Here is a 213,858-nt window from a genome sequence, read left to right on the forward strand (position 1 = left end):
CATGACATTCTGCAGGGAAGCGAGCTTCGAGCGGACCGAACTGTCGATCATCTTCGAGCCCAACTTGACAATCATGCCGCCGATGAGGGTCTCATCGACGCGCGTGTTCAGCTTGACCTTCTTGCCGGTCTTCTCGGCCAGGGTCGTCTTCAGACGCTCCAGCTGCGCATCGTCCAGCGCGACGGCGCTGGTGACGTCGGCCGTCATCTCTCCGCGATGCTCCGCAATCATCTGCGTCAGCGCGTGGATCAGTTGCGGCAGCACGAACAGACGACGGTTCGTCGCCATCAGCTGCAGCGTGTTCTTCAGGACCAAGGACAGGCCCATCTTGTCGGCGATGGCGACGATCGCCCGGACCTGCTGGTCGCGCGAATAGATCGGGCTGCCGATCAGATCGCGCAGCTCCGCGCTGTCGTTCAGCGCGGCATCCAGATCGGCGGTCTGCTGGGCCAGGGCATCCAGCCCCCCATCGTCCTTCGTAATTTCGAAGACGGCCTGCGCATAGCGTCCGGCGATGCTCTGGGACATGGAAACAGAGTTGGCCACGGTCATCCTTTACGTTTGCGCAAACCCCGTTGGCGGGCCGGATTTCCATCCGGTCTGTCACGGGGTGCGGGTCGCGGCGCACGGCTTATGGAGGGCCATGCGCAAATCTGGGCCGTCTCTAGCAGGTCGTTCGGTGCGCGGCAACCTTCAAGCTCACGCATCCGTGCTTCTTGGCGCGAAGGTGCCACTGTGTCGCAGCCCCGCCACGCGGCCTTTTGCCTCAGTCCCGCCCACTTTGGTTTTTCGCAATGGCGTCAAGGTGATCCACAAGCATGTCACCCGTTGTCCGGTTCAGCTGCGCGCCTGCCGGACGCGGTCTGGCAACCCCATCCAGGATCTCCAGCGGGCTGGGGACATGGATCTTGACGCCAGGTCCCACCGGGGCGCGGGTCTGCTTGGACAGTTCGACCAGAATCACGCCCGCGACCAGCACGCGGCTGATCCGCGCGCCCGTGCGTTCCCAGAACTGCGCGCTGCGCAGCCAGAACCGGCGATCCGAGGGCGGGATATAGATGGCCGAGCCGCTCCATTCCGGCATCAGGCCGGCGGCGCGCATCTGCGACGTCAGCTGGCCCGTGGTATAGGACCGGCCAAAGCCGAAGGGCGTGCGGTCGGTCGCCGCCCACAGCCCCGCACGGTTCGGCACGATCATCATCATCCGCCCCCCCGGCCCCAGGCAGCGCCATGCCTCGGCCAGCAATTCGCGGGGATGCCCGCTGGTTTCCAGCCCGTGCAGCATGACCAGGCGGTCGATGCTGCCGGTTTCGATCGGCCAAGCGGTCTCATCGCACAGGACGCTGTGATTGGGCATGGCCGCGGGCCAGGCCATCACGCCCTGCGGTCCGGGCATCAGGGCCGTCACCCGCCGCGCCCGCGACAAATAGGGCCGCAACATCGGCGCCGCAAAGCCGAAGCCCGCGACCGTCATGCCGCTGCAACCTTCGGGGGACCACCGCGTTGTCAGGCGGTCGCGCAGGATCCGCTGCACGACCCGCCCCAAAGACCGCTGATAATAGAAGCGTCGCAGCTGGTGGATGTCATGGTGCATTGTGCGGGCGTCCGGCTTTTGTCAGGGTCAGGTGAACACACGCGAAGGGATTTGCCAATGCCGCTGGAACTGGTCACGCTGCGCTGTCTGCGCGACAATTATGCCTATCTGCTGCACGGTCCGGAAGGCACCATCCTGATCGATGCCCCCGAGGCCTTGCCGATCCTGACCGAACTGGAGGCCCGCGGCTGGGGGCTGGACGCGATCCTGCTGACCCATCACCATGACGACCATATCCAGGGCGTCGCCGCGATCGTCGCCAAGACCGGTGCCCAGGTCATCGGCGCGGCTGCCGACGCGCATCGCCTGCCGCATCTGGACCGCCAGGTCCGCCCCGGGGAAGATCTGGACCTGCTGGGCCAGCAGATCCGCGTCATCGACGTGTCGGGTCACACGGTCGGCCATGTGGCCTTCCATTTCCCGCAGACGGGCCACGCCTTCACCGCCGACAGCCTGATGGCCATGGGCTGCGGACGCCTGTTCGAGGGCGATCCGGCGATGATGTGGGACAGCCTGACGCGGCTGGCCGCCCTGCCGGATGATACGCTGATCTGTTCGGGTCATGACTACTGCGCGGCCAACGGTGCTTTCGCGCTGTCGGTCGACCCCGACAATGCCGATCTGCAGCAGCGCCTGTCCGACATCCAGGAATCGCGCATGCCTTGCGCACCGGCGACACTGGCCTTGGAAAAGGCCACGAATCCCTTCCTGCGGGTCAATGCGCTGCGCGGGTCCTTGGGAATGCAGGGATCGGACGATGCGCAGGTCTTTGCGCGGCTGCGTCAGATGAAGGACGAATTCTAAGCCCATCGCCCTTCTGCGCCAAGACGGAATGACGCATGCCGGGCACCGCGCTTGAAAAGAACGGGCAGCGATATCACATCTGCCTCAACCGTGGGAAAAACTTGGCATCTTTTTCAAAAAGGGCTTGATGCCGACCGGATTCCACCAAATCTTAACTGTATCGTGACAGTCTGGGCCGGTGGGCCGCCTATGGGCCCATACCGCCAGCCGACTGACAGGAGACGATCGTGCCAAGTTTCTCGACCTCTTTGGAACAGGCGATTCACCAGGCTCTTGCGCTGGCGAACGAACACCGCCACGAACTTGCAACGCTGGAGCATCTGCTGCTGGCCCTGACCGAGGAACCCGACGCGGTCAAGGTCATGCGGGCCTGCAACGTCGATCTGGACGAATTGCGCAAGTCGTTGACCGAGTTCATCGAAGATGACCTGTCCACCCTCATCACCGACGTCGAAGGTTCGGAAGCCGTGCCGACGGCGGCATTCCAGCGCGTGATCCAGCGCGCGGCCATTCATGTCCAAAGCTCGGGCCGTCAGGAAGTGACGGGCGCCAACGTGCTGGTCGCGATCTTTGCCGAACGCGAATCCAACGCGGCCTATTTCCTGCAGGAACTGGACATGACCCGCTATGACGCGGTCAACTTCATCGCGCATGGCGTGGCGAAGAACCCGTCCTTCAACGAACCCCGCAAGGTGGCGGGATCGGATGATCCCATCGACCACGAAAAGGCCGAGGAAGCACCCGAGGCCAAGGATGAAACCGCCCTTGGCAAATATTGCGTCGACCTGAACGTCAAATCCCGCAAGGGCGATGTCGATCCCCTGATCGGCCGCGATTCCGAGGTCGAGCGTGCCATTCAGGTCCTGTGCCGCCGCCGCAAGAACAACCCGCTGCTGGTGGGCGATCCGGGCGTGGGCAAGACGGCCATCGCCGAAGGCCTGGCCCTGAAGATCACCCGTGGGGAAATCCCCGACGTGCTGGCGGGCGCGACCATCTTCTCGCTGGATATGGGCGCCCTCCTGGCAGGCACCCGCTATCGCGGTGATTTCGAGGAGCGGCTGAAGGCCGTCGTCAAGGAACTGGAGGCGCATCCCGACGCGATCCTCTTCATCGACGAGATCCACACCGTGATCGGTGCGGGCGCCACGTCGGGCGGGGCCATGGATGCGTCGAACCTGCTGAAACCCGCATTGGCGGGCGGCAAGCTGCGCTGCATGGGGTCGACCACCTACAAGGAATACCGCCAGCATTTCGAAAAGGACCGCGCCCTGTCGCGCAGGTTCCAGAAGATCGACGTGAACGAGCCTTCGGTTCCGGATGCCATCAAGATCCTGATGGGTCTGAAGCCGCATTTCGAAAAGCACCACGACCTGCGCTATACCAATGACGCGATCAAGTCGGCGGTGGAACTGGCCGCGCGGTATATCAACGACCGCAAGCTGCCCGACAGCGCCATCGACATCATCGACGAAGCCGGTGCCGCCCAGCATCTGGTCGCCGAAAGCAAGCGCCGCAAGACCATCAGCCCCAAGGAGGTCGAAGCCGTCGTCGCCAAGATCGCCCGCATTCCCCCCAAGAATGTCAGCAAGAACGACGCCGAGGTCCTGCGCGACCTGGAAACCTCGCTCAAGCGGGTGGTCTTCGGGCAGGATACGGCCATCACCACGCTATCCTCTGCCATCAAGCTGGCGCGGGCTGGCTTGCGCGAACCCGAAAAGCCCATCGGCAACTATCTCTTTGCCGGGCCGACGGGCGTCGGCAAGACCGAGGTCGCCAAGCAACTGGCCTCGACCCTCGGCGTCGAACTGCTGCGCTTCGACATGTCGGAATACATGGAGAAGCACGCCGTCAGCCGCCTGATCGGCGCGCCTCCGGGCTATGTCGGTTTCGACCAGGGCGGTCTTCTGACCGATGGCGTCGATCAGCACCCCCATTGCGTGCTGCTGCTGGACGAGATCGAAAAAGCGCATCCGGATGTCTTCAACATCCTGCTGCAGATCATGGATGCGGGCCGACTGACTGACCATAATGGACGCCAGGTCGATTTCCGCAACGTGATCCTGATCATGACCTCGAACGCAGGGGCCGCCGATCAGGCCAAGGCTGCCATCGGCTTTGGTCGCGACCGCCGCGAGGGCGAGGATACCGCCGCCATCGAACGGACTTTCACGCCCGAGTTCCGCAACCGCCTGGATGCGATCATCAGCTTTGCCCCGCTTGGCCGCGAAGTCGTCATTCACGTGGTCGAAAAGTTCATCCTGCAACTGGAAGCCCAGCTGATGGACCGCAACGTCCATATCGAGCTGACGCCCCAAGCCGCAGATTGGCTGGCGGAACGTGGTTACGACGACCGGATGGGCGCCCGCCCGCTTGGCCGCGTGATCCAAGAGCATATCAAGAAGCCCTTGGCCGAAGAACTGCTGTTCGGGCGCCTGACCAAGGGCGGCTTCGTCCGGGTCAAGATCGAGGACGACAAGCCCGCCTTCGACATCACCGGCCCCGAGGCGCCCCGCATCGGCAAATCCAAGACCCCGCTGCTGACCGCGGAATAATCCGGAAACGCCCCGCCCCTCCAAAGGGCGGGGCGGTTTCTATGCGACATCCGCGACGGGTGGCAAAAGCGCGGGCGACCCCTTCGATGGGGGTCGTCCGCGCTTCGCGTTCAGATCAGGCGCGCCGGGATCAAACCACGCAGGGCATTGCCGCAAAACAGGCGACCCTCGGTCAGATCCCCGGGCATCAGGATTTCTTCACGGGCCATGCCGCTGGCCAACAGTTCGGCCCGCAGCACGCCGGGCAGCAGACCGCATGCGACCGGCGGGGTCAGCATCCGCCCGTCGCGCAGCAGAAACAGGTTGGTGATGCTGCCTTCGCAGACCTGCCCTTCGCCATTCAGCAAAATGACCTCATCCGCCCCATCCGGCATTTCGGCCCGCGCCGCATCATAGACCCCGCGGGCCGAGCTTTTGATCCCCAGCCAAGGATCCCCCGCCCGCAGCCGCTGATCCGCGATCGCCACCCGCCATTCCGATGGCGATTCGGGGGCTGGCGCGTGGGTGACATTGATCGCCCCGCCCGCATCCACCACCATCCGAACGCGCAGGGCCTGCCCTTGGGGCAGCGACTGCAAGGCTGCACTGGCCGCATCGGCATCAAAGGAAAAACCCACTGCCGCGCAGCCACGTTCCAGCCGCGCCAGATGCAGCGGCCAGCGCCGGATCGTCCCGTCGGGTTCGGCGCGCATGGTCTCGAACAGGGTCAGCCCTTGGGGGACAGGTTCAGGAATGCGGCTTTGCACAGGGCTTCCTCCCATTCGGATCCGGTTTCGCTGTCATGGACGATGCCGCCCCCGACATTCAGACGCAACCGGTCGGGCGCGATCATCCAGGGGGACCGGATCGCCACGTTGAAGCGCATCGGCCCGGCCGGATCGACCCAGCCGATCGCCCCGCAATAGACCTCGCGCGCGGCGGCCTCCAGTTCCGCAATGATCTGCATCGACCGGATCTTGGGCGCCCCGGTGATCGACCCGCAGGGAAACAGCGCCCCCAGCACCTGCGCCAGCCCGACTCCGGGGGCCAGCTGTCCTTCCACCGTCGAAACCATCTGATGCAGCGTCGCGTAATGTTCGATATGGAACAGCTGCGGCACGCGCACGCTGCCGGGGCGGCAGATGCGGCTGATGTCGTTGCGCAGCAGATCGACGATCATCAGGTTCTCGGCCCGGTTCTTTTCCGATGCGGCCAGCCCGGCGGCGGCGGCGGCGTCCTCTGCCGGCGTCGCCCCACGCGCGGCGGTGCCCTTCATGGGGCGCGTGCGGATGACGCCCTGATCGTCGATGGCAAAGAACAGTTCGGGGCTGCGGGACAGGATCTGCGGGCCGCCCAGATCGACGAAGGCCCCTTCGGGAACGGATTGGCGCGCCGCAAGGGCGGCATAGATCTGCAAGGGATCGCCCGCGACCTCCGCCTCCATCGGGAAGGTCAGGTTGATCTGATAGGTGTCGCCCGCCGCGATGTAATCATGCACGGCGGCGATGGCCGCATCATATCGCGCCCTGTCCCACAGGGGTCGTGCCGGACCGATGCCGACGCCTGCGGGATCGGGCAAGGGATCGGCGGGGCGGGGCCGGTCGAAAACCCCCATCAGAATCAACGGCATCTGGCGGTCCGCGGGCATCAGGGGCGCCAGCCGCGGCGACATCGCATGTCCCAGCTCATAGGACAGATAGCCCGCCAGCCACGCGCCCCGGTCCTGCGCGGCCTGCATCGCCGCCAGCGCCGGACCGACGCCCGCGATGCTGTCGGCGCGGATCACCGTCTGCGGGGCGATGAAATCGGTCCCACCGCCAAGCGGGCCGTGATCGAAGCGGACCCGACCGCTCACTTGGCGGCCTTGGCCTTGGCGGCCAGATCGCGGGCGATGGCAAAGGCGCCCTTGATGCGGTCGGCGTCCGAACTCCAGGTGCGACCCACGAAGATCTTGTTGTCGGTCACCTTGGCCTGCCCGTTCTGGTCGGTCAGGAATTCCACCAGACCGGCTGGGTTCGGGAAGCGGTCCTGATGGAACTGGATCGTGGCCCCTTTCGGCCCCGCATCCAGCCGCGCGATATTGGCGCGCTTGGCCATCGCCTTGATGCGGATGACCAGCAGCAGGGTGTTCACCTCGCGCGGAAGCGTTCCGAAGCGGTCGATCAGTTCGGCGGCAAAGCCCTCCAGCTCGACCTTGGTGGTCAGTTCGGCCAGGCGACGATAAAGGCCAAGCCGCACGTCCAGATCGGGGACGAAGCTTTCGGGAATGGTGACCGGCACGCCCAGGTTCAGCTGGGGCGCCCATTCGTCATCAGGCGTGCCCTCGATCTCGCCCGATTTCAGCTTGGCGATCGTTTCCTCCAGCATGGCCTGGTACAGCTCGAACCCGACCTCCTTGATATGGCCGGATTGTTCCTCGCCCAGAAGGTTGCCCGCGCCGCGCAGGTCCAGATCCTGGCTGGCCAGGTTGAACCCCGCCCCAAGGCTGTCGATCGAGCCCAGGAACTTCAGCCGCCGCATTGCCTGCGGGGTCAGCGGGCTGCGCGGTTTCGTCGTCAGATAGCAATAGGCACGGGTCTTGGACCGCCCGACCCGTCCCCGGATCTGGTACAGTTGCGACAGGCCGAACATGTCGGACCGCCAGACGACCATGGTGTTGGCCGTCGGGATGTCCAACCCGCTTTCCACGATGGTCGTGGCGACCAGCACATCATGGCTGCCGTCATAGAACGCGTTCATCCGCTGATCCAGATCGCCCGCCGCCAGCTGGCCATGGGCGACGATATAGGTCACCTCGGGCATGTTCTCGGTCAGCCAATGTTCGACATCGGGCAGATCGGTCAGGCGCGGCACGACGAAGAAGCTTTGCCCGCCGCGATATTTCTCGCGCAGCAGGGCCTCGCGGATCGAGACGCTGTCGAATTCGCTGACATAGGTGCGGATCGCCAGGCGGTCGACGGGGGGCGTGCCGATCACCGACAGGTCGCGCACGCCGGTCAGCGACAGCTGCAGGGTGCGCGGAATGGGGGTGGCGGTCAGCGTCAGGACGTGGATGTCGCTGCGCAGTTCCTTCAGGCGTTCCTTGTGGGCGACGCCGAAATGCTGCTCCTCGTCGATGACCAGCAGGCCCAGGTTCTTGAACCGCACCTGTTTGGCCAGAACCGCATGGGTGCCCACCACGATATCGACGCTGCCATCGGCCAGACCGGCGCGGGTGGCGCTGGCATCCTTGGCGCTGACGAAACGCGACAGGGGGCGGACATTGATGGCTGTGCCGCGGAAGCGTTCGGCAAAGCTGCGGTAATGCTGGCGCGCCAGCAGGGTGGTCGGCGCCACGACCGCGACCTGCATTCCCTGGCTGGCGGCGATGAAGGCGGCGCGCATGGCGACCTCGGTCTTGCCGAAACCCACGTCGCCCACGACCAGACGGTCCATGGGGCGGCCTGCGGCCAGGTCCTCCTGCACGTCCTCGATGGCGGCGGCCTGATCGTCGGTTTCGCTATAGGGGAAGCGGGCGGCGAATTGCTGCCATTCGTGCTCCTCGGGCTCCAGCACGGGGGCGGGTCGCAGCAGGCGTTCGGCGGCGATGCGCATCAGCTTGTCCGCGATCAGTTTGATGCGTTCCTTGAGCCGCGCCTTGCGGGCCTGCCATGCGCCACCGCCCAGCTTGTCCAGCAGGCCCTCTTCGTGGCCGTAGCGCGACAGCAGTTCGATGTTTTCCACCGGCAGATACAGCCGGTCGCCGCCCGCATATTCCAGCGCCACGCAGTCATGCGGCACACCGGCGGCGGTGATCGTCTCGATCCCGGTATAGCGCCCGATCCCGTGTTCGACATGCACGATCAGGTCGCCCGGCGAGAGGGTCTGGGTGTCCTTCAGGAAATTGTCGGCCTTGCGCCGCTTCTTGGCGCCCCGGATCATCCGGTCGCCCAAGACATCCTGTTCCGAGATCACCGCGATATCGCCAAGTGCCTGCCCCTTGGCCACGAACCCCTCGTCCAGCGGCCAGACGGTCAGGCCCAGGGCGCCCTTGCGGTCGGGCAGATCGCGCAGATCGACGATGGACAGGGCATCGGTCAGCCCCTCGTCCTTCAAAAGCCCCGCCAGCCGTTCGCGCGCCCCGTCCGAGAAGCTGGCCAGAACCACGCGGTGATCCTTGCGCAGCGCCTTGATGTGATCGGCCAGCGCGCCGAACAGGTTGATCGATTCCGCCTGGCGTTCGGGGGCGAAATTGCGCCCCGCCCGGCCGCCCGCATCCAGCACGCCCGGTCCGGGGGGCTGGTTCAGGACCGACAGGCGCAGCACCCGGTGCGGCGACAGCCATTCGTTCCATTCGGCATCGGTCGGGAACATCGCATCCGGCGGCACGGGCTTGTAGACGGTGTCGCTGCGACCCTTGGCCTTCATGGCGGCGCAGCGGGCCTCGAACTGTTCGCGGATCATCGTGCGGCGGGCGTCGACCACCTGGCCCACATGACCGTCCAGCACGACCGAGGCACCGGGCATGTAGTCGAACAGGCTCTCCATCCGTTCGTGGAACCAGGGCAGCCAATGTTCCATGCCGCTGGTCTTGGCCCCGGCGCTGACGCTTTCATACAGCGGATCGCTGGTGCCAAGCCCGTATTCGGCGCGATAATTCTGGCGGAAGCGGGTAATGGCCTCCTCGTCCAGGATCACCTCGGACATGGGGGCCAGCTCGATCCGGGTCAGCTTTTCGGTGGTGCGCTGCGTGACCGCGTCGAAACGCCGCGCCCCGTCCAGTACGTCGCCGAACAGGTCCAGCCGGATCGGGCCGCTTTCACCGGGGGGAAAGATGTCGATGATGCCGCCGCGGATGGCGTAATCGCCCGGCTCGGTCACGGTGGGGCTTTGCACAAAGCCCATGCGGACCAGAAACCGGCGCAGCGCCTCGTCGTCGATGCGGTCGCCGACGCGGGCGGTAAAGGCCGTGGCCCGCACCAGGTCGCGCGGCGGCACGCGCTGCAGCACCGCATTCAGCGAAGTCAGCAGCACGAAGGGTCCCTTGACGGCACCCTGCGCCAGCGCCGCCAGCGTGGCCATGCGCGCCGCCTGGATCTCTGGCGCGGGAGAGACGCGGTCATAGGGCGTCGTGTCCCATGCGGGGAAATCCAGAACGACCAATTGCGGGGCCATGAAGGCAAGCGCCGCACGGGTGGCGGCCATGCGCCGGTCGTCGCGGGCCACATGGATCACGGGCGCGCCGCGATTGTCGGGCCGCGCGGCTTCGCGGGCGATCAGCGCCGCATCGTAACCTTCGGGGGCGCCGGAAAGGATCAACTGCTGGGACATGGATGCTCAGGTATATTGCGGGGGCGTGAAGTCAAGCGGATCGGGGCATGGTCCATCACAGGCCGTTGGGATGCAAAAGCGCCCATGCCGATCCCCAAAGAACCGTGGTCAGGACCGAGACCATCGACAGGACGGTGATCCAACGGCGGTGCCATGTCATCATGCGGGCGGCGTCGCGCGCGGCCTTGTCGGGGGGGATCTGCGCCAGCTGGGCGGCATCGACCAGGGGCGTCACGCGGCGGGCCAGTCGCACCCGCATCCAGAACAGCAGCCAGAACGGCATCAGCAGCAGGAACATCGCCTGCGCCAGCTCCAGCCAGAAGACAAAGCCCAGAACCGCCAGCGAGGTCAGCCCGAACGAGGTCAGGCCCAGAAAGACCGCGCCCTCGGTCGTGCCAAGCCGCCAGCGCGGCAGCACCAACGACAGCCAGTCCAGCAGCGTCAGCACCGACGGGTCGTCGCCCTGCCCCGCCGCCAGCGCCGCACGCGCGCGCGCCACCACGTCCGACGGGATGCCCATGATGCTGCGCCCGGTGGCCGACCACATGCCGACAAGTGCCAGCCAATACCAGATCGTCATGAATGAGCGGCTGTCCAGAAACCCGATCAGGCTGTTGACTTGCGGCACGAGCAGTTCCTTGTCCTTGGCTGCGCGTGACCTTAGATCGGGTTTCAACCAAGGGAAAGCCGCCCGGTTGTCCCACCCCAAAAGGCAGGAGCCTCCGCATGGCCAACCCGATCATCGCCCCCTTCCCCGCCGGCCGTCTGCGCCGCCTGCGCCGCAGTGCCAACATCCGCGCCATGGTGTCCGAGGTGAACCTGACGCCCGCCAACCTGATCTGGCCGATCTTCGTGACCGAAGTGCAGGGCGCCGAGGGCGAGATCGCCTCGATGCCCGGCGTGGACCGCCTGACCATCGACGGCGTCAAGCGCGCCGCCGAACGCGCGGCGCGGCTGAACATCCCCGCCATCTGCATCTTTCCCCATTCCGACAGCGACCTGCGGACCGAAGGCTGCGAACGCGCCTGGGACCCCGACAACATCGGCAACCAGGCCATCCGCGCCGTCAAGGAAACCGTGCCCGAACTGGTCGTGATGACCGACATCGCGCTGGACCCCTATAACGCCAATGGCCATGACGGGCTGGTCGTGAACGGGGAAATCCTGAACGACGAGACCATCGAGGCGCTGGTGCGCATGGCGCTGGTCCAGGCCGAATGCGGGGCCGACATCCTGGGGCCAAGCGACATGATGGACGGGCGCATCGCGGCGCTGCGCGGCGCGCTGGAACGGGCGGGCCACAAGAACACCGCCATTCTGTCCTATGCGGCGAAATTTGCCAGTGCCTATTACGGACCGTTCCGCGACGCGGTGGGGGCCTCGGGGCGGCTGGTCGGCGACAAGAAGACCTATCAGATCAACCCCGCCAACCGCGGCGAGGCGATCCGCTGCGTCGCCCGCGACCTGGCCGAGGGCGCTGACATGGTCATGGTCAAACCCGGCATGCCCTATCTGGACATCTGCCGCGCGGTGAAGGACGAATTCGGCGCGCCCACCTTCGCCTATCAGGTCAGCGGCGAATACGCGATGATCGAGGGCGCGATCCGCAACGGCTGGCTGTCGCGCGACGTGATGGTGGAAAGCCTGCTGGCCTTCCGGCGCGCGGGTTGCGACGGGGTTCTCAGCTATTTCGCGCCCACCGTGGCCGAGATGCTGGCGTGACCTTGCCCGGTCGCGTATCCTTTGCGCCAATCGGGGCAGGATAAGCCCCCGCATATCGTGAACGAGGGCGACACATGAGCATTTCCACCAAGCTGTCCCGCCGGACCCTTCTGGCATCGGGCGGCGCGGCCCTGCTGGCCGCGGGCTGCACCAACGCGGTCGGGACCAACGGGCCGGCGCAACTGGACGGGCGGGTCGACCAGACCCATCAATACCTGGTCTCGACCTATCCCGCCTCGGCGCCGCTGCTGCAGAATGCGCGCGGCGTCCTTTACATGCCGCTGATGACGGAAGCGGCGCTTGGCGTCGGCGGGGCCTATGGCCAGGGCGCGCTGCGCATCGGCGGGCAGACCGTCGATTACTACAGCGCGACGCGTGCCACGGTGGGATTTCAGGCCGGTGCCCAGCAATATGCCCATGTGCTGATCTTCCAGACCGACCAGGCGCTGGCGGCCTTCCGCGCCGCGCCCGGCTGGGTCGCGGGGGCGGGCGCCTTTTATGCGGTGCCGGCAGGCGGCATGGCGGTCGGGGCCGACACGTTCAGCGCCCAGTTCCCGGTCGTCGCGATGATCTTCGGCCAGTCGGGCCTGATCGCCGGGGCGGCGATCGAGGGCACGAAATACAACCGCATCATCCCCTCGACCCTGCCCGAGATCAGTTTCGGCAATCTTGGCCTGCCGCCCATGGGCATGCCCGGCTGAGACCCGTCAGGCCGAGGTCAGATGCCGCAGGCCGTGCGTGACATCCGCGCGCACGGCCAGCCGCAGGGCGGGCTCATCGCCCGCCCGCAACGCGGCCAGGATCATCCGGTGATGGCGGGGCGGTTCGTTCCGCTTCACCCTCCCGTACAGCGCCCGCATCGTCGGCCCCAGCTGCAGCCAGATGGTTTCCAGCATCGCCAGCATCGCGGGGGCCTGCGCGCGCAAATACAGCATCCGGTGGAAATCCAGGTTGCAGCGGATATAGCCCACCGCATCATGACGTTCGACCGCATCCGCGATCCGACCGTTCATGGTCGCCAGCCGGTCGATCAGCGCGAAATGCGCCCGGGGCAGTGCGCGGGCGGCCAGCTCGGGCTCGATCAGGGCGCGCAGGGCGGCCAGTTCCTCGATCCGCTCATCCGACAAGGCAGGCGTCGCCACCCGGCCCGACCCGGACAGGGTCAGCGCGCCTTCGGCCACCAGGCGGCGCACGGCCTCGCGCGCGGGGGTCATCGACAGATGATGTTCCGCCGCCAGCCCGCGCAGGGTCAGCGCCTTGCCGGGCGGCAGTTCGCCCAGCATGATCTGGCTGCGCAGGGCGCGATACAGCCGTTCATGGGCTGCGGTTTCGGTGGGGCGGGATATGCTCATGCCCCCGTTTGTGATCACATCGACGGCGCGCGTCAATCGCGGAATTGCCACAGCATCAGGTCGCCGCCATGGGCCTTCAACCAAGCGCGATGCGGCGCGTGATCGGGCATCAGGTCACGGACCTGCGCCCAGAAGCGCGTCGAATGGTCCATATGCGCCAGATGCGCGACCTCATGCGCGGCGACATAGGTCAGGACGGATGCCGGGGCCATGGCCAGCCGCCACGAAAACATCAGCCGCCCATCATGGGTGCAGCTGCCCCATCGCGATCGCGTGTCACGCAGGGCGATCGCGCGATAGGGGCGCCCCAGTGCCGCCGAAAAACCGTCGCAGGCCGGACGCAGCCGCGCCAGCGCCACCTGCCGCAACCATGCGGCCACGACCACGCCCGCCGGACGCCCCTGCGGCACCAGCAGGTCATCGCCCTGGACCTGCACCTGCCGGATGGCGGCCGGGGTGATCCGCAGGGTCCGCCCCTCGACCGGGATCTGCGCGCCATGCGCGGCAACCTGGCGCCCGGGCACGCGCAACGCTGCCTGCTGCAGCCATCCCTGGCGCGATTCCGCGAAATCCACCCCCTGGTCCAGCGGTACGCGCAGGGGCAGCGTCAGGATGGGGCCGGTTCCGTCCTGCGGGACGCGCAAGGTCATCCGCCGCGCCCGCGCCGAGCGTCGCAAGCGCAACTGTGATCCGTCCGAAAGGGTGATCCGCTGATCCATGCTTGCCTTGCCTGCCCCGGCCTGCCAGATAAAGCCTTTGACACATCCCGGCCTCTATGGCAGGGGCCATCCCGATTTCCCCTAATCGCGGCTGAAGGAGAATACCATGCCCAAAGAGGAATGGGGCACCAAACGCCTGTGCCCGCATTGCGCCACCCGTTTCTACGACCTGAAGGCCGATCCGATGGTCTGCCCGGCCTGCAACAACCAGTTCACGTTGGACAGCCTGACCGACAGCCGCGGCAAATCCGTGACGCCCGAAAAGAACCAGGCGCGCGGCAACACCCAGACCACCACGGATGACGACGAGGATATCGACGACGATTCGAACGATCTCGACGACGATCTGCTGGAAGACGACGATGACGATGGCGACGTGTCGCTGGACGAAATCGCCGACGTCGCCAACGACGACGAAGACTGATCCCCCGGGGCCGCGCGACACAGCGCGGCCCTTTCTTTCACCCTTGGAGAACACAGAATGCCGTTCAAAGGTCTTGGCGCATACCAGCAGCAGATGCTGGGCGTTCTGCGCATCGTGTCCGCACTGATCTTCTTTGCCCATGGCACCCAGAAGCTGTTGGGCTTTCCCGCCAGCGACATGAACCCTGCGGTGATGTCCCTGCCCTGGATCGCGGGCGTCCTGGAACTGGTCGGCGGCGCGCTGCTGATCCTGGGGCTGTTCACCCGCCCCGTGGCCTTCGTGCTGTCGGGCCTGATGGCGGCCGCCTATTGGATCGCCCATGCACCGCAAAGCCCCTTCCCGGCGCTGAACGGCGGGGATGCGGCGATCCTCTATTGCTTCGTGTTCCTGTATTTCGTCTTTGCGGGACCCGGCGCCTTCAGCGTCGACCGCGCCACCAACCGCGAGGCATGATGCCTGCCTGAACAAGGCCTTCGGGCCTTGTTTTCCCAACGCTTTACGCGCGTTTGCCCCTGATCGGAGGGGGGCGGCGAAAAAATCCTGCAAGCCGTCTTTTTTCCGCTTGCACCCCTCCGCGCCCACCCTTATAGACCCCCTCACAGCCAAGGCGCCAGGCGCCGAAGCAGACAAGACGTGGGGCCATAGCTCAGTTGGTAGAGCGCTTGCATGGCATGCAAGAGGTCAGGGGTTCGACTCCCCTTGGCTCCACCAAAAACCTCCTGATGAATTCAGCGCTGTTTTTGGTGTCCCCCTGCCTTTTCGCCTTTCGGTGCCGCCCTATCGCACCTGCCACTTGGCCAGCTTGCGCGCCAATGTCCGGCGATGCATGCCCAGACGTCGCGCGGTTTCGGAGATGTTGAAATCCGTGGCCAGCAGCGTCTCGTGGATCTTTTCCCATTCCAACGTCTTGATCGTGGTCGGGCGGCCATCGGGCTGGATGTCGGCGTCGCCTTCGCCGCGTTCAAAGGCGGCCAGGATATCATCCGTCCCCGAAGGCTTGGTCAGGTAATGGGCCGCGCCCAGCTTGATCGCCTCGACCGCGGTGGCGATGCTGGCAAAGCCCGTCAGCGCGACGATGCGCATGTCGGGGTTCAGCCGGTGCAGATAGTCCACGCAGGTCAGCCCCGAATCCCCCGTCAGCTTCAGGTCGACCACCGCATGGCTGGGCATCACCGGCATGGTCGCATTGCGCATCTCCTCGGCCGAGGAGAAGCGGCTGACCGCGAAGCCGCGGCGTTCCAGCGACCGCTGCAGGGTCTGCGCCAGGTCGTCGTCATCCTCGACGATCAGGATATGGGCATCGGGGGTCATCTGCGGTCTCCGGTGACGGACAGCTTGTCCAGGGGCAGCTTCAGCGTGACCAACGCACCGCCCCCCGTCAGGTTCGAGGCTGTGACATCTCCGCCCAGCTTGCGGACGGCATTGACCACCAGGAACAGGCCCAGCCCCCTGCCCTGACCGGGCTTGCTGGAGTTATAGGGCTTGCCCAGGTTCGCCAGAACGTCAGCGCGAAAACCCGGCCCCCGGTCGCCGACCCGGATGACAAGATGCTCCCCCCGCACCGCTGCCGTCAGCTCGACCCAATCCGGAGAGACCTCGTGGGCATTATCAAGCACCGTGGTGACCAGTTGGGTCAGCGCCGCGTCGGCCAGGATCCTGACGTCGGGACTGACCTGATTGCGCAGCTTCAGCGGCGCGTGATCGTGGTTTTCCGACCACTCGGCCAAAATGTCGTCAAGGAATTCGCCGACCGAGGTCGGCACCGGATCCTCGCCCCGCAATTCGCCCGAGGATGCCAGGATGCCGCTGACGATGGATTTGCAGCGATCGACCGCCTTCTGCATCTGGGCGATGTCATGCTGCAATTCGGGATCGTTCGCGGTGGCAGGAATCGCCCGCCAGTCGCTGAGGATGACCGAGATCGAGGCCAGGGGCGTGCCCAATTCATGCGCCGCCCCCGATGCCAGAAGGCCCATGCGGACGATGTGATCCTCTTCGGCGGCATGCTGGCGCAGGGCGGCAAGGCGCGCGTCGCGGTCGCGCAGGTTGCGGTTGATGCGCGTCACGAAGGTCACGATCAGCACCGCGTCGATCAGCAATGCGACCAGCATGCCCGACAGATAGGTGGTGAAGAAGGGTTCGTATTCCGGCAGGCGCAGCGGCAGATGCACCCGCGTCAGCATCGCGGTCAGCAGCGCCGTCAGGCCGACCAGCCGCCAGCATTGGCCGGGCCGCAGCAGCACCGCCGCCAGCGTCACCTGCAGAAGATAGATGGCGATGAAGGGATTGCGCCCCCCACCGCTGAGGCTCAGCTGCACCGTCAGCAGCAGGATGTCGATCAGCAGCACCCAAGCCAGACCGGGCGCCCGTTTGCGGCGCAGCCAATGGATGCTGACAAGGTTCAGGCTCAGCAGTGCGCCAAGCGTCATGGCCATGAAGGCCAGCGGCAGGTCGATGTTCAGGACCAGTTCCACGAACAGAATTGTGACCAGCTGCCCGGCGATGGCCAGCCAGCGCAGCTGCACCAGCAGGCGCAGGTTCTTCAGGTCGGTATCGGCCCCGCCGGGGGTCGGTTCAAGGATCGTCCCGTTTCCGATCACCCGCAGCCTACCTTCGTCCGTGTCGCCAGACCAGGAATGCCGCGCCAAGCGTTCCGGCCGCAAGGGCGAACCATGTCAGCGCATAGGTCAGGTGCGAATTGCGAAAGGCCACCACCGTCAGGCCGCCCACCGGCAGGCCGCCCGGATTGGGGGTGGCATCGGCATCGACGAAGAAGGGCGCGACGGGACCGTCATGTCCGGCCATGATCGCCGCGACATCGCGGGAATACCAGCGGTCATTCGCCGGATCGTTGTCGCGCAAAAAGGCGCCCTTGGGCTGGGACATGCGCAGCAGACCGGTGACGGTGACCGGACCGGCGATCTGGCCCGCGCGGCGGGTGGCAGGGTCGCGCCGTTCAGGCGGCACGAAGCCGCGATTGACCAGATAGGTGGCGTCCGGTGTGTCCAGCGGCGTCATCACCCAGAAGCCCCCGCCCCGTTCGGTCACGGCCTGGACCAGTGTTTCATCGTCATGCTCGAAGATGCCGCGCAGGGTCACCTTGCGGTATTCGTCCGTGGTCGCAGACAGGGCGTCCCAGGTGGCGGGCAGCGGCACGGGTTCGGGATCGGCGGCCAGCCGGGCATCGACGCGGGCGATCAAGTCCTGCTTCCAGTGCAGGCGCTGCACCTGCCAGACCCCAAGCGACAGGAACATCGCCGTCAGAAGCAGTGTCGCCCCTGCCAGGATGGCAAGGGCGGGACCGGACATGCGATGGCGGGCGGGGGCGGTCACGACTGCCCCGTCATCCCCTGCGGCATCGGCATCATGTTGGCGTTCATATGATACATGACCCAGACAGACCCCGACAGCATGATGACCAGAACCACGATGGTGAAGACCAGCGAGATCATCGTCCAGCCCTTTTCGGATTTGGTGTTCATGTGCAGGAAATAGATCATGTGGACGACGATCTGGGCGACCGCCATGCCAAGGACGATCATCACCGTCAGCATGCGGCTGGCCAGCCCCCCGGCCATGACCAGGCCGAAGGGGATCGCCGTCAGGATGACCGACAGGACAAAGCCCGTCGCATAGGACCGGACGCTGCCGTGGTCATGGCCATCCGCATGGTCGTGGGTGTCGTGCGTGCTCATCAGATCATCCCCATGAGATATACGAAGGTGAAGACCCCGATCCAGATGACATCCAGAAAGTGCCAGAACAGCGACAGGCACATCAGCCTGCGCGTGTTCGAGGCCGTGAGCCCCGTGCGCAGCACCTGCACCATCAGCGTCACCAGCCAGATGATGCCGAAGGTGACGTGCAGGCCATGCGTGCCCACCAGCGCGAAGAAGGACGACAGGAAGGCCGAACGGCCGGGCGTCGCTCCCTCGTGGATCAGGTGGCTGAATTCGTAAAGTTCGATCGACAGGAAGGCCGCGCCGAAAAGCCCCGTGATACCCAGCCAGACCAGCATCATGGTCTGACGCCTGCGCGCCATTTCCAGCATCGCAAAGCCGTAGGTGATCGACGACAAAAGCAGCATCGCGGTGTTCAGCGCGACCAGCTCCAGGTCGAACAGTTCCTTGGGCCCCGGGCCGCCGGCGTAATTCTGGCCAAGGACCGCATAGACGGCGAAAAGGACCGCGAAGATCAGGCAATCGCTCATCAGATAGATCCAGAACCCCAGCATGGTGCTGGCGCCTTCGGGCAGGTGGGGTTCGTGATCCAGGTGGAACTGGCGCGGGCCGGTCTGGGTGACGGTGGATGACATGGCTTATGCCCCGCTTTCGATCAGCTTGGTGCGACGGGCTTCGGTATCCACCACGGTCTGGACCGGGATGTAGAAGTCGCGCTTGGTGTTGAAGGTATGGCCGATCGCCACCGCCAGGATGCCCAGGAAGGACAGGGCGGCCAGCCACCAGATGTACCAGACAAGGGCGAAGCCGCAGGCCACGCTGAGGCCGGCGATGATGACCCCCGCGCCCGTGTTCCGGGGCATGTGGATCGCCTCGTATCCGGTCAGCGGACGTTCATAGCCGTGGGACTTCATGTCGTGCCAGGCGTCGATGTCATGGACCACCGGCGTGAAGGGGAAATTGTAGTCGGCCGGCGGCGACGAGGTCGCCCATTCCAGCGTCCGCCCCTGCCAGGGATCGCCCGTGACGTCGCGGTTCTTCTTGCGGTCGCGGACGGACACGGCGATCTGGATCAGGAAGGCCGCGATGCCCACCGCGATCAGTGCCGCGCCGAAGCCCGCGATGATGAACCAGATCTGCAGGCTGGGGTCGTCGAAGACCCGCATCCGGCGCGTCACGCCCATCAGGCCCAGCACGTAAAGCGGCGTGAAGGCGAACCAGTAGCCCGCGACCCAGAACCAGAACGAGATCTTGCCCCAGAATTCATCCAGCTTGAAGCCGAAGGCCTTGGGGAACCAATAGTTCATCCCCGCGAACAGGCCGAACAGCACGCCGCCGATGATGACGTTGTGGAAATGCGCGATCAGGAACAGCGAATTGTGCAGCACGAAATCGGCGGGCGGCACGGCCAGCAGGACGCCCGTCATCCCCCCCACGGTGAAGGTGATCATGAAGGCGATGGTCCACAGCATCGGCAGTTCGAACCGCACGCGGCCGCGATACATGGTGAACAGCCAGTTGAACAGCTTGGCCCCCGTCGGGATCGAGATGATCATCGTGGTGATCCCGAAGAACGAGTTCACCGACGCGCCCGACCCCATGGTGAAGAAGTGGTGCAGCCAGACCAGATAGGACAGGATCGTGATGCAGACCGTCGCATAGACCATCGAGGTATAGCCGAAGAGCCGCTTGCCCGAGAACGCCGAGGTCACCTCGGAGAAGATGCCGAAGGCGGGCAGGATCAGGATATAGACCTCCGGATGGCCCCAGATCCAGATCAGGTTCACGTACATCATGGGATTGCCGCCCATGTCGTTGGTGAAGAAATGCGTGCCGACATAGCGGTCCAGCGTCATCAGCACCAGGACGGCCGTCAGCACCGGGAAGGACGCCACGATCAGAACGTTGGTGCAAAGCGAGGTCCAGGTGAAGATCGGCATCTTCATCATGGTCATGCCGGGCGCGCGCATCTTGATGATGGTGACCAGCAGGTTGATGCCCGACAGGGTCGTGCCCACGCCCGCGATCTGAAGCCCCCAGATATAGTAGTCGACGCCGACGCCCGGGCTTGCCTCGGCCCCCGACAGGGGCGGCATGGCCAGCCAGCCGGTCATGGCGAATTCGCCGATGAACAGCGACATCATGACGATCAAAGCGCCGCCCACCGTCATCCAGAACGAGAAGTTGTTCAGGAACGGAAAGGACACGTCCCGCGCGCCGATCTGCAGGGGCACGACATAGTTCATCAGGCCCGTCACCATCGGCATGGCCACGAAGAAGATCATGATCACGCCATGCGCGGTGAAGACCTGATCATAATGGTGGGCGTTCAGATAGCCCTCGGACCCGCCGAACGCCATCGCCTGCTGCAGGCGCATCATGATCGCGTCGGCAAAGCCGCGCAGCAGCATGACGACACCCAGGATCATGTACATGATGCCGATCTTCTTGTGATCGACCGAGGTGAACCACTGGGACCACAGATAGCCCCAGAGGCGGAAATAGGTCAGCGCGGCAACCCCGGCGATCCCGCCCAGGGCCACCACCGCGAAGGTGGCGACCAGGATGGGTTCGTGCAGCGGTATGGCGTCGAATGTCAGGCGACCGAACAGGAAGGAGGTGTTCGGATCTTGCATGGGCGATGTCATGGTTCGGTCCGATTACTGGTTGTCGGGATTGGGCTGGGTGGCATCGGGCTGGGCGGGATCGGGCTGGAACAGGGGCATGAAGTCCCGGCCCAGCCCATGACCGCGCAGCATGCGCCTGTCGGCATCGGTGGCGGTCTTGTCGGCCTCGGGGGTGTCGGACTGCATTTCGTCCTCGCCGCCGTTGCGGCTGACATCCATGCCCTCCATGCCGTGACCGTCATGGGACATGGCGCCGTGATCGGCATGCTGGCCCTGATGCTGGCCATGGGCCATCTCGGCGCCGCCGGATCGGGTGTGCATGTCCTGCATCATCATGTCGTTCATGCACATCTGGCCCGGTTCGACGCACATGTTCAGGATGTCGTGGTAGAGACCGTCCTCGACGCCCGCGAAATGCATGGGGGGAACGTTTTCGGAAGGCTGGACCAGGTCCAGATAGGTGTCGCGGTCCAGCGTGGCGTCCTGCGCCTGGACATCAGCGACCCAGTCATCAAAGCCCGCATCGTCCATGCCGTGGAACTTGAAGCGCATGCCGGAAAAGCCCGCGCCGGAATAGTTGGACGAAAACCCGTCATAGACGCCCTCTTCGTTGATGACGCCGTGCAGGGCGGTTTCCATGCCAGGCATGGTATAGATCATGCCGGCCAGCGTCGGGATATAGAAGGCGTTCATCACCGAGGACGAGGTCAGCTTGAACTCGATCGGGCGGTCGACGGGGGCGGCCAGTTCGTTCACGGTCGCGATGCCGTATTGGGGATAGATGAACATCCATTTCCAATCCAGCGACACCACCTGGACCTGCAGCGGTTCGTGTTCGTCGGTCACCACCATCTCTTTCGAAATGCGGTCCAGCTTGCGATAGGGGTCCAGAAGATGCGTGCCGACCCAGGTCAGCCCCCCAAGGCAGATGATGATCAGCAGCGGCGCGGCCCAGATCACCACCTCCAGCTTGGTCGAATGGCTCCAGTCGGGGGCATAGGTGGCATCGGTGTTCGAGGCGCGGTATTTCCACGCGAAGAAGACCACCAGGCAGATCACCGGAACGATGATCAGCAGCATCAGCAGGGTCGAGGTGACCAGGACATCCCTTTGCCGCGCTGCCACGTCGCCCGACGGCGACAGGACCACCGCATCACATGCGGACAGAAGGGCCGGGAGGGTCAACAGGGCGGTAAGGTGCAAACGTTTCAAGGCGTTTTCCAGTCCGATGGTCCATGAAATGACGGGTTTGGGGCGGGCCGGGGCCACGCCGAGCCGCAGCGATACGCCCCGCGCCACGGGACCGACATTGGACAATTTGCCCAATGCACATATCCTGCGAACAGGCGCAGGAACGCCGCTGAATTCATGACAATCGCGAACGGAGCAACAGCGGCATGACCAGCACAGCCTCGACCATCGCCGAAAAGGACGCCCGCGCGCATCACGACGCGCCGGTCCCGCTGGAACCCAGCGAGATTTCCATCGGCGTCGTCATCGGGCGGACATCCGAATTTTTCGATTTCTTCGTCTATGCCATCGCATCGGTCCTGGTCTTTCCCGACCTGATCTTTTCCTTCACCGATCCGCTGCGCGGGACGCTCTATTCCTTCGCGATCTTCGCGCTGGCCTTCATCGCCCGCCCCGTCGGCACCGCGGTCTTCACGCTGATCGACAAGAATTACGGGCGCGGGGCCAAGCTGACATCGGCGCTGTTCCTGCTGGGGGCATCGACGGCGATGCTGGCCTTCCTGCCCAGCTATGAACAGGTCGGCGCCTATGCGATCCTGTTCCTGGCGATCCTGCGCATCGGTCAGGGGATGGCGCTTGGCGGGGCCTGGGACGGCCTGGCGTCTCTTCTGGCGATGAACGCCCCCAAGGGGCGCCAGGGCTGGTACGCGATGATCCCGCAGTTGGGCGCACCGCTGGGGCTGATCGTCGCCAGCGGGTTGTTCGTCTTTCTGGTCACCAGCCTCAGCGCGCGCGATTTCCTGGATTTCGGCTGGCGCTATCCCTTCTTCGTGGCCTTCGCGATCAACGTGGTGGCGCTGTTCGCCCGCCTGCGCATCATCGCGACGCCGGAATACGAAAAGCAGTTCGACAACCTGGAACTGACCCCTGTCCGCGCCAGCGAGACCATCAAGGCCGAAGGCCGCCACCTGCTGCTGGGGGCCTTCACGCCCTTGGCCAGCTTTGCACTGTTCCACATGGTGACGGTCTATCCGCTGTCCTGGGTGTTCCTGTTCACCGACGAATCCCCCGCCGGTTTCCTGGTGATCGAGATCGTGGGCGCCGTCATCGGCCTGCTGGCGGTGATGATGTCGGGGATCGTGGCGGACCGGATCGGACGCCTGCGCCTGTTGTCGATGTGTTCCGTCGCGATCGGCATCTTTGCACTGTTCGCGCCCCTGCTGCTGAATGGCGGAGCCGTGGGCGAGGTGATCTACATGGTCGTGGGCTTTGCCATCCTGGGCCTGTCCTTCGGCCAATGTTCGGGCGCGGTCGCGGCACGCTTTTCCAAACGCTACCGCTATACCGGATCGGCGCTGACCTCGGACATCGCCTGGCTGATCGGCGCGGGCTTTGCCCCCGTGGTGGCGCTGCTGCTGTCCAGCACCTTCGGCCTGTGGAGCGGCGGCGCCTATCTGCTGTCGGGCGCGATCTGCACTTATATCGCGCTGCGCATGACCAAGCAGCTGGATTTCCAGTCCTGACCCCTGCCCCGGCCTGCGCGTCGGCCTGAACAGGCGGCGAAGCGATCATCGCTTCGCCGCTTTTTTTCGGCATGCCTGGTAAGCGCCATGACGAAGGGTTCAGGCGGGCGTCGGCCCGGGCCGCTTCTTCGCGCCGGTGCTGTCCCTCAGGATCAACCGGCCCGTGACCAGCACCTTCATCGGGGGCTGGGGTCGGCTGCTGTTGATGATGTCGTCCAGCAGGTTCACGGCCATCGCACCGATCTGGCGCTTGGGGACATCGACCGTGGACAGCGCGGGCGACAGCAGGCTGCTCATCGGCAGATTGTCAAAGCCCACCACGGCGACATCGTCGGGAATGCGGTGACCAATTTCCTGCAGCGCACGCATCAGCCCATGGGCGACGATGTCGTTCACGCAGAAATAGGCATCCGCAATGCCGTCCTGCGCCGCAAGATGCTGTCTGGCCTGGGCATAGGCGCCCTCACGCGTGGCCGCCACGCTCAGGATGTCCTGCCGGGCCACCTTGATGCCCAGGCTGGCGCAGGCGCGGCGGAACGCTTCGTCCCGCAGCCGGAAATTCGCCACATCCGAATGGCTGCCGACAAACCCGATGCGTTCGAATCGGGCCGTTTTCAGATGCGAGACCACGGCGAAGACGGCCTGATCATTGTCCATGTCCACGAAATTCGCACTTAAGTGACGGTGATAGGTGTCGATGAAGACGGTCGGATGCCGACCGGGCGACAGCGCCTCGATATCATCCTCGGACAGTTCGGTGCCTAGGATCACCTGCCCCTGCACATCGCCCGTATTCGACAGGACGGACATGTCCAGACCCTCATGCGCCACGACTTCCAGGGTATAGCCCCGACGCGTGGCGGCATGCGACATGCCGTCGATATAGTCCGAGATGAAGTGATTGTGGTCGCGGTTCACCGTCTCGCCATGCTTGGACAGCTTGAGGAAACGCAGCGTCGGCGTGGCATCGGACCGGGTTCTGGATGGCCGTGGGGCATAGCCCAGTTCGGCGGCCGCGGCCAGCACGCGGTCGCGGGTGCCCTGCGTGATGTCACCCTTGCCATTCAGCACAAGCGACGCGGTCGAGGCCGAGATCCCGGCGCGTTCGGCCACCTGGCGCAAAGTCACGGGTTTGCTGACTGGTCCATCCATCCTTCGAATACCCGCTTTCTCAGATTTCGGCTCTCATACAGGACCGACCGCCTCGAAGCCCAGCGCTCGTTGCGGTGTCACCTCTACAAAGCCGTTGCGCGACTGACAACTTGCTGCTAGCGTTTTACTAAATCAAGCGTAAGTTTTACTAAATCCTGGGGAGGAGAGATAGTGAGACGCGATGCGAACCTGCTGGTGCTGTGCGTTCTGAGCGTGGTGCTTCTGGCCCTTGGCGGGCTGGTGTCGGACGGCGCCTTCCTGTCGCCCTTCAATCTGCAATCCATGGCGACGCAGGTCCCCGAAATCGGGCTCTTGGCGATCGGCGTCATGCTGGCGATGTGCGCGGGCAATGGCGGCATCGACCTGTCGGGAATTGCCAATGCCAACATGTCCGGCGTCGCGGCGGGGATCGTCGCCATCTCTCTTTTCGACGCGACCGAAGCGCCCGCGCTGTTCACTCTGACCTTTGCCCTGGGCTGCATGATCGTGGGCCTGCTGGCGGGGATCCTGAACGGGATCATCATCTCTCGGTTCAACATCACCCCGATCCTGGCGACGCTGGGGACCCAGATGCTGTTCACCGGCATCGCGGTGGTGCTGTCCGATGGCCGGTCCCTGACCATCGGTGCGCCCGATCCCCTCTATGCCCTTGGAAACGGCGTGATCTTCGGCATGCCGATCAGCTTCCTAATCTTCGTCGCGATCGGCGTCGTGCTGGCCGCCATCCTGCGGCTGACCCCTTACGGGATGCGCCTGATGCTGACCGGCGCGAACCCCAAGGCCGCCGTCTATAGCGGGTTCCGCGGCGTGCGGATCATCACGACCACCTATGCGATCTCGGGGCTGCTGGCGGGGATCGCCGGGATCATCATCGCGGCGCGCAACGTCAACGTGAAATGGGACTATGGCACGTCCTACCTGCTGGTCGCGATCCTGATTGCGGTGATGGCGGGGGTGCGCCCGCAGGGCGGCCATGGACGCGTCGTGAACGTGATCCTGGCGGCGGTGGTGCTGCAGCTGCTGTCCAGCCTGCTGAACTTCATCGGGCTGTCCAATTTCGTCCGAGATCTGGCCTGGGGGATCCTGCTGCTGTGTTTCCTGGCCGTGGCGCGCTTTGATCTGATCAACCAGATCGCCGCCTTCGCACCTTCCCGGCGTCTCCCTCGCGCCGCGGAATGACGGGAGGATGAGGGTTTTCTACTGAGGAGATAGAAAATGACGACCAGACATCACGCGCTGACCACCGGCCTGAAGGCCGCCCTTCTGACCACGGTGATGACCGTGGCGGGATCGGCCGCATGGGCGCAGGACGGCAAGACCATCACCACCGTCGTGAAGATCAGCGGCATCCCGTGGTTCGACCGCATGGAAACCGGCGTCGACCTCTATGCCGAGGAACACCCCGAGATGACCATCTCTCAGGTCGGCCCCGCCACCGCGGATTCGGCCCAGCAGCTGCAGATCGTCCAGGATCTGATCGCCCGGGGCACCGACGCCCTGGCCGTCGTGCCGATGGACCCCGGCGTCCTGGAAGGCCTGCTGAAGCGCGCCATCGACCGCGGCACCATCGTCGTGACCCACGAGGCCGACAACCAGGTCAACACGATGGCCAATATCGAGGCCTTCGACAACGCCGAATACGGCGCGGCGCTGAACGAACGACTGGCCGAATGCATGGGCCAGGAAGGCAAGTGGACGACCTTCGTGGGGTCCCTGGGCAGCCGCACGCACATGCAATGGGTCGGCGCCGGCGAGGAGAACGCCGCCAAGTATCCCGGCATGGAACTGGTCGATCCGAACAACGAATCCTTCGACGATGCCAACGGCACCTACGAGACCGCCAAGGAGATCCTGCGCAAGCATCCCGACATCAAGGGCTTCCAGACCTCGGCCGGCAATGACGTCCTGGGCGTCGGTCGCGCGATCGAGGAAGCGGGCCTGACCGGCAAGGTCTGCCTTGTGGGCACCGGCCTGCCGAACCCGTCGGCGGCCTATCTGGACAGCGGCGCCATCACCGCCATCGGTTTCTGGGACCCGCAAAAGGCCGGCATGGCTATGAACGAGGTCGCCCGCATCCTGCTGGAGGGGGGCGAGCTGACCGATGGCATGGACCTGGGCGTCGAGGGCTATGAGGCGGTTTCGGTCACCCAGGGCGCCGGGGACGGCAAGCTGGTGGTCGGCAACGGCATGGTGATCGTCGACAAGGACACCTACGCCGAGCGCCTGTTCTGATCGTCCGTTCCTGACAGGGACCGCCCGGCACTATCCGTCCGGGCGGTCCGACATCACGACATCGCCCCAGGGGAGCCTTCTTCGATGAGAGACAGATCCAGTTCCGACGCCCCCTTCCTGGAGCTTCGCGGCATCCACAAGCGGTTCGGCGGCGTGCGCGCCCTTTCCGGGGTCGATCTGACGATCGAGGCGGGAAAGGCCTATCACCTGCTGGGTGAGAACGGCTGCGGCAAAAGCACCGTCATCAAGATCATGTCGGGCGCCCATGCCCCGACCGAGGGAAGCATCTTTCTGGATGGCGCGCTGATCCCCAAGCTGACGCCCATGGCCGCGCTGGAGGCCGGAATCGAGACCGTCTATCAGGACCTGTCGCTGTTGCCGAACCTGACGGTGGCCGAAAACATCGCCCTGGGCGAACAGCTGGTGGCCGGGCATGGCCGCCTGCTGCGGTTCCTGGACCGGCAGCGCGTCCATGACACGGCCGCCGCCGCGCTGAGCAAGGTGGGCCTGGACCCCGACCGGGCGCTGATGAACAGCGTCGTGGGCGACCTGCCCCTGGCGATCCGTCAGCGCGTCGCCATCGCCCGCGCCATCGCCGCCGAGGCACGTCTGGTGATAATGGACGAACCGACCACGTCGCTGACCCGGCACGAGGTCGAAACGCTGATCGAGGTGGTCAACCGGCTGCTGGACAGCAATGTCGCGGTCCTGTTCGTGACCCACAAGCTGGAGGAATGCTATCGGATCGGCGGGGATGCCATCGTGTTCCGCGACGGGCTGAGCGTGGCGCAGTGCCCCATCAAGGGCTTTACCCGCGGGCAGCTGGCCGAGCTGATGACCGGCCGCGCCATCGAATCCGTGCGTTACCGGAAGGGCGCCCCGGAATCGAAGGTGCTGCTGACCGCGACGCGGCTTGGCCGATCGGGAAGCTTTCGCGACATCAGCTTCAGCCTGCATCGCGGCGAGATCCTGGGGATCACCGGATTGTCCGATTCGGGCCGCAACGAACTGGCCATGGCCTTGGCGGGCCACCTGCCGATCGATGCGGGCACCATCAGCCTGGACGACAGGCCGGTCAGCATCGGGTCCCCGTCCGAAGCCATCGACCACGGCATCGGCTATGTCCCCGAAGACCGCCTGTCCGAAGGGTTGTTCATCGAAAAATCCATCCTGGAAAATGCCGTGCCGCTGATCCTGGGCCGCATCGCCAGCCGTTTCGGCCTGATCGATCGCGGCAAGGGCCGCGAGGCCGCCCACCGGATCGCCGCCGAGATGAAGCTGAACACTGCCGATATCGATCTTCCCGTCGGCGCCCTGTCGGGCGGCAACCAGCAGCGCGTCCTGATCGGTCGCTGGCTGAGCATCAACCCGCGCCTGCTGATCCTTCACGGCCCCACGGTCGGCGTCGACGTGGGGTCCAAGGAAACCATCTTCCGCGCGATCCAGGACATGGCCGACCGCGGGATCGGGCTGCTGATCGTGTCGGACGACCTGCCGGAACTGCTTCAGAATTGCGACCGTATCCTGGTGATGAATGCCGGCCGCATCGTCGAGGATCTTCGCGCCACCGAGGCGGACGAGGATCGCATCTATCAATCCATGCTGGCCAGCCAAAGCGAGCTTGCAGAATGACCGTGGTGCAGCACATGAACGACCCTCTCTCGGACAGCGCCGGAAAAGCCGCCCCCGGCCGTCGCGCCCCCAGGCTCTTTTCCTTCCTGCAGGCCCATCCCGAAGCGGTCAGCCTGCTGCTGCTGGTCCTGATCTGCGCCTCGGTCGCCGCCATCAACCCGGCCTTCCTGCAGCCATCATCGCTGATCGACATGGGCCGCGCCAGCGTGGTGACAGGCCTCTTTGCCCTTGGCGTCTTCACGGTGCTGGCCTCGGGCGGCATCGACGTGTCGTTTCCGGCCGTCGGTGCCGTGGCCATGTACGGGATCAGCACGCTGGTCCTCAACGTCTTTCCCGACATGCCGATGGCGCTGATCATCCTGCTTTGCGTCGGCGTCGGCGTTTTGCTGGGGGCCGTGAACGGGGTGCTGGTCCATGAACTCAGGGCCCCGGCGCTGATCGTGACCATCGGCACGCTTTACGTCTTTCGCGGCATCCTGCTGGTCTTCGTGGGAACGGTCTGGCTGATGGAACTGCCACCGCAGATGGTCGCCTTCGGGCAGTGGTCGCTGATCGACATCACCACCGGCAGCGGCGTCACGGTCAGCCTTCCGGTCTATTTCCTCAGCCTGCCGCTGGCAGCGGTGCTGACCTGGTTCGTCTTCAACCGGACGCTGATGGGTCGCGCCATCTTCGCGGTCGGCGGCAAGGCGGATGTCGCCGACAGGCTGGGTTACAACCTGCGCGCGGTGCATGTCTTCGCCTTCGCCTTTGCGGGCGGCCTGGCGGGGATGGCGGGCGCCATCCAGGCCTCGGCCAACCGCATGGCCAACCCGTTCGATTTCGCCGGAACCGAGATCATCGTGATCGCCGCCGTGATCCTGGGCGGGGCGCGGATCACCGGTGGCACGGGAACGGTCCTGGGCACGGTCATCGGCGTCCTTCTGGTGACGGTCGTGAACAACGTGCTGGTCCTCGTGGGGATTCCCAGCACCTGGCAACGCGTCGTCGTCGGCGCCTTCATCCTGCTTGCCGCAGCCTTCTTCGTCTTGCGCGACCGCAAGACCAACATCTGAAACCCGGAGAGACCAATGAAGAAGTTCATCAACGACCCCGAGCATTTCGTCGACGAGATGCTGGAGGGCATCTATCTGGCCCATCCCGAAGTGACGCATGTCGGCGACGACCTGCGCTGCTTTGTCCGCAGCGAACCGGTTCCCGGCAAGGTCGGGCTGGTGACGGGCGGCGGTTCGGGGCACCTGCCGCTGTTCCTGGGCTTTGTGGGCCACAACATGCTGGACGGCGCGGGCGTGGGCGGGGTGTTTCAGTCGCCGTCATCCGAACAGGTGCTGGAGGTGACCCGCCATGTCGATCAGGGGGCAGGCGTGCTCTATCTCTATGGGAACTATACCGGCGACCTGATGAATTTCGACATGGCCGGAGAGCTGGCCGGTCTGGAAGACATCCAGACCATGACCGTGCTGGGCCGCGACGACGTCGCCTCCTCGGTCGTCGGAGAGGAACACAAGCGTCGCGGCGTGGCCGGGATCTTCTTCGCCTACAAGGCTGCCGGGGCCGCCGCCGCCGCCATGCACCCCCTGGCCGAGGTGGCCCGCCTGACCCAGAAGGCCAGCGACCGCACCCGCACCATCGGCGTGGCGCTGTCGCCCTGCATCGTCCCCGAGGTGGGTCGGCCCAGCTTCCAGATCGGCGAGGACGAGATGGAGATCGGCATGGGCATCCATGGCGAACCCGGCATCACCCGCAAAAAACTGTCCCCCGCCGACCCGATGGTCGACGAGATGATGGCGCGCATTCTGGCCGAACAGACCTATGACACCGACGGCGACGTCGCCGTGCTGATCAACGGCCTGGGGGCCACCCCGCTAGAGGAGCTGTACGTCATCTATCGCCGTACCGCACAGGTGCTGGAACAGGCCGGCGCCCGCATCAAGCACGTCTTCATCGGCGAATTCGCGACGTCGATGGAAATGGCCGGTGCCTCCATCTCGGTCCTGCAGCTGGATGACGAATTGGAACCGCTGATCGCCATGGATGCGAACACGCCGTTCTTCAAGCATATCGCGCGCTGAGGGAGGACATGATGGAAAAGATCACATCGCAGGACATTCCGCGCCTGTTTACGCGCCTGTCCGAGGTCTTTGCCGACCAGAAGGAGGCGCTGATCACGCTGGATGGCCAGGTCGGCGACAGCGATCTGGGCCTGACCATGGCCAAGGGCTTTGCCGCCGCCGACAAGGCGATGGCCGAATTGGGCGATGCCCCGATCGACGCGCAGCTCAAGACGGCAGGGGCCGCCATCGCCCGCGCCGCCCCCTCGACCATGGGGACGCTGATGGCGACGGGGTTCCTGCGCGGGTCGGCTGCGGCCAAGGATTGCGATGCACTGGGCACGGCGCAGATGGCGCAGTTCTGGGTGGCCTTCCGCGACGGGGTCGCACAGCGCGGCCGCGCGCAGGTCGGTGACAAGACCGTCCTGGATGTGCTGCACCCGATTGCCGAAACCATGAACGCCCAGGCCGATGCGGGCGCGGACCTGACCACGGCCCTGGACGCGGCGCATGCCCGGGCCGTGACCGCGCTGGAGGAGACCAAGGATCTGGTCGCACAGCACGGCAAGGCGGCGGCATTCCAGGAAAAGACCCGCGGCATCCAGGATGCCGGCAGCACCGTCGCGGTCATCCTGATCCAGACCTTTGCCGAATTCGCGCAGGGCAAATCCTGATCCCGACCAAAGGAGAGCAGAATGGAATACAGAACCCTGGGACGCAGCGGGCTGAAGGTTTCGGCCCTGGCGATGGGCACGTTTTCGTTCGGAGGCCGCGGACCCTTCGCCGCCATCGCCAGCCAGGGCGTGCCCGAGGCCGCGCGTCTGATCGATTGCTGCATCGCGAACGGCGTGAACCTGATCGACACCGCGAACATGTATTCGACAGGCCTGTCCGAGGAGATCGTGGGCGAGGTCATGGCGGACCGCAGCCCGGACATCCTGATCTCGTCCAAGGCCAGAATGCGGATCGGCGACGGCCCGAATGACGAAGGCGCCAGCCGCTGGCACCTGATCCGGGAATGCGAACAGTCGCTGAAGCGGCTGCGGCGCGACCATATCGACATCTATCACATCCACGAATGGGACGGGCAGACCCCGGTCGAGGAGACGATGGAGGCGCTGGACACCTTGGTCCGGCAGGGCAAGATCCGCTATGCGGGCTGTTCCAACTATACCGGCTGGCAGATCATGAAATCGCTGATGGCCAGCGACCGCGGTCATTTCCAGCGCTTCGTCACCCAGCAGATCCACTATACCCTGGAGGCGCGCGAGGCGGAATACGAGCTTCTGCCGCTGTCGGTGGACCAAGGCATCGGCGTCACCGTCTGGAGCCCGCTGGCGGCGGGCCTTCTCAGCGGCAAGCACACGCGCCAGCAGCCTGTCGCCCCGGGCAGCCGCCAGGACCGGGGCTGGTCCGAACCGCCCATCCGCGATCAGGACCGCCTGTGGCGCATCGTCGACGTGTTGAACGACATCGCCGCCGCGCATGACGTTCAGGCGGCGCAGGTGGCCCTGGCCTGGACGCTGACGCGACCGGCGGTGGCATCGCTGATCGTCGGCGGCACGTCGACCGGGCAGTTCGACGCGAACTTCCGGGCGCTGGACCTGACCCTGACGCCCGAGGATCTTCGGCGCCTGGATGACGTCAGCCAGCCGCCGCAGATCTATCCGCATTGGCACCAATCGCAATTCGCCGCGCCACGCTTCGGGGCTGCCGACAGGGCCTTTGCCGTCGATCCCGGAACCTCGTGACACTGCCACCCACGATGCGGAACAGGGATCAGGCCGCAATGCGCCCTTCCAGATCCAGCCGCATCGTGGCCATGCCGTGGCGACGGGACAGTTCTTCGTAGCCAGCCGAATAATAAGCGTTGAAGGCCGGGGCGTTGTCGACCTCCACCTTCAGGGTCAGCGTCAATGCGCCCAGGTCCCGCGCCGCCTGTTCGATATGCCCGGTCAGCTCGGCGGCCGCCCCGCCGCGTGCCTCCTGGGCCAGATAGACATAGGTCAGGTGACGGACTTCCGGTCCGATGCCCTCGCGCAGGGCAAAGAACCCCACATCCCGTCCCAATGCGTCCTGAAGGTAGAACGAGACATCCTCTCGGTCCCCCAGCCACTTGCGGTGCCATTCCATCTCATCGAAGGGCACTTTCGCATTGGGATTGATCAGGGGTATGTCCGCATCCGGCAGCATCTTCGCCAAGGGTGCCAGATCGCAGTCGCGATTGCGATGCAGGTTCAGTGCCATGGGTCCTTCCTTTGGTCTGGGCCCGGCATCGCCGCACCGGGCTGCATGATGAAAGCCGCGCGCCTGCCATGGATGAAGGGTTCCGGTCAACCCCGCGGGGGATCGGCACCAGGCCTGCGTCGCGGTGATCCGGGCGCGTAATCGGTCGGTTTCGACCGGAAATCCCGGCCTGCATCCCTGCCCTTGCGACAGATCAGCATCGAAACCGATGCGCGCCGCGCCCCTTGACCGGATGGCGGGGGCTGCCCCTGTCGCGTGACAAGCGCCTTCGAGACGGCTGACGCAATCACCAGCAGAAGAAAGGACCTGCACGTCGTGCAATCCCCGCTTGTCCTGGAACAACCTCAGATTGCCAAATCAGCAGACGAAAATCTTAAAAGCTGAACCTTGCACAAAAGACCTGACTTTTTGGATAGGTCTTTGAAAGGAATACAGAAATTAAAATATTAAACGTGGACAAATAAAAATTTAGCGGTATCTGCTTGACGTCAGAACAGCGTCGGTCACAGCCCCCCAGGCCTGGTGACCGGCCGCGGGACTGCCGGGCGATCACGGCCCGGACAGCATCTCGGTTCAGTTTGCGGTTTGCCTACGGGGCGTTTTTGGGACGACGATCATGACATATTACTACAAGAACTTCGCGTGGACCGCGTTCACCGAAGCCGACCTTCTGGCCAATGGCAAGAACGGCCATGACTTCGGCATGGGCGATTCCTTCGTCATGCAACACGCGACGGTCACGATGTCGACCTTCGACAATGACAGCACGCTGTCGGGCGACAGCTGGTACGACTGGTACGACAAATCCCAGGACCGCTCGGGCCAGGATGCCTATATCGACAACAAGGCCGTCGGCTGCAAGATGTTCGCCGAGCAGTACCACGTGCTGCACGGTTCGGACGGCAAGACCTATTACATGATCGAGATCAAGGTCGAAGGTCATGATTCCGCCGGTGCCGGAAACGGCTATTTCACCTTCTATGGTGCACAGCCCGCCGCCGGGGTCGAACTGTCGGTCGTCAACACCTGCAACGTCGCCGGATCGTGGATCGATTACTCCTGCCTTGGCGCAGGCAAGGCAGCCCCGCCCAATACGCCCCCGACCTTTACCAACGTGCCCGCCAACGGCATCTTCTGCGTCGACGAAAACACCAAGCTGGTCATCGACCTGAACGCCAAGGACGCCGATTGCGACCCGCTGAGCTTTTCGCTGGCGGGCGGCGAGGATGCGGCCCTTTTCGAGATCGACGCCAATACGGGCGTTCTCAGCTTCAAGGCCGCCCCCGATTTCGAGGCGCCCGGATCGAAGGATGGCGACAACCTCTACAAGGTCATCGTCGCGGTCGACGACGGCAAGGGCGGCGTGACCCATGCCGAACTGTCGGTCTGCGTCAAGGACGTGGACGAGACCCCGAAATGCGTCGTCTATGAAGCCGAAGAGATGAAGCTGTCCTGCTATACGGTCAAATGCGCCTCCAGCGCGTCGGGCGGGGAATATATCGCGCTGACCGGCTATCACGGCAGTGCCGCGCAGGTCTTTGACGGCGCCTCGGGCGAATACGACCTGACGCTGCGCTTCTGGGATGCCGCCAGGGGCGACGGTTATATCAAGATCCTGGTGAACGGCCACGAGGTCGGCGCGGCCCGCCTGAACGCCGAAACCAACAAATGGTCCGAGGTCACGCTGGAAGGCCTTGATCTGGCCAAGGGCGATGTCATCACCCTGAAAGGTGCGGGCAACGGCTGCGAATACGCGATCATCGACAACATCAAGCTGTGCCCCGCCGATCCCGCGATCGAACCCGGCGCGCTGGAAGGTCGCCTGTTCGTCGACGCCGACGCCAACGGCCTGGACGATGTCGAGCCGGGCGTGGCGGGCGTGTCCGTCCAGCTGCTGGACAGCGCAGGCAATGTCGTCGCCACCACGACCACCGGCGATGATGGCGGCTATCGCTTCGACGGCCTGCAGCCGGGCGACTATCGCGTGATCTTCCCGACAGCCGTCGAAGGCCGCGTGCTGACCGACCAGAATGTCGGCGCCGACGATCGGATCGACAGCGACGCCGATACCGGCACGGGCGTCACCGACAGCGCGACCGTCGTCGCCGGCGAGGTGACCAAGGATGTCGATGCAGGTCTGACGGATCCCGGCACGGCAAGCCTTGGAAACCTGGTCTTCCTGGATACGGACAAGAACGGCATCCAGAACGGGTCGGAATCCGGTGTCCAGAATGTCACGGTGACGCTGTTCCTGGGCGGCACCGCCATCGCCACGACCACCACCGATGCCGCTGGCAACTACCTGTTCACCGGGCTGAAGGCGGGCACCTATACCGTCGGCTTCACCGAAAAAGCGGGCTTTGACCTGACCGCCGCCAACCAGGGCGGCGACGAGGCCCTGGACAGCGATGCCGATCCGGTGACCGGCCTGACCGGGCCGATCACCTTGGGCATCGGGCAGACCAACCTGGATGTCGATGCGGGCCTGGTGATCGAAAACCGCGCCCCCGAGGCAATGGATGATGCCGCCAAGACCTGCGCCGATGATGCGGTGACGGTGGACGTGCTGGCCAATGACTCGGATCTTGACGGCGATGCGCTGACCATCACCCAGGTCGCGGGCCAGGACATCGCCGAGGGCGGATCGGTCGATGTCGACGGAGTCACCATCGCCCTGGTCGACGGCAAGCTGGTCTTCGACGGATCGGCCGCCTATGCCGACCTGATCCTGGGCCAGAAGGCCACGATCAGCATCAGCTATCAGATCGCCGATGGCGCGGGCGGTTTCGACACCGCCAATGTCGACCTGACCTTCTGCGGCGCCAAGAACACCTTGGAGACGATCAAGGACAGCCTGCCCACCAGCGGCAACATGGTTCTCTCGCTCGATCTGGTTGGCGCCGGCCTGTATCAGACGGTTCTTTCGGGCACCGGCGATGACCGCTTTGACGGCCAAAGCTTCGATGTCGCCTTCTGCGGCAACGCGGGGCTGCCCATCAAGACCGGCGTCGATGTTCCCGTGACCTTCCATCTGGGAACCGAACTGACGGCTCCCGGCTCGATCAAGAATCCCGGAAACCTGGATATGGTCAACTGGATCCTGAACCAGGACTTCAGCGCGCTGGACAATGGCGACGGAAACGGAACCACCTATACCGAGGCGGAAATCCAGGGCGCGATCTGGGGCCTGACCGACAACTTCCTGTTTGTGAACGAAGCCATCCCGGCCTTCGGGACCAAGGCCAATGCCCAGGAGATCTATGACCTGGCGCTGGCCAATGGCGAAGGCTTTGCCGCCGGTGACGGGGATATCGTGTCGATCATCCTCGACCCCACCAGCGACGCCATCGCGGCAGGAAACAAGCAGCCCATCATCATCGGCGTCGAATGGGATGCACTTGAGCAGGATTGCTTCTGCTTCGTCTGATCCTTCGAGGCCGGTCCCCCGGGTCCGGCCTCATCCCGATGTTCCGGAAGGTCCAAGATCCGGAACCGCTCGTCTTGCCGAGCGACACCATCATGGCAAAGTCTTGGACCTTTGCCTTCTGTAAGGATTAATCATCATGAAATTTCTGTCCCTCTCCGCTCTGGCCGGCTCTGCCACGGTGTTCTTCAATTCGGCGGTGTTCGCGTCGACCTGCGAGATGAACCCGGCCGTGTGCCAGCCCACCGTCACCCCGGTTCCGGAAATCAGCGCCCTGGAAGGCACCGCTGCCCTGGCCGCGCTGGCCGCCATCGTGCTGCTGACCTGGGAACGTCGCCGCCGCGCCTACTGATACCTTTTTAAAGGTCCGAAACTTGACAGGCCTGCCCTTTGGCGGGCCTGCTCTCTGATCATCACCTTGTCTTCAAAGGCCCTTGATGAGCGACATGCCCGCCCCCCCGCTTCGCCTGCGCGTTGCCCCCTGCGCCTTGGCGGCAGGGCTGCTGGCGGCGCAGTTCCTGGTCATCGGGATGATCTTCAAGCATGTCATCGACTTCGATTGCCGGGCGAACTGGGGCATCCTGGCCTGCGGCACCGCCAGCAAAAGCCTTGCGGCGCTCTATTGCATGATTGCCGCCGTCGGGCTGTTCGCGATGCTGCGTCCAACCCTGTTTCGTGAACTGCTGTCGGATGCGGGCCATGACACGCGCCCCCTGCTGCTGAACCTTGCCGGTTTCATCCTTGCCATGATCCCCGTCCTGATGCTGAACGGAGCAAGCGGAACCGCGATGATCCTTCCCGCCTTCGCCCTGTGGATTGCGGGAATGGGGCTGATCCTGGCGGGGCTTTTCGGCTGGCTGGCACCTTGGGAACGGTGGCGCGGCTTTCTGGCGCAGGCCGGCCTGCCCCTGGGGGTGGTGCTGTTCGCCAGCGGCATGGCCCCGGCCCTGGCCGTCCGCCTGCAGCCCATCTGGCAGATCGAGACGATCTCGGACGTCACCTTCCGCGTCGTCACCCGGTTGATCGAGCCTCTGGGCTACGACCTCTATATCGACCCTGTCCGCAAGCATATCGGTGAAGGCGACTTCATCCTCTCGATCGCCCCGGCCTGTTCGGGGATCGAGGGGATCGCGCTGGTCATGATCTTCGTCAGCCTCTATCTGTGGCTGTTCCGGTCCGAACTGCGCTTTCCGCGCGCCTTTCTGCTGTTCCCGGTCGGCATCGCGGCCAGCATGGTCCTGAACGCGGTGCGCATCGCGGTGCTGCTGCTGATCGGCCTGAACGGCCAGCCCGAACTGGCTGTCGGCGGGTTTCACAGCCACGCGGGTTGGATGATGTTCACCATCGTGGCCTTGGGCATCATCCTGATCGCCCGTCGCGTTCCGGCCCTGCATCGCGCAGCGATCATTCAGGCGGCACCCGCGACAAGCCTGCCGCCGCTCTGGCGCGATCCGGTGGCCGCGCGCATCCTGCCCTTTGCCGTCTTCATGCTGACCGCCGTGGCCGTGCCCGCCATCAGCACAACCCCGGCGATGTTCTATCCCATCCGGGTGATCCTGGTGGCCGCAACAGTGGCGCTGGTCTGGCCTGTCCTGCAGGGCATCGTCTGGCGGGTTTCGCCCTTGTCCTGGCTGGCGGGCGGACTGGTGGGGCTGATGTGGGTGCTGATCCCGGTGGCCCCATCGGACGGGCCGCTGCCCTATGGCACGCTGTCAGGCGGAATGGTGGTCCTGTGGTTCGTCTTTCGCGGCATCGGGACGGTGCTGCTGGTCCCCCTGGTCGAAGAACTGTTCTTCCGGGATTACCTGGAACAGCGCCTGCGCGGCACGGATCTGGACCGGCCTGCCCCTTGGCCCCGCGTGCTTCTGGCCGCAGTGATCACCGCCGGCCTTTTTGCGGCGCTTCATGACCGTTGGGCCGAGGCCTTTGTCGCTGGACTGGTCTTTTCCGCAGTTGCGCGGCGCAGCGGTCGCATCTCGGACGCCATCGCAGCCCATGCCGCCGCCAACCTGGTGGTCTTTGCCGTCGCCACCATGACGGGCAATCTTGCCATCATCTAGGCGACGGGGCGCAGATACCCGGACGAACAGGGTCGCGTGCGCCTGCGCAACAGTCGGAATGTGCGCGGCACGCCCGTCAGATCGCCCCGAGGTAATAGCCGATCGCTTCCGCCAATTCCGTTTCCTCATAGCCGAAATGAGAGCGCACGACCTCTTCCAACTTGCGGAATATCGTGGCGGCCTGAACGAAGTTCTCATCACTGGGATCTTCGGCCAATACGTCCGCCGCCCGATCAAGGCGGATGATCAGTTCATGCACCACTTCATGCTCGGCCTTCAGCTTTGCCACGACCTCGCGGAACATTCCGCCGCCCGCTGCCTCGACCCTCGGGAACATGTCGGCGCCCTCGATGTCGTGATGAAACTTCAGCACTTGGCACTCGCGCCCGCACAATGATCCGAACGCCCGGAAATTCTCGGCCATATCGAGGGAAAGCACGATCTGCTTGAGGTGCTTGGGCGAGGCTTCCCGCGCTTCGATCCGCACCAGAACCGCACCGATCTGTGCCATTTCCGACAGATAATGACGGTGGATGGCCGCCAGCTGCCGTCCCTGACGCCGATGCCTGTCAGTTGCCTTGGGCACGGGCGGGGCTTTCGGTCGAGCAGCCTCATCAAGGCTGAGGTCGTCCAGAGGTTGGGTTGAAAGATCACGCATGCCCGACAGGAATAGCTTTGCCGATGTGAAGTCAAGAACACGACATCGCCTCCTGACGCTTTCGCCGCGTCGCGCAGGGCCATCTCAGGCTCCGTGACCATTGGACGGCACGCACCCCGCCGGGTGCATGCCGAAATCACCACATCCCGCGCGTCAGTTGTCTTCCGGGCCAGCAGGCACGCCGTCTTTCCACATGTCCCAGTTGCCGACGATATGATCGACCAGAGGCGCACCCACCAGGGCGATGTTCTCGACGGTTTCGGCAAAGCCGCCAGCCGTTTCTCCGGGTGCAGGGTCCAGATGCTCCAAGGTCTTTTCATCCGGATTGCCTTGGTCGAAATTCACGGCCCCCCGGATGGCCGCGATCCGGTCCGTTCCGTGCAGGCGATTGATGACCTGTGCGATCGCGTTGTCTTCCATTTCCGTGACCAGATAGTCGTCGGCCCCATAGATCTCGGTCATGTATTGCGCCTCGGCCGACAAGCCCGGGCCGTGGAAGAAGGTGTCGCCGGTCATGTGCGTGCCGACCTTTACGGAAGGCGCGGCCTGTGCGGCATCATCGGGATAGCGCAAGCGATAGGTTCTGGCTTCTTCGGAATCCTTCAGTTCGACATCCGATGACAGGTCCACACCCCAAGCGACCAGATCGGGGTTCAGCTGGTGCACGCGATAATCTTCGTAACCCTTGCGCGGCATGAAGACCGGCGCACCCGGTTCGCCCTCCTCGGGCGCCCAACGATGGCCAAGGTCATAGTCGATCAGCCAGCTGCCCCAGACCACATCGCCGATGGTTCCCTTGGAGGGCGGCGTTCCCGCAACCCCGGTGATCAGATAATAGGCCTGAGAGAAATCGTAATCAGGGTTCAGCAGAATCGCCTGCATCGACGCGGATGCGTTGACCTTGCCCATGCCCAGAACGGCCCCGCAGACCCCGTCATCGTTGCAATGCACCGGCGCGATGGCGCCGGGCACGTCATTTGCCTGGGCATCCTGCCAGTAGCGTTCATACCAATGCTGATATTCGCCCGCACGATCCCCGGTATTCTCGCCGATCTCGAACATCGAGCCCACGAAGACCTTGACGTGGATCGGCTCGGCCGAAGCCGCTCCTGCCAAGGCCAGAGCAAATGCCGAAGCGGCGAGTGGACGGTTGATCGCAATATGCACGGTGTGTCTCCTGTTTCCGTCAGCTTGTGGACGCACCGAAACCAGTGACGGCGGCTGGCTGCAAGAGCGACCGACATGATAGGGCAAATCGGAACAATCGTCACCCGCCCCTGCCGCAATCACGGGCAGATTGTCCGCTTTCAGTCAGCCACGGCGCCGATACGCTGCCTGTGACATGTGGAAAAGAATCGCGCACGGGTCTGTTGGTGCCGACGGCAGATGCCACGTTGTCGGTTCGGCCGGAAGGCATGGATGCGCCGTCAGGCTGCCGCGAAGTCATTGCCGCCCGCGGTTGTTTGGACGCAACCACGATCAGGCCGCGCATCAGCCCCGGAGCACGATTTTCGGGCGTGATCGGGTCGGGCTTGACCATCTCGGCTCTGGCTCAACGGGTTCAGGTCGGTCAGGTCAGAGCGAACAACAAAGGGCAGCCGACCATGGCCCCGGGTTCCGATCTGGGCGATATGGTTCTGTCTGCTTGGCCCGGCCGCCATTGTCGCACGATGCCTCGAGCGCCAATCACCCAACAAACCTGCTATTGCACCCCTACCACATCCCGGTTCTTGTTTCGCATGGCAGAGGGGGGCACCATGACACTGTGGCCAGACATCGCAGATGCAGAAGACTTTATCCGGTGGCGGTCCGCCCCACATCTCTGGTTGCCCGCCGTCATCCGGATTGCGGAACGCGAAAATATCGACGCCGTGTCGCCGTGTTCATTCGAGACCGGCACCAACCTTGTCGTCGATTTGAACGGCCACGCCATCTTGAAGGTCTTCCCGCCGATCTACGCCGCGCAGTACGCGGTCGAACGATTCGCGCTGCGCCTGCTTGATGGCCGCTTGTCCTTGCCCATCCCCCGGATTCTGGCAGAGGGAGAGGACAGCGGATGGTCATGGCTGATCATCACCAAGCTGCCCGGCACGGTAGGGTCGAAGGTCTGGCCCGCGCTGTCCGAAGGCGACCGCATTTCCATTCTTGGCGATATCGGGCGCGTGATTGCCGAGGTCCAGGCCGTCGATCCCAAAGAGTTGCTGACGATGCAGCCGGCCCGGCCGGATTTCATCCGGCAGCAAGCCGCAGGCTGCATAAAGCGCCACAGACGTCAGGGACTGTCAGAACCGCTTCTGGCCGAACTGCCGGCGCTCATAAGTGCGGTGCCCTCGGTGCTGCCTACGGATGTGCAGCCTGTCATCCTGACCGGGGAATGGATCCCCGAAAACCTGCTTCTGACCGAAACGCCCGATGGCTGGCGACTGTCGGCCGTCACCGATTTCGGCGATGTGATGACAGGCTGGCGTGAATACGACCTACTGGGCCCCAGCACCTTCATGTGCGCGGGCGTCCCGGACAGACTTCGGGCCTTCCCGGACGGATATGGGGTTCATGCGGCGGATTACGACCATGCCATGCGGCGACGCCTGACGACGCTGATGATGCTGCACCGGGCCAGCGACCTGCGCCACGTCGCCATCAGCGACTGGCAGTCCCGTGTCACGGGGTTCCAGGACCTCGAAGACCTCATCTGGCCAAGGACCCTGTGACCACCAGCCCTTGCGGCTGGTGGCTCTGGACCCGTTCGCGTCGATCAGCGCGGTCCGGCATCGGCCGACCGTTACATCGTCAGGGCGATCTTGCCGAAATGAGCGCCGGATTCCTCATGCCGGAAGGCATCGGCGATCTTGTCCAGCGGGAAGCTACTATCGATCACCGGTCGGATGCCCGTGACCTCCAGCGCCCGCACGAAATCGTTCTGCATGGACCGGCTGCCCACGATCAGACCCTGCAGACGCTGCTGCCTGGCCATCAAGGCTGCCGTGGGCACCTCTCCGGATGCGCCGGTCAACACGCCGATCAGCGCAATATGCCCGCCGATCCGACATGCCGTGATCGACTGCGGCAGGGTCGCGGGCCCCCCGACTTCGATCACATGATCGACACCCCGACCGCCGGTCATCTCTTGCACGCGGGCGCCCCATTCACCTTCCGTCTTGTAGTTGATGGTCTGCCGGATGCCCATGTCGCGCAACCGAGCCAGCTTCTCATCCGAGGATGATGTCGCGATGACCTCGGCGCCCATGGCCAGCGCGATCTGGGCGGCAAAGATCGACACGCCGCCGGTTCCAAGGGTCAGCACCGTGTCGCCTGCCTTCAGCGCGCCATCGACGACCAGCGCGCGCCATGCGGTCAGCCCGGCGGTGGTCAGCGTCGCGGCCTCGGCGTGGCTGTAACCTGCCGGAGCCTTGGTGAACCAGTTCGCGCCCCGAACCACGACCTCGCAGGCATAGCCGTCCGTGCCGTCCCCCGGTGTGCCCGAAAAATCAGCGACAGGCGGCGGGCCATCGGACCATTGCGGAAAGAAGCATGAGACGACGTGATCGCCCGCGCGAAACTCCTCGACGCCTTCGCCGACAGCTTCAACAACCCCTGCCCCGTCGGACATCGGCACACGCCCATCCTCGGTCGGCATGCGCCCGGAAACGATGCCATAGTCATGGAAGTTCAAGGACGAGGCATGAATCCGGACGCGAATTTGTCCCGCCTTTGGCTGACCGGGATCTTCAAGATCAACAAGCCGCAGTCGGTCCAGCCCGCCGGGCTGCTCTAGTCTGATGGTTTTCATAGGAGGTCCCGCTGATTGAATGGTGCCTGATCCAGTCGCCAATTGTCGGCCCCGGCAAAGGGAAGACCAATGCCCGCCCGGAAATTGCTTCTGGCACCGAACGTTGCCGTCTGTTCGGCAGTTCCTTCGCGAACCCGCCTGTCGGGCGGCGGCAGATTCAAAAGGTCGACCCGTGGCCGGATCAAGGCGCCGGGACGGACCCTGCACTGACCCCGCTGGCGGACGGCGTTCGTGCAGGCGCCACCTTCACAGTCACACGGGCAGTGCCGGGAAGCCCCCCAAAGGCAACATGTCCAGCGCGCCGTGCCGATGGCAGGCGGTCGATCCAAAATTGTTGGCGTCCCGCGAAATCAGCATTGGCCTTTACGTTCGGATGTCCGCATCGCGTTCCGACCATATCCGGTCACTGGAATATCCACGGCATCCTTTCATGGAAGGGCACCACAAGAACGGCGGCTTGATGGGCGACCGAGGCCCTGTATCAGACCGTATCCAGATACAGTTCGACCGTCTCCTCGTCCGACAATTCGGCCATGTAATGCAGTTCCTGCCGCTTGGTCATCAGGTAGTTCTCGACCAGATGTGTGGGCAGGATGCGGCGGATCTCGGGGCAGTTGTCGAAAGCGTCGATGGCGGCACCCCAGTCACCGGGCAGCTGGGCCAGGTTCTTGTCATAGGCGTTGCCCTTGAAGGGCGAGGGCGCCTCCAGCTTGTCCTCGATGCCGTTCAGCGCCGCACCCAGGATGGCCGCCACGGTCAGATAGGGGTTCACGTCGCCCCCCGCCACGCGATGCTCGATCCGCCGCGCCTTGGGACCCGAGGACGGAATGCGGATCGCCGCCGTGCGGTTCTCATAGGCCCAACCGATGCCGGTCGGCGCATGGGCGTTCGGGACCAGCCGGTCATAGCTGTTTTCATGCGGCGCAAACAGCAGGGTCGATCCGGGCATGGCGCGCAGGCAGCCGGCGACGGCCTGGCGCAGTTCCTCGGTCCCCTCCTCGCCGCCATTGTCGAAGATGTTGCGTCCGTCCTTGGTCAGGATCGAGAAATGCATGTGCAGCCCGTTGCCGGAAAACTGCTCATAGGGTTTGGCCATGAAGCTGGCCGCAAAGCCGTAATTGCGGGCGACGCCCTTGACCAGCGTCTTGAACAGCCAGGTGTCGTCGGCGGCCTTCAGGGGATCGGCCTGATGCATCAGGTTGATCTCGAACTGGCCCGGTCCGGCTTCGGAAATGGCGGTATCGGCGGGGATGTCCATCGATTCGCACGCGTCGTAAAGCGTGGTGAAGAACTGGTCGAAGGTGTCCAGCGCGCGCAGCGACAGAACCTCGCCGCCGGTGCGGCGCTTGCCGGACCGCGGGCTGGGCGGCACGCGCAGCTGACGGCCGCTGTCGTCGATCAGAAAGAATTCCAGCTCGGTCGCGACGACCGGCACCAGCCCCGCCGCGTCATAGCGCTCCACCACGCGGGCCAGCGCCTGACGCGGATCGCCGTCATAGGGCCGGCCATCGGGATGGAACATCCACAGGGGCAGCAGCGCGGTGGGCGAAGCCTCCAGCCAGGGCATGGGGACGAAGCCGCGTTCGGTCGGCAGCAGCAGCCCGTCGGGGTCGCCGGATTCGAAGACCAGGGGGCTGTCCTCGACATCCTCGCCCCAGATATCCAGGTTCAGCACCGAATAGGGAAACTTGGTCCCCTCATCCATCAGCTTGGCGGCATATTTCGCGGGCAACCGCTTGCCCCGTGCCACGCCGTTCAGATCGGCGGCGGCGACGCGGATCGTCCTGACTTCGGGGTGTTCGCGCAGCCATTCCATCTGTGTCATCTCACTATCTGGGGGCGATACTTGACGCGCCGGACCTGCCCCGGAAGGTGTCGGTTCAGGCGCCTGTTCACCCTGCCAAACAGCCAGATCAAAGCCAAGGTGGCAGCGACGAAATAAGCCGCCGCAATCGGATAGGCCACGAAGGGGTTGAACGTCTTGTCGGCGAAATAGCTGGCGTAATAGAGCGCGTCGCCGCGCTGCTGGAACGCCGGAAAGCCGCTGAAATAGACCAGCGTGGTGGCATGGAACAGGAAGATCGCCTCGTTGGTATAGCTGGGCCAGGCCAACCGCATCATCGTGGGCCAGATGATGCGCCGGAACCGTGTCCAGCCGGTCATGCCATAGGCATCGGCGGCCTCGACATCGCCCTTGGGGACCGACATCAGCGCCCCGTGGAAGATCTGGGCGGAATAGGCGGCGGTGTTCAGGATCAGGACGAACAGCCCCCCCGCCCAGGCCCGCGTCATCCAGCTGGTCTGGACCGTGATGCCGAAAATTTCGACGCCCGCGCGGGGCAGCAGGACCAGCGCCTCGTAGGCGATGAAGAACTGGATGAACAGCGGGCTGCCGCGAAAGACGAAGATGAAGGCGTTGGCGGGCCCCCGCGCCCAGGCATGACGGCTGGCCTTGGCGACCGCCAGCCCGTTGGCCAGCACGAAACCGAAAGCCAGCGCCAAGAACGCGAAATAGAGGTTCCAGATCAGCCCCGACCCGATCAGCGTGAATTGCTGGCACAGCGTGTAATCGGCCCGTGGCAGCAGGCGTTCGCCCATGCCGATGGAACGCAGCGCGTAATCGGTGATCGTCTGCGCGCAGCTCATGCGATGCCCCCCGCGCCCATCGTGGCCTGTCCGCGCGACAGGCGGCGCGTGACCCGCGCCAGCACACGTTCGGAAACGAAGGTCATCAGCAGATAGAAGACCAGGATCGCCAAGAAATAATACAGCCGCCAGTCGGGATGGGGATAGCTGAAGGCGCTGGTCTTGGACCCGCCCAGCTCACGCGCCCAATAGACGATGTCCTCGACCCCCAGAAGGAACAGCAGCGGCGTGGCCTTGATCAGGATCATCCACAGGTTCGACAGCCCCGGCAGGGCATAGGTCCACATCTGCGGGATCAGCACCCGGCGCGTCACCTGGCGCTGCGTCATGCCATAGGCTTCGGCCGTTTCCAGCTGGGCATGGGGGACGGCCTGCATCGCGCCGTAAAGCACGTTGGCGGCAAAGGCCCCGAAGACCACGGAAAAGGCGATGACGGCCAGGAAGATGCCATAGGTGTCGTGCACCCAAGGGGGGCTGGTGCTGAGCGGCAGCTTGGCGGCGGCGCAGACGACGAAATCATTGCCCTGGCGGATGGGTTCGTCACCCTCGCACAGCATCTTGGCGCGCAGCCATTCGAAGCCCTGGTCCAGCGCGATCGGCACGAACAGGAAGAACAGGATGTCGGGAATGCCCCGCACCATCGAGGTATAGATCTTGCCGAACCAGCGCAGCGGGGCGATCCGCGACCGCGAGGCCATGGCCCCGCCGAAACCGAACAGCAACGCCACCGGCGCGGTGATGGCCAGCAGCAGCAGCACCGTTCCAAAGCTGCCATAGAACAGCAGATGCGTGCCCGATGTCAGGTAACATGACAGCCAGGCAAGCCCCTCGAGGGCGGACGGATCGGTGCAATAGGAAAACATCGGATATCCCGGATGGCCGCCGCGGCCCGTGACCGCGGCGGCGGGTCATGTCACTCGAAGGTCATGGCGTCGTCGCCGAACCACTTGACGATCAGTTCGTTCAGGCTGCCGTCTTCCTTCATCGCGGTGATGGCGGCGTCGAACTTGTCCTTCAGCTCGGTGTCGGACTGGCGCAGGCCCATGCCGATGCCTTCGCCCAGGGGAACGGCATCCTTGCCGTCGACCCAGACCAGCTCTCCACCGGATTCCTCGACGATGGGGGCCAGGAAGTCGCGGTCGGCGAAGACGGCGTCAGCCTCGCCATTGCGGACGGCGGCGACGGTCTGGTCGGGGTTGGGGTATTCCAGCAAAGTCGCGCCGGTTTCGGCCACATGCCCGGCCTGGATCGTGCTGGTCTGGGCGGCGACGATGCCGCCTTCCACGTCCACGTCAGCCGATAGCGCCGCATAGGCCGAAGGCATCGCGGGGGTATAGGCCTGAGTGAACTGGATGACCTGCTTGCGCTCCTCGTTGATGTTCATGCCGGCCATGATCGTGTCATAGTTCGACGACACTAGGTTCGGGATGATCGAATCCCAATCGTTGCGGACCCAGGTGCAGTCCAGTTCGGCGCGGGTGCACAGCTCGTTGCCCAGCTCGATCTCGAAGCCGGTCACTTCGCCGGTCGCGTCGTCGATGAAGTTATAGGGGGCATAGGCGCCTTCGGTGCCCATGCGGATGGTTTCAGCCTGTGCCAGACCGGCGGTCAGGGCCAGCGTGGCGGCGGCAATCATCAGGGATTTCATTGCGGCATAGTCTCCTGTTGGTGTCGTTGTTTTTTTCAGTTGGCCATCGAGGCCGACAGGAACTGGCGCAGACGGTCGGTCTGCGGGTTCCCGAACAGCTGCGATGGCGGGCCTTCTTCGCAGATCACGCCCTGGTGCAGGAAGACGACGTGATCGCTGACATCGGCGGCCAGCCGCATGTCATGGGTAACCATGATCATCGTGCGATGCTCACCGGCCAGGTCCTTGATGACCTTGACGACCTCCTGCTGCAGTTCGGGGTCAAGCGCGCTGGTCGGTTCGTCGAACAGCAGCGCCGTGGGCTGCATGCACAGCGCGCGCGCGATGGCGGCGCGCTGTTGCTGGCCGCCCGACAACTGGGCGGGCCAGGCATCGGCCTTGTCGCCGATGCCGACCTTGTCCAGCAGGGCCCGGGCGCGGGCCTCGACGGTGCCGCGATCCTCGCCCAGCACGGTCAGGGGCGCCTCCATGACGTTCTGCAGGATCGTCATATGAGCCCACAGGTTGAACTGCTGGAAGACCATCGACAGGTTGGTGCGGAACCGCGTCACCTGCGCGCGGTCGGCGGGCGCACGGTCAAGGCCCTTGCCCTTCCAGCGCACGGCCTCGCCGTCGAACAGGATATCGCCCGCCTGGCTGTTTTCCAGCAGGTTGCAGCAGCGCAGCAGAGTGGATTTTCCCGAACCGGAAGATCCGATCAGGCTGACCACGTGACCGCGCGGGGCGGTCATCGAGACGCCCTTCAGCACATCAAGCTGGCCATAGGACTTGTGCAGCCCGTTGATCTGGATGACCGGCGTGGTCGTGTCGGAGGGGGTCGGGGTCTGGTTCATCATCCGCGCATTGGGCGTCAAACGCCTCCGATTTGCAACGGGGACTTGCGGGCAACCTGACCATAAGGGCAGGCTGCCGCAACGTCATCGAAGCCTGTCAGGCGATCTCGATCGAGTATTTCTCGATCACGGTATTGGCCAGCAGGCCCTCGCACATCTTCGCCACTTCGGCGCGCGCGGCCTCGGCGTCGGTGGCGGCCAGGTCCAGCTCGATCAGCTTGCCCTGGCGGACGCCGGAAACGCCGTCATGACCCAGACCGCCAAGCGCATGGCGGATCGCCTCGCCCTGCGGGTCCAGAACACCGTCCTTCAGCATGATGGTGACACGGGCTTTCATCGCGGGCTTCCTTCTCAGTTGATCGCGGTCGGTTTCAGGCTGGTCGTGTTGGCGGGCATCAGGCCCAGCCGGCGCGCCACTTCGGTATAGGCGTCGGTCAGGTTGCCCAGGTCGCGGCGGAACACGTCCTTGTCCAGCTTCTGCCCGGTCTTGACGTCCCACAGGCGGCAGCTGTCGGGGCTGATTTCATCGGCAACGATCAGGCGCATGAAATCATTGTCCCAGACGCGGCCGATCTCGATCTTGAAATCGATCAGCTTGATGCCCGCGCCATAGAAGACGCCCGACAGGAAGTCGTTGACGCGCAGCGCCAGGGACACGATGTCGTCCAGGTCCTGCTGGCTGGCCCAGCCGAAGGCGATGACGTATTCCTCCGACACCATCGGGTCGCCCAGCTCGTCGTTCTTGTAGCTGTATTCGACGATCGGACGGGGCAGCAGCGTGCCCTCCTCAAGGCCCAGCCGCTTGGAGAGCGAGCCGGCGGCAAAGTTGCGCACGATCACTTCCAGCGGAATGATCTCGACCTGGCGGATCAGCTGTTCGCGCATGTTGATGCGGCGGATGAAGTGATTGGGGACGCCGATATTGGTCAGCCCCTGCATGAAGAATTCCGACAGGCGGTTGTTCAGGACACCCTTGCCTTCGATCGTCGCCTTCTTCTGGGCATTGAACGCCGTCGCGTCGTCCTTGAAGTACTGGACCAGCGTGCCCGGTTCCGTACCTTCGTACAGGATCTTGGCTTTGCCTTCGTAAACCTTCTTGCGCCGCGGTGCCATGGCCCCACCGTCCTTTCGCATGTCTCTCAAAGAGGCGGCTTAGCGCAGAAAGGCATCGGGGGGCAATACGAGGCTTGCGACAAGACGTGCGAAAGGCTCTTATCTGATCAAGTTGCAGCAGGAGGTGGACCGATGACCACGTTTGACGACCGAGAGCGCGCCTATGAGGCGAAATTCGCGCATGATGCCGATCTGCGCTTCAAGGCCGAGGCACGCCGCAACCGCCTGCTGGGCGAATGGGCGGCCGGGTTGCTGGACAAGACCGGCGACGAGGCCCGGGCCTATGCGATGACCGTCGTCACTTCGGATTTCGAGGAACCGGGCGAGGAAGACGTCTTCCGCAAGGTCAGCACCGACCTGCAGGGGGTCGCCGATGACGCCACGATCCGCGCCAAGATGGCCGAACTGATGGACGAGGCCCGTCGCCAGGTCGTCGACGAAAGCTGATCACGCCGCCGCCGCGTCGCCCTTGGGGGGTGTCGCGGCATCCTCGGCATGGCCATAACGGCGCAGCATGGTGATGGCGCGCGCGGTGTTCAGCGCCATCAGCGCTGCCCACAGCCCGTGATTGCCCCAGAACGGCGGCAGGATCAGCACCGCCGCCACAAAGACCGCGACCGACCGGATCATCGCGTTGCGCATGTCCCGCGTCAGGGTGGCCCCGATGAAGATGCCGTCCAGCATCCAGCCTGCCACGCCGATCAGCGGCGCAAGCCCCAGCCAAGGCAGATAGATCCGCGCCTCGGCCCGGACCTGCGGCGAGGTGGTCAGGATGTCGATGATCGCCCCGCCCGCGACGATGAAGACCAGTCCCAGCACCACCGCGCCCCCCAGCCCCCATTGCGAGGTCAGGATCGAGGCCCGCCGCACCCGGTCGGGCCTTTGCGCCCCCACTGCCTGCCCCACCAGACTTTCAGCGGCAAAGGCGAAGCCATCCAGCGCAAAGGCCGTCAGCGCCACGAATTGCAACAGGACCTGATTGGCGGCCAGCGGCACGTCGCCCTGCCCCGCCCCAAGGAACAGAAAGCTGGTCATGCAGCCCTGCAGCAGTACGGACCGGATCATGATGTCGGTGTTCACCCGCGCCAGCCGGTCAATCTTGGCGCGCGCGAACAGGCTGGCCGTGTCGCGGGCCGCGGTGACGGCGCGGGCCAGCACATGGCGCGCCAGCCACAGCCCGACGGCCAGCCCCGCCAGTTCGGCCGCCAGCGTGGCCCAGGCCACGCCGCTGACCCCCAGGCCCAGACCCAGCACGAACCAGATGTCCAAGCCCACATTCAGCCCGTTCTGCAGCAGTTGCAGCCCCAGCACCGCGCGGGTGCGTTCGACCGCGATCAGCCAGCCGGTGATCGCATAGAGGCCGATGGTCGCGGGCGCCCCCCAGATGCGGATCGCCAGGTAATCGCGCGCCAGCCCTTCCACCGCATCCGATGCCGGCGCCAGCCGGAAGGCCGCCCAGAAGATCGGCACCTGCAGCGCGATGAAGACCGCCCCGGCCGCGCCCGCGATGGCCAGCGCGCGCAGCAGATGGGCGCCGACCTCGGCCTGGTCGCCCGCGCCGTGGCTCTGCGCCACCAGCCCCGAGGTCCCCATGCGCAGAAACCCGAACACCCAATAGATCGAGGTCAGGATGACCGCCCCGATGCCCACCGCCCCGATCGCCTCGGGCAGGCCCAGCTGGCCCACGACGCCGGTATCCACCAGACCCAGCAGCGGCACGGTCAGGTTCGACAGAACGATGGGCAGCGCGATGTTCAGCACGCGCCGATGCGTCAGCAACGGACCCTGCATGTCAGGGCTGGGGCATCAGGAAATGCCCGGTCGCCTGCGCGATCAGGCGGGCGCGGTTGTCCTGCCACGCCTCGACATGGACGGAGGCGTAGCGTCGCCCCGACCGCACCACCCGCGCCCGCGCATAGGCGTCGCGCGGCAGGCCCGACCGCAGGTAATCGACGGTGAAATCGATGGTCTTGGGCAGGCGCGGCAGGCTGTCAGGCACCGCCGCATCAGGTGCGATGCGGCCCGATTCCAGGTCTTCCCACATCACCGACCAGGACAGCTCGATGATGGCCGTGACCTCCAGGAAGGCGGCCGTCACGCCGCCATGGATGGCCGGCAGGCGCGGATTGCCGATCAGCTTTTCGTCAAAGGGCAGGATGGCCGTCAGCTCATCGCCGCGCCGGTCGAAGGTGATGCCCAGCCAGGACATGTAGGGGACGCCGGTGACCAGCGCCTTCAGCGCCGAATCGCGACGCGACTTGATCTGGTGCAGCGGTTCGTTGCGGTCGCCCATGATCACCTCTCTGCCGTGAAGGCGCCGGTCGCGGTCGCCACGGGGTTTTCGCCATCCTCGTCCAGCGCCACGGCCCGAAGAAAGGCCACGCTGCGGGTCATGTGATAGCATTCGGCACGCGCGGTGATCCGCTGCCCGGGTTTCGCGGCGCGCATATAGTCGATGCGCAGATCGATGGTCGCGGTCGATGACGGGTTGCTGGGATGGACCATGACCGCCGCCCCGCAGCAGGTGTCCATCAGCGCCGACACGACGCCGCCGTGGATGACGCCCGTCCGCGGGTCGCCCACCAGATGTTCGGCCCAGGGCATGCTGATGACGGCGCGGCCCTGCCCCAGTTCGTCCACCCGCATGCCCAATGCGCGCGCGTGGGGGATGGCCTCGATGAATTGCTGGGCGATGCGGGTGCGATCATCCTGAGGGCCTTCGGTCTGGTCGGACATCCGCGTCTCCTTGTGTTTGTTGATGCTTAGCCGCGCGTCGGGCGCATGCTCAACCCCAATGAACCATGACTGCGCGATTCGGTTGAGAATATGATCGACACACCCTAAGTTTACGCAAAGGGAACTCGGAGAGGGGGCGCGAATGACCGAAGACCGGATCAGCTTCAAGGACATGTGCGCGCGCTTCGACGTGACGCCGCGCACGCTGCGCTATTACGAATACATCGAGCTGCTGAAGCCTTTCAAGGAAGGCCGCGCCCGCTTCTATGGCCCGCGAGAGGTGGCGCGGATGACGCTGATCCTGCGCGGCCGCCGCTTCGGATTCTCGCTCGAGGATATCCGCAAATGGCTGCTGATCTATGACAAGAAGGGGTCGCGGGAACAGTACCAGGTCTGGATCGAGATGGCCCAGAGACAGCTGGATGTGCTGGACCAGCAGATCGCCGACATGCAGGCGGCACGGGCCGACCTGGCCCAGCTGCGCCAGACCGGAGAGGACGAGCTGGCCCGCATGGAATGACGCCACGGCAGGGGACTGTCGTGACGCCGCGTCTTGCTTACGTTCGCGTCAACTTGATCCTATCTTGAGGCCAAGGACGGAACGCCAGGTTTCAGGAGGAGGAGCCGCCTACCATGTCCGACGAGCTGATGACCATTCGACAGATGTGCGACGCATTCGACGTCACGCCGCGCACGCTTCGCTTCTATGAGGCGCGCGAACTGATCTTTCCCCAGCGCAGGGGCCAGCACCGCCTTTACGACCGGCGCGACCGGGCAAGGCTGACGCTGATCCTGCGGGGCAAGCGCTTTGGTTTCAGCCTGGAACAGATCCGCCAGCTGCTGGAGCTTTACGCCCCCGGCAGTGCCAACCGCACGCAGATCGCCGCGACGATCGACGTGGGACAGGCAAGGCTGGCGGACATGGAACGGCAATATGCGGAACTGAGCGAGGCCATCGCCGAACTCAGGCAGCACCTCTCCGACGCGCAGACCCGGCTTGCCGCCGCGTCCCACGAACAGCCCACAGGATAACGCCATGCCGATCTACAATCCGCCGATCCGCGACCTGCAATTCGTGCTGCACGACGTGCTGAAGCTGTCGCAATCCGATCTTCCCGGTCACGACGACCTGGACCCCGAATTCACCGAGGCCATCCTCGAGGCCGCGGGCAAGCTCGCCTCCGAAGTGCTGGCCCCCCTGAACCTGCCCGGCGATCAGCAGGGCTGCGTGCTGGAAAACGGCGTCGTGCGCACCCCCGACGGGTTCGGCAAGGCCTTCGAAGCCGTCAAGGAAGGCGGCTGGACCGCGCTGGACTGCGACCCGGAATATGGCGGACAAGGCATGCCCTATACCATGGGCGTCGCCACCGGAGAGATGTTCGTCAGCGCGAACATGGCCTTCAACATGTATCAGGGCCTGACCCACGGCGCCTATTCCGCGATCCATGCGCATGGCACCGACGCACAGAAGCAGACCTATCTGCCCAAGATGGTCAGCTGCGACTGGACCGGCACGATGAACCTGACGGAACCGCATTGCGGCACCGATCTGGGTCTGCTGCGCACCAAGGCCGAACCGCAGGACGATGGCAGCTATCTGATCACCGGGCAGAAGATCTTCATCTCGGCCGGCGATCACGACATGGCGGAAAACGTCATCCACCTGGTGCTGGCCAAGGCACCCGGCGGCGGCGAGGGCACCAAGGGCATCAGCCTGTTCATCGTCCCGAAGTTCCTGGTGAACGCAGATGGCAGCCTGGGCGACCGCAACGGCGTGTCTGTGGGCGCGCTGGAACACAAGATGGGCATCCATGCGAATGCGACCTGCGTCATGAACTATGACGGCGCGCGTGGTTGGCTGCTGGGCGATCTGCACAAGGGCATGCGCGCCATGTTTACCATGATGAACGAGGCCCGCATCGGTGTCGGCCTGCAAGGTTATGCCGGGGCCGTCCCCGCCTATCAGAACGCCGTCGCCTATGCCAAGGACCGCCTGCAGGGGCGTTCGGTGACGGGCGCCAAGAACCCGGCCGGCCCCGCCGATCCGCTGATCGTGCATCCCGACATCCGCCGCAGCCTGATGGACCAGAAGTCCTTCCTGGAGGGCGCCCGCGCCCTTGCCCTGTGGGGCGCGCACCTGATCGACCGCGGCCACCTTGCCAACGACAAGGATGCCGAAGGGCTGGTGTCGCTGATGACGCCCGTCATCAAGGGCTTCCTGACCGACAAGGGCTTCGAGACGACGGTGCTGGCCCAGCAGGTCTTCGGCGGCCACGGCTATGTCGAGGAGTGGGGCATGAGCCAGTTCGTCCGCGATGCCCGCATCACCATGATCTACGAAGGCGCGAACGGCGTGCAGGCGCTGGACCTGGTCGGCCGCAAGCTGGCCCAGGACGGCGGCAAGCACGTCATGGCCTTCTTCGACATGGTCAAATCGTTCTGCAAGGAACAGTCCGGCAACCCGGCGCTGGCCGCCGATTTCATCGAACCGCTGAAGGCCGCGTCCAAGGACCTGCAGGCGGCGTCCATGTTTTTCATGGAACGCGGCATGAAGAACCCCAACGATGCGCTGTCGGGCAGCTATGATTTCATGCATCTCTTCGGTCACGTGACCCTGGGCTACATGTGGGCGCGGATGGCCGTTGCCGCACAGGCCGCGCTGGACGCGGGCACGGCAGACCCCGCCTTCCACAAGACAAAGCTGGCGACCGGTCGATACTACATGAAGCGGCAGCTGCCGATGACGGCGACGCATCTGGCGCGCATCCAGTCCGGAGCGGCCACGGTGATGGAGCTGGAGGCAGAAGCCTTCTGATCCGGCAGCGAAGGCGGAGGAGTCGCATTGGGTATTTTTGCAAAGAAGAAGCAGGATGCGCCCCGGCCTCTCCCGATTGGTGTCGGGTCAGGCGTTATCGGCCCACAGACCGGGGCGACTTCTCCTTTGGCGGTCATCGGCTCCCCAGCCTGCACCGCACGACCAGACTAATGCCGCTCTGTTGAAGAAGTGGTTAACGCCTCTTCTTCTTTGCCCAAATACCCCGCGGGGGGTCCGGGGGGGTGCGAAGCCCCCCGGCGTCGAGGAGGAAAGATGACCGCGCAACTCTGGTGCTTTGGTGAATCCGGGAATGCCTACAAACCGGCGCTGACAATGCAGCTGGCGGATTATGACTGGCAGCCCGTCTATGTCGATTTTTTCAACGGAGAGGGCCGCAGCCCCGAATTCCGTGCTTTGAATCCGATGGGCGAGGTGCCGGTCTTTCGCGAAGACGACCTGACCCTGACGCAATCCGCCGTCATCCAACTGCACATCGCCGAGCGGACCGGCAAGTTCCTGGGCAGCGACCGCAATGAAACGCTGCGCTGGCTGATGTTCGACAATCACAAGGTATCCGCCCAGGCGGGACCGGCACGGTTCCTGTTGAACTTCCTGTCCGCGGACAAGCGTCCGGCGGGTGCTGCGGAATACCTGCAGGGGCGGCTGAAGGGTGCCTATCAGGTGCTGGACGCGCATCTGGCGGACCGGGACTGGGTCGCGCCCGGCGGCCCGACCATCGCCGATTTCGCGCTGTGCGGATACCTGTACTACCCCGAGCCTTTCGGTTTCGACCGCCAGGACTGGCCCCGTATCGACCGCTGGCTGCAGGCCATCCATGACCTGCCCGGCTGGAAACACCCCTATGATCTGATGCCCGGCAACCCATCCGACCGGGCGCCCAAGGAGGACATATGACCGACGCATTCATCTATGACGCCGCCCGCACGCCGCGCGGCAAGGGCCGCCCCGATGGCAGCCTGCACGAGGTCACCTCGCTGGCGCTGTCCGCGCGCCTGCTGAACGCCGTCAAGGACCGCAACGGGCTGGAAGGCCACGCGGTCGAGGACGTGATCTGGGGCAACGTGACCCAGGTCAAGGAACAGGGCGGCTGCCTGGCGCGCAGCGCCGTGCTGGCATCGGACCTGGACCAGTCCATTCCCGGTCTGTCGATCAACCGCTTCTGCGCCTCCGGCATGGAGGCTGTGAACTTGGCCGCCAACCAGATCAAGGGCGGCGCGGGCCAGGCCTATATCGCTGGCGGGGTCGAGATGATGGGTCGCGTTGCCATGGGCAGCGACGGGGCAGCCATTGCCGTCGATCCGGGACTGGCCATGCGGTCCTATTTCGTGCCGCAGGGGATCAGCGCCGACATCATTGCGACCGAATACGGCTTCAGCCGCGCGGATGCCGATGCGCTGGCCTTGGAAAGCCAGCGCCGGGCGGCGCAGGCCTGGGCAGATAACCGCTTTGCCAAGTCCATCGTCCCGGTGCTGGACCAGAACGGCCTGACCATCCTGGACCGCGACGAATACATGCGCCCCGGCACCACCGCCGAGGACCTGGCCAAGCTGAAGCCTGCCTTCAAGGAGATGGGCGAGATGATGCCCGGCTTCGACAAGGTCGCGATGCTGAAATACCCGCACCTGACCCATGTCGATCACATCCACCACGCGGGCAACAGCAGCGGCATCGTCGACGGCGCCGCGGCCGTGCTGATCGGCAACGCGGAATTCGGGCAGGCCCATGGCCTGAAGCCCCGCGCCCGCATCCGCGCCACCGCCAAGATCGGCACCGACCCCACAATCATGCTGACCGGCCCGGTTCCCGTGACAGAAAAAATCCTGAAGGACAGCGGGTTGTCCATCGGCGACATCGACCTGTTCGAGGTGAACGAAGCCTTCGCATCCGTGGTGCTGCGCTTCATGCAGGCCTTCGACGTGGACCATTCCAAGGTCAACGTGAACGGCGGCGCCATCGCCATGGGCCACCCCCTGGGCGCGACCGGCGCGATCATCATCGGCACCCTGCTGGACGAGCTTGAGCGGCAGGACAAGACCATGGGTCTGGCGACCCTGTGCATCGCGTCCGGCATGGGCGCGGCCACCATCATCGAACGCATGTGAGGAGCCCGGACATGACCGATTTCACGATGGAAAAAGGCGCCGACGGCGTCGCGGTGATCACCTGGGACGTGCCGGGCAAGTCGATGAACGTGCTGTCGATGGACGGCGCGACCGCCCTGAACGGGCTGATCGACGACGCGCTGGCCGACGATGCCGTCAAGGGCATCGTCATCACCAGCGGCAAGAAGGATTTCGCCGCCGGGATGGACCTGAAGGTCATCGCGGGGATGAAGGACGCGAATGGCGCACAGGGCGTATTCGACGGCGTGATGACGCTGCACCACCTGCTGCGCAAGATCGAACTGGCGGGCATGGACCCCAAGACCAAGAAGGGCGGCAAGCCGATCGCCAGCGCACTGCCCGGCACCGCGCTTGGCATCGGGCTGGAACTGCCGCTGGCGACGCATCGCATCTTTGCGGCCGACAATGCCAAGGCCAAGATCGGCCTGCCCGAGATCATGGTCGGCATCTTTCCCGGTGCCGGCGGCACCACCCGCCTGACGCGCAAGCTGGGCGCGATGATGGCGGCACCCTTCCTGCTGGAGGGCAAGCTGTCGGACCCGAAGAAGGCGAAATCGGCCGGGCTGATCGACGAGGTCGTCGAAGATCCGCTGGCCGCCGCCAGGGCCTGGGTGCTGGAAGCCAAGGAGGCCGACCTGGTCAAGCCGTGGGATGCCAAGGGCTACAAGATGCCGGGCGGAGAGCCGTTCCACCCGGCGGGTTTCATGACCTTCGTGGGCGCCTCCGCGATGGTGCATGGGAAGACGATGGGCGTCTATCCGGCGGCCAAGGCGCTGCTGTCGGCGGTCTATGAGGGGTCGATGGTGCCGTTTGACCAGGCGCTGAAGATCGAGGCGCGCTGGTTCACCAACGTACTGATGAACCCCAGCAGCACCGCGATGATCCGCAGCCTGTTCATCAACAAGGAAGCCCTTGAGAAGGGCGCGAACCGTCCCGATGCACCGGACCAGACCGTGCGCAAGGTCGGCATCCTGGGCGCGGGCATGATGGGCGCGGGCATCGCCTATGTCAGCGCCATGGCCGGGATCGAGGTCGTGCTGATCGACGCGGCGCAAGACAGCGCCGACCGCGGCAAGGCCTATTCCACGGGCCTTCTGGACAAGGCCATCAGCCGCAAGAAGGCGACCGAGGAGAAGAAGGCCCAGGTGCTGGACCGCATCACCGCCACCACCGATTACGCCGCCCTGCAGGGCTGCGATCTGATCGTCGAGGCGGTCTTCGAGGACCCGTCGGTCAAGGCCGAGGTGACGAAGAAGGCCGAGGCCGTGATCCCGCATGACGCGATCTTTGCCACCAACACCTCGACCCTGCCGATCAGCGACCTGGCGAAGGCCAGCATGCGGCCCGAACAGTTCATCGGCATCCACTTCTTCAGCCCGGTCGACAAGATGCTGCTGGTCGAGATCATCAAGGGCAAGGAAACCGGTCCCGTGGCGGTCGCCAAGGCGCTGGATTTCGTGCGCCAGATCCGCAAGACCCCCATCGTCGTGAACGACGAGCGGTTCTTCTATGCCAACCGCTGCATCATCCCCTATATCAACGAGGGCATCCGCATGGTGGCCGAGGGCGTGAACCCCACGCTGGTGGAAAACGCCGCCAAGATGATGGGCATGCCCCTGGGTCCGCTGCAGCTGGTCGACGAGACCTCGATCGACCTGGGCGTCAAGATCGCCAAGGCGACCAAGGCCGCGATGGGCGATGCCTATCCCGACGGCGCGGTCGACGATGTCCTGTTCTGGATGGCCGATCAGGGCCGGATGGGCCGAAAGGGCGGCGCGGGCTTCTATGCCTATGAGGATGGCAAGCGGCAGGGCCTGTGGGAGGGTCTGGACGCGCAATACCCGCGCAGCCCCGACCAGCCCGCGCTGGACGACATCCAGCACCGCCTGATGTTCGCCCAGAGCCTGGAGGCCGTACGCGCGCTGGAGGATGGCGTGCTGGAGGATATCCGTGAAGGCGACGTGGGCGCCATTCTGGGCTGGGGCTTTGCGCCCTGGTCGGGGGGGCCCTTCGGCTGGCTGGACATCCTGGGCGCCGACCGCGCGGTACAGATCTGCGACCGGCTGGAGGCGCAGCACGGTCCGCGCTTCAAGGCGCCGCAGATGCTGCGCCAGATGGCGGAAGCAGGCGACAGCTTCTATGACCGCTTTGGTTCGGGCAAGAAGGCCGCCTGATCAGGCCCATCCGTCTGATCCGACTTTGGGGGCGCGCGGTCATCCGCGACCCCCTTTTCGTCCTTTACGGCGCGCATGACGCGAAACTTTCCCCGTGCTATGCCGTTGAAGTGCAGCGATTCCGCCATATGCTGCTGTGCAGAAACGGCGTGACCACCGGATCGCCGACAAGGGGACATTCTGATGACCGACGACACCCGCCGCCGCGCCGAAGCGACCCAGAAAGAGATCGAGACCCTGACCTCGGATCTGCCTGCGCAACCGGCCGAGGCCCCCGTCGCACTGGCCGAAGCCGACGAAGCCACCGCGCAGGCGATCCGCAGCCGCATGGCCGAGATCGATCTGGGCGACAGCGGGTCGATCCTGCGGTTCGGGACCCGCGCCCAATCGGGGCTGCAGCAGATCAGCCAGCAGATGCTTGCCGACGTCAAGACCAAGGAGGCTGGTCCCGCGGGCGACAGCCTGCGCGAGGTGGTCACCACCATCCGCGGCTTTTCAACGTCGGAACTGGATGTCCGCCGCACCCGCAGCTGGTGGGAAAAGCTGCTGGGCCGGTCGGCCCCCTTTGCCAAATTCGTCGCCAATTACGAGAACGTCCAGACCCAGATCGACCGCATCTCGGCCGAGCTGGAGGCGCATGAACAGACCCTGCTGAAGGACATCAAGTCGCTGGATCTGCTCTATGACCGGACGCTGACCTTCTATGACGAACTGGCGCTTTATATCGCGGCAGGGACCGAAAAGCTGCACGAACTGGACCATGACGTCATCCCCGCCAAGGAGGCCGAGGTCGCCGCCAAGCCCGAGCCCGACCAGGTGATCGAGGCGCAGGAGCTGCGCGACCTGCGCGCGCTGCGCGACGATCTGGAACGCCGGGTCCACGACCTGAAGCTGACCCGCCAGGTGACGATGCAGTCCCTGCCCTCGATCCGGCTGGTGCAGGAAAACGACAAGTCGCTGGTGACCAAGATCAACTCGACCCTGGTGAACACGGTGCCCCTGTGGGAAACCCAGCTGGCGCAGGCCGTGACCATCCAGCGCAGCGCCGAGGCCGCCCGCGCGGTGCGCGAGGCCAGCGACCTGACCAACGAATTGCTGACCCGCAATGCCGACAACCTGCGTCAGGCCAATGCCACCATCCGCGCCGAGACCGAGCGCGGCGTCTTTGACATCGAATCCGTCAAGACCGCCAACGCCCAGCTGATCGCCACCATCGAGGACAGCCTGCGCATCGCCGATGAGGGCCGCGCCCGCCGTGCCGCCGCCGAAAGCGACCTGACCCAGATGGAGGCCGAACTGCGCGACACGCTGGCCGCCGCGTCCGCGCCGCGCCTGAACAAGACCGCACCGGCAGGGGGGCGTCGATGATCCGTCCTGCATTGTCCCGCGCCTCTGGCGCCCTTCTGGCGGCGGTGCTGGCGCTGGCGGCCTGTGGCGATGGGCAGACGCCGCCTGCCCCCCCGACATCCGACCGCCCCGATCCGCGCCCGGTGGTGCAGGATGATGCGGCCCCGACCCAGGCCGAATTGCGCAAGGCGCGTGCCGAACGCAACCGCGCCGCCAATGCCGTCCCGACCTCGGCCAGCGCCGCCAGCCAGACGCAGCGCGACTACTATGCCGCCATGCAGCGCCGCCTGATCGCGCAGGGCAAGCTGCGTCGCGATCGCGTGCCGCAGGATGCCCCCATCACCGCCGAAACGCTGACCCGCGATTTCATGGCCATCGCGCTGCGCGACGAATACAGCCGCAGCGGCGATGCGCTGGTGTCGCAATCGCGCACCGCGCCCCTGCGCCGTTGGGTGCAGCCGGTTCGGTTGCAGCTGGAATTCGGCCCCTCGACCCCCGTCGCGGAACGCGCCGCGTGGCGGTCCGAGGTGGCGGGTTTCGGCAACCGCCTGTCCGGCGCGACCGGTCATCCCATCGCCCTGACCGGCAGCGGCGGCAATTTCGCGGTGCTGATCGTGTCCGAGGATGAACGGCGGGACATCGGACCCCGCCTGTCGGAACTGGTCCCCGGCATCCCGTCCCAGGATGCGGCCATGCTGGCCAACCTGCCCCCCGCCATCAGCTGCACGGTCTTCGCCTATTCCAAGGGCAGCGCCAGCGAATATGCCCATGCCGTCGCCGTGATCCGCGCCGAGCTGCCGGACCTGCTGCGGTCATCGTGCATCCACGAGGAAATCGCCCAGGGCATGGGCCTGGCCAATGACAGCCCCGTCGCACGCCCCTCGATCTTCAACGACGACGAGGAATTCGCCCTGCTGACCCGCCATGACGAATTGCTGCTGCAGATCCTCTATGATCCGCGCCTGCGCCCCGGCATGACCGAAGCGCAGGCCGCGCCCCTCATCCGCCAGATCGCCTCCGAACTGCTGGGCGAGGCCGCCTGAACCGGCCGGCACCACAAAGGGAACATGACCATGTCCATCTTCGACATCCTCGGCGGCGAATTCATCGACATCATCGAATGGACCGCGGACAGCCGCGACACGATGGTCTGGCGCTTCGACACGGTCGGCCATGCCATCAAATACGGCGCCAAGCTGACCGTCCGCGAAGGTCAGGCGGCGGTCTTTGTCCATGAAGGGCAGCTGGCCGATGTCTTTGGGCCGGGGCTTTATCTGCTGGAGACGAACAACCTGCCGATCCTGACGCGGCTTCAGCATTGGGATCACGGCCTTCGCAGCCCCTTCAAGTCGGAAATCTATTTCGTCAACAAGACCCGCTTCAACGACCTGAAATGGGGCACGCGCAACCCGATCATCGCCCGCGATCCGGAATTCGGCCCCGTGCGCCTGCGCGCCTTCGGCACCTATTCGATGCGCGTGACGGACCCCGCGCGCTTCATGTCGGAAATCGTCGGCACCGACGGCGATTTCACCAAGGACGAGATCACCCTGCAGATCCGCAACGTGATCGTGCAGGAATTTTCCCGCGCCATCGCGGCCGCCAACATTCCCGTTCTGGACATGGCCGCCAATACCGGTCAGCTGGCCACGCTGGTCGCCAAGGCCATCGCCCCCGTGATCGAGACCTATGGCCTGACCCTGCCCGAATTCTATATCGAAAACATCAGCCTGCCCTCCGAGGTCGAGGCGATGCTGGACAAGCGCACCTCGATGGGGATCGTCGGCGACCTGGACCGCTTCGGCCAATATGCAGCATCCGAGGCGATGATGAACACCGCCCAGAACCAAAGCGGCGCAGGGGCCGGGTTCGGTGCCGCGATGGGGGCGGCAATGGGCATGGCGCGCAGCGGTCCTTGGGGCGCGGCCCCCCAGCCCGCCCCCGCGGCACCGCCGCCCCTGCCCGGTCGCGCCGTGGAAACCGTCTGGCACGTGGCCATCGGCGGTCAGGCGCAGGGCCCGTTCGGGCGCGGTCACTTGGGCCGTATGGTCGCCGATGGCAGCTTTGCCCGCGACACGCTGGTCTGGACGCCCGGTCAGGACGGCTGGCTGCCCGCCGAGGATGTGTCGGAACTGGCGCAGCTGTTCACCATGATGCCCCCGCCCCTGCCGGGCTGAGCGCATGGCCGAAATGGAACACCGCTTTCCCTGCGCGCAATGCGGGGCCAGCCTGCGCTTTCAGCCGGGCCAGCAGGTGCTGGTCTGCGATTATTGCGGCCATCGGCAGGATATCGGGCCCGGCCCGTCCCGCGCGCCGGGCCGCCAGCCGTCGAAGGACGCGACCCTGCAATGGGACGCCGGCCACAAGGCCCCCCAGCTGGTGGAAATTCCGCTGGACAAGGGCCTGCATCTGGATGCGGGTTCCGCCGACATCACCCAGACGGTGCGCACGCTGTCCTGTCCCAATTGCGGCGCACGGGTCGATCTGGACGACGACCACCATGCCAGCCGCTGTCCCTTCTGCGCGACGCCCGTGGTCACCGATACCGGCGCGACCCGCCGGATCAAGCCGCAAGGCGTCCTGCCCTTCGTCCTGACCGAGGTTCAGGCTCGCGATGCGATGAAGGACTGGCTGAGCAGCCTGTGGTTCGCGCCGTCGGGGCTGACGGCCTATGCGCGCAAGGACCGGCGGTTGACGGGGATCTATTCGCCCTTCTGGACCTTCGACGCCCGCAGCCGCAGCCGCTATCGTGGTCAGCGCGGCGATACCTATTACGAAACCGTCTATGTCACCCAGCAGGTCAATGGCCGCAACCAGCGCGTGGCGCGGCAGGTCCCCAAAATCCGCTGGCGGCCCGTATCGGGTCAGGTCGCGCGGGATTTCAACGATGTGTTGGTGCCCGCCTCGACCGCGTTGCCCGCCGCGATGACGCAGGCGCTGATGCCGTGGGATCTGGCGCAGCTGGCCGATTACCGCCCCGCCTTCCTGTCGGGCTTCGAGGCCGAGGGCTATACCACCCCCCTCGCCCAGGGCCATCAGGCAGCGCGCGGGCAGATGGCGCAGGTCATCGCATCGGATGCGCGCCGCGACATCGGGGGCGATCATCAGCGCATCGACGCGATCGACAGCGATTTCAGCGCGGAAACCTTCAAGCATGTCCTGCTGCCCATCTGGACGGCGGCCTATCGCTATAACGGCAAAAGCTATCGTTTCGTGGTGAACGGCCAGTCGGGACGCGTCACGGGTGAACGCCCATGGTCCGTCTGGAAAATCGCCGCCGCCGCTTTCGTCGCGCTGGTAGCGTTAGCAGTTTTCATGTATCTGGCCAATTCAGGACAGGTCTGAAAGGGGCACGCCATGATTTTGTGCGCAGGTGAATCGCTGATCGACATGGTGCCGGAAGACGGCGCGTTCCGGCCCCTGGCCGGGGGCGCGGTCTATAACACCGCGATCGCGCTTGGCCGCTTGGGTCAGGACACGGGCTATCTGTGGCCGATCAGCCGCGACCCCTTTGGTGACGTCATCATGCGCCCCTTGGCCGAGGCCGGGGTGAACATCGACCTCTGCCCGCGCACCGACCGCCTGACCACGCTGGCCCTGGTGACCCTGACCAACGGAGAGGCGCTCTATTCCTTCTATGACGAAGGATCGGCGGGTCGGATGCTGACCAGCGACGACATCGCCCCCCTGCCCGCCAGCGTCTCGGCGCTGTTCGCAGGCGGCATCAGCCTTGTCCCCGACCCCTGCGGCGCCGCCATCGAAGGACTGATCGCCCAGCATCACGACCGCCTGCCGGTGATGATCGATCCCAACATCCGTCCCTTCTTCATCACCGATCCCGACAGCTATCGCGCGCGGCTGGACCGGATGCTGCCGATGGCCGATATCGTCAAGCTGTCCTCGGATGATCTGGAATGGCTCTATCCCGGCCTCGACCCCGAAGACGCCGCCCGCAAGGTGCTGGCCACCGGCCCCCGGATGGTCCTGCAAACCGGCGGAGAAGCCGGCGCCAAGGCCATCTGGAACGGCCCGACCGTCAGCGCCCCGGCCGTCCGCACCACCGTTGCCGATACGATCGGTGCAGGCGACACGTTCAATGCGGGCGTTATGGCCAGCTTTGACCGTCAGGGTATCCTGACCAAGGACGGCATCGCCACGGTCACCGCCGATCAGATCCACGCGGCGCTGACGCTCGGCGCCAAAGCCGCCGCCATCACGGTGTCGCGCCCCGGCGCAAACCCACCTTGGGCGCGGGAAATGTCCGCCTGAACATATTGCTGATCAAGGGGAGGGTCCGGGAGGGGCGCTGCCCCGCCCGGAGGGGGGTGCGGGGGGCTGGCCCCCCGCCTGCGTCGCGGGACGCAATTGCCGTCAGTCGGCCGGGTGCCATCCACCCGAACGCGGCTGATCGGGCTCGTCATCCTCGTCCGGCTCGGCGGCCGTGCCGTTGAACGCCTCGAAGGCGCCCTTCTGGCGGGCCGTCCAGCGCAGGTGCAGGCGCAGCCCGTCCTCGCCGGTTTCCTCGCGTTCGACCACGCCCGCCTCGTGCAGCCATGCCCGGCTGCGTCCGTCTGCAAAGTCCATAACCACCTGATCTTCCATGCGATGTTCGTCCAGAACCTGGCCAAGGCGGTGGTCAATGGCCGCGACCAGATCCTCCAGCCCCTCGCCCGACAGGGCGCTGACGGCCTGTACGCCCTCGGTCCGGGCATCGGTGCGGCGCAGGGCCGCGCGGGTATCCGCGCCAAGCGCGTCGATCTTGTTCCAGACCTCGATCGCCGCCACGTCGTCATCGACCCCCAGACTGTCCAGGATCTCGGCCACGTCATTGGCCTGCTCCTCGGTCTCGGGGTGGCTGATGTCGCGGACATGCAGGATCAGGTCGGCTTCCAGAACCTCCTCCAGTGTGGCGCGGAAGGCCGCGACCAGCTCGGTCGGCAGGTCGCTGATGAAGCCCACCGTGTCCGACAGGATGATCTTGCGTCCCGAACTGCCGCCCGCGGCATCCGGCAGGCGGATGGCGCGCATGGTCGGGTCCAGCGTCGCGAACAGCATGTCCTTGGCAAAGACGTCCGCCCCGGTCATCCGGTTGAACAGCGTCGACTTGCCGGCGTTGGTGTAACCCACCAGCGCCACGATCGGATAGGGCACCTTGGCCCGCGCGGCACGGTGCAGTGTGCGGGTCTTGACCACACGTTCCAGCTGACGGCGCAGGCGCGTCATCTGTTCGTCGATGGCCCGACGGTCCGCCTCGATCTGGGTTTCGCCGGGACCGCCGACAAAGCCGAGGCCGCCGCGCTGGCGTTCCAGGTGTGTCCAGGCCCGCACAAGCCGCGTGCGCTGATAGGACAGCGCGGCCAGTTCGACCTGCAACACGCCTTCCCGCGTCCGGGCGCGGTCGGCAAAGATTTCCAGGATCAGCCCGGTCCGGTCCAGAAGCTTGACGCCCCATTCCTTTTCCAGGTTGCGCTGCTGAACCGGGGTCACCGGTCCGTCGACCAGGACCAGTTCGGCCTCGGCCTGTTCCAGGCGCTCGCCGATCTCGGCCAGCTTGCCCTTTCCGAACAGTTTGCCGGGGTTGGGTTCGCGCAGGTTCGCCACCTCTTGACCCACCAGTTCGATCCCCGGCAAGGCATGGGCAAGCGCCACGGCCTCGGCCAGGGAGTGTTCCGGTTCGCGCCGCTGCGTGCGGGCGCGTCCAAGATCCGGGTGGATGACGTAAGCGCGGGTCGGTTTAATTTCGGTAGATGTCAGTTCCGCCAATCAATCCTCGCCTTCATACAGGCTTATGGGCTGGCCCGGCATGATCGTGCTGATCGCATGCTTGTAGACCAGCTGCGATTGCCCGTCACGACGCAGCAATACGCAGAAGTTATCGAACCAGGTGATGACGCCTTGCAGTTTGACGCCGTTGATCAGGAATATGGTGACCGGCACCTTCGCTTTGCGGACATGGTTCAGGAATGCGTCCTGCAGGTTCTGCTTGTCGCCAGCCATTTCTTATTCCGTTTTTCACTGTTCCCCGTCCTCACAACATCTAAGGAGTTGCCCCAGACCATGCAAGCACGCGCCAATCCGCCACGTCACAGGACCAACATTTAGGCAACACCCGCCCTCAGCGGCGCCAGAATTCCGGGGAAAACAGCGCCAGGACGGCCAGGGTCTCGATCCGGCCCAAGATCATCGCGAAGGCCAGGACGATCTTGGTGAAGACGGGCAGGCCCGACCACCCCTCCCACGGGGCGGATGCGATGCCGGCGCTGGCCTCGAAGGCGGGGGTCAGGGGGATGGCGCCCGCCAGGGGGCCGGTATTCGTCAGCGCCGCGATCGACAGGATGGTCGCCGTCTCGAATTCGATGGCGTGGATCGACACCAAGGTGACCACGGCGGCGATGGACATGGCGAACAGCATGAAGAAGATGAAGGCCAGATAGGCCCCCTCGCGCCGCAGCCGCCGCGCGATGCGCCCGCCCCCCGACACCGAGCTGGGATGGACAATCCGTTCCATTTCCCTTTCGCCGTGACGCGCCAGGGCATAGACGCGCAGCAGCTTGACGCCCCCGGCCGTGGTGGCGATGCCGCCGCCCATCATCGCCAGCCCCGCCAGGATCAGCCCCGGCGCGCTCAGCCCCGACCAGGCGCGCGCGCCCTGCCAGTCGACCGAATTCCACCCCGTCGTCGTCAGATAGCTGAGCGCGTTGAACATCACCCCCCACAGCGCCGACAGCCCGTTGACCAGATCGGCCAGCATCAGGGGCATCTTGGGGCCGGCGCCGGCCGCGTCGATCGCGCCCAGGAAATGGCGCAGGAACAGCACCGCGCTGACCAGGATCACCATCGCGGCGGCCATCTGCAATTCGGGGTCCTCGCGCAGGGTCTCGGTCGCGCGCAGCTCTCCGCCACCGGGCCAGAAGCGGCGCGACAGGGCGGGGATCAGGAAGACGAAGATCAGCATTTCGCCGGCCACGCCGGACATCTCTCCGGTCTGGCCGATGACGGGGGATATGCCCGATGTGGACAGCGTGCCCATCGCGCGGGTCAGCGCCAGAAAGGAAGGGTCGCCCAGCAGCAGCAGCCCGATCCACAGGGCCAGCGTCAGCACCAGATAGACCGGCCCGACCTGCTTGGCCGCCCGGATCAGCCGCACGCCGGGGTCCGCGGTGCGGCTGTCATGGCGGGGGTCCGACAGATGCGACACCGGCTGGCGCGGATCGGCCGAACGGGGCAATTGCTGGACATATTCGTCGCGGCCATAGGGGCTGGACATGATCTCGAACCCGCCGACGCGCAGGGGGGCCAGGATCGCCACCGCCGAGATCAGCACGAAGAACCCGCCCATCCAGCCCACCAGCGACCGCCACAGATGCAGCGGCGCCGGCAGCAGGTCCGCCGAATAGAGCGAGGCCCCCGTCGTCGTCAGCGACGACACCATTTCCCACCAGGCGTTGAAGAAGCCGGTATCGGGCAGGCTTTCGGCAAAGGGCAGCGCCATCAGGATCGGCAGCAGCCCGAAGACTCCCAGCATCGTCAGCAGCGTCTCGCGCGATCTTTGCGGGCGGGGGTTGGCATGGGTGGCCAGACCGATCAGCCCGCAGAAGATCAGGATGAACAGCGCGGCATAAAAGAAGGTGCGCGCGATCACCTCGTCATTGGTGACGGATGCGAAGGATGCCGGGATCAGCATCGTCAGCGCGACGATCCCGCTGAGCAGGACCAGAAGCGGCAGGCGCTGAAGGATGCGGATCATCGCGCGCCCCTAGAAGAAGTCGATCGAGACTTGCAGCAGGCGCTCGACCTCGTGGACATCCTTGGTCAGCGCGAAGATCAGGACGATGTCGCCTTCCTCGATGCGGGTGTCGGCCAGAGGCTTGATGACCTTGTCGCCCTTGCGCACCGCGCCCAGCAACGCGCCTTCGGGGAATTCGATGTCGCGGATGGCGCGGCCCGACATGGGGCTGGTGGACAGGACCTGCGCCTCCATCACCTCGGCCTCGGCATCGCCGATGGAATAGATGTCGCGCACCCGCCCGTGGCGGATATGGCGCAGGATCGTGGACACGGTCGTGGCGCGCGGGTTGATATAGGCGTCGATGTCCAGTGCGCCCATCAGCGGCACCAGCGTCGGGTCGTTGATCAGCGCGATGGCCATCTTGGCCCCCGCCTGCTTGGCGCGCACGGATGCCAGGATGTTCGTCTTGTCGTCATCGGTCACGGCCAGCACGGCATCGGCCTGCGGCACGCCGGCCTCGTCCAGCAGTTCGGCCGACAAGCCGTCGCCGTTCAGCACGATGGTGCGTTCCAGCCGGTCGGCGGCGAATTCGGCGCGGGCGCGGTCGCGTTCGATCAGCTTGGCGCGGATGCGATCGGCGCGGTTTTCCAGCGTCTGCGCCACGGCAAGGCCAACATTGCCCGCCCCGATGATGGTGACGCGTTCCTGCTTCTGCGGCGGCTTGCCAAAGATATCCAGCGTGCGCGGCACGTCATCGACATGGCTGAAGACATAGATCTGGTCGCCCGCGAACAACTGGTCGCCCGCCTCGGGGGCGAAAAGACGCCCGTCGCGGCGCACGCCCGCCACGATGGCGCGCAGGCTGGAAAACAGTTCCGTCAGCTGCCGCAATGGCGTGTTCAGCGCCGGGCAGTCGGGTTCCAGGTCGATCCCCAGCATGTGGATCTTGCCGTCCATGAAGGTCTCGACATCGAAAGTCGAGGGCGCCGACAGCCGCTGCAGGGCGGCCAGCGCGACCTCGCGTTCGGGGCTGATGACCACGTCGATGGGCAGGTGTTCGGTGCGGTACAGATCGGAATAGATCGCGTCCAGATAGGCCCCCGACCGCAGGCGCGCGATCTTGCGCGGCACCTGGAACACGGAATGGGCCACCTGGCAGGTGACCATGTTCACCTCGTCGGAATGGGTGGCGGCGATGATCAGGTCGGCGTCGCGCGCGCCTGCCCGGTCCAGGACGTCGGGATGGCTGGCGAAGCCGGTGACGCCCTGCACGTCCAGCGCGTCGGTGGCGCGGCGGATCAGTTCGGGGTTGTTGTCGATGACCGTGACGTCGTTGCGTTCCCCCGACAGGTGGCGCGCAATCTGCCAGCCGACCTGCCCGGCCCCGCAAATGATGATCTTCATCCACAGCCCTCTTGCCGTCCGCGCCCCACCTTGGGACGCCGTCCATGCCTATGCCGGGGCGCGGTGACGCGCAAGCGCCCCGCACCCGTCACCAGCGCGTCACTTGCCCATCACCATGTCCTCGTCGCTGCGCATGCCGCCCACGACGCCCAGGGATTTCAGCTTGCGATGCAGGGCGCTGCGCTCCATGCCCACGAATTGCGCGGTGCGGCTGATATTGCCGCCGAAGCGGTTGATCTGGGCGACCAGGTATTCGCGTTCGAACATCTCGCGCGCCTCGCGCAGGGCCATGGCGGTGACCTGCGGGCCAAGGCTCAGCGCCTCGGCATTGTCGGGTGTCGCGCCCTGCGGTTCCAGTTCCGAGGGCTGGATCGGCCCCGTCTCCTCGGCCAGGATCAGCACGCGCTCGATCACGTTGCGCAGCTGGCGGATGTTGCCCGGCCAGCGCATCGATTGCAGCGCCGCGACCGTGTCCTCGGGCAGCTCGCGCGGGGGCAGGCCTTGGGTCTTGTGGAAATGCTGGATGAAATGTTCCGCCAGCAGCGCGATGTCGTCGCGCCGGTCGGCCAGCGAAGGCACCGCCAGCGGCACCACGTTCAGCCGGTCGAACAGCTCCTGCCGGAAACGCCCCGCCGCGATTTCAGCCACCAGGTCGCGGTTCGTCGATGACAGCACCCGCAGGTCCACCCGGACCCGGTCCGCCCCCCCGGCGCGCACGAATTGCTGTTCGGTCAGCACGCGCAGGATCTTGGGCTGGGTGCCGAGCGGCATGTCGCCCACCTCGTCGAAATAGATGATGCCGCCATGCGCCTGTTCCAGCAGGCCCGGCTCGATGCCCCGTTCGGGGGTCTCGCGGCCGAACAGCACCTCCTCCATCCGCTCGGGCTCGATCGTGGCGCAGGGAACGGTGATGAAGGGCGCAGAGGCGCGCGGGCTGTGGGCATGGATATAGCGCGCGGCCATTTCCTTGCCGGTGCCGGGTTCCCCCGCCAGCATCACCCGCCCGTTCGACCGCGCGACCTTGTCCAGCCCGTCGCGCAGGCGCTTGAAGGCGACCGAATGGCCCAGCATCTCGGTGGCCTTGTCGCCGCCGCGCCGCAACGTGCTGTTTTCACGGCGCAACCGGCTGGTTTCCATGGCGCGGTTGATGACCACCATCAGCTGGTCGATGTTGAAGGGCTTTTCGATGAAGTCATAGGCCCCCTGCTTGATGGCCGCGACCGCGATCTCGATATTGCCGTGGCCGGAAATGATGATCACCGGCACGTCGGGGTTGTTGCGCTTGACCTGCTTCAGGATGTCGATGCCGTCCATGCGGCTGTCCTTCAGCCAGATGTCCAGGATCATCAGCGAAGGTTCGCGTTCGTTCAGCGCCGCCACCGCATCGTCGGAATTGGCCGCCAGCCGGGTCTCGAACCCCTCGTCCTTCAGGATGTCCGCGATCAGCTCGCGGATGTCCCGTTCGTCATCGACGATCAGAATATCGCTCATAGTGTCGCCTCGTCTTTTTCTTGTCTGCTCTTGCGTTGGGGCGAGCGCACGGAATGCCTTGCCCTTGGCAGCCGGATCTCGGCCATGGCGCCCGGCCTGTCGGGCGCGTCCGTCAGGGACAGGCTGCCGCCATGTTCCTCGACGATCTTCTTGACGATGGGCAGGCCAAGGCCGGTGCCCTGGCTTTTCATCGTGACATAGGGTTCGAACAGCCGCGACCGGTCGGCCGGAAGACCGGGCCCGTTATCGGTGATGCGGATGCAGACCAGTTCGGGCGCCACCTCCATCGTGACGCAGATGCGCGGCTGGATGTCCGGTTCGGCGGCCACCCGTTCCTCGACCGCCTCGCCCGCGTTCTTCAGCAGGTTGGTCAGCGCCTGACGCAGCATGCCGCCGTCGCAATCCACGATGACGGGTTCCGCAGGAATATCGACGATCAGCGCGTCGTTCAGCGCGTCCTGTTGCAACAGGACCACGTCGCGCAGCAGGGCCGCCATGTCGGTTTCGGCGCGGTCGGGTTCGGGCATGCGGGCAAAGCGGCTGAATTCGTCGACGATCCGGCGCAGGTCGCCCGTCTGGCGGATGATCACGTCGGTATATTGTTCCAGCGCGGCGCGTTCGGATTCGGGCGCCAGCGGGCCGAACTTGCGGCGCAGGCGTTCGGCCGACAGCTGGATCGGCGTTAGCGGGTTCTTGATCTCATGCGCGACACGGCGGGCGACGTCGCCCCAGGCGGCCATGCGCTGCGCGCTGACCAGTTCGGTCACGTCGTCGAAGGCCACCACGAAACCCTCCAGCGCGCCATCGGCATTGCGGCGCACGGCCATGCGCACCAGCAGGCTTTCGGCGCGGCCCTCGCGGATGATGCGGACCTCGTCCTGGATGGTTTCCGCGACCGATCCCGACAGGCGTTCGAACAGCGGCGCGAATTCCGGCACCACCCGCGACAGCAGCGCGTCGATGTCGCCCTTGGCATCCAGCCCCAGCAACCGGCTGGCGGATCTGTTGACGAAATCGATCTCTCCGGCCGCGTCCAGCCCGATCACCCCCGACGTGACCGAGGTCAGCACGTTGTCGAACAGACGCCGCTGTTCGTCGCTGACGCGATAGCTCTCGATCAGCTCCTCGCGCTGCATCTTCAGCTGGCGGGTCATGCGGTTGAAGGATTGGCCCAGGGTCTGGATCTCGTCTCCGGTCTTGGGTTCGGGGATCTGCAGGTCCAGATTGCCCTGCCCGACCTGCTCACTCGCCCGCGCCAACAGCCCGATGGGGCGCGACAACCGGCTGGCGAACCACAGGCCCAGCCAGATCGCCGCCGCCACCAGCAACAGCGCAAAGCCCAGATAGACCAGCGAAAATTCCAGCAGCACCTGGGACCGCATCTCCTCCAGCTGGCGGTAGTCGCCGACCGTGGCGCGGGTGTCGTCCAGCAGCCCCAGCAGGCTGCCATCCACGTCGCGCGTGACGTAAAGATAGCGGTCGGCCAGCGGGGGCAGCGCGACAAGGGCGCGGAATTCGTCGTTGCCCCAATCCTCGATCAGGGTCAGGCCCTGGGTCTGGGCCAGGTCCAGCTGGTCGCTGGTCGGCGCCTCGTACCAGAAGAGATAGCTGCGTTCGCCGCGGGCGCGGATCTCTGCGTTGCCATTGATGATATAGGCCTCGCGCAGGCCGCGCTGGATCAGGCCCTGCCCCTGCGCCAGCAGCTGGCGCATCTCTCCGTCCTCGATCAGGGGATTGGCGCGACCGGCCTGGGTCAGGACATTGGCCAAAGCGCGCGCATCCTGCGACAGGTCGCGGCGGTGTTCGGCCTGATAGGCTTCGGCCGCGGCCTGGGACGTGGTGACGACCTGCTGCACCCGGTCGGAAAACCAGCCTTCCAGCCCGATATTGACCAGGAAACCGGCGAACAGCGCGACCAGAACCGTCGGCACCAGCGCCAGCCCGCCAAAGATCATCACCAGTCGCCCATGCAGCTTGGAGGCCGGGCCTGCACGCCGGCGCGCGGCGATCAGGCGCGCCATGCGGGCCACGATGAAGCCGATCAGCACCAGCAGGAAGACCAGGTCGGCCAACAGCACCAGCCGCAGCGTTTCCCCCTGCATGCCCCGCCCGAAAGGCCCCATGACCGCGAATGTGGCAGCGGCCAGCACCACGCCCGAAAGCACGATGCCCCAGGTCAGAAACCCGCGCCATTGTCGCGGCATACGGATACGGGCCAACCTGTCCCAGCTGAGCCCTGTCACCAGGCCTGTCATAACCCCCACTCGCCGTCTGCGCGGCTTTCATTGGCGGGCAGCGCGTGACCTTGTCGCTGCGCCCTGTGGCGGTTTTACATCAGTTTGCGGCGTCGTGTCACCTCGATATTCAGCTCGGTCAGTTTCTTGCGCAGCGTGTTGCGGTTGATGCCCAGCAGATCGGCGCAGCGCAGCTGGTTGCCCCCCGTCGCATCCAGCGCCACCTGCAGCAGCGGACGCTCCACCTCGCGCAGGATGCGGTCATAGAGCCCCGGAGGCGGCAGCGCGTCCCCGTGCAGGTCGAAATACCGCTGCAGATGCGCCTCGACCGAATCCGACAGGCGCGAATTGCCCGGCGCGACCGGCGCGGTGCTGGCGGGTTCGGCGGTGATGGTGCTGGCCATGCTGACCGGCGCGACCGCCGAGGAGCGGCTGCCCGTCTGCTGGGACAGGGCCTCGCGCATTTCCGAGGCGCTGATCATCGCGCCGCTGGCCGTCAGGGCCAGGCGGCGCATCATATTTTCCAGCTCGCGCACGTTGCCGGGGAAGGGATGGGCGCGCAGCAGGGCCGCGGCATCATCGGCCAGATCGCGTTCGGGCAGGCCCTGGGCCGCCGCGCGGGCCAGCAGATGCGCGGCCAGCGGCAGGATGTCGTCCACGCGCGCGCGCAGCGGCGGCACGCTGACCGTCACCCCCGCCAGGCGGTAATACAGGTCCGACCGCAGCCGTCCGTTGCTGACATCGGCCTGCGGGTCGGGACCGGTGGTGGTGACGATGCGCGGGGCGCTGGCGCGGTCGGGCCCCGATTCCAGCACCTCGATCATGCCGATCAGGCGGGCCTGCGCGGCGGGATCGAAGCCCGCGGGGTTCTCGATGATGATGGTGCCGCCGCGCGCCTTGTCGGCGGCGCGGTTGATCGCATCCTCGCCCGCATCCGAGGATGTCAGGATCGCCAGCCCCCGGTCGCGCCGGTCCGACAGGTCGTGGAAGGACCGCGCGATGGTGGTCTTGCCCACCCCCGCCTCGCCGGCGATGATCACCGGCAGATCGGCGTTCAGCACCCGCGCCACCATGCGGAACAGGGCCTGCATGCTGGGCGCATGCCCGATCAGCGGCATGGCGGGATCGGCGGCCTCGCGCGGGACCGGCAGGGCCTCGGGGACGGGGTCGGACTTGCGCGGGCGGCGGGACAGGGCCTGGTTGGCCTTGCCCATCAGGTCCGGCAGGTCAAAGGGCTTGGGCAGGTATTCGAAGGCATCCGCCTCGGTCGCGCGGATCGCCGTCACGATGGTGTTCTGCGCCGAGATCACGATGACCGGCAGGTCGGGGCGCGCCTCGCGGATGGCGGGGATGCGGTCGATGCCGTTGCCGTCGGGCATCATCACGTCGGTGATGACCAGGTCGCCGCGCCCCTCCTCGACCCATTTGGACAGCTGCGCCAGGCTGCCGGTCGCATGGACGCGGCATCCCGCGCGCGTCAGCGCCTGCGTCAGCACCGTGCGGATGGTGCGGTCGTCATCGGCGATCAGAACGGTTCCGTCCATGGTGTCAGGTCCTTATGCCTTGGGCAGTGATATGCGAAACACGGTGCGACCGGGGCGGCTGTCCACGCGGATCAGCGCGCCGTGGTCGGTGATGATCTTGCTGACCAGCGCCAGGCCCAGCCCGGTGCCGTTTTCCCGGCCCGAGACGAAGGGCTCGAACACCTGGTCGGCGATGCTGGCGGGAAATCCGGGGCCGTTATCCTCGATCTCGATCTGCAGGGGCAGCGGGCGTCCCGTGGGGTCGGCATCGTCGGGCGGCAGGCGCAGGGTGTGGTCATAGAAACTGCGCAGCCTGATCGTCCCGCCCGCCTTGCCCGCCAACGCCTCGGAGGCGTTCTTGACCAGGTTCAGGCAGACCTGCGTCAGTTGGTCGGCATCGGCCAGCGCCACGGGCAGGGACGGATCGTAATCGGTGACGATCGCCACGTCGCGCCCGAACCCCACCGCCGCCGACCGGCGCACCTGTTCCAAAACGTCATGCACGTTCAGCGCCGCCAGCTTGGGCGCCGAGGTGTCGCCAAAGCGTTCCACCTGTTCCAGCAGCGCGACGATGCGGCGGGATTCGCTGACGATCATCTCGGCCATCTCGCGGTCCTCGGGGGTGGCGTTCATCGCCATCAGCTGGGCGGCGCCGCGGATGCCGGCCAGGGGGTTCTTGATCTCATGCGCCAGCATTTCCGACATGCCGATGGCACTGCGCGCGGCGCTGCGGATGCTGCGGCTCTGGTGCAGGCTGTCGTCATCCTGCGGCACGATCAGAAACACCACCGCCCCGCCGGTTTCGGGCGCGGGGGCGGCATGGACGACGGCGCGGCGGGCCTGGTGGCCGCCGGCACGGTCGCCGATCTCGAAGCGGACGGCGTTCTGGTACAGCGCCTCGTCGCTGGCCAGCACGCGGCCCATCAACGGGCGCAGGCTGGGCGCGATGCGCAGCCGGGTCGCCATGTCGTCGCCATCCAGCGCCTTGCCCAGGGTCGAGGTGCGCGACATGTTCAGCCAGATTTCCGCCGCATCGTTCATCGCGGCCACGCGGCCCTTCGCATCCAGGATCAACGCCGGCATGGGCAGCGCGTCCAGCCCGGGGCCGGTCACCGCATCGACGAAATCCCTGGGGCGGTGGGTCATGCGGCGGCCCTTCCGGTCTGATCGCCGGGGGCATCGGCAAAGGCCTGCCGGATCAGCGCGATGGTGGCGCCCGGCGTTTCGGCGCGCAGCATCTGGGCGCGCAGGGGGGCGTCGTTCGCCTCGGCATACCAGCCCAGATGCTTGCGCGCGACGCGCAGGCCCAACTCGGTGCCATAGAACGCCATCATGTCCTCGTAATGGTCCTGGACCAGGTCGGCCAGCGCGTCACCGCGCGGGATGACCGGCGCGGGCGTCCCCCACAGCTGATGGGCGATCTGCGCCAGCCGCCATGGCGCACCCTGCGCGCCCCGGCCCACCATCACCGCCTCGGCCCCCGATTGCGCCAATGCGGCGCGGGCGCTGTCTGCGTCGACCACGTCGCCATTGGCGACCAGGGGCGGACGGCCCGGCAGGTCGGACACGGCGCGGATCGCGGTCCAGTCGGCCTGGCCCTTGTAGAACTGCGCCCGCGTGCGGCCATGCACGGTCAGCATCGCCACCCCGGCATCGCGCGCCCGTGCCGACAGATCGGCGGCATTCAGGCAATCATCGTCCCAGCCCAGGCGCATCTTCAGCGTCACCGGCACATCGACCGCACCCACGACCGCATCGATCAGCGACAGCGCCAGGTCCAGGTCGCGCATCAGTGCCGCGCCGGACAGACCGCCCGTGACCTTCTTGGCGGGGCAGCCCATGTTGATGTCGATGACGCGGGCGCCCATGCCTTCGACGATGCGGGCGGTTTCGGCCATGGGGGCGGGTTCGCGCCCGGCGATCTGCACGCTGACGGGCAGCGCGCCCTCGGTCAGGGCCTTGGCGCGGACCGAGGCGCGGTTCGACGGCCGGGGCGTCACCATCTCGGTCGAGGCGACCATCTCGCTGACCAGCAACCCTGCGCCGAAACGCGCGACGGCCCGCCTGAAGGGCACATCGGTGATCCCGGCCATCGGGGCCAGGAAAACCGGAGGCCCCAGGCGCGTGTCGCCAAGAATGATCGGGTCTGGCAAATCCATATCCTGTTCCTTTACCGATGACGGGCAGCCTGCAAGAAGGGCAGAGGACCCCCACCCTGCCCATTTCACAGGCGACCCCTTATTGCTTATTTAATTAGCATGTTGCTATGATTTTAACCATATGGCGCGTCGGACCCAAGGGGATGGGCATGTCGCAACTGGACCCCTGAATGGTCGCGTCCAGCTATGGCAGCGTCGCGCCGGTCCTGATTAGATGGGGCAGCATTTGCAAGGGGGATTTCATGTTTCTGTCGGTGTTCGACCTGCTGAAGGTGGGGGTCGGTCCGTCATCGTCCCACACGATGGGCCCGATGGTGGCGGCATCGCGCTTTCTGGACGCGCTGCGGCTGCAGCCCTTTCAGGCGCATGGGCTGCGGGCCAGCCTGCATGGCAGCCTGGCCTTCACCGGCAAGGGGCATGCGACGGATCGTGCCACCATCCTGGGGTTGGCGGGCTTCACCCCCGCCACCATGGACCCCGAGGCCGCCGAAGCGGCCCTGCAGGCCATCCGTGACACCCGTCGCATCACCCCGCCGCGGCTGGAACCGTTGCAGTTCGACCCCGACCGGGACCTGCGCTTCGATTACGACCACGCCCTGCCCGGCCATGCCAATGGCATGACGCTGTCGGCCACCGATGCCCAAGGCGACGTGATCTTCCATCAGATCTACTACTCGATCGGCGGCGGCTTCGTCATGACCGACGAGGAACTGGCGCGCCGCCATGACGAAGACCGCAGCGACGCCAGCAGCAGCGTCCCCTTTCCCTTCGCCACGGCCCAGCAGATGCTGGACATGGCCGAGGCATCCGGCAAGTCCATCGCCCGCATGAAGGAGGAGAACGAGTTGTGCTTCCGGTCGCGACCCGAACTGCATGACGGGCTGATGCAGATCTGGCAGGTGATGCGCGACTGCATGGATCGTGGGCTGACCACGGACGGCATCCTGCCCGGCGGGCTGAAGGTGCGCCGGCGGGCCAAGGGCATCCATGAAAAGCTGATGGCCGAACGCGGCATGAACATGACCGCGCCCCATATCATCAACGACTGGATGTCGACCTATGCCATGGCCGTGAACGAGGAGAACGCCGCCGGCGGCCAGGTCGTCACGGCCCCCACCAACGGCGCGGCGGGCACCATGCCGGCGGTCATCCGGTACTGGCTGGACCATGTGCCGGGGGCATCCGAACGCCTGCTGCCCGATTTCCTGCTGACGGCGGCGGCCGTGGGCGGGCTGATCAAGCACAACGCCTCGATCTCGGGGGCGGAATGCGGTTGCCAGGCCGAGGTGGGGTCGGCATCGGCCATGGCCGCCGCGGGCCTTGCCGCCGTGCTGGGCGGTACGCCCCGCCAGATCGAGAACGCCGCCGAGATCGCGCTGGAGCATCACCTGGGGATGACCTGCGACCCGGTCGCGGGACTGGTCCAGGTGCCCTGCATCGAAAGAAACGGCCTGGGCGCGATCAAGGCGATCAGCGCGGCCAGCCTGTCGATGCGGGGCGACGGCCATCACATCGTCTCGCTGGACGTGGCCATCGAGACCATGCGCCAGACCGGCCGCGACATGTCCGACAAGTACAAGGAAACCTCGCTTGGCGGCTTGGCCGTGAACGTCCCGAACTGCTAGGCGCTCAGCTGTCCGCGCAGGCGGTAATGCAGGCCCGCCGGGTCGAAGCTGACATCGCCCTCGCCTTCGAAATAGGTGGGGACGATCATGTTGACCAGCTTCGACCCAAAGCCTTCGCGCTCGGGTGGCCGGACGGGGGCGCCGCCGCTTTCGATCCAATCCAGCGCAAACGCGTCGCCCTGAACGGCCCAGGTCAGATCCACGGCCCCTTCGGGGACCGACAGCGCGCCGTATTTCGCGGCATTGGTCGACAATTCGTACAGCGCCAGCGACAGCCCGACCGCCTGTTGCGAACTGAGCCGCACGGCCGGACCGCTGAGCCGGATGCGATCACCGCCATCCAGATGCGCGCCGATCGACCGCGCCATGACATCGGTGATCTCGGCGCTGTCGCCCAGTTCCGTGAACAGCCCCTGGGCGCGGGCCAGCGCCATGATGCGCGCACCGACCGTGTCGCGCGCCTGCTGGATCGAGGTGGCGTTGCGCAGGCTGGCCGATACGACGGTCGAGGTGACCGACAGGATGTTCTTGATCCGGTGCAGCAATTCCTGCTGCATGATCTGCTGGTTGCGGCGGCCCTGGACGACCTCGGTGACGTCGACGGTGATGTTGATCAGGCCCGCGATCGACCCGTCATCGTCGTAAAGCGGACTGTAGCTGAAGGTCCAGAAGGTTTCCTCGTCGAACCCGTTGCGGGTCATGACCAGGCGCAATTCCTCGTTATAGGTGCCGCGTCCGGACAGGGCCATGTCCACCAGGGGGGCCACGTCGTCCCAGACATCCGCCCAGATCACGCGGAAGGGCTGACCCAAGGCGCGGCATTCCTTCTGTCCCAGGGCGGGGGCATAGCCGTCGTTGTACAGCATGGTCAGTTCCGGGCCCCAGAACATGCAGGCGGCGTGACGCTGACCCAGAAGGATGCGCACCGCGCTGAGAAGGGCGGCGGACCATTGCTCGATCGGTCCAAGCGGTGTCTGGGACCAGTCGAAATCCCGGATGGCGCGGCCCATGACCCCTTCATCCCAGGCAAATCGATGCCCGGTAGAGGTGACAAGTCGTTCCGGACCCGCTGATGATGACATGTCTGGCAAGACCCGAAGCAAGGAACAGATATCCCGTCGACCCTCGCCCGCATTTCTTGGCAAATCAATGGGCGGCAAGGGTTGGCGGCCTACCTTGCGGAATATAGATACCCGCCCCGCATGGCCAGAGGGGGTTGGATTATCATTTGTTCAACAGTCCAGGGCGACTGTCCGCCCCCGGCCATGCGGAAGGCGGGCGACCGCCCGTCCTTCGCATGGCCGGGGGCGTGACGCTTGCCCCACGGGCGCGTGATTGGTAACGCTTGACGGACAGTGATCCAGACCGAACCACAAGGCCAGACCCCCATGTTCCCCCAACTGCCCATCCGTCTTGCGCTTCTTGCGCTGATCAGCCTTCCCCTGACGGCCTGCGACACGCAGTCCATGGCCGACCTGCGCCGCAACATCGGGTTGGACCAGTCCGAACCCGAAGCCGAAGATCCCGCCAAGCCCCGCCCGCCCGCCGTGTCGCCCCTGGTGGAACCGATCGAAACCGGCACCGCGCCCGCCAAGCCCATCCCGACCGCCGAGCCGCTGACCTATCGCGCCACGAATTTCGTCGCCCGCGGAAACGAGCCCTTCTGGAACGTCGAGGTCGGCGGAACCTCGGCCACCTATCGCACGCCGGAAAACCAGTCGGGTCGCCAGATCGAGGTCAGGCGCATCGTCTTTGATCGCGGCGTGGAATATATCGGCGTCCTGAACGGTCGGCCCTTCGTGCTGAACATGACGGCCACCGAATGCCAGGACACGATGGCGGATGAGAAATACCCGCTGACGGCCCGCCTGACGGTCAGCGGCCAGACGCAGCAGGGCTGCGCATCGGTCGCCCAGCCTGCCGCCGCCGCCGAAACGCCTGCCGAGACGCCCGCCGCCGGCTGATCCCGTCGCGGCGCGTTCACGCATTCGTGTGTCGATGCGCGCCGCGAACCCTGCCAAGGCCCAAGGCCATGGCACCGTTCTGAACTGCCACTGCCACCTTCAGCCCCCGCCCGCCGAAAGGAAGACGCCGATGCGCCGCTCGCGCCTGACCAGCCAGCTGATGGCCACCACCCTGCCCCTGGCCGTTCTGGTCGGTGCAGGCTATGCCATCGCCGACCCGATGCTGGCCCGAAACATGTCCACCTATGGCATGCCGGGCGGGATCGACACCCCCACCGCCGAGACCCTGCCCGAGGGCACTCTGGGGGCGACCATCTCGAAATCGGACTATGCGCTGCGCACCAACGTGGTCTTCCAGGCCCTGCCGCAGCTGACCGCCGCCCTGCGCTACAGCCGGGTCGAGGGCATCAGCGATTTCCGCGATGACGGCTTCATCTATGACCGGTCCTTCGACCTGCGCTATCAGGTGGTCGATCAGGATGGCTGGCGCCCGGCCGTTTCCGTGGGCGTCCAGGATTTCTTGGGCACCGGCGTCTATTCGGGCGAATACATCGTCGCCACCCGCGACATCACCCCGCGCATCCGCGCCAGCCTGGGTCTGGGCTGGGGGACGCTGGCGGGCAAGCCGCGCGTCATCGACGGCACCGACGAGGGCGGCACCGCCAATGTCGAAAACTGGTTCACCGGCGGGGCCAAGCCCTTCGCCTCGGTCAGCATGCAGGTCAACGACAAGCTGAGCGTCACGGCGGAATATTCCAACGACGTCTATCGCAGCAGCTATCGCCTGCGGAACGGCGGCCTGAACACCTTCCAGCAGGGTGACGAGGAACCCGGCAACCTGAACTTCGGCGCCAATTACAAGTTCGGCCGCAATTACGAGGTCGGCGCCTATGTCATCGGCGGCGAGACCGTCGGCGCGCAGTTCACCGTGGCGCTGAACCCGCGCGAATCCGCCTACCCTTCGGGGTTGGAAAAGGCGCCCGCGCCGGTGCGTCCGCGCCCCGCCCGCGACGCCGATCCCGAAGGTTGGTCCGGCCAATGGGCGCAGGACCCGACCGCCCGTCCCGCCATCCAGAAAGCGCTGGCAGATGCGCTGGTCGATGAAGGCCAGCTGCTGGAAAGTATGGCCCTGTCGCCCACCCGCGCCGAGGTCCGCATCCGCAACCAGCGTTATGTCCAGCAGGCACAGGCCATCGGCCGCACCGCGCGCCTGATGACGCGGGCATTGCCGCCGTCGGTGGAAACCTTCGTCATCACCTCCTCCGCCGATGGGGTTCCGGCATCTTCGGTCACGCTGCGGCGGTCGGACGTGGAACGGTTGGAAAATACCGAGGCCGGCCAGATCGCCGCCGCCAGCGCGCTGTCGGATGCGCCGCTGCGCCAGGGCGACCTGACCATGACCGAGGACCTGTTCCCCCGCCTGCGCTGGCGCGTCGGACCCTATCTGGACCTTGGGCTGTTCGACCCCGAGGAACCGCTGCGCTATGAGGTCGGGGCCGAGGCCCGTGCCAGCTATGAGATCACCCCCGGCCTGGTGCTGACCGGCGCAATTCGGCAGCGCGCCTTTGGCGACAAGGAACAGCGCGGTCCGGGGATCCCCGCATCCGAAAACGACGGCGTGCGCGGCGATCATTACACCGCCGAGGAATACTTGGCCGATCCCAGTCTGGAAACCACGCCCGAAGGCGTGCCGCGGGTGCGGTCCGACACGCGGATGTATTCGGGCAATACCAGCCCGGTCATTCCCGAACTGACGCTGGCCTGGTTCGCCCGGCCCACCGAACAGGTCTACAGCCGCGTGACCGTCGGCCTTTTGGAGCAGGCCTATGGCGGTGTTTCGGCCGAGGTGCTGTGGAAGCCCGCGAATTCGCCCCTGGCCTTCGGCGCCGAGGTGAACCGCGTCCGCAAGCGCGACTTCGACGGGCTGCTGGATTTCCGCGACTATGAGGTCACGACCGGCCATGTCTCGGCCTATTACGAGTTCAGCCAGGGCTTCACGGCCCAGTTGGATGTCGGCCAGTATCTGGCGGGCGACAAGGGCGCGACCGTCACCCTGACCCGCGAATTCGAGAACGGCTGGCGCGTCGGCGCCTTTGCCACCAAGACCGATCTCAGCGCCGAGGAATTCGGCGAGGGCAGCTTCGACAAGGGCATCACCCTGTCGATCCCGATCAGCTGGGCCACCGGCACACCGACCCGCGACCGCGCCAGCACCACGATCCGGTCCCTGTCGCGCGACGGCGGCGCCCGGCTGGAGGTCAACGACCGTCTGTACGACAAGGTCCGCGACAGCCAGACCGTCAAACTCTATCAAGGCTGGGGGAGCTTCTGGCGATGAACATGGCACAGGCCCGCAATGGCGCGATGGCGCTGACCCTGCTGGCGGCGCTGGCCGCCTGCAGCAATCAGGGACCGGATGAAGGCGGGACGACCCCGGCCTCTGTTCTGGCCCGGACGGTGCAGCAGGCGATCAGCGCCCGCACCGCCGAACCCACCCCGACCGCCGCCCCGAAATCCGCGCAGGAACGCGTGGCCGAGGCGCTGCGCGTCAATCCCGGCCCGCTGATCCAGGTGGGCTTCGAAGGGCTGGGCCGCACCCAGATCCTGGCCATGACCGGTCAGAACGGCGCGATGCGCACCTATATGACCCCCGCCGAGGAGGCCGTGATCCTGCGCAACGGCATGCTGGTCGGCACCAAGGGCCTGGGCCGCGACCTGGCCGTGGCCGAACCGGGCACCGAGGCACTGATCCGTGCCGGCCAGTCCGGCCGGGGCACGCGCATCATGCGATATCTGGGGGGCGACGGTCTGGAACGCCCGCTGCAATTCGATTGCACCACCGGCCCCGGCCCCAATCCCGGCGTCATCACCGAAGACTGCGCGGGCCACGGCGTGACCTTCCAGAACAGCTATATGGTGCAGGCTGGGCAGATCCCCGTGTCGCGCCAATGGGTCGGACCGGGCCTGGGCTATATCACGGTGCAGACGCTGCGCCCCTGACGACGGTCATGCCTGAAATGCGAAAAGCCGGCCCTACGGGGCCGGCTTTTTCATCTGCACATCCGTCGCCTGAAGGGGTGGCGTCCGGACAAAAGAAAAAGGGCCGACCAATGGCCAGCCCTTTTGGAAACGGATCAGGAAGATCCGCTTCGAGATCAGCTGTCGTCGTCGTCCGAAGCGACTGCAGCGATAACGCCCAGCAGCAGCAGGGCGGGGACAACCAGGCCAGCGTTCGAGGAAGCGGGCTGCTCCTCGACGACGACGGGCTCAACTTCGACGACGGGTGCGACGTAGCCACCGGCCAGAGCCGAGGTTGCGGTCAGGCCGAGGGCGGCAGCGAAAGTAGCGAATTTGGTCATGATCATGCTCCGTTTCGATTGAAGGCTGCCGTTTCCGGCAACATCGCTGCGACAGTTACACAAACCCCGTCACTTGAAAAGCTGGATTGAAATGAATCAATCGTGGGGCTGCATGCACTGTTGCATATTGGCCAACCCCCGTTTCGCCGCTTCGTTCCCTGCTTTGCCAAACACCGGAAATTACTGTGACATATCCGCACTAACCGCGCCGAAACGCCTGCGACAGCAGGAAAAACATTGCAGCCGATGCAACAATCGAGGGGCCGGCGGGCGTGTCCAGATGCAGGCTGGAATACAACCCTGCGATGACCGAACCGGCGGCAATCAGCGCAGCGGCGGCGGCCATCCGCTCGGGGGAACGCGCCCATCCGCGGGCTGCCGCCGCCGGAACGATCAGCATCGCCGAAATCAGCAATGACCCCACCACTCGAATCGCCAAGGCGACGACGACGGCCAAGGCCAGCGACAGGAACAGACGTTCGATGCGCGGATCGATGCCCGCGGCCATGGCCAGTTCCTCGTTCAGGCTGCTGGTGACAAGGCGCTGCCATCGCAGCATCAGCAGGCCAAGAACCAGTGCCGCCCCCGCCCAGATCAGCGCCAGATCGAACCGCCCGACCGCCAGGATGTCCCCGAACAGGTAACCGCTGAGATCGGACCGCGCGCTTGGCACGAAACTGATCGCCACCAGACCGAAGGCCAGCGCGGTATGGGACAGCACGCCCAGCATCGTGTCCATCGCCTGCCCCCGCGCCACCAGCGTCGACACCAGGCAGGCCATCGCGACCGCCACCGCCAGCGTCCCGACATAGATTGACAGGTCAAAAGCCAGCGCCAGCGCCACGCCCAAAATCGCCGCATGGGCGGTCGAATCGCCAAAATAGGCCATGCGCCGCCAGACGACGAAGCTGCCCAGCGGGCCCGCGACCAGTGCCAGCCCTAGCCCGGCCAGCACCGCGCGGAAGAAGAAATCATCAAGCATCATGGTCTTTCGTCGGGCTAATGCGGCAGGGCCGGGGCCGTGTGGTCGTGATGATGGTCGCAATCATGCGTATGGTCATGGTCGTGATCGTGGTCATGGTGGTGCTGATAGAGGGCCAGCATGCCCTGTGCCTCGGCGCCAAACAGGGCACGGTATTCGGGGGCGCCGCTGACATGCTGGGGAGTGCCTTCGCAACAGATATGGCCGTTGAGGCAGACCACCCGGTCCGAGGACCGCATCACCACCAGCAGATCATGGCTGACCATCAGGACGGCGGCACCGGTCTGGCGTCGGACATCCTCGATCAACTGATAGAAGGCGACGATGCCCGGCTGATCCAGCCCCTGCGTCGGTTCGTCCAGCACCAGAAGATGCGGCGACCGCAGCAGGGCGCGGGCCAGCAGCACGCGCTGAAACTGGCCGCCCGACAGCTGGGTCAACTGGCGCGCGCCCAGTCCCGGCACGCCGGTCCGTTCCAGGGCGGCGGCGGCCTCGGCATCGGTGACGCGGGTCGGCAGCGACAGGAAGCGCCGCACCGTCATCGGGATGGCGGTATCCAGCTGCACCCGCTGCGGGACATAGCCGATGCGCAGCCCGGCCTGACGGGTCACCCTGCCCGCGGCCAGGCCCATCTGGCCCAGCAGCGCCCGGATCAGCGACGACTTGCCCGACCCGTTCGGGCCGACCACGGTCACGATCTCTCCGGGGGCGATGCGGAAATCAACATCGGCCAGCACCGGATCGACGGTGCCGGGGCGGTGGATGGTCATGGCCTCGGCCCGGATCAGCATGGCGCCCCGGCATCCGTCGCGGCGCAGGTCGCGCACAGCCCCAACGCCTCGATCGTGGCGCGTTCGACCCGGAACCCGCCCGCCTTGGCCACCTGCGCCAGCGCGTCGCGGATCGGGGTGACGGGGGCCTCGGCGACCCGGTCGCAGCTGCGGCAGATCAGGAAGACCGGGTGATGATCGTCCCCCGGATGCAGGCAGGCCGCAAAGGCGTTCAACCGTTGAAGCCGATGCGCCAGCCCGTGCTGCACCAGGAATTCCAGCGCCCGATAGGCGACGGGGGGCTGGCGTCCGAACCCTTCGGCCGCCAAGCGGTCCAGAACGTCATAGGCACCCATGGCGCGGTGACTTTCCAGCAGGATCTCCAGCGTGCGGCGGCGCACGGGCGTCAGCCGCGCGCCCTGATCCTTGAGGCGGGCGGCAGCCTCGTCCAGGGCGCGGTGGGCGCATTCTTGATGGTCATGCGGCACGAAGGCCGCGGCGATTGCATCATCGGTCACGGATGGGTCAGCCTTTCACGCTGTCGCGTTACTTTATTACAATTGTGTTGACTTGTTACTCTATAACACACAGAACCCGCACATCGCAACAAACCCCGATCGGAGATGTCGATGCCCCGCCTGCCCCTTCTTGCCGCGACCCTGACCATGACCGCCCTGCCCGCCTTCGCGGCCCCCGATGTCGTCACGGACATGTCCCCCACCGGCGCCCTTGTCCAAGAAGTGATGGGCGATCTGGGCACCGTGCATGTCCTGCTGCCGCGTGCGGCCGGCGCGCATCAATACACGATGCGGCCGTCGGATGCGCGGACCCTGCAGGGCGCCGATCTGCTGGTCTGGATGGGGCCGGAACTGACGCCCTGGCTGGAACGCTCGGCGGAAAACCTGGCCGAGGACACGCGGCAGCTGCGGCTGCTGACGGTCGATGGCACCATCCTGCAGCGCTATGATGAGGGCGGGGATGAGCATGAAGGGCATCAGCATGAGGGGCACGACCACGGCGACCATGAAGCCCACGGGGACCATGGGGACCATGGCGATCACGACCAGGAAGACGGGCATCAGGGCCACGATCACGAAGGCATCGACCCCCACGCATGGCTGAACCCGCAAAATGCCGGCCCGTGGCTGGACAGCATTGCCGCCACCCTGTCGGAACAGGACCCGCAGAACGCCGAAACCTATCGGCAGAATGCGCGCGCCGCCGCCGAACGGATTGCCGCGCTCGACACGTCCCTGTCGGATCGCCTTGCCCCCTGGTCGGAAACCAGCTTCGTGGTCTTCCATGACGCCTATTCCTATTTCACCCGGCATTTCGGGCTGAAATCGGCGGTAGCCCTGTCCTTGGGCGATGCGGCCACGCCCTCGGCGGCGCGGGTGCAGCTGGTGCGCGACCAGGTCATCGCCACCAAGGCCGTCTGTGCCTTTCCCGAATTCGCCCATGATCCCTCCCTGCTGGCAACCGTCACCGAAGGCACCGACACCCGCACCGGAGGCGAGCTGAGCCCGGAGGGCGCGGATGGCAATGCGGAGAGCTATGACGCCATCCTGACCGGCCTGGCCGATACGATCATCGCCTGCTTCGAAGGTTGATCGAACACGGGAAAGGCGGATCAATATGGCGCGATATCAGCATCTTGCGCCAACATTCCGCCTTTCAACTTAAATCTGACCAAAATACTTTGACATTCCCGAACGAATTTGTCAGCTTTAGGCATACCCGCGCCACAGCAAGAGGCTGATCATGACCGCAACACGCCCCGCAGAATTCAACCGCCCCGGCTCGACCTCGGTTTTCGCGCATCTGCCGCTGCATGATGCCGAAAAGCTGACCCAAGGCGGAAACCAGGCCCTGATCACGCTGGATGACCAGGTCTACCAGCTGCGCATCACGCGGGCAGGAAAGCTGATCCTGACGAAATGAGAAAAGCCGGGCCAAATGGCCCGGCTTTTTGAATTAGCCTCGCGGTCCGCGGGGCTTGCCGCCACCGGGCTTGCCCCCCGGCTTGAAGCCCCCGCCCGCCGGGCGATCGCCACGCGGCCCGCCAAAGCCCTTGCCACCGGCAGGACGCGGCTTCCCGGCCCCTTCGCCACGCGGAGCATAGGGTTTGCGGTCGCCACCGTCACGCGGGGCGTAAGGCTTCTTCAGGCCGTCCGCGTTGTCGCGCACACCCCAAGGCTTGCGGTCGCCGCCATCACGCGGGGCATAGGGCTTCTTCGGGGCATCAGCATTGTCGCGCGCACCCCAAGGCTTGCGGTCGCCGCCGTCGCGCGGGGCGTAGGGCTTCTTCGGGCCGTCCGCGTTGTCGCGCGCGCCCCAAGGCTTGCGGTCTCCGCCGTCACGCGGGGCGTAGGGCTTCTTCGGGCCGTCCGCATTATCACGTGCGCCCCAATGCTTGCGGTCACCGCCATCACGCGAGGCATAGGGCTTCTTCGGGCCGTCCGCATTGTCACGCGCACCCCAGGGCTTGCGGTCGCCGCCCGGCTTGCCGGCAAAGCGCGAGGAGCGGCTGTCATCGCCGTCGCGCGGCTTGCCATAGGGTTTGCGATCGTCGCCCGAGGATTTGCCCCAACGCGGCTTGTCGCCTGCGGGGCGGGCGCGGTCGCCGAATTCAGGACGCGACCCACCGGGCTTGCCCTGGAAACGCGGGCGTTCGCCATCACCCTGACGCGCGGGCTTGTCGCCCCAGCTGCGGGCCGGGCGATCACCGCGATCATCATCACGCGACCGCGCGCCGAAGACCTTGCCGCCCGGCTTGTCGCCGAAACGGCGCGGGCCGGCATCGCCACGATCCTCGGAACGGGCAAAGCGGCTTTCGGCGCCACGGGGGCGCATCTCGCGCGGCTTGTCCTCGACATCGCCGGTCAGCAGGCCGCCCAGCTGGTCGCGCAGAACCTTGCGCTTGACCTCGACGACCTCGTTCTTGTCCATGCCGGTCAGCTTGAAGGGGCCGTAACCGATGCGGATCAGGCGATTCACCTGCAGGCCGACATGGGCCATGGCGCGGCGGATCTCTCGGTTCTTGCCTTCGCGGATGCCGACGCTGATCCAGGCGTTCGCGCCCTGCTGGCTGTCCAGCTTGATCTCCATCGGGGCGAAATCCTCGCCCTCGATCTTGACGCCACGACGCAGCGGATCGAAGGTCATGTCGCTTGGCGTGCCGTTGACGCGCACCCGGTAACGGCGCAGCCAGCCGGTCGAGGGCAGCTCCAGCCGCCGCTTCAGGTCGCCGTCATTGGTCAAGAGCAGCAGGCCTTCGGAGTTCAAATCCAGCCGACCGACGGTCATCACCCGCGGCAGATCGCGCGGCAGGGCATCAAACACCGTCTGGCGACCCAGTTCGTCCGATTCCGAGGTGATCAACCCAAGCGGCTTGTAATACAGCCACAGACGGGTTTCCTGCGGTTCGTCCAGCTTCTTGCCATCGACGACAACGACGTCCGAGGGCTTCACGTCCAGCGCGGGGCTGGCGATCTTCTTGCCGTTCACCGTCACGCGACCTTCGACGATCATGCGCTCGGCCTCGCGGCGGCTGGCCACGCCCGCGCGCGCCATCACCTTGGCGATGCGGTCGGTGTCGTCGGCCTTGGCCAGTTCGTTCTTCTTGGGGGTGTTCTGATCGCTCATGCGCGTCTCCTTCGCATCTCTGCGGGGCAAAGAGGGGCTTCTACGCCCGGAACCGCCCCGAGGGAAGCGTTTCTTTCCCCGTCTTGCGCGGATCGGCGGGACTTGCCACAAGCATGTCATGGCCATCTTCACCAGTCACATGCCCATGGCGCTGGATCAAGCCCGCGCTGCCGCCCTGCGCGGCGAAGTGCCGGTGGGGGCCGTCATCACCGATCCGCAGGGCCGCGTCGTGGCCGCCGCCGGCAACCGCACCCGCGAACTTTCGGACCCCACCGCCCATGCCGAGGTCCTGGCCATCCGGGCCGCCTGCGCCGCCATCGGGTCGGAACGGCTGATCGGCCATGACCTGTGGGTGACGCTGGAGCCCTGCCCCATGTGCGCGGCGGCGATTTCCGCGTCGCGAATCAACCGGTTGTATTACGGTGCGGGCGATCAGCGCATGGGGGGCGTGGCGCATGGGGCGCGCGTCTTCGATCATCCGCAATGCCACCACCGGCCGCAGGTCTATGACGGGTTGGCCGCCGATGCCGCGCGCGACATTTTGCGCGAATTCTTTGCCGCGCGCCGCCAGGGCGGCTTGAACCCTGCGCAAGGGCCGCATATAAGTCACCCCGACGCGGGCGTTGTGTAATGGTAAGACCCTTGCCTTCCAAGCAAGAGACGCGGGTTCGATTCCCGCCGCCCGCTCCAAAAACCCCCTAGATCGTCAGCAGATCGCCGAATTCGGTTTCGATCAGGATGCGCATGTCGGCGCCCTTGGCGATCAGATCCTGCGCGCGGCGCTGCTTGGTGGTGATGGCCGCATCCGCGTCCTGATCGCCCACGACCAGCAGGGTCAGCGCCTTGGTGACGCCGGTGCGAACCTCGAAGCCCGCCTGCGCCGCCAGGCGCGCGGCCTGCATCCGGTCCAGCCCCAGACGCCCCGTAAAGCAGACCGACTGGCCAAAGAACGGCCCCTGTTCATTGCCCAGCAGACCGACCTTCGCCGGAAAGCGCGCCCGCGTGGCCGCCGTCGCGCCCAGCTCCGCGAATCCCTGTCCGGTGCGTTCTTCGGCCAGCAGGACGACCTGCGCGGCGGCCCAGGCATCCTCGACGGCATCGTGATGCCTGAAGTTCAGGTTCAGCGCCTTCTTCAGGTTGCCCAGACCATGCCCGCCCTGACCGCGCAGCTCGGGCCAAGCCTTGCGGGCGATGCGCACGCTGTCGGACCAGGCGCTGGTCAGGGGTGCAAGGTTGCCCCGCGCACAGGCGGCATCGAAGGCCATCTTGTCGAAATTGCTGTGCTGGACCAAGGCGTGGCGTTCCAGGAACGACCGCACCGGGGCCAGGGCGCCTGCAAATCGCGGGCTGCCCCGCACCGTGCCCGCATCGATGCCGTGCAGCTGCGAATTGAAGCTGTGGAACGGCTCGTCCGGGTCCACGAAGAAGCCATGCGTGTCCACGCGGCCGTCATGGGACACCATCGCCATGCCCACCTGGCAGATGCTGTGACGGTTGCCATTCGCCGTTTCCACGTCGATGGCGACAAAGCGATAATCGCGGTCGATGAAATCCATATGCGGCTCCGTTCGCCTGGCGGCCCTAGTGATGCCGGTACAGCATGTTCGAGCGGTCCAGATGCGCCTGCATCGCCGTCACCGCGGCATCGGCGTCATGCGCCTCCAGCAGGTCGACGATCTGGTCGTGTTCATGCAGGGTGACATCCTCTTTGCCCGACCAGTGCAGCAGCATCCCGTGATACTGGAACAGCCAGCGCAGCAGGGACTGGCTGGTCGCGACCAGGATCGGGTTCTGCGATATGGCGGCGATGCGGTTGTGGAACGCCATGTCCAGCGTCACGAAAGCGGCGGCGTCATCCGTTTCGGCGCGCTGGCGCGAGACGATGTCGCGCAGATCGGCGATGTCATGGGGACCGGCCGATTGCGCCGCCACCCGGACCAACCCGCATTCGAACATGCGCCGGGCCATCTTCAGATGTTCCAGCTGTTCGGGTTCAGAGGACAGCAGCATCCGTGCCACGTCATCCACCCGGCTGAGGACGCTGTCGGCGCTGAGTTCGTTCACACGGCTGCGTTCGCCATGGCTGATCGTGATCAGCCCCATGGTGTGCATGTGCTGCAACGCCTCGCGGACGGCAGGGCGACCGACGCCGAAACGTTCCATCAGGTCGCGTTCCGACGGCATGGGCGCGCCGGGGGGCAGTTCGCCGCTGGCCATCATCGCGCGCAGGCGATCGAAGACCTCGTCGGACAGCTTGCGCCGCACGATCCGGTCCTGGCCCGTGGGGGCTGCGTCCTTCTTCATCCTCGCCTCCTGGCTGCGTCGCTCATGACCTAGGCGTTGCGGCCGGGCTGTGCAAATCCCAAGCGGCGCCGCGACGCCACGCAAAGGCGTCCAGTCCCGTCACGTCATCGGCCACGGGGTGCAGATTGGCGATGAAATGATGCCTATCCAGCGTCAGCGTGGCGCGACCGTTGCGGATGCCCGCATCCGTCACCCGCAGACCCGCACAGGCCGCAAGCGCCGTCACCAGGGCCGCCAGCGGCCGCGCCGTCCCGTCATCGCGGATCAGCCCGCGCGGACCGTAAAGCGCCGCCGGGGTCCAGACCGTCACCCCCGCCCCGGCGATGGCCGCCGCCAGCCCCAAGGTCCAGGCGGCGGCAAAGGCGCCGTCCTGGCGCGGGTCGTCATCGGTCATGCAAACCCGGTCGTGGTCCGGGTTGGGGATGGTGCGGCTGCCAAAGGGGTTCTGGCGCATGGCGATGGTGGACGGCCCCAGCCGATAGTCCCGCCCCCCGGCGATCCCCCGCCCCGAGGCCAGGATATGCGGCACCGCCTCCAGGGTCTCGACCACCGACAGGTCGTCGGCGGCATGGACGATGGGACACAGCCCATGGGTCACGAAATCGGCGTCCCCCGCCAGGGCGGGCTTGCGGTTCAGCTCGGGGAAAAAGCTTGCCACCCCACCACCCAGGGGCAGGCCCGGAAAGGCGCGGCGCGCGGCGGCATGGATGTCGGGGATGGGCGGGCATGGCGGCCAATCCGATCCCGGCGGCGTCGATTGCCGGTCGACCGCCGGCGTGACCATGACCGAGGCCGCGCGCAACCCCGCATCGCGCACCGCCTGCGCATGGGCCGCGAATTCGCCGTCCAGGTCTCCATCGACGGGACAACGCGCGATCAGTTCCAGATCCATCGCCAGATCGGGGAACTGCCTTTGCAGTTGCGCAAAGCGGCGCAGATCGGGGCCGATCAGACCCTTGGCGGCATCCAGATGGCACAGGATGCGCGACGGGCCGATGGCGCGCAGGTCGGCGGGGGTGCGCGCCGCCCGTTCGGCATCGCTGGCGGTCAGGACCAGCGCCGTCTGCGGGAATGCACCGGGCTGCTGCGCCGGTTTCCATGCCGGGGGCGCAAGGCCGGTGGCGGGCTGCCATGTCACCCGCACGCCTTGGGCAAAGACCGGATCGGGCCGGTATGGCCAGGGTTGGGACAAGGGCCGATTATAGGTCTTGAACGAGGCGTCGCCCCATTGGCGCTGATCCTCCATCTCGAAGACATCGCCGTCCAAGCGGCAGGTGATCACGGCATCGCCGGCGCGGTGGGTCAACCCGATGATGTCCTTGAAGGGCTGCCAGGGCGCGATCAGATCGGGAAAGCGGCCATCCGTCACGCGGCCATCGGCATGTTCGACCCGCACCGGCGCACCCGCGACCCCCGTGATCGAATGCAGCACGGTAAAGCCCGCGCGGTTGGTCCAGACCTGTCCGGTGCAGCGGGCGGTGACCGTCGCCTCCAGCGCGTCGGGGCGCAGCGTCAGCGCAATGTCGGCGACCAGCTGCCCGCCGCCCATGTCGTGGATGGCGCGATAGGTGACGTGGCAGCCGGTCCCATCCTCGGTGATCGCCAGATCTTCGATGCGGGGTGTCACCGTGCCCCAGTCGCGGTCGCGCACCAGGAACGAGACGGCACGGATCGCCTCGGACCCTGCGACGGTCAGGTGGCGCAACTGGCCGCGTTCCAGGGTCACGGCCGCATCGCCCGCCACCAGCCGCCGCCCCCGCACGGGCGGTATGTCGGTGCCATAGATCGCGCGCAGATCCATCACCAGCCCGCCATGTCGATGCGCGTCCCGTCGCGGGCCGAGGCATAGGCCGCCTCGACCAGGGCCAGCGTTTTCAGGTTGTCATGACCGGACGTCTCGGGCTGCGTCCCCGCGCGCAGGCAGTCGACGAAATGCGCCTGAATCAGGTGGACGCTTTCCTGGATGTTGTGCCACGGGCGTTCGGCCCAGGGCAGCAGGGGCGGCGCGACATCGCGGATATGCTCTCTGCCCGCGTTCTGGATCACCAGGCGATAGCACGCATCCAGCCGCAGCGTACCCCGGTCGCCGTCAATCTCCAGCAGGGTCTGGGGAAAGGTTTCGGGACTGCGGCGGGTGGCATAGGAACAATCGACGACCGATGTCACGCCGCCCTGATGGTCCAGCATCATGGTGGCCACATCCTCGCCCCGGATGGTGGGATTGATGCGCTGCGTGCTGGCGGAAATCCGGTCCACATCCCCGAATAGCGCCCGCGCGACGTCCAGGATATGGATGCCCAGATCCTGGATGATGAAGCGCGGATCGGTTGCCAGATAAGGCTGGCCCGAAAACACGTCAAAGCCCGACCGGAAGCTGACCCGACCGAAGAACGGCGTGCCGATGGCCCCGCCCTGCAGCGCGGCGATGGCAGCGCGGATGGCCGATTGCCAGCGGAAATTCTCGTGCACCATCAGCGTGCGTCCGGCGCCCTGGACGGCGGCGACCATGGCGCGGGCATCCTCCATCGTTTCGGCAAAGGGCTTCTGACAGATGACGTGCAGACCCGCATCGGCAGCCGCCTGCACCAGCATGCGGTGCGATCCGACGGTGGTGGCGATATCGACGAAATCCAGCTCCTCGGTCGCCATCATGCGCAGCGCGTCGTCATGGATCCGCGTGACGCCGAAATCCCTGGCGGTCCGGTCGCGGCGATCGCGGTCCATATCGCAGACCGCGACGATCCGGGCGCCGTCGATCATCCGCCACGCATGCATCTGGTTCTGCGCAAAGAACCCGCAGCCGATCAAGGCCCCTTTCAGCATATGTCCACCCTTCCATGGTCGTTTCGGGTTGCCGGGCGACCCGCCTCCAAGGTTTCCATCGCGCCCGTTCCTTTCCGATCCGTCAGATGCCGACCGCGAATCGTCACTTCGACGCGCATGATGGCATGATGCGCTCAGGGCATCAGCCACCATCCCAGCCCCAGCGAGATCATCGGCAGATAGGTGATGGCCATCAGCAGCGTGACGACCACCAGGATCGGCCAGACCAGCGACCCGAACAACGCCTGCACCGGCACGCGGGCCACGGCGGCGGCGGCGAACAGGTTCACCCCCAGGGGCGGCGTGATCATGCCCAGTGCCAGGTTCACGACGATGACGATGCCGAAATGCACCGGATCGATGCCATAGCTGATGGCGACAGGCGTCAGGATCGGCGCCAGCACCAGGATGGCGGCCGATGTCTCGATGAACATGCCGACGACCAGCAGCAGCAGGTTCACACCCAGCAGGAAGGTCAGGGCGGATGCGAAATTGTCCTGCGCCCAATCGCCGATGGCATTGGGCAGTCCCGACAGGCTGATCAGGAAGCTGAACAGCGCCGCTGCCGCGATGATCAGCATGATGGCACCCGACGACACGGCAGCGCCGCGGAAGATGCCCGGCAGGTCGCGCCAGCCGATCTCTCGATAGACCAACAGGCTGAGGATCAGGGCATAGATGACCGATACCGCCGCGGCCTCGGTCGGGGTGAATACGCCGCCATAGATGCCGCCGACGATGATCACCGGCATCATCAGCGCCCCGAAGGACCGGCGCAGCGCAGGCAGAATCGGCTGGCGGCCTTCGGCGTCGCGCAGGCCGTGCCCCTTGATGCGGCACCAGATCTGGACCATCACCACCAGCCCGCCCGCGATCAGCAGCCCCGGCACCAGTCCCGCCAGGAACAGCCGCGTGATCGAGGTCTCGGTCGAGACCGCATAGAGGATCAGCGGCACCGAGGGCGGGATGATCACCCCCAGCTCGGCCGAGGATGCCTGGATCGCGCCCGCCATGCCGACCGGATAGCCGTGCCGCATCATCGCCGGGATCAGGATCGACCCCACCGCGAATGTCGTCGCCACCGACGACCCCGAGATCGCGGCGAAGAGCATGCAGGTCAGCACGCAGCAGCTGGCCAGCCCGCCCTGCACGTTGCCGACCATGGATTTCACCAGCTCGACCAGCCGCGCCGATATCCCGCCATGGGTCATGATCGCGCCCGCCAGGATGAAGAACGGCACCGCCATCAGCGGAAAGCTGTCCAGCCCCGTGAACATCTTCTGCGGGACGACCAGCAGGGGCAGGTTCGACTGGAAATGGATCGCGACGACCGAGGCCAACCCGATGGAGACCGCCACCGGAACCGACAGGGCAAAAAGCGCGATCAGCGCAGTGGCAAGGGCGGCGTTCATGGCTGCTGCCTTTCCTGGTCCAGATGGTGCAGGATGACGCCCGCGATCGCGGCCATCGCTCCGGCGGGGATCGCGGCATAAAAGAGGCTCATCGACGTGCCCAACATCGCCACCCGCTGCGCCTGGACGCGCAGGGTCATTGCCCAGCCCTGCCAGACGAGGATCGCCAGAAAGACCAGCGTCAGCAGCGTCACCAGCCGGATGACCCAGATCTGAAGCGACGCGGGCAGCAGGCTGCGCAGGAAGTCGATGGGGATCATCGCGCCCAGCCGGAAACCGGCCGCCGCTGCCAGCAGGGTTGACCAGACGATCAGCCCGCGCGCCAAGACCTCGGACCAGCCGGCGGCGTCGCCCAGGACAAAGCGCGTCACGACCTGAAAGAAGACTAGCGCCGTCGCCGCCGCCAGCAGCAGCGCCGAGAGGTTATGCGCAATCCGGACGATGACCTCGCCCGTGGACCGGATCGGTTTCATGATGGTTCCCCGTGGTGAATGGGTGGACCGGGGTCTGCGCCCCGCCCCGGCCCGGCCAAGGCTTATTGCTGCGCGTCGCGGATGCGCTGGATCAGTTCGGGCGAATACTGATCGGCATATTGGTCATAGGCGGGCTGGACGGCCTTGACGAAGGCCGCCTTGTCGATGGTCTCGATGACATTCATGCCGTTTTCCTTCATCTGCGCGATGCCCTCGACCTCGTTCTTGGCAACGGTGGCGCGGGATGCTTGGGCTGCGGCATGGGCGGCCTGGCGGAACCAGTCCTGCTGTTCGGGGGTCAGCGCGTCGTAATGGATCGCGGACATCGCCACGACGGCGGGCGAATAGACATGGCCCGTCAGGGTGATGTTGTCCTGGATTTCCCACATGTTGTTCGCCGTCACGATGGTGATGGGGTTTTCCTGCCCGTCGATCGTGCCCTGCTGCAGCGAAGTCAGGACCTCGGTCCAGCTCATGGGGGTGGGGGCGGCACCGGCGGCCTTGAAGGCGGCGATATGCACCTCGTTCTCCATGGTGCGCAGCTTCAGCCCCTCCAGGTCGGCGGGCGTTTCGATGGGCCGGATCGAGTTCGTCACGTGCCGGAACCCGTTTTCGGCCCAAGCCAAGCCGACCAGGCCGTGGTTGCTGAACTGGTCCAGGATCTCCTGCCCGATCTCTCCGTCCAGGACCTGGTGGGCGCTGTCGTAATCCTTGAACAGGAACGGGAAATCCAGGGCATAGACGGCAGGCACGAAATTCCCGATGGGCCCCGTGGATGAAATCGTCAGCTCGACCGTGCCAATCTGCAGCCCTTCGATCACGTCGCGTTCGCCGCCCAACGCGCCTGCGGGACGCAGGGCGATCTCGAATTCGCCATCCGACAGTTCGGCGATCTTTTCGGCGAAGGCGCGGCCCGCATCGCCGTAATGGCTGTCGGCGGGCGGCGTGAAGGCCATGTTCATCGTGCGCGCCTGCACCCCCAGTGGGATCGCTGTGATCATGGCGGCCATGGCAATGCCGAGGCTGGCGTATCTGGTCATCTTTCTGTTCCTCCCTTGCGTGATGGTGCCCGGCGCCCCCCCCCTCCGACGGCGCCTTGGCGAATGGTCAGGTGATGCGGTGGATGCTGGCCTCGATCTCGTCCCATTCGAAGACGCGCTTCCAGTCGTCGCGCATCAGCATCGGCACGCCGAATTCGATGGCCTTGTTGCAGGCATCCGAAAACGCGCCTTGGCGTTCCTCGAAGATGACCGCGCCCAGGATGTTCATGTGGCCCAGCAGAAAGTCGCGGGCGCATTCGTGGCTGACGCCGCTGCGGCGCACGGTTTCGTCCATCGCCTCGCGCATGACGGTCAGCAGCGACGCGCAGACGGTTTCCGACAGGCCCGGTTCCAGCATGGCCATCTGCTTGACCGTCACCTCATAGGTGCGCGCGACCGGGGCATAGATGGCGCGGGCGATCCGGTCGCCCAGGGCGTAATGGTCGCGCGGCCCCTGCATCAGCGCGCTGACGACGCCCTGTTGCGCCGCGACGCCGCCGAAATGGTCGGCGCGGCCTTCGGGCGTCGATTCGTCGTTGAAGATGGGCGGATGACAGGGGTGGGTCACGAAATAGGTGATGTCGGCGCGTTCCGGCAGATGGCCCGCAAAAGGCGCTGCCGCATCCAGCACGACGACCATGGTACCCGGCGCCAGCACCGGCACCACTTGGGCCGCGACCTTGCCGATCACGGTGTCTGGCACGGCCAGAATCACCACCTCCGCCCCCTGCAGGGCCGCGTCCTGCGCCACGCAATCCAATCCGGTTTCCGATTTCAGGCGATTGCGACCGACCTCGCTCGCCTCGACATGGCCCACCTGGAAATCGGTGCGCGCCAGGTTGGTTGCCAGGCGCACGCCCATTTTTCCCCCGGCCCCGAACAGCGCCACTTTCGTCATGTCATCCCCCATCGGAATCGGATCTTGCCTTAACTGGTATGATGAGATGATAATGATAGCATCATGTCAAGCATGGCAGGGGGGCTTATGCGAAAAAACACGCCGCTGGTCGCGTGGCTGGGCGACGACTTCACCGGTTCGGCCGCCGTGATGGAGGTGCTACATTTCGCAGGCATTCCTTCGGTCCTGTTCACCGACGCGCCGTCGCCTGCCTTGCTGGACCGCTTTGCCGATGCGCGGGGGATCGGCATCGCCACCACCGCGCGGGCCCATGATCCGGCATGGATGGCGGACAACCTGCCGCCGCTGTTTCGGGTGCTGGCGGCGCTGAACCCGGCCCTGCTGCATTACAAGATCTGTTCCACCTTCGATTCGTCCCCCGGCCGTGGATCGATCGGTGCGGCGATCGGCGCGGGCCTTCAGGTGCGCCCCGCCCGTGCCGTGCCCCTGTTGACGGCGGCCCCCGCGATGCGCCGCTATCAGGCCTTCGGTCATCTGTTCGCGGGCACCGATCAGGGCGTCTTTCGGCTGGATCGCCACCCCGTCATGGCCCATCACCCCGCCACGCCGATGGCGGAATCGGACCTGCTGCGCCACCTTTCGGCCCAGACCAACCTGCCCGCCGCGCTGATCGACCTTGAGGATCTGGCCGATCCGCAGCCCCGTCTGGACGCCCTGCTGGACCAGGGCGCGCGCATCCTGTCGATCGACGGCATGGATGCTGCCTCCGAAGCCGCGGCCGGGCGCCTGATCTGGGACAACCGCGACAGGCTGGGTCTGGTCGCGGGCAGCCAGGGGGTCGAATACGCGCTGGTGCGGCATTGGCAGGACATCGGGATGATCCCGCCGGCCCCGCCTGCCGCTTCGGCGGGCGCGGTCGACCGGATCGCGGCGGTGTCGGGGTCGGTGTCGCCGGTGACGGCGGCGCAGCTGGATTGGGCGGCCGGAAACGGCTTTGCCCTGATCGCCTTCGACGCCCGCGCCGTCTGCGGTTCCGACACCGACCTGCGATCCGAGGAAACCCGCGCCACCCGTGCCGCGCTGGCGGAGGCGGCACAGGGCCAGTCGCCGCTGGTCCATTCGGCGGCCGGTCACGACGGCCCCCAGGTCACAGCCTTCCGCCGGACACTGGCCACCAGCGGCACGGACCCCGAAACCGCCAACCGCCGCATCGGGCAGGCGCTTGGGCGCATCCTGGACGCGACGCTGCGCGGGTCGGGCATCCGGCGGGCGGTGATTTCGGGCGGTGACAGCTCGGGTCACGCAATGCGCCAGCTGGGGCTGTCGGCGCTGGTCGCCAAGGCCCCCACGATTCCTGGCGCGGCCCTGAGCCAGGCCTTCGGCGACGCCCCCCATGACGGGTTGGAGATCGCGCTGAAAGGCGGCCAGATGGGGTCGCAGGATTACTTCGGCTGGATCCGCGACGGCGGCGGCCCCCGCGACACGACCCGAAAGGCACAGCCATGACCCAGATGATCCGCGTCACCTATCTGATCGAGACCCCGGACGACCCCCAGGCCGTCGCCGCCAGGATCGCCGCCGATCAATCCACCGGAACCTTCACCGACCTGCCCGGTGAAACCCCTGCCCTGCGTGCCCGCCACGCCGCCCGCGTCGAATCGGTGACGCCACTGGACGATCACGCCCTTCCCGCGATCCCGCGGGCGCAGGGCGTTACCGGCCCCGTCCACCGCGCCAGCGCCACCATCGCCTATCCGCTGGACTCGATCGGCACCGATATCGCGGCGCTGATGACCGTGACCCTGGGCGGCGTCTTTGCCATGCGCGGTCTCAGCGGCATCCGCGTCACGGGGCTGGACCTGCCCCCCGCCTTCGCCTGCCATCCCGGCCCTCAATTCGGCATCGACGGGTCGCGTCGCCTGATGGGTGTGCCGCAAGGCCCGATGGTCGCCTCGATCATCAAGCCCTCGCTTGGCCTGTCGCCCGAAGCCACGGCAGAGGTCGTGCGGATGCTGTGCGATGCGGGCGTCGATTTCATCAAGGACGATGAAAAGATGATGTCCCCCGCCTATTCCCCGCTGGAGGACCGCGTCCGGGCCGTCATGCCCGTCATCCGCGACCACGCCGAACGGACGGGCAAGACGGTGATGTATGCCTTCGGCATCTCCGCGGCCGATCCCGACCTGATGATGCGCAACCATGACCACGTCGTCCGGCATGGCGGCAATGCGGCGCTCATCAACATCAACTCGGTCGGGCATGGAGGCTTCGGCTTTCTGCGCAAGCGGTCGCAACTGTGCCTGCACGCCCATCGCAATGGCTGGGACCTGCTGACGCGCCATCCGGGGCTGGGCTATGATTTCGGCCCCTATCAGCAGATCTGGCGGCTGCTGGGGGTGGATCAGTTCCAGATCAACGGCATCGGCGCGAAATACTGGGAGCCCGATGACAGCTTCGTGCAATCCTTCGCCGATGTCAGCCGCCCCATCTTCAGCGCCGCCGACCGTCCCCTGCCGGTCGTCTGTTCGGGGCAATGGGGCGGCCAGGCCTTCGAGACCTGGCGCCGCACTGGCCAGTCCCTGGACCTGATGTATCTGGGCGGCGGCGGCATTCACGGCCATCCGAACGGTCCCGCGGCCGGGATCCGCGCGATCCGCCATGCCTGGCGGGCCGCCGCGGCCGGGCTGACCATCCAGCAGGCCGCCGCCGAGCATCCGGATTTTCGTGCCGCCTATGAGAAATGGGGCCGCCCCTGAAGGCGGCCCCATGATCCCTGTGGCAACCTGCCGCCCTCAGGCGCGCAGGGTGCCGCCTGTGGCCTTCTGGACCTTCTCGATGACCTTGCGGGCGACGGCCTCGATATCGGCATCGGTCAGGGTCTTGTCGCGCGGCTGCAGGCGCACGGTGATGGCGATGGACTTGCGCCCGTCCTCCAGCCCCGTGAACTGATCGAAGACCGACACCGACTGGATCAGCGCCTTGTCGGCACCTGCGGCGGCATTGACCAGGGTCAGCGCCTCGACCTTGGGATCGACGATAAAGGCGAAATCGCGGTCGACGGCCTGCAGGCCCGCCGCATCCAGCGCCGGGCGCGTCGCGGTTTTGGTCTTGGGGAAGGGCACAGCGGCCAGGTTCACCGTGAAGGCGACGGCCGGTCCCTTGACGCCCATCTCGCGCAGGATCTTGGGGTGGACCTCGCCGAAACTGGCCAGCACGTTCGGGCCCAGTGCGATGTTGCCCGCGCGGCCCGGATGCCACCAGCCGTCCAGCTTGCGGTTGATCTGCGCCTTGGCGGGCGCGCCGATGACCTGCAGGATCGCCTCGGCATCGGCCTTGGCGTCATAGAGGTCGACCTTGCGACGGCTGCCATAGGGATCGCGCGCCGCGCTGTGGCCGATCAGCAAGCCGCTGATGCGGACGGCCTGATCGCCGGGTTCGCCGCCCGAAAAGACCGGCCCCAGCTCGAACAGGGCCAGATCGGCCGCCCCACGCGCCTGGTTGCGGGCGGCTGCCGCCAACAGACCGGGCAGCAGGTCGGGGCGCAGATGCGACATCTCGCTGCTGATCGGGTTTTCCACCCGCACCGCATCCTGGCCACCGCCGAACAGCGCCGCCGACGCCTGGTCGATAAAGCTGTAGGTCACGCATTCGTTGTAACCCAGGGCCGCCGCCATCCGGCGCGCGGTCTTCTCGCGCATCTGCAAGGGGGTCAGGATGGGCTTGGGGACGCCTGCCTGCGGACGCGACAGCGGCTTGCCCTCCAGCTTCGAGAAGCTGACGATGCGGCCGATCTCCTCGATCAGGTCGGCCTGGCCCAGCACGTCGGGACGCCAGGACGGCACATGCGCCATGTCGCCCTCCAGCCGGAAGCCAAGCGCCTCCAGCGTGCTGCGCTGCTGATCCTCGGGGATGTCCATGCCGATCAGGCGCGTGGTGCGCGGGGGGTCCAGGCGATAGGCGCGCGACGTGTCGGGAATGGCACCCGCCGTCACCACCGAAGAGGCCTCGCCGCCGCAGAGGTCCAGCACCATCTGCGTAGCCAGATCCAGCCCCTGCAGCGTGAAGGCCGGGTCGATGCCGCGTTCGAAACGGTATCGCGCATCGCTGTTGATCTTCAGCGCGCGCCCCGTCGTGGCGGTGCTGATCGGATCGAAATAGGCCGATTCGATGAAGACATCGACCGTGTCCTCCTGCGCGCCCGAGGCCGCGCCGCCCATCACGCCCGCGATGCTTTCGATGCCGCGATCGTCGCAGATGACGACGGCGCCTTCGGGCATGGCATAGGTCTTGTCGTCCAGCGCGACCAGTTCCTCGCCCTCCCGTGCCGCGCGCAGGGTCAGGTTGCCCGTCACCTTGGCTGCATCGAAGACATGCAGGGGACGGTTCAGGTCGAAGGTGAAGAAGTTGGTGATGTCCACAAGCGCATTGATCGGGCGCAGGCCGATGGCGGTCAGGCGCTTGCGCAGCCATTCCGGGCTGGGCCCGTTCCTGACGCCCCGCACCATGCGGCCCGAAAAGAAGGGCGCCTTGGCGGCGACGTCATCGGCGATGGTCACGCCGATCGGGCAATCGAACCCGGCGGCGATCCGGGTCGAGCTGACAGGCTTCAGCACGCCCAGGCCCCGGGCCGCCAGATCGCGGGCGATGCCGTGGACGCCAAGTGCGTCGGGGCGGTTCGGGGTGATCTTGATATGGATCATCGGGTCGATCTTGTCGGGCGCGTTCTGCGCCAGCCAGTCGACATAGCGCTGCCCGACCTCGCCCGAGGGCAGCTCGATGATGCCCTCATGTTCGTCCGACAGCTCCAGCTCGCGCTCGGATGCCATCATGCCGTGGCTCTCGATGCCGCGGATCTTGCCGACGCCCAGGGTGACGTCCAGACCCGGCACGTAATCGCCGGGCTTGGCCAGAACCACCGTGATGCCCGCCCGCGCGTTCGGCGCACCGCAGACGATCTGCTTTTCGCCCTCGTCGGTCATCACCCGGCAGACGCGCAGGCGGTCGGCATCGGGATGCTGTTCGGCATGTTCCACCCGCGCCAGCGTGAAGCCGCCCAGCTTGGCGGCGGGGTCGGCGATCTCTTCGACCTCCAGCCCCAGGTCGGTCAACGCCTCGGCGATCTGATCGACGGTGGCGGTGGTCTCGAGATGCTCTCTGAGCCAGGACAGGGTGAACTTCATGACTGTGGCTTTCCGGGTTCCGGCCCGCGCAGGCATGTGGCGGGGGTGGGTTTGCAGCCTTGAACCGCGCAAGGGGCCAAGGGTCAAGACGGATCGTGGCTTTTTGCCCCCATCGGCGGGTTTTGCGGCCCCCTCCGACGGCGCGAAACCCCTGGGCCCGGTCTTGCGCGGCGGCGAATTGCCCCTAACTGATGGGAAAGGGTCATGTGCGACCCACCCCTTTGAAAGGCCCAACCACGATGCAGACCGACCGTCAGCTTCTGATCGAACAGCGAGTGGCGAACGAGGCGAAATCGCCTTTCGTGGCCTATCTGCTGCTGATTTTCCTGTGGGGCTTCGGCGTGCACCGCATGTATCTGGGCCGCTGGATCAGCGGGCTGCTGATGCTGGTCGTCTGGGGCCTTGGCTGGCTGATGACGCCGATCCTGATCGGCTGGATCCCGGTGGGTTTCATCGTGCTGTGGTGCGTGATCGACCTGTTCCTGATCCCCGGCATGATCGACCGTGACAAGAACGACATCAGGCGGCGGCTGGCCTGAGGCCACGCCGCCTAACCGATGCGTTCGGCCAGGGTTTCGGTCTTGCCCATGCGATAGAGCTTGATTTCACGCCACAGCTTCAGCGTCGGCTTGGCCGCGAACAGGAATGACCCGATGGTGAAGAACCAGGTCGCGGGCGTCTGCCAATCATCGGAAAAGAACATGACCGATCCGATGATGAAGCACAGCGCCGCGCCGAAATCGACGATGGTGTGGGCGATCTCGAACTGGGCATAGATCCGGCGCGTGGCATCGCTTGCCTCGCGCCGGTGATGTTGGAAGATGCCGCCCCAAAGGCTCATGCGGACAGGCCGCCCGACAGGCTGGGCGTGTCGCCGGCGGCAAAGCCGTAATGGCGTAGCCAGCGCAGGTCGCTTTCAAAGAAGGCGCGCAGGTCGGGAATGCCGTATTTCAGCATCGCCAGGCGGTCGATGCCGATGCCGAAGGCAAAACCCTGCCATTCGTCGGGATCGATCCCGCCCGACCGCAGCACATGCGGATGCACCATCCCCGATCCAAGAATTTCCAACCAGGAATTGCCCTGGCCGACCTTCAATTGGCCGCCTTCCCAGGAACAGCGGATATCCACCTCGGCCGAGGGTTCGGTGAAGGGGAAGTGGCTGGCGCGGAAGCGCAGCTCGACCTGATCGACCTCGAAGAAGGCGCGGCAGAATTCCTCCAGCGTCCATTTCAGCTGGGCCATGCTGATGTCGCGACCGATGGCCAGTCCCTCGATCTGGTGGAACATCGGCGTATGCGTCTGGTCCATGTCCATGCGGTAAACGCGGCCCGGCGCGATGACGCGGATCGGCGCGCCCTGATCCTGCATGGCGCGGATCTGCACGGGGGATGTGTGGGTGCGCAGCACATGCGGCGGGCGGTCGTCGCCCGGCGCGCGATGCATGAAGAAGGTGTCGTGTTCCTGGCGCGCGGGATGTTCGGGCGCGATGTTCAGCGCGTCGAAATTGTACCAGTCGCTTTCGACCTGCGGGCCTTCGGCCACGGCAAAGCCCATATCGGCAAAGATCGCTGTGATCTCCTCGGTCACCTGGGTGATCGGGTGGATCGTGCCACGCGGGCGCGGACGGCCCGGCAGGGTGACGTCCAGCCATTCCTCGGCCAGGCGCGCCTCCAGGGCGGCGTCTTCCAGCGACAGCTTGCGCGCGCGCAGGGCGGCGTCGATCTCGTCGCGCAGCTCGTTCAGGCTGCGGCCGATGGTCTGGCGCTCCTCGGGCGTCATCTTGCCCAGTTCGCGCATCTTCAGGCTGATCTCGCCCTTCTTGCCAAGGGCGGCAAGACGCACCTCCTCGATGGCGGCGGGATCGGTGGCAGAGTTGATGCGGTCAAGCCAAAGCTGGCGCAGCGGGGTCAGATCGTCCATCGGGGGCCTCATTCCAGTTGGCCCCGCGTTAGCATGCAGGGCCGCGCGGGGGAAGCCTTGGCCCACCCGCGCGGCCCGGTTTCGGTCAGTTCCAGATATCGCCCTTGACGCCCGGCGCGATACCGGGGTGATCGGCGATGTGGAATTCGGGCTCCTTGCCGGCCTTGCGCTGACGCAGATAGTCGCGCGTCACATGCGCCACCGTGCCCGACAGCGCGACGATGGCGATCAGGTTGATCGTGGCCATCAGCCCCATGCTGGCATCGGCAAAGTTGAAGACCGTGGTGACGGCCTGCAGCGATCCCCAGATCACCATGGCCAGCGCCGCAACGCGCAGGATCAGGATGCCGGTCTTTCCCGCGCCCAGAAAGGACAGGGCGTTTTCGGCATAGCTGTAATTGCCGATGATCGAGGTGAAGGCGAAGAAGAAGATCGCGACCGCCACGAAGATATGGCCGAAACCGCCGAAATGATCGGCCAGCGCCGCCTGCGTCAGGTTCACGCCCGTCAGCTCCTGCGAGGGCATCACATCGGCCAGAAGGATCATCACCGCCGTGGCCGTGCAGACCAGGATGGTGTCGATGAAGACGCCCAGGGCCTGCACGAAGCCTTGGCTGGAGGGGTGATGGGGGGCGGGAACGGCCACGGCCGCGATGTTGGGGGCGGAGCCCATGCCGGCCTCGTTCGAGAAGAGGCCCCGCTTGATGCCGTTCAACGCCGCCGCCATGACGCCGCCGGTGACGCCGCCCACGGCCTCCTGCAGGCCAAAGGCGGATTTCACGATGCCCGACAGGATGCCCGGCACGGCGGGCAGATTCATCGCCAGAACGACGATCGCGGTCAGCAGATAGATCCCCGCCATCGGCGGAACCACCATCTGCGCGGTGCGCGCGATCTGGGGAATGCCGCCGAAGATGATGACCCCCGACAGGACCGCCACGATGACGCCGACGATGGCCGGGTTGATGCCGAACGCCACCTCGACCGCCTGGGCGATCGAATTGGCCTGGACCGCGTTGAAGACCAGCCCGAACGAGATGATCAGCGACACCGCGAACAGCCCCGCCAGCCAGTTCATCCTGAGCCCGCGCGAGATGTAATAGGCCGGGCCGCCCCGGTACATCCCATCCGTGCCATGCACCTTGTAAAGCTGGGCCAGCGTCGATTCCGCATAGGCCGTGGCCATGCCGACCAGCGCCACCATCCACATCCAGAAGATCGCCCCCGGACCGCCCAGCGTCAGCGCCACCGCGACGCCTGCGATGTTGCCGGTGCCCACGCGGCTGGCCAGCGACACCGACAGCGCCTGGAACGGCGAGATGCCGTTGCGGTCGGTTTCGCCCGAACCGCGCACACAGCGCCACATTTCGGCGAAATGCACGAATTGCAGCAGCCCAAGGCGGAAGGTGAAGTAGAGACCGACGGCCAGAAGGCCATAGATCAGCACGTAACCCCAGAAGATGGTGTTCAGAAAGTCGATGATGGCGCTCATCACGGTCCCCAGGCTGCTAAAACTTTGCGCATCCTGTAACACTCGTGTGAGCAGACGCAAGCTTGGCGCTCAGGCGCGGCGGGGTTCGACCTGCAGCCAGACGCCGCCTTCGGGGCGCAGGGTCAGGATCATCCGGGGCTGCGGATCGCGCCCGGGAACGGGTCTGAACCGGAAGCGCGCCAACAGGGTGGACAGGATGATCACGGCCTCCTGCAGCGCAAAGCTGGCGCCGATGCAGATGCGCGGCCCCGCCCCGAAGGGCAAAAAGGCATAGCGGTCGGGCGTGGTCAGGAAACGGTCGGGGTCGAAATCGTCGGGCCGGTCCCACAGCAGGTGATGGCGGTGCAGCGCATAGACCGGGATCATCACCGTGTCGCCCGGCCTGACCTGCCGTCCGCACAGCGTATCGGGTGCCTGCGCCGTCCGCGACAGGAAGGCGGCAGGCGGATAAAGCCGCAGGGTCTCGTTCACGATGCGCTGGATCAGGGGCAGCTGCCCGTAATCGGCGGCGGTGGCGGCGCGGTCGCCCAGAACGGCGCGGGCCTCGGACGCCGCGCGTTCCTGGATGGCCGGGTCGAAGGCCATCAGATACAGCGCCCAGCCCAGGGTCAGCGCGGTGGTTTCATGCCCTGCCACGATGAAGGTCAGCAGGTTGTCGCGCAGCTCGTCGCGGTTCATGGCGCGGCCGGTCTCGGGGTCCTGGGCGTCCAGCAGCAGGTCCAGCAGGTCGGGCGCGCCGTCCTTGGGGGCCTTGGCGCGGGCGGCGATGGCCTGGTCGGCGACCGCCTTCATCCGCTTCAGCCCCGGCCCCGCGAACAGCCGCCCCGGACGCGGCAGCCAGGCGGGCAGCCCCAGGACGTCCATCAGCGACACCTTGGCCGTCTGCGCGATATAGGCGTCGATCGATTTGTGGACATGATCGCGGTCGAACATGCCGTCGCCGGAAAATGTCACGTCGGAAATCACCTCGAAGGTCGCCGCGACGGTTTCCTGAAACAGGTCCACCGGGCCCCGCGCGGCGGCAAGGCGGCGCGACGATGCCTCGGCGGCGGCGGTCATGACGGGGCCAAGCGCCTCGACATGGCGGTGGGCGAATGCGGGGGCGGCGGCGCGGCGCTGCCAGCGCCAATGGGCGCCTTCGGCCACGAACATGCTGCTGCCGATGGCGGGTTCTAGGATCAGCTTGGTCGTCACCGATTTCGGATAATCCTCGACCCGGTCCTTCAGGATGTGCCGCAGCGCGCCGGGGTCCATGACCATGTGCCAGCGCAGGCCGGTCTTGCCCGACACGATGGGCTGGCGGACCGCGATCTGGGGGATCAGCTCCAACAGGTTGCGGCGCGCGGTCATGACCGTGCCGATCGCCCCCAGGGGTCGTACGGCCAGCGGCACCTTGACGGGTTCGGTTGTCATCACGGCTCCAGGATCAGGGCCAGATAGGCCAGGAACAGCACCAGATGGACGGCGCCATGCAAAACATTGGTCCGGCGCGCCCCGAAGGTCTGCACGCAGGTCAGCAGCGTCAGCGCCAGCAGCACCTGCATCTGCGGCCCAAGGCCCAGGATCACCCCCTGCCCCGTGGCCATGCCAATGATCAGCACCGCAGGCACCGTCAGCCCGATGGTGGACAACGCCGCCCCCAGACACAGGTTCACTGCCCGCTGCAGACGGTTCGACAGGGCGGCACGGACCGCCGACATCCCCTCTGATGCCAGAACGATGGTGGCGATGACAACGCCGCCAAGTGCCGCAGGCAGGGACATAGCGTTGATGCCGTGATCGACGAAGCCCGCCATCTTCTTGGACAGCAGCACGATGGGCAGCAGGGTCGCCACCAGCAACAGCCCATGCGCCCAGGTCGCATAACGGGCATGGCCATGGCGGATGACGGGGGGATCCTCGGGTTCGGTGAAGAAGCCGCGATGGCGCACGGTCTGGATCGACAGAAAGACCAGGTAAAGCGCGAAGGTCACGATGGAAAAGAACAGCGCCTGCGCGCCCGTGAAGCTGCCGTCCCGGCTGGAGATGGTATAATCGGGAAGCACCATCGCAAAGACCGCCAAGGGCACCAGCACCGTCAGGAAGGACGAGGCGCCCGCGAAATTATAGCTCTGTTCGCCATGCCGCAGCGCCCCCAGCAGCAGCGACAGCCCCACCAGCCCGTTCAGCACGATCATCACCACCGCGAACATCGTGTCGCGCGCCAGGGTCGGGCCGCCATCGCCCGACAGCATCACCGACCCGATCAGCGCCACCTCGATGCAGACGACGGCCAGGGTCAGGATCAGCGTGCCGTAAGGTTCGCCCAGACGTTCGGCCAGAGCCTCGGCGTGGCGGACGACGGCCGAGGCTCCCCAGACCATCACCCCCATCAGCCACAGGAACGACAGCGCGCCGCCGATCCCGGCAGCGGGGGCCAGCGCGCCATGGCCAAACAGGTTGAAGACCGCCAATGTGGCGATCACGGCCAGGATCGCGATTTCCCGCGACAGCTTGTTCAGAGTTCTCATGGGGGCAAGATATGCGGGCGGTCCGACCCCGGCAATCTGCACGGCCCATCACGTTCGCGGCACGAAAAAGGCCCGCCCCCTGCGCGGGAACGGGCCTTTCAATGTCGGCATCTGCCTCGAAGGATCAGGCAGCGGCCTTGGCTTGTGCGACGATGGCACCGAAGGCTTCGGGCTCGTTCACGGCCAGATCGGCCAGGACCTTGCGGTCAACCTCGATGCCGGCTTTCGACAGCAGGTTGATGAAGCGCGAATAGGTCATTTCGGCGTCGACCATGCGGACGGCGGCGTTGATCCGCTGGATCCACAGGGCGCGGAAGTTGCGCTTGCGGTTCTTGCGGTCGCGGGTCGCGTACTGGTTGGCCTTGTCGACGGCCTGGGTGGCGGTGCGGAAGTTGCGCGAACGCGCGCCATAATAGCCCTTGGCTTGATCGAGGACTTTCTTGTGGCGGGCGTGGGTCACCTTGCCGGATTTAACGCGGGACATATGGGGTTCTCCTGATCAGCGAGCGTAGGGCATGTATTTCTTGACGATCTTGGCGTCTGCATCGCAAAGCACCGTCGTCCCGCGAGCGTCGCGGATGAACTTGGTCGTGCGCTTGATCATGCCGTGGCGTTTGCCGGCCTGACCTGCCTTGACCTTGCCCGAGGCCGTCATCGAGAACCGCTTTTTCGCGGCCGACTTGGTCTTCATCTTCGGCATTTTCATCTCCTTCGTCAGAGTGATCATGCGACTCGGCAATGCCATGATCGGCCGGCCGCATGTGTAAGGAAGGGCGCCGTATAGGACGGCGCCCCGCGATTGGCAACCCCAATCAGCCGGCCGAACCGATCCCCGTCACGCGATGGAACGCGGAAGCCACGTCATCGGGGTGGAAGGGGTCGGGATCGACGGATGCGCCGATCACCAGCACTAGGATCCCGGCCATGAAGGTCAGGATCGCGGCGCGCGGCGCCTGGGTGCGCGCCAGCTGCACCACGGCCAGCACCACCGACAGGGCGCAAAGCGCGATGCCGCCCAGCAGCAGAAGATCCGCCGCCATCATCATTCGGCGTCCGAGGCAAAGATCAGCCGGTCGTCGCAGGGCGCGATCCGGATGATGTTGGTGCTGCCCGCCACGTTGAAGGGCACGCCCGCGATGACCACGACCTGCCGGCTTTCGTCGGCGAAGTTGTAGTCGCGTGCGGCGCGGGTGGCGTTGACCACGGCTTCCTTGAAGCGGCTGAGGCGCGGGGTGATGACGCAATGCGTCCCCCAGGTCAGGCACAGGCGGCGGGTCACCGATTCAAGCGGGCTGAGCGCGATGATCGGCACGCGGGGGCGTTCGCGCGCCACCAGGCTGACCGTCTTGCCCGACTGGGTAAAGGCGCAGATCGCCGCCACGTCGGTCGTCTCGGCGATCTCGCGCGCGGCGGTCACGATGGCGTCGGGGACCGAGGACAGGCTGGCCTTGCGCGCGGCTTCGATGATCGAGCGATAGTTCTTGTCCGCCTCGACCGAGCGGGCGACGTTGTCCATCGTCTGCACCGCCTGGACCGGAAAGCTGCCCGCGGCGCTTTCGGCCGACAGCATCACCGCATCGGCGCCTTCATAGATGGCGTTGGCGACGTCGCTGACCTCGGCGCGGGTGGGCATCGGGCTGTCGATCATCGATTCCAGCATCTGCGTCGCCACGATCACCGGCTTGGCGGCGCTGCGGCACAGGCGCACCAGGCGCTTCTGGATCGGCGGCACCGAATAGACCGGCAATTCCACCCCCAGATCGCCCCGGGCGACCATGATCCCGTCCGAAACCTTCAGGATCTCGTCGAAGGCGCGCACGGCGGCGGGTTTCTCGATCTTGGACAGCACCGCGGCGCGGCCCTTGGCCAGGGCGATGGCTTCCTCGACATCCTCGGCGCGCTGCACGAAGGACAGGGCCAGCCAGTCGACGCCCAGCTCGCAGGCGAATTCCAGATCGGCGCGGTCCTTGTCCGACAGGGCTGCCAGCGGCAGCACGACATCGGGGACGTTCACGCCCTTGCGGTCGGAAATGGTGCCTGCGACGGTCACGACGCATTCGGCGAAATCGGCGCCGCAGGTCTCGACCTGCAGGCGGATCTTGCCGTCATTGACCAACAGCTCGCTGCCCTCGATCAGGGCGGCGAAAATCTCGGGGTGGGGCAGCTGCACGCGGGTCTTGTCGCCCGGCGCGGCATCCAAGTCGAAGCGGAACTTGTCGCCCACCTCCAGGTCCTGGGGGCCCGAACCAAAGGCGCCGACGCGCAGCTTGGGGCCCTGAAGGTCGGCCAGGATGGCGATCGGACGGCCGGTATCGGCCTCGATCTCGCGGATCGTGCTGTACCGTTCCCGATGATCGTCATGGCTGCCATGGCTCATGTTCAGGCGGAACACGTCGGCCCCTGCCTCGAACAGATCGCGGATCATTTCCTTGGTCGAAGATGCCGGTCCAAGGGTTGCCACGATCTTCACGTTGCGATGTCGTCTCATCATCCCGCCCTATCTAAGTTTAGCGCTATCTATGCCGCAAATGCAGCGTGGCGGCAACTGGCGTCTGGCGCCCATCCGTCGTAGACAGCTTGCAGCAACACAGATGACCGGACCATGACGCCCCCACCCTTCCACATCGAAGGCGCGACACGCCCCTCCCGATGGCTGATCACCTGCGATCATGCCGCGAATCACGTTCCCGACTGGGTGTCGGGGGGGGGATCTGGGCATCGCGCCCGCCGACATGGCCCGCCATATCGCCTTCGACGTGGGGGCCGCGGGGCTGACGCGGCGCCTGGCCCAGATCATGGACGCCCCCGCGATCCTGTCGCATTTCTCGCGGCTGGTGATCGACCCCAACCGGGGCGAGGACGACCCGACCCTGCTGATGCGGCTTTACGACGGGACGGTCATTCCGGCCAACAAGCATGCCGATCAGGCCGAACGCGAACGCCGCCTTGCGCGCCTGCACCGTCCCTATCACGCGGCGTTGGGCGAACTGGCCGACGGGCATCCCGACCGTTGCATCTGCGCGATCCACAGCTTCACCCCACAGCTGAAGGGCCGCCCGCCGCGCCCTTGGCAGGTCGGCATCCTCTATTCGCATCGCGATGCGCGGCTTGGTCCGGCGATGGTGCAGGCCTGCCGCGACCAAGGATGGGTGACGGGGGAAAACCAGCCCTATACCGGGCATCTCGAGGGCGACTCGATCGACCGCCACGCCCTGTCGCGCAACCGTCCGAACATGCTGATCGAAATCCGCAACGACCTGATCGCGACCCCCGAAGGTCAGGCCGAATGGGCCGCCCGGCTGGCGCCGGTCATCGCCGAAACGCTGGCCGCAAGCGGTCTCTGACCCCACCATGCAGGGCGCCGCGCGGGGGGTCCGGGGGGCGGCAAGCCCCCCGGCGTCGCGGGACGCAAACTCAGATCACAAATCAGACGGCGGTCTTCATCGTCTCTTCCAGATAGATCTCGCGCAGCCGCGCCGCGACCGGGCCGACCGACCCGTCGCCGACCGTCGCACCGTCGATCTCGACCACCGGCATCACGAAGGCCGAAGCCGAGGTGACGAAGGCCTCGTCCGCGTCCTGCGCTTCCGCGATGGTGAAGCTACGCTCCTCGACCTTCATCTGCGCCTCGGCGGCAAAGCGCAGCACGGCGGCGCGGGTGATCCCGTGCAAAATGTCGTGGCTCAGTTCGCGCGTGATGATCGTGCCGTTCTTGACGATATAGGCGTTGTTGCTGGTGCCTTCGGTCACGCGGCCTTCCTCGACCATCCAGGCATCGTCGGCACCGCGCGCCTTCGCCTCCATCTTGGCCATCGAGGGATACAGCAGCTGCACCGTCTTGATGTCGCGGCGACCCCAGCGCAGATCCTCGACGCTGATCACCTTCCAGCCGGTCTTCGCGGCGGGCGCATGGGCCAGGCCGGGCTTCGATTGCGTGAACATCACCACCGTCGGCACCGTATCGGCGGGCGGATAGGCGAAATCGCGGTCGCCCGGATTGCCGCGCGTCACCTGCAGATAGATCATCCCGTCGGTGATGTCGTTTTCCGCGATCAGCCGGCGATGCGCCTCCAGATAGGCGGCGTCATCCAGCGGGTTGGCGATGGCCAGCTCCGACAGCGACCGCTTCAGGCGCACCATGTGACCGTCGAAATCGATCAGCTTGCCGCCCAACACGCTGACGACCTCATAGACGCCATCGGCCATCAGGAAGCCGCGATCAAAGATCGACACCGTCGCGCGATCCTCGGCCAGGTAATCGCCGTTCACATACACCGTCCGCTTCATCTGTTCCTCCTGAGGCGTCAAGACATGGCCGTGGTCCTGCGCCCAAACAGCCCCGCCCGTCAAGCGCATCGCTCCGCCTCGCCGCGCTGCAGGAAAGCCCTTGATGCATCCGCAGCGAAAGATTATTACCAAGCCAGTCCCGAATCTTTCCGAACTGGACCCTTGCATGAGCTTTCGTTCCCAACCGCTGCCGCCTGCCCGCTTGAACCGCTGCCAGCTTTTCGGTCCAGGATCGCGCGAGGCCCTGTTCCCGAAGATGGCGAAATCCGACGCCGACGTGATCAACCTCGACCTCGAGGATTCGGTCGCCCCCGACGACAAGGAGCGCGCCCGGTCGAACATCATCCAAGCAATCGGCGACGTGGATTGGGGGACCAAGACGCTGTCGGTGCGCATCAACGGGCTGGATACGCCCTGGTGGCATCGCGACGTGATCGACCTGCTGGAACAGGCGGGCGACCGGCTGGACCAGATCATGATCCCCAAGGTCGGAAACGCTTCCGACATCTATGCCGTCGATGCGCTGGTCACCGCCGTCGAACGCGCCAAGGGCCGGACCAAGCCCATCGCCTTCGAGGTGATCATCGAATCCGCCGCCGGCATCTGCCATGTCGAGGAGATCGCCGCCGCATCACCGCGCCTGCAGGCCATCAGCCTGGGCGCCGCCGATTTCGCGGCATCCATGGGCATGGCCACCACCGGCATCGGGGGCACGCAGGAAAACTACTACATGGTGCGGGATGGCCAGAAATACTGGCCCGATCCCTGGCACTGGGCGCAGACGGCCATCGTGGCGGCCTGCCGGACGCATGGGCTGCTGCCGGTCGACGGTCCCTATGGCGATTTCAGCGATCAGGACGGCTTCATTGCCCAGGCCCGCCGCTCGGCCACGCTTGGCATGGTCGGCAAATGGGCGATCCATCCCAGCCAGGTGGCGCTGTGCAATCAGGTCTTTTCCCCCGACGAGGCCGCCGTCACCGAGGCCCGCGAAATTCTTGCCGCGATGGAGCAGGCAAAGCGAGACGGCGCGGGGGCGACCGTGTACAAGGGACGTCTGGTCGACATCGCCTCGATCAAGCAGGCCGAAGTCATCGTGCGCCAGGCCGAGCTGATTTCAGCCTGAAGGAACACCCCGCGGACCGGACCAGTGGAGGGGTCCGGACCGCACCAAGGGGGAGGAGCAGGCCCTGCGAACCGTCGCAGGGCCTGTCGCATTTCGGGGTCTTCTTTGGGAGCGGTCAGGCGCGCCGCAGCTTGCGGAACCCGGCCGAGGCACCCCAGCCCGCCAGCACCGCCACCGCCAGCGACATCAGCCCGTAAAGAAGCGGCTGGTCGAAGGCCAGATTATAGAGCCAGCGTTCCAGCCCCACCTTGCGCACCTCGATGGCCGCGCGGTGGACATCGATGACCTGGCCGTCGCGCAGCAGGAAGATCCGGGTCTTGTAATCCCCCTCCAGCAGGTTGGCAGGCAGCCGGATGTCGGCGCGGAACAGCGTGTCCTGTGCCAGCTCGATCCCGCCCTCGTCCAGTCGGAAATGGCCATCATTCTGGCGCAGCCGCACCATCGCCTGCGTGAAGACCGGGGCATCCGCGACCTCGGGGGCACCCTCGAAGGCCCGCAGTGCCTGCGACAGCGAAATGCGATAGCGGCTGTCCCAGCCGGGCAGCAGGATCTGGTCCAGGGGCCCGGTGCTGGACACGGCATAATAGCTGGGCGCGGCACCTACCTCGACCCGTTCGGTGTTGACCCAGATGCCAAGGCGCCGCTGCTTGCGCCAGATGGTCATCGGCTGCGAGGGCGCCTCGATGGTGACGATCACGTCTAGCCGGCCCTCGGGGATCGGCGCCTCGCGGCGGATGGCGCCATAGATCAGGATCTCGGACCCGTCGAAGCTGGTGGTGATGGACACCGAATCATCCGACAGGCCCGCCACCACCTGTTCGGCCGGTTTCGGCACGTTTTCGGGGACCGCGCTGCGCGGACGGCCGGGATCGGGAAACAGCGGATAGCCCGTGCCAGCATCTTCTGTGGGCATCAGCGACCCCTGCGATTGCGCCTCAGCCACCCCTGGCAGCAGTGCGACGATCAGGGCGATCAAGGGGGCATATCGGGACATCAGCGCACCCGCGTGACGATGGAATACAGGTCTTCGGGCGTCAGGAACAGATCCAGCGCCAGCTTGGCGCAGACCGCCAGCACCAGCAGTGCCAGCAGGATCCGCAGCTGTTCGGCCCGCAGTTTCGCGCCCAGCGTGGTGCCGATCTGCGCCCCGATGACGCCCCCCACGATCAGCAGCAGCGCCAGCATCACGTCCACGGTGTTATAGCTGACGGCATGCATCAGCGTCGTGAAGGCCGTCACGAAGGTGATCTGGAACAGCGATGTTCCCACCACCACCTTGGTCGGCATCCCCAGCAGATAGATCATCGCGGGCACCATGATGAAGCCGCCGCCGACCCCCATGATCGCCGCCAGGACGCCCACCGCGACACCCACCAGCAAGGGCGGGATGACGCTGATATAGAGCCCCGAGGTCCGGAACTTCATCTTGAAGGGCAGGCGGTGGACCCAGTTGTGCTGATGCAGCCGTCGGCGACCGGTCGGATGGCGGGCGCGGCGCAGGGCGCGCAGGCTTTCCTGCAGCATCATCCCGCCGATCAGGCCCAGAAAGACGACATAGCACAGCTGGACGACCAGCTCGACCTGGCCCAGCCGCTGCAGGATGTTGAAGACCAGGACGCCCAGACCGGACCCGATCAGCCCGCCCGCCAGCAGCACGCCCCCCATGCGGAAATCGACGGTCTTGCGCTTCATATGCGCCAGAACCCCCGACACCGAGGACGCCACCACCTGGTTCGCGCCGGTCGCAACGGCGATGGCCGGGGGAATGCCGATGAAGAACAGCAGGGGCGTGATCAGGAAACCGCCGCCGACACCGAAAAGCCCGCTCATGACGCCGACAAGGCCGCCCAACCCCATCAGGGTGAAGGCATTGACCGAGACCTCGGCGATGGGAAGGTATATCTGCATACGCGTCGCGGCCCGTTTCGTTGCGTCAAGGATGCATCGCCCCGCAGGTCAGGTCAAACCGCTTTCCGCCCGCCGCCATCACGGTTGCGCATGTTCGGGTTGAAGCGCGACCATGCGGCGGCTAAGCAAAGGCAAGGTCACATCCGCGTGCACCGGCAGAATCCCGCCGGTGCCGGACATTCAGGGCCTGATCACAAGGGGGCAGGATGCGCATTCTCATCACCAATGACGACGGCATCAACGCACCGGGCCTCGAGGTGCTGCACCAGATCGCGACGCAGCTTGCGGGCCCCGACGGGCAGGTCTGGACCGTGGCCCCGGCTTTCGAGCAATCGGGCGTCGGTCATTGCATCAGCTATTCCCACCCCACCATGGTCGCCGAACTGGCCCCCCGCCGCTTTGCTGCCGAGGGCAGCCCCGCCGATTGCGTGCTGGCGGCCGTCGGCGACATCATGGTCGACGCCCTGCCCGACCTGGTGCTGTCGGGCGTCAACCGCGGCAACAACGCCGGCGAGAACGCGATGTATTCCGGCACCATCGGCGGCGCGATGGAGGCGGCCCTGCAGGGTCTTCCCGCCATCGCCCTGTCGCAATATCTGGGACCGGAAACCGCCAAGCTGGACGATCCCTTCGAGGCCGCGCGTCTGCACGGCGCGACGGTGATCCGGCGGTTGCTGGATCATGGCGACTGGACCTCGGACGCGGATTTCCGGCTGTTCTACAACATCAACTTCCCGCCCGTCGCCGCCGCGGCCGTGCAGGGCATCCGCGTCGCCCGCCAGGGCAAGCGCCACGGCAGCAGCTTTGGCGTCGTGCCGCAGACCGCGCCGAACGGGCGGCGCTTCATGTGGATCGCGGGCGGATCGCAGCAGGCGCCCGCGCAGGACGGCACCGATGTCGCGGTGAACCTGGAGGGCTATGTCTCGGTCACGCCCATGCGCGCCGATCTGACCTGCCATGATTCGCTGGCGGGGCTGGGCCGGGCGCTGAACGACCTGACCCTTCCCGGCGAGGCTGCCGAATGAACGACGAACCCCAGGACAGCCCGGCCGAACGCAAGATGCGCTTCCTGTTCCAGCTGCGGTCGCGGGGCGTCACCGATCCCCGCGTGCTGGAGGCGATGGAGGGGATCGACCGCGGGCTGTTCGTGCGCGGCCAGTTCGCCGACCGCGCCTATGAGGACACCCCCCTGCCGATCCCCTGCGGCCAGACCATCAGCCAGCCATCCGTGGTGGGCCTGATGACGCAGGCGCTGGCCATCGGGCCCCGCGACACCGTCCTGGAGGTGGGCACCGGTTCGGGCTATCAGGCGGCGATCCTGTCGGGGCTGTGCCGCCGCGTCTACACCGTCGACCGCCACCGCCGCCTTGTCCAGGAGGCCGAGGCCACCTTCCGTCAGCTGGGTCTTTACAACATCATCGCGCAGGTGGGCGACGGATCGCGCGGTTTGCCCGACCAGGCCCCCTTCGACCGCATTCTTGTGACCGCAGCCGCCGAAGATCCGCCCGGCCCCTTGTTGGCACAGCTGAAGATCGGCGGTATCATGGTGGTTCCTGTCGGTCAGTCGGACGCGGTCCAGACCCTGATCCGCGTCAGCCGATCCGAAACCGGGTTCGACTATGACGAGCTGCGACAGGTCCGGTTCGTTCCGCTGGTCGAGGGGTTGGGCCAGACATGACCCCCGGCCGATTACAGGCAGGCTGAGGATATCATCATGAAGAATGGCTCTTGTCGCGTCGCAGGCTTTTGGGTCGCGTCGCTTACCCTGGCGTCCTGCGGAACTGAAGGCCGCTTCGATCCCGATCTGCGCGGCTGGATGAACGGGGGGCTGGACACCGCCCCCGCCGCGGCGCAGGCGGCACCCCGCCCCCAGCCGGACAACCGTGGCGTGATCACCTTTGCCAATGGCCAGGTCGCGGTCGCGCAGGCGGGCGATACGCCGGCCACCGTCGCAGCCCGGCTGGGGCTTGATGCGGGGCAGCTGGCGTCCCATAACGCCCTGCCTGCCGATGCGCCCCTGCGCAGCGGGGCGGTGCTGGTCCTGCCCACCAAGGTCGCGCAGGGCACCGTGGCACGACCGACCGGCATCGCCGCAATCGTCACCGATCCCTTTGCCAAGGGCACGGGCACGAAACCCGCCGCCCCCTCTCCGCAGACGCCTTCGGAACATGTCGTGGCTTCGGGCGAAACCGCATGGTCGATCGCCCGCAAATATGACGTGACGGTGCAGGATCTGGCGTCGTGGAACGGCCTGCCCGCGAACATGGACCTGCGGGTCGGACAGCGCCTGATCGTCCCCAAGCCCGGCACGAAACCCGATGTCTTGGCGACCACCGTTCCCGGCACCGGCAGCCCGACCCCCAAGCCGCCCTCCGCCGCGACCCCCCTGCCCGACGAAACCACCGCCCCCGCATCCGAACCGGCGCCTGATGCGCCGACGACGGACCTTGGCGCGACACGGACCGCAGCGTCTGGGGGCGGACCGCTGCGGATGCCCGTTTCCGGGTCGATCATCCGGGTCTATGAAAAGGGCAGCAATGACGGCATCGACATCGCCGCCCCTTCCGGGACGCCCGTGACGGCGGCCGGGGCCGGCAGCGTGGCCGCGATCACCCGCGACACGGCCGGCGTCCCGATCATCGTCGTCCGCCACGAAGGCGACCTGATGACCGTCTATACCGGGCTGGACGGGGTGGATGTCGCCAAGGGCGACACCGTCAGCGCGGGACAAAGCCTCGGCAAGGCCGGCAATGACGGTTTCGTCCATTTCGAGGTCCGGCGCGGCTTTGAAAGCGTGGACCCCGAAAAGATGCTGAACTGAGGCTGCCTAGAGGTCGACCAGCCGGTCTTCGACCGCCATGGCGACCTGGGCACGGATCACCGCCCGCAGATTCGCCGAGAATTTCTGCCCCATCTCGCCCTCCAGCTTTTCATGAACGGCCGAGTGCAGCTGATCCCGCAGGTCGGGATGGGACATGACGATCCGCGCAATGTCCTGAGCTGTGGGGATGGGCGCCGGTTCAGGCTGTTCAACCGGCGGCGCAGGCTGGATGACCGGTTCCTGGACCATCGGTGCCGGCGGTTCCAGACGGGTCAGGATGCGCGCACAGCAGGCCTGCCAGATGCGGAACAGCGTGGGGCGCGGTGGAACGACCGGCGCCTCGGCAATGCTCAGCACCGTTGGGTCTGCGTCGATCATGGTGCGGATGGTGCGGACCGTGCTGCCGATATCGGCCCTCAGGCGCAGGGCGTCCGACGTCACTTGTGCGATCTGGGGGCGGGTGGAGCGGTTGCTGCGGCGCTTGCGGGACAGGCGCAGCGCGGGGGCCGGGGCGGGTTTGCGACGCGGCCTAGCCATGCCGCAAACCGCCGGTCAGAGGATCAGTTGCGGCCGATGGCGCGCAGCACCCGGTCCAGGCTTTCGCCCTGCTTGCTGGTGGCCGGCGCATTGCGCACGGCATTGTAGTATTGCGATGGGTCATAGGTCGGAATTCCCAGTTTCAGGTTTTCTACCGTCAACAGACCCATAGCAGCCAGAAGTTGATAATGCGCTAATTGCAGGTTGGATTCCGCGGTGATGCGGTCGGCCCGCGCCTCCAGCAGCGATTGTTCCGCGTCCAGCACGTCCAGCGTCGTGCGCGCGCCCAGCAGGGCTTCCTCGCGCACGCCGTCATAGGCCTGCTGGGCGGCCGAAATCTGCTCGGCGATTGCGGTGATCTGCGCGCGCGCCACGTCGATATTCGCCCATGTCTCGCCGACCGTCTGGCTGACCTGGCGCGCCGTGTTCAACAGCGACGAACGCGCCTGGTCGCGCTGCGCCATGGCCTTGCGATGGGCCGCCGACAAGCGTCCGCCCGAATAGATCGTCTGGTTCAACCGCAGCCCGACCGAGGCGTTGTTGGTGCTGCCGTAATTGCCGTTCAGCAATGTCTGGGGCTGACGGCTGACCCCGACGCCCGCCGTTCCCGACAGGGTCGGGTTGCGTTCGGCGGCAGCGGCGGCCACGCCGATTTCGGCGGCCGCGGCACTGCGCTGCGCCTGCAACACCGAAGGATGGGTGCGCTGCGCGATGGCGCGGGCTTCGTTCAGCGTGGCGGGCAGCTTGGGCAGCGGCGGCGGGGCCGACAGCGACACGGGCAGCTTGCCCGTCACGGCCAGATAGGCCTCGCGCTGGACCTCCAGATCACCATTCGCGGCAGCCAGGCTGGCGCGGGTGGCGGCCAGCTGAGCGTCGGCCAGCGCCACGTCGGTGACGGTGATCTCGCCCACGTCGAAGCGGTCCTGGGCGGCCTGGCGTTCGCGCGACAGCACCTCGACCGAGTTCTGCTGCAGGGCGACCTGCTGGATCGCCTCGCGCACGTTGAAATAGGCAAGCGCCGCATCCAGCAGCACCTGCTGTTCGATCGCGACAAGCGCCTGACGGGTCGCCAGGACCTGCTCCTTGGCCCCGTCGATGGCCAGTTGCGACCGCCCGAAATCGTAAAGCGTCAGGCTGGCATTCAGTTCAAGCGATGTCGTGCGACGCGTCGTATCGCCTTCGGTGCGCGAGGCGCCATAGTTGGCGACCCATTCCACCACCGGGCGCAGCGCCGCCACGGCGGCCGCGACGTCTTCGTCGGCGGCCCGCAGCACGGCCCGGTTCTGTTCGATCAGCGCCGAATGGCGATAGGCGGCGACCATGGTGTCGGCCAGCGATTCGGCCCGCGCGGGCATGGCGGCGGCCAAGCCCAGCAGCGCAACGCCGGCAAGGCGGACCAGCGACCTCACAGTGAGAACCCGCGGGCGCGATCGAAACCCTTCAGCATGGGCGCATTGGCATTGAAGCAATAGCGCCAGCTGACGCGTCCATTCAGCCGGTGCCCGATGCGGGCCACGCCCAGATTGCCTTCGCGGAACAGCGCCGCGATGCGGCCGCCATCGCGCAGCTGGTCCATGATGGCGGGGGGAACGTCCTCGACCGCGCCCTCGATCAGGATCACGTCATAGGGGCCCTGCTTGGGGGCGCCTTCGGTCAGCTCGGCCTTGAGGACCGCGACATTGTGCATGCCGGCATCCGACAGGCGCGTCTGCGCCTCGGCCGCCAGTTCCTCGCTGTCCTCGATGGCGACGACGGCCTCGGCCATGCGCGACATCACCGCGGCCGAATAGCCATAGCCGCAGCCCAGATCCAGAACCAGCTCGTCGGGCTGGATGTCCAGCGCATCGACCAGCTTGGCCAGCGTGCGCGGTTCCAGCAGCACGCGACCGTTGCCGATGTCCAGGTTCTCACCGGAATAGGCGACCGAGCGGCGGCTGGCGGGAACGAAATCCTCGCGCGGGATGTCCAGCATCGCCTCGATCACCGGGAATTTGGTCACGTCACTGGGGCGGACCTGCGTGTCCACCATCATCGTGCGCCGGGCGGCGAAATCGCTCATGTCGGGGAACCTCTGCTCGACCTCTTTGATCGCTTATTGCCATGTTTGCACGAACTGGGCAACGCCGGACGTGACAGGTCGCGGCATCGTCCAGATCGCGTCTTGCAAGGCGCCGCGCAATCCATTAAGCCATGCCCACTCTCGACGGCGGTGGGTTGGCGGAGAGGTTACGCACCGGATTGCAAATCCGTGAAGACCGGTTCGATTCCGGTACCCACCTCCAACAAACACTGGGCATTCGCCTTGTGACCGTCAGCAGGGTATCAATTCAGGTATCACGTTCGCGTTCCGGTCCCGTTCTGTTCAGCGCCGTTTTTGCCGCGCCTGGCGGGCCCGCATCTCCTGTCGCGCCTCGCCGGCATACTTCATGATCATGTCTTTGGTGGCATGCCCAGAATAGGCTGCGATCTCGTCGTCATCGCACCCGGCCCACGCGAGTTCTTTGACGCCGCGGTAGCGCAGCGCATGCAAATCGAACGCTTCCAGGCCGAGGCGTCGCCGCTCTTTCAGCATCAGGTCCGCCATGTATCGATAGCTGATCGGGTTCCCGTCACGCTTCATCAGGATCGGCCGCGCCGCGATAGGGGTGGCGCCCAGCTCTTGCTTGGCGGCGTCCAGCGCGGTCTTGAGCATTTCGGTGCAGGGCAGCACCAACGGCTTGTCGGTCTTGTTCTGGCGCAGGACCAGCGAATCGCCATCGTAGTCGCCCCATTTGAAGCCCATCCAGTCACCTGGGCGTTGAACGCTGCCGACGCCTATCTCGAATATCAATGCCGCAAGACCCTTGGCCTCTGCCCTGAACTTATCGACGGCCCAGTCCGGCCACGGCAAATGCTCTCGCTTGCGGGCCTCTGGCGTTTTCAATGCGCGCACCCCTTTCGCGGGGTTGGTACCGATCCACCCGAGGTCGATTGCATGCTCGCAGAGAATGACCAGCATCTGCGGGATATAGTTCGCGAATCGAGTCCGATGGCTGTTTGCCTTTTGCGCTGCGATCACGTCGGAACGCGTCAGCGCTTTCACGTCGCGGTCTCCGATCTTTTCGCGCAGGTATTCCATCACCCGATCATAATCGGCCCGCGTTCGGGGCTTGAGGCTGATCCATCGGTCCGACGTCCGGTAATCGTCCATCAAGGCCTTCCACGAGGTCTTTGCCTGCGCACGCTTGCCCGTCATGATCGCCCAGTATTCCTGGTCGAATTCGGGGGTGCCCTCTGCCGCTTTGATGCGGTGCAGCTTGCCCTTTATGCGCACGTAGATCCTGCCGGCCGGATGCCGCCAGAGGAACCTTTTGCCAGTCACCAGTTCACGTCTCCCATTCCATCGGCGGCATCGCCGGTCGCTATGCGCCTGAGGTCGTCAACAGGCCACCGGACAAATCCCGGCGCGATCTCTTTGCCGCGCGGCAAATGCCCGCCCTGGACCATAGCGCGGAACTGCTTGAGGTTCAGATCCAGCAGTTTCGCAGCCCGCTCCTCGCTGGCGAGTATCGGAATATCCCTTCCCATCAGCTCGTCTCCTCGAATTTCTCACTCTCGTGGCCCCAGTTCGACCACCCTGCCCGCTTCTGCCTGCTGAAGATCTCGATGCGTCGCGCATCTGGCATCAACCTCTCTGCCTCCGCGAACGCCTCCTCGGGTTTGCGGCTATGCTCGCGGATCCTGCCCATGACGACTGATCGGACGTTCTTGGCCGTCCTCGGAGCACCGCGCGTGCCGATCAAGAAGGGCTCTCCTGCGCCTCGCAGTATGTAACCCGTTCCGAAGTTCAGCTTACCGTTCACTGTCGTCTTCACCCAATGCCCGGCCGTCTTGTATTCGAAGCCCCATGCCTCGATCACTTGAAGCGCTTGGGGCAGCATGGTGTTCAGCGACCAGAGCCACAGAAGGCAGTTCGGAGCTGCCAGCGCCGAGATGGGCAACCGGGCAATGTCTTCGATCGAGAGGCACTCGTAGTGCGCCATCGGGCTTTTTGCCTCGCCCTTCTCCGACCGCATTTCATAACGCCAAGGCGGATCGGCCATGATGAGGTCGAAACCGCCGAACGGGCGCAGGGCATGAAACTGGTGGAGGGCCGTATTCATCCAACCATCTCCACGGCTTCGGCGGCATGACCGCCCCATTGAATAGCGCATGCATCCGCCACGCCTTGGAACGTGCGGCTGCGGATCTTCCAACGATCGGGACCAGGGGGCGCGCGGTGGATCGCGCTCCACGTTTTCCAATCGTCACTGCCCCGCTCTGGCTCAGGCAGGCGGTTCGTGGCCATCAGCGATGGGAGGCCTCGCAGATAGAAGCCTGTCGCCTTGTAGGCCGGCTCGCCGAACCAAAAAGGCTGGACGATCTGTGGCGCCGGCAGGTCGGGCGGCATCCGTTCGCGCGCGAGGTCGTTCATCTCGGGGTTCTCGATCGCCACGCGTTCGATCGGCGCGCGCCAGCAGTCAATGAACAAGCTGACGCCCTCCTCGAACTCAGCCCTCATGCACTCGACGGTGCGTCCCTTCGGCAGCTGCTTGGGCTGGGTCCATTTTCCGGGGCCGGACATCCACCGACGGCCAGACCGGCATAAGCGGGTGCACGGCGGATGCATCACCGCCATCAGATCCCAGCCATCGTCCAGGATTTCGCGCACGTCGCCCCGGATGTGGCGGTTACTGCCATCCTCGGCCGGCAACAGATCACAGGACCAGACATCATGCCCGCGGGCTGCGAAGGCGCGGCGCATGACGCCCGAAGTCTCACAGGCGATCAGGATGCGCATGCGAGGGCCTCTGGTTTCATGAAGACGATCCAATGAGACTTCGCGTTCTTGCCGCATCGATTGCCGAACAGTGGCCGATGGCTGGTAAGCGCCAGGATCTCCGAGACCCGCACCTCATGTTCATTCCACTTGAAAATCAGCGTTCCGTTCGGATGCAGAACCCGGAAGCATTCCGCGAAGCCAACCTGCAGGTCATCGCGCCAGTCAGCGCCCAGCTTGCCATATTTCTTAGCCAGCCAGCCGGAGCGCCCGTTCTGCACTAGGTGGGGTGGATCGAAGACGACGAGGTGAAAGGATTCGTCTGCGAATGGCAGAGCGCGAAAATCAAGCATGACATCCGGTGCGATAACCAATTGGCGTGACCCACCTGGGCTGGATTTATCCAACAGCGAATGCGCCTCTTGGCGAATGTCCCCAAAGACAGCGCGGTCATCATGACGATCAAACCAGAACATACGGCTGCCGCAGCAAGGATCTAGGACAGGCTTATTCATGCCGCGCACCGCGGGCGTTCGAAGCGGATGTTCTGGATGATGCCGTCGCGGCGCAGCTCGAGCGTGATGGCGCGGACTTGGGCCGGCAGGCAGTCGCAGGCGACTGCGATGTCCTCGATGCCCAAGCCTTCGCGCAGGCATTCGATCACCAAGTGGCGGGCGGGCGGTGTCGGTGCGGCGGTCATGGGGCCTCCTGGTCAATATTGAAGGGGTGAACTTTGAAGCTGAAGGCGCAGACCCACGGGTTGCTGGCCCACGGCGCGCGGTGGGCGTTCAGTCTGTCCCATAGTGCGGCGAAGTCACTCCTGCGCGACACGGCCGCTTGGCGAGGCACATCGTCCATCGTGACGGCATCCACGCCCTCGGCCATCGCATCCTCCTCGCTGATGCCCTGCAGTCTCTGGACACGCACGTTGGTGACGGTGAGCGTCAGGCGGCTGGCCCACCGGGGCATAAAGATCGAGTGGCGCCATCTCTGATCGGCAAACCACCGTCGCGCCCGCTCGCTTTCGCGATAGACCGCCTGGACATCAACGCGATAGGCGGCGTCCCGAATATCGGCCATTTCCTCGGCTGTCGGGATCGTCGTCGTCGGCCACGCTACATCACCATCCTGAGAGAATGAGAAGGCGTTCCACCCCTCTTTCACCCACAGGCGGTCGCCGGGGGCATAGGGCAGGCGCACCCAAGTGAGTGGGGACATCGTGTCGATGTCGACCCCGTTAATGCGCTGCCCTGCATGGGGGTGCTGCATTTGCACCCCAAGATGCCCATCGCAATCCGCCAGTTGGCAGCTGGGGGAGCGGTGCAGCACCCCCATGGTCAGCCATTTAGCTTGCGCGCCAGGCCATGGTTTCAGCACCCGCCGCGTCTGAGTCTTGCGGCCTTCGAGCAGGGCGCGCACCATCGGGCCGGAGAAAAGGATGGGGCGGGCGGTCATGCCGCCGCCTCGACCGGCGTCCATCCCTCGCAAAAGGCTGCGACGTCGCCCAGGTGGTAGTTGGCCCCGCGTTCGGGATCGGAGCCCTCGCAGTAGAAGTAATCCGCGATCCGCATGGCTTTTACCGGCTTGCGGTGGATCAGGTTCGCATCGGCGGGGTGCAGGATGATGTCGACATCTTCGGGGATGTTCTGAAAATCGTGGCGGAGGGTCATGACTTGGTCCCTTTCAAGGTGCGCGTGATGTCTTTCAGTTGCTGGTGAAGGATCAGGTTCTCGGTCATCAGCTTGCCGAGGACGGCGGGCCTGATGGGCAGGTTTTCGAGGATGGTCATGCGCTGAACCTCAGTTCAGTCGGATCGGCCATGCCGTGCAGGGTCTGCTCGATGTCGGCACCGCGTTCGGTGCGGCTGCTGCGCGCCCTGTCGGTCCAATTCTTTTCGCGCAGGATCCGCGCGACATGTCGGCCTGTCAGTTTCCACGACGCCGCCGCGGGATAGCGCGAGGCCAGATCTTCCGCGATCTGGGCGGCGTTGCGAGACCAGCCGTGTCGCGAGCAGTCGTGCTGGATGAAGGCGGCAAGCGCCATGCTGCGGGGGCTCATGACAGGAAGCCCCAAGCCAGCTTGCCGACCCAGAGGGCTAGTCCGATGCCGATGATCCAAGCAGCTGCGCTGGCGGCCATGGCGGGCGCCCCGATTGCCGGTTCATCCGACCGGCAATCGGGTTCCTCGACGAAGTCGAAGACGGGGACATCGATCGGCAGGGATCTGCGGTGCACCGGCCGCACACCATGAATGGCGGGATTGCGGGGATCCATCAGAGCGGCCCTTCGACGACGTTGGCGGGGCGATGGCGTTGGCGGACCTTACCGCCGCGTGCACTGATGATGATGTACCAGGCGAAGCGGCGCGCGGTTTCACCAGCCAGAGCGGCAAGCTCCGGGTCGGCGATCATGGCGCGCGCTTGCGCGGGGATGGTGGGCTGGCGAAGGCTGTCGGCGGCGATGTGCATGGCCGTGATCTCCATCGGGTTGCGATGGGATCAAAATTGTGGAGATAACTTCCACAGTCAAGAGCGTAATGGAAATAAAATCCATTTACAGAACGCAACGAGAACGCCACATTGCCCAGAGTAAATGGGGGAATGTATGCCTTACGACAGAATCACGTTTTTTGCTCTGATTCTTGCACGTTTGACCGGGTGGCGCGTTGAGCGGGCCTACTTGCTGGTGAAGACGCTTTTCGCAGATGCAAGTTCAGAAAGAACTCGTGGGCGCAGATCGGACGGCAAGTCTGACAAGTCACCTCGATAGATGTAGTCCAATCCAACGCCATACAATGCAGCTATTCGTTCACCAACGGCCAGGTCTAGGCCAGCTTTTCCAGCTTCAACCTTCGTCAACGTGCTTCTATCGTATTCAATTGAATCAGCAAACTGAGCCTTATCCAGGGACAGCGCTTCGCGAAGGGCAGTAATGCGCGGGGCAACCCGAACCGGGGTGCTTTCACGTTCTATCAGGGCGCTCATAATTCGCTTTTTCATGCGCTGAGTTTCGTGAGATTTGGCTCGCTGCGCCATAGAAGTTATTTCCATCTTGACTGATGGAAGTAACTTCCATTACTGATGGCGTCATGAGCAACCATATCGCCTCCATCCGTGAACTGATCGCCCTCTGGCCTACGCGCCAAGAGCTGGTGAACGACTTGGGGAAACGTGGTTTCGACGTAACGCTTGGGCGCATCCATAAATGGGCCCAATTCGGTTCGATTCCCGCGAAGTACCACGCCGCTACAACCGCTTGCGCACAAGCAAGAGGCTTTTCCTTCACGGCTGAAGATATGGCGTGGATCCACCACGCTCCTGACCGTTCCACCCCCAACCAAGAGCCCTCTCATGACAATCCCCATGCAAATACTGCGCCAGACGCAGCATGACGGCGCGCGCCGTCAAATGTCCCATGCCAACCCGTTTGACGGACGCGGGCGCGGCCGCGATGCCACTCGCCGCGCCCATGCTGACCACGGTGCCGATCGCAAGGCGTTCCTGCGCCGCTGGTCGCTGCTGATGATCGCCAGCTTTGCCAGCCGCGAGTTCTGCGCCGTGCATTTCGGTGTGACCTTCCAGACGGCCTGCAACTGGTTCGACGGGTTGAACGCGCCTTATGGCCACCATGTCGATCACGCGACGCGGACCCTGGCCCGATACGCCGAGATCATGCAGGGCGAATGATGGGTTTCGGGACATCAGGACACCCGAAGGTGGATGAGATGGGCAGGAAGCATGGCCCGTCCAGGGGGATCACCCTCCACCCAAGCCGCAATTCCGGCCGCCTTCGGGTGAAGTTCGGGAAGACCGGGATTGCGGAACCTGCGGCTGGCCCGGCCGAGAGCTGCCTTTTGGCAGCAGGGCACCTTTTTCCGGTCCGGGCACAGCCTGTCCTGCACCGGCAACTGGCGCGGCGGTCCTAGACGCCGCCGCGTCCTTTTCATTCCCATCCGCGCCGTCCCACCGGCGTGGTTCCCGGGACGCCTGTTTCCCCTCCTCCCTGCAGGCGTCCCGGCTGAGTTCCAGAGGTTCAGATGGCTTATCGCAATCGTATCGCTGCCTGGCTGATCACCCTGGGCCTCGCCCTGCGCGCCAAGCTGGGCGAGCCGGATCCCGAGACGTTGGCCCGCGCCGTCGTGACGATCGGCGAGAGCTTTGATCACGATGACCCGCTGGCGGTCGAGCTGCGGCGCTTTGCCGAGATGTTCCCGCTGACCCGACGCAATCCAGAGCTTTTGAAAACCGCAGGCGATGCGCTGTTCCGCGCCGTCGAGCGGTCCTGCTGGCCCGCGCGCGATCCGCGCGCCGATATCGAGGGTTGAACCATGAAGCTGACGCAATTCGATCGCGCGCTGATCCATGGCCTTGCCGTGTTGTCGCGCCCCCCGCTGATCCCGGATGACGGCGAACACCGGATGCTGGCCGACATTGTCGAGCAATGCGCCGCCAGGGCCAGCAAGGAAGGCGCGATGATTCCGCTGATCGGCGCCGCCGGCATGGTGGGCCGCACCTGCCAGATCCACCGTGGCGTGGTCCACCACGTCGCAGCCGCCATGAATGATTTTGACCGGTGGGCGCTTGGCGCGCATTGGGATGCAGCACGGGGGCAGAAATGACCCGTCCCAACCTGATCCCGCTTGCCCTGTTGCGCGAACTGGCCGCCGTGGTGCCGGACCCGATGCGGCCAGCGCAGTTCGTCGACCTGGCCGAGATGATGGTCGGACGCAGCCAGCCCGTCGCGTCCCTGCCCTCGCCTGCAGCTGCTGTGCCAGTTCCCGATGTCGCCACGACACCCGACAAGAAAGGCCTGCCCTGGACCATCGAGGAGCTGGAGCGTGCCCGCGCCATGCTGAACGATGGCAAAGGCCCCTCGGAGATCGCACGGCATCTTGGGCGACCTGTTGCGGCAACGCAGATTGCCATCAAACGCTATGGCGTTCGCGGCGATGCGCCCATCATCGTGCCCGGGCGGCCCACCGGTCGTTTCCTACCGAATGTCGTGAGTATTCCCCCCGTGCCAGAAGCTGGCAAGTCGTCAGAGAGAGGCCGCTTTGCGGGGGTAAATCCCGAGGATCGGAAGGCCGATATCCGCAGCGATGCCTGGACGGATGACGACAGGGCGCAGCTGTCGAAGATGAAAGCGGCGGGTAAGAGCCTGCCGGAAATTGCAACCGCACTCGGGCGGTCTTCCGAAGCATGCCGGGGCCAGCTGAAAGTGATGCGCGGCGCGAACGTCCCCGTCGCATCGGCCAGCGCCACCTGGACCGAAGAGGAAGGGCGGCGCTTGCTTGCAGCCCGCGCCAAGGGCGTCCCGTTCAAGGTCATCGCCGAAGAGCTGGGCCGGACGGTTCGGGCCTGCGAACAACGCATGACCAAGCTGGCCAAGCTGTCGCCGTCATCCCCGGCCGACGTGACCCCCCCGAAGCGGAATGAGTCGGCCAGTCCCGTCGCAGTGAAGGCGCCGACCCCGGCACCTGTCACCAAGGCACCTGCGAGTTTTGTCTCCTCCCCTGCGCCAAAGGAAGCCGTGAAGGCCGATGACGCCCAGCTGCGCGCGCCCTTGAACGAAAAACAGCGCCGCATCTTCGACAGCCTGTGCAAGCTTTCGGACGATTTCGAACCCGAGGATGACCTGCTGCTGGCGGAAGGTGTGATCGGGCGCCAGGCGCTGGAGCTGATCGCCGACGAGTTGGGTTGTGAGACGAAGGACGTCAAGAACCGCTGGAAGGCGATGATGTTCGAGGATGTCGTCGATTGGCGCGGTCACCCGACCATCGGCGGTCAGTCCGATCTGCTGACGGCACTGCGGGCGCGCATTCAAAGCGGGGAGGCGGCCAATGGCTGACGATCCCCGCATCCTGGAGGCCCACCGGATCCCGATGCTGGACCTGGTCGATCGGCTGGCGATTGGCGGGCTAAAGCGCGCTGGTGGCGAGCTGGTCGGCCCGTGCCCTGGCTGCGGCGGCACCGACCGCTTTTCGATCAACACGCAAAAGGGCGTCATGTTCTGCCGCCGCTGCGATGCAAAGGGCGATCAGATCGCCTTGGTGCAGCTGGTCATGGGTATGGAATTCCCTGCCGCGCTCGAATGGCTGGTCGGTGCGCGGCAGGAACTGACGCCTGCACAGCGCGCCGAACAGGCCCGCAAGGCCGCTGAACATCGTCGTGCGCGTGAAGCCGATGCCGCGCGCCACCGCCAAGATGCCATCGCCCTGGCGCGCAAAATCTGGTCCGCCGCACGCCCGGCCGATGGCACCCTGGTCGCGGATTATCTGGACCGCCGTGGCATCCGTCAGCGCCCCGGCGCGCAGTTGCCGCGCTGCTTCCGATTCGAACCGGAAGCCCGCCTTGTGGTGCCTGATGAACAGCGGCGCGGGGCTTATGTCAGCGTTCACGAGGGTCCGGCGATGCTGTCGGCGATTCTGGACGCGCAAGGTGATCTGACTGGCGTGCATCGCACATGGATCGACCTCGGCCAGCCCAAGGGCAAGGTCGTCGCGTATCACCCGGCGAAGGCAGGCGAGATGGTGCCGTCCAAGAAGGTTTACGGATCCAAAAAGGGCGGCGCGATCCGCATTTTTACGCCGCGCGATGCCAGCGTCATGGTCATGGCCGAGGGGATCGAAACGACCCTTTCGGCCATGGTTGCCGCTGCCATCGATGGCAGGGCTGCCTACTGGGCTGGGGTTGATCTGGGCAATATGGCAGGCGCCCGAAAGCTGGGCCCCGGCCTGAAATTCGCGGGCCTGCCCGACATGACCGACCGCGACGCCTTCGTGCCGCCCGCATGGGTGCGCCGCCTGGTCTTCGTCCAGGACGGCGACAGCGATCCCCGCCTAACCCGCGCCAAACTGCTTTCCGGCCTGCGCCGCGCCAAGGCGCTGCGGCCCGGCCTGACCGCCGCCATCGTCCATCCGGGCGAGGGCATCGACATGAACGACCTGCTGATGAGCGCGACAGACGTCACTCAGCGGGAGGGGGACGAATGAGCGACGACGGAATTGAGAAGGTGCGCGCCGCCATGGCTGCGCAGGAGGAGGTCGATCTGCCTGAAGGCATCGAGCTGCCGCAGGACAACGCCGACGAGGATCCGTCTGACAGCTATCCCGAGGGCTATTTCCCGCCCCATCCGTCAGACGATGGCCATGGCGATGAGGAGCCGCCGAACCCGCTGGCCTCTGCGGCTGCGCAGCCGCTGAATGACATCGGAAACGCCAAGCGCTTCGTGATCCATTTCGGGGATGATGTCCGGCATGTCTCGCAGGTCGGCTGGCACATCTGGGACGAACGCCGGTGGCGCAAGGATGCCGAGATCAGCAAGGGCCTGTCGCCCGCGATCCGCAAGCTGGCCCAGCAGATGTCTGAGCTGATCAAGCAGGAGATAGACTTCATGGTGCCCTCGCCCCGTGAGCGGAAGCTGCTGGAGGAGGAATATCAGCTGGTGAAGCGACGCGCCGAGATCGAGGGCACGGCTGGCTATGCGGCCGACGATTCGTTGCTGAGCGAGCTGGGCACGATCGACGGCCGCCTGCGCGGGATCGAGGGCAAGCTGAAGGGCTATCGCACCTCGATCGGCCGCATCGTCACCCATGCCAAGAACGCGGGCAATTCCGGGCCGATGAGCAACATGGTCAATGAGGCCTCGGTCATGCGGTCCATCACCGTCGATGACCTTGACCAGGACGACCTGGTCGTGAACACCCTCTCGGGCGTGCTGAAGTTCACCGTGACCCCGGACCCCGTTTCGGGCGCATCCTCGATGCCCGAGGTCAGGCTGCTGCCTCATGACCGAGATCAGATGCTCAGCAAGCTGATGCCGGTGGAATATGACCCTGAGGCCAAATGCCCACGCTTTGACGAGTTCCTGAAGACCATCCAGCCCAACATTGAGATCAGGCAGTTTCTTCAGCGCTGGTTCGGCCTATCCATGAGCGGCATCCCGATCCAGAAGCTGGCCTTCTTCCACGGCGCCGGCGCCAACGGAAAATCGGTTCTGGTGGATATCGTATCGCGGATCATGGGCGACTACTCGGCCACCGCGAAAATCGAAAGCCTGACCGGAAAAAACAAGAAGTCGGGTTCGGATTCACAGCCCGACCTGATCCCACTGATTGGCGCGCGCAGTGTGCGGACATCCGAGCCGGAAGAGGGCGAACGGCTCCAAGAGGCGCTGGTTAAGGCACTAACAGGCGGTGAGGTCATGACGATCCGCGACCTCTTCTCGGGGATGATCACCTTCTACCCGTATTTCAAGTTGACGATCAGCGGCAACCATTTGCCCGACATCCGCGGTGGCGATGACGGGATCTGGCGGCGGGTCATGCTGGTCAAGTTCCCGGTCCAGATCCCGGCCTCAAAGCGTATCCCCAAGAAGGAGATGGACGCCATGCTTTGGGAAGAGCGGTCGGGGATCCTCAACTGGATGGTCAAAGGGCTGCTCGACTTCCTTGATGGCGGCCTGCAGGAGCCCGACGAGGTTCTGGCCGCAACCGAGGACTATCGCAAGGACAGTGACCCCATCGGCACCTTCCTGGCCGATGCCACGCTGGTCACCGGCTATGAAGGCGACTTCATGACCGCTCGCGAGCTGATGGAGGCCTTCAATTACTGGATCGAGGAGCGTGGCGAGGCGCGATGGGGACCGAGACGAGTATCGAACCGCCTGAAGGCCAAGTCCGACGGCTGGCGACATCCTGAGACGCAGAAGACATTCGCGGCAGGAAAGTCGGGCGTCACCGGCTATCGCGGGATCAGGCTGACCGACGAGTTCGGACGCCGCATGCGCGAGGCCACGTCCAACGACAGCGGACCCAGCTGGGGCGGATCATGGACACGATGACCCCGCACCCCGTTTTCAGGATCTTCGACCAGGCGGGCCTTCGGGCCCGTCACGCATGTCTGGCCATCGTCGCGGTATTTGGGCCTGACGGGCTTAGTGGGGTTGGTGGTTGGGCGCAACTGACAACGGGGTCAGGGGGAAGGCGCTTCAATGGTTTCAAAGCGTTAGGTGATGTTTTTGGGCCTGAGGGTCTGACGGGCCTGAAATCCAGCCCTATGTGCGCGCGCGTCTTTTCGGGGGTCAGGGGGAAATCTGCCTTGTGTATAGGTCGAAGTTTCAAGCCCATCCGGCCCGTCAGGCCCAGAACTTCAATCTAAGCCCATGATTTCATTACATCGGACCCACTGAACCCAATCCTCTTTTCAAGCCCTCTTTAAATCTCATTAAGCCCATCAAGCCCAAGTCCCAAACGATGATATCCAAAGGTAGTGTTCAGATGAAACCGAACCACAACATGAAGTGCAATGCAGACCAGACGGGGACATATCTGGACCGGCTAGCTGCCGAGGCGGAAAATGCCGCTCAGGGTGCCGGCGTTCGCCCGATGGCGGCCGAGGCGCTGCGCCTGCGCCAGGCTCAGGCGGCGGCGGCCATCCCTGCGGACTGTGGCCCGGACATCGCCCCCTCGCCCGCACGGGGCGGCTTTGTGCTGGTCCGAAACGTCGAGCTGCTGCCGGTAGGCACCGACAAGGTCGAGGCCGTCCATCGTGGCTATGGCGGGCGCGAGGCCATCCGTCGGGCCGACGCCTTCGACGCTATGCTGGCCGCTGCCGCACGCCGCAAGCAACCTGCGCCCCTGACCCCGGGCCAGATTGCCATTGGCCGCCGCTATCACGACCTAGTCGAACTGCTGAGCGCCGACGGTACCAAGCTCTCCAGCCTGCAGGCCAGCAAGGGTGGCCCGGACGGCCGCGATTGGATGGATCGTCGCCTTGGGCTGTCAGCCGAACTGGACGGGATGCGCAAAAGGATTGGATCTGGCGTAGCCATGAGCGTCCGCCGCGTGCGGCCATCGGCGCGGGGCGCGACTTCTGCCCGGATCATCAGCGATCGGACGCTTCTCGATGCCGTATGCCTCAAAGGGCGCGGGTTGGCAGACGTCTTGGTTTTTCACGGCTGGTCCGTAAAGGGTGCGCATCGCGATGCGCTGTCACAAGCTCTGAGCGCCGCACTGAACCGCATGATCGGATATCGGGGCTAAAAAATCTCTTGACCGCTTAGGTCCGTCTGTGAGAGAGAAATCATTATTATCCAGACGTGCGCCCGCCAGGAACTTCCCTAGCGGGCGTTCGTCGTTCTGGATACTCTCAATACATCAGCGGAGGGCATCATGGTCGCTATTGCGGACACCAATCAGCACCGCTTTGTAGAGATGCCCGGTGGCTCGATCTATGATGTTTCGCTGAAACGCGAAGTCTGCCGAGTTTCAGTTGGTGAGTTGCATATCCATGATGCTGCCGATCTTATTAGCGTCATCATAAACGCCTTGTCCTCTAAGTATGGGCGAGAAGTGGGCTATGTTCACCATCAAGCTTGATGACGCCGATCTGCAGCGGAACCTGCGCCAACTGGCAGACAAGGATGCGCGACAGGCAGCGGCCTGGGCACTAAATGACACGGCTGCCGATGTCCTGACGCATGTGCAGAACCGGATGGACGCGGTCTTCGACCGTCCCACGCGGTTCACCAAGAACGCCTTCATGGTTTGGCGGGCCAAGCCGAACAGTCTCGAAGCCTTCGTCATGGAACGTCCCTCGGTCGGCCGGCGGCATTACCTGAAGATGCAGGAACTGGGCGGCGCGCGCGGCCAGACGGGGCTTGAGGCGCTGCTGTCCTCGCGGCTGGCCTATGACGGCATCATCCAGTCGGCCATCCCTGCGGAGGGCGCCAAGCTGAATGCCTATGGAAACTGGCAGACCGGCGAGCGCAACCAGGCGCTGTCGGCGGTCCAGGCGCAGCGCGACGACCGGACCAACACCACGGCCACGGCGCGCAAACGCCATCGCAAGCGGGCCGGCTTCTTCGTGCCCAAGGCCGGATCAGGGCTTTCGCCGGGGATCTGGAAGCGGGCACCAGATGGCACGATCAGCAAGGTGCTGCACTTCAGTGCCGTCGCTCCGGTCTATTCGGAGCGGCTCGGGTTCCAGGATGGTGCCGCCGAGGTCTATCGGGCCCGGCTGCCGGAACACTTGGCCCGCACATTCGCGCGGATGGTCCAGAGGGTGGCCGAACGCGGCTGACCGCCCACCCCCGCGGGTCCTTCCCGGCAAGGAACCGCACGGGGGTAATTCGCACCCCGCTATTCGCAACTTTTTCTGGAGTTTTCAGCCGCAGGGGATGGGGTTGTTGTTGGGGTTTGGCATGTCGGAACAGGATGAACTGCCCACGCTGCTGCCGGTCGAGATCGACGACACCCTGGCGCAGCTGCTGCATCGGTTCCCGTTGCCCGACACCATCCTCGACGCGGACATGAACCAGGAGGAGATCGCGCAGGCCTTCGGGACCACGGTCAACACCGTGGCAAAGTGGATCCGCGACGGCATGCCGGTGGCGCAGGTCGGCGGTAACGGTCGTGCCTACGTGCTGCGACTGTCTCACTGCTGGGCCTGGCGCAAGGGTCGCGAGGCGGATGCCGCGCACCGCAACCGCCACAACGAGAACCAGATCAGCATGCTTCGGGCCGAGTTCCTGGGCGTGGAGGTCGACAACGAAGCGGCCACCTTGTCGGGCAAGGAACGCCGCGAACTGGCCGAGGCCGATATCCGCTGGTCGGCCGCGCAGCTGAACCGCCGCCGCCTGGTCCCGCTGGATGATGTCCTCGAACTCCTGGAAAGCATCGGCAAGATCGTCCGCGATGGCCTTGAATCCATGCCCGACCGGTTGGAACGGGAACTGGACCTGACCGCCGTCCAAGTGGCGACGGTCGGCAATATCGGGTCCGACATCCTGACCACCATCGCGGACCGGATCGAGGAGGCCGAGCTGCGCGAGCGCGATGTGCCCGATGTCGATTACAACGCCAGGATCCTGATCTGACATGCGCAGCCTGGACCAGTTCGAACCGCTGCCGCCCTATGCCGATCCGCGTGTGGCCCTGAAGATGGCGCTGCCCGCCTGGCGGCCGGCCCAGAAGATCTCGGTCACCGAGGCCGCCGAGCGCACCATGCGGGTGAACGTGTCGGGACAGTGGCAGCCCTTCCGGCGCGATGTCACGCCCTACATGGTCGAGCCGACCGACATGATCGCGTCTCGGACCTATCGGGGGCTTTCCTTCTGCGGGCCGTCGCAATCGGGCAAGACGCAGATGCTGCAATCGGCCATCGCCTATACGATCACCGCCGACCCGGGCCGCGTGGCGCTGTTCCAGATGACCCGCGAGGCCGCGGCGGAGTTCGAGCGCAACAAGATCTCGCCGATGGTGCGCAACAGCCCGGAACTGCGGGCCCGCCAGGGCAGCGGGCGCGGCTCGGACAATATCTATCACAAGCTCTTCACGGGCGGCACGCAGCTGACCCTGGACTGGCCGACGATCACAAAGCTCAGCTCGGCTACCATCCGCTTGGTGCTGGGGACCGATTATGACCACTTCCCCGAAAGCATCGATGGCGAGGGGGATGCCTATTCGCTGATGCGGGCCCGCGCGCGGACCTATCTGTCCCGTGGCATGGTCGTGGTCGAAAGCAGCCCGGGCGCGCCGTTGAAGGACGAGTCCTGGCGTCCGTCCTCACCGCATGACTGCCCGCCGGTGGAATACGGCGTGCTGTCGCTCTATCCGCACGGCACGCGGGGTCGTTGGTACTGGCCTTGTCCGAACTGCGAGGCCGGGTTCGAGCCGACCTTCCGGCGCCTGCGCTATCCCGACAGTGCCGATCCGATGGAGGCCGGAGAGGCGGCGCAGATGATCTGCCCGCATTGCGGCCACGGCTTCGGCCACCAGCTGAAGCGCGAGCTGAATGCGGCTGGCCGGTGGCTGCACGAGGGTCGCGAGACGGATGCGAACGGTCAACCGAAGCTGGTGACGATCGACAGCGGCGGGGTGCGCAAGACCGACCTGCTCAGCTACTGGCTCGACGGAGCGGCGGCGTCCTTCTCATCCTGGCGCGAACTGGTGACCACCTATTGCCAGGCGGTGAAGACCTTCGAGGCCACCGGCGACGAGGAGAAGCTGAAGACGGCGATGAACACCGGCCAGGCCCAGCCCTATTTCCCGCGCTCTGCGGTGTCCGACCTGGAGGTGACGGTGCAGGGTCTGCGCGACAAGGCCCGCGGCCTCGATCTGCCGAAGGGCACCGCGCCCCGGTGGGCGCGCTACCTGACCGTCTCGGTCGACGTCCAGGGCACGTATTTCTCGGTTGGGGTGACGGCCTGGGGCGAGAACGGTCAGCACATGCCGATCGACCGCTTCGACATCGTCACCCTGCCGGGTGCCGGCGAAGGACGCCGCCTCAAGCCCTTCGAGGTCGCCGAGGACTGGGAGGTGCTGGCACCGCTGGCCGAACGCAGCTGGCCGGTGGCCGGATCGGACGCGCGCATGACGGCCGTGGCACTGGCCATCGACCTTCACGGCGGCGGGGCCACCACGGATAACGCCTATCGGTTCTACCGGGGCCGCCGCCGCGAGGGTCAGGCGGGCCTGTGGTACCTGACCCGGGGCGAAGGCGGGCTGAAGAAACAGGACCGCGTCTGGCTCAAGGCTCCCGAGGCCGCCAGCCAGAAGAACCGCCGCCGCCGCGTCGCAAAGGACATCCAGATCCTTTTCATGGCGGTGGACCGGTTGAAGGACGCGGTCGCAGCCTCGCTGAGGGCCGAGGATGGCATGGTGAACGCCTGCCTGATCCCGGAATGGATGACGCCGGAGGAACTCGCCGAGTTCACCGCCGAACGCCGCACCCCGGGTGGATGGGAGAAGCGGCCCGGCATCGTGCGCAACGAGAGCCTCGACCACCTGGTCCAGGCCCGCGCCATGCACATCATCAAGGGTGCGGAGCGGATCGACTGGTCCGCCCCGGCCTTCTGGGCCAGCTGGTCCGCGGAGAACCCGCACCTGTTGCTGGTTGAGGCCGCATCCGAACCGACGGTCGATACCGACCCACCCGCCGGGACGGTGCCGGAGGATCAGCCGACAGACGAACCGATGCGCCCCGTGGCCCCGCCGCGCGCGCCGATCTCCGCCCCCGGTCGCGGGGGATGGATCCAGCAAAGAGGAAAGTGGCTCTGATGGCCTATACCGCGCAGCATCTTTCAGAGCTGAAGGCGAACATCGCCCGGGGTGTCACCTCGCTCGAACTGAACGGCGAGAAGGTGACCTTCCGCAGCCTCGACGAGATGCAGCGCATCGTGGCGATGATCGAGCGTGAGCTGGACCCGATGCCGGTCTCGCGCCTGATGCTGCCCACGTTCTCGCGGGGCTGACATGAACATCATCGACAAGGTGATCATGGCGATCTCGCCAGCGCGTGGGGCTGCGCGCGAGAAGGCGCGCACCGTGGCCATGCACTACCGCGCCTCGCGTCTCGGCCATCGCAACGAGGGCATCCGCGCCACCAGCGCGGATGCTGACATGGCGGGACGCAGCCGTCGCATGGTGGCCTTCTATGCCCGCGACATGATCCGCAATTCGCCCTTCGCCGCGCGGGTGCAGCAGGTCATCTCCGGCAACGTGGTCGGCGACGGGATCATCCCCAAGGTGCAGGTCTCCAAGGGCCTGCCCGAGGGTGTCCAGAAGCGCATGCGCGAGCGGGGGCTGGAGCTGATCGAGGATCACCTCGATACCACCGCCATCGACCGATGCGGGCTGCAAAACTTCTACGGCCTTCAGACCACGGCCATGAACACGGTGATCGACGCGGGCGAAGTCCTGATCCGGCGCCACCGCCCGGCCAACCGTGGCCTGGACATGCCCTTGCAGATCGAGGTGCTGGAGCCCGACTACATCGACGACGGCCGGTGGGGGCAGTCGTTGGATGGCAACGAGATCCGCGAGGGCATCGAGTACGACGCCAACGGCGACCGCGTGGCCTACTGGCTCTATACCCAGCACCCCGGGGGCGAATGGCGGCCGGGCAGCTTTCCTTCGTCATCCGAGAGGGTGCCCGCCGAGGACATCATTCACGTCTTCCGGGTTGACCGCCCCGGGCAGACGCGCGGCATCAGCTGGTACACGCCCATTGCCGAGAAGCTGCTGAACCTCGACGATTCCGAGGATGCGCACCTGATGCGCCAGAAGATCGCCGCATGCTTCGCGGCGTTCCACCGGATGGGCGAGAATGGCCGGGCACGGGGCGAGCTGGGCGGCACGCTGCAGCCGGGCGTGATCATGGAGATCGGCTCCGACGAGGAGATGGTCTTTGCCGATCCGCCGGAGGTTGGCGGCTTCGACGAGTTCGGTCGGTCCGTTCTGCGGTCTGCCGCCATGGGCGTCGGCATCACCTACGAGGCGCTGACGGGCGATCTGACCGGGGTCAACTTCAGTTCGGCCCGCATCGGGCGGCTGGAGATGGACCGCAATATCTCGCGCTGGCAGTGGCTGATGATGGTGCCGATGTTCCTGCAGCGCTTCGGCGGCTGGTTTGTCGAGGCCTGGGCCGAGGCCGAGGGCGACGAGGAGTTCCAGCGCCTGATCTGGGAAGACCCCAAGACCGTCAAGATGACCTGGGTGCCGCCGCATCGCATCCTGGTCGACCCCGCCCGCGAGTTCGGCGCGCTGAGCGATGCCGTGCGGTCCGGTTTCCAGTCCCGCCAGGGCGTGGTGCGCCAGCTGGGCGTCGATCCCGAACGCCTGCTGCAGGAACAGCTGCAGGACAAGGACGAGGCCGACAAGATGGGCCTCCTCTTCGACAGCGACCCGCGCGCCGACCCGGCCCGCAAGACCCTGACCCTTCCCGACAAGGACAAGCCTGATGAATGAACTTCTCCTGACCGGCACGGTGGGTTCCTCGTTCTGGGACGAGGACAGCTTCACTGCCAAGAGCGTCCGCGAGGCCATTGCCGGGATGACCGGCCCGCTGACCGTGCGCCTGAACTCGGGCGGTGGCATCGCGACCGAGGGTCAGGCGATCTACACCGTGCTGAAGAACCACCCCGGCGAGGTGACGGTGATCATCGAGGGGATCGCCGCCTCGGCGGCATCGCTGATCGCGATGGCGGGCGACAGGATCGTCATGCCGCTCGGTTCCATCATGATGATCCATGACCCTGCCAACTGGTACACCGAAGGCCGCGGCACCGAGGATGATCACCTGCACATCGCCAAGTCCCTGGCGGTCCTCGCGAACGCCTATGCCGGGATCTACGCGTCGCGCGCCGGGATCCCGGCGGAAGAGGCCCGCGAGATCATGAAGGCCGAGACCTATTTCGACGGCGCGGGCGCGGTCGAGGCAGGCTTTGCCACGGAGACCGATGAGGAGACCGAGGCGACCGCCGTGGCGACCTTCGACTATCGCCTCTACCCCAAGGCACCCAAGGGCCTGCGCCGGATTGGCGAAGGCCTCGCGCGGCAGGCCACCGGCAACATGATCACGGCCATGATGGCCGGACCCCACAAACCCAATCAGAAAGGCACCCAGATGGGCAAGCGCACCTCCCCGAAGACGCAGACCTCCATGTCCGATCAGGATGATCCGAACATGGTGGGCGATGACGACACCACCGCCGCAATCGACGACGACACCACGTCGCAGATGTCGGGCGAGGACGAGACCGACATGTCGGCCGAGGATGACGCCGAGGCCTCGGATGACAACGAGGCCGAGGCTGAAGGCGATGACGCGGCCACCGCCAGCGAGAGCCCGAACGCCCATGCGTCGGCGATCATGAACTTCGCGGCCTCGCGCAAGATCGGCGCCGATGTGGCCATGGATTGGATCAAGAAGGGCCTGACGATCAAACAGGCGACCAAGGAGTACACCATGAATCACGCCCAGGGTGGCACGGCCCCGCGCAACGGCCTGCCGCGTGCCTCGATCATGCGCGACGAACGCAGCACCACGCGCGCGGCGATGGCCCATGCGCTGCACGCGCAGATCGCCGGGCGCGAACCCTCCATGGCCGCCGCGCGCCAGTATATGGACATGTCCCTGGTCGAGATGGCCGCGGCCTCCTGCGGTCACCGCGGCAAGATCCGCTCGGCGGGCGACAAGATCAGCGTCTTCATGGCAGCCTCGCACTCCACGTCGGACTTTCCCGCCATCTTCAACAATGCCCTGAGCAAGGTCCTCCTGGAGCGCTACAGCGCCTTCCAGCCGACCTATCGCGCCATCGCCAAGAAGCGCAACTTCCGCGATTTCCGGCCCACGCCCCTGATCCGCACCGGCGATTTCCCGATGCTGCTGCCGATCCAGGAGACCGGCGAGATCAAGTGGGGCACCTTCGGCGAGAGCGGCGAGACTGCCGTCCTGGTCCCCTATGGCCGCGGGCTGACGATCAGCCGCCAGATGATGATCAACGACGACCTGGGCGCGATCGACGACATGCTGTCGAGCTATGGCGAGACGGTGGCCTTCTTCGAGGAACAGACCTTCTACCGCAACCTGCTGGGCGCGCGGATGGCCGACGGCCAGCTGATGTTCCACGCCAGCCGCAACAACGTCGCGGCGGCTGGCACGCAGATCACCGCCGCCGCGCTCTCTGCCGGGCGCGCGGCCATCCGCAAGCAGAAGAGCATCGACGGCGCGCCCCTGAACCTGGCGCCTGCGATCCTTCTGGTCGGCCCGGAACAGGAAACGGCCGCCGAGATGATCGTGGCGCAGATCACCGCCACCGACAGCGGTTCGGTCAACCCGTTCTCGGGCAAGCTGCAGGTGATCGTCACCACCGAGATCACCGACAATTCCTGGTATCTGCTGTCCAGCCGGGCGCCGTGCTGGATCTACGGCTTCCTCGAGGGCCAGGAGGCACCCCGCGTGCGCACCGAGGAGCCTTTCGGCACCCAGGGCTTCTCGATGACCGTCGAGCATGACTTCGGGACCGGCAATGCCGACTTCCGCGGCGGCTGGCGGAACCCGGGCGCTGCGCCCGCCTGATCCCCGATAACCAGACTGACCTGACAGAGAGCCGCCCGAGAGGCGGCTTCTGTCGTTGAACCCCCAGAGGAGAGATCCCGATGACGTCCGAGGGCCAAATCGAAAACCAGATCCGGGCAGCGGGCAAAACCGCCGCCCGGATAACGCCTGCAGACATCGATGCCGCGATCCACACCGAGGATTATCACGTGTTTCCCGGCACCACGCTGACCGTCTGTGCTCTGACTTTGCGCAATGGGTTTGTCGTGACCGGAGAAAGCGCCGCGGCCAGCCCGGAAAACTTCGACGAGAGCATCGGTCGCACGATTGCGCGGGACAACGCGCGCAACAAGATCTGGGCGCTTGAAGGCTATCTGCTGCGCGAGCAGCTGAGCAACGCCTGATTCCCCATGAATGTCCTGACAGGTCCCGCCCGCGAGGTGGTTTCTGTCGTTGAACCCCCAGAGGAGAGATCCCGATGAAGAACTATCTGCAGAAGGGCGAATCGGTCACGATCGTCGCCCCCCACGCGGTCGCCTCGGGCGGCATGGTCGTGTCCGGCCTGCTGGCGGGCGTGGCCGGCCATGACGCCGAACAGGGCACCCCCGTCGAGGCGCATCTGCAAGGGTGCTACGCCCTGGCCAAGATCTCGGCGCAGGCCTGGACCGTCGGGCAGCCGATCTATGTCAACGCCACGAGCCGCCTGGTCACGAACGTGCCCGTCGCCGGCGCCATCCTGATCGGCGTGTCGATCGAGGCCGCCGCAAACCCTTCGCCCACGGGTGCGGTTCGTCTGAACGGTGCGATCCCGGCTGCCGCTGCCACCTGATGACCCGCCTCTTCAACGGCCTCTCGGGGATCCTCGCCGGTGCCTTCGGCGCCACCGTGCAATACGCCCCGCAGCGGGGCGCGTTGCGCGACATCGGCTCGATCTTCCGCGAGCAGCCGATCGAGGTGACCGGCGCGGATGGGCAGGTGGTGCTGATCGATGCGCCGACCTGGCGGGTGGAGCGGCACCTGGTGCCGGAACTGGCCCGCGATGACCAGATCCTCGTGCCCGATGGGCGGCTCTTCAAGGTGACGGCGGTGCATCGCAGCGGATCGCCTGCGGAGGATGCCTTCGTCATCGCCGAGCTGCACCGGGTGGAGCTCTGATCATGGCCCATTACCGCAGCCTCTTCCGGGCCACCGCGCGGGCGGCGCTGGCCGCCCATCCGCATTTTGCCGGCGTGCGGATCCTGAAGGTCTGGCCGGACAGCGTCGATGCCGCCAGCCTGCCGGTGATCGGCGTCCTGACCCCGCAGGAACCCAGCCAGCGCGACAGCCAGCGATCGGTCACCCGCCGCACGCTGTTGCAGATCGCGCTGCGCCGCATCGGCGGCGACGAGATCGAGGACGTGCTGGACGAGGACAGCGCCATGATCGAGGCGATCATCAACGATGCCCTGCGGTCAGGCGAGACCCGCGCCCAGCTGGAGGAGACCTCGATCGTCAGCCACAGCCAGTCGGAGGCCTTCGTCGGCACTCTTGTGATGAGTTTCCGGCTGCAGACCTGGCAGCCCGAAGCGACCCTGACCTAAACCCAAACCAAGGAGCATGACGCATGGACGGCATGATCGGCTATGATTCCACGGTGCGCATCGGGCGTACCCCGTCGGGCGGCGGTGCGCCCGTGATGACCGAACTGGCGCTGGTGGGCGATATCGAAGCCCCCGACGAGCAGGTCGACGAGGTGCAGGTCACCCACATGAAGTCGCCCGGCCGCCGCCGCCAGTTCATCGCCGGGCTGATCGACAGCGGCGAGGTCACCGTGCCGATGAACTACATCCCCGGATCGCCGACCCATCTGCTGCTGAGCGAGATCAAGGCATCGGGCGAAGAGGTCCTGATCGAGTTCACGCTCGGCGCAGAGGGCGAGCCGGAGACCTTCAGCGGCTTCCTGAAGGGCTATGGCCGCACCGCGCCCATCGATGATAAGATGACGGCCAGCGCCACCTTCCGCCTCTCCAGCTTCATCATCGCGGAGTGATCGCATGGCACAGTTGACGGGGATCATCGACGCCAAACATGACGGCGCGACCTACCGGCTGACGCTCGGCATGTCGGGGCTGGCCAGGCTGCAGGAGGAATACGGCAAGGGGCTGGAGCCGCTGATCGCCATGGCCGAGGAAGGAGAGGCACCGGACTTCGCCGTGCTGCTGCGCGTGACCCAGGTTGCGCTGGAACGGTTCCACCCCGATGCCGACCCCTACCTGGCCGATGACCTGCTGGCAGCCGATGTCGGCATCGCCGTGGAGGTCATGAATGCCGCCTTTGCAGGGCTGCAGGCGGCCACGCCGGGAAAGGCCGGGGGCGCGACCGCGTCGGGAAAGGCCACCGCGCCCCGCGGCAAGGCAAAGCCCGGCAAGCGGGGCTGAACATTCCCGAGCTCTACGAGGCCTGGCTGACCCTCGGCCTCGATCCCGACCGGTTCTGGCGGGTCACCCCCGGCCTCTACATGATCGAAACGGATGCCGCGCGCGCCCGGATCGAGCGGCAGGACGAGATGACCCTGACCGCCGCCTGGCTGACCGCCAGCCTGCAACGCGCGAAGAAGATCCCGCCGCTGAAGACACTGCTGGGCGGGTCCGATGCAAAACCCGATATCGGCTTCTACTTGGCCAGCGCGAAGGCCGCGCTGCCCAGGGTCAGACTGAGCGACTGGATGGCCGGCAAGGCCAAGATCCCGCCCCCTGAATAACGCCGCCCCCTGAACAACGGAGAATGCCATGTCGTCATCGCGTCTGATCGGTCGGCTTCGCGTCGTCATGGGGCTGGACGATGCGCGCTTCCGTCAGGGCCTCGGCGATGCCGCGACCGGCATGCGCCGGCTTGGCCAGGATCTGCAGCGGATCGGGGCCGGCATCTCGGCCCGGGTCACGGCCCCGATCCTGGCGGCCGGTGCGGCAACGACCGCCGCCTTCGTCACCAGCGCCGACAGCCTGGCCGATCTGCAGCGGCAATCCGACCTGGCGGGGATGTCCGCAGAGGAGTTCAAACTCGCCGCGATGACCGTCCAGGATTACGGCATCGAGCAGGACAAGCTGGCCGATATCCTGAAGGACGTGAACGACAAGTTCGGCGACTTCGTGGCCACGGGCGCCGGGCCCCTGGCCGACTTCTTCGAGGAGATCGGCCCCAAGGTCGGGCTGACCATCGACAGCTTCAAGGGGCTGTCATCCTCGGATGCGCTGGCGCTCTATGTCACCGCGCTGGAAGACGCCAATGTCAGCCAGGCCGAGATGACCTTCTACATGGAGGCCCTGGCCAGCGATGCGACGGCCCTGATCCCGGCCTTCCGCAACAGCGGCGAAGAGATCCGCCAGACCGCCAAGCGCGCCCGCGAACTGGGCCTCGAGATCGACGAGAGCCTGATCCAGGGCGCGCGCGATGTCCGCAAGGATTTTGCGCTGGTCTCCGGGGTTCTCTCGACGCAGCTGCAGCAGGCGATCATCGGGCTCGCGCCGGTCATGGCCACGCTGATGACCGAGCTGACGCCGCTCCTCGAGGGGATGATGCAGGGCGTGGCGCGGCTGGCCGAGTTCACCACCAGGCTGGCTGCGGCCAGCCCGGAAGCGCTTGGCTGGGGCATCGGCCTCACGGTCGCGGCCGCCGCCATCGGTCCCTTCCTGGCGGGCCTCGGCTTCATGATCAGCGGCATCGTCTCGGTCGGAAGTGCGCTTGCCAAGGTCACGGCGCTCCTGATGGCCAACCCGATCGGGCTGGCCGTGGCCGGCATCGCCGGGGCCGCCTATCTGATCCATCGCAACTGGGACGCGGTCGGGCCGTGGTTCGCGCGGCTCTGGGACGACGTGCGCCAGATCTTCGCGGGCTTCGGCCAGTTCCTCTCGGGGGTCTTCAAGGGCGAATGGTCGGGTGCCATCGACGGGCTGAAGACGGCATGGGATGGGCTCAAATCCTATTACCAGACCCTGTGGGACGGCATCAGGGGCGTGTTCACCGCAGCCTGGGAAGAGGGCATCAAGCCGATCACCGACAAGCTGGGCATGACCGATGGCATCCAGCGGGGCTGGGAACGCCTGAAGAGCTTCTTCACCACCCTCTGGGACGGCATCGTCGCAGCCTTCGAGGCGGCATGGGCCCGGATCGAGCCGATCGTCACCAAGGTCTCGAACGCGGTCATCGCCGTCACCGATGGCCGGAACCGGCTGCTGGGCAGCCGCGACGGGCCGATCAGCAGCGGCTATGACCCTTCGACCGATCCCGGCGACGCGGGCCTGATCCTGCCGCCGGCCGGGGGCGATGTCGCGGCGGGTTACGCCGACGGGGTGAATGCTGGCCATGGGGCCGCCTACCAGGCCGGGGCAGCCCTTGGCGCCGCCACCGAAGAGGGGCTGCGCGACCAGACCGAGACACGCTCGCCCTCGCAGCTGATGCGGCGCATCGGCGGCTATCTGAGCCAGGGCCTGGCCCTTGGCATCGGCGAGGGGGCCGTGTCGGTCAACGTTGCGGGGGCCGGGCTGGGACAATCCTTCGCCGACACGATGACGCCCTACTTTCAGCGGGTGATCGACGGCACGATCAGCGTCAGGGACGCCTTTGCGGCCATGCTTTCCGATATGGCCTCGCGGCTGATGTCGAGCGGTCTGAACAGGGTCCTCGGCGGCATCGGCGGGGCGCTCTTCGGCGGTGTCGACGCGCTGCAGGGTGCAGGGCTGAATGCCATCCCGGCCTTCGCACGCGGCACGCCCTTCTCCCCCGCAGGCCTTGCGCGGCTGAACGAACGCGGCGGCGAGATCCTGAACCTGCCGCGCGGTACGAAAGTCATCCCGCATGATATCTCCAAGAGGATGATGCAAAATCGTAGGGATGACGTGTCATTCCACGTCACCGCGTCTTTCGATCAAGATGCCCAGCCTATCATTAAGAGTGTCGTCCGCAGAGAAGCTCAGATGTCAGCTAATCAAACGGTCAGAGGCACAAGCCGTGCTGCGGCTGACGCTAAATATCTCAGGGGAGGCAACTGATGCAGATCAACTTCCCTGGGAATATCCGCATCAAGCGCATTCGACCTAGGCTGGAAGGTCTTCGGTCGTCGCCTTTCGTCAATATCGACGGGGAGCCATACGCCCGCCCAAGCCTCAATGGCCGGTGGCGTGTCGAGATGGATCTGATGTGCGCCATCGAAGACGAATATCTGGCGCTATCGGCATTCCTGATGGCGATGAGTGCTGGCAACACGACGACACTTCCTATGACCACGCATTGGCTGCCGAATGACAGCAATGGGCGCAGGTTGAACGGCTTCGCCGAGGCCCCGGAGTTCACAGGCAACCACGAGGGCTGGATCTCCGAGCCTTTCGCCGGATACACGCTTCGCACTCCGGCAACGCGCAGGGACAGCTTCATCGACGTCAACGTGCCTGAACTGTCACAGCTGCGCCCAGGGCACAGGATTACCCTCGGCGATCGATTGCATGAAGTGATCGGCGCGTCCCATATTGCGGAGAGCGACACAGCGCAGCGGTTGTCCCTGATGCCCAATGTCCGACAGAACGCAGATGCAGGGTCTCTCGTGGTAGTGGACCAACTGAAATTGCACGCGCAGATGGAAAGCGCGGGCGACCTTGAGGTGTGGCAGGTCCCATTCGGCGAAGTGACGGCGGTTTTCGTGGAGGCATTCTGATGAGCATCCACGACATCCCGGACGATCAGCTGCGCCGGGGCGACATCGGCTGCACGATCCTGTGCCAAATGGATTTCGCGACAAACCCGCAGCGGTGGTGGCTGGGCTATGGCGATCTGACGGCCGGCGGGGTGGAATATAACGGCACGGGCGACGTCATCCAGATCAGTGCCATCAATATCACCTACGGCATGTCAGCGGGCATGGTTCGCTTCAACATTCCCAACGCATCGCCGGAGATGGTTGCGCGCTGCGACAACCAGGCGGCGGAGGTCAACAACCGCGTCTGCCGGATCTTCTACCAGCTGTTTTCCACCGTCGAGCGCGGCGGGAAGCATTCGGGCAGGCTGATCGGGGAGCCGATGGCGATTTTCACGGGGGTCATGCGGGATATGCGCAGCACGTCCAGCGCCGAAAGCCGGGAAATCGAGCTTGAAGCATATGGTCGGCTGTCCCGGCAGGGGCGCGCGCCTTATGGGCGATGGACGGACGCGGACCAGCAGGCGCGGTATCCCGGGGACACGGGCTTGGGCCTGCTGGCGGCGTTGAAAGATAAATCCGTGACCTGGGTCCCTGCAAGCTAGCAGGTATAGTCGAACTCATACTGCGGGTGCATCAACTTCCGTCCTGCGGTGATTGTGCAGCCCTTCGCGGCAGCAAACTGCTGTGCGGCGGTTTTCATTCCGGCATTCGGGTCTATCCCATCCGAACCCAAACCAAGGGTCGCGCCCTTTGCCATGCCTGCGGCAAGGGAGCCACCAATTGTCGGCGTGATCATGAGCCGGTTTTCAGCGGGCTGATCATACACCCGGTAGTTCGTCCCGTCAGAGGTGAAAGCGACAGGCTTTGTGTCTCCATAATTCTGCATGATGCCTTGCGCGGGTGCGCAGGCGACCACCGCCAGAAGGGCGGGTAGAGCAAATGAAATTTTCATGGGCAATCCTTTGGTGGGAAAAATGAACGTTGGTTTTGCAGTCGACGCAGACATACCGCGGATCATCGACATGGTGGAGCGGCTCCGGGAGGCTGTCAACGGGCCGCAGAAGCCATGCCGCATCAGGACTGGCCAGACCATCGCAGGTCTCATCCATAGCCCCGAAGGGGCTGTGTGGGTGTCTGAGCGCGGCTTCATCGCGGGTGAGATCGTCCAGACGATCATCAACCCAGATCCCGTGGCGCACGAGCATGGCTGGTACGCAGAAGATCGCAGCGGCCTGCGACTGCTAAAGACTTTCGAGAACTGGGCGGCGTCCAAAGGGGCGACTTTGATCCGGCTTTCCTGCAATGGCGGGGTAGCGCAGCAAATCCTTGAGCGTGCCGGATACCGAGCCGCTGAGATAGCAATGGTGAAGTAATGGCCGTATTCAGCGCGATCAGCTATGGCATTGGCTATGCCGTGGGCTTCCTTGGCGCTGCCGCTGGCCTGTCAACTGGAACCATACTCAGCCTGGCAACAGCGGCCACTCAGGTTGCGGCAAGCGTTGCCGTCAACGCTGTTGCTCGCGCGCTCGCTCCCAAACCGAATGTTCCTCAGCAGGACATTCAGGCGACGATCAATCAGACCGACGCGCCGCGCCGGATCTATGTCGGGCAATACTTGGCAGGCGGCATTCGTGCCTTTTTCGATGTAAAGGGTTCGATCCTTTACCAGCTGGTCCTGGTGAACCACGGGCGTATCACCAGCTTCGAGGAATTCCGTATCGATGGAAAGCCTGTCGCGCTGGATGGCGTCGATGTCGTCGGATCCAAGGAGGAAGGTTCGGTCTTCGTCGCCACGCACAACGGTAGTGGGAACGGCGGCGATTATTCCGCCCTGCTGGACAACTTCCCCACGGTCTGGAATGCGTCCCGCCGTCTTGAGGGGCAGGCGACCTTCCTGGTGCGGGCCAAGGCACCTTGGCAAGACGAGTTCTCCAAGGTCTTTCCGAAGGGATACAACACTACGTTCCAGTGGGTCATTCGCGGCCAAGCCATCTATGACCCCCGCGCTGGCAATACGGCATATCGCGACAATGCGGCACTGGTGGAAGCGCACTACCTGACCCACGCCGACGGCTTCAAGCTATCGGTGGACAGCATCGATTGGGACAGCGTCTCGGCCATGGCTGCGGTCTCTGACCTGCCCGTGGAACAGCTGAGCGGGAACGTTGCGCCGAACTTCCGGCTCTGGGGATACTGGACGCTGGACGAGGAGCCGAACCAGGTCCTCGCCCGAATGGAGACCTCCAGCGGCATCCGGCCCTATGAAATGCAGGATGGGCGAATCGGTCTGATCGGTGGCCCGTTCGGGCAACCGGCCTGCACCCTGACAGCCAAGGACATCAGCGAAATCCGCACGTCGGAGGCGATCAGCGAACGCGAGGGCTACAACGTCCTGCGCGTCTTCTACCTGTCGCCGACGCAGAAATACGAGGTCTTTGAGGCCAAGGCATGGCGCGACGAGTCGCGGCTGGTCCAAGAAGGCGAGATCGTGCAGGAGTTTAGGGCCGAAATGTCCCCCAACCGATCGCAGGCCCGCCGCCTGGCAAAGCGCCGCATGCATGACGACAACCGGCAGAAGGTGGAGATCATCACCAACCTTGTCGGCCTGAAAGCGCGCTGGCCGCGCTATCACGGCCAACGCCACACGATCCTCTTGGACTATCGCCCGGAGGATGGATCAGGGCGGGTCATTCAGGGCGAATACGAGGTTCTGGATCACGAGTTCGATCCAGTTGACCTGAAGTGCCGGATAGAGCTCGGCCGGGTTGACCGCGCTTCGCAGGCATGGACGCCGGCAGAGGAAGGCGAAGGGACGGACCCCCTGCCCGACATGCCTGGGGATGTCGCACCACCGCTGCTGGCTGCATTTTCGCAGCGCGTCATCAACATCAGCGCCGGGACCAAGCAGGCGATCCTTGAAGTGTCAGCCGTGCCGATCGCAGACCGGGATGACCTCGGCCTCACGGCTCAGTTCCGCAAGGTGGGCGAAGCCGAATGGACGGACATGACGGCCACAGATCTTCGCGCGCAGTCGCCGGCGATCGAGGATGGCGCACAGTATGAGGCGCGGGCGCGTTGGATCGGCGTCTTCGAAGGTATTGCGCCTTGGATCATGCTGGGTCCGATCACCGTGCAGATCGACGCCACAGCGCCGGGGGCGCCGACCGAGCTCATGCCGGGCGGGTCTGCGGCATCGATAACCTGGCGAAACCCGACGACGGGCTTCTATGAGATCCGCGTCTATCGCAGCGCCACGACCAACCTGGGCGATGCGACGCTGAACGGTCGCGTGACCGGCGGGGCGTCGGGACAGATCTCGGAATACCAGGATCTGACCGCCCCCACGGGGACAAGCTATTACTGGGTCCGCGCCGCGAACGTGTCCGGCGTCGAGGGTCCAGCCGCAGGTCCGGCGACCATCACAGTCTGATCTTTCGGAAATCAACGAGACAGCCCGCGATTGCGGGCCTTTTACGCATGGGGCCTGCTGATGCCGACTTTTGAGGAACTCGTCCACCTGAACCTGCGGGACCATCAGGGCTACACCGGGGACGGCCAGGGCGGTGACGGGGCATTGCCGGTTGGGGATACTTCAACGGCCCGCAAGCCGATCGACAAGCGCGACCTGCGGACCCTGTTACTGGCTCCGCAGGCGGCGGTTCAGTCGGCCCTGGATGCAGCTGACCGTGCTGAGCAGGCAGCAGAGGACGCGGCTTCGGTGCAGGCCGACATCCAAGGGGCAACGCTGTTCGCGGCCACGATGGCAACGCTGTTGGCAAGCCCCGTCACCAGCTATCCGCTTGGCACGATCTTCACGACCCGCAAGGAGGGATACTCCTTCGAGGTGGTCGCCCTTGGGGATGATCCCGACCTGATGACGGCGGGCGGGGTGTTCCTGCGCGCGCTGCCTGATGGCGATGGCTTCGTGAGCCTTGCCCAGTTCGGCGCGGTCGCTGATGGGGATCGCTACACCGGCACGGGAACGGACAACACCGATGCCATCCGCAAGGCGTTCGCCAGCGTCTACAACATCAAGATCGGGTGGGGCACCTTCGCTGTGCGCGACACGATCCAGAACTTGAGGGAGAACCGGGTCGTCAAAGGTTCCGGCATGGGCATGTGCTGCTCGTCACCGATCCAGGACCGTCTGTATTTCAAGGCCCCCAGCTGCATCTTGGCAATCGGCGACACGGCGACGAAGCGGGTCATCACGCGGCGCAAATATCGGGCCAGCGCAGCTGATCCGAACGACCCCGCACTGGCAGCTGTCATCGAGAACTGGGGCGCAGGATCGACCTTCAAAGACTTCTCGATCGAACTGTTCTGCGACTACACGAACGCGGCCCGCACCAACCTCGGTGCGAATTGGGATGTCGGGTTCTTCAACGGCTGCCGGTCGAATGTCGGCCTCGATCACGTCTCGATCCTCGGCTATTTCCGCGCGGCCAGCACTTATTGGGATGTGACCGACGCATACGGCATTCCGAACCTCCTGGACATCTACGGCGATCCGGTTCCGTTCCCCACGCTTGGGGATGACGATGGCCCGGAATATGGCCGGGGGTCCGGCGCTGACGGCTGCTGGATGCATCGCTGCGAGATCCGCGGCAGGCTGGCTCGTGTCATCCTCGGCCCGGATCGCAACCGCACCGGGGCGGCGTATTATGACTGGGTGACGGATGCGACCTATCCCGATGACCGGGGGCAGTCAGGAGCATCCGATTTCCGTTCGCGCGATTGCGCGCTGCGGGCGGAGCATCATTCCAACAGCCGCATGAAGGACCCTGCCGGATACGGCGACACGCTGACCTATGCGGGCATGATGTCGGAGCCTGATTTCGCGCCTGCGGTCCAGTACATCGACAGCGGCGTGACCAACAGTCCTGACGTGGCAGGCCCCACGGCCGCCGCGCGCGGGATCGTGCTGGATGACCTGCGGTATGTTTCGCGCGAGGCGTTCAGCACCCGGCTTGGGCAGGTGAAGGAACTGTATTTCGGCCGGCGCACCTGGGCGGAAAGCGCAGGCACGCCAGCGGCGCTGACCGACACCCTGGGCGCGGACATCTTCGCCAACCGCGTGAACGAAGAGACCCATTTTTACGGTCACCTCTGCACGAACGAAGACACGGGCCGCGTGGTTTGGGAGAACACGGTCCTCTCGATCTTCACCAAGTGGGTCTACAGCTGGCAATGGACGCAGCTTATCGATCGGCAGGGCCGCAAGCGCGGCATCGACTGCGGCATCGAGCGGACGGCAACTGGGGCATCCGGGGCGATCAAGTTCAACGTCAAGACGGGCGGGGTCATCCAGATCACGCCAGGCGGCGTCGGTTCCGGCGTCGTCCTGCTGGATGCCGGGGGTCTGTTCCGGTTCGACACGGCCAGCACGCCCGTCCTGCGGTCGGTCGGCAGCCTTGAGGCCAACGTCACGCTTCTCGCCCCCGGCACCGAACCGACCAACGACAACACACCGGCTGAACACATTTCATTCTCAGCCTTCCCCGGCGAAATCCGCTTCCGCAATCGGCTTGCGGTCGGTGCGGTTGACCTATCCTGGAGCCTCCTTTGATGACCATTGTAGATGACATCAATCGCATCTTCCGCGACCGTGAGAAGTACACGGGCAATGGCGGAAATGGGGCACTTCCTGTTGGCGATATGTCCTCCGCCGCCAAGAAAATCGAAAAAAAGGACCTGCGGGAAATCTTCATCCGGTTGGCTCAGCTCCTCGGAGATGCGGGGGCGCTTGAGGAAATTCGCGATGCGATCGATGAACTCAAAAAGGAGACGCGAACGCTCGAATATTTCGGGGCTGTTGGGGATGGGGTGACGGATGACGCTCCGGCTCTTCAGGCGGCGATCGACTACGCCAAGAGCGAAGGGGCCATCCTGCGCGGGACGCCAGGCAAGACCTACCTCTACAGATCGCCACTGGACGCCAGCCTGCCGCTCGGGAACAACACCCGCTGGTCTCTGGACCTGACCGGCTGCGTGATGAAGCAGGACTTCGCGGGGCGCGACCAGATTGGGTTGCGCTTTTCCGTTCCCGGCGGGCGGGCTGGTGGCGTTGTCCGGCTGCGTGGGGCGCGGTTCGAGAATGGCCCGGACGCCGTCGCCAACCCACCGATCATGCTGGACACCTCGGGGACGGCGAACGTCCATGGCGATGAGTTGCACTTCGCTGGATCGACCAACACGCAATGGCGCGGCGACAGCATGTACAACAACCGTTTCAAGCGGTTTACGCACTACTACGGCGGCATGTTCATGCCCTACAAGATTTCCACCGGGGTCACGTTCAGTACTACCTTCGGGTCACCGATCATCGAAGCCAACCCTGAGCATTTCAGCGCGGCAGATGTGGGGCGGAACCTGACGCTGACCCGCGCCGATGGGCGTTCCGAGATGTTCAGGATCGACGCCTTCGTCAGCCCAACGCAGGTCATGGCATCCAAGGCAGCGACTACGAACTACAGCGATGCGACGGGCAACTGGGAACACGCCCGGATCACGCTGTCTGGCACGACGGCAACCATCCTCGGCGCGGACTGGCCGGTCAACATCGCGGGCCAGTCGATCTATGTCCTCGGGGCCGGAAGCGGCGGGATGCTTGCACGGCTGAAAATCGTCACCCGCAACAGCGGAACCACCGTGACCCTTGCAGAAGCCGCGCCCAGCAACGTGACCAACGCCCGGTTCGCTGTCGCCAGTGTCGATATTGGATCCAGCGTGGAATATGCAGGGGCAAACACGACGTCAATCGAGACGAACTATGTGACCATTGACGAGATGTTCGTGGAGAATTGCCGGGGCGTTCCGCTGGTCGTGAATGATGCCGCGAACCTTTGGATCTCGAACGGCAAAATCCACGGCGAGGCCCAGCCCAACGGCAACACGGCGGCAACGTCGCACCACATCTGGGCCGCTGCATGGCAGGGTGGATACGAAGGCACGCTGGAGGCCGACAACGTGTCGGGCGCGAAGGTCCTGAACATCGCGAACCCCGGCAAGCTGAAGTTCGACAACCACCTGCGGGCGATGGTCGCGATCAATCAGAAGCTGGTCGAGCATGTCAGCCCCGCGACCGGGGGCGTGGTCGAGATCGAAAGCGTCGAGGCGATCGGCAATGTCGGCGTGACGGCTCAGATCCGCGATGAAGCGCTTGGAAGCCTGGGCCTGACCCGGATCGGCAGTGTGTCGCAAGCCGGCAGCGCACCGATCTACCTGCCGACGCGACCCCACGGGCTGCTGACGCTGGACAAAGACGCGCAGGAATTCATCAACTATGACTGGTCCGAACCCCCTGTCATCGTGGACACGACGACGCTGACGGCCCATCGATCTCGGGAACTTGCCGCGACGGGCGCGCAGGTGGCGGGCGACGTGATCCGCATTGTCAGGACCGGAGCCGGGGCGTTCAATCTGAACGTTCGCGACTTCTCCAGCAGCACCACCCTGAAGGCGCTAACCCAGAACACCTGGGGCGACTTCGCGTGGAACGGCACGAACTGGCGTCTGATCGGTTACGGAACCCTCTGAGGCGTTTCCTTGATCAAGCCCAACCCGCCCCGCCATCGCGCGGGTTTTTTCATATCGGGAGACCCCATGACAACCATCGCCTACAAGCCCGGCGCGTCCGGGCCTTTCGCGTTTTTGACCAGTAAGTAACCCCCACATCACCAGGAGGCAGACATGCCGATTTCTCAACAGACCATAACCGGTTCGGTGAAGACGCCTGCCAACGCTGACGCGCCGATCACGGGCGTGACCTTCACGCTGGTGGGCTCCGACTTCGAGGCGGGCGAGATTATTGCCGTTCGCCCGGAGCAGGGCGCAGTTACCACCGAAACCGGAGATTTTGAAATCACCGTCTGGCCCAACAACATGGGTATGAAGGGCAATACCCACTACAAAATGAGCTATACCTTCAGCGACGCCACCAAAGTCACAATGGATGACAAGATCTACGTCACGAAAGGCGAAGGTCCGGTAACTATCGAAGACATCGCCTTCGACACCATAGCCCGTGGCGCGGTCAAGCCCTATGCCCTGACCATCGTGACGCAAGCCCAGTACGACGGGCTGGCGACCAAAGCGGCGAACACCGTCTATCTGGTCCGGGGGTGATCAGATGAAGGAATATATCGCCCGCCGGATCACGGCCATTCACGTCATCGATGCCAATGGCGTCGAAGTGCCTGCTGATATGATCGACGGCCTGGGTGTTTCGCTCATCTCCAACGAACCGGTTGCTGCTCCGACACTTGGCCCCGCTATCGCTGACCGGACCTACGTTGTCGGCGGCGCACTTGTCACGATCGACCTATCGCAGCGTTTCATCGGCGCGATCAGCTACGGCATGACCCCGGCCAACATCTCCGGCGTCACCCGCAGCGGCGCGACCGTCACCATTGACCCAGTGCAGACCCGCGCGGCAACCGAGATCACCGTGTCCGGCACCAATGCGGGCGGCACTGTGTCCATGACCTTCACGCTGACCATCAATGCCGTCAGCCCGACGCTGACCGCCCCGCTGCCAGATCAGAGCCTCTCTGTCGGGGATGCCAATGTCATCCTGCCGCTTGGTTCGTATTTCGCAGACGCGGCCAGCTACACCGTCACCCCGACGGGTCAGGGCGTCACCTTGAGCAGTGATAACGTGGTTATCAGCGCAGCAACGGAACGCGACGCAAGCTATACCGTCACGGCTGCGAACAGCACTGGGCAAAGCGTCAGCGACACCTTTGCCTTGCTAGTCGCCACCGTGGAAAGCCCGCAGATCACCTTCACCGCGACCCCTGACGGTTTCACGTACAGCGCCTAAAGGAAAAAGACCCATGCCCATCACCATCGAATGGCGAATTGCAGACCAGGACGGCGCGCCAGGGCCGATCAATACGATCATCGGTCCTGACGGGGACGGCGTGGTCACGCTGTTGCCCAGTGACACCGATGTTCAGGTTCGGGCCGCGGGCGAAAGCCAATGGACCGATCTCCGCACGCTGCCAGCGCCGGTCGATCCCGATGCCGTCCCGGTTATGCGGCAGACCTTCGGCGGGCGTCCGAATGTCATTCCGATGCGCTTCTACGAGGACGGTCAAAACGAACTGATCGACCCGGCAACGCACCCGCACATCATGGGCTTCACGCACACAGCCATCCGCGACGGGTTCTGGTCCGACCCTACGCTATGGGACGCCGGTACGGTCCCCGGTCCCGGTGCCGTCGTTTCGATCGGGAGCAATACCGTCTTCTACGACCATTTCAGCGATGACATCCTGAAAGACCTGCTGGTGCCCATGGGCGGGCGCTTTGAATTGGCAACTTGGGCCGAGACGCGCCTGCGCCTGGACTACTGGATGACGATGGGTGTGGTGAACCTCACGGACACCAAGGAAAGCAGCACGGCCGGCGCTCCGAAGCATGAGATCATTTTCCACGCATCCGAAGCTCCTGGCGCGACGACCCGCCTCGGTGCCATGTTCATGGGGCCGACCCGTATCCGTGGGACAGAAAAAAGGGGCCATTTACGACTGGCTGACCTCCAGGTGGCAGCCGGGGCAACCGAACTTCCGCTCACCGGCCTTGCCGCATCGGGCTGGCGCATTGGCGACACCCTGCACATTCTGGGAACGGAGTATGTTCCGCTCGTCAGCACAGACCCCCAATGGACCGGACCCGATCAGTATTATGCGAGCGGGAACGGCCAACAGTCCCTGAACGAGTTCCAGTTCGGCCAGGATGAGGAGCGCACGATTGTCGCGATCAACGGCGACGTGGTGACGCTCGACGCCCCACTGACCTACACCCACGCGGGAACCTCTGGCGTTCTGAAGGATGGCCAGGTTCTGACCATCCGACCAGTTGTTGCCAACGTCTGCCGCTCGATCCGCTTCCGTACCGCGTCAGCGGAGGAGGACGGCACACTCGATCCCAACGCTGACCTCACGGATCTGCAAAAGCGGGCGCACATGATGTTCCATCGCTGCCCGGATGTTGACGTGCGCTACTTCGAAGCCAAGAACATGGCTCGAACCTCGACGGACCCGACGCTGTTTGTCGGGGGCCTGCCCTACAAGTGCGCGCGGGCTGGTGGTGAAGTCACTATCCAGCCGATCACGGACGTGGCGGGCGGCACCCCTCTGGCCAATCCCCTCAATGTCCGTGGTCGTTACGCGGTCCACTTCCACTGGTGCGGCGGTCCCTATGCCACGTCTCCGTTGATCCATTGCATTGGGCTAAGCTGTTGGGCTCCCATTGGCGAGGTCCCTCAGCCGGGTTGGGCTCTGACGCAGCACGGCACCAGGATGACGATCGAGGATTGCGTGGTCTCGAACGTCCGTGGCGCTGGCATGGTATCCGAACTCGGCAACGAGACCGGACAGTGGCTCGACAACGTGGTCACAGGTGCCCGTAGCGACGGGGATGGCGACGGGTGGGGTTCGCGGCAGGAATACTACTCGAACCAGAACGGTTCACAGGGTGCCGCCTATGAGAACCAGTCCCGCGCCATCCTGATGCACGGCAACATCGCCGGTTCGTCCAGATACGCCTACATCTGGCACGCCCAGAAGGACAACTCGCAGAAGCGCAGCCAGCGCGACATCGACTTGCGGATGGTCGATGGCATGCACCACGGGGTCAACTTCAACCTGGAACTGAACCGAGATGAAGTTATCGGCAACATCAACGTGCAGATCCCGCCGATGCTGGATTGCGAGGCCCATGCCTGTCGGCGCGGCTTTGCGGTCATTCACCGCCAGGGTGACGGGCGGCATTACGACAAGACCCCGTTGCTGGTAGAGCGGTTCCTGACCCTGAACGTGCCCTTCTCTTTCGACGTTCCAGAATACTCGAACAGTTACGACATGAAGGACTGTCTCATTCAGGCACCGGACCCAATCATGTCCGGTTCTTTCGGCTTCGCCTTCGGCAACGTCACTTGGGACTGGAACGTGTCGAACAGCCTTGTTCGCAACTGCGACACTGCTTTCAGGAACTCGGGCGCTGGCATCAATTACGAAGGGCATTTCATCGACATCATCACCGAGAACTGCACCAGGTTCTCGAACACCGATGAAACCGCCTTTTCGACCATCGCCAACATTACGGCGCAGCCTTGGTGGAACGTGATGGGCGATGCCTTTGCGCACCCGACCGATCCCAACAAAGGGGTTCCGCGCGTCTGGAAGAACGAGGACAGCGTCAACCTTCCGCTGCCTTATCCGCTCGAACCCTATGGTCGCAAACTCCCCGCTGGCTATCCTGCGGTCAATCCCGGTGACACGCCCTATTTCGTTCTGGGCGATGGCACCAATGGCGCGGCGACGACCACCCCTGTCGCGATTGACCTGACCCTCACGGCAGGGACCGGGCGCAGCCGGGGGCGGTTCCACGGCATCATCCGCGACAGCGTTGGCGATCGCCGCTATCCCGACTGGCAGTCTTCTGAATCGTTTCCCAACAACCTCACGATCAAGAGCCATCGCACCTTCGGGAAACTCCAGCCCGAGCAGGTCGTTCGCCGTTGGGGTTGCTGGAATGACAACGGCGTGTGGAAGACGCGAACGTGGTTCATGGGCGCTGACCGCTTCACCCATGTTCGCTTCTCCTTCCATGCCGATTGGACCCTGGTCGGCTTCCCCGAGGAGTTTCTGTTGCAGCATGAGCTTGACGGACCTTCGGAGTCCCCGGAGTGGCCGGACAAGCCCGAACGCGCGAATGCCAAGCCGCTGCCCTTCGGTCCGGTCGAGGAGCCTATTCGGTTTTTGTCGCGCACGACACTCGAAGCTGTCGATGGCCAACCCCTGACGCACAGCTTGCGTCCGAACCGGGTTGCATCGTCCATGAGCATCGTCGGCGGCGCGGACGCGGCCCAGTTCCGGGTTTCCATGCAGCAGCTTCAATGGGTCGGAGGCGGCACTCGCAGCTTGTCACCGGCCACGGACGCCGATGCCGACAACGTTTTCGAGGTCGTGGTGCGCGTCATGGATGCCTGGGGCCAGACGCACGACCAAGCGCATCAGGTCAAGCTGATCTCCTCGGATCGCGTGTCCCCCGCAATTCTGGAGAACTTCACGCGAGCCAACGAGCCAATGACCGCCAACCCGAACTATGTGGTGACGGCGGGCGTCGGTAGCGTGTTCCAGATCGTCTCGAACAAGCTTTCGGTGCTCACTAACGGTGTCGCAGGCGGACCTTCTGTCCTGGACATGGGTTCCTTGGGAACATCAGACCAAGAAGTCCATGCCAGCCTGCGAGGCGGGAACGGGCCAATGATCGCTTTGCGCATGGAAGACCCGAACAACTTCATCGGCTTCCGGCGCGGGCTCTACGAGTCCTTCAATGAAATGCTGATGATAAAGGACGGAGTCCTCACGAAAGTATGCGAGTTCGAGAATTGGGGTCATACCTGGTTCAAGATCCGACTGGTTGATAACCGGGTCGATTTCATCAAGACCGTGGGCGCGGGCGAGGAAATGTCGGCTTACCCGAAAGCTGACAAGATGCTGGCCTTGCGGTCCCTTGAGAATGATCCGCATTCCGCCCCGTCAACCTTCCTTCTGCCTGACAACGCGCCAAAGGGCACGAATGTCGGGGTCTATGCCTCGCATGGCGCTGACGCTTCCGGGTGGGGCATCGGCATGAATTTTAGGGCACTGTAATGTGGAAATTCATCACATGGATGTTCGCCGCCCCGGGCGCTCAGCTTGACCCTCGCGCTTGGCGCAACCGTGGGGTGGCTGTGGCCTTGGCTATGCTGGTCCTGGCCATCATCGACGCCATGGGCGTTCACAGACGGAGGGATCGATGAACCCCGAGAGCATCATCCAGGAGATGGGCGGCGGCCTTTCTGCCGTGGTCATCGTGGGCATGGGCATCGTCGCCGTCGCACTCTGGCGCGAGATCCGGCGCCTGAACGACGCCCGCATGGAGGACATGAAGGACGCCAACAGGGCGCATTCCGATCTGACCAAGGAAGTCGCGCGCACCTTGGACGATCTGGCGGAAAATATCCGCCAGACACGACGGGAGTGATGGTCATGTCCTGGTTCAAACCCAAGCGTGAGGAATGCCGCCAAGTCCGTCAGCGCGAGCTGGCGGAAATGGAGGATCGCAACCGCGAGGTTGCCAGCAAGGTGGATCGGCTCGCCCGGCTCCTGGATGAACTGAAGGAAAGGAAGCGTGGTGACAACCATCCTTGAAATCGCGGCATGGGCCGTCGCGCTGATGCTGGCCGTGACCATGGCGCTGGTCGCCCGCGGCTTCCTGCCCGTGGCGATGCGGGCCGACGGCTCGCCGGTCTACCACCTCTCTGCCGGCGTGGTGTTGATCTTCACCGCCTCGGCCCTGCGCGCGCTCTATTGGGATGTGATGCCGCTGGCGCTGGATGCCGTCTATAACGGCAGCTGGTCGGCCTGGCATGGCATGGTCGGGCGACCGATCCCCAACATCGTCCTGGGCCTTCTGTTCATCTGGGGCGGTCGCCACCTGCTGGTTCTGTTCTGGCTGCTGATCCCCGAACACGCCCGCTGTCGATACAGCATCCTGACCGCGCCTTTCTATCCGCGGGCCGCGCCCATGTGCCGGGCCATCGTCTCGCTGCTGGTTCGCTGGCGGCGCTGACTTCACCCCACCCTAGCCACCCAAAGCCCCGTCATCGTGCGGGGCTTTTTCATGTCCGGAGATCCTCATGAGTTACCAGATCCGCGCGCGCCAGGCGCGCTGCGCCGCCTTGGGCTTCTGGCCCGGTCCCATCGATGGCATCGACGGCCCGCGCACTGGGGCGGCCTATGCCGCTGCCTGTGCCGCGCAGGCGGCCAAGGGCAGGCCCTTCGCGCATCCCACCGGCATCACCCGGGTCCATTGGCACTGGACGGCTGGCAATCACCAGCCGAACGCCACCGACCTGCGGTCCTATCACTGCCTGATCCCCGGCGAGGGTGCCGCGCGCTGGCCGGTCGATCCGACCGCCGGCCGGTCCCACACGCTGAACGCCAATAGCGGTGCCATCGGGGTGTCGCTCTGTGCCATGGCCGGCGCGCAGGAGCGCCCCTTCGATCCCGGCCGTGCGCCGATCACGCCTTGGCAGGTCTGCCAGCTGGCCCGCGTCACCGCGCGGCTCTGCCGGGATTACGACATCCCCGTCTCGCGCTGGTCGACCCTATCCCACGCCGAGATCCAACCCGCCCTTGGCATCGCGCAGCGCCAGAAATGGGACATCACCTGGCTGCCGGGCATGCCAGGCCCCGCCGATCCGATCGCTGTGGGCGACCGCCTGCGCGACCTCACGTCCCGCGAGCTTCAGATCCTCTGATCTCGTCGACACCCAAGCCGAACTGACCACCGCCACTCTGGCTGCACTCGCAAAGGATAACGAGAATGAACAGCATCAAGACGATCGCCCCCATCCTGATCACCAAGACGCGCAGTTTCTGGCTCGGCATCGTGCCGGCCGTACTGACCCTTATCGACATCATTGTCGGCGCGGTCAGCGATGGCACGGCCGAGCCGATTGCCGCATCGATTGCCGCGATCTTCGGCCCCGTCTTTGGCGTCACGGCAGCAGAGGTTCACGCCTTCATGCTGGCCGTCGCGCCGCTCTGCGCCCTGATCGTTGCGCATCAACGGTCGGGTCTGGCCCGCCCCTATACCACCAGCCCTTCGAAAGAGCGCGATCTGGTCCGGACCATCGAGGACGGCAAGAGCGCTTTCGAAGCGGGCAAGGCTTTCGGTGAACGGCTGCTGCAGAGCGGATCCCGCTCACCCGCCTCCATTACGACCAGCGCGCCTCCCCCGCGCAGCAAATGACAGTGGCCAACCCCAAGCCCAATTTCAAACCCTGATCGCAGATCCTGATCGGGGCGGCCGCATGGCGACCGCCCCGACGCCTTTGCCCCTCCGCGTCGCGGCAGGGGACCGGACCTCGCGGTCCGATCCGTGCGGCTAGTTTTCGACGGCCAACCGCACCGACCAACCAAAGCTTATGGTCGCCTGCACCCCGCGCGGGGCAGGTGCCGCCTAAGCGAGAATCATCCTGTGAGACAAGTGAAACCCGCCTCGCCCGTAGCACCTTGGCTGGGGGGCAAGAAGCGCCTGCACGGGCGCATCATCCAGCGGATCGAGGCGATCCCCCACCGCACCTATATCGAACCCTTCGTGGGAATGGGGGGCGTGTTCCTGCGCCGCCGCTTCCGCCCAACCCTCGAGGTGGCCAATGACCTGAATGGCGAGATCATCAACCTCTTCCGGATCCTGCAGCGCCACTATCCGCAGCTGATGGAAGTCATGCGCTTCCAGCTGGCCAGCCGGCGCGAGTTCGAGCGCCTGCGCGCCACGGACCCTGCCACCCTGACCGACCTGGAGCGGGCGGCCCGGTTCCTCTACCTGCAGCGCCTGGCCTTCGGCGGCCAGGTCGGGGGCGTCTTCGGCGTGGCCGCCACGAACGGCCCGCGCTTTTCCCTGGCGCGTCTGGAGATCATCCTCGAGGAGGCGCGCGAGCGTCTGGATGGCGTGGTTCTGGAAAGCCTGGATTGGGCCGACCTGATCGATCGCTATGACAGCGACCGAGCGCTGTTCTATCTCGACCCGCCCTATTTCGGCGGCGAGGCCGATTACGGCAAGGGCATGTTCGATCGCAGCCAGTTCGCGAAGATGGCCGACCAGCTGGCGCACATGAAAGGCGGCTTTATCATGTCGATCAACGACACGCCTGAGATCCGCGAGACCTTCGCCGCCTTCCGTTTCGAGGAGGTGTCCCTGACCTACACGATCAGCGCTGGCGCGGGGACGCAGGCCAAGGAGCTGATCATCTCGAACAGGGTCGAGGAGGCGCGGCTGATCTGACCACCGCAGGTTGGCACATTCGCGATCTCTCTCTAGTTTGGCCTTATGTGGACCCGACGCCCAACCATCATTGCTGGCCGGACCGACCCCAACGATTGGGAGGTGCTTAGGAACGGGGTGGTGGTTGGAAGGGTATACGACGTCCGCATAAGCACTGGCGGCGGTCGATGGGTCTGGTCTGTCCAAGTAGGGCAGACAGGCATGGGCCATGTTGAGACGTTCGAGGATGCCCTTGAAGCGGTACGCGAAAGGGCGCGCTGATTCCTTTCGCGTGCTTCCAAGCGGCTGCATTTAGGCTGATTTTCCATACAGATTATCTGCAATTGCGAAGGAGCCCCGCTCCTTTGAAGGCGCGGATTGCGAGCTTGCGAATCACCCTAAATCCAGGTGTCGAAAGCAGGTATCAGGTTCATCGTTCGTACCGTATATGTCCTGATACCTTTTCACTCCCAAGCGCTTGATGTACTTGCGATCAGAGTTGGATTGCAAATCCGTGAAGACCGGTTCGATTCCGGTACCCACCTCCACTTCGACCCGACGCGAGGGTGACTTTCCCATGATATATGCCGCAACGACCCGCATCGCAGAAGCCGCGCTGCGGTTGCGCGCGGGTCTGGGCGGGCCGGCCACCCTTCGCGAGAGGCTGGTTTCCGGCCCGCGACCCGATCCCGCCACGATCTGGGTGCATGGCGCCTCGGTGGGCGAACTGACATCGGCACGGCAGGTGATCCACCTTCTGGCGCAGCGCCATTCCGTGCAGATCACCGCAAACAGCGAAACGGGGCGCGACCTTGCGGCGGGCTGGGGTCTGCCCGCGATGCTGGCCCCCCTGGACCTGCCCGGATCGCTGGACCGTTTCCTGGGCGCCTGCCGCCCCCGCCTGGCCGTCAGCATCGAGGCCGAGTTCTGGCCGCTACGGTCGCGCCTGCTGGCCGAACGCGGCGTGGCGCAGGCGCTGATCGGGGCGCGGCTGTCGGAACGGTCGGCCGGAACCTGGGGGCGATTCCCGCGCATCATCCGCCCCATGCTGGGCCGAATCGCGGCACTGTCGGCCCAGGACCAGGCCAGCGAGGCCCGCCTGCTGACGCTTGGGCTGCCCAGTTCGACGCTGTTGCCCCGGCTGGACCTGAAACTGCTGGACCCGGCATCGGTGCCCGCGCCGCCCGACGACCCCTTGCGCGACACGACGCTGCTGGCGGCCTCGACTCATGAGGGCGAGGATGCGCCCATCCTGGATGCCTTCCTGACGGCCCGCGCCGAACGCCCCCGGCTGCGCCTGATCCTGGCCCCGCGCCATCCGGGCCGTGGCGACGCCATCGCGGCATTGATCGCCGCGCGCGGGATGGCGGTGTCACGCCGCAGCGCCGGGGCCGACCTGCCCCCCGCCGGGGGCGTCCTGCTGGCCGATACCCTGGGCGAGATGCCGCGCTGGTATGCCGCCGCCGGCATCTGCATCATCGGCGGATCGTTCCGCGACCATGGGGGGCACACGCCCTGGGAACCGGCGGCACGGGCCTGCGCGCTGCTGCACGGGCCGCATACCGCCAATTTCGCCGAGGCCTTCGCGGCCCTTCAGGGGGCCGGCGGCGCGCTGCCGGTCACGGCCGACGACATGGCGCCCCATATCCTGCGCCTTGCCGCCGATGCCGACCTGGCAAGGCGCATGGGCCACGCCGCGCGACAGTTGCTGATCGCGCGCGCGGGCGATCCCGCTGCGCTGGTGTCGCGGCTGGACGAACTTGCACAGCGACCCGCCTGACCCGATATAGACGGGATGACGGAAGGATTTCTGCGATGATCCGCTATGCCCTGCGCTGCGCCAATGGACATGATTTCGACAGCTGGTTCCGGTCCTCGGACGGCTATGACGCCATGCGCGCGGCAGGCCAGGTGTCTTGCGGAACCTGCGGATCGACCCAGGTGCAAAAGGCGCTGATGGCACCGGCCGTGTCCGAACCGCGCCCGATCACCACGCCGAAATCCCCCGCCGAAACCGCGTTGGACAAGCTGCGCCAGCATGTCGAGAAGACCTCGGACTATGTCGGCAGCAATTTCGTCGCCGAAGCGCGCGCCATGCATCAGGGCAGCCGCCCCGAGCGCGCCATCCACGGAGAGGCCCGCATCGAGGAGGCCCGCAAGCTGATCGAGGACGGCGTCCCGATCGCCCCGCTGCCCTTCCTTCCACGGCAGAAGGCGAACTGATCTTGCGCGAACAGGGCCTTGCCCTTTCGCCTTTCCACCCATACAAGCCCCGCCGACAAACAACCTTTGGCTGGGGGCCCGAATATGCCGCTTCTGGTGATGAAATTCGGCGGCACGTCTGTGGCCGATCTGGACCGGATCAAGAACGCCGCCCTTAAGGTGCAGCGCGAGGTCGAGCGTGGCTATGACGTCATTGTCATCGTCAGCGCGATGTCGGGCAAGACCAACGAACTGGTGGGCTGGGTCGAACAGACCTCTCCGCTGTTCGATGCGCGCGAATACGACGCCATCGTCAGTTCGGGCGAGAACGTGACTGCAGGGCTGATGGCCCTGACCCTGCAGGAACTGGGCGTCCCCGCCCGCAGCTGGCAGGGCTGGCAGGTGCCGATCAACACCACCGCCGCGCATTCCGCCGCCCGCTTCGTGGACATTCCCCGCGCCAACCTGGACCAGAAATTCGCCGAAGGCTTCAAGGTGGCCGTGGTCGCCGGTTTCCAGGGCCTGGCGCCCGACGGACGCATCACCACGCTTGGCCGTGGCGGCAGCGACACGACCGCGGTGGCCTTTGCCGCGGCCTTCGGGGCCGAACGCTGCGACATCTATACCGACGTGGACGGCGTCTATACCACCGACCCGCGCATCACGTCCAAGGCACGCAAGCTGGACCGCATCGCCTTCGAGGAGATGCTGGAGCTGGCAAGCCTTGGCGCCAAGGTGCTGCAGACCCGTTCGGTCGAACTGGCCATGCGTTACAAGGTCCGGCTGCGCGTCCTGTCCTCGTTCGAGGATACGGACGACAATTCGGGCACGCTGATCTGCGATGAGGATGAAATCATGGAATCGAAAGTCGTTAATGGCATCGCCTCGTCGCGCGACGAAGCCAAGATCACCCTCGTGACGGTCGAGGACCGCCCCGGCATCTCGGCGGCGATCTTCGCGCCCCTGGCCGATGCGGGCGTGAACGTGGACATGATCGTGCAGAACATCTCCGAGAAGGATTACGAGGATCACCCCGGTTCGGTGACCGACATGACCTTCTCGGTGCCGATCAACCAGGTGGAACGCGCCAAGAAGGCCATGGAAGAGGCGCGCGCCGCCGGCACCATCAGCTATGACGACCTGAACATCGACACCGAGGTCGCCAAGGTCAGCGTCGTCGGCATCGGCATGCGCAGCCACACGGGCGTGGCCGCGCGCATGTTCAAGGCCTTGGCCGACGACAACGTCAACATCAAGGTCATCGCCACCAGCGAGATCAAGATTTCGGTGCTGATCGACCGCAAATATATGGAACTGGCCGTGCAGGCACTGCATGATGCCTTTGGATTGGAACAGGCATAAGGCCCGTTCGACAGGGGCCTCGCCCGTTCGGGCGGGGCTGATGCGCAAGGCACAAGGCGGACATGCGATGCAGGATCGCACGGACAGCGACTCGCGCAAGCTGCTGCGGCGGCTGAAGGAAATCCTTGCCGCGGCCGGTGGCGGGCAGGACCGGCTGGATCAGATCACCCATCACATCGCCGATTCGATGGGTACTCAGGTCTGCTCCATCTATCTGTTCCGCGACGCCAACACGCTGGAACTTTGTGCCACCGAAGGCCTGCGCCCCGAGGCCGTCCACCAGACGCGCCTGCGCCTTGGCGAGGGCCTGGTGGGCCGCGTCGCCCGCACCGGACGCCACGTCAACACCGCCGACGCGCCATCCGAACCCGGCTTCCGCTTCATGCCCGAAACCGGCGAGGAGGTCTTTCCGGCCTTCCTCGGCGTGCCGATCCAGCGCGTGGGCGAACGGCTGGGGGTGCTGGTCGTGCAATGCTCCACCGCCCGCCAGTTCACCGATGACGAGGTCTATGGCCTCGAGGTCGTGGCCATGGTCCTGGCCGAGATGACCGAGCTGGGCGCCTTTCAGGGCAGCAATGCAGACAGCATGCCGCTGGCCCACCGCTTTCCGCTGATGGTCCGGGGCGCCACAGGCCAGGAGGGCGCGGCCGAAGGGCGCGTCTGGCTGCACGAACCGCGCGTTGTCATCGCGAACCCCGTGGGCGACGATCCGGAAACGGAACTGGCCCGCCTGCATGAAGGCGTGGACAAGCTGCGCAGCCGCGTCGATTCGATGGTCGCCGCCGCGGATATGGACGGCGATGGCGAACATGCCGCCGTTCTGGAAACCTATCGCATGTTCGCCCATTCGCGCAGCTGGCTGAAGCGCATGGCCGAGGATATCCGCCTTGGCCTTTCTGCCGAAGCCGCCGTCGAAAAGGAACAATCCTCGGCCCGCGCGCGTCTGGAAATGGCGGCCGATCCCTATCTGCGCGACCGACTGCACGATCTGGACGACCTGTCGAACCGGCTGCTGCGCATCCTGACCGGCCAAGGCAGCGACACGGGTGCCGAAATGCCGGACAACCCGATCCTGGTCGCCCGCAACATCGGGCCCGCCGAACTGCTGGAATACGGTCGCCGCCTGAAGGGCGTCGTGCTGGAGGAAGGCTCCGTCGGCAGCCACGCCGCCATCGTGGCCCGCGCGCTGGCCATTCCGCTGGTCATCCACGCCACCCGCATCACCACCGAGGCGCTGAACGGCGACCCGATCCTGATCGACGGCGATCAGGGCATCGTCCACCTGCGCCCCGAGGAAAGCGTCGCCAGGGCCTTCCAGGACAAGATCGCCATGCAGGCCGAGGCACAGGACCGCTATGCCAGCCTGCGCAACCTGCCCGCCACCGGCACCTGCGGCACCACGGTCCAGCTTTACATGAATGCCGGGCTGATGGCCGACCTGCCCTCGCTGGACGGGTCGGGGGCCGAGGGCGTGGGCCTGTTCCGCACCGAATTGCAGTTCCTGATCCGCAACCATGTCCCGCGCCGGGCCGAACTGGCGGGCCTTTACGGCCGCGTCATGGACAACGCCCATGGCAAGCCCATCATGTTCCGCACGCTGGACATCGGATCGGACAAGGTGCTGCCCTATATGAAGCCGCAGGACGAACCGAACCCCGCGATGGGCTGGCGAGCGATCCGCGTGGGCCTGGACAAGCGCGGCGTCCTGCGGATGCAGCTGCAGGCGCTGATCCGGGCATCCGTCGGGCGGCCCCTGCACGTGATGTTCCCCTTTGTGGCCGACATCACCGAATACGAGGCCGCGCACCGCATCCTGATGCAGGAACTGGCCCGCGAGCAGCGCCTTGGCCACCAGATGCCGACCGACGTGCGTGTCGGCGCGATGCTGGAAACGCCGTCGCTGGCCTTTGCGCCCAAGCGCTTCTTCGAGATGTGCGATTTCGTGTCCATTGGCGGCAACGACCTGAAACAGTTCTTCTTTGCGGCGGACCGGGAAAACGAACGCGTGCGGCGGCGCTATGACACGTTGAACGTGTCCTTCCTGGCACTGCTGCGCCAGATCATCGCGCGATGCGAGGATGCCCGCGTGCCGGTCTCGTTCTGCGGCGAGGATGCGGGCCGGCCGATCGAGGCGCTGACCTTTGCCGCCCTGGGCATCCGGCGGCTGTCGATGCGCCCCGCCTCGATCGGGCCGGTCAAGCACCTGATCCGCCGCGTTTCCATCACCGAACTGCAACAGGTCATTGCCGAGGCAGAAGCCCAAGGATTGAACAGCGTTCGCGGTCCGGTCACGGCCTGGCTGGCAAAACAGTGAACCAAACCGCAGTTTTGCGGGTTGCCGTCACGGCGTGTATCGGCCGATACGTCATGCCGGATTTGCCCATGCTTGCCGCAACCGCGCTTGCGTCCTATGATCACACGGTTTTCTTGAGATATCCCCCGATATGAAGCGTCGTCAATTTCTGAATGCTGCCACCGCGATGGCTGCCGGCGGGTCGCTGATGGCGGTCCCTGCCCAGGCACAGGATCCCCAGGGCGACCCCGAACAGGGCAGCCAGGCCTTCGGCCCCGCCAAGCCCGAGGCCTTCGGCTTTGAAACCGTGGCCAAGCTGGCCGAGGATCGCGCTACGCGGGTCTATGAACAGCCCATCTCGCAGCTGGTGGGCAGTTTCGCGGACCTGAATTACGACAAGTACCGGGGCATCCGCTTCCGGCGCGACCGCGACCCCTGGGCCGGCAGCGACCGCTTCGGGATCGACCTGCTGTCGCCGGGGATGATCTTTTACGAACCCGTCAATATCAGCCTGGTGCGGGCGGGCATGCCCCAGGCGATTCCCTTCGATCCCTCGATGCTGGAATTCGATCCCGCGCAGTTTCCCGACGGCCCCGACCTGGAAACGGTCGGCGACATGGGCTGGTCCGGCTTTCGGGTCCGCACCTTCCTGAACCGCCCCGGCGTGATGGACGAATTCCTGGTCTTCCAGGGCGCCAGCTATTTCAGGGCCGTGGCGCGCAACACGCTTTACGGCCTGTCGGCGCGCGGCCTGGCCATCAAGACCGGCAGCCCCGATGGCGAGGAATTCCCGCTGTTCACGGATTTCTGGATCCACGAACCCGAAGAACATTCAGACACCGTGCGCATCCATGCCCTGCTGGACAGCAAATCTGCCACCGCCGCCTTCCAGTTCGACGTGACGCCGGGCGCCGTGACGATGGTGCGCACGCGCATGGCGCTGTTCCCGCGGGTCGATCTGCGCGAGACCGGCATCGCGCCGCTGACCTCGATGTTCTGGTTCAGCCCGGCCAGCCGCCGTTCGGTCGACGATTACCGCCCGGCCTGCCATGACAGCGACGGGTTGCAGATGCAGACCGGGGCCGACCAGTCGCTGTGGCGCGGCCTGATGTCGCCGCGCACGCTGCAGATTTCGGGCTTTGTCGACAAGGACCCCAAGGGTTTTGGCCTAGTGCAGCGCGCTCGCGATTTCGAAAGCTATCAGGACGCCGAGGCGATGTATCACCTCCGCCCCTCGGCCTGGATCCAGCCCGAAGGCGACTGGGGCGAAGGCGAGGTGCGCCTGGTCGAGATCCCGGTGGAAAACGAATTCAACGACAATATCGTCAGCTTCTGGGCGCCCAAGGAACCCTTGGCACGCGGACAGCGGCACGAATACCGTTATCGCCTGTCCTTTGCGGCGCTGCCGCCCAGCGACCTGCCCTTGGCCAAGGTGCGCCAGGTCCGGTCGGGCCGGTCGATCAACGTCGAGACCACGCGCAGCTTCGTCATCGATTTCGATCTGGGCCTGTTCCGCGAAACCCTACCGCAGTTCCAGGTCCAGGCCTCGGCCGGGCGGATCGTGCATGCCTATCTGAAGCCCCTGCCCGACCAGAACGCCCTGCGCCTTGCCTTCGAATTCGAACCCGGCCGCGAACAGGTGGCCGAATTGCAGGCGCAACTGACCAACGAGGAGGGCGTCGCCCTCAGCGAGAAATGGTTGACCCGTTGGACGGCCTGAACATGACCCGCAGCGTCCCGCCCCTTGCCCCCCTGCCGATGCCCGTGCAGGATTTCGCGGCCATGCCCAAGGGCGGGCCTGCGCGCCAGATGAACGACCTGCGCACCTGGATGGCGCGCCTGTTGACCTTCGGGGGCGCCCTGGTCATCGCGATCATCGGCTTTACCCAGATGCTGACGGCCTTTGGCGATGACCCGACGGTCATGCAGATCGCGCTGCTGGTGCTGTTCACGCCCACCTTCGCCTGGGTCGGGTTTTCCTTCTGCGGCGTGCTGGCGGGGCTGTTCGCGCCCAACCTGACGACGCCGGAGGGTCCGAACGACGCCCGCGTGGTCGTCGTCATGCCCATCTATCACGAAGACGTCGCCGTCAGCACCGGCCTGCTGGTGGCGCTGGCCAACCAGTTGCAGGCCGAGGGCATGGCCGGTCGCACCGAGATCTTCATCCTGTCCGACACCCGCGACCCCGAGATCGCGGTGAACGAAACCCTGGTCGTCCATCAGGCGCGCCAGATATCGCCCCTGCCGATCTGGTATCGCCGCCGCCTGTCGAACGAGGACCGCAAATCCGGCAATGTCGCGGAATTCGTGCGCAACTGGGGCGGACGCTATGACCAGATGGTGGTGCTGGACGCCGACAGCGTCATCTCGGGCGCGACGGTGCGCGAATTGTCGGCCCGCATGAACGCCGATCCCCGCATCGGGCTGATCCAGACCATGCCGATGCTGGTCGGGGGCGAGACCATCTTCGCCCGCCTGACCCAGTTCGCGGGCCGCGTCTATGGTCCGATGATCGCGCGCGGGGTGTCCGCCTGGTCGGGCGATACCGGCAATTACTGGGGCCATAACGCGATGATCCGCATCAAGGCCTTCACCCAGGCCTGCGGCCTGCCCCGCCTGTCCGGCAAGCCCCCCTTTGGTGGCACCATCCTGTCGCATGACTTCGTCGAGGCCGCGGCGCTGTGCCGGGCGGGCTGGAAGGTGCGGCTGGACCACGACCTGCGCGGCAGTTTCGAAGGATGCCCCCCGACCCTGCTGGACATGGCGGCACGCGAACGCCGTTGGGCGCAGGGCAACCTGCAGCACAGCCGCCTGTTCGGCATGCGCGGCCTGCGCGGCATCAGCCGGGCGCATTTCTTCATCGGCATCATGGGCTTCCTGATGAGCCCCCTGTGGCTGGCCCTGATCCTGGTCGGGCTGGTCCTGTCGGCCACGGTGCTGCTGTCGACGCCGGAATATTTCCCGAACTCCTATCAGCTGTTCCCCGAATGGCCGGTCTTCGACAGCCAGCGCATGCTGTGGCTGTTCGTCGCCGCCATGACTCTGCTGCTGCTGCCCAAGTTCATCGCGACCTTCCGGGCGTTTTCGCGCCCCCTGGCGAAACAGGCGGGTGGGCGCAAACGCGTTCTGGCCAGCGCGCTGTTCGAAACCATCCTGTCGGCGCTGATCGCGCCCGTGCAGATGCTGGTCCAGACCCGCCAGATCTTCGAGATCCTCAGCGGCCGTGACAGCGGGTGGGACGCGCAGGTCCGCGCCGGCCACATGCCCGGCTGGGGCGTGGTGCTGCGCCATCACTGGGCGCATGTCGCCCTGGGGCTGGGCACGCTGGTGGTTCTGGCGACCTTCTCTCCGGAACAGCTGATCTGGCTGTCGCCGATCCTGGCGGGCCTGATCCTGTCGCCGCTGACCTCGCGCCTGTCGGCCAGCCCGCTGTTCGGCCGTTGGGCACGGATGCGCGGCCTGCTGCTGACCCCCGAGGAACGCAATCCCCCCGCCATCCTGACCGAGGCCGTGGCCATCACCCGCCGCCTGCCCCTGGCCGTCAGCGGCCGCGACAGCCTGCGGCGCCTTTCGACGGACAGGCAGGCCCTGGACAACCACATCGCCATGCTGTCGCCCCTGCCCGAGGACCAGCCGCGCAGCCTGCGCCTGGCCCGCATCACCGCCGAGGCCAAGATCGCCCATGCGGCGACACGCAGTCAGGCGTTGGACGACATGGACCGCAGCGAAACGGATGCCATGGTCCTGGATCCGGCCCTGCTGACCCGTTGGAGCAGCCTACCCGCATGAAACGCCTGATCACGCTTGATATGCTGCGGGGTTATGCCCTTGTCAGCATCATGGTGAACCACATGCCGCTTTCGGTCATGCGGTCCGTCACCCTGCCCAATTTCTCGATCTTCGATGCCTCCGAACTGTTCGTCCTGCTGTCAGGTTTTTTGGTCGGCATGGTCTGGCGCAGCGTCGAGGCCAAGGAAGGGCGGGGCAACGCCCAGCGCCGCTTTGCCCGCCGCAGCTTCGAGGTCTGGCGTGCCATGATCCTTGGCGCCTTGGTCATGGCAGGGCTTTCGGCGCTGCTTTGGGCGTCGGGGCGGCCGCATACCGCGATCTGGAACCAATACGCCCTGTGGATTGTCGAAAACCCGCTGTTCTATATTGCGGGCGTGGGATCGATGTGGCTGCAGCCCAACATCATCGACGTCCTGGCGGTCTATGTGGTGTTGATCGCCTCATCGATCGCGGTGGTGCCGCTGATGATGCGCTGGCCGCTGCTGGTGGCGGTGGGATCGGTCCTGCTGTGGTGGTTCGCCCCCCAGCTGAATGCCCTGATCCCCACCTTCGGCAGCAGGAACGGGTTCCTGTTCAACCCCTTCGGCTGGCAGATGCTGTTCTTTACCGGCACGGCAATGGGCCTGTTCCGCCAGACCCTGATGGCGCGTCTGCACCCTTATCGCCATCCCCTGACCGTGATCGCGCTTGGCATGTTCGTCTTTGGCTGCACCATCGTCATCGCCGCCCGGATCGGCGAACCGGCCCTGGCCCTGCGCGCCGCGATGAAGACGCTCTATGGCGAGGTCGACAAGTGGAACCTGGACGGCACCCGCTATCTGGCCATCGTCGCGGCGGCCTGGCTGGTCGCAGTGCCCTTTGCCCGGCCGATGGAATGGTTTTCGGCCAGCAAGCTCGGCGTCGCCTTCCAGCAGATCGGGCGCGGCGGGCTTTGGTCCTTTGTTGTCTGCGTCCTGCTGTCGGTCGCAGGCGACGCGTTCCAGATGAACCCCGAGGGAAAATCCGCCCTGCTGAGACTGGCCATCGACATCTGGGCCTGCGTGGCTCTTTGGTGGGCCTCGATCATCTGGCTGGAATATGGCGCACCGTGGCAGCGCGCCCGCAAGACGCGGCGCAGCATCGGCGCTGCTGCCTGACAGGGCCGCCGTTCGCTGTGCAGCAGCCCTGTCTTCAGGCCTTGCGGGCCGGGGCCGCGCATGACGCGGCCTCGGTCATGTCCTGACGGATCGCCTCGATCATCTCCAGCCCCCACTGATCGTTTGCATGGACCAGATCATCGTTCGGGCTTTTGTAATAGCGCGGGTCCAGCAGCATCCGGTCGTCCCCGAAACGGCCCCGCAGGTCCAGGATGCGGATGCCCATGCCGGTCAGTCGTTCGCTGATCACCCCGTCATACGCCATCCAGATATGGCGGTTTTCAGGCAGGAACCGGGTCGGCCCGAAAACGCAGGTGACACTGGGCGCCATGCGGACCAGCGTCTGATAGAACCGCAGATAATCCGCGATGTAATCCTCGGCGGTGGCCCGCGCGATCTTGGCCGAAATCAGCGTTCCGTCCTGCCCATTGGCCTGGGCCGCGGTCATGATATCCCGGACGAAATGGATCGCCGTCATGCCGACATTGGCATAGATCGGCAGCTTCAGCGCAAAGGCCTGCCGGAACAGGACGTTCAGCTTGGCGGCCTTTCGCGCAAAGCGTTCGGTCCGGTCGGCCCCGTAAAACCCGTCATCCCGGCGCAGCTGCGACAGCTGAAAGTCGACCCTGCCATCCTGGCCCGTCACGAACTCCGCGCCAACGAAATTGGGCGATGCGGCAGCGATGGCGCGCTTGAATTCCAGACCGGCGGCCTCGCCGCTTTTGATCATGACCGAGGCGTGGGAATCACCCACCAATGCGGCGTCAATCACGGTCTTCATTGAAGCGGTCCAAGGCGATTTCCTCGCAGATGATGTCATGGTCCGCGGCGGCCCTGGCGACCGCCTCGGCGATCGCGCTGTTCGGCGCGGCGGGCAGGTCGGCCCCGGCATCCCTGATCCCCAGCCCCTGCAGGAAATGGCGCATCACGTAATCCACGCCATCGGGCGTCACCGAACGGCGGTCATCCTCGAACATCTGCCGGTCCAGACCGGGGCTGCTGACGATTTCATAAGACGGGAAATAATCCACGTCGGGATGCAGCGATTGGAAATGCCCGGCTGCGGCCCGCAGGACCGACTTGGACTGTGTCGTGGCCGTCAGGACATGGGTGCCCGGTTGGGCCGTCGCGGCCAGGGGCACCGGCGACACTGTCAGCAGGATCTTGATCGACGGGTTCATCTTGCGCAGCTGAACGCGGATCTTCTTCAGGTCTGCCAGGATATCGGGATAGTGCAGGTTTTCGAACCGATGCAGGTCGGGGTCGAACGTTCCGCCCATGGTGCCCGGGCAGGCGGAATAGCGCAGGCCCGTGCGGCTGTTCATCCAGCCCTCGGTCAGCCCAAGAGTAAAGATGAACAGGCTGCTGTCCTGAACGCCGCGACGGATGGCCTGCAGGGTGGCCTTGCGGGCCATGAACAGCTCTTCGACGGTTTCAAAGCCGCCCGGTTCGATCTGCGGGCGAATCGGATCCAGAAAGGCGCCATCTTCGGACCAGACCTCCTGGTCCTGGCTGTCCGGTTCCAGGGCCCAGCCCAACAGCTGGACCAGCATGCGCGTGGTATAGATGTTGCCGGTCCGGAAGGAAAAGATGCCATACCCGAAATCGCGGGCCGTCGCCGCGTTCAGGCCATAGGGCGGGCGTTCGGCCTGCTGCCACGTGAACCCGGCCTGGGCCAGCGCGCGGCTGATATGCTGGGCAAAACAGGAACCCGTCGTCAGAATCGGGTCGTCGCGTGTCAGCGGGAACTTGGGCGTCCACAGATCGGGCAGGACATCGCCGGACCGCGCGGCACGGGCGACAGAGGTCCTCCAATAGGCATGACGGGGCAGTTTGCTGTAGGGATTTGCCGAGGACATGCTGTGACCCTTGTCTGGAACTGGCGTGGTCTGATGCTGGCGTCTTGATAAACCATCCTGCCGAAAGCTTTCCACGCGCGGTGAATCGTTTCAAGTTCTGTGCAATTTTTACGCGAGTGGTTGCAAGGCATCTCTTGCCCGCTGGCAAAGCCCCGCGATCCTGCTCAATCCCTGACCAGTCCTTCGATCCATGCGGATGCACGGCCATGACCATTTCGGTCCGCGCCAACGAAAAAGACGCCTGCCGCCATCAGGCAGCAAGCGTCTTTTTCAGCACATGTCCCCGAGGGGATAAGGCTTGGAATGAAATGGTGCACCCGGAGCGATTCGAACGCCCGACCCCCAGATTCGTAGTCTGGTGCTCTATCCAGCTGAGCTACGGGTGCATCTTGAGAGGGTGAATAGCCTCAGTGTCCGGGGGGTGCAAGGGATGAAAATGAAAAAAACGGTCGTTTTTTCAAAAAACTGTCTTACCCTGTCCGGCGCAGTTCGGATCGGGCCGCGCCGCGCGGGATCTGGATGCAGAACTGGCTGCCTTCACCGTCGCTGCGCAACAATTCCAGCGTGCCGCCATGACCCCGGACCAGATCGGCCGCGATGGTCAGGCCAAGGCCCGTCCCGCCACGACGCGTGCTGCCGGTAAAGGGCTTGAACAGATATTCCTTGGCCTTGTCGGGCAGACCAGGCCCCGTGTCGCCCACGCGAATCCACCAGTCGCTGTCCCCTTCGCCCGCGCCCACTTCGACCGTGCCGGGCTTGCCCGTGGCCTCGATCGCCTGACGGGCATTGCGCATCAGGTTCGACAGGACGCGGTACAGCTGGTCGCGATCGGCACGGATCGTCAGCGTTGCGGGAATGTCGGACAGAAAATCGACCTGCCCCGCGGCTTCGGCGGCCAGGACCTCGGCCTCGATCACCTCGGAGGCCAGCTGGTGCAAGTTGAAGCGCGACAGGGTTGGGGCCGGTTCTTCGGCCTTGCCGAAGGCCAGCGTGGTCTCGCACAGGTTCACCGCCCGCGTGATCGAGTTCACCAGCTTGGGCGCCGCACGCCGCACCTTGGGGTCGGCGCTGTCCTCCAGCCGGTCGGCGAAGATCTGCGCGGTGGTCAGGATGTTGCGCAGATCGTGGCTGATCTTGGCGACGGCCTGGCCCAGCTGGGCCATGCGCTCCTTCTGCTTCAGCGAGGACGTCACTGTCTGCTGCATCGACCGCAGCGCATCCTCGGCCTCGCGCAGTTCCTCCAGGCGGGCGCCGGGGATGATGATGTGCCGCCCATCTTCGGGGGCACTGGCATAGTCGGACATGTGGCTGATGACCCGGCGCATGGGCACCAGGATCAGCCGCTGCGCCGCAAGAAACAGCAGCACCGCCGTCAGAATGGAAAACGCCGCCGAAACACCCAGCAGCCGCAGGCCGTAATCCAGCATCGCCTGTCGCAGGGGGGCGGTCTCCATGGTGATCTCGATCAGCTGGCCGGCCTGGTTCACCGGGGCGCCGATCACCCGCACCACATGATTCTGCCGGGTGACCAGGGTCCCCAGCGAATCGTCGATGGTCTGCAGCACGCCATCCTCGCGCAGGTCATAGGTCGCGGCGATGGGTCCGGGGATGGGCGACGACAGGACCAGCTGCCGGATGTCGTTCCGGCGCAGCACGACGTTGAAGACATCGGCGTTCTGCAACAGCTCGGCCTCCAGGTCCGAGGCCAGCGATTCGTCCGTCGCCAACAACGCAAGGCTTGCGATCTGAGCGCGCTCAAGCCGCGATTCCAGGTAATCCAACCTGAAAGAAGCCAATGAAGGCAACAGGATGAACAATTCTGCCAGGATGACGAACATCATCGTCAACGCGGCGAATCGGCCAGAGATCGTGTTCAGTCGCATGGAGTCCGGATATGGTTGTGCCGGTGCAACTTGTCAGCCGACGAAATAAGAATGTGGCGATCAAACGAATGTGATCGTATCATGGTTCCATCTGGTGCGTTCGCGCGAACATGACGCCGTTTGCTGCCAAGACCGGTTGACGCAGGCGTGCTTGTCCCCTATTCAGCGGGCTTCGAACAACCAGCGCCGTCGCGCGGGGCAGTATCCTGCTACCCTGCCCTGACTTGATGCCACCCGCAAGATACGACCCGGAGACTGATTATGAAGCGCACTTTCCAACCTTCGAACCTCGTTCGTGCGCGCCGTCACGGCTTTCGCGCACGCATGGCCACCAAAGGCGGCCGTCGCATTCTGAACGCACGCCGCGCCAAAGGCCGCAAGAGCCTGTCGGCTTGATAGCGCCCGGCAGCGTCACGCTGCCACATGAAGGCTTTCGACATGCCGCCACTGCCCCATCCCGCTGAGACCCAGCCCCAGGATGCCGGCACGGCGGCATTTCGCGTGGCCGAAGGGTTCAAGATGCCCCCGGTGATCGGCAAGCGTGCCGATTTCCTGGCGGCCGCCAGGGCACGTCGTCAGGCGATGCCCGGCTTTCTGCTGCAGGCACGTCATCGCGATGATGCGGGTCCGGCGCGCATCGGCTTTACCTGTTCCAAGAAGGTCGGCAACGCCGTCGCCCGCAACCGCGCCAAGCGCCGGCTGCGCGAGATTGCCCGCCTGATCATGCCGCAGACCGCGCAGCAGGGCTGGGATTATGTGCTGGTCGGACGCCCCGGCGCCACCGTCAGCCTGGATTTCGCCCAGCTTTGCGACGATTTCGCCCGCGCCATGCGCAAGGTCCACAAGTGAAACCGCTGGCCCACGTCATGGCGCTGCCGGTCCGCGCCTATCGCCTGGTCGCCTCGCCCTGGGTGGGACAAGGCTGCCGCTTTCAGCCGACCTGTTCGGCCTATGCGCTGCAGGCTCTGGACCATCACGGGGCCCTTCGCGGGACCTGGCTGATGCTGCGCCGGATCGGACGGTGCCACCCCTGGGGCGGGTCCGGCTTCGATCCCGTGCCCGGCACCGACACCACCTGCGCCGACAAGACCTGCGACCACCATCACTGAACGGGACCACCATGCTGGACGATCTGGACGACAAGGACATCCACCCGCTTTTCGCAGGCGCGCCCTCCTCGACGGAATTCCGCAAGCTGCGCAAGCGGATGGTCCGGGAAACCCGCGCCGCGATCGAGGATTACGGCATGGTCCGTCCCGGCGATCGCTGGCTGGTCTGCCTGTCGGGCGGCAAGGACAGCTATGCCCTGCTGGCGATTCTGCATGAGCTGAAATGGCGGGGCCTGCTGCCGGTCGATTTGTTGGCCTGCAATCTTGATCAGGGCCAGCCCAATTTTCCCGCCACGGTGCTGCCGGAATTCCTGAAGGCCCGCGGCGTCGAACATCGCATCGAATATCGCGACACCTATTCCATCGTGAAGGACAAGACGCCTGCGGGCCGGACCTATTGCGCGATGTGTTCGCGCCTGCGCCGGGGCAATCTCTATCGCATCGCGCGCGAGGAAGGCTGTTCGGCGGTGGTCCTTGGCCATCACCGCGACGACATCCTGGAAACCTTCTTCATGAACCTGTTCCATGGCGGGCGCCTGGCCACCATGCCGCCCAAGCTGCTGAACGAGGAAGGCGACCTGACCCTGCTGCGTCCGCTGGCCTATGTCGCCGAAGCGGATTGCGAGCGGTTTTCCAAGGCGCTGAACTATCCCATCATTCCCTGCGATCTGTGCGGCAGCCAGGAAGGGCTGCAGCGCGTCCAAGTCAAACGCCTGCTGGACGAATGGGAAGCGCGCACCCCCGGTCGGCGGCAAGTGATGTTCCGGTCGCTGATGAATGTGCGCCCTTCGCATCTTCTGGACCCTGCGCTGTTTGATTTCGCGGCGCTTTTTCCCGCCCAAAGCGACCCGGACGGGGACGCCGTGCCGAATCTGCGCGATTCAGGACCGGAACTTTAACGGAACGCAAAGCTTTCGGGATTAGGACTGACCACGGTGATTCCGTGAAAGGTCCGGCATGTCCAAGAATGTTACGCGTTTCTTCGCCCCGATCCGCAAGCTGCTGGGCTGCCCCGCCGAAGCCCGCGACCATTCCCGCAGCGTGCTGCTGTTGCAGCTGGAAAACACCGAGATCCTAGCCCGCACGCTGGACAAGGCCGCCATGAGCCACCTGCTGGTGCAGCTGTCGATGACCCTGGGACGGGCGGTTCGGCCCTATGATCCGGTGCGTGTCCTGTCGCCGGGGCTGTTCGCCTTCGTGCTGCGCAACCGCACCGACCGCGACGCGATGCAGGTCGCCCACAGGCTGCATCGCCAGGCGCAGGCGCCGATCGCGCTGGCGGGACAGACCCTGACGCCGGTCATCAGCGGTGCCCTGGTGCATGCCGATGGTTCGTCCCTGTCGGGACCCGATCCGGCGCGGGCGCACCTGCCCGGCCCCGACCTGCCCCCGGTCGAGACCCTGATCGACAATGCAAGGCGCAGGCTGCAGGACACGCCCGACGGTGATCTGGGCCAGTTGCGGCTCTATCCCTATGATACCGCGCTGGCGGGTGCCCCGCTGATCGTCACCATCGGCGAAGCCATCAAGGCAGGCCAGGTCGAGGCCTGGTTCCAGCCGCAGATCTGCTGCCATTCGGGCTCCGTCACCGGTTTCGAGGCCTTGGCCCGGTGGAATCACCCCACCCGCGGCATCCTGGCACCGGGTGTCTTCATGCCCCAGATGTCGGATGCCGATCACACCGCCCTGACCCATGTCATGCTGCAGCAATCGCTGACTGCGCTGAAGGAATGGGACGATGCCGGCTTTTGCGTGCCCACCGTGTCGGTCAACATTTCGAACCATGAATTGTCGGAACGCGGCTTCGCCGATTGCCTGCTGTGGGAACTGGACCGCCACGAGATCCGCCCCGAACGGCTGGTGATCGAGGTGCTGGAGAGTGTCGGCCCGGTGACCAGCAATGCCGATGTGCGGGTGAATCTGCGCAAGATGTCCAAGGCGGGTTGCCATATCGACCTGGATGATTTCGGCACCGGCTATGCCAGCCTGGACGCCATCCGGCAATTCGGCATCCACCGCATCAAGCTGGACCGCAGCTTCGTCACCGGCTGCGACATCGATCCGGGGCAGCAGCGGATGATCCTGGCCATCCTGGCGCTGGCCGAACGGCTTGGCATCGCCGCCCTGGCCGAGGGCGTCGAAACCCGCGAGGAACACGCCTTCCTGGCCCAGATGGGCTGCGACGAGGTCCAGGGCTATGCCATCGCCCGCCCCATGCCGCTGTCGGCGACCATGGATTTCCTGGCCCGTCACAGTGCCGCCGCGGCGGATCTTCCCAGCATCGCGCGCCGCATCTGACCATCAGCCCGGTCCAAATGGGCCGGATATGACCGATTCCCCAAGCATTCCTGCCCATCCGGCCAAATCCGCTTGACCTTTCGGGGTCCGTTCTGTTGAACCGGCGCGACTGACGCGATGACAGTGGTGAGGGAATGGAAGACAATAACCGCAATCTGATCCTGGCGACGGTCCTGTCGTTTCTGGTGATCCTGGTCTGGTACACGGTCTTCGCTCCGGAACCCGTATCCGACCAACCTTCGGGCCAGCCGCTGGCCGAACAATCGGTGGGCGACCAGCCCCTGACGGCAGGCACCCCGCAAGGCACGACGACGGCCGCACCTGCCGACCTGGCCGATCAGGCGCAGCCCGCGGGCCGCATCGACATCCGTTCGCCGGCTCTGGAAGGCTCGATCTCGCTGGCAGGGGGGCGCATCGACGACCTGCTGCTGACCCGCTATCAGGAAACGCTGGACGAGGGCTCGCCCGATGTGCGGCTTCTGTCGCCCTCCTCGGCAACGGCCGACGGCAATATCGAAACGGGCGCGACCAAGCCTTATTACACCGTCTATGGCTGGACCCCCGGCCCCGGCACCGATCCCGAACTGGTTCCGAACCCGACCACGGTCTGGACGCAGGAATCGGGCAGCACGCTGGCCCCCGGCCAGCCGGTGACGCTGGCGTGGGACAACGGCGCAGGCCAGATCTTCCGCCGCACCTTCAGCCTGGACGAGAACTATCTGTTCAGCGTCTCGCAGAGCCTGCAGAACGACGGCGACGCCGATTTCGCCGCCGCCCCCTATGGCATCATCGCGCGCCATGGCCGCCCTGACACGCAGAACTTCTTCGTCCTGCACGAAGGCGTCGTCGGCATGCACGACGGCACGCTGATCGAGGAAAAATACAAGAACATCGCCGATCTGGACCCGATCGCCCGCGAAGGCCGCGCGCAGGTCTATGACGTCAGCGCGGATGGCTGGATCGGTTTCACCGACAAATACTGGATGACCACGCTGGCCCCCGCCCCCGGGCAGGCCTTCACCGCGGTCGTGAAATACGCCGACGGCGCCGACATCTATCAGACCGAGGCCCGCTTCCCGATGCAGACCGTCGCACCGGGCACGCAGGTGACGGCCGACAGCTATCTGTTCGCAGGCGCCAAGGTCTGGGAAGTCCTGAAGGGCTATGAGGACGGCGTCGGGATCAAGGGTCTGGTCGATTCGATCGACTGGGGCTGGTTCTATTTCCTGACCAAGCCGATCTTCCAGCTGCTGCACTGGCTGAACGGCATCATCGGCAACATGGGTCTTGCGATCATCGCGCTGACCTTCGTGCTGAAGACGCTGGTCTTCCCGCTGGCGCGCAAATCCTACATCTCGATGGCAAAGATGAAGGAATTGCAGCCGCAGATCCAGGAACTGAAGGAACGCACCGGCGACGACCGCATGAAGTTCCAGAAGGAGACGATGGAGCTGTACAAGCGTGAAAAGGTGAACCCCGCGGCCGGCTGTCTGCCCGTCCTGCTGCAGATCCCGATCTTCTTCTCGCTCTACAAGGTGATCTTCGTCACGATCGAACTGCGTCACGCGCCCTTCTTCGGCTGGATCCGCGACCTTTCCGCGCCCGATCCCTCCAGCCTGCTGAACCTGTTCGGCCTGCTGCCCTATGCGGCACCGGCGCAGGGCACGCTGCTGCACTCGCTGTCGCTGCCCGTGCTGGCGATCCTGCTGGGCATCAGCATGTGGATGCAGCAGCGCCTGAACCCGGCGCCCGCCGATCCCGCGCAGAAGATGATCTTTGCCTGGATGCCGTGGGTCTTCATGTTCATGCTGGGCGGCTTCGCCTCGGGGCTGGTGCTCTACTGGATCACCAACAACACGATCACGATCCTGCAGCAGTACACGATCATGTCGATGCACGGACACCGTCCCGACATGTTCGGCAACATCAAGTCCTCGATGCCCAAGATCCCTGCCAAGGGCGCCAAGGGCAAAGGAAAGTGACCGCGCATCTGGCCCTGATCCGCCGCCATCCGATCAAGTCGGTCGGTGGTGAGGGGCTGGACGGCGTGACCCTGCAGGCGGCCCGCCGCCTGCCCGGCGACCGCAGCTTTGCGATCCTGACCGAAAGCGGCGAACGCCACGCACTGGCCAGCCAATCGATGGGACAGCCGGATCGCTGGCTGCCCAAATCCTGCTTTCTGCGCGGGGCCGTCTGCCCCGATCTGCAGGCCGTCACCGGCGGATGGGACGGCGACAAGCTGACCCTGTCCCACCCCCGGCAAACCGACATCACCATCGACCCCGATACAGAAGGCGACGCGCTGGTCGCATGGCTGCGGCCGCTGTGGCCTGCCGATGCCCCGCAGCCGACGCGCCTTGTTCGCGGTGCCGCGATCTGGACCGACCAGAAATGGCCCTGGATCTCGATCCTGTCGCTGGACAGCCTGGCGGACCTGTCGACCAGGGCCGGGCTGGAGCTGGGCACCCATCGCTGGCGCGGCAACCTGTGGGTCCAGGGCTGGCCCGCCTTTCACGAACGCAGCCTGATCGGCCAGATCATCCATATCGGAGAGGCCGAGCTGCGCATCACCGACCATATCGGCCGCTGCGCTGCCACCAATGCCGACACGACCACGGGGCGCGTCGATCTTGACATGATCGGCTGTTTGCAGCGCCATTACGGACATACGGATTTCGGCGTCTTTGCCGAAGTCGTCACGGGCGGCGCGATCCGCCTCAAGGACCCGATCACCTCATGAAAGTCAATTTCCCCGTCGCCGCCGATCCCGATCCCGCCGCAGCCGAAGCCGCGCGCCTGCTGTTCGCGGGACCCGTCGATTTCCTGAAGGGCGTCGTGCACATGGACGGCCTGCCCCCTGCCACCCGCCCCGAGGTCTGCTTCGCCGGCCGCAGCAACGTGGGAAAGTCCAGCCTGATCAACGCCCTGACCGGTCGCAAGGGGCTGGCGCGCGCATCGAACACACCGGGCCGGACGCAGGAAATCAACTATTTCACGCTTGGCGAACATTCCTACCTGGTCGACCTTCCGGGCTATGGCTATGCCAAGGCGCCGCTGGCGATCGTGGCCAAATGGCAGGCGCTGCTGAAGACCTATCTGGCCGGTCGCCAGACGTTGAAACGCGCCTTTTGCCTGATCGACGCCCGCCACGGCGTCAAGGAAGTCGACCACGAGATCATGAAACTGCTGGATCGCTCGGCCGTGCCCTTCCAGGTCGTGATGACCAAGACCGACAAGCTGGGTCCGAACGCCCTGAAGCCGGTTCTGGCCCAGGTGGCCGAGGAATTGCAGAAGCACCCCGCCGCCTATCCCGAACTGGTCGTGACATCCTCGGAAAAGAACGAGGGCATCGCCACCTTGCGCACCATCATCGCCGGACTGGACTGACCCGGCCTTGCGCCATAGGGTCCGACCGTCGCCCAAGGATCTTGAGGATGAGAAAGCAGAACATGAACCGTGACTGGATCGCCACCGCTCGTACCCTGTCAGAGGCCCTGCCCTATCTGCAGCGCTATTCCAATTCGGTCGTCGTGGTCAAATTCGGCGGCAACGCGATGGGCGACGATGATGCGATGGCCGAATTCGCACGCGACATCGTGCTGATGAAGCAGGTCGGCATGAACCCCATCGTCTGTCATGGCGGCGGCCCGATGATCAACAACCTGCTGGACAGGCTGGGCATCGAAAGCCGCTTTGTCCGCGGCAAGCGCGTCACCACCAAGGAAACCGTCGAGGTGGTGGAAATGGTCCTGTCGGGGCTGGTCAACAAGCGCATCGTTCAGGCGATCAACGACGCGGGCGGACGCGCGGTCGGCATCTCGGGCAAGGATGACGACATGATGGTCTGCGAGGTGGACGACCCCGAACTGGGCTTCGTCGGCCGCCCGATCGAGATGAACGTCCAGATCATCCGCGACCTTTACGGCGCCGGCATGATCCCGGTGATCGCCCCGGTGGCGACCGGGATGGCCGATAACGAGACCTTCAACGTCAATGGCGACACGGCTGCGGGCGCCATCGCGGGGGCACTGCAGGCGGATCGTCTGCTGCTTTTGACCGATGTCGCGGGTGTCAAGGATGCCAGCGGAGAGGTCGTGACCCAGCTGCATCCAGACCAGGTGCGCCAGATGATTGCCGACGGACAGATCGCCGGTGGCATGATTCCCAAGACCGAAACCGCGCTGGAAGCCATCGAAAAGGGCGTGCGCGCCGTCGTCATCCTAGATGGACGGGTGCCCAATGCCTGTCTGCTGGAGCTGTTCACCGAACATGGCGCAGGATCGCTGATCCGCAAGACCGAGCCGCGTGTCGTTCCGCGCGGATTGCGGCAGGTCGATCCCGGCCTCTAGTCCGCTTACAAGGCGGGTTGTCGCGGGTTTTCCGCGACGACCTTGATTTGCTTGCCGTATCCACAAATCCTGTGGCAGTCTGCCAAGACACAGAGCATGGCAGAAAGAGGCCGCACCCCATGACCCCCCTTGGACATCGACGCCTGATCCTGACCCGCCATGCCAAATCGGCCTGGGACGATCCGACGCTGGACGATCACGATCGTCCGCTGAACGATCGCGGCCGCCGTTCGGCGCTGGCACTGGGCGACTGGCTGGCCAGCCGCGGCTATGAACCCGAAGAGGTGCTGTGTTCGACCGCCGCACGCACCCAGGAAACCTGGAACGTCATCGCCGGCGCCGCGATCGAGGTGCGCCCGCAGGTGCGCTTTGAACAGGCGCTCTATCAGGCAGGTCCCGAAAAGATGCTGGCGGTGCTGCGCACGGCGACCCAGCCCACGGTGATGATGCTGGGCCACAATCCCGGCATCTCGGAATTTGCGGCGCGGTTGCCGGCACGGGTGCCGATGGACCCGGAATTCCGCCGTTATGCGACCGCCGCGACGCTGGTCGTCGATTTCCAGGTGGACAGCTGGGACCAAGTCCAGCCCGGACAGGGCAGCGTGATGGATTTCGTCCGCTTCGACGGGCGCGACTGAGACAGGCCGCGCAAGCGAACGGGGGCCGGGGTGATCGCCCCGGCCCCGCTTCGTTTCAGACCGTTGTCAGTGCCCCAGAATCTGGCTGAGGAACAGCTTGGTCCGTTCGGATTTGGGGTTGTTGAAGAACTCGGACGGGGTGTTCTGTTCGACGATCTGACCCTGATCCATGAAGATCACGCGGTTCGCCACGGCCTGGGCAAAGCCCATCTCATGGGTCACGCAGATCATCGTCATCCCCTCTTCGGCCAGCTGGATCATGGTATCCAGGACTTCCTTGATCATCTCGGGGTCAAGGGCGCTGGTCGGTTCGTCGAACAGCATGATCTTGGGCTGCATGCACAGCGACCGCGCGATGGCGACCCGCTGTTGCTGGCCACCTGACAGTTGACCCGGATATTTATGCGCCTGGTCGGGGATCTTGACCTTTTCCAGGAAATGCATGGCCGTGGCCTCGGCCTCGCGGCGGGGGGTCTTGCGGACCCAGATCGGCGCCAGGGTGCAGTTTTCCAGCACCGTCAGATGCGGGAACAGGTTGAAATGCTGGAAGACCATCCCGACCTCGGACCGCACCTTGTCGATGTTCTTGATGTCGCTCGTCAGCTCGACCCCGTCGACGCTGATATGGCCGGCCTGATGTTCCTCAAGCCGGTTGATGCAGCGGATCAGGGTCGATTTTCCCGACCCCGAAGGCCCCGCGATGACGATGCGTTCGCCCTGATAGACGGTCAGATCGATGTCGCGCAGCACGTGGAAGGTGCCGTACCATTTGTTCATGTTGCGGATGTCGATGGCCACGCGGTCGCTGACCTGCATGTGGCTGTGGTCGACCTGCCGGTTGATCGCTTCACTCATGGATCTGATCCTTACTTGTGGTCACGCTGCAGGCGACGTTCCAGATACATCGAGTACCGGGACATGGCGAAGCAGATGATGAAGAAGATGGCGCCGACGAAGATGAAAGGCTCCCAATAGATGCCCTTCCATTCGATATTGGCGCGAACGGCGTCCGACATGGATTTCAGCGGGTCGTAAAGCCCCACGAAGGTGACCAGCGTCGTGTCCTTGAACATCCCGATGAAGGTCGAGACGATGCCGGGGATGCTGATCTTCAGCGCCTGCGGCAGGATGATCAGGCGCTGCGCCTTCCAGTAATCCAGCCCCAGGGCGTCGGCGGCCTCGTACTGCCCGCGCGGCAGGGCGGCCAGGCCCCCCCGGATCACCTCGGCCATATAGGCGGCGGCGAACAGGGTCACCATGATGATGACGCGCAAGATGATGTCGAAGCTGGTGCCGGGCGGCAAGAAATAATTCAGCAGCAGCGAGGCCACGAACAGCAGCGTGATCAGGGGCACGCCGCGGATGAATTCGATGAAGACCACCGACAGCGACTTGATCAGGAACATGTCCGATTGCCGCGACAGGGCCAGCACGATCCCAAGCGGCAGCGACAGCGCGATGCCCGCCACGCCGATCGTGACCGACAGAAGGAAGCCGCCGAACCGGTCCGAACGCACGGCCTCGATCCCCATCGGCAGCAGGCGCTGCGCGTCTTCGGCCGCCGATCCCGACAGGAACAGCCAGAACAGCAGCGTCACGACGACCCCGGCCAGCACCGCGATCACCGGCATGCGGGCTGCCAGAAGGCGCCATGCGATCCAGCCCAGTACGGGCCCGACCAGCACGAAGACAGGCCCCCAGACGCTGCCGCCCCACAGGAACCAGACCCCCATCAGCGGATAGAGCATCGAAAACGGCAGCAGCCAGCCCAGGTTGCGTTCCGATGCGACAAAGCCCCCGGCCAGAACCAGTGCCGTGAAGGCCAGCCAGATGACGGGCGATCCAAGCGCGATCATCGAGGCCAGCGTCGCGATGGCCGTGATGACCAGCACTGCCCGACGGATCGTCAGCGAGGCCGAGAACAGCACCGGCACCAGCGCCACCATCAGCAGGCCGAAGGTCATGGTGGGCCGCCAATAGAGTTCGGGCGGATAGAAGCCGAAGACATACTGGTTCCAGCGTTCGCGGATCACCGCGAAGCAGGCGCCGCGGGCGCCCTCGCCCCAGGTGTCGATGATGATCTGGCGGCATTCGTTCAGGCTGTTCGCGTTCCAGACGGAATGGGCGAACCAGTCCCAGTAATGCGAGACCAGGAACCAGATGATCAGCAGGCCGACGATGGTCAGGACCGTGTTGACCGGCCCCGAGAACAGGTTTTCGCGCAGCCAGCGCACGGCGCCGGCCTGGGTGGCGGGCGGCGGGGTCGCCGGCAGCATCGTATCGCGCACGAAGGGCACGGTTTGGGCATGGGTATCGCTCATCCTTACCGTTCCTTCAGTTTGACGCGAGAGTTGAAGATGTTCATGCCCGCCGAGATGATCAGGCTGAGAGCAAGATAGATCAGCATCATCAGCACGATGGCCTCCAGCTCTCGGCCGGTCTGGTTCAGCGTGGTGCCGCCAAGCGTGCCGCGCAGATCCATGTAGCCCACGGCGATGGCCAGCGAGCTGTTCTTGGTCAGGTTCAGATACTGGGAAATCAGCGGCGGAATGATCACCCGCAGCGCCTGCGGCAGGATCACCAGGTTCATCGTACGCTTGGGGCGCAGGCCCAGGGCGAAGGCGGCCTCGGACTGGCCGCGGCTGACGGCCAGGATGCCGGCGCGTACGATCTCGGCGATGAAGGCAGCGGTATAGAGCGTCAGCGCCAGCCACAGCACCACCAGCGAGTTGGTGATGTTCAGCCCGCCGGTGAAGTTGAAGCCCTGAAGCGAGGGAGCCAGCAGGTGCAGCCCGAAATACCAGATCAGGAACAGCGAGGGCAGGATCATGACCGCCAGGTTCTTCCACAGCGTCGCGGGGCGGACGCCGGTGCGGTCCTGAACCCTTTGGGCATGGGCGTTGATCGCCCGACGGATGAACCAGCCGCCGACCAGCGCGACAAAGAAGGCGACGGTCGCCCAGTTGACGGTGACCCGGGCGCCCAGGTCCAGGCTGCCGGGATCATTGTCCATGCCAAGCGTCGGGATCGCGGTATAGCGGTTGGTCAACGCGACATGGTCGAACAGGATCATCGACCAGACGGGGTTCTCTCCGCGATAGGCGTTGGGGGCGGGCAGGATCTCGGTGAAGACGGCATAGATGACCAGGATCCACAGCAGCAGGGGAATGTTGCGGAAGATCTCGACATAGACCGTCATCAGCCGGGCAAAGAGCCAGTTCTTGGACAGGCGTGCCACGCCGACCGCGACCCCCATGATCGTGGCCGCGATGCAGCCCAGGATCGACACGATCAGCGTGTTCAGCAGGCCGACCATCGTCGCGCGCAGGTGGGAATCATTGCCCGTGTAAGGGATGGGCGTCCCGGAAATGTCGTATCCCGCACGCTGGAACAGGAAGCCGAAATCAAAGCTCTTGCCCATGGCGTTCAGGTTGCTGATGGTGTTCCCGATCAGCCACCACAAGGCGGCCATGACCAGTATGAACACGATGACCTGAAAGGTCAGGGACCGATAGCGCCGATCATAGATCAGCATGCTGGGCCGGAACGACGCATGCGCCGATGCCGAGACGTCCGTCATCTTGTTATACCCCTGTGGCCCGCCGGTACGGCTTTGCGCCGTTTATGTCGGTGGCGGGTTTGTCGTTGTTGGAAGGGCCCCGAAGGGTGCGGACCGGGCCCAGCACGGGCCCGGTCCTTCAGTCCGTCCGGATCAGCGGAACGGCGGTGCGTAGAGCAGGCCGCCCTGGGTCCACTGGGCGTTCAACCCGCGGGCCAGGCCGATCGGGGTCTGTTCGCCGATATTGGCGGCGAAGATCTCGCCATAGTTGCCGCTGGCCAGGATGGCGCGCTTGGCCCAATCGGCATCAAGCCCCATCATGGCGCCCAGTTCGTCGGTCGTGCCCAGAAGGCGCTGGACCTCGGGGTTTTCGGAAGACCGGACCAGTTCCTCGATGTTGCGCGAGGTGACGCCGTATTCCTCGGCGGCGATCAGCGCGTTCAGCGTCCAGCGGACGATGTCGCCCCAGTTGTTGTCGCCATGGCGCACGGCCGGCCCAAGCGGTTCCTTCGAGATGATCTCGGGCAGGATGATGTGGTTCTCGGGGTTGGCGAAGGCGGCGCGGGTCGCGGCAAGGCCGGATGCGTCGGTGGTATAGGCATCGCAGGCGCCCGCCATGTACTGCTGTTCACCCTCGGCGTTGCTGTCGATGTTGACGGGCGTGTATTCCATCTGGTTGGCGCGGAAGTAATCGGCCAGGTTCAGCTCGGTCGTGGTGCCGGTCTGGATGCAGATCGTCGCGCCGTCCAGTTCCTTGGCCGATGTGACGCCCAGTTCCTTGTTCACCATGAAGCCCTGGCCGTCGTAATAGTTGACGCCCACGAAATCCAGCTTCAGGTCGGTGTCGCGCGAATAGGTCCAGGTCGAGTTGCGGGCCAGGACGTCCACCTCGCCCGAGCTGACGGCCGTGAAGCGCGTCTGGCCGGTGGTCGGGACGAACTTGACCTTGGATGCATCACCCAGCACCGCAGCAGCGACCGCGCGGCACAGCGCCACGTCGAAGCCTGCCCAGTTGCCGTTCGCATCGGGGGCGGCAAAGCCCACCAGGCCGGTATTCACGCCGCAGTTCAGCTCGCCGCGTTCCTTGACCTGGGCCAGGGTCGAACCTTCTTGGGCCATGCCCATGCCGGCGATCAACGTCGCTGCGGCCACTGTTCCCAGGAAAACCGATTTTGTCATTGCTACCTCTGTGTTGGAGCGCCGGGACCGACAGGATCGGCCTGACGCGGGATGGACCGAATTTCCGGCCCTTGTTCTTTTTCTCGGCGCAGTTTCGTTGCCCCAATAGGCGACATTGTGCCGATACAAAGCCCCGCGTCAAGAACCGCCGGCCAACCGCAAAGCGCTTTCAACCCCGGCGCGACAGATGCCACAGGCGCTCTGCCTGTTTCATCGCCAGCAAACGCGCGGCCGCAGCCTGCTGGGCATCCTCATCCTCGCCCCAATTGGCGATCTGGAACTCCTCGTCGACGCGCGACAGGCGGAAGGATTCCGTTGCGTCAAGACGCCCCTGCACGACCGCCAGACCCAGCACCAGGGACCCGGGAATCGTCACCAGGTCATGCAGCGCCGTCAGTCCATACAGGTCCAGACCCGCCACCTGGCCATGCAGACGCATCAGCGATTCGGCGGGCTGGTCGACCGGAATGACGCCATGGGTGACCTGCAGCGGGGCGTCGTGACAGGTGGCAGCCCAATCGATCAGCGGGTCCCACGCCTCGGCCTGAAGCCTGATCAGGGGCTGGGGCTCGGTTGCCCGATAACACAGCAGATCGGTGCCGCCATATTCGGCAAGCATGGTCGCAACCCCTTGGAACTGGGGCGCCACCTTTTCGACGGCCGAATTGGCGGCCCGCGTCAGGGGCATGGTGTCGGGGCGGATGATATCGTCCTGGGCGTCCCATTCCTGCGCCACCGCCAGCGCCAGGTCCCGGGTCGGCAGGATCAGGGGCTTCTTGCCGGGCGTGCGCAGGGGACGGTCGTCCAAGGCGATCTCCCATCCGTCGTCGACGGGGCGGGTTGCGGCGGCTTTCCAGAACCGGCGTGCTTTCCATTCGGTCATGCCGACCACTCCTCGATGGCTTGGGTGAGGGATGCGAAATCGTCGAAGATGCGGGCCGCGCCTGTCTGGATCAGCGCATCGCGGGTGTGATACCCCCATGCGACGCCAAAGCCCGCCATCCCGGCATTGCCCGCCATCTGCATGTCAAAGCTGGTATCGCCGATCATCACCGCATCGGCGGGGCCGACCCCGGCATCCGACATCGCGGCATGCAGCATCGAGGGATGCGGCTTTGACGGATGCCCATCCGCGGTCTGCAGGCTGATGAAGCGGCCTTGCCAGCCATGGGTCGCGATGACCGCATCCAGGCCCCGGCGCGACTTGCCGGTGGCCACCGCCAGCAGCAGATCGTCGCGCGCCGCAAGCCGATCCAGACATGCGGCCACACCCGGATACAGCGGCGCGGCCTGCGCGGCACGGGCGGCGGCATAGGCGGTCTTGTAGCCCTCGACCACCCGGTCCTGCTGATCGGGCAAGGCACCGGGCAGCAGATGCGCGACGGCCACCGGCAGGGACAGCCCGACGATGGACAGGACCTGTTCGCGCGGCAAGGGCGCCAGCCCCGCCCCCGCGAAGGCGCTGTCCATGGCCGTCAGGATCAGCCCCTGGCTGTCGACCAGCGTGCCATCGACGTCGAAGACGACAAGCCTCATTCGTCCTCCGCGAAGGGATCGGCGGGCACGTCGTTTTCATGCCAGCCAAGCGATTTCCACGTGCGGGACATGTGTTCGGCCAAGGGCGCGGTCAGGGTGATGCGCTTCTTGGTGATCGGATGATCGAAGGTCAGGCTGCGGGCGTGCAGATGCAGCTTCTTGCTGATCTCTCCGCCCAGCTGTGCGCCCCAGCCATCGCCCAGGTTTTCCTGGCCCGACCCGCCATATTTGCCGTCGCCGATGATCGGATGGCCCAATTCGGCCATATGCGCCCGGAGTTGGTGAGTACGGCCCGTGATCGGCACCAGCGCGCACCAGCTGGTGCGCGTCCCAAGCGCATCCAGCACGGCGTAATCGGTGGTGGCGCGCTTGGCGCCTTCGGTCTTGTCGATGTCGCGGGGATGGACGGCGATCATCTTCTCATCCCCGCCGCGATGGCCGCCCTTGACCAGACCATAGCGGATCGTGCCCATCCGGGGATGGGGCACGCCCGCGACGGCCGCCCAATAGATCTTGCGCGTGCTGCGCAGGCGGAACGCTTCGGACAGGGCCCGCGCGATCCGGTCGGTCCGCGCCAGCAGCAGGATGCCCGAGGTATCCTTGTCCAGCCGGTGCACCAGCTTGGGGCGCTCCTTGTAACCGAACATCAGCGCGGTGGTCAGCCCGTCCACATGGCGACCGCCAAGACCACTGCCCCCCTGGCTGGGCAGACCCGGCGGCTTGTTCAGCGCGATGATATGGTCGTCCTTCCACAGGACGGCCTCCTGGATCATCTGCACATCGGCATCGTTGACCTGCGGTCCCAGGGGCCGTTCGCTGCGTTCGCGCGCCGGACCCGGTTCGGGCATGGGCGGAATGCGAATCTCCTGGCCGGGCTGGACGCGGGTGGCGCCCTTGACGCGGCCGCCATCGACGCGCAGCTGGCCGGTACGGCACAGCTTTTCGATGGCCACCTGCGACACATGCGGGAAACGCTTGCGCAACCAGCGGTCCAGCCGCTGTTCGCCGTCTTCTTCGGTGACCTGAATTGTCTGTACGCCGCTCATGCCCATATTCCTCGACCCAAGGCCAGCCCCGCCATGACGGCCGCCAGCGACAGCAGGACCGTGCCCGCCACATATGCCAGGGCAATCGCGCCCTGACCCCGTTCCCACATCGTCAGCACATCCAGCGAAAAGGCCGAAAACGTCGTGAACCCGCCCAGGAACCCCGTCAGCAGCAGGGGCGCATAGGCGTTTCCAAGACGATGCGCAAACAGCGCCGCCAGCAGCCCCATCAGGAACGACCCGACAATGTTCACCACGCCCGTCGCAAGGCCAAGCGCGGCCCAATGGGACGGGATCATCCGGTAAACGGCGAAACGACCGGTGGCGCCCAAGGCACCGCCGATCGCGACCTGAAGAAAGGGATTCATCATCGCGCGGGTGTGTCGCCAGCAGCGGACAAAGTCAACCGCCGCGCTTCAGGCGCTGCGCCACAAACCAGTCCAGGCGGCGTTTCAACTCCCGCTCGAACCCCCGTTCGACCGGATTATAGAGCACAGGGCGCTTCATGCCGTCAGGGAAGTAGTTCTGCCCGCTGAAGCCGTCTTCCTCATTGTGGTCATAGGCATATCCGGCGCCATAACCCTGTTCCTTCATCATCTTGGTGGGGGCGTTCAGGATATGGGCGGGGGGCGTCAGGCTGCCGGTGCGCCGTGCCTCGGCGCGGGCGTTCTTGTAGGCGGCATAGCCGGCGTTCGATTTCGGCGCCAAGGCCAGATACAGCACCGCCTGAGCCAGCGACAGTTCCCCTTCGGGGCTGCCAAGGCGTTCATACATCGCCCAGGCATCCAGACAGTGACGCGCCGCGGCCGGATCGGCCAGGCCGATATCCTCGACCGCCATGCGGGTGATGCGCCGCGCCAGGTATCGGGGGTCCTCGCCGCCCTCCAGCATGCGCGCGAACCAGTAAAGCGCCGCGTCGGGATCGCTGCCCCGCACCGATTTGTGCAGTGCCGAAATCAGGTTGTAATGTTCATCCCCCGACTTGTCGTATTTCGCCGCCCGCTTCATCAGGCGCTGCGCCAGGGCGTCGCGGTCGATCTTGCCGTCGGTCTTCCACGCCGCCACCTGCTCGATCAGGTTCAGCGCCGCGCGGCCGTCGCCATCGGCCATCTCCAGCAGGGCGTCGCGCGCCTCGGCGGTCAGGGGCAGCTTGCGACCGATCTCGCGCTCGGCCCGTTGGGCCATCAGTTCCAGATCGGCCAGCGACAGACGCTCCAGCACGATGACCTGCGCCCGCGACATGACGGCGGCGTTCAGCTCGAAGCTGGGGTTCTCGGTCGTCGCCCCGACCAGCAGAATGGTGCCGTCTTCCATATGCGGCAAGAAACTGTCCTGCTGCGCCTTGTTGAAGCGGTGGATCTCGTCGACGAAAAGCAGCGTTCCACGCCCCTGACCGGCCCGCAGCCGGGCGGCGTCGAAAACCTTCCGCAAATCAGGGACACCGGTAAAGATCGCGCTGATCTGAACGAAGGCCAGATCGGTTTCGTCCGCCAGCAGGCGGGCGATGGTCGTCTTGCCGACACCGGGCGGCCCCCACAGGATCAGCGAAGACAGGCTGTTTGCCGCCAGCATGCTGCCAAGCGGGCCGTCGGGTCCCAGCACCTTGCCTTGCCCGATCACCTCGGACAGGCGAGAGGGACGGATGCGGTCCGCCAGCGGCCTTGGACCGCTGCCAGCCGCGGGTTTCGGGGTCGGAGTCGGAGAAGGATCGAACAGGTCAGCCATGATGGCGCAGTCTAGGGCCGTCGCACCGCATGCAACAGCCCCCATTCGCGACCGTCAGTGCATCTTGGACGCCAGATCGATGGCAACGCATTGGAAATGCCCGTCGTCGATCCACATCTCGCGGCCCAGGGCTTCGGCGGTCAGACCGCAGCGGCCGTACCAGCGCGGCCAGTTGGCCCCCGTCAGCGCGATCAGCTTGGTCGCGCCAAGATCGCGGGCCGAGGATGTCATGGCCTCGACCATCTTGAAATGCACCTTGCGACGATACATCTGCGGGATCGAATGGCTGACAAAGACCCGCGAACATTCCCACACATGCGGATCGACCGGCGCCTTCTGATCCAGCAGATCCTGGGGGATCGATCCGCCAAGGATACCTTCCTGCGCGTCCCGGATCATGTAGGAATAAATGCCGCAGCGCGCCGTGGTCGGCGTCAGGCGGATGCCTGCCAGAACCTCGCCCATGTCGTGGATGGCGATCCAGCGGCTCTGGGGAGTGTCATACTGGTCGAACTCCATGTCGTCCGATTCCGGAAGATCCCAGTTCTTGTGAACGATAAAGCTCTGCTTTCTGGCCCGGAAAAGATTGGCGAACAATTCACCATGATTGTGAAGGTTTGAAAAAGACAGGGTCGTGATCTGCATTCGATGCTCCTGGGGTGTAAGGGCCCCCTTCCCTGCCATGCGGACCCCAAGGTGACATCTACAGCAAACGGTATTCCTTGGCCCGTTGCAGCGCCTCGGCGGTCGTTCTCGCCTTCAGCCGTTCACGGACTGAAATAAGCCTCGCCTTGAACGCGCTTTCGGTAATACCAAGCTTTGCAGCCGCCGCCGCGTGACGATCACCCTGTGCGATGCAGCGAAGGGCTTCTTTCTGAGCTTTTGTCAGGCTCGCAGGCGGCTCTGTGATTTCATGAAGCCGCTTTATCGTGACCGAGATCTGCTCGATCTCGTCATCGGTGAACTCGCGGTCGGCCCGCCCGAAGGAGGCGATCGTCCGCGACGAGATGGGTCCGTTCGACACCGTCAGACCATAGGTGAGGCCGTGATTCGCAGCCTCGCGCAGGATGTTGAAGGGGTCGGGAATCGGCAGCGCCGACCAGCGGCACGCGCCGGTCGTCGAAAAGCCCCAAGCGATCGTGGGGTCCCGCAGAGCATAGCCGTTTTGCGAATAGAACTCCGACCATTCCTCGGAATAGGTCTGAAACTGCATCAACGGCGCCGCAAAGCGGATGTGCAGACCAACGAAATACCCCGAGTGGGCAAGCTTGCCCAGCTTCGCGAGTCCGGCGTTTATATCTGCACGAGATGACATGGTTTTTTGTACAAGTTGCAAGGAATGGGGAGAATCTTCATGGTCAGCTTGGGGTGATATAGTTTCCCGCAAGTTAATGGGCGTAAGAATTCCGCCTGATACATCGAATTTCCTCCGTGAAAGTCATGGGGCGTGCGCTTCCACATTGCGCAAGCCTACTTCAAGCATCGGGCCGCGTGGAAGTTTCGCGTGCAAAGATTGCGTAACGTCACGTCATGCAAGTGGCGAAAAAACCCCGCCATGCGGCTGCACGACGGGGTTGATTCAACCTGACGGTGATCCGGAGATCACTCTTCGGCGGCGAACTCTGCTTCCAGGCGCGCGCGGTCCGCAGCACCCTTGGCCGAGGTGTCGCGGTCGACCAGTTCGATGATGGCCATCGGTGCCATGTCGCCATAACGGAAACCGGCCTTCAGGATGCGGGCATAGCCACCCTGGCGATCCTTGTAACGCTCACCCAGAACGTCGAACAGCTTGGCGACATGCATGTCCTGCTTCAGCTGCGACGCGGCCTGGCGGCGTGCGTGCAGGTCGCCGCGCTTTGCCAGCGTGATCAGCTTTTCGATGATCGGACGCAGTTCCTTGGCTTTCGGCAAGGTGGTCTTGATCTGCTCGTGCTCGATCAGCGAGCCGGACATGTTGGCGAACAGCGCCTTGCGGTGTTCGTGGGTACGGTTGAGGCGGCGATAGCCACGTGCGTGACGCATGATATTCTCCTAAAACGTCTTTTGCTTTGTCCGGCGGCCCATGCGTAGCGGACCGCTCTCCTTGGGGCTTGCGCCCATCGTGTGGCAAGGCGCCGTCAAGGCGCCCCGCCGCAATCTCAGAACTGGTCGTCGAAACGCTTTGCCAGGTCTTCGATGTTCTCCGGCGGCCAATCGACCACGTCCATGCCCAGGTGCAGACCCATGCCCGACAGCACTTCCTTGATCTCGTTCAAGGATTTGCGGCCGAAGTTCGGGGTGCGCAGCATCTCGGCTTCGGTCTTCTGGATCAGGTCGCCGATATAGACGATGTTGTCGTTCTTCAGGCAGTTCGCCGAACGGACCGACAGCTCCAGCTCGTCGACCTTCTTCAGCAAACGCGGATCGAATTCCAGACCCTCGTCGCTGTCCTGACGGCTGGCGGCTTCCGGCTCGTCGAAGTTGACGAAGACCGAGAGCTGGTCCTGGACGATGCGCGCGGCATAGGCCACGGCGTCTTCCGGGGTCAGCGACCCGTCAGTGTCGATCTTCATGGTCAGTTTGTCATAATCCAGCACCTGACCTTCGCGGGTCGGGGTGACTTCATAGCTGACGCGCTTGACCGGCGAGAAGATCGCGTCGATCGGGATCAGGCCGATGGGGGCATCTTCGGGACGGTTCTTGTCGGCCGCGACATAGCCCTTGCCCGTCTGCACGGTCAGTTCCATGTTCAGGTCGGCGCCGTCATCCAGGTGACAAATGACATGGTCGCGGTTCAGGATGGTGATCCCGGCCGTTTCCTGGATGTCGCTTGCCTTGACCTCGCCCGGGCCCTTGGCCGACAGCGTCAGACGCTTGGGGCCTTCGACATCCATCTTCAGCGTGACGCCCTTCAGGTTCAGCACGATGTCGGTGACATCCTCGCGGACGCCGGCGACGCTGCTGAATTCATGCAGGACGTTGTCGATCTGGACCGAGGTGATGGCCGCGCCTTGCAGCGACGACATCAGGACGCGGCGCAGCGCGTTGCCAAGCGTCAGGCCGAAGCCGCGCTCCAGCGGTTCGGCGACCACGGTCGCCGTGCGGGTCGCGTCTGCGCCCGGCTTGACGGCCAACTGAGTCGGCTTGATCAGTTCGGCCCAATTCTTGTGGATCATGGGTTTGCCTCCATACCTGTCCCCGTCTCATGACCAAAGTCGGAAACGCCCGAGGTTAAATGCGAAAATCCGGACCGCGCGGAATACGTGCGGTCCGGTCGTTGATGATCCGAAATCAGACGCGGCGACGCTTCGGAGGACGGCAGCCGTTATGGGCGATCGGCGTCACGTCACGGATGGCCGTGATGTTGAAGCCTGCAGCAGCCAGCGCGCGCAGGGCCGATTCGCGGCCCGAGCCGGGGCCCTGAACTTCGACGTCCAGCGTACGGACGCCGTGTTCCTGCGCCTTGCGGCCTGCATCTTCGGCAGCCATCTGAGCGGCATAGGGGGTCGATTTGCGCGAACCCTTGAAGCCCATCGTGCCGGCCGAGGACCACGCGATCGCGTTGCCCTGAACGTCCGAGATCAGGATCTTGGTGTTGTTGAAGCTGGAGTTCACATGAGCAACGCCGGTGGCGATGTTCTTGCGCTCTTTACGCTTCATGCGAGTTTTATCACGTGCCATGTCGCTACCCCTTACTTCTTCTTGCCGGCAATGGCTTTTGCCGGGCCTTTACGGGTGCGCGCATTGGTGTGCGTGCGCTGACCGCGGACCGGAAGGCCGCGACGGTGGCGAAGACCGCGATAGGAGCCCAGATCCATCATGCGCTTGACGTTCATCTGAACTTCGCGGCGCAGATCGCCCTCGACTGTCAGGTTGGCGTCGATGTATTCGCGGATCGACAGGACTTCGGCATCCGACAGTTCGTTGACGCGGCGGGTCAGGTCGATCCCGGTCGCTTCGCAGATCTGCTTGGCGAACATGTCGCCAATGCCGTGGATATAGGTCAGTGCGATGGGGACGCGTTTCCCCGTCGGAATGTTGACGCCAGCAATACGAGCCACGCGTTTTCCTTTTCAGTTGCGGTTCCGTAGCACCGGAACCTTTTTTCACAACGCAAGGCCCGAAAGCCATGCCTTCGGGCCAAATCGATGACCACCCGTTGCCGGGCGATTCTCTTACGAGATGCCGTGATTTATCGACAGAGCGGGACCGGGTCAAGCCCGGTTCCGCATCGCTTCGGCTCAGGCCTCCAAGGCCCGGGCGATATCGGCGCCGACCTGGTCCATGGGCGCCAGCCCATCGACCTGCGCCAGCCTGTCCTTGGCATAGTAGTAGCCGATCAGCGGCGATGTCTTCTTGTAATATTCCAGCAGCCGGGTCTTAAGGCTGTCTTCATTGTCGTCGGCGCGGCGCTTCAGGTCGGTCGACCCGCAGACATCGCAGACACCTGGCTGGGCGGTGGGCTTGGTCTCGTCATGATAGACCTCGCCGCAATTGCCGCAGGTGAAGCGGCCGGTAATGCGACGCACCAGCGCCTCGTCGTCGACCTGCATCTCGATGACGGCATCCAGCGACATGCCGGTATCGGCCAGCAGATCCCCAAGCGCGTCGGCCTGGGCCAGGGTGCGGGGGAAGCCGTCGAAGATAAAGCCGTTTCCGCCCTTGGCCAGCTGTTCGCGGATCAGGCCGATGACGATCTCGTCGGTGACCAGCTGGCCCCGGTCCATGACCTCGGCGACGCGCTGGCCCATCTCGGTACCCGAGCTGCGCGCGGCACGCAGCATGTCGCCGGTGGACAGCTGGACCAGGCCCCGTTCCTCGACCAGGCGGCGGGCCTGAGTGCCTTTGCCGGCACCCGGAGGCCCCAGCAGGATGATGTTGATGGTCATGGCGTGTCCCCCTCAGGCTGGCCGGTCTTGGGCCATTTTTCGCGTCATGTTTAAGGCGTCGGCCGCCCGGTCAGCGGCGCGACGGTGCGCGGCGCGGCTTGGCGGTTCCCGGCTTACGCTTACCGCGCAGCTGGGATTTCTCAATCAGCCCTTCGTATTGGTGGGCCAGCAGATGGCTCTGGACCTGGTTGATCGTGTCCATCGTCACCGAGACCACGATCAGCACCGAGGTGCCGCCCAGATAGACCGGGATCGAGAACTGCGTGCGCAGGATTTCCGGCATCAGGCAGACCAGCGCCAGATAGGCCGAACCGATGACCAGAACCCGGTTCACGACATAGTCCAGGTATTCCTGCGTGCGCTTGCCGGGCCGGATGCCGGGAATGAAGCCGCCCTGATTCTTCAGGTTGTCGGCGACATCATCGGTCTTGAACGACACGTTCTGCGTGTAGAAATACGTGAAGAACACGATCATCGACGCGAAGAACAGCAGATAGAGCGGCTGGCCGGGGCCGAAATAGGCCAGGATCGTCGACATGATCGGACCGGATTCGTTGCCCGAGAAGGTCGAGATCGTGATCGGCAGCAGCAGCAGCGAACTGGCGAAGATGGCCGGGATCACGCCTGCGGGGTTCACCTTGACGGGCAGGTGGCTGGACTGGCCGTCATAGACCTTCATGCCGACCTGGCGCCGGGGATACTGGATGCGGATCTTGCGCAACGCCCGCTCCATGAAGACCACGAAGGCGATCACAGCGATCAACATCACGATCACGAACAGGATCACCGGGGTCGAGATCGCGCCCGAACGCCCCTGGGCAAAGAAGTTCGCCAGCGCCGCGGGGATCTCGGCCAGGATGCCGACGAAGATGATCAGCGAGATGCCGTTGCCGATGCCGCGCGCTGTGATCTGTTCACCCAGCCACATCAGGAACATAGTGCCGCCGACCAGCGTGATGACGACGGATGCCTGGAAGAACAGGCCGGCATCATGCGCCAGTCCGCCCGCTTCCAGGCTGCGTGCCAGACCGTAAGCCTGGAACAGGGCCAGGGCGACGGTGCCATAGCGCGTATATTGGTTGATCTTCTTGCGGCCCTGCTCGCCTTCCTTCTTCAACTGTTCCAACGAGGGAACCATCGAAGTCAGAAGCTGGACGATGATCGAGGCCGAGATATAGGGCATGATGCCAAGGGCGAAGACGCCCATCCGGCCCAATGCGCCACCCGTGAACATCGACAGCATGCCGCCGATCCCGGACTGGGCCTGATCCATGAAGTTGCGCAAGGCGGCCCCGTCGATCCCCGGCACGGGGATATAGGTGCCGATGCGATACATGATCAGAACACCGATCGTGAACCAGATCCGTTGGCGAAGTTCCGTGGCCCTTCCAAGCTGACCCCATGAGAGGTTCGCGGCCATCTGTTCTGCGGCTGACGCCATGTGTGTCCGTCCCGTGTCATGACAGCGCCGCCGACCCGTATTCCGGGAACCGGCGGCGCCTGAAAACCTAGATGCTATCTAGGGGGCGCGAAACCCCCGATCAACAGCTTATTCAGCAGCCGCGGCCTGAGCGGGCAGCGTAACCTTGCCGCCGGCCTTCTCGACGGCCTCGATGGCGGCCTTCGATGCGCCGGTGACGACGATGGTCAGGCCGGCCTTCAGCTCGCCCTTGGCCAGCAGACGGATACCGTCCAGCTTGCGGCGGACCAGACCCGATGCGACCAGCGCGTCTTCGGTCAGTTCGGCCTTGCCGTCGATCTTGCCTGCGTCGATGAAGCCCTGGATCTGGCCCAGGTTCACGACGGCAAACGATTTCGCGTTCGGCGCGGTGAAGCCGCGCTTGGGCAGACGACGATAAAGCGGCATCTGGCCGCCTTCGTAACCACCCAGGGCGACGCCCGAACGCGACTTCTGGCCCTTGATACCGCGGCCGGCCATCTTGCCCTTGCCCGAACCGGGACCGCGCGCAACGCGCTTCTTGGTCCGGTTGGCGCCTTCGTTGTCGCGGATTTCATGCAGTTTCATGTCGCTTCTCCTTCGCCGGACACACCCCAGAAGCGATACAGGGGGACACGGCATGTCATTTCGTGAATCATGTGCTGTGCCCCAAGGGCACCGTGGGCCTATACGCCCAATCAGTCGGGCATTCAAGCGATCTGGCTGCAACAGCCGCGGGCTTTCGGGCATCGCCCACGCCCTTGTGTCTTGAGCGCGCCACGACCTGCGCTAGTCCGGGGAAAGACCAGTTCCGAAAGACCCCGACATGCGCATCCTTCTGGCCGCCTTGGCCCTGCCCTTCCTGTCGACCATGGCCCCGGCGGCCGAACCGACCATCTGCAACACCCGCATCAACGGCAAGGATGTCATCCTTGGCTATGACCGCGAGGAAGCCGGGATGGTCGCCGACTATTCACGCCGGGAACGGCTGGCGGCGCGGATCGGCCAGCGTGACTGCCCCAGCTATGTCGTCCTGCGCAGCCTGACGCCGGAACTCAGCGACGACCAGCGCCAGCCCTTCTGTCTGCGCCATGATGCACAGACCGATTCGGTGGCCGGCTATGACCTGGGTGAACGCGACGCCTGGGGCCGGTGCAAGGTCGCATCGGCGACCCTCTGCAACCGGGTGAACCAGGTCAGCGGCGGGGCGGCGGCAATCGGATCGGCCGCGGCGCGCAAATCCGTTCAGGGCCTGCGAGCCCTACCCGACGGTTCGGGCGCGGTGATCGTCTCGGGCACGGGCAGCGCCATTTCCGGGGCGCTGGCATCGCTTGGCGGCGCGGCGGCGGCCGTCGCGGCATCGCCCGTCCTGCTGACGGGCGCGGCGGTATCCGTGGTTGCGGTGGGCGGCACCGTCTATGCCTGCCATAAGGCAGACTAGGCACCGCGCAACAAAAAACGCCCCGCTTTCGCGGGGCGCCTTTCCTGTCCGATCCGGATGGATCAGGCTTTTTCTTCGATGATCACCACCATGTGGGGGATCTTCGCGACCATGCCGCGGATCGCCGGGGTATCTTCCAGCTCGCGGGTGCGGTTCATCTTGTTCAGGCCCAGACCCTTCAGCGTGGCACGCTGAATGGCGGGACGACGGATCGGGGATCCGATCTGCTTGACGACGATGGTTGCCATGTGCCTCGCTCCTTACGCTTCGACAGCGGCGTCAGCCGGCTTGTCGTTCGAGGGCAGGATGTCAGCCACTTTCTTGCCGCGACGCTGCGCGACCGAACGGGGGCTGGATTCCTTTTTCAGACCATCCAGGGTTGCGCGGATCATGTTGTAGGGGTTCTGCGAACCCTGCGACTTGGCCACGACGTCCTGGACACCCAGCATTTCGAAAACGGCACGCATCGGACCGCCGGCGATGATGCCGGTACCCGGAACGGCGGTGCGCATGATCACCTTGCCGGCGCCATGACGGCCTTCGATATCGTGGTGCAGCGTACGACCGTCGCGCAGCGGCACGCGGATCAGACCACGCTTGGCCTGTTCGGTCGCCTTGCGGATGGCTTCCGGAACTTCCTTGGCCTTGCCCTTGCCGAAACCGACGCGGCCGCGCTGATCGCCGACAACGACCAGTGCAGCAAAGCCGAAGCGCTTACCACCCTTGACGGTTTTCGACACGCGGTTGATCGCGACCAGGCGATCCTGGAATTCCGGGTTTTCTTCGCGGTCGTTGCGACCGCCCCGGCGATTGTCACGTTCTGCCATGAGGCATTCCTTTTACGGTGGCGCGCAAACCGCGCCGTGTTGACCGATCCAAGTGGATGAAACATCCCCGGATCATCGGGGCGGCGCGAATCCGAAAAGGACAGGCGCCGACCGCAATATCAGAACTTCAGACCACCTTCGCGGGCGGCTTCGGCCAGAGCCTTGACCTTGCCGTGGAAGATGAAACCACCGCGGTCGAAGACGACTTCTTCCACGCCGGCTGCCTTTGCGCGCTCGGCAATTGCCGCACCGATCTTGGCAGCCGCTTCGACACTGTTCTTGCCGACCAGGCCGAAATCCTTCTCCAGCGTGCTGGCCGAAGCCAGGGTCACGCCCTTCAGGTCATCGATGACCTGAACCGAGATGTTCTTGGACGAGCGATGGATCGACAGGCGCGGACGCCCGTTCGACATTGCCCGCAGTTTGTTCCGCACGCGCAAGCGACGCTTCTGGAACAGCTCTTGCTTCTTCAGTGCCATTTCATGCGCCCCTTACTTCTTCTTGCCTTCCTTGCGGAAAACATACTCGCCCTTGTAGCGGATTCCCTTGCCCTTGTAGGGCTCGGGCTTGCGCCACTCGCGAATGTTCGCCGCAACCTGGCCGACCAGCTGCTGGTCGATGCCCTCGACAACAATCTCGGTCTGCTTCGGAGCCGTGATGGTCACGCCTTCGGGCACATCGAAATTCACGTCGTGCGAATAACCCAGAGCCAGCTTCAGGACATTGCCCTGCATCGTGGCGCGGTAACCCACGCCCTGGATCTCGAGTTCTTTCTTGAAGCCCGTCGACACACCGATCGTCAGGTTCTCGACCATCGAGCGGGTCAGACCCCACTGCTGGCGAGCACGCTTGGTGTTGTTGCGGGGCTCCACGCTGACGAGGTTGTCGTCAAGCGTGATGTTCACTTCATCGGTCGCGGTGAAGCTGCGGGTGCCTTTCGGCCCCTTCACTTCGATCTGCTGACCTTTGATCTCGGCCGTCACGCCCTTGGGCAGTTCGACCGGTTTTTTACCAATCCGAGACATCTGCTGCCCTCCTTAGAACACGGTGCAGAGAACTTCGCCGCCAACATTGGCACTGCGAGCCGCTGCATCCGACATGACGCCCTTCGGAGTCGAGACGATCGAGACGCCCAGACCCTGACGAACCTGCGGGATAGCCTTGGCACCGGTATAGACGCGGCGACCAGGCTTCGAGACACGCGCCACTTCACGGATAACCGGAACGCCGTCGTGATATTTCAGGCCGATTTCCAGCTCGTTATGGCCGGCGGCATTGGTCACTTCCTCGTATCCGCGGATGTAACCTTCGTTCTTCAGCACGTCCAGAACCCAAGCGCGCAGCTTGGAGGCGGGGGTGCGAACGGTCGATTTGCCACGCATCTGCGCATTGCGGATGCGGGTCAGCATATCGCCGAGAGGATCGTTCATCATTCTGTGTTCCCCCTTACCAGCTGGACTTGACCAGGCCGGGGATCAGTCCGTTCGAGCCCAGCTCGCGCAGCATGATCCGCGACAGTTTCAATTTGCGGTAATACGCATGCGGACGACCGGTCAGTTGGCACCGGTTGTGCAGACGCGTAGCCGAGGAGTTGCGCGGCAGTTCGGCCAGCTTCAGCGTGGCCTTGAAGCGCTCTTCCATCGGGCGGGATTGGTCATGAACGATCTCGTTCAGTTCGGCACGCTTCGCGGCGTACTTCTGAACCAGACGCTCGCGCTTCTTCTCGCGCTCGACCATGGATTTCTTTGCCATATCTTCTTTCCCTCCGCGACTCAGCTGGTGAACGGCATGTTGAAATGCTTCAACAGCGACTTCGCTTCCGCGTCGGTCTTCGCGGTGGTGCAGATGATGATGTCCATCCCCAGAACTTCGTCGACCTTGTCGAAGTTGATTTCCGGGAAGACGATGTGCTCCTTCAGGCCCATCGCATAGTTGCCACGACCGTCGAACGAGGTCGCTTTCACGCCGCGGAAGTCGCGGACGCGCGGCAGCGCGATGTTGATCAGGCGATCCAGGAAGTCGTACATGCGGTCGCCGCGCAGGGTCACCTTGCAGCCAAGCGGCATCTCTTCACGAACGCGGAAGCCGGCGATCGACTTCTTGGCATAGGTGATGACAGCCTTCTGGCCGGCGATCAGCGACAGCTCTTCAGCGGCCTGCTTGACCTTCTTGGTGTCCTTGACAGCTTCGCCGACACCCATGTTCAGGACGATCTTGTCCAGACGGGGCAGCTGCATGTCGCTCTTGTAGCCGAATTCTTCCTTCAGGGCAGCACGAATCGAATCGTTGAACTGCGCGCGAAGACGCGGCGTGTACTTGGTTGCGTCCAGCATCAGATCACGTCTCCCGTGGTCTTGGCGAAACGGACCTTCTTGCCGTCTTCCTCGCGGAAGCCGACGCGGGTCGCTTTGCCGTCCTTGTCCATCAGCGCCAGGTTCGACAGGTCGATCGGCATGGCCTTCGACACGCGTCCGCCCTGGCTCGTCTGCGACTGCCGGGTGTGGCGGATGGCGACATTCACGCCGTCCACGATGGCCTTGTTGTCCTTGGGCATCACAGCGGTGATTTCACCCTGCTTGCCCTTGTCCTTGCCGGCCAGCACGACAACCTTGTCGCCTTTTTTAAGCTTGGCAGCCATTACAGCACCTCCGGCGCAAGCGAGATGATCTTCATGAAGCTCTTGGCGCGAAGTTCACGAACGACCGGTCCGAAGATACGCGTACCGACCGGCTCACCCTGGTTGTTCAGGATGACGGCAGCATTGCGGTCAAAACGGATCGAGGTGCCGTCTTCACGGTTCACTTCTTTTGCGGTGCGGACGACGACGGCCTTGCGGACATCGCCTTTCTTGACCCGGCCCCGCGGGATGGCTTCCTTGACGGACACGACAATGATGTCGCCCACCGACGCATAGCGACGGTGCGAACCACCCAGAACCTTGATGCACTGAACCCGGCGAGCGCCCGAGTTATCAGCAACATCCAGATTGGTCTGCATCTGGATCATTTGGTTTCTCCCGACCTTTGGAGACCGGATCGTCCGGCCCCAGGGTTTCGATCATTTCTGATCTGTGATGATGGACTTATGCCGAAGCGGTTTCGTCCAACAGGACAGTCCAGCGTTTTGTCTTCGAGATGGGCGCGCATTCCGTGATACGGACGATGTCGCCGACCTTGAATTGGTTCTCCGCGTCATGGGCGCGGTATTTCTTGGAAGACCGGACGGTCTTGTGCAGCAGCGGATGCTTGAAGCGGCGCTCGACCAGGACGGTGACGGTCTGTTCGTTCTTGTCGCTGGTGACGCGGCCTTGCAGGATGCGTTTGGGCATGTGCCGGGCTCCTTAGTTAGAGGCCGCGGCTTCCGCCGCTTTCTGGTTCAAAATCGTCTTCACGCGGGCGACGTCACGGCGGACTTCGCGCATGCGCGCAGTGCTTGCAAGCTGGCCGGTGGCCTGCTGGAAGCGCAGGTTGAAGGCTTCTTTCTTCAGCGCAACCAGCTGGTCTTTCAGCTGGTCAGGCGTGTTATTCCTGAGTTCATTCGCGTCCATGACGCCTCTTCCTTTCAACATCACCGGAGGGCCCCTGACATCCAGGGCCACCCTGATTCCGGTGGAGTTTCGTGATGAAGGCCTGCGCATACAGGCGATTCCGGGGTTTTGCAACCCTTTATCCCGGCGCAACCGGGAAAAGGGAAACCCCGCCGGTTTCCCGGCGGGGTCAAGGCGTCGTCAGGGGCGCATCAGATGCGCCGCGGACTTACCAGTCTTCGCGCTGGACGATCCGGGTCAGGACCGGCAGCTTCATCGCGCCGAGGCGCAGGGCCTCGCGGGCGATGGTGTCGTTGACGCCGTCGATCTCGAACATGATCCGGCCCGGGTGGACGCGGGCAGCCCAGAAATCGACCGAGCCCTTACCCTTACCCATACGGACTTCGGTCGGCTTCGACGAAACCGGGACGTCCGGGAAGATACGGATCCAGACACGACCCTGACGCTTCATGTGACGCGTGATCGCGCGGCGTGCCGCTTCGATCTGACGCGCGGTCACACGCTCGGGTTCGACGGCCTTCAGTGCAAACGAGCCGAAGTTCAGGTCGAAACCACCCTTCGCATCACCGTGGATACGGCCCTTGTGCTGTTTGCGGTACTTAGTGCGTTTCGGTTGCAGCATTTTGGTTACTCCTTACCGAGCGTCGCGGCGCGGACCACGGGGTGCCGGACCTTCCTGGGCCTCGGCAGCGCGGCGATCGCGGGCTTGGGGATCATGTTCCATGATCTCGCCCTTGAAGATCCACACCTTGACGCCGATGATCCCGTAGGGGGTCGTGGCTTCGCAGAGCGCATAGTCGATGTCCGCGCGCAAGGTATGCAGCGGCACGCGGCCTTCGCGATACCATTCGGTACGGGCGATCTCGGCGCCGCCAAGACGGCCGGCGACGTTCACGCGGATCCCCAGGGCACCCTGACGCATCGAGTTCTGCACCGAACGCTTCATGGCGCGACGGAACGACACGCGGCGCTCCAGCTGCTGAGCGATCGATTCGGCGACCAGCGCCGCGTCGATGTCGGGCTTGCGCACTTCGACGATGTTCAGGTGCAATTCGCTGTCGGTGAAGTTCGCCAGCTTCTTGCGCAGGACCTCGATGTCCGCACCCTTCTTGCCGATGATGACACCGGGACGCGCTGCGTGAATGGTCACGCGGCACTTCTTGTGGGGACGCTCGATGATGACGCGGCTGATGCCGGCCTGCTTGGCTTCCGTCTTGATGAAGTCCCGGATCTTCAGGTCTTCAAGCAGAAGGTTGCCATATTCCTTGTCGTCGGCATACCAGCGGCTGTCCCAGGTGCGGTTGACCTGGAGACGCATGCCGATCGGATTGACCTTCTGACCCATTACGCTTGCTCCTCGACTTGGCGCACCTTGATGGTGATTTCCGAAAACGGCTTCATGATCTTGCCGAAACGACCACGTGCCCGCGGACGGCCACGTTTCATCACCAGGTTCTTGCCAACCCAGGCTTCGGCAACGATCAGGTTGTCGACGTCCAGGCCGTGGTTGTTCTCAGCGTTGGCGATTGCCGACTGAAGACATTTCTTCACGTCGCCAGCGACCCGCTTGTGCGAGAAGGTCAAGTCGGCCAGGGCCTTGTCGACTTTCTTGCCGCGGATCAGTTGCGCGACCAGGTTCAGCTTCTGCGGCGAGGTGCGAAGCATCTTCGTCTTTGCGAAGGCTTCGTTCTCCGCCACGCGGCGCGGATTGTTTTCCTTACCCATGACGATTACTTCCTCTTGGCTTTCTTGTCCGCAGCGTGACCGTAATAGGTGCGCGTGGGCGAATATTCACCGAATTTCTGGCCGATCATGTCTTCGCTGACGGCAACGGGGATGTGCTTGTGCCCGTTGTAGACCGCGAAGGTCAGACCCACGAATTGCGGCAGGATGGTCGAACGACGCGACCAGATCTTGATGACGTCGGATTTTCCCGCGTCACGGGCCTTTTCCGCTTTCTTGAGCACATAGGCGTCAACAAAGGGGCCCTTCCAAACAGAACGTGCCATGGATCAACGCCCCTTCTTTTTCGCGTGGCGCGAACGCAAGATATACTTGTCGGTCGCCTTGTTGCTGCGGGTCTTCTTGCCCTTGGTGTCTTTACCCCAGGGCGTGACCGGCGTGCGGCCACCCGACGTGCGACCTTCACCACCACCATGCGGGTGGTCGATCGGGTTCATGGCAACACCGCGAACCGAAGGACGGATGCCCTTGTGGCGGTTGCGACCTGCTTTACCCAGGTTCTGGTTCGAGTGGTCGGCGTTCGACACGGCACCGATGGTGGCCATGCATTCCTGACGGACCAGGCGCAGTTCACCCGAGGACAGGCGGATCTGTGCATAGCCGCCGTCGCGACCGACGAACTGGGCATAGGTGCCAGCCGAACGTGCGATCTGGCCGCCCTTGCCGGGCTTCAGCTCGACGTTGTGGACGATCGTGCCGATCGGCATGCCGCTGAAGGGCATGGCGTTGCCGGGCTTCACGTCGACTTTCTTGCCGGCGAAGATCTTGTCGCCGATGGCCAGACGCTGCGGGGCCAGGATATAGGCCTGCTCGCCGTCTTCGTACTTGACCAGCGCGATGAATGCCGTGCGGTTGGGATCGTATTCGATGCGTTCGACAACAGCCGCCACGTCGAATTTCGTCCGCTTGAAATCGACGATGCGATACAGGCGCTTTGCACCGCCGCCTTGGCGACGCATGGTGATCCGTCCGGTGTTGTTCCGGCCGCCTTTCTTGGTCAGACCCTCAGTGAGGGTTTTGACCGGGCGACCTTTCCAAAGCTCCGAACGGTCGATCAGAACCAGCCCACGCTGGCCAGGCGTCGTCGGTTTATACGACTTCAATGCCATCTTTCTGTCTTCCGTTGCTTTGGACCGAGGTGGTCCGTTTCAGTCGATGCGGCCCCGGGACATGCCCGGGGCCGCAGAATCGTGCTCTGCTATCAGAGTCCGGTGGACACGTCGATAGTGTTGCCGGCTTCCAGCGTGACATAGGCTTTCTTGACGTCGACCCGACGGCCAAGTTGACCCTTGAAACGCTTGGTCTTGCCTTTGGTGATGGTGGTGTTGACCGCCTTCACCTTGACACCGAACAGAGCTTCGACGGCCTGCTTGATCTGCGGCTTGGTCGAATCCTTGCTCACCTGGAACACGACGCCGTTGTTGTCGGCGGTCATGGTCGCTTTTTCGGTGATGATCGGCTTGACGATCACGTCGTAATGTTCAGCTTTCGCGCTCATTTCAGACGAGCCTCCAGAGCTTCGACACCAGCGCGCGTGATCACCAGCGTGTCACGCTTGAGGATGTCATACACGTTGGCACCCATCGACGGCAGGATATCCACGCCTTCGAGGTTGCGGGCGGCACGGGCGAAGTTCTCGTTCACTTCGGAACCGTCGATCACCAGCACGCGCTTCCAACCGTTTTCCTTGACGGCCTTCGCGACTGCCGAGGTCTTGGCGTTGTCGAGGTTCAGATCCTCGATGATCACCAGTTCACCAGCGGTTGCTTTTGCCGACAGGGCATGACGCAGACCCAGGGCCCGCACCTTCTTGGGCAGGTCGAAGGCGTGCGACCGCGGGGTCGGACCCTTGTAGACACCACCGTGACGGAAGGTCGGCGCCTTGCGGGAACCGTGACGTGCGCCGCCGGTGCCCTTCTGGCGATAGATCTTCTTGGTCGAGTAGCTGACGTCGGACTTGCCCAGCACCGAGTGGGTGCCTGCCTGTGCCTTCGCACGCTGCCAGCGCACGACACGCTGCAGGAGGTCGCCACGCGGCACCAACCCGAAGATATCGTCGGCCAGCTCGATCGACCCGGCTTTGCCGGCGTCCAGCTTGATCACATCGAGTTTCATCACTTGTCTCCTTCCGGCGCGGCTTCGCCGTTGTCGGACCCGGTCGATGCCTCGGCTTCCTTCAGCGCAGCTTCCTGTTCGGCGGCTGCAGCTTCCTCGGCGGCGATGCGTGCTGCTTCTTCCTCGGCTGCAGCGGCATTCGCTGCTTCCTCGGCCAGACGCTTGGCTTCTTCGGCTGCCGACTTCAGCGCGGCGGGATAGATGACGTTCTCGGGCGTGGCCTTCTTGACCGCATCCTTGATCGTGACCCAGCCACCCTTGGAACCGGGGACCGAACCCTTGACCATGATCAGGCCACGGTCGGCATCGGTACGGACGACCTGCAGGTTCTGCGTGGTGACGCGAACCGCACCCAGGTGACCGGCCATCTTCTTACCCTTGAAGACCTTGCCGGGATCCTGACACTGACCGGTCGAACCATGCGAACGGTGGCTGACCGACACGCCGTGCGACGCGCGAAGACCACCGAAGTTGTGACGCTTCATCGCGCCCGCAAAGCCCTTACCGATCGAGATGCCGGCGATATCGACGTACTGACCGGCGAAGTAGTGGTCAGCCGTGATTTCCTCACCGACATTGATCAGGTTTTCTTCGGCAACGCGGAATTCCGCGATCTTGCGCTTGGGCGCAACCGAAGCTTTTGCAAAGTGACCGCGCATGGCAGCGGTGGTCCGCTTGGCCTTGGCGGTGCCTGCACCCAGCTGAACAGCCGTATAGCCGTCGCGGTCAGCGGTACGCTGAGCGACAACCTGAAGGCCGTCCATTTGAAGAACAGTGACGGGAACCTGACGGCCATCTTCCAGGAAGAGACGCGTCATGCCCAGTTTCTTGGCGATAACACCAGTACGCAACATGATCGGCCTCCTCAGACTTTGATCTCGACATCCACGCCGGCGGCGAGGTCGAGCTTCATGAGGGCGTCAACGGTCTGCGGGGTCGGGTCGACGATGTCCAGCAGCCGCTTGTGCGTGCGGATTTCCCACTGGTCGCGCGACTTCTTGTCGATGTGCGGACCACGGAGAACCGTGAATTTTTCGATCTTGTTCGGCAGCGGGATCGGGCCGCGAACGGTCGCGCCGGTGCGCTTGGCCGTATTGACGATCTCCTGCGTGCTGGCGTCCAGCACACGATAGTCAAAGGCTTTCAGCCGGATCCGGATATTCTGGCTTTGCATTGCACTTCCCTTGGTGGGGAGTTCCAGTCGAGAGGCTGACATCGCACCGCGCGGTGCCAGCATCGGACCGTATGAAATAGTAGAGGCCGCCCTTGCAAAGGCGGCCCTACGGGCTGCAGCCGATTCTGTCGGAAAAGCGACAGTCCCGACGGCGATGCCGCCATCTGCCCGATATGGCCGCTTGCGTCAAGGGGGCTTGGCCCCATGGCGGCCCCGTGCATGAAAAAAGGCCGCCCGAAGGCGACCTTTCACGTCCTGATCCCGAAAAGGATCAGGCGATGATTTTGGAGACGACGCCTGCGCCGACGGTGCGGCCGCCTTCGCGGATGGCGAAGCGCAGCTTTTCTTCCATGGCGATCGGGGCGATCAGCTCGACCTCGAACTTCAGGTTGTCGCCGGGCATGACCATCTCGGTGCCTTCCGGCAGGTTCACGGTTCCGGTCACGTCGGTCGTGCGGAAATAGAACTGCGGACGGTAGTTGGCGAAGAACGGCGTGTGACGGCCACCCTCTTCCTTGGTCAGGATATAGGCTTCGGCTTCGAACTTGGTGTGCGGGTTCACCGACTTGGGCTTGCACAGCACCTGGCCGCGTTCCACGCCTTCACGGTCGATGCCGCGCAGCAGGACGCCGACGTTGTCGCCAGCCTCACCACGATCCAGCAGCTTGCGGAACATTTCCACGCCCGTGCAGGTCGTCTTCTTGGTGTCGCGGATGCCCACGATCTCCAGTTCGTCGCCGACGTTGACGGCGCCGCGCTCGACGCGGCCGGTCACGACCGTACCACGGCCCGAGATCGAGAACACGTCTTCGATCGGCATCAGGAAGGGCTGGTCCACGGCGCGCTCGGGCGTCGGGAT

General features: G+C 65.0%; 225 protein-coding genes, 4 tRNA genes and 1 pseudogene (1 of these 230 cut by a window edge). 104 read left to right on the forward strand and 126 right to left on the reverse strand.

Annotated elements, in window-relative coordinates; translation table 11 throughout:
- Both IE00_RS02100 and IE00_RS02105 read right to left on the reverse strand, forming a co-directional pair.
- Window positions 1–552, reverse strand: the 5' portion of a protein-coding gene (locus IE00_RS02100) for a F0F1 ATP synthase subunit delta (protein WP_072295383.1). The gene continues 15 nt to the left of window position 1, outside the view; the window shows 552 of its 567 coding nt (coding positions 1–552); it begins with the start codon at window positions 550–552; its stop codon lies beyond the left edge, outside the window.
- Window positions 553–766: 214 nt separating this feature from the next.
- Window positions 767–1,594 (reverse strand): methyltransferase domain-containing protein, encoded by an 828-nt coding sequence (locus tag IE00_RS02105; RefSeq protein WP_072295384.1) that lies wholly within the window; start codon window positions 1,592–1,594, stop codon window positions 767–769.
- Window positions 1,595–1,651: 57 nt separating this feature from the next.
- On the opposite strand from IE00_RS02105, the gene gloB reads away from it, so the two are divergent.
- Window positions 1,652–2,398 carry a hydroxyacylglutathione hydrolase gene (gene gloB / locus IE00_RS02110; RefSeq protein WP_072295385.1) on the forward strand — a complete coding sequence of 249 codons (747 nt, stop codon included), beginning with the start codon at window positions 1,652–1,654 and terminating at the stop codon, window positions 2,396–2,398.
- Between the two features lie 227 nt (window positions 2,399–2,625).
- Complete coding sequence (clpA, locus tag IE00_RS02115) at window positions 2,626–4,950, forward strand: ATP-dependent Clp protease ATP-binding subunit ClpA (protein WP_072295386.1); 2,325 nt, start codon at window positions 2,626–2,628, stop codon at window positions 4,948–4,950.
- A 110-nt stretch (window positions 4,951–5,060) separates the two neighbouring features.
- Here clpA and IE00_RS02120 read toward each other — a convergent pair whose 3' ends face one another.
- The 4 genes from IE00_RS02120 to IE00_RS02135 are packed head-to-tail and all read right to left on the reverse strand — an operon-like array spanning window position 5,061 to window position 10,867.
- Window positions 5,061–5,696 carry an aminotransferase class IV family protein gene (locus IE00_RS02120; protein WP_240493766.1) on the reverse strand — a complete coding sequence of 212 codons (636 nt, stop codon included), beginning with the start codon at window positions 5,694–5,696 and terminating at the stop codon, window positions 5,061–5,063.
- The gene (locus IE00_RS02125) at window positions 5,657–6,784 is read right to left on the reverse strand and encodes an aminodeoxychorismate synthase component I (RefSeq protein ID WP_072295388.1); all 1,128 of its coding nucleotides are present in this window, start codon (window positions 6,782–6,784) and stop codon (window positions 5,657–5,659) included. Before IE00_RS02125 ends, IE00_RS02120 begins: the two co-directional genes overlap by 40 nt.
- Window positions 6,781–10,239 carry a transcription-repair coupling factor gene (gene mfd / locus IE00_RS02130; protein WP_072295389.1) on the reverse strand — a complete coding sequence of 1,153 codons (3,459 nt, stop codon included), beginning with the start codon at window positions 10,237–10,239 and terminating at the stop codon, window positions 6,781–6,783. The genes IE00_RS02125 and mfd overlap by 4 nt, the downstream gene beginning before the upstream one ends.
- A gap of 55 nt (window positions 10,240–10,294) precedes the next feature.
- Window positions 10,295–10,867, reverse strand: a complete 573-nt coding sequence (locus tag IE00_RS02135) for a hypothetical protein (RefSeq protein WP_072295390.1) — start codon at window positions 10,865–10,867, stop codon at window positions 10,295–10,297.
- Window positions 10,868–10,965: 98 nt separating this feature from the next.
- Between IE00_RS02135 and hemB the strand changes: the two genes are divergently transcribed.
- Together hemB and IE00_RS02145 are read left to right on the forward strand one after the other, a co-directional pair.
- Entirely contained in the window at window positions 10,966–11,961 is a 996-nt protein-coding gene (gene hemB / locus IE00_RS02140; protein WP_072295391.1) for a porphobilinogen synthase, read from the forward strand.
- 74 nt (window positions 11,962–12,035) lie between these two features.
- A complete protein-coding gene (locus tag IE00_RS02145) occupies window positions 12,036–12,662 on the forward strand; it encodes a YSC84-related protein (protein ID WP_072295392.1) in 627 nt (208 codons plus the stop codon).
- 6 nt (window positions 12,663–12,668) lie between these two features.
- Here the strand turns inward: IE00_RS02145 and IE00_RS02150 are convergent, their stop codons facing one another.
- Complete coding sequence (locus IE00_RS02150; RefSeq protein ID WP_072295644.1) at window positions 12,669–13,313, reverse strand: GntR family transcriptional regulator; 645 nt, start codon at window positions 13,311–13,313, stop codon at window positions 12,669–12,671.
- A gap of 32 nt (window positions 13,314–13,345) precedes the next feature.
- Window positions 13,346–13,963 carry a M48 family metallopeptidase gene (locus tag IE00_RS02155; protein ID WP_240493767.1) on the reverse strand — a complete coding sequence of 206 codons (618 nt, stop codon included), beginning with the start codon at window positions 13,961–13,963 and terminating at the stop codon, window positions 13,346–13,348.
- A gap of 175 nt (window positions 13,964–14,138) precedes the next feature.
- Between IE00_RS02155 and IE00_RS02160 the strand changes: the two genes are divergently transcribed.
- The 3 genes from IE00_RS02160 (at window position 14,139) to IE00_RS02170 (ending at window position 15,167) form a co-directional block, all read left to right on the forward strand.
- Complete coding sequence (locus IE00_RS02160; protein WP_072295393.1) at window positions 14,139–14,456, forward strand: TIGR02300 family protein; 318 nt, start codon at window positions 14,139–14,141, stop codon at window positions 14,454–14,456.
- Window positions 14,457–14,513: 57 nt separating this feature from the next.
- The gene (locus tag IE00_RS02165) at window positions 14,514–14,909 is read left to right on the forward strand and encodes a DoxX family protein (RefSeq protein ID WP_072295394.1); all 396 of its coding nucleotides are present in this window, start codon (window positions 14,514–14,516) and stop codon (window positions 14,907–14,909) included.
- Between the two features lie 182 nt (window positions 14,910–15,091).
- Window positions 15,092–15,167, forward strand: a tRNA-Ala gene (locus IE00_RS02170).
- A gap of 66 nt (window positions 15,168–15,233) precedes the next feature.
- Here IE00_RS02170 and IE00_RS02175 read toward each other — a convergent pair.
- Genes IE00_RS02175 through cyoA form a run of 7 tightly spaced genes read right to left on the reverse strand, consistent with a single transcriptional unit; the run spans window position 15,234 to window position 21,975 of the window.
- The gene (locus IE00_RS02175) at window positions 15,234–15,767 is read right to left on the reverse strand and encodes a response regulator transcription factor (RefSeq protein ID WP_072295395.1); all 534 of its coding nucleotides are present in this window, start codon (window positions 15,765–15,767) and stop codon (window positions 15,234–15,236) included.
- Entirely contained in the window at window positions 15,764–17,056 is a 1,293-nt protein-coding gene (locus tag IE00_RS02180) for an ATP-binding protein (RefSeq protein ID WP_139291278.1), read from the reverse strand. Before IE00_RS02180 ends, IE00_RS02175 begins: the two co-directional genes overlap by 4 nt.
- A gap of 7 nt (window positions 17,057–17,063) precedes the next feature.
- On the reverse strand, window positions 17,064–17,789 hold the full coding sequence (locus IE00_RS02185) for an SURF1 family protein (RefSeq protein WP_240493768.1): 726 nt from the start codon (window positions 17,787–17,789) through the stop codon (window positions 17,064–17,066).
- Window positions 17,786–18,151, reverse strand: coding sequence for a cytochrome o ubiquinol oxidase subunit IV (gene cyoD / locus IE00_RS02190; protein WP_072295397.1), 366 nt, complete (start codon window positions 18,149–18,151; stop codon window positions 17,786–17,788). Before cyoD ends, IE00_RS02185 begins: the two co-directional genes overlap by 4 nt.
- Window positions 18,151–18,771 carry a cytochrome o ubiquinol oxidase subunit III gene (gene cyoC / locus IE00_RS02195; RefSeq protein WP_072295398.1) on the reverse strand — a complete coding sequence of 207 codons (621 nt, stop codon included), beginning with the start codon at window positions 18,769–18,771 and terminating at the stop codon, window positions 18,151–18,153. Before cyoC ends, cyoD begins: the two co-directional genes overlap by 1 nt.
- A 3-nt stretch (window positions 18,772–18,774) precedes the next feature.
- Complete coding sequence (gene cyoB / locus IE00_RS02200) at window positions 18,775–20,772, reverse strand: cytochrome o ubiquinol oxidase subunit I (protein ID WP_072295399.1); 1,998 nt, start codon at window positions 20,770–20,772, stop codon at window positions 18,775–18,777.
- Window positions 20,773–20,796: 24 nt separating this feature from the next.
- On the reverse strand, window positions 20,797–21,975 hold the full coding sequence (gene cyoA, locus IE00_RS02205; protein WP_083554012.1) for a ubiquinol oxidase subunit II: 1,179 nt from the start codon (window positions 21,973–21,975) through the stop codon (window positions 20,797–20,799).
- 185 nt (window positions 21,976–22,160) lie between these two features.
- On the opposite strand from cyoA, the gene IE00_RS02210 reads away from it, so the two are divergent.
- The gene (locus IE00_RS02210) at window positions 22,161–23,477 is read left to right on the forward strand and encodes an MFS transporter (RefSeq protein WP_072295401.1); all 1,317 of its coding nucleotides are present in this window, start codon (window positions 22,161–22,163) and stop codon (window positions 23,475–23,477) included.
- 99 nt (window positions 23,478–23,576) lie between these two features.
- On the opposite strand, the gene IE00_RS02215 is transcribed toward IE00_RS02210, so the two are convergent.
- Window positions 23,577–24,605, reverse strand: coding sequence for a LacI family DNA-binding transcriptional regulator (locus IE00_RS02215; RefSeq protein WP_205949640.1), 1,029 nt, complete (start codon window positions 24,603–24,605; stop codon window positions 23,577–23,579).
- A gap of 195 nt (window positions 24,606–24,800) precedes the next feature.
- Between IE00_RS02215 and IE00_RS02220 the strand changes: the two genes are divergently transcribed.
- The 7 genes from IE00_RS02220 to IE00_RS02250 all read left to right on the forward strand — a co-directional run bounded on the left by IE00_RS02220 (window position 24,801) and on the right by IE00_RS02250 (window position 32,295).
- The gene (locus tag IE00_RS02220) at window positions 24,801–25,808 is read left to right on the forward strand and encodes an ABC transporter permease (RefSeq protein WP_083553973.1); all 1,008 of its coding nucleotides are present in this window, start codon (window positions 24,801–24,803) and stop codon (window positions 25,806–25,808) included.
- Window positions 25,809–25,844: 36 nt separating this feature from the next.
- Entirely contained in the window at window positions 25,845–26,861 is a 1,017-nt protein-coding gene (locus IE00_RS02225) for a substrate-binding domain-containing protein (protein ID WP_083553975.1), read from the forward strand.
- Window positions 26,862–26,945: 84 nt separating this feature from the next.
- Window positions 26,946–28,493: a sugar ABC transporter ATP-binding protein gene (locus tag IE00_RS02230; protein ID WP_139291279.1), complete on the forward strand. Its 1,548-nt coding sequence runs from the start codon at window positions 26,946–26,948 to the stop codon at window positions 28,491–28,493.
- A gap of 14 nt (window positions 28,494–28,507) precedes the next feature.
- Entirely contained in the window at window positions 28,508–29,548 is a 1,041-nt protein-coding gene (locus tag IE00_RS02235) for an ABC transporter permease (protein ID WP_072295648.1), read from the forward strand.
- Window positions 29,549–29,563: 15 nt separating this feature from the next.
- Window positions 29,564–30,565, forward strand: coding sequence for a dihydroxyacetone kinase subunit DhaK (locus IE00_RS02240; RefSeq protein WP_072295405.1), 1,002 nt, complete (start codon window positions 29,564–29,566; stop codon window positions 30,563–30,565).
- 11 nt (window positions 30,566–30,576) lie between these two features.
- Window positions 30,577–31,218: a dihydroxyacetone kinase family protein gene (locus IE00_RS02245; protein ID WP_072295649.1), complete on the forward strand. Its 642-nt coding sequence runs from the start codon at window positions 30,577–30,579 to the stop codon at window positions 31,216–31,218.
- Window positions 31,219–31,239: 21 nt separating this feature from the next.
- Window positions 31,240–32,295: an aldo/keto reductase gene (locus tag IE00_RS02250; RefSeq protein ID WP_072295406.1), complete on the forward strand. Its 1,056-nt coding sequence runs from the start codon at window positions 31,240–31,242 to the stop codon at window positions 32,293–32,295.
- Window positions 32,296–32,323: 28 nt separating this feature from the next.
- Here the strand turns inward: IE00_RS02250 and IE00_RS02255 are convergent, their stop codons facing one another.
- On the reverse strand, window positions 32,324–32,791 hold the full coding sequence (locus tag IE00_RS02255) for an N-acetyltransferase (RefSeq protein ID WP_072295407.1): 468 nt from the start codon (window positions 32,789–32,791) through the stop codon (window positions 32,324–32,326).
- 616 nt (window positions 32,792–33,407) lie between these two features.
- On the opposite strand from IE00_RS02255, the gene IE00_RS02260 reads away from it, so the two are divergent.
- The 3 genes from IE00_RS02260 to xrtE all read left to right on the forward strand — a co-directional run bounded on the left by IE00_RS02260 (window position 33,408) and on the right by xrtE (window position 38,275).
- Window positions 33,408–36,218, forward strand: coding sequence for an SdrD B-like domain-containing protein (locus IE00_RS02260; protein ID WP_072295408.1), 2,811 nt, complete (start codon window positions 33,408–33,410; stop codon window positions 36,216–36,218).
- Window positions 36,219–36,354: 136 nt separating this feature from the next.
- The gene (locus IE00_RS02265; protein WP_072295409.1) at window positions 36,355–36,567 is read left to right on the forward strand and encodes a hypothetical protein; all 213 of its coding nucleotides are present in this window, start codon (window positions 36,355–36,357) and stop codon (window positions 36,565–36,567) included.
- Window positions 36,568–36,652: 85 nt separating this feature from the next.
- On the forward strand, window positions 36,653–38,275 hold the full coding sequence (gene xrtE / locus IE00_RS02270; protein WP_072295410.1) for an exosortase E/protease, VPEID-CTERM system: 1,623 nt from the start codon (window positions 36,653–36,655) through the stop codon (window positions 38,273–38,275).
- 76 nt (window positions 38,276–38,351) lie between these two features.
- Here the strand turns inward: xrtE and IE00_RS02275 are convergent, their stop codons facing one another.
- Together IE00_RS02275 and IE00_RS02280 are read right to left on the reverse strand one after the other, a co-directional pair.
- Complete coding sequence (locus IE00_RS02275) at window positions 38,352–38,933, reverse strand: hemerythrin domain-containing protein (protein WP_083553977.1); 582 nt, start codon at window positions 38,931–38,933, stop codon at window positions 38,352–38,354.
- A gap of 153 nt (window positions 38,934–39,086) precedes the next feature.
- Window positions 39,087–40,100, reverse strand: a complete 1,014-nt coding sequence (locus tag IE00_RS02280; protein ID WP_240493769.1) for a purine nucleoside permease — start codon at window positions 40,098–40,100, stop codon at window positions 39,087–39,089.
- Window positions 40,101–40,348: 248 nt separating this feature from the next.
- Between IE00_RS02280 and IE00_RS02285 the strand changes: the two genes are divergently transcribed.
- Window positions 40,349–41,644, forward strand: a complete 1,296-nt coding sequence (locus IE00_RS02285) for a phosphotransferase family protein (RefSeq protein WP_139291280.1) — start codon at window positions 40,349–40,351, stop codon at window positions 41,642–41,644.
- A gap of 71 nt (window positions 41,645–41,715) precedes the next feature.
- Here IE00_RS02285 and IE00_RS02290 read toward each other — a convergent pair whose 3' ends face one another.
- From IE00_RS02290 to purC, 8 genes are all read right to left on the reverse strand, one after another.
- Window positions 41,716–42,723, reverse strand: a complete 1,008-nt coding sequence (locus IE00_RS02290; protein WP_072295413.1) for an NAD(P)-dependent alcohol dehydrogenase — start codon at window positions 42,721–42,723, stop codon at window positions 41,716–41,718.
- A gap of 481 nt (window positions 42,724–43,204) precedes the next feature.
- Window positions 43,205–44,539, reverse strand: coding sequence for a glutamine synthetase family protein (locus tag IE00_RS02295; RefSeq protein WP_072295414.1), 1,335 nt, complete (start codon window positions 44,537–44,539; stop codon window positions 43,205–43,207).
- Window positions 44,540–44,544: 5 nt separating this feature from the next.
- A complete protein-coding gene (locus IE00_RS02300) occupies window positions 44,545–45,369 on the reverse strand; it encodes an ABC transporter permease (RefSeq protein ID WP_072295415.1) in 825 nt (274 codons plus the stop codon).
- Window positions 45,366–46,232 carry an ABC transporter permease gene (locus tag IE00_RS02305; protein ID WP_072295416.1) on the reverse strand — a complete coding sequence of 289 codons (867 nt, stop codon included), beginning with the start codon at window positions 46,230–46,232 and terminating at the stop codon, window positions 45,366–45,368. The genes IE00_RS02300 and IE00_RS02305 overlap by 4 nt, the downstream gene beginning before the upstream one ends.
- 50 nt (window positions 46,233–46,282) lie before the next feature.
- Window positions 46,283–47,017 (reverse strand): transporter substrate-binding domain-containing protein, encoded by a 735-nt coding sequence (locus IE00_RS02310; RefSeq protein WP_072295417.1) that lies wholly within the window; start codon window positions 47,015–47,017, stop codon window positions 46,283–46,285.
- Window positions 47,018–47,052: 35 nt separating this feature from the next.
- Window positions 47,053–47,853, reverse strand: coding sequence for an ABC transporter ATP-binding protein (locus tag IE00_RS02315; RefSeq protein WP_072295418.1), 801 nt, complete (start codon window positions 47,851–47,853; stop codon window positions 47,053–47,055).
- Window positions 47,854–47,947: 94 nt separating this feature from the next.
- Window positions 47,948–48,187 (reverse strand): phosphoribosylformylglycinamidine synthase subunit PurS, encoded by a 240-nt coding sequence (purS, locus tag IE00_RS02320; protein ID WP_072295419.1) that lies wholly within the window; start codon window positions 48,185–48,187, stop codon window positions 47,948–47,950.
- Window positions 48,188–48,201: 14 nt separating this feature from the next.
- Window positions 48,202–48,963: a phosphoribosylaminoimidazolesuccinocarboxamide synthase gene (gene purC / locus IE00_RS02325; RefSeq protein WP_072295420.1), complete on the reverse strand. Its 762-nt coding sequence runs from the start codon at window positions 48,961–48,963 to the stop codon at window positions 48,202–48,204.
- A gap of 132 nt (window positions 48,964–49,095) precedes the next feature.
- Between purC and IE00_RS02330 the strand changes: the two genes are divergently transcribed.
- Window positions 49,096–49,410 carry a DUF1476 domain-containing protein gene (locus IE00_RS02330; RefSeq protein WP_072295421.1) on the forward strand — a complete coding sequence of 105 codons (315 nt, stop codon included), beginning with the start codon at window positions 49,096–49,098 and terminating at the stop codon, window positions 49,408–49,410.
- Here IE00_RS02330 and IE00_RS02335 read toward each other — a convergent pair whose 3' ends face one another.
- Genes IE00_RS02335 through IE00_RS02345 form a run of 3 tightly spaced genes read right to left on the reverse strand, consistent with a single transcriptional unit; the run spans window position 49,411 to window position 51,699 of the window.
- Window positions 49,411–50,754, reverse strand: coding sequence for an MATE family efflux transporter (locus tag IE00_RS02335; protein WP_072295422.1), 1,344 nt, complete (start codon window positions 50,752–50,754; stop codon window positions 49,411–49,413).
- A gap of 1 nt (window position 50,755) precedes the next feature.
- Complete coding sequence (locus IE00_RS02340) at window positions 50,756–51,256, reverse strand: PaaI family thioesterase (protein ID WP_072295423.1); 501 nt, start codon at window positions 51,254–51,256, stop codon at window positions 50,756–50,758.
- Between the two features lie 2 nt (window positions 51,257–51,258).
- On the reverse strand, window positions 51,259–51,699 hold the full coding sequence (locus IE00_RS02345) for a PaaI family thioesterase (RefSeq protein WP_072295424.1): 441 nt from the start codon (window positions 51,697–51,699) through the stop codon (window positions 51,259–51,261).
- Window positions 51,700–51,841: 142 nt separating this feature from the next.
- Between IE00_RS02345 and IE00_RS02350 the strand changes: the two genes are divergently transcribed.
- The 11 genes from IE00_RS02350 (at window position 51,842) to IE00_RS02400 (ending at window position 64,448) form a co-directional block, all read left to right on the forward strand.
- On the forward strand, window positions 51,842–52,219 hold the full coding sequence (locus IE00_RS02350; protein WP_072295425.1) for a MerR family DNA-binding transcriptional regulator: 378 nt from the start codon (window positions 51,842–51,844) through the stop codon (window positions 52,217–52,219).
- A gap of 113 nt (window positions 52,220–52,332) precedes the next feature.
- Window positions 52,333–52,731, forward strand: coding sequence for a MerR family DNA-binding transcriptional regulator (locus IE00_RS02355; protein WP_072295426.1), 399 nt, complete (start codon window positions 52,333–52,335; stop codon window positions 52,729–52,731).
- A gap of 4 nt (window positions 52,732–52,735) precedes the next feature.
- Window positions 52,736–54,514 carry an acyl-CoA dehydrogenase C-terminal domain-containing protein gene (locus IE00_RS02360; RefSeq protein WP_072295427.1) on the forward strand — a complete coding sequence of 593 codons (1,779 nt, stop codon included), beginning with the start codon at window positions 52,736–52,738 and terminating at the stop codon, window positions 54,512–54,514.
- Between the two features lie 273 nt (window positions 54,515–54,787).
- A complete protein-coding gene (locus IE00_RS02365) occupies window positions 54,788–55,429 on the forward strand; it encodes a glutathione S-transferase family protein (protein ID WP_072295428.1) in 642 nt (213 codons plus the stop codon).
- Window positions 55,426–56,637: an acetyl-CoA C-acetyltransferase gene (locus tag IE00_RS02370; protein ID WP_072295429.1), complete on the forward strand. Its 1,212-nt coding sequence runs from the start codon at window positions 55,426–55,428 to the stop codon at window positions 56,635–56,637. The genes IE00_RS02365 and IE00_RS02370 overlap by 4 nt, the downstream gene beginning before the upstream one ends.
- An 11-nt stretch (window positions 56,638–56,648) precedes the next feature.
- Window positions 56,649–58,832: a 3-hydroxyacyl-CoA dehydrogenase NAD-binding domain-containing protein gene (locus tag IE00_RS02375; RefSeq protein ID WP_072295430.1), complete on the forward strand. Its 2,184-nt coding sequence runs from the start codon at window positions 56,649–56,651 to the stop codon at window positions 58,830–58,832.
- A gap of 183 nt (window positions 58,833–59,015) precedes the next feature.
- The gene (locus tag IE00_RS02380) at window positions 59,016–60,200 is read left to right on the forward strand and encodes a toxic anion resistance protein (RefSeq protein WP_072295431.1); all 1,185 of its coding nucleotides are present in this window, start codon (window positions 59,016–59,018) and stop codon (window positions 60,198–60,200) included.
- Complete coding sequence (locus tag IE00_RS02385) at window positions 60,197–61,222, forward strand: DUF2927 domain-containing protein (RefSeq protein WP_072295432.1); 1,026 nt, start codon at window positions 60,197–60,199, stop codon at window positions 61,220–61,222. The genes IE00_RS02380 and IE00_RS02385 overlap by 4 nt, the downstream gene beginning before the upstream one ends.
- A gap of 30 nt (window positions 61,223–61,252) precedes the next feature.
- On the forward strand, window positions 61,253–62,356 hold the full coding sequence (locus IE00_RS02390; protein ID WP_072295651.1) for an SPFH domain-containing protein: 1,104 nt from the start codon (window positions 61,253–61,255) through the stop codon (window positions 62,354–62,356).
- A gap of 4 nt (window positions 62,357–62,360) precedes the next feature.
- Complete coding sequence (locus tag IE00_RS02395) at window positions 62,361–63,524, forward strand: zinc ribbon domain-containing protein (RefSeq protein WP_072295433.1); 1,164 nt, start codon at window positions 62,361–62,363, stop codon at window positions 63,522–63,524.
- 12 nt (window positions 63,525–63,536) lie between these two features.
- Window positions 63,537–64,448 (forward strand): carbohydrate kinase, encoded by a 912-nt coding sequence (locus IE00_RS02400; RefSeq protein WP_072295434.1) that lies wholly within the window; start codon window positions 63,537–63,539, stop codon window positions 64,446–64,448.
- A 102-nt stretch (window positions 64,449–64,550) separates the two neighbouring features.
- On the opposite strand, the gene hflX is transcribed toward IE00_RS02400, so the two are convergent.
- From hflX to dusB, 9 genes are all read right to left on the reverse strand, one after another.
- Window positions 64,551–65,942 carry a GTPase HflX gene (gene hflX, locus IE00_RS02405; protein WP_083553981.1) on the reverse strand — a complete coding sequence of 464 codons (1,392 nt, stop codon included), beginning with the start codon at window positions 65,940–65,942 and terminating at the stop codon, window positions 64,551–64,553.
- On the reverse strand, window positions 65,943–66,176 hold the full coding sequence (gene hfq, locus IE00_RS02410) for an RNA chaperone Hfq (RefSeq protein WP_020949330.1): 234 nt from the start codon (window positions 66,174–66,176) through the stop codon (window positions 65,943–65,945). It abuts the gene before it with no gap.
- 118 nt (window positions 66,177–66,294) lie between these two features.
- Complete coding sequence (locus tag IE00_RS02415) at window positions 66,295–67,926, reverse strand: TrkH family potassium uptake protein (protein ID WP_240493770.1); 1,632 nt, start codon at window positions 67,924–67,926, stop codon at window positions 66,295–66,297.
- Between the two features lie 9 nt (window positions 67,927–67,935).
- Window positions 67,936–69,312 (reverse strand): Trk system potassium transporter TrkA, encoded by a 1,377-nt coding sequence (gene trkA, locus IE00_RS02420; RefSeq protein WP_072295435.1) that lies wholly within the window; start codon window positions 69,310–69,312, stop codon window positions 67,936–67,938.
- Window positions 69,313–69,411: 99 nt separating this feature from the next.
- Window positions 69,412–70,803 carry a sigma-54 dependent transcriptional regulator gene (locus IE00_RS02425; protein ID WP_072295436.1) on the reverse strand — a complete coding sequence of 464 codons (1,392 nt, stop codon included), beginning with the start codon at window positions 70,801–70,803 and terminating at the stop codon, window positions 69,412–69,414.
- Window positions 70,800–73,058: a PAS domain-containing sensor histidine kinase gene (locus tag IE00_RS02430; RefSeq protein ID WP_072295437.1), complete on the reverse strand. Its 2,259-nt coding sequence runs from the start codon at window positions 73,056–73,058 to the stop codon at window positions 70,800–70,802. Before IE00_RS02430 ends, IE00_RS02425 begins: the two co-directional genes overlap by 4 nt.
- A 74-nt stretch (window positions 73,059–73,132) precedes the next feature.
- A complete protein-coding gene (locus IE00_RS02435; protein WP_072295438.1) occupies window positions 73,133–74,581 on the reverse strand; it encodes a sigma-54 dependent transcriptional regulator in 1,449 nt (482 codons plus the stop codon).
- A gap of 12 nt (window positions 74,582–74,593) precedes the next feature.
- On the reverse strand, window positions 74,594–75,706 hold the full coding sequence (locus tag IE00_RS02440; RefSeq protein WP_072295439.1) for a nitrogen regulation protein NR(II): 1,113 nt from the start codon (window positions 75,704–75,706) through the stop codon (window positions 74,594–74,596).
- The gene (gene dusB, locus IE00_RS02445) at window positions 75,703–76,719 is read right to left on the reverse strand and encodes a tRNA dihydrouridine synthase DusB (protein ID WP_072295440.1); all 1,017 of its coding nucleotides are present in this window, start codon (window positions 76,717–76,719) and stop codon (window positions 75,703–75,705) included. Before dusB ends, IE00_RS02440 begins: the two co-directional genes overlap by 4 nt.
- A 242-nt stretch (window positions 76,720–76,961) precedes the next feature.
- Here dusB and IE00_RS02450 point away from each other — a divergent pair, with 242 nt between their 5' ends.
- Window positions 76,962–78,344, forward strand: a complete 1,383-nt coding sequence (locus IE00_RS02450; protein WP_072295653.1) for an L-serine ammonia-lyase — start codon at window positions 76,962–76,964, stop codon at window positions 78,342–78,344.
- Here IE00_RS02450 and IE00_RS02455 read toward each other — a convergent pair.
- Window positions 78,341–79,354, reverse strand: coding sequence for a sensor histidine kinase (locus tag IE00_RS02455; RefSeq protein ID WP_083553983.1), 1,014 nt, complete (start codon window positions 79,352–79,354; stop codon window positions 78,341–78,343). The two genes, IE00_RS02450 and IE00_RS02455, sit on opposite strands and share 4 nt — an antisense overlap.
- A gap of 378 nt (window positions 79,355–79,732) precedes the next feature.
- Between IE00_RS02455 and IE00_RS02460 the strand changes: the two genes are divergently transcribed.
- The 3 genes from IE00_RS02460 (at window position 79,733) to IE00_RS02470 (ending at window position 83,308) form a co-directional block, all read left to right on the forward strand.
- Complete coding sequence (locus tag IE00_RS02460; protein ID WP_072295442.1) at window positions 79,733–80,308, forward strand: COG3650 family protein; 576 nt, start codon at window positions 79,733–79,735, stop codon at window positions 80,306–80,308.
- A gap of 130 nt (window positions 80,309–80,438) precedes the next feature.
- Window positions 80,439–82,646: a YjbH domain-containing protein gene (locus tag IE00_RS02465; RefSeq protein WP_072295443.1), complete on the forward strand. Its 2,208-nt coding sequence runs from the start codon at window positions 80,439–80,441 to the stop codon at window positions 82,644–82,646.
- The gene (locus tag IE00_RS02470; RefSeq protein ID WP_072295444.1) at window positions 82,643–83,308 is read left to right on the forward strand and encodes a YjbF family lipoprotein; all 666 of its coding nucleotides are present in this window, start codon (window positions 82,643–82,645) and stop codon (window positions 83,306–83,308) included. Before IE00_RS02465 ends, IE00_RS02470 begins: the two co-directional genes overlap by 4 nt.
- Before the next feature lie 155 nt (window positions 83,309–83,463).
- Here IE00_RS02470 and IE00_RS02475 read toward each other — a convergent pair whose 3' ends face one another.
- The 4 genes from IE00_RS02475 to IE00_RS02490 all read right to left on the reverse strand — a co-directional run bounded on the left by IE00_RS02475 (window position 83,464) and on the right by IE00_RS02490 (window position 85,937).
- The gene (locus tag IE00_RS02475) at window positions 83,464–83,667 is read right to left on the reverse strand and encodes a hypothetical protein (RefSeq protein WP_371328418.1); all 204 of its coding nucleotides are present in this window, start codon (window positions 83,665–83,667) and stop codon (window positions 83,464–83,466) included.
- Between the two features lie 199 nt (window positions 83,668–83,866).
- Window positions 83,867–84,649, reverse strand: coding sequence for a metal ABC transporter permease (locus tag IE00_RS02480; protein WP_072295654.1), 783 nt, complete (start codon window positions 84,647–84,649; stop codon window positions 83,867–83,869).
- A gap of 17 nt (window positions 84,650–84,666) precedes the next feature.
- Window positions 84,667–85,440, reverse strand: a complete 774-nt coding sequence (locus IE00_RS02485) for a metal ABC transporter ATP-binding protein (protein WP_072295655.1) — start codon at window positions 85,438–85,440, stop codon at window positions 84,667–84,669.
- Window positions 85,434–85,937 carry a Fur family transcriptional regulator gene (locus tag IE00_RS02490; RefSeq protein ID WP_072295446.1) on the reverse strand — a complete coding sequence of 168 codons (504 nt, stop codon included), beginning with the start codon at window positions 85,935–85,937 and terminating at the stop codon, window positions 85,434–85,436. The genes IE00_RS02485 and IE00_RS02490 overlap by 7 nt, the downstream gene beginning before the upstream one ends.
- 111 nt (window positions 85,938–86,048) lie before the next feature.
- On the opposite strand from IE00_RS02490, the gene IE00_RS02495 reads away from it, so the two are divergent.
- Window positions 86,049–87,029 carry a zinc ABC transporter substrate-binding protein gene (locus IE00_RS02495; protein ID WP_139291303.1) on the forward strand — a complete coding sequence of 327 codons (981 nt, stop codon included), beginning with the start codon at window positions 86,049–86,051 and terminating at the stop codon, window positions 87,027–87,029.
- A gap of 151 nt (window positions 87,030–87,180) precedes the next feature.
- Complete coding sequence (gene hemP / locus IE00_RS02500; protein WP_072295448.1) at window positions 87,181–87,360, forward strand: hemin uptake protein HemP; 180 nt, start codon at window positions 87,181–87,183, stop codon at window positions 87,358–87,360.
- A gap of 33 nt (window positions 87,361–87,393) precedes the next feature.
- Here hemP and IE00_RS02505 read toward each other — a convergent pair whose 3' ends face one another.
- Window positions 87,394–89,064 (reverse strand): pseudouridine synthase, encoded by a 1,671-nt coding sequence (locus IE00_RS02505; protein ID WP_083553985.1) that lies wholly within the window; start codon window positions 89,062–89,064, stop codon window positions 87,394–87,396.
- A 118-nt stretch (window positions 89,065–89,182) separates the two neighbouring features.
- On the opposite strand from IE00_RS02505, the gene IE00_RS02510 reads away from it, so the two are divergent.
- Together IE00_RS02510 and IE00_RS02515 are read left to right on the forward strand one after the other, a co-directional pair.
- A complete protein-coding gene (locus IE00_RS02510; RefSeq protein WP_072295450.1) occupies window positions 89,183–89,695 on the forward strand; it encodes a nucleoside deaminase in 513 nt (170 codons plus the stop codon).
- A tRNA-Gly gene (locus tag IE00_RS02515) sits at window positions 89,681–89,754 on the forward strand. Before IE00_RS02510 ends, IE00_RS02515 begins: the two co-directional genes overlap by 15 nt.
- Window positions 89,755–89,762: 8 nt before the next feature.
- On the opposite strand, the gene IE00_RS02520 is transcribed toward IE00_RS02515, so the two are convergent.
- The 8 genes from IE00_RS02520 to IE00_RS02555 all read right to left on the reverse strand — a co-directional run bounded on the left by IE00_RS02520 (window position 89,763) and on the right by IE00_RS02555 (window position 98,014).
- Window positions 89,763–90,620, reverse strand: coding sequence for an exonuclease domain-containing protein (locus IE00_RS02520; protein ID WP_072295451.1), 858 nt, complete (start codon window positions 90,618–90,620; stop codon window positions 89,763–89,765).
- A gap of 25 nt (window positions 90,621–90,645) precedes the next feature.
- Window positions 90,646–91,368 (reverse strand): transcriptional regulator NanR, encoded by a 723-nt coding sequence (locus tag IE00_RS02525; RefSeq protein WP_072295452.1) that lies wholly within the window; start codon window positions 91,366–91,368, stop codon window positions 90,646–90,648.
- A gap of 22 nt (window positions 91,369–91,390) precedes the next feature.
- Window positions 91,391–93,169 carry a hypothetical protein gene (locus tag IE00_RS02530; RefSeq protein ID WP_139291281.1) on the reverse strand — a complete coding sequence of 593 codons (1,779 nt, stop codon included), beginning with the start codon at window positions 93,167–93,169 and terminating at the stop codon, window positions 91,391–91,393.
- A complete protein-coding gene (locus IE00_RS02535; RefSeq protein WP_072295454.1) occupies window positions 93,169–94,191 on the reverse strand; it encodes a Gfo/Idh/MocA family protein in 1,023 nt (340 codons plus the stop codon). Before IE00_RS02535 ends, IE00_RS02530 begins: the two co-directional genes overlap by 1 nt.
- Window positions 94,192–94,325: 134 nt before the next feature.
- On the reverse strand, window positions 94,326–95,603 hold the full coding sequence (locus IE00_RS02540) for a TRAP transporter large permease (RefSeq protein WP_072295455.1): 1,278 nt from the start codon (window positions 95,601–95,603) through the stop codon (window positions 94,326–94,328).
- A complete protein-coding gene (locus IE00_RS02545; RefSeq protein WP_072295456.1) occupies window positions 95,600–96,076 on the reverse strand; it encodes a TRAP transporter small permease in 477 nt (158 codons plus the stop codon). The genes IE00_RS02540 and IE00_RS02545 overlap by 4 nt, the downstream gene beginning before the upstream one ends.
- A gap of 62 nt (window positions 96,077–96,138) precedes the next feature.
- Entirely contained in the window at window positions 96,139–97,116 is a 978-nt protein-coding gene (locus IE00_RS02550; protein ID WP_072295457.1) for a TRAP transporter substrate-binding protein, read from the reverse strand.
- 67 nt (window positions 97,117–97,183) lie between these two features.
- On the reverse strand, window positions 97,184–98,014 hold the full coding sequence (locus IE00_RS02555; protein WP_072295656.1) for a phosphogluconate dehydrogenase C-terminal domain-containing protein: 831 nt from the start codon (window positions 98,012–98,014) through the stop codon (window positions 97,184–97,186).
- Window positions 98,015–98,101: 87 nt separating this feature from the next.
- Here IE00_RS02555 and IE00_RS02560 point away from each other — a divergent pair, with 87 nt between their 5' ends.
- Window positions 98,102–99,481: a four-carbon acid sugar kinase family protein gene (locus tag IE00_RS02560; RefSeq protein WP_205949641.1), complete on the forward strand. Its 1,380-nt coding sequence runs from the start codon at window positions 98,102–98,104 to the stop codon at window positions 99,479–99,481.
- Window positions 99,478–100,731: a 3-oxo-isoapionate-4-phosphate decarboxylase OiaX gene (gene oiaX, locus IE00_RS02565; protein WP_072295459.1), complete on the forward strand. Its 1,254-nt coding sequence runs from the start codon at window positions 99,478–99,480 to the stop codon at window positions 100,729–100,731. Before IE00_RS02560 ends, oiaX begins: the two co-directional genes overlap by 4 nt.
- Before the next feature lie 36 nt (window positions 100,732–100,767).
- On the opposite strand, the gene pheT is transcribed toward oiaX, so the two are convergent.
- Window positions 100,768–103,155 carry a phenylalanine--tRNA ligase subunit beta gene (pheT, locus tag IE00_RS02570; RefSeq protein ID WP_072295460.1) on the reverse strand — a complete coding sequence of 796 codons (2,388 nt, stop codon included), beginning with the start codon at window positions 103,153–103,155 and terminating at the stop codon, window positions 100,768–100,770.
- A gap of 239 nt (window positions 103,156–103,394) precedes the next feature.
- On the opposite strand from pheT, the gene IE00_RS02575 reads away from it, so the two are divergent.
- Window positions 103,395–103,694 carry a TM2 domain-containing protein gene (locus IE00_RS02575; RefSeq protein ID WP_072295461.1) on the forward strand — a complete coding sequence of 100 codons (300 nt, stop codon included), beginning with the start codon at window positions 103,395–103,397 and terminating at the stop codon, window positions 103,692–103,694.
- Window positions 103,695–103,705: 11 nt separating this feature from the next.
- Here IE00_RS02575 and IE00_RS02580 read toward each other — a convergent pair whose 3' ends face one another.
- From IE00_RS02580 to pyk, 9 genes are all read right to left on the reverse strand, one after another.
- Window positions 103,706–103,996, reverse strand: a complete 291-nt coding sequence (locus tag IE00_RS02580; RefSeq protein WP_072295462.1) for a YrhK family protein — start codon at window positions 103,994–103,996, stop codon at window positions 103,706–103,708.
- Window positions 103,993–105,075: a phenylalanine--tRNA ligase subunit alpha gene (gene pheS, locus IE00_RS02585; RefSeq protein WP_072295463.1), complete on the reverse strand. Its 1,083-nt coding sequence runs from the start codon at window positions 105,073–105,075 to the stop codon at window positions 103,993–103,995. Before pheS ends, IE00_RS02580 begins: the two co-directional genes overlap by 4 nt.
- A gap of 85 nt (window positions 105,076–105,160) precedes the next feature.
- Window positions 105,161–106,567, reverse strand: coding sequence for a sodium:alanine symporter family protein (locus tag IE00_RS02590; protein WP_072295464.1), 1,407 nt, complete (start codon window positions 106,565–106,567; stop codon window positions 105,161–105,163).
- 69 nt (window positions 106,568–106,636) lie between these two features.
- The gene (locus IE00_RS02595) at window positions 106,637–107,980 is read right to left on the reverse strand and encodes a cytochrome P450 (RefSeq protein ID WP_072295465.1); all 1,344 of its coding nucleotides are present in this window, start codon (window positions 107,978–107,980) and stop codon (window positions 106,637–106,639) included.
- A complete protein-coding gene (locus tag IE00_RS02600; RefSeq protein WP_072295466.1) occupies window positions 107,980–109,077 on the reverse strand; it encodes a calcium:proton antiporter in 1,098 nt (365 codons plus the stop codon). The genes IE00_RS02595 and IE00_RS02600 overlap by 1 nt, the downstream gene beginning before the upstream one ends.
- Window positions 109,078–109,201: 124 nt before the next feature.
- Complete coding sequence (gene rplT / locus IE00_RS02605; protein ID WP_072295467.1) at window positions 109,202–109,561, reverse strand: 50S ribosomal protein L20; 360 nt, start codon at window positions 109,559–109,561, stop codon at window positions 109,202–109,204.
- Window positions 109,562–109,576: 15 nt separating this feature from the next.
- Window positions 109,577–109,777, reverse strand: a complete 201-nt coding sequence (rpmI, locus tag IE00_RS02610) for a 50S ribosomal protein L35 (protein WP_072295468.1) — start codon at window positions 109,775–109,777, stop codon at window positions 109,577–109,579.
- 112 nt (window positions 109,778–109,889) lie between these two features.
- Entirely contained in the window at window positions 109,890–110,117 is a 228-nt protein-coding gene (locus tag IE00_RS02615; protein WP_072295469.1) for a hypothetical protein, read from the reverse strand.
- Between the two features lie 2 nt (window positions 110,118–110,119).
- A complete protein-coding gene (gene pyk, locus IE00_RS02620) occupies window positions 110,120–111,565 on the reverse strand; it encodes a pyruvate kinase (RefSeq protein ID WP_072295470.1) in 1,446 nt (481 codons plus the stop codon).
- Window positions 111,566–111,679: 114 nt separating this feature from the next.
- Between pyk and IE00_RS02625 the strand changes: the two are divergent.
- Window positions 111,680–112,421, forward strand: a pseudogene (locus IE00_RS02625) (N-formylglutamate amidohydrolase).
- An 82-nt stretch (window positions 112,422–112,503) separates the two neighbouring features.
- Here IE00_RS02625 and IE00_RS02630 read toward each other — a convergent pair.
- Complete coding sequence (locus IE00_RS02630) at window positions 112,504–113,364, reverse strand: D-amino-acid transaminase (protein ID WP_072295657.1); 861 nt, start codon at window positions 113,362–113,364, stop codon at window positions 112,504–112,506.
- Window positions 113,365–113,530: 166 nt separating this feature from the next.
- Between IE00_RS02630 and IE00_RS02635 the strand changes: the two genes are divergently transcribed.
- A complete protein-coding gene (locus IE00_RS02635) occupies window positions 113,531–114,487 on the forward strand; it encodes an L-malyl-CoA/beta-methylmalyl-CoA lyase (RefSeq protein WP_072295471.1) in 957 nt (318 codons plus the stop codon).
- A 115-nt stretch (window positions 114,488–114,602) separates the two neighbouring features.
- Here the strand turns inward: IE00_RS02635 and IE00_RS02640 are convergent, their stop codons facing one another.
- Together IE00_RS02640 and IE00_RS02645 are read right to left on the reverse strand one after the other, a co-directional pair.
- Window positions 114,603–115,481: a TIGR02186 family protein gene (locus IE00_RS02640; protein ID WP_240493771.1), complete on the reverse strand. Its 879-nt coding sequence runs from the start codon at window positions 115,479–115,481 to the stop codon at window positions 114,603–114,605.
- On the reverse strand, window positions 115,481–116,395 hold the full coding sequence (locus tag IE00_RS02645; RefSeq protein WP_072295472.1) for a sulfite exporter TauE/SafE family protein: 915 nt from the start codon (window positions 116,393–116,395) through the stop codon (window positions 115,481–115,483). Before IE00_RS02645 ends, IE00_RS02640 begins: the two co-directional genes overlap by 1 nt.
- Before the next feature lie 206 nt (window positions 116,396–116,601).
- Here IE00_RS02645 and surE point away from each other — a divergent pair, with 206 nt between their 5' ends.
- Genes surE through IE00_RS02660 form a run of 3 tightly spaced genes read left to right on the forward strand, consistent with a single transcriptional unit; the run spans window position 116,602 to window position 119,216 of the window.
- Window positions 116,602–117,420: a 5'/3'-nucleotidase SurE gene (gene surE, locus IE00_RS02650; protein ID WP_072295473.1), complete on the forward strand. Its 819-nt coding sequence runs from the start codon at window positions 116,602–116,604 to the stop codon at window positions 117,418–117,420.
- Window positions 117,417–118,073 (forward strand): protein-L-isoaspartate(D-aspartate) O-methyltransferase, encoded by a 657-nt coding sequence (locus IE00_RS02655; RefSeq protein ID WP_072295474.1) that lies wholly within the window; start codon window positions 117,417–117,419, stop codon window positions 118,071–118,073. The genes surE and IE00_RS02655 overlap by 4 nt, the downstream gene beginning before the upstream one ends.
- 36 nt (window positions 118,074–118,109) lie before the next feature.
- Window positions 118,110–119,216 (forward strand): LysM peptidoglycan-binding domain-containing protein, encoded by a 1,107-nt coding sequence (locus IE00_RS02660; protein ID WP_072295475.1) that lies wholly within the window; start codon window positions 118,110–118,112, stop codon window positions 119,214–119,216.
- A gap of 6 nt (window positions 119,217–119,222) precedes the next feature.
- Here the strand turns inward: IE00_RS02660 and IE00_RS02665 are convergent, their stop codons facing one another.
- The 3 genes from IE00_RS02665 to IE00_RS02675 are packed head-to-tail and all read right to left on the reverse strand — an operon-like array spanning window position 119,223 to window position 121,812.
- Entirely contained in the window at window positions 119,223–119,753 is a 531-nt protein-coding gene (locus tag IE00_RS02665; RefSeq protein WP_072295476.1) for a hypothetical protein, read from the reverse strand.
- A 23-nt stretch (window positions 119,754–119,776) separates the two neighbouring features.
- Complete coding sequence (locus IE00_RS02670; protein WP_072295659.1) at window positions 119,777–121,108, reverse strand: TolC family outer membrane protein; 1,332 nt, start codon at window positions 121,106–121,108, stop codon at window positions 119,777–119,779.
- Between the two features lie 50 nt (window positions 121,109–121,158).
- Complete coding sequence (locus tag IE00_RS02675) at window positions 121,159–121,812, reverse strand: protein-L-isoaspartate O-methyltransferase (protein ID WP_072295477.1); 654 nt, start codon at window positions 121,810–121,812, stop codon at window positions 121,159–121,161.
- A 149-nt stretch (window positions 121,813–121,961) separates the two neighbouring features.
- Here IE00_RS02675 and IE00_RS02680 point away from each other — a divergent pair.
- Window positions 121,962–122,035 (forward strand) — tRNA-Cys (locus IE00_RS02680).
- 80 nt (window positions 122,036–122,115) lie between these two features.
- Here IE00_RS02680 and xerC read toward each other — a convergent pair.
- The 13 genes from xerC to IE00_RS02740 form a co-directional block, all read right to left on the reverse strand.
- Entirely contained in the window at window positions 122,116–123,066 is a 951-nt protein-coding gene (gene xerC, locus IE00_RS02685) for a tyrosine recombinase XerC (RefSeq protein WP_240493772.1), read from the reverse strand.
- Between the two features lie 44 nt (window positions 123,067–123,110).
- On the reverse strand, window positions 123,111–123,320 hold the full coding sequence (locus IE00_RS02690; protein WP_072295479.1) for a hypothetical protein: 210 nt from the start codon (window positions 123,318–123,320) through the stop codon (window positions 123,111–123,113).
- The gene (locus IE00_RS02695) at window positions 123,320–123,895 is read right to left on the reverse strand and encodes an MT-A70 family methyltransferase (protein ID WP_072295480.1); all 576 of its coding nucleotides are present in this window, start codon (window positions 123,893–123,895) and stop codon (window positions 123,320–123,322) included. The genes IE00_RS02690 and IE00_RS02695 overlap by 1 nt, the downstream gene beginning before the upstream one ends.
- Window positions 123,892–124,572 carry a hypothetical protein gene (locus IE00_RS02700; RefSeq protein ID WP_072295481.1) on the reverse strand — a complete coding sequence of 227 codons (681 nt, stop codon included), beginning with the start codon at window positions 124,570–124,572 and terminating at the stop codon, window positions 123,892–123,894. Before IE00_RS02700 ends, IE00_RS02695 begins: the two co-directional genes overlap by 4 nt.
- Entirely contained in the window at window positions 124,560–125,066 is a 507-nt protein-coding gene (locus IE00_RS02705; RefSeq protein WP_072295482.1) for a class I SAM-dependent methyltransferase, read from the reverse strand. The genes IE00_RS02700 and IE00_RS02705 overlap by 13 nt, the downstream gene beginning before the upstream one ends.
- A complete protein-coding gene (locus tag IE00_RS02710) occupies window positions 125,063–125,251 on the reverse strand; it encodes a hypothetical protein (protein ID WP_072295483.1) in 189 nt (62 codons plus the stop codon). Before IE00_RS02710 ends, IE00_RS02705 begins: the two co-directional genes overlap by 4 nt.
- A complete protein-coding gene (locus IE00_RS02715) occupies window positions 125,248–126,006 on the reverse strand; it encodes a hypothetical protein (RefSeq protein ID WP_072295484.1) in 759 nt (252 codons plus the stop codon). Before IE00_RS02715 ends, IE00_RS02710 begins: the two co-directional genes overlap by 4 nt.
- Entirely contained in the window at window positions 126,003–126,221 is a 219-nt protein-coding gene (locus tag IE00_RS02720) for a hypothetical protein (RefSeq protein WP_072295485.1), read from the reverse strand. Before IE00_RS02720 ends, IE00_RS02715 begins: the two co-directional genes overlap by 4 nt.
- Complete coding sequence (locus IE00_RS20755) at window positions 126,218–126,340, reverse strand: hypothetical protein (RefSeq protein ID WP_256374793.1); 123 nt, start codon at window positions 126,338–126,340, stop codon at window positions 126,218–126,220. Before IE00_RS20755 ends, IE00_RS02720 begins: the two co-directional genes overlap by 4 nt.
- Window positions 126,337–126,609: a hypothetical protein gene (locus tag IE00_RS02725; protein WP_139291282.1), complete on the reverse strand. Its 273-nt coding sequence runs from the start codon at window positions 126,607–126,609 to the stop codon at window positions 126,337–126,339. Before IE00_RS02725 ends, IE00_RS20755 begins: the two co-directional genes overlap by 4 nt.
- Window positions 126,606–126,824 (reverse strand): hypothetical protein, encoded by a 219-nt coding sequence (locus IE00_RS02730; RefSeq protein WP_072295487.1) that lies wholly within the window; start codon window positions 126,822–126,824, stop codon window positions 126,606–126,608. Before IE00_RS02730 ends, IE00_RS02725 begins: the two co-directional genes overlap by 4 nt.
- Window positions 126,824–127,033: a hypothetical protein gene (locus IE00_RS02735; RefSeq protein WP_072295488.1), complete on the reverse strand. Its 210-nt coding sequence runs from the start codon at window positions 127,031–127,033 to the stop codon at window positions 126,824–126,826. Before IE00_RS02735 ends, IE00_RS02730 begins: the two co-directional genes overlap by 1 nt.
- A gap of 192 nt (window positions 127,034–127,225) precedes the next feature.
- On the reverse strand, window positions 127,226–127,534 hold the full coding sequence (locus IE00_RS02740) for a helix-turn-helix domain-containing protein (protein ID WP_072295489.1): 309 nt from the start codon (window positions 127,532–127,534) through the stop codon (window positions 127,226–127,228).
- A 104-nt stretch (window positions 127,535–127,638) separates the two neighbouring features.
- Here IE00_RS02740 and IE00_RS19660 point away from each other — a divergent pair, with 104 nt between their 5' ends.
- The 25 genes from IE00_RS19660 to IE00_RS02855 all read left to right on the forward strand — a co-directional run bounded on the left by IE00_RS19660 (window position 127,639) and on the right by IE00_RS02855 (window position 148,660).
- The gene (locus IE00_RS19660; RefSeq protein WP_139291283.1) at window positions 127,639–127,941 is read left to right on the forward strand and encodes a hypothetical protein; all 303 of its coding nucleotides are present in this window, start codon (window positions 127,639–127,641) and stop codon (window positions 127,939–127,941) included.
- Window positions 127,913–128,236: a hypothetical protein gene (locus IE00_RS02745; RefSeq protein ID WP_072295490.1), complete on the forward strand. Its 324-nt coding sequence runs from the start codon at window positions 127,913–127,915 to the stop codon at window positions 128,234–128,236. The genes IE00_RS19660 and IE00_RS02745 overlap by 29 nt, the downstream gene beginning before the upstream one ends.
- Before the next feature lie 350 nt (window positions 128,237–128,586).
- Window positions 128,587–128,874 (forward strand): hypothetical protein, encoded by a 288-nt coding sequence (locus IE00_RS02750; RefSeq protein WP_072295491.1) that lies wholly within the window; start codon window positions 128,587–128,589, stop codon window positions 128,872–128,874.
- A gap of 3 nt (window positions 128,875–128,877) precedes the next feature.
- Window positions 128,878–129,168 carry a hypothetical protein gene (locus IE00_RS02755; RefSeq protein WP_072295492.1) on the forward strand — a complete coding sequence of 97 codons (291 nt, stop codon included), beginning with the start codon at window positions 128,878–128,880 and terminating at the stop codon, window positions 129,166–129,168.
- Window positions 129,165–130,397 carry a hypothetical protein gene (locus IE00_RS02760; protein ID WP_072295493.1) on the forward strand — a complete coding sequence of 411 codons (1,233 nt, stop codon included), beginning with the start codon at window positions 129,165–129,167 and terminating at the stop codon, window positions 130,395–130,397. Before IE00_RS02755 ends, IE00_RS02760 begins: the two co-directional genes overlap by 4 nt.
- Window positions 130,390–131,541 carry a primase-helicase zinc-binding domain-containing protein gene (locus tag IE00_RS02765; protein WP_072295494.1) on the forward strand — a complete coding sequence of 384 codons (1,152 nt, stop codon included), beginning with the start codon at window positions 130,390–130,392 and terminating at the stop codon, window positions 131,539–131,541. Before IE00_RS02760 ends, IE00_RS02765 begins: the two co-directional genes overlap by 8 nt.
- Window positions 131,538–133,391 (forward strand): phage/plasmid primase, P4 family, encoded by a 1,854-nt coding sequence (locus tag IE00_RS02770; protein WP_072295495.1) that lies wholly within the window; start codon window positions 131,538–131,540, stop codon window positions 133,389–133,391. The genes IE00_RS02765 and IE00_RS02770 overlap by 4 nt, the downstream gene beginning before the upstream one ends.
- Window positions 133,392–133,827: 436 nt before the next feature.
- Window positions 133,828–134,592 carry a hypothetical protein gene (locus IE00_RS02775; protein WP_139291284.1) on the forward strand — a complete coding sequence of 255 codons (765 nt, stop codon included), beginning with the start codon at window positions 133,828–133,830 and terminating at the stop codon, window positions 134,590–134,592.
- Window positions 134,593–134,721: 129 nt separating this feature from the next.
- Window positions 134,722–134,928, forward strand: a complete 207-nt coding sequence (locus tag IE00_RS19665) for a hypothetical protein (RefSeq protein WP_139291285.1) — start codon at window positions 134,722–134,724, stop codon at window positions 134,926–134,928.
- Complete coding sequence (locus tag IE00_RS02780; protein ID WP_072295496.1) at window positions 134,909–135,631, forward strand: hypothetical protein; 723 nt, start codon at window positions 134,909–134,911, stop codon at window positions 135,629–135,631. The genes IE00_RS19665 and IE00_RS02780 overlap by 20 nt, the downstream gene beginning before the upstream one ends.
- A gap of 121 nt (window positions 135,632–135,752) precedes the next feature.
- Complete coding sequence (locus IE00_RS02785) at window positions 135,753–136,427, forward strand: DUF1441 family protein (RefSeq protein ID WP_240493773.1); 675 nt, start codon at window positions 135,753–135,755, stop codon at window positions 136,425–136,427.
- A gap of 1 nt (window position 136,428) precedes the next feature.
- Entirely contained in the window at window positions 136,429–138,609 is a 2,181-nt protein-coding gene (locus tag IE00_RS02790) for a phage terminase large subunit family protein (RefSeq protein ID WP_072295497.1), read from the forward strand.
- A complete protein-coding gene (locus IE00_RS02795; RefSeq protein WP_072295498.1) occupies window positions 138,609–138,803 on the forward strand; it encodes a phage head-tail joining protein in 195 nt (64 codons plus the stop codon). Before IE00_RS02790 ends, IE00_RS02795 begins: the two co-directional genes overlap by 1 nt.
- A gap of 1 nt (window position 138,804) precedes the next feature.
- On the forward strand, window positions 138,805–140,298 hold the full coding sequence (locus IE00_RS02800; protein ID WP_072295499.1) for a phage portal protein: 1,494 nt from the start codon (window positions 138,805–138,807) through the stop codon (window positions 140,296–140,298).
- Window positions 140,291–142,411, forward strand: a complete 2,121-nt coding sequence (locus IE00_RS02805) for a head maturation protease, ClpP-related (protein ID WP_072295500.1) — start codon at window positions 140,291–140,293, stop codon at window positions 142,409–142,411. The genes IE00_RS02800 and IE00_RS02805 overlap by 8 nt, the downstream gene beginning before the upstream one ends.
- An 80-nt stretch (window positions 142,412–142,491) precedes the next feature.
- On the forward strand, window positions 142,492–142,794 hold the full coding sequence (locus tag IE00_RS02810) for a Gp49 family protein (RefSeq protein WP_072295501.1): 303 nt from the start codon (window positions 142,492–142,494) through the stop codon (window positions 142,792–142,794).
- Between the two features lie 74 nt (window positions 142,795–142,868).
- Entirely contained in the window at window positions 142,869–143,219 is a 351-nt protein-coding gene (locus tag IE00_RS02815; protein WP_072295502.1) for a DUF2190 family protein, read from the forward strand.
- A complete protein-coding gene (locus tag IE00_RS02820; protein ID WP_072295503.1) occupies window positions 143,219–143,545 on the forward strand; it encodes a hypothetical protein in 327 nt (108 codons plus the stop codon). The genes IE00_RS02815 and IE00_RS02820 overlap by 1 nt, the downstream gene beginning before the upstream one ends.
- 2 nt (window positions 143,546–143,547) lie before the next feature.
- Window positions 143,548–143,970: a hypothetical protein gene (locus IE00_RS02825; RefSeq protein ID WP_072295504.1), complete on the forward strand. Its 423-nt coding sequence runs from the start codon at window positions 143,548–143,550 to the stop codon at window positions 143,968–143,970.
- A gap of 23 nt (window positions 143,971–143,993) precedes the next feature.
- A complete protein-coding gene (locus tag IE00_RS02830; protein ID WP_072295505.1) occupies window positions 143,994–144,419 on the forward strand; it encodes a phage tail tube protein in 426 nt (141 codons plus the stop codon).
- Window positions 144,420–144,423: 4 nt separating this feature from the next.
- On the forward strand, window positions 144,424–144,807 hold the full coding sequence (locus IE00_RS02835; RefSeq protein WP_072295506.1) for a hypothetical protein: 384 nt from the start codon (window positions 144,424–144,426) through the stop codon (window positions 144,805–144,807).
- Between the two features lie 80 nt (window positions 144,808–144,887).
- Window positions 144,888–145,130, forward strand: a complete 243-nt coding sequence (locus IE00_RS02840; protein ID WP_072295507.1) for a hypothetical protein — start codon at window positions 144,888–144,890, stop codon at window positions 145,128–145,130.
- Between the two features lie 28 nt (window positions 145,131–145,158).
- Window positions 145,159–147,417, forward strand: a complete 2,259-nt coding sequence (locus tag IE00_RS02845) for a hypothetical protein (protein ID WP_072295508.1) — start codon at window positions 145,159–145,161, stop codon at window positions 147,415–147,417.
- Entirely contained in the window at window positions 147,417–148,076 is a 660-nt protein-coding gene (locus IE00_RS02850; RefSeq protein WP_072295509.1) for a hypothetical protein, read from the forward strand. The genes IE00_RS02845 and IE00_RS02850 overlap by 1 nt, the downstream gene beginning before the upstream one ends.
- On the forward strand, window positions 148,076–148,660 hold the full coding sequence (locus IE00_RS02855; RefSeq protein WP_072295510.1) for a hypothetical protein: 585 nt from the start codon (window positions 148,076–148,078) through the stop codon (window positions 148,658–148,660). Before IE00_RS02850 ends, IE00_RS02855 begins: the two co-directional genes overlap by 1 nt.
- Here IE00_RS02855 and IE00_RS02860 read toward each other — a convergent pair.
- A complete protein-coding gene (locus IE00_RS02860; protein ID WP_072295511.1) occupies window positions 148,657–149,010 on the reverse strand; it encodes a hypothetical protein in 354 nt (117 codons plus the stop codon). The two genes, IE00_RS02855 and IE00_RS02860, sit on opposite strands and share 4 nt — an antisense overlap.
- Between IE00_RS02860 and IE00_RS02865 the strand changes: the two genes are divergently transcribed.
- The 20 genes from IE00_RS02865 (at window position 149,009) to opgC (ending at window position 174,665) form a co-directional block, all read left to right on the forward strand.
- Complete coding sequence (locus IE00_RS02865) at window positions 149,009–149,431, forward strand: hypothetical protein (RefSeq protein WP_072295512.1); 423 nt, start codon at window positions 149,009–149,011, stop codon at window positions 149,429–149,431. The genes IE00_RS02860 and IE00_RS02865 overlap by 2 nt on opposite strands.
- Window positions 149,431–151,488 (forward strand): hypothetical protein, encoded by a 2,058-nt coding sequence (locus IE00_RS02870; RefSeq protein WP_072295513.1) that lies wholly within the window; start codon window positions 149,431–149,433, stop codon window positions 151,486–151,488. The genes IE00_RS02865 and IE00_RS02870 overlap by 1 nt, the downstream gene beginning before the upstream one ends.
- A 60-nt stretch (window positions 151,489–151,548) precedes the next feature.
- Window positions 151,549–153,627, forward strand: coding sequence for a hypothetical protein (locus tag IE00_RS02875; protein ID WP_139291286.1), 2,079 nt, complete (start codon window positions 151,549–151,551; stop codon window positions 153,625–153,627).
- Entirely contained in the window at window positions 153,627–155,597 is a 1,971-nt protein-coding gene (locus IE00_RS02880) for a hypothetical protein (protein ID WP_139291287.1), read from the forward strand. The genes IE00_RS02875 and IE00_RS02880 overlap by 1 nt, the downstream gene beginning before the upstream one ends.
- A gap of 153 nt (window positions 155,598–155,750) precedes the next feature.
- The gene (locus tag IE00_RS02885) at window positions 155,751–156,185 is read left to right on the forward strand and encodes a hypothetical protein (RefSeq protein WP_072295516.1); all 435 of its coding nucleotides are present in this window, start codon (window positions 155,751–155,753) and stop codon (window positions 156,183–156,185) included.
- A gap of 4 nt (window positions 156,186–156,189) precedes the next feature.
- A complete protein-coding gene (locus tag IE00_RS02890) occupies window positions 156,190–156,882 on the forward strand; it encodes a hypothetical protein (RefSeq protein WP_072295517.1) in 693 nt (230 codons plus the stop codon).
- 13 nt (window positions 156,883–156,895) lie between these two features.
- Complete coding sequence (locus tag IE00_RS02895) at window positions 156,896–160,723, forward strand: hypothetical protein (RefSeq protein ID WP_072295518.1); 3,828 nt, start codon at window positions 156,896–156,898, stop codon at window positions 160,721–160,723.
- 145 nt (window positions 160,724–160,868) lie between these two features.
- On the forward strand, window positions 160,869–161,096 hold the full coding sequence (locus IE00_RS02900) for a hypothetical protein (RefSeq protein WP_072295519.1): 228 nt from the start codon (window positions 160,869–160,871) through the stop codon (window positions 161,094–161,096).
- A 5-nt stretch (window positions 161,097–161,101) separates the two neighbouring features.
- Window positions 161,102–161,263, forward strand: a complete 162-nt coding sequence (locus IE00_RS20025) for a hypothetical protein (protein WP_170864070.1) — start codon at window positions 161,102–161,104, stop codon at window positions 161,261–161,263.
- Window positions 161,247–161,684: a hypothetical protein gene (locus tag IE00_RS02905; protein ID WP_072295520.1), complete on the forward strand. Its 438-nt coding sequence runs from the start codon at window positions 161,247–161,249 to the stop codon at window positions 161,682–161,684. The genes IE00_RS20025 and IE00_RS02905 overlap by 17 nt, the downstream gene beginning before the upstream one ends.
- 67 nt (window positions 161,685–161,751) lie before the next feature.
- A complete protein-coding gene (locus IE00_RS02910) occupies window positions 161,752–162,375 on the forward strand; it encodes an N-acetylmuramoyl-L-alanine amidase (protein WP_072295521.1) in 624 nt (207 codons plus the stop codon).
- A 65-nt stretch (window positions 162,376–162,440) separates the two neighbouring features.
- Window positions 162,441–162,869, forward strand: a complete 429-nt coding sequence (locus IE00_RS02915; RefSeq protein WP_072295522.1) for a hypothetical protein — start codon at window positions 162,441–162,443, stop codon at window positions 162,867–162,869.
- A gap of 228 nt (window positions 162,870–163,097) precedes the next feature.
- Window positions 163,098–163,904, forward strand: a complete 807-nt coding sequence (locus IE00_RS02920; RefSeq protein WP_072295523.1) for a DNA adenine methylase — start codon at window positions 163,098–163,100, stop codon at window positions 163,902–163,904.
- Between the two features lie 556 nt (window positions 163,905–164,460).
- Window positions 164,461–165,663 carry a 3-deoxy-D-manno-octulosonic acid transferase gene (locus IE00_RS02925; protein WP_072295524.1) on the forward strand — a complete coding sequence of 401 codons (1,203 nt, stop codon included), beginning with the start codon at window positions 164,461–164,463 and terminating at the stop codon, window positions 165,661–165,663.
- A gap of 35 nt (window positions 165,664–165,698) precedes the next feature.
- Window positions 165,699–166,106: a DUF1178 family protein gene (locus IE00_RS02930; RefSeq protein WP_072295525.1), complete on the forward strand. Its 408-nt coding sequence runs from the start codon at window positions 165,699–165,701 to the stop codon at window positions 166,104–166,106.
- Between the two features lie 84 nt (window positions 166,107–166,190).
- The gene (locus IE00_RS02935) at window positions 166,191–167,447 is read left to right on the forward strand and encodes an aspartate kinase (RefSeq protein WP_072295526.1); all 1,257 of its coding nucleotides are present in this window, start codon (window positions 166,191–166,193) and stop codon (window positions 167,445–167,447) included.
- Between the two features lie 67 nt (window positions 167,448–167,514).
- On the forward strand, window positions 167,515–169,761 hold the full coding sequence (ptsP, locus tag IE00_RS02940; RefSeq protein WP_072295662.1) for a phosphoenolpyruvate--protein phosphotransferase: 2,247 nt from the start codon (window positions 167,515–167,517) through the stop codon (window positions 169,759–169,761).
- Window positions 169,762–169,891: 130 nt separating this feature from the next.
- Window positions 169,892–171,460 carry a glucan biosynthesis protein gene (locus IE00_RS02945; protein ID WP_072295527.1) on the forward strand — a complete coding sequence of 523 codons (1,569 nt, stop codon included), beginning with the start codon at window positions 169,892–169,894 and terminating at the stop codon, window positions 171,458–171,460.
- Entirely contained in the window at window positions 171,436–173,529 is a 2,094-nt protein-coding gene (gene mdoH, locus IE00_RS02950; protein WP_072295528.1) for a glucans biosynthesis glucosyltransferase MdoH, read from the forward strand. The genes IE00_RS02945 and mdoH overlap by 25 nt, the downstream gene beginning before the upstream one ends.
- Window positions 173,526–174,665: an OpgC domain-containing protein gene (gene opgC, locus IE00_RS02955; protein ID WP_072295529.1), complete on the forward strand. Its 1,140-nt coding sequence runs from the start codon at window positions 173,526–173,528 to the stop codon at window positions 174,663–174,665. Before mdoH ends, opgC begins: the two co-directional genes overlap by 4 nt.
- Before the next feature lie 34 nt (window positions 174,666–174,699).
- On the opposite strand, the gene IE00_RS02960 is transcribed toward opgC, so the two are convergent.
- From IE00_RS02960 to IE00_RS02975, 4 genes are all read right to left on the reverse strand, one after another.
- Window positions 174,700–175,446, reverse strand: a complete 747-nt coding sequence (locus IE00_RS02960; protein ID WP_072295530.1) for a hypothetical protein — start codon at window positions 175,444–175,446, stop codon at window positions 174,700–174,702.
- A complete protein-coding gene (locus IE00_RS02965) occupies window positions 175,430–176,524 on the reverse strand; it encodes a GSCFA domain-containing protein (RefSeq protein ID WP_072295531.1) in 1,095 nt (364 codons plus the stop codon). The genes IE00_RS02960 and IE00_RS02965 overlap by 17 nt, the downstream gene beginning before the upstream one ends.
- A 309-nt stretch (window positions 176,525–176,833) precedes the next feature.
- Window positions 176,834–176,910: transfer RNA gene (locus IE00_RS02970), tRNA-Arg, on the reverse strand.
- An 84-nt stretch (window positions 176,911–176,994) separates the two neighbouring features.
- Window positions 176,995–178,407: a HAMP domain-containing sensor histidine kinase gene (locus tag IE00_RS02975; protein WP_072295532.1), complete on the reverse strand. Its 1,413-nt coding sequence runs from the start codon at window positions 178,405–178,407 to the stop codon at window positions 176,995–176,997.
- A 261-nt stretch (window positions 178,408–178,668) separates the two neighbouring features.
- Between IE00_RS02975 and rpmH the strand changes: the two genes are divergently transcribed.
- The 10 genes from rpmH (at window position 178,669) to IE00_RS03025 (ending at window position 186,801) form a co-directional block, all read left to right on the forward strand.
- On the forward strand, window positions 178,669–178,803 hold the full coding sequence (gene rpmH / locus IE00_RS02980) for a 50S ribosomal protein L34 (protein WP_072295533.1): 135 nt from the start codon (window positions 178,669–178,671) through the stop codon (window positions 178,801–178,803).
- A gap of 42 nt (window positions 178,804–178,845) precedes the next feature.
- On the forward strand, window positions 178,846–179,256 hold the full coding sequence (rnpA, locus tag IE00_RS02985) for a ribonuclease P protein component (protein ID WP_072295534.1): 411 nt from the start codon (window positions 178,846–178,848) through the stop codon (window positions 179,254–179,256).
- Window positions 179,253–179,516, forward strand: a complete 264-nt coding sequence (gene yidD, locus IE00_RS02990) for a membrane protein insertion efficiency factor YidD (RefSeq protein ID WP_072295535.1) — start codon at window positions 179,253–179,255, stop codon at window positions 179,514–179,516. Before rnpA ends, yidD begins: the two co-directional genes overlap by 4 nt.
- 11 nt (window positions 179,517–179,527) lie before the next feature.
- Window positions 179,528–180,415: a tRNA 2-thiocytidine(32) synthetase TtcA gene (ttcA, locus tag IE00_RS02995; protein WP_072295536.1), complete on the forward strand. Its 888-nt coding sequence runs from the start codon at window positions 179,528–179,530 to the stop codon at window positions 180,413–180,415.
- Between the two features lie 58 nt (window positions 180,416–180,473).
- Window positions 180,474–181,814 (forward strand): EAL domain-containing protein, encoded by a 1,341-nt coding sequence (locus tag IE00_RS03000; protein ID WP_072295537.1) that lies wholly within the window; start codon window positions 180,474–180,476, stop codon window positions 181,812–181,814.
- A 134-nt stretch (window positions 181,815–181,948) separates the two neighbouring features.
- Window positions 181,949–183,796, forward strand: coding sequence for a membrane protein insertase YidC (gene yidC / locus IE00_RS03005; RefSeq protein WP_072295538.1), 1,848 nt, complete (start codon window positions 181,949–181,951; stop codon window positions 183,794–183,796).
- Complete coding sequence (locus IE00_RS03010; protein ID WP_072295539.1) at window positions 183,793–184,554, forward strand: MOSC domain-containing protein; 762 nt, start codon at window positions 183,793–183,795, stop codon at window positions 184,552–184,554. The genes yidC and IE00_RS03010 overlap by 4 nt, the downstream gene beginning before the upstream one ends.
- Window positions 184,551–185,201: a ribosome biogenesis GTP-binding protein YihA/YsxC gene (gene yihA / locus IE00_RS03015; RefSeq protein ID WP_072295540.1), complete on the forward strand. Its 651-nt coding sequence runs from the start codon at window positions 184,551–184,553 to the stop codon at window positions 185,199–185,201. Before IE00_RS03010 ends, yihA begins: the two co-directional genes overlap by 4 nt.
- A 62-nt stretch (window positions 185,202–185,263) precedes the next feature.
- Window positions 185,264–186,163: an acetylglutamate kinase gene (gene argB, locus IE00_RS03020; RefSeq protein ID WP_072295663.1), complete on the forward strand. Its 900-nt coding sequence runs from the start codon at window positions 185,264–185,266 to the stop codon at window positions 186,161–186,163.
- Between the two features lie 119 nt (window positions 186,164–186,282).
- Window positions 186,283–186,801, forward strand: a complete 519-nt coding sequence (locus IE00_RS03025) for a histidine phosphatase family protein (RefSeq protein ID WP_072295541.1) — start codon at window positions 186,283–186,285, stop codon at window positions 186,799–186,801.
- 66 nt (window positions 186,802–186,867) lie between these two features.
- Here IE00_RS03025 and IE00_RS03030 read toward each other — a convergent pair whose 3' ends face one another.
- From IE00_RS03030 to rplO, 18 genes are all read right to left on the reverse strand, one after another.
- On the reverse strand, window positions 186,868–187,656 hold the full coding sequence (locus tag IE00_RS03030) for an amino acid ABC transporter ATP-binding protein (RefSeq protein ID WP_072295542.1): 789 nt from the start codon (window positions 187,654–187,656) through the stop codon (window positions 186,868–186,870).
- Window positions 187,657–187,667: 11 nt separating this feature from the next.
- Window positions 187,668–189,122 (reverse strand): amino acid ABC transporter permease, encoded by a 1,455-nt coding sequence (locus IE00_RS03035; protein WP_072295543.1) that lies wholly within the window; start codon window positions 189,120–189,122, stop codon window positions 187,668–187,670.
- Window positions 189,123–189,124: 2 nt separating this feature from the next.
- Entirely contained in the window at window positions 189,125–190,381 is a 1,257-nt protein-coding gene (locus IE00_RS03040) for an amino acid ABC transporter permease (protein WP_072295544.1), read from the reverse strand.
- Window positions 190,382–190,513: 132 nt separating this feature from the next.
- The gene (locus tag IE00_RS03045; protein ID WP_072295545.1) at window positions 190,514–191,539 is read right to left on the reverse strand and encodes an amino acid ABC transporter substrate-binding protein; all 1,026 of its coding nucleotides are present in this window, start codon (window positions 191,537–191,539) and stop codon (window positions 190,514–190,516) included.
- Between the two features lie 169 nt (window positions 191,540–191,708).
- On the reverse strand, window positions 191,709–192,422 hold the full coding sequence (locus IE00_RS03050; protein ID WP_072295546.1) for an ATP12 family chaperone protein: 714 nt from the start codon (window positions 192,420–192,422) through the stop codon (window positions 191,709–191,711).
- Window positions 192,419–193,075 carry an HAD-IA family hydrolase gene (locus IE00_RS03055; RefSeq protein WP_072295547.1) on the reverse strand — a complete coding sequence of 219 codons (657 nt, stop codon included), beginning with the start codon at window positions 193,073–193,075 and terminating at the stop codon, window positions 192,419–192,421. Before IE00_RS03055 ends, IE00_RS03050 begins: the two co-directional genes overlap by 4 nt.
- Entirely contained in the window at window positions 193,072–194,121 is a 1,050-nt protein-coding gene (locus tag IE00_RS03060) for an RluA family pseudouridine synthase (RefSeq protein ID WP_072295548.1), read from the reverse strand. The genes IE00_RS03055 and IE00_RS03060 overlap by 4 nt, the downstream gene beginning before the upstream one ends.
- On the reverse strand, window positions 194,118–194,492 hold the full coding sequence (locus IE00_RS03065) for a CrcB family protein (RefSeq protein WP_072295549.1): 375 nt from the start codon (window positions 194,490–194,492) through the stop codon (window positions 194,118–194,120). Before IE00_RS03065 ends, IE00_RS03060 begins: the two co-directional genes overlap by 4 nt.
- Window positions 194,493–194,523: 31 nt before the next feature.
- A complete protein-coding gene (locus IE00_RS03070; RefSeq protein WP_072295550.1) occupies window positions 194,524–195,846 on the reverse strand; it encodes a replication-associated recombination protein A in 1,323 nt (440 codons plus the stop codon).
- Window positions 195,847–195,900: 54 nt separating this feature from the next.
- Entirely contained in the window at window positions 195,901–196,491 is a 591-nt protein-coding gene (locus IE00_RS03075) for an acyl-homoserine-lactone synthase (RefSeq protein ID WP_072295551.1), read from the reverse strand.
- A gap of 58 nt (window positions 196,492–196,549) precedes the next feature.
- Window positions 196,550–197,161 (reverse strand): autoinducer binding domain-containing protein, encoded by a 612-nt coding sequence (locus IE00_RS03080; RefSeq protein ID WP_072295552.1) that lies wholly within the window; start codon window positions 197,159–197,161, stop codon window positions 196,550–196,552.
- Between the two features lie 287 nt (window positions 197,162–197,448).
- Window positions 197,449–197,868, reverse strand: a complete 420-nt coding sequence (gene rplQ / locus IE00_RS03085) for a 50S ribosomal protein L17 (protein ID WP_072295553.1) — start codon at window positions 197,866–197,868, stop codon at window positions 197,449–197,451.
- Between the two features lie 116 nt (window positions 197,869–197,984).
- Window positions 197,985–199,001 (reverse strand): DNA-directed RNA polymerase subunit alpha, encoded by a 1,017-nt coding sequence (locus tag IE00_RS03090; RefSeq protein WP_072295554.1) that lies wholly within the window; start codon window positions 198,999–199,001, stop codon window positions 197,985–197,987.
- A gap of 115 nt (window positions 199,002–199,116) precedes the next feature.
- Window positions 199,117–199,506 (reverse strand): 30S ribosomal protein S11, encoded by a 390-nt coding sequence (gene rpsK, locus IE00_RS03095; protein ID WP_042247912.1) that lies wholly within the window; start codon window positions 199,504–199,506, stop codon window positions 199,117–199,119.
- An 11-nt stretch (window positions 199,507–199,517) separates the two neighbouring features.
- Window positions 199,518–199,886, reverse strand: a complete 369-nt coding sequence (rpsM, locus tag IE00_RS03100) for a 30S ribosomal protein S13 (protein WP_072295555.1) — start codon at window positions 199,884–199,886, stop codon at window positions 199,518–199,520.
- A gap of 180 nt (window positions 199,887–200,066) precedes the next feature.
- Window positions 200,067–200,714 carry an adenylate kinase gene (locus tag IE00_RS03105; RefSeq protein WP_072295556.1) on the reverse strand — a complete coding sequence of 216 codons (648 nt, stop codon included), beginning with the start codon at window positions 200,712–200,714 and terminating at the stop codon, window positions 200,067–200,069.
- Between the two features lie 70 nt (window positions 200,715–200,784).
- The gene (secY, locus tag IE00_RS03110) at window positions 200,785–202,155 is read right to left on the reverse strand and encodes a preprotein translocase subunit SecY (RefSeq protein ID WP_072295557.1); all 1,371 of its coding nucleotides are present in this window, start codon (window positions 202,153–202,155) and stop codon (window positions 200,785–200,787) included.
- A 108-nt stretch (window positions 202,156–202,263) separates the two neighbouring features.
- Window positions 202,264–202,740 carry a 50S ribosomal protein L15 gene (gene rplO / locus IE00_RS03115; RefSeq protein ID WP_072295559.1) on the reverse strand — a complete coding sequence of 159 codons (477 nt, stop codon included), beginning with the start codon at window positions 202,738–202,740 and terminating at the stop codon, window positions 202,264–202,266.
- A 238-nt stretch (window positions 202,741–202,978) separates the two neighbouring features.
- Here rplO and IE00_RS20030 point away from each other — a divergent pair, with 238 nt between their 5' ends.
- Window positions 202,979–203,593: a hypothetical protein gene (locus tag IE00_RS20030; protein WP_072295560.1), complete on the forward strand. Its 615-nt coding sequence runs from the start codon at window positions 202,979–202,981 to the stop codon at window positions 203,591–203,593.
- 62 nt (window positions 203,594–203,655) lie between these two features.
- On the opposite strand, the gene rpmD is transcribed toward IE00_RS20030, so the two are convergent.
- The 21 genes from rpmD to IE00_RS03225 all read right to left on the reverse strand — a co-directional run.
- Window positions 203,656–203,841, reverse strand: coding sequence for a 50S ribosomal protein L30 (gene rpmD, locus IE00_RS03125; RefSeq protein WP_072295563.1), 186 nt, complete (start codon window positions 203,839–203,841; stop codon window positions 203,656–203,658).
- A gap of 12 nt (window positions 203,842–203,853) precedes the next feature.
- Window positions 203,854–204,420 carry a 30S ribosomal protein S5 gene (rpsE, locus tag IE00_RS03130; RefSeq protein WP_072295565.1) on the reverse strand — a complete coding sequence of 189 codons (567 nt, stop codon included), beginning with the start codon at window positions 204,418–204,420 and terminating at the stop codon, window positions 203,854–203,856.
- Between the two features lie 119 nt (window positions 204,421–204,539).
- Window positions 204,540–204,899 (reverse strand): 50S ribosomal protein L18, encoded by a 360-nt coding sequence (rplR, locus tag IE00_RS03135; RefSeq protein ID WP_072295566.1) that lies wholly within the window; start codon window positions 204,897–204,899, stop codon window positions 204,540–204,542.
- Between the two features lie 12 nt (window positions 204,900–204,911).
- Window positions 204,912–205,445, reverse strand: coding sequence for a 50S ribosomal protein L6 (rplF, locus tag IE00_RS03140; protein WP_072295567.1), 534 nt, complete (start codon window positions 205,443–205,445; stop codon window positions 204,912–204,914).
- 12 nt (window positions 205,446–205,457) lie between these two features.
- On the reverse strand, window positions 205,458–205,850 hold the full coding sequence (gene rpsH, locus IE00_RS03145; protein ID WP_072295664.1) for a 30S ribosomal protein S8: 393 nt from the start codon (window positions 205,848–205,850) through the stop codon (window positions 205,458–205,460).
- 16 nt (window positions 205,851–205,866) lie between these two features.
- On the reverse strand, window positions 205,867–206,172 hold the full coding sequence (gene rpsN, locus IE00_RS03150) for a 30S ribosomal protein S14 (protein WP_072295569.1): 306 nt from the start codon (window positions 206,170–206,172) through the stop codon (window positions 205,867–205,869).
- A 20-nt stretch (window positions 206,173–206,192) separates the two neighbouring features.
- On the reverse strand, window positions 206,193–206,753 hold the full coding sequence (rplE, locus tag IE00_RS03155) for a 50S ribosomal protein L5 (RefSeq protein WP_072295570.1): 561 nt from the start codon (window positions 206,751–206,753) through the stop codon (window positions 206,193–206,195).
- Window positions 206,753–207,058, reverse strand: coding sequence for a 50S ribosomal protein L24 (rplX, locus tag IE00_RS03160; RefSeq protein WP_072295572.1), 306 nt, complete (start codon window positions 207,056–207,058; stop codon window positions 206,753–206,755). The genes rplE and rplX overlap by 1 nt, the downstream gene beginning before the upstream one ends.
- The gene (rplN, locus tag IE00_RS03165; RefSeq protein WP_072295573.1) at window positions 207,058–207,426 is read right to left on the reverse strand and encodes a 50S ribosomal protein L14; all 369 of its coding nucleotides are present in this window, start codon (window positions 207,424–207,426) and stop codon (window positions 207,058–207,060) included. Before rplN ends, rplX begins: the two co-directional genes overlap by 1 nt.
- A gap of 76 nt (window positions 207,427–207,502) precedes the next feature.
- A complete protein-coding gene (gene rpsQ, locus IE00_RS03170) occupies window positions 207,503–207,748 on the reverse strand; it encodes a 30S ribosomal protein S17 (RefSeq protein WP_072295574.1) in 246 nt (81 codons plus the stop codon).
- A gap of 12 nt (window positions 207,749–207,760) precedes the next feature.
- A complete protein-coding gene (rpmC, locus tag IE00_RS03175) occupies window positions 207,761–207,967 on the reverse strand; it encodes a 50S ribosomal protein L29 (RefSeq protein ID WP_072295575.1) in 207 nt (68 codons plus the stop codon).
- Between the two features lie 208 nt (window positions 207,968–208,175).
- Window positions 208,176–208,589 (reverse strand): 50S ribosomal protein L16, encoded by a 414-nt coding sequence (rplP, locus tag IE00_RS03180; protein WP_072295576.1) that lies wholly within the window; start codon window positions 208,587–208,589, stop codon window positions 208,176–208,178.
- A 12-nt stretch (window positions 208,590–208,601) separates the two neighbouring features.
- Complete coding sequence (gene rpsC, locus IE00_RS03185; RefSeq protein ID WP_072295578.1) at window positions 208,602–209,312, reverse strand: 30S ribosomal protein S3; 711 nt, start codon at window positions 209,310–209,312, stop codon at window positions 208,602–208,604.
- Window positions 209,312–209,692: a 50S ribosomal protein L22 gene (rplV, locus tag IE00_RS03190; protein ID WP_072295580.1), complete on the reverse strand. Its 381-nt coding sequence runs from the start codon at window positions 209,690–209,692 to the stop codon at window positions 209,312–209,314. Before rplV ends, rpsC begins: the two co-directional genes overlap by 1 nt.
- Window positions 209,693–209,697: 5 nt before the next feature.
- Window positions 209,698–209,976 (reverse strand): 30S ribosomal protein S19, encoded by a 279-nt coding sequence (gene rpsS, locus IE00_RS03195; RefSeq protein ID WP_072295582.1) that lies wholly within the window; start codon window positions 209,974–209,976, stop codon window positions 209,698–209,700.
- 3 nt (window positions 209,977–209,979) lie between these two features.
- Window positions 209,980–210,819 carry a 50S ribosomal protein L2 gene (gene rplB, locus IE00_RS03200; protein WP_072295583.1) on the reverse strand — a complete coding sequence of 280 codons (840 nt, stop codon included), beginning with the start codon at window positions 210,817–210,819 and terminating at the stop codon, window positions 209,980–209,982.
- 92 nt (window positions 210,820–210,911) lie between these two features.
- Window positions 210,912–211,208: a 50S ribosomal protein L23 gene (locus IE00_RS03205; protein ID WP_072295585.1), complete on the reverse strand. Its 297-nt coding sequence runs from the start codon at window positions 211,206–211,208 to the stop codon at window positions 210,912–210,914.
- The gene (gene rplD / locus IE00_RS03210; RefSeq protein ID WP_072295587.1) at window positions 211,205–211,825 is read right to left on the reverse strand and encodes a 50S ribosomal protein L4; all 621 of its coding nucleotides are present in this window, start codon (window positions 211,823–211,825) and stop codon (window positions 211,205–211,207) included. Before rplD ends, IE00_RS03205 begins: the two co-directional genes overlap by 4 nt.
- Entirely contained in the window at window positions 211,825–212,679 is an 855-nt protein-coding gene (rplC, locus tag IE00_RS03215) for a 50S ribosomal protein L3 (protein WP_072295590.1), read from the reverse strand. Before rplC ends, rplD begins: the two co-directional genes overlap by 1 nt.
- A gap of 11 nt (window positions 212,680–212,690) precedes the next feature.
- Entirely contained in the window at window positions 212,691–212,999 is a 309-nt protein-coding gene (gene rpsJ / locus IE00_RS03220; RefSeq protein WP_042247848.1) for a 30S ribosomal protein S10, read from the reverse strand.
- 271 nt (window positions 213,000–213,270) lie between these two features.
- Window positions 213,271–213,858: EF-Tu/IF-2/RF-3 family GTPase (locus IE00_RS03225; protein ID WP_240493774.1), on the reverse strand; the 588-nt coding region annotated here is incomplete at its 5' end.

The sequence above is a fragment of the Paracoccus sp. SM22M-07 genome, from assembly GCF_001887735.1.
Classification (GTDB): domain Bacteria; phylum Pseudomonadota; class Alphaproteobacteria; order Rhodobacterales; family Rhodobacteraceae; genus Paracoccus.

Coding starts and splice junctions, on each gene's coding strand:
- IE00_RS02655 (WP_072295474.1), top strand. CDS start 117,417: ATGAACGACGAACCCCAGGACAGCCCGGCCGAACGCAAGATGCGCTTC.
- IE00_RS02695 (WP_072295480.1), bottom strand. CDS start 123,895: ATGAATACGGCCCTCCACCAGTTTCATGCCCTGCGCCCGTTCGGCGGT.
- mdoH (WP_072295528.1), top strand. CDS start 171,436: ATGGTTGACCCGTTGGACGGCCTGAACATGACCCGCAGCGTCCCGCCC.
- IE00_RS02165 (WP_072295394.1), top strand. CDS start 14,514: ATGCCGTTCAAAGGTCTTGGCGCATACCAGCAGCAGATGCTGGGCGTT.
- IE00_RS02225 (WP_083553975.1), top strand. CDS start 25,845: ATGACGACCAGACATCACGCGCTGACCACCGGCCTGAAGGCCGCCCTT.
- IE00_RS02230 (WP_139291279.1), top strand. CDS start 26,946: ATGAGAGACAGATCCAGTTCCGACGCCCCCTTCCTGGAGCTTCGCGGC.
- IE00_RS02450 (WP_072295653.1), top strand. CDS start 76,962: ATGTTTCTGTCGGTGTTCGACCTGCTGAAGGTGGGGGTCGGTCCGTCA.
- IE00_RS02765 (WP_072295494.1), top strand. CDS start 130,390: ATGGCTGACGATCCCCGCATCCTGGAGGCCCACCGGATCCCGATGCTG.
- IE00_RS02540 (WP_072295455.1), bottom strand. CDS start 95,603: ATGAACGCCGCCCTTGCCACTGCGCTGATCGCGCTTTTTGCCCTGTCG.
- IE00_RS02615 (WP_072295469.1), bottom strand. CDS start 110,117: ATGGCGGCGGATCTTCTGCTGCTGGGCGGCATCGCGCTTTGCGCCCTG.
- IE00_RS02900 (WP_072295519.1), top strand. CDS start 160,869: ATGAACCCCGAGAGCATCATCCAGGAGATGGGCGGCGGCCTTTCTGCC.
- rpmH (WP_072295533.1), top strand. CDS start 178,669: ATGAAGCGCACTTTCCAACCTTCGAACCTCGTTCGTGCGCGCCGTCAC.
- rpsE (WP_072295565.1), bottom strand. CDS start 204,420: ATGGCAGAACGTGACAATCGCCGGGGCGGTCGCAACGACCGCGAAGAA.
- IE00_RS02805 (WP_072295500.1), top strand. CDS start 140,291: ATGAATGAACTTCTCCTGACCGGCACGGTGGGTTCCTCGTTCTGGGAC.
- rplQ (WP_072295553.1), bottom strand. CDS start 197,868: ATGCGTCACGCACGTGGCTATCGCCGCCTCAACCGTACCCACGAACAC.
- IE00_RS03075 (WP_072295551.1), bottom strand. CDS start 196,491: ATGCAGATCACGACCCTGTCTTTTTCAAACCTTCACAATCATGGTGAA.
- rpsC (WP_072295578.1), bottom strand. CDS start 209,312: ATGGGTCAGAAGGTCAATCCGATCGGCATGCGTCTCCAGGTCAACCGC.
- IE00_RS02435 (WP_072295438.1), bottom strand. CDS start 74,581: ATGGACGGAACCGTTCTGATCGCCGATGACGACCGCACCATCCGCACG.
- IE00_RS19665 (WP_139291285.1), top strand. CDS start 134,722: ATGGTCGCTATTGCGGACACCAATCAGCACCGCTTTGTAGAGATGCCC.
- trkA (WP_072295435.1), bottom strand. CDS start 69,312: ATGAAGATCATCATTTGCGGGGCCGGGCAGGTCGGCTGGCAGATTGCG.
- rpmC (WP_072295575.1), bottom strand. CDS start 207,967: ATGGACGCGAATGAACTCAGGAATAACACGCCTGACCAGCTGAAAGAC.
- IE00_RS02760 (WP_072295493.1), top strand. CDS start 129,165: ATGACCCGTCCCAACCTGATCCCGCTTGCCCTGTTGCGCGAACTGGCC.
- IE00_RS02930 (WP_072295525.1), top strand. CDS start 165,699: ATGATCCGCTATGCCCTGCGCTGCGCCAATGGACATGATTTCGACAGC.
- IE00_RS03040 (WP_072295544.1), bottom strand. CDS start 190,381: ATGACGGACGTCTCGGCATCGGCGCATGCGTCGTTCCGGCCCAGCATG.
- rpmD (WP_072295563.1), bottom strand. CDS start 203,841: ATGGCAACCATCGTCGTCAAGCAGATCGGATCCCCGATCCGTCGTCCC.
- rplP (WP_072295576.1), bottom strand. CDS start 208,589: ATGCTGCAACCGAAACGCACTAAGTACCGCAAACAGCACAAGGGCCGT.
- IE00_RS02800 (WP_072295499.1), top strand. CDS start 138,805: ATGAACATCATCGACAAGGTGATCATGGCGATCTCGCCAGCGCGTGGG.
- IE00_RS02830 (WP_072295505.1), top strand. CDS start 143,994: ATGGACGGCATGATCGGCTATGATTCCACGGTGCGCATCGGGCGTACC.
- IE00_RS02530 (WP_139291281.1), bottom strand. CDS start 93,169: ATGGATCTGCGCGCGATCTATGGCACCGACATACCGCCCGTGCGGGGG.
- IE00_RS03080 (WP_072295552.1), bottom strand. CDS start 197,161: ATGTCATCTCGTGCAGATATAAACGCCGGACTCGCGAAGCTGGGCAAG.
- IE00_RS02480 (WP_072295654.1), bottom strand. CDS start 84,649: ATGCTTGATGATTTCTTCTTCCGCGCGGTGCTGGCCGGGCTAGGGCTG.
- IE00_RS02545 (WP_072295456.1), bottom strand. CDS start 96,076: ATGAAACCGATCCGGTCCACGGGCGAGGTCATCGTCCGGATTGCGCAT.
- IE00_RS02290 (WP_072295413.1), bottom strand. CDS start 42,723: ATGAAAACCATCAGACTAGAGCAGCCCGGCGGGCTGGACCGACTGCGG.
- IE00_RS02385 (WP_072295432.1), top strand. CDS start 60,197: ATGATCCGTCCTGCATTGTCCCGCGCCTCTGGCGCCCTTCTGGCGGCG.
- rplV (WP_072295580.1), bottom strand. CDS start 209,692: ATGGGTAAGGAAAACAATCCGCGCCGCGTGGCGGAGAACGAAGCCTTC.
- rplD (WP_072295587.1), bottom strand. CDS start 211,825: ATGAAACTCGATGTGATCAAGCTGGACGCCGGCAAAGCCGGGTCGATC.
- IE00_RS02865 (WP_072295512.1), top strand. CDS start 149,009: ATGGGCAATCCTTTGGTGGGAAAAATGAACGTTGGTTTTGCAGTCGAC.
- IE00_RS02355 (WP_072295426.1), top strand. CDS start 52,333: ATGTCCGACGAGCTGATGACCATTCGACAGATGTGCGACGCATTCGAC.
- hemB (WP_072295391.1), top strand. CDS start 10,966: ATGGCCAACCCGATCATCGCCCCCTTCCCCGCCGGCCGTCTGCGCCGC.
- IE00_RS02780 (WP_072295496.1), top strand. CDS start 134,909: ATGTTCACCATCAAGCTTGATGACGCCGATCTGCAGCGGAACCTGCGC.
- IE00_RS02295 (WP_072295414.1), bottom strand. CDS start 44,539: ATGGAATGGCTGCGCGAACACCCCGAAGTCAGGACGATCCGCGTCGCC.
- IE00_RS02935 (WP_072295526.1), top strand. CDS start 166,191: ATGCCGCTTCTGGTGATGAAATTCGGCGGCACGTCTGTGGCCGATCTG.
- IE00_RS03070 (WP_072295550.1), bottom strand. CDS start 195,846: ATGGCTGACCTGTTCGATCCTTCTCCGACTCCGACCCCGAAACCCGCG.
- IE00_RS02675 (WP_072295477.1), bottom strand. CDS start 121,812: ATGAGCGATTTCGCCGCCCGGCGCACGATGATGGTGGACACGCAGGTC.
- IE00_RS02835 (WP_072295506.1), top strand. CDS start 144,424: ATGGCACAGTTGACGGGGATCATCGACGCCAAACATGACGGCGCGACC.
- IE00_RS02495 (WP_139291303.1), top strand. CDS start 86,049: ATGCCCCGCCTGCCCCTTCTTGCCGCGACCCTGACCATGACCGCCCTG.
- hemP (WP_072295448.1), top strand. CDS start 87,181: ATGACCGCAACACGCCCCGCAGAATTCAACCGCCCCGGCTCGACCTCG.
- rplT (WP_072295467.1), bottom strand. CDS start 109,561: ATGTCCCGCGTTAAATCCGGCAAGGTGACCCACGCCCGCCACAAGAAA.
- IE00_RS03025 (WP_072295541.1), top strand. CDS start 186,283: ATGACCCCCCTTGGACATCGACGCCTGATCCTGACCCGCCATGCCAAA.
- rplC (WP_072295590.1), bottom strand. CDS start 212,679: ATGTTGCGTACTGGTGTTATCGCCAAGAAACTGGGCATGACGCGTCTC.
- IE00_RS02875 (WP_139291286.1), top strand. CDS start 151,549: ATGCCGACTTTTGAGGAACTCGTCCACCTGAACCTGCGGGACCATCAG.
- IE00_RS02245 (WP_072295649.1), top strand. CDS start 30,577: ATGGAAAAGATCACATCGCAGGACATTCCGCGCCTGTTTACGCGCCTG.
- IE00_RS02465 (WP_072295443.1), top strand. CDS start 80,439: ATGCGCCGCTCGCGCCTGACCAGCCAGCTGATGGCCACCACCCTGCCC.
- IE00_RS02315 (WP_072295418.1), bottom strand. CDS start 47,853: ATGATGAACCAGACCCCGACCCCCTCCGACACGACCACGCCGGTCATC.
- IE00_RS02265 (WP_072295409.1), top strand. CDS start 36,355: ATGAAATTTCTGTCCCTCTCCGCTCTGGCCGGCTCTGCCACGGTGTTC.
- IE00_RS02665 (WP_072295476.1), bottom strand. CDS start 119,753: ATGGCTAGGCCGCGTCGCAAACCCGCCCCGGCCCCCGCGCTGCGCCTG.
- IE00_RS02235 (WP_072295648.1), top strand. CDS start 28,508: ATGAACGACCCTCTCTCGGACAGCGCCGGAAAAGCCGCCCCCGGCCGT.
- IE00_RS02890 (WP_072295517.1), top strand. CDS start 156,190: ATGAAGGAATATATCGCCCGCCGGATCACGGCCATTCACGTCATCGAT.
- rplX (WP_072295572.1), bottom strand. CDS start 207,058: ATGGCTGCCAAGCTTAAAAAAGGCGACAAGGTTGTCGTGCTGGCCGGC.
- rpsH (WP_072295664.1), bottom strand. CDS start 205,850: ATGAACGATCCTCTCGGCGATATGCTGACCCGCATCCGCAATGCGCAG.
- IE00_RS02525 (WP_072295452.1), bottom strand. CDS start 91,368: ATGAAGAAGGACGCAGCCCCCACGGGCCAGGACCGGATCGTGCGGCGC.
- cyoB (WP_072295399.1), bottom strand. CDS start 20,772: ATGCAAGATCCGAACACCTCCTTCCTGTTCGGTCGCCTGACATTCGAC.
- IE00_RS02345 (WP_072295424.1), bottom strand. CDS start 51,699: ATGTCCGACCAGACCGAAGGCCCTCAGGATGATCGCACCCGCATCGCC.
- IE00_RS03045 (WP_072295545.1), bottom strand. CDS start 191,539: ATGACAAAATCGGTTTTCCTGGGAACAGTGGCCGCAGCGACGTTGATC.
- IE00_RS02575 (WP_072295461.1), top strand. CDS start 103,395: ATGCAGACCGACCGTCAGCTTCTGATCGAACAGCGAGTGGCGAACGAG.
- IE00_RS02670 (WP_072295659.1), bottom strand. CDS start 121,108: ATGCCCGCGCGGGCCGAATCGCTGGCCGACACCATGGTCGCCGCCTAT.
- IE00_RS02550 (WP_072295457.1), bottom strand. CDS start 97,116: ATGACCAGATACGCCAGCCTCGGCATTGCCATGGCCGCCATGATCACA.
- IE00_RS02415 (WP_240493770.1), bottom strand. CDS start 67,926: ATGATCCGCATCCTTCAGCGCCTGCCGCTTCTGGTCCTGCTCAGCGGG.
- IE00_RS02590 (WP_072295464.1), bottom strand. CDS start 106,567: ATGAGCGCCATCATCGACTTTCTGAACACCATCTTCTGGGGTTACGTG.
- IE00_RS02255 (WP_072295407.1), bottom strand. CDS start 32,791: ATGGCACTGAACCTGCATCGCAATCGCGACTGCGATCTGGCACCCTTG.
- IE00_RS02425 (WP_072295436.1), bottom strand. CDS start 70,803: ATGAGCGATATTCTGATCGTCGATGACGAACGGGACATCCGCGAGCTG.
- IE00_RS02945 (WP_072295527.1), top strand. CDS start 169,892: ATGAAGCGTCGTCAATTTCTGAATGCTGCCACCGCGATGGCTGCCGGC.
- IE00_RS03055 (WP_072295547.1), bottom strand. CDS start 193,075: ATGAGGCTTGTCGTCTTCGACGTCGATGGCACGCTGGTCGACAGCCAG.
- IE00_RS02580 (WP_072295462.1), bottom strand. CDS start 103,996: ATGAGCCTTTGGGGCGGCATCTTCCAACATCACCGGCGCGAGGCAAGC.
- rpsJ (WP_042247848.1), bottom strand. CDS start 212,999: ATGCAAAGCCAGAATATCCGGATCCGGCTGAAAGCCTTTGACTATCGT.
- rpsQ (WP_072295574.1), bottom strand. CDS start 207,748: ATGCCCAAACGCATCCTGCAAGGCCGCGTCACCAGCGACAAGAACGAA.
- IE00_RS02340 (WP_072295423.1), bottom strand. CDS start 51,256: ATGGGCGACCGCAACGAACCGCTGCACCAGATCAAGTCGCGTCGCGAT.
- IE00_RS02640 (WP_240493771.1), bottom strand. CDS start 115,481: ATGTCCCGATATGCCCCCTTGATCGCCCTGATCGTCGCACTGCTGCCA.
- IE00_RS02560 (WP_205949641.1), top strand. CDS start 98,102: ATGCGAAAAAACACGCCGCTGGTCGCGTGGCTGGGCGACGACTTCACC.
- IE00_RS02660 (WP_072295475.1), top strand. CDS start 118,110: ATGAAGAATGGCTCTTGTCGCGTCGCAGGCTTTTGGGTCGCGTCGCTT.
- rpmI (WP_072295468.1), bottom strand. CDS start 109,777: ATGCCGAAGATGAAGACCAAGTCGGCCGCGAAAAAGCGGTTCTCGATG.
- IE00_RS02535 (WP_072295454.1), bottom strand. CDS start 94,191: ATGCTGAAAGGGGCCTTGATCGGCTGCGGGTTCTTTGCGCAGAACCAG.
- IE00_RS02735 (WP_072295488.1), bottom strand. CDS start 127,033: ATGGAGATCACGGCCATGCACATCGCCGCCGACAGCCTTCGCCAGCCC.
- IE00_RS02975 (WP_072295532.1), bottom strand. CDS start 178,407: ATGCGACTGAACACGATCTCTGGCCGATTCGCCGCGTTGACGATGATG.
- IE00_RS02210 (WP_072295401.1), top strand. CDS start 22,161: ATGACCAGCACAGCCTCGACCATCGCCGAAAAGGACGCCCGCGCGCAT.
- IE00_RS02630 (WP_072295657.1), bottom strand. CDS start 113,364: ATGAAGCGGACGGTGTATGTGAACGGCGATTACCTGGCCGAGGATCGC.
- IE00_RS02160 (WP_072295393.1), top strand. CDS start 14,139: ATGCCCAAAGAGGAATGGGGCACCAAACGCCTGTGCCCGCATTGCGCC.
- IE00_RS03205 (WP_072295585.1), bottom strand. CDS start 211,208: ATGAGCGCGAAAGCTGAACATTACGACGTGATCGTCAAGCCGATCATC.
- IE00_RS20755 (WP_256374793.1), bottom strand. CDS start 126,340: ATGACCATCCTCGAAAACCTGCCCATCAGGCCCGCCGTCCTCGGCAAG.
- IE00_RS03000 (WP_072295537.1), top strand. CDS start 180,474: ATGTCCAAGAATGTTACGCGTTTCTTCGCCCCGATCCGCAAGCTGCTG.
- IE00_RS20030 (WP_072295560.1), top strand. CDS start 202,979: ATGCGCATCCTTCTGGCCGCCTTGGCCCTGCCCTTCCTGTCGACCATG.
- IE00_RS03065 (WP_072295549.1), bottom strand. CDS start 194,492: ATGATGAATCCCTTTCTTCAGGTCGCGATCGGCGGTGCCTTGGGCGCC.
- IE00_RS02915 (WP_072295522.1), top strand. CDS start 162,441: ATGAACAGCATCAAGACGATCGCCCCCATCCTGATCACCAAGACGCGC.
- IE00_RS02330 (WP_072295421.1), top strand. CDS start 49,096: ATGACCACGTTTGACGACCGAGAGCGCGCCTATGAGGCGAAATTCGCG.
- argB (WP_072295663.1), top strand. CDS start 185,264: ATGAACCGTGACTGGATCGCCACCGCTCGTACCCTGTCAGAGGCCCTG.
- IE00_RS02260 (WP_072295408.1), top strand. CDS start 33,408: ATGACATATTACTACAAGAACTTCGCGTGGACCGCGTTCACCGAAGCC.
- IE00_RS02740 (WP_072295489.1), bottom strand. CDS start 127,534: ATGAGCGCCCTGATAGAACGTGAAAGCACCCCGGTTCGGGTTGCCCCG.
- IE00_RS02870 (WP_072295513.1), top strand. CDS start 149,431: ATGGCCGTATTCAGCGCGATCAGCTATGGCATTGGCTATGCCGTGGGC.
- IE00_RS02745 (WP_072295490.1), top strand. CDS start 127,913: ATGCAAATACTGCGCCAGACGCAGCATGACGGCGCGCGCCGTCAAATG.
- IE00_RS02960 (WP_072295530.1), bottom strand. CDS start 175,446: ATGAAGACCGTGATTGACGCCGCATTGGTGGGTGATTCCCACGCCTCG.
- IE00_RS02815 (WP_072295502.1), top strand. CDS start 142,869: ATGAAGAACTATCTGCAGAAGGGCGAATCGGTCACGATCGTCGCCCCC.
- IE00_RS02645 (WP_072295472.1), bottom strand. CDS start 116,395: ATGCAGATATACCTTCCCATCGCCGAGGTCTCGGTCAATGCCTTCACC.
- IE00_RS02860 (WP_072295511.1), bottom strand. CDS start 149,010: ATGAAAATTTCATTTGCTCTACCCGCCCTTCTGGCGGTGGTCGCCTGC.
- xrtE (WP_072295410.1), top strand. CDS start 36,653: ATGAGCGACATGCCCGCCCCCCCGCTTCGCCTGCGCGTTGCCCCCTGC.
- IE00_RS02775 (WP_139291284.1), top strand. CDS start 133,828: ATGAAACCGAACCACAACATGAAGTGCAATGCAGACCAGACGGGGACA.
- IE00_RS02250 (WP_072295406.1), top strand. CDS start 31,240: ATGGAATACAGAACCCTGGGACGCAGCGGGCTGAAGGTTTCGGCCCTG.
- cyoC (WP_072295398.1), bottom strand. CDS start 18,771: ATGTCATCCACCGTCACCCAGACCGGCCCGCGCCAGTTCCACCTGGAT.
- IE00_RS02310 (WP_072295417.1), bottom strand. CDS start 47,017: ATGAAATCCCTGATGATTGCCGCCGCCACGCTGGCCCTGACCGCCGGT.
- IE00_RS02440 (WP_072295439.1), bottom strand. CDS start 75,706: ATGACCCACCGCCCCAGGGATTTCGTCGATGCGGTGACCGGCCCCGGG.
- rnpA (WP_072295534.1), top strand. CDS start 178,846: ATGCCGCCACTGCCCCATCCCGCTGAGACCCAGCCCCAGGATGCCGGC.
- rpsS (WP_072295582.1), bottom strand. CDS start 209,976: ATGGCACGTTCTGTTTGGAAGGGCCCCTTTGTTGACGCCTATGTGCTC.
- IE00_RS02350 (WP_072295425.1), top strand. CDS start 51,842: ATGACCGAAGACCGGATCAGCTTCAAGGACATGTGCGCGCGCTTCGAC.
- IE00_RS02845 (WP_072295508.1), top strand. CDS start 145,159: ATGTCGTCATCGCGTCTGATCGGTCGGCTTCGCGTCGTCATGGGGCTG.
- IE00_RS19660 (WP_139291283.1), top strand. CDS start 127,639: ATGAGCAACCATATCGCCTCCATCCGTGAACTGATCGCCCTCTGGCCT.
- IE00_RS02700 (WP_072295481.1), bottom strand. CDS start 124,572: ATGCGCATCCTGATCGCCTGTGAGACTTCGGGCGTCATGCGCCGCGCC.
- rpsK (WP_042247912.1), bottom strand. CDS start 199,506: ATGGCACGTGATAAAACTCGCATGAAGCGTAAAGAGCGCAAGAACATC.
- IE00_RS02855 (WP_072295510.1), top strand. CDS start 148,076: ATGAGCATCCACGACATCCCGGACGATCAGCTGCGCCGGGGCGACATC.
- IE00_RS02820 (WP_072295503.1), top strand. CDS start 143,219: ATGACCCGCCTCTTCAACGGCCTCTCGGGGATCCTCGCCGGTGCCTTC.
- IE00_RS02470 (WP_072295444.1), top strand. CDS start 82,643: ATGAACATGGCACAGGCCCGCAATGGCGCGATGGCGCTGACCCTGCTG.
- IE00_RS02785 (WP_240493773.1), top strand. CDS start 135,753: ATGTCGGAACAGGATGAACTGCCCACGCTGCTGCCGGTCGAGATCGAC.
- dusB (WP_072295440.1), bottom strand. CDS start 76,719: ATGGATTTGCCAGACCCGATCATTCTTGGCGACACGCGCCTGGGGCCT.
- IE00_RS02335 (WP_072295422.1), bottom strand. CDS start 50,754: ATGCAGGGTCCGTTGCTGACGCATCGGCGCGTGCTGAACATCGCGCTG.
- IE00_RS20025 (WP_170864070.1), top strand. CDS start 161,102: ATGTCCTGGTTCAAACCCAAGCGTGAGGAATGCCGCCAAGTCCGTCAG.
- ptsP (WP_072295662.1), top strand. CDS start 167,515: ATGCAGGATCGCACGGACAGCGACTCGCGCAAGCTGCTGCGGCGGCTG.
- IE00_RS02720 (WP_072295485.1), bottom strand. CDS start 126,221: ATGACCCTCCGCCACGATTTTCAGAACATCCCCGAAGATGTCGACATC.
- IE00_RS03035 (WP_072295543.1), bottom strand. CDS start 189,122: ATGAGCGATACCCATGCCCAAACCGTGCCCTTCGTGCGCGATACGATG.
- IE00_RS02520 (WP_072295451.1), bottom strand. CDS start 90,620: ATGGATTTCATCGACCGCGATTATCGCTTTGTCGCCATCGACGTGGAA.
- IE00_RS02810 (WP_072295501.1), top strand. CDS start 142,492: ATGACGTCCGAGGGCCAAATCGAAAACCAGATCCGGGCAGCGGGCAAA.
- IE00_RS02240 (WP_072295405.1), top strand. CDS start 29,564: ATGAAGAAGTTCATCAACGACCCCGAGCATTTCGTCGACGAGATGCTG.
- IE00_RS02635 (WP_072295471.1), top strand. CDS start 113,531: ATGAGCTTTCGTTCCCAACCGCTGCCGCCTGCCCGCTTGAACCGCTGC.
- rplN (WP_072295573.1), bottom strand. CDS start 207,426: ATGATCCAGATGCAGACCAATCTGGATGTTGCTGATAACTCGGGCGCT.
- IE00_RS02155 (WP_240493767.1), bottom strand. CDS start 13,963: ATGACCTTGCGCGTCCCGCAGGACGGAACCGGCCCCATCCTGACGCTG.
- IE00_RS02555 (WP_072295656.1), bottom strand. CDS start 98,014: ATGACGAAAGTGGCGCTGTTCGGGGCCGGGGGAAAAATGGGCGTGCGC.
- IE00_RS02750 (WP_072295491.1), top strand. CDS start 128,587: ATGGCTTATCGCAATCGTATCGCTGCCTGGCTGATCACCCTGGGCCTC.
- IE00_RS02880 (WP_139291287.1), top strand. CDS start 153,627: ATGACCATTGTAGATGACATCAATCGCATCTTCCGCGACCGTGAGAAG.
- rplO (WP_072295559.1), bottom strand. CDS start 202,740: ATGAAACTGCATGAAATCCGCGACAACGAAGGCGCCAACCGGACCAAG.
- IE00_RS02885 (WP_072295516.1), top strand. CDS start 155,751: ATGCCGATTTCTCAACAGACCATAACCGGTTCGGTGAAGACGCCTGCC.
- IE00_RS02375 (WP_072295430.1), top strand. CDS start 56,649: ATGACCGATTTCACGATGGAAAAAGGCGCCGACGGCGTCGCGGTGATC.
- IE00_RS02360 (WP_072295427.1), top strand. CDS start 52,736: ATGCCGATCTACAATCCGCCGATCCGCGACCTGCAATTCGTGCTGCAC.
- IE00_RS02725 (WP_139291282.1), bottom strand. CDS start 126,609: ATGAGCCCCCGCAGCATGGCGCTTGCCGCCTTCATCCAGCACGACTGC.
- cyoD (WP_072295397.1), bottom strand. CDS start 18,151: ATGAGCACGCACGACACCCACGACCATGCGGATGGCCATGACCACGGC.
- IE00_RS02285 (WP_139291280.1), top strand. CDS start 40,349: ATGGATGCGCCGTCAGGCTGCCGCGAAGTCATTGCCGCCCGCGGTTGT.
- IE00_RS02455 (WP_083553983.1), bottom strand. CDS start 79,354: ATGGGCCGCGCCATCCGGGATTTCGACTGGTCCCAGACACCGCTTGGA.
- IE00_RS02795 (WP_072295498.1), top strand. CDS start 138,609: ATGGCCTATACCGCGCAGCATCTTTCAGAGCTGAAGGCGAACATCGCC.
- pheT (WP_072295460.1), bottom strand. CDS start 103,155: ATGAAGTTCACCCTGTCCTGGCTCAGAGAGCATCTCGAGACCACCGCC.
- mfd (WP_072295389.1), bottom strand. CDS start 10,239: ATGTCCCAGCAGTTGATCCTTTCCGGCGCCCCCGAAGGTTACGATGCG.
- IE00_RS02485 (WP_072295655.1), bottom strand. CDS start 85,440: ATGCTGATCCGGGCCGAGGCCATGACCATCCACCGCCCCGGCACCGTC.
- rplR (WP_072295566.1), bottom strand. CDS start 204,899: ATGGCACTGAAGAAGCAAGAGCTGTTCCAGAAGCGTCGCTTGCGCGTG.
- IE00_RS02275 (WP_083553977.1), bottom strand. CDS start 38,933: ATGCGTGATCTTTCAACCCAACCTCTGGACGACCTCAGCCTTGATGAG.
- pyk (WP_072295470.1), bottom strand. CDS start 111,565: ATGAGACGACATCGCAACGTGAAGATCGTGGCAACCCTTGGACCGGCA.
- IE00_RS02730 (WP_072295487.1), bottom strand. CDS start 126,824: ATGGATCCCCGCAATCCCGCCATTCATGGTGTGCGGCCGGTGCACCGC.
- IE00_RS02840 (WP_072295507.1), top strand. CDS start 144,888: ATGATCGAAACGGATGCCGCGCGCGCCCGGATCGAGCGGCAGGACGAG.
- IE00_RS02595 (WP_072295465.1), bottom strand. CDS start 107,980: ATGACAACCGAACCCGTCAAGGTGCCGCTGGCCGTACGACCCCTGGGG.
- ttcA (WP_072295536.1), top strand. CDS start 179,528: ATGCTGGACGATCTGGACGACAAGGACATCCACCCGCTTTTCGCAGGC.
- IE00_RS03090 (WP_072295554.1), bottom strand. CDS start 199,001: ATGATCCACAAGAATTGGGCCGAACTGATCAAGCCGACTCAGTTGGCC.
- IE00_RS02755 (WP_072295492.1), top strand. CDS start 128,878: ATGAAGCTGACGCAATTCGATCGCGCGCTGATCCATGGCCTTGCCGTG.
- IE00_RS02510 (WP_072295450.1), top strand. CDS start 89,183: ATGGCCATCTTCACCAGTCACATGCCCATGGCGCTGGATCAAGCCCGC.
- IE00_RS02910 (WP_072295521.1), top strand. CDS start 161,752: ATGAGTTACCAGATCCGCGCGCGCCAGGCGCGCTGCGCCGCCTTGGGC.
- IE00_RS02710 (WP_072295483.1), bottom strand. CDS start 125,251: ATGACCGCCGCACCGACACCGCCCGCCCGCCACTTGGTGATCGAATGC.
- rplE (WP_072295570.1), bottom strand. CDS start 206,753: ATGCTGGACGCAACCAAGTACACGCCGCGTCTTCGCGCGCAGTTCAAC.
- surE (WP_072295473.1), top strand. CDS start 116,602: ATGCGCATTCTCATCACCAATGACGACGGCATCAACGCACCGGGCCTC.
- purS (WP_072295419.1), bottom strand. CDS start 48,187: ATGAAAGCCCGTGTCACCATCATGCTGAAGGACGGTGTTCTGGACCCG.
- IE00_RS03060 (WP_072295548.1), bottom strand. CDS start 194,121: ATGAGCGGCGTACAGACAATTCAGGTCACCGAAGAAGACGGCGAACAG.
- IE00_RS02705 (WP_072295482.1), bottom strand. CDS start 125,066: ATGAATAAGCCTGTCCTAGATCCTTGCTGCGGCAGCCGTATGTTCTGG.
- IE00_RS02400 (WP_072295434.1), top strand. CDS start 63,537: ATGATTTTGTGCGCAGGTGAATCGCTGATCGACATGGTGCCGGAAGAC.
- IE00_RS02850 (WP_072295509.1), top strand. CDS start 147,417: ATGCAGATCAACTTCCCTGGGAATATCCGCATCAAGCGCATTCGACCT.
- IE00_RS02790 (WP_072295497.1), top strand. CDS start 136,429: ATGCGCAGCCTGGACCAGTTCGAACCGCTGCCGCCCTATGCCGATCCG.
- IE00_RS02395 (WP_072295433.1), top strand. CDS start 62,361: ATGGCCGAAATGGAACACCGCTTTCCCTGCGCGCAATGCGGGGCCAGC.
- IE00_RS02925 (WP_072295524.1), top strand. CDS start 164,461: ATGATATATGCCGCAACGACCCGCATCGCAGAAGCCGCGCTGCGGTTG.
- IE00_RS02715 (WP_072295484.1), bottom strand. CDS start 126,006: ATGACCGCCCGCCCCATCCTTTTCTCCGGCCCGATGGTGCGCGCCCTG.
- IE00_RS03105 (WP_072295556.1), bottom strand. CDS start 200,714: ATGACCATCAACATCATCCTGCTGGGGCCTCCGGGTGCCGGCAAAGGC.
- IE00_RS02965 (WP_072295531.1), bottom strand. CDS start 176,524: ATGTCCTCGGCAAATCCCTACAGCAAACTGCCCCGTCATGCCTATTGG.
- IE00_RS02305 (WP_072295416.1), bottom strand. CDS start 46,232: ATGTTTTCCTATTGCACCGATCCGTCCGCCCTCGAGGGGCTTGCCTGG.
- IE00_RS02105 (WP_072295384.1), bottom strand. CDS start 1,594: ATGCACCATGACATCCACCAGCTGCGACGCTTCTATTATCAGCGGTCT.
- IE00_RS02380 (WP_072295431.1), top strand. CDS start 59,016: ATGACCGACGACACCCGCCGCCGCGCCGAAGCGACCCAGAAAGAGATC.
- IE00_RS02300 (WP_072295415.1), bottom strand. CDS start 45,369: ATGAGCTGCGCGCAGACGATCACCGATTACGCGCTGCGTTCCATCGGC.
- IE00_RS02690 (WP_072295479.1), bottom strand. CDS start 123,320: ATGGGAAGGGATATTCCGATACTCGCCAGCGAGGAGCGGGCTGCGAAA.
- rplF (WP_072295567.1), bottom strand. CDS start 205,445: ATGTCTCGGATTGGTAAAAAACCGGTCGAACTGCCCAAGGGCGTGACG.
- rpsN (WP_072295569.1), bottom strand. CDS start 206,172: ATGGCAAAGAAATCCATGGTCGAGCGCGAGAAGAAGCGCGAGCGTCTG.
- IE00_RS02365 (WP_072295428.1), top strand. CDS start 54,788: ATGACCGCGCAACTCTGGTGCTTTGGTGAATCCGGGAATGCCTACAAA.
- rplB (WP_072295583.1), bottom strand. CDS start 210,819: ATGGCATTGAAGTCGTATAAACCGACGACGCCTGGCCAGCGTGGGCTG.
- IE00_RS02770 (WP_072295495.1), top strand. CDS start 131,538: ATGAGCGACGACGGAATTGAGAAGGTGCGCGCCGCCATGGCTGCGCAG.
- yihA (WP_072295540.1), top strand. CDS start 184,551: ATGAAAGTCAATTTCCCCGTCGCCGCCGATCCCGATCCCGCCGCAGCC.
- purC (WP_072295420.1), bottom strand. CDS start 48,963: ATGGCACCGCGGCGCAAGAAGGTTTACGAAGGCAAAGCCAAGATCCTG.
- IE00_RS03030 (WP_072295542.1), bottom strand. CDS start 187,656: ATGAGTGAAGCGATCAACCGGCAGGTCGACCACAGCCACATGCAGGTC.
- opgC (WP_072295529.1), top strand. CDS start 173,526: ATGAAACGCCTGATCACGCTTGATATGCTGCGGGGTTATGCCCTTGTC.
- IE00_RS02390 (WP_072295651.1), top strand. CDS start 61,253: ATGTCCATCTTCGACATCCTCGGCGGCGAATTCATCGACATCATCGAA.
- IE00_RS02825 (WP_072295504.1), top strand. CDS start 143,548: ATGGCCCATTACCGCAGCCTCTTCCGGGCCACCGCGCGGGCGGCGCTG.
- IE00_RS02370 (WP_072295429.1), top strand. CDS start 55,426: ATGACCGACGCATTCATCTATGACGCCGCCCGCACGCCGCGCGGCAAG.
- IE00_RS02460 (WP_072295442.1), top strand. CDS start 79,733: ATGTTCCCCCAACTGCCCATCCGTCTTGCGCTTCTTGCGCTGATCAGC.
- pheS (WP_072295463.1), bottom strand. CDS start 105,075: ATGGACGATCTGACCCCGCTGCGCCAGCTTTGGCTTGACCGCATCAAC.
- yidC (WP_072295538.1), top strand. CDS start 181,949: ATGGAAGACAATAACCGCAATCTGATCCTGGCGACGGTCCTGTCGTTT.
- IE00_RS02145 (WP_072295392.1), top strand. CDS start 12,036: ATGAGCATTTCCACCAAGCTGTCCCGCCGGACCCTTCTGGCATCGGGC.
- secY (WP_072295557.1), bottom strand. CDS start 202,155: ATGGCGTCAGCCGCAGAACAGATGGCCGCGAACCTCTCATGGGGTCAG.
- hfq (WP_020949330.1), bottom strand. CDS start 66,176: ATGGCTGGCGACAAGCAGAACCTGCAGGACGCATTCCTGAACCATGTC.
- IE00_RS02895 (WP_072295518.1), top strand. CDS start 156,896: ATGCCCATCACCATCGAATGGCGAATTGCAGACCAGGACGGCGCGCCA.
- IE00_RS02430 (WP_072295437.1), bottom strand. CDS start 73,058: ATGACAGGCCTGGTGACAGGGCTCAGCTGGGACAGGTTGGCCCGTATC.
- IE00_RS02175 (WP_072295395.1), bottom strand. CDS start 15,767: ATGACCCCCGATGCCCATATCCTGATCGTCGAGGATGACGACGACCTG.
- IE00_RS02600 (WP_072295466.1), bottom strand. CDS start 109,077: ATGAGAACTCTGAACAAGCTGTCGCGGGAAATCGCGATCCTGGCCGTG.
- IE00_RS02475 (WP_371328418.1), bottom strand. CDS start 83,667: ATGACCAAATTCGCTACTTTCGCTGCCGCCCTCGGCCTGACCGCAACC.
- IE00_RS02150 (WP_072295644.1), bottom strand. CDS start 13,313: ATGAGCATATCCCGCCCCACCGAAACCGCAGCCCATGAACGGCTGTAT.
- oiaX (WP_072295459.1), top strand. CDS start 99,478: ATGACCCAGATGATCCGCGTCACCTATCTGATCGAGACCCCGGACGAC.
- gloB (WP_072295385.1), top strand. CDS start 1,652: ATGCCGCTGGAACTGGTCACGCTGCGCTGTCTGCGCGACAATTATGCC.
- IE00_RS03050 (WP_072295546.1), bottom strand. CDS start 192,422: ATGACCGAATGGAAAGCACGCCGGTTCTGGAAAGCCGCCGCAACCCGC.
- IE00_RS02505 (WP_083553985.1), bottom strand. CDS start 89,064: ATGAGCGATCAGAACACCCCCAAGAAGAACGAACTGGCCAAGGCCGAC.